Genomic DNA, 230686 nt, shown 5'->3' on the forward strand with positions numbered 1-230686 from the left:
AGATGGTTTTAAATCATCCAATATCTCACCAGTTTCAATATTGACACGTACCCACTCGTGGTCTTCTATCTCTTGCAAATCAAAACCGCTAGGAGAGATATACATCATATTTCCGTCTCTCATACTTAAATTTCCACCTGCTCCTACTACAAGACCCGTTTGGACAATCTTATTTGCATATAATTTCAAATCATTTATTACACTCAGCAATAGTATGCACCTCAGTTTCTCTCTTATTTGCACCGCTAGTTTCGTTTTAGATTTTATTGATATAGGACTTCCTTAATCTTTGGATCATCAATGTTCTTTTTATCGTACCAATAGAAACCAGTGTCAATTGTTTTGGATACTTGTTTCCCATCTAGGTTCTCAACAGCTGCTTTAACAGTTTCATAACCAATTCCAATTGGATTTTGCGTAATCGCACCTGCCATTACTCCGCTCTTAATCGCATCAATTTGTAGTTTTCCAGAGTCAAAGCCAACTACTAATACACTCTTTTTGTTCAATTCTTTAACAGCATTTACTACCCCTATCGCAGAACCTTCATTTGTACCGAAAATACCTTTTACATTTGGGTGCGCTTGCATAATTGCCTTAGCAGCGTCAGTCGATTTTAATTGATCGCCACTACCATATTGAATATCGACAAGTTTAATGTTCGGATACTTTGATTTGAGTGTATTTACAAAGCCATCTCGACGTTCAACACCTGTTTTACTTGTCTGGTCGTGAGCAACTACTGCTACTTCTCCTTTTTCACCAATTAATCCAGCCATTTTCTCAGCTGCAAGAGCTGCCGCCGCTTTATTATCTGTTGCTGCTGTTGCTACAGGTATATCTCCCTCAACACCTGAGTCAAATGCGACAACAGGGATTTTTTTGTTTTTTGCTTGTTCTAATAAAGGAAGAGCTGCCTTAGAGTCTAATGCCGCAAACCCAATCGCATCTGGTTTTTTATCAAGTGTGCTACGGAGCATTTCAACTTGTTTATCCACCTGCGCTTCCGTTTCAGGACCTACAAATGTAATATTCACCTTATACTCATCTGCTGCTTGCTCAGCCCCTTTTTTAACTGCCTGCCAAAACTGATGCTGGAAACCTTTTGAAATAATCGCAACATAGCGCTTGCCGTCATCTTTTGCAGGAGCATCACTATCCTTACTTCCCGTGCTTGCATTATTTGAAGAACACGCTCCCATAAACATTGAGATTGCGAGAATTGATGATAAAACGATGCCCTTTGTTGCTTTTTTCATCCAAAACTCCTCCTATATATTGTTTTATTTTAAAAACAGTATCGCAGTTAATTCTTTGCTTTTTTGTTTCGTAACACATCTGCGTAAACTGCCAATAAGATAACCGCTCCAACAACTACTGTTTGCCACTCTTGCGGTACAGAAAGGATTTGAAGACCATTTGTTAACACACTCATAATTAATGCACCGATAACAGTACCAAGAATTGTTCCTTTACCACCACTTAAAGAAGTTCCTCCGATAACGACTGCTGCGATTGCTTCCAATTCATATCCCGCTCCTAAAGCTGGCTGGGCAGAATTTAGACGAGATGCCATTATGATCCCTGCAACACCAGTAAAAACACCTGCAAGCATGTAGATAATGATTTTCCACTTATCAACATTCACTCCTGAAAGCCTAGTTGCTTCTTCATTGCTTCCTAGTGCAAATGTATACCTTCCGATAATCGTTTTATTTAAAATTAAGCTTGCGAAAATAGCCATTCCAAAAAAGATGAAAACAGCATTCGGAATTGCAAAGCCAGGGATAATAGAACCCATCGCAATTTTGTTAAAGCTTGGTATAGAAGTGAAATAAATTGGAGTGGCTTTCGAAATAACAAGTGCCAATCCTTTCGCGATCATCATCATCGCTAACGTTGCAATAAATGGAGGAATCTTCAATTTTGCAATTGCAGCTCCAGAAATTAAACCTACTACGGCACCTATTAAAATACCTCCGAGTACAGCTACCCAAACTGGTAAACCTAAGTTGACAGCAAACACGCCTGTCATAACCGAAGACAAGGTTAGTACGGTTCCACAGGATAAATCAATTCCACTTGTAACGATAATCATCGTTGCCCCTAAAGCAAGGATGCCTGTAACAGCTGTTGATAAAAAGATGCCTATAATATTATCAAATTGCAAAAAGTTAGCTGAAGCAATTGAAAAAATGACAACAAGTACAATTAAACTTGCAAATGCTAGAAGCTGCTGAAGAGCATTTGTATTCATCCCTTTACTCATCTTCCCTTCAACTGGAAGTTCGACTACCTTTTGTATTTCCATTCTTGTTCACTCCTTTATCATCCGTTAGTATCCATTACATAATACGTTTTGTTGCAAGAGTCATAATCGCTTCTTGCGATGCTTTTTCATCATTTTTCAATTCTCCTGTTATTTTGCCTTCACACATGACAATGACACGGTGACTGATTCTTAAAATTTCAGGAAGTTCCGAAGAAATCAGAATAATAGATTTTCCTTGCTGTGCTAAATCATGTAGTAACTTATAAATTTCGTCTTTTGCCCCAATATCAATCCCGCGAGTAGGCTCATCAAAGATTAAGATATCTGAATCTCTAGTCAACCACTTTCCTATAACAACTTTTTGCTGATTCCCTCCTGAAAGATTTTTCACTAATTGATTACCTGATGGTGTTTTTATTTTTAACCTCTTAATTAATTCCTCAGATTGTTGATCCACTTTCGATACATGCATCCAGCCGAAAGGTTTCACATAATCTTTCATCGATGCCATTGCAATATTTGTTTTTACATCCATCCCAACTAAAAGGCCAAACTGTTTTCGATCCTCAGATAAATATCCAATCCCATGTTGCACTGCATCAGAAGGATTTTTAATATTCTGTCTTTTTCCTTTAATAAAAATCTCCCCTGAATCTAGTGGGTCTGCCCCAAATATAGCACGGGCTACTTCTGTTCTTCCAGCTCCCATCAATCCAGCAAAGCCAACGATTTCCCCTTTATACAGTTCAAAACTTACATCCTTTATCGTTTTCCCTCTCTTTAAATTTTTTACTTCAAACACCTTTTCTCTCGATCTCTCTTTCATTTCTGGTTTTTGATTGTTATCAATTTTCCGTCCAACCATCATCGAGATAATTTGTTCAATCGTTGCATCCTTTGTATGCATCGTTCCTACATATGTACCGTCTCGCATAATCGATACACGGTCCGTAATTTTCTTTAGCTCTTCCATACGGTGAGAAATATAAACAATTCCTACACCGTCCTCCCGTAATTTCCGAATCATCACAAATAATGCATCGATTTCAGTATCCGTTAAAGCTGCTGTTGGCTCATCCATAATCAATACTTTTGAATCAAAAGAAAGAGCTTTAGAGATTTCTACCATTTGTTGTTTCGCAACTGTTAAATTGCCTACCAATTCTCTTGGGTCTAGATGAATGTTTAACCTTTCAAATAGTTTTTTTGCTCTGTTATTTAGTTCTTTTTCATCCAAAAAAAGATTAAATAGCCCTTTAGGTTCTCTTCCAATAAAAATATTTTGGGCAACTGTTAAATGCGGAGCTAAATTAAGTTCCTGATGGATTATACTGATTCCAAGTCTTTGTGCTGCTTTTGTATCGGGAACCTCGATTTCTCTTCCTTCGTATGCAATCGTTCCAGTATCCCTTTGATAAATCCCTGTTAAAATTTTCATTAATGTAGATTTTCCGGCTCCATTCTCTCCCAAAAGTGCGTGAACTTCGCCTTTTTTCAATTCAAACCGCACATTAGAAAGCGCTTGCACTCCAGGGAACGCTTTACTAATTCCATCCATTTTCAGTAGCAATTCACTCATCCTATCACCTACTACCCTATCAATTTTTTATTCAAATACTATATTAGTTTCATAATGCGTTAATCCGTAACCACGCCCTTTTTTAAAATCATATTGGCATAGAGAGCACTTTCACTCGTTGCAACAATTGCATACGCCTTCTTTGCCCTCTCATAAAATGCAAAGCGGTCAATCATCTCAAACCCATCAAAATGAGTATCATATTTTTTAATTGTCGCATCATACGTTTCCCAAATGGAGGGGGATACATGATCCCCCTTTACAACCTTCATTAACGAAACAGAATGATTACTATACGTATCGAGTGGAAAGAATTGCAAAATTGCCTGTAATACTTCAAGAACCCCATGACCTTCACATCGAATGAGCTTCGTCCCGCAAGAGGCAGCGGGGAAATTGCCATCCGCTAAAACAATCTCATCCCCATGCCCCATTTCTAAAAGAACTTTCATTAAATCTGGACTAATTATTTTCGGTATTCCTTTTAGCATTTCTATCTCCCTTCCGATTTTTAACTTAACGAAAATACGTTTCAACTACTTACACTTTGTGCATCTATTAATAACTTTGGTGTAAATATTTCATGAAAGGGACCTTCTTCATTATTTAAACGTTTCAATAATATATCACCTACCCTTTCTCCCATTTCATATGGTTTGTGAGCGACTGATATAATCCCAGGCGCTCGTAATAATTGTGCTGCTTCCACATCACCAAAAGAAGCAATCACAATGTCCTCTGGTACAGAGTAACCCCTCCTCGTTAATTCAAGAAGAACACCAAATGCCATTTCATTGTTCAAAGATAGAATAGCTGACGGTTTCTCAGTGAAATTCAGAAAATAATCAACCGCTTTCATACCACCTTCTCTTGTGAAAGTGCTATTAAACGTATAGTTTTCATCTTCTTGAATCCCAAACTCTTCTAAAGCTTTCTGAAATCCTTCATAGCGCTCTTTACCTGTACTAACGTTTAACAATCCATTTACAAGACCAATCGATCGATGCCCCTGTTGTAAAAGATAGCTCGTTAATTTATAAGCACTTTCAAAATTACTTTCTACAACCGAATCTAATTTTGAATCTCCAATCTCAACAGTCCGATCAACTAAAACGATTGGTACACCAGCTTGATGAATACTTCTTACTCTTTCTTCACAACCTCCAGCAGTAGCCAATACAATCGCATCCACCCGCTGTTCCACTAATAGTTGCAATAATTTATCCTCTTTTTTAGGATTTTCATGACTGCTACAGAAAATAAGGTTATAGCCCTTTTGCTGCACAATATCTTCAATCGCCTTTGAAATTGTCATGTAATAATGATTTGTGATATCCGGAATCACAACACCAATCGTGTATGTTTTATCTTGCTTTAAACTTCTAGCAATCGCATTTGGTTGATAATTCAATTTTTTCACAGCTAAATGAACACGATCTTTAATGTCGTCACTTACAAATCCACTTTCGTTTAACACTCGAGATACTGTAGCTGTAGACACATTCGCTTCCATTGCAACATCTTTAATTGTAGACTTTGCCATTTCATCACTCTTTCTTAGTTTTCAAGAAATCGTTTACTTCAGTTTTGTTTAAACCCTTATTTCATCCATGTAAACGATTACTTAGTAGTTTACATGGATAATAATAATTTAATTTTCAGAATATTTCAAGGCTTTTTATAAACATTTTTTTCACAAAAATACACCTATTCATCAGATAACCTGAAAAACGTGAATGGACTCGTTTTTTCGTGATTAGATAGGCGTTTATTACACATTCCGCTAACGCAATATTGTTCTATTTTGAAGTTTCATAGCACATAAAAAAAGAGCCTACTCGATTGAGTTGGCTCTTTCCTTTATTTACTACTCCCCTATTTCAGAAAATCGTTTTATACGTTCACCAATTTCATCGCGAACACGTTGAAATTCAGACCATTCTTTTCCTGCTGGATCATCAAATCCCCAATGAACACGATTCACATCCGGCGGAGTAGATGGGCATACAGCATCCGCATGACTACAAAGCGTAACGACTAAATCAGCACGATTTAAAATATTTGCATCAATTATATCTGATGTTTGATTTGTTATGTCAATATTTACTTCGTTCATTGCTTTAATTGCGTTTGGATTTACTCCATGTGCTTCGATTCCTGCAGAATATACATTCCACTTATCTCCTAAATATTGTTTGCCCCATGCTTCTGCCATTTGGCTTCGGCATGAATTTCCTGTACATAAAAAGTAGATTGTCTTTTTGTTCTCCATGTTGTTTTTCCACCTTTATTTTTAAATTTAGACTGATTGATCATTAAAATATTTACGTTTAAACCAAAAAGCAACGTTTACAAGTGCAATCATGACAGGTACTTCAACTAAAGGACCGATAACAGCTGCAAATGCTGCGCCCGAATGAATACCAAATACACCAACTGCTACAGCAATCGCTAACTCGAAATTATTGCTACCTGCTGTAAATGCTAACGTTGTTATTACCGGATAGTTTGCACCAATTTTTCTTCCCATAAAGAAAGAAACAAAAAACATGACAATAAAATAGATTAATAACGGAATCGCTATTCTTACTACATCTAGTGGCACGCTAACAATCATCTCTCCTTTTAAAGAGAACATAACGATGATCGTAAATAGTAATGCAATTAATGTAAGTGGACTAATCTTAGGTATAAACACCTTTTCATACCACTGTCTTCCTTTTAACTTAACGAGTACAAAGCGCGTCAACATACCTGCTATAAAAGGAATTCCTAAGTAGATACATACTGATTTTGCTACTTCTATCATTGTAATATCGACAATAGCACCTTCAATTCCTAACCATTCTGGAATTACCGTTACAAACACGTATGCATAAATGGAGAAGAATAACATTTGAAATACCGAATTAAAAGCCACTAAACCTGCCGCATACTCTTTATCCCCATCAGCAAGATCGTTCCAAACAATGACCATTGCAATGCAACGTGCTAATCCAATCATAATGAGACCAACCATGTACTCTGGCTTATCTGGAAGAAAAATAATTGCTAAAACAAACATAAGTACAGGTCCAATAATCCAGTTTTGTACTAAAGATAGAACTAACACTTTTACATCTTTAAATACACGGCCCATTTCCTCATAGCGAACTTTCGCTAATGGTGGATACATCATTACAATTAAACCAACAGCAAGCGGGATAGACGTTGTTCCCACTTGTAATGTATTCAGTCCGTCTACTACACTAGGAAACACAAATCCTAAACCAATCCCAACCGCCATCGCTAGAAAAATCCATAGTGTTAAATATCGGTCTAGAAAAGATAAACGTTTCATTTTATTTTCCATCTCCTATTAACAACAAGAATTTTTTTCTACTACGTTAGAAGTCGTGCAACAAGATGGATCTTCTATTTTGTGAACATCACTATGTGCTTTCGTATAAAAGAACTCCCACTCATTCCCATCAGGGTCTGTTACCCAAAACTTATCTTGAACCGCATAGCAACAAGTCGTATCCATCTCATCACGCGCGAAGAAACCTTCTTTTTCTAATCGTTCTTTATGCAATGTAATTTCTTCAGCTGTATCCACTTGGAAACCAAAATGATTTACCTGATTTCCCTTCACTTCATCTCGCACGTTCAGCGTGAAATTAAGTCCTGGCGTCTCTAATAAAAATTTTGCATAATCTGTTTTCACTTTAACTGGTGATACACCAAATACCTTTTCATAAAATTCAATAGACTTCTCTAAATTCGTAACGTTTATACCAACGTGAACATATCTCATACCTTATTCCTCCTCTTTATAAATCATTAATCAATTTTTTTTGATTAATAGCTCAAAATTTTAACAGCAACTACCTTTCCCTGTTTTTCTAAAGATACAGCACAATTCTTCTGATAATAAATTATTCACTTCCGCATCATTTAAATCATAATAACTCCACGTACCTTTTGTTTCTTTTACAATTAAACCTGCATCTAATAAAATCTTTAAATGATAGGACAACTTAGATTGTGTCATTTCAAAAATCTCTGTTAAATCACATACACACGTCTGGCCTCGCTGACAAAGTTCATACATGATTTCTAGACGTTTCTGATCCGCCAACGCTTTAAACTTTTTCTCATAGAGCTGAAAATCTTGTACCACTGTGGTTCACTTCCCTTCATCAACTTTTTTTGATGTTTATAGTATATACACTGTTTAGTTCTTTATGCAACTAATTAATCAAGTTTTTTTGATTAATCAAAAAAACTTCCTCGCATCATCACTTTGCTACAACTAAAAAAGACCATAGCCTTTTCAAAAATGAAAAACTATGGTTCTTTTTACAACTTAATAGTTACAACATTTCCGAGAAATGGAGTCTCTATAACTATTTTTAATTTTAATTTGATCATTATAGAGTAGTGCCCCGTCACCCTCAATCTAAGAAAAACAAATACCCCAAAATGAGAAAAATCGATATAACTCTTGTTTTTGGTGCATATTCATAAAAAGCACGTTACCCTTTCTCATTAACATAAGAGAATAGTAACGTGCTTTTTATTTCAAAAATAGTCTAAATCCTTAAGTTGATGGTTGTGGGGCGGGACCCTAATAAGAACGGTATCTAAGGTTGTATGAGTGGTGTTAGTTCCATTCCAAAGGCCTCAGCAGACGATTAACTCAAGTACCGGTTTCGGATAACCCCCATGTGATGAAGCTCGTGTCCTGCAATGCTGTACGCGAGGGCGCGCGCCGTAATGCTTAGGTTGTTGGCTGTGCCCTTGCGGATCCACGCCTCCGCTGGTAGCCCGCGCAGCAATGTAATCGTTGATTGCCGTACGGCCCGGTAGTCTTTGGCCAATTGCGCGGTTGTCCAGCTTCCGAAAGGAGGTATGAATAATTCCTGATCGAAACCGGTCAAAGGCGTCTGGTCCCCTCTTGCGAACCGGAGCAGGCGGTAGGTCATGACGCGTTCCGCGTCTGTAATGTGGCCCACAACTTCTTTCAGTGTCCATTTTCCTTCCGCATACCGATATGCGGCCTGGCTTTCGGTCAACGATGCCAGGAGTTCGGTCATTTGCTTTTCCTGAGCGAGCAGAATGTCGATGATGTTACCGTCTGGCACCAAACGGATATATTCGCCGGAGCTCCCAGCGTATTCTTCTTCTGACGGTCTTTGATTCATGCGTAGTCACCTCTTTATGTATATATAGAAAATTATAGCACTCGTCTATGTCTAATTAATTCGCGAAATGATAGAACTTCCCTTCTAATAATTGAGGATAAGCAACTATTTAGTCGGTCGCCACACTATCCTGATTCGTTAGCACAATAAGCAATGCTAATCAATGATGCATAAAAATTATCTGTTATACAATATTTCGAAGTTATTAATATATATTGAGTTATTCCGAAACATACATAAATACATTTTGTCGAAATTATTAAAAAAGGAGAATTTCTCTAACTGAAGAATTAATAATTGTGTTACCAATATGTAAAAATCTCAATTTAAAACTAAAGGAGAACAAAATGGGACAAATAATTGTATCGATGTACCTCTCACTAGATGGTGTCATGGAGGAACCAGCTTGGACTGCTCCATATTTCAATGAAGAAGTAGCAAAGTTTCAATCTAATTTACTGTTTGAAAGTGAAGCTCTTCTACTAGGGCGAGTAACCTATCAAGGTTTTGCAGCTGCCTGGCCTTCTATGACTGATGAAGAAGGTTTTGCTGATAAGATGAACAGCATGCCTAAATTTGTCGCTTCAACAACTTTGGAAAAAACCGAATGGAATGCAAATCTTATCAAGGGTAATATTGTAGAAGAAATATCGAAACTGAAGGAACAGCCCGGTCAGAACCTTTTAATCTATGGCAGCAGTGAGCTTACACAAACATTAATGCAACATGACCTCATTGATGAATATCACTTTATAGTCAATCCCGTTATTGTAGGGAGCGGAAAGCGTCTCTTTAAAGACCAGAACGATACAAAAGCATTAAAACTTATAGAAACAAGAACGACCAGTTCAGGTGTCGTTATTCTTTCCTATCAGCCGGAGAAAAAAGAATAATTATTGATAAATGAAATAAACAAAAAAACTCATCAGAATAAATCCTGTTGAGTTTTTTCATAAGATAATACATATATTAATTTATCCCGCACTCTCATCTGCTAGTATTACTATTTTTTATTACTAATGTTGCCGTTTCACTCGGATGGCTAAGAGGAAAATGATGACCATATGGAACAAAATCAACCTTACCAAGATGCGATGGAGCAGAATAGGCTCTGTCATAATCCCCCCAAATAATGTGAAGATTATACTTTGTTACTTCATTGAAATCACCTTGATCGTTTTTCAGTAGTAAACTGTTAAGCTGAACCGTAGTATTTAAAATTCTAAGAGAAGTAAAACTTTTACTTATTTTTTCAATATAATGTTCAGGGATGCTCTCCGTACTTTCAAACAAACCATTACTTAATAAATAACTCCTTATCAAATTAGTAGTTGCTAATTTTAATGTCCATTTGTTCATAAATTGAGGAACATTTAGCAATTTAGCATTTTTTTTAGCAACAGGTGGCTGAAGTAAAGTGATTGCATACTTCTTATCTATGTACTCTTGTACCAATGCTTCCAGAAGAAGAAACGCACCGAATGAATGTCCAATTAGATGTGCACCATTCGTAGCTTTCTCCAATAACTTTTTCACTACATTCAAATAGATATCTAGAAGATTTTTCTCTCGTTTAAAAGGAGAACGTCCCAAACCTGGAAGATCCAAAATCCATACAGGTTGACCAGTTTTTTCATGAAGCACTTGTGCTAAAGGAAATAAATCCTCTCCATCACTCAATAAACCATGTAATAAAATAAACGGTTTACCCTCTCCTTGTAATTGGTAAAGGGTAGTGTTATCGCATAATGTTCGTTTAAATAAATGATTATGCCGGCCATTTTGATACATCATTCGATAATCCAGATCAGCTACTATGGCAGGGAAAAATTTCATTACACTCGTCTTCTTAAACCAATCTCCTCCCATAATTTTTTTCGCTGAAACATTTGAAAATTTTTGTTTTGTAATAAAATTCAGTCCATCAGAAGGAATTTTTGTTATTTTACTTCCTCCACTATTCATAATTGCTTTCATAAATGGCATTGGAACAGAGATTTTTGGTGCCCTCATATTCATACTTTCCGACATAATACTTAATAATTCAGCAATGTTTTGATCGTGCTGTTTGTCTTCAACAAGTGTATATGTTTGAATAGTCGGTTGCTCCAATCTGAAAACCTGCACAATAAACTTCGCAAGCTCATCGTTTGAAATAAGTGGTAACCTATATCCCTTACCTCCAGGAATCACTGGCATGAGCCCTCTTCGCATACTCATCACAAGCAAACCTAATCCTGCTATCTGCTCTGTACTCCCTGTTTTACTACTACCGACTACAGTTGGCGGATTAATTACAGAAAGCGGATAACCTACTGCTGATGCCTGCTGACGGATATAAAGATCTGCTAAAAATTTTGTTCTCTCATATGGATTTTTTATTTTCAAATAATTGTTTCCTTCTTGAAACACATCAATTGCAATCTTGCTATTTTTATCATCAAAGGGACTCATATAACCTACAACATGAATAAATTGTTGCAAGCCCTTCAATTGATGAATACTTTTAGCTAATTCACTAATATGTTTGGCGCCATTTAAAAATACGGAAGCTGCCTCTTTACTTGTCGCTTGAATATCCATGGGGCCTCCTGCGTGAATAATCACATCCGTTTTCAATACCCTCTCCTTATCTTCAGCACTTAGACCTAAATCTATTTTCGTCAAATCACCTTCAATAAAGTGCATAACTTCCTTTTTTAAGATGCCTCTTTCTTGAAAAATGCGTATTGCTTTACTTTTCGACCTCACTAAAAGAAGAATTTTAACATCCTCTTTGGCTAATTCTTTCACTAATTGCTTTCCAATAAAGCCTGTTCCACCAGTTAAAAATACTGTTCTCATATAAGATCCCCTTTTTAGTACTATTTAGTACTAATTTGATGTAAAAAAAATGCTTCTTTTATCGAAGCAATTTTAAAAAATGATCTGCTGTTTTCGTGATTACAGTTGCATCCTTCAATGTTTCTGAAATAAATAACGCTCCTTCAAGATTTGTAATAAAAAGTGATGCAACCTCATCAATATGAATCGTATTTCTGAATTCCCCATTCTCTACCCCTTGTTTAAGTAATAGAGAAACTTTCTTTTGTAATCCTGTAAAAAAAAGACCTATCTTTTCTTTTATTTGCGTGGCCTGTGTAGGACTTTGAATATAAAGAGTAATAAATGGACAGCTTCCCTTATACTCTCTCGATTGAACTCCTTGTGATAATTGCTTTAAAAACAGTTGGATACGATCTTCAACTAAAAATTGGTTCTGAGAAAGTACGTCATCAATTGCAGATTGATACATTTCAATCCAATAATCAACGACCGCTTCTAATAATACTTCCTTATTAGAAAAGTGATAATACACATTAGACTTTGAAACTTTGCTTACACGTACTAATTCATCCATACTTGTATAAGCAAACCCTTTTTCTAAAAATAATGTTGCAGCTACTTCAATCACACGTTTTTGATTCATTAATTTTACCTTTGTCATAATTAGAACTATATAGTACTAATTTAAATATTGCAAGTATTTATGTTAATTTTTAAAAAAGTTTGATTACAAAAGTTCCACTAACATTGATTTTACTGCAAAAGAATCTTATTTTGAATAAAGTTGAACTGCCCCCCGAAATTGTTCATTCACTATCGTCTAATAGAGGTCACCATACATACCCATAAACTTAAGAAAAAGAAATGCCCCCTTATTCAAGTTACCTAGCAAAAAAATCACGTTTTAATAGACTTCTTTATCATCCCTAACTTTCTATAAATTACCGGATATGAAACGAGGATCGTCTCATATCTAGTAATTTACTTGATTAGCTTGATGGATATGTATTAGTGCCCCTATAAACAAAACCCACCAGAAACATCTAAAATCTGCCCCGTTACCCAGCGGCTATCAGAAGAAGCAAGGAATGCGACTGCATCTGCAATATCTTCAACTTGCCCTATTCGACCAAACACAGATGAATTCGTAGCAAAATTTCGTATTTCTGGATTATCTAGCAATTTCGCATTTATATCTGTCTTCGTATATCCAGGCATAATTGTATTCACTGTTATACCTCTTTCTCCAAGATGTTTAGCTAGAGGAAGTGTCATCGTATTTAATGCACCTTTACTTAAGCCGTATGCAATGGACCCTGTAAAACCAAGTCTTACTTCAGCTGATGAAATGTTAATAATGCGCCCTTCTGCTCGTAGTAACGGTAATGTTTGCTGAATTAAAAAGAATGGCGCCTTAATATTTACGGCCATAATTTCATCAAAAACTTCTTCTGTCGTATTTTCAATCGTCCCTTGTGTACCTATCCCTGCATTGTTTACTAAAATATCAATCTCTAATGTACCAACTCTTATTTGTAATTCATTCTTTAATTGTTCTACTAGCTTTTTGACACCATCAATTGATTTGAGATCTGCTTCAATTAAGAACGCCTTTCCTCCATTAGATTCAATCTCACAAATTGTTTCATCTGCAGCTGACTTATTTCGGCCGTAGTGAATCGCAACTAATGCACCGTCGTTTGCCAATCTCATCGCAATCGCGTGACCAATTCCTCGACTCGCTCCTGTTACTAACGCTACTTTCCCATCAAGATTCTTCATTTTTTCCATCCTTCCTAAATTTACGTTTGATAAAAACCTACACTTATATTTTTATGTAAAAACCAATTATTTTAAATATAGATTTATAGGTAATTTAGTTCGTTCACTTATGATATTATAGTTATAGTTTGTGATTCACTTAAAAAAATAAAATAAGGAGGCTACACAATGCAAAATGCAGTAAAACTAGATGAAATCGACCATAAAATAATGAACTTGTTGTATGAAAATGCGAGAATTTCTGTTTCAGAAATAGGAAGAATTATATCCATGACGCAGCCTGCTGTAAAGGAGCGTATGAATAAACTTGAAGATCAAGGCGTTATAGCGGCTTACCGAACGAAATTTGAGCCTTCTAAAATTAATAAAAACATTCAAGCATTCATCATGTTTAAAACGAGCCAATGCTCTGATTTTATCCAATATTGTAATGCCGCTCCTGAAGTAACAGATTTATATCGAATTAGCGGGGAATTTAATTATATGATGAAGGTCATGAGCGATTCGATGGATTCTCTCGCTGCATTTTTAGACTCTTTAATGCAATTCGGCTTATCGTCTCCTTTAATTGTTTTAAAGAGTGAGTTTGAGGAGAAATTGTCGTTCTAATAAAGTGATAGGCACCAGCTTTCCAAAAAAGAAAAAGGAGTGGATCATCCACTCCTTTCAATCACCTATCCCTGATTTCTCTGCGCCTCTCTAAACTCCTCCTTCACCTTCTCTAACAACCCTTCTTCCGTAATTAATCGATACGCCGTATTTGCTAATGCTTTTGCGGATGTAATTAATGCTTTATCCCCTAATTCTGAACGTGCCGCTTCTCTAAATTCATTCGTATGTGCAATTAAATCATCTGGGCCGATTTTAATGTACGGGTGGATTGTCGGTACAACTTGGCTAACGTTTCCTACATCGGTTGAACCAATACCAAATCTTTCTTTACGATTTACGTCTTCCCCGAGTAATTCTAGTTCTTCCGCTACGATGTCGTTATATGTTTTTGTTACGAGTAGTTCATCGATTTCATTTTGGAATTGATGGATTTTTACTTTTGTACCTGTTGCTAGTGCTGCCCCTTGTGCGATATTTTTTACTTTTTCTGTTACTTCCGCACATCTTTTTCGCGTTGCTGCACGAATGAAGAACCTTGCTGCAGCGTAGTCAGGAATAATGTTAGGTGCTTTTCCTCCTTCTGTAATCACGCCATGAATTCTCACATCTGACGGAAGTTGTTGTCGAAGTGCGTTAATACTGTTGTACAGCTGAATCACCGCATCTAATGCGTTAATTCCTTCTTCAGGTGAAGCTGCAGCATGAGCTGTTTTTCCGTAAAAATGAAAATCAAGTGGATCGACTGCTAGTGAAGGACTCGTTGTTGCTGTCTTTCCACTCGGATGAATCATAAGCGCTGCATCAATATTTTTAAATAAGCCTGCCTTTACATAACTCGATTTTGCGCTACCGTTCGGTCCTCCTTCTTCAGCTGGTGTTCCGAACACGACAACCTCCCCGCCAATTTCTTCAAGCGTTTCTGATAATGCGATCGCTGCCGCAACGCTAATGGTGCCGATTAAATTGTGACCACACGCATGACCAAGTCCTGGTAAAGCGTCGTACTCCGCTAAAAATGCGATTGCTGGTCCTTGTTTTCCAGAGCTTTTTCGCGCAATAAATCCCGTTTCATGTCCAGCTATATTGTGCTGCAACTGAAATCCTGCACTACCTAGTAATAAACTTAACGTTCTAGATGCATAAAACTCTTGGTTACCGATCTCCGGATTCGCATGAATATCATGACTTGTTTCTATGTACTTTTCCTTATTTCTTTCGATACTCTCTTCAATTGTTTTTCTTTGTGACGCTACTCCTGTCGCTCCCATTTTTCTTCCTCCTTTTATTTTCACGTAAAAAAGCCTCTTTCTAAAAGATAGAAAGAGGCTTCTGTATATACAGTCAAAATGAGCTTCTTTCTTATCTTTCAAGTTACCTTGCTGGAATTGGCACAGTATTCATAACGAATCCGCTGCCGAGGTATCATAGGGCCAGTCCCTCCACCTCTCGTGATAAGAATTTTCATAAAATTATATTAAATTACATTCATTCTAAGTTCATTTCAAATAAAAGTCAAGGAATTCCTATCCGAATTTACCGAATATCTAAAAATCCTTTTAATACACCAATTGTCTCAGGTGCTTGCAGTCTTGCACATACGTACGGAAATTCCGTACTCCCTTCAAATATCATTTGAGATGTGAGCGGTGCGCCTGCCCAGAAGATTTCATCATCAATTACGATAAACGGGAAAGCTTTATTTTGTCTTTGTAACTTTACATTTTTCAGTGGAACTGGTCCGTCACTATACACTGTTATCTGTGCATTTGTACGCATTAACGCTTGCCATACTCGCTTATCCACTTGTTTTGTACTTGGAAGCGAAATAATAATTTTTCGTTTTGCTGCTAAAATATCTTTTAATAGCCCTTTCGTTTCCTCAAGATTCATTTCCATAAACCAGCGTAATCGTTTCGATATTTTTCGTTCCCACAATTGTCTTGATGTCGTGCGATCATACACATCTCCGTGACGTTCTATATGAGCTGTTAATTGTGACAACGCTTGTTTTCTCGAAAGATTTTTACGCATATAATGGCAATCTGATAATTGAATGAACTTCCCTCTCGCTCTCGTCACTGCAACGTTGACGAGGCGATGGTTTTTATGGTCAAAGAATAATACGCCAGGTCGTTCTTGCGGATAACTATCTACTGTATCAAAAATCATCATATCTCTTTCAGATCCTTGGAACTTATGAACTGTCGCTGCTAAAACAGGTATGTTTTGATATTTCGTTCTCTGTAACATTTCTCTAATACACGTTGATAAAAAGCGAGACTGCGCTCTGTAAGGCGTCACAACACCAATGGATTGCACACCATCTAACAGTCCGATTAACATCATTTGCATTGCTACTAAACCAGACATAATGTTGAAACGAGATCCTGAAGCAGCGTCTTTTAACGAAAAAGCTCCCATTTGGCTCGTATCAAATAAAACATTTGCTTCATTTGCGAACGGCTGCAATTGCGCAAGTTCTTTACGTTCTGAAACAGACGGATGGTCGTATACTCTATTTTTATAAATAAATGAGTTTGTAAACTTAGATATATCCGCATGCATACGTCTTTGTTCTTGCAACATAAACAGGTTCGGATGTGCTTCTGATTTATTAACAGACTCAACAATCCCAGCATGGTAAAACATATCTTCGCCAAGCCATTTTCGAACGAGTTCATGGTTGGCCATCGCAATTGGAGGTAACTGTAAAAAGTCACCACAAACGACGATACGTTTTCCAAGTGAAGCAGCTAATGCAATTTGGGGAACGAACGCCATACTCACTTCATCTACGACAACTAAATCAAATGTACGCTCATAAATAAGTGAATCAATGGCACATTTCGATAAAGTTGCGCCGATTACTTTCGCATTTTCAATGTATTCTTTTTCTACTTCTTTAATTTTCGCTCTCTGTTTTCGAAGATCACTTTCAATCTCCTGCATACGCTTCTTATCAGCAGATGTTGCTTTATACGATAAAATCTTTTCACGAAGATCTTGTCGTGTCTCTTCTAAATAGAGTCTCTCCTCACCCCAAGACCCGTTCGTCGTTTCAACCAACTTCGACGCAAGTAACGTTTCATGATTTCGTATATGTTCGTGTTGACTATAACCGTAACGAACAATTTCACCAGGCGTCCATTTCTTTTTCTTTTCAATTTGCTTCGTTACTTCACTCATTAATACGTCTACTGCCGCATTACTATGAGCTAACACAAGTACTGATTTCCCTTTTTGATAATGAGCCGAAATAATACGTGATAAATTGTAAGACTTCCCTGTTCCAGGCGGTCCCCATACGTACGTTGTCGGATTATAAAACGAGCGATACGCCAATTCATTTTTCGGATTTTTCATCTTCTCAATATGCTTTGGACTGCTCGTCCCATCAACAAGACGCTTTATACGATTACGTTTTAGCTTATCTTTACGCGCTTCCTTCAACCTCTCTTGCAGTTGCTCTAAAAGCTGCCACGGTTCACTGTATAAAACAGCTTCTCGTATTTCACCTTGTATATAATCATTTAATTTCAGTTCTATTTCTAATCCATGTACAGATAATACTTCCCCTGTCGCTTCCTCACCATCGAACTCAATTCGAATCGGTGAACCTTCAGGCAAGCTTACTTCCGAAATAAGCTGAAATACATATACTGTACTTTCATAATCTGTATATAAAAAACGACCGTTCATGATAGAAATTTTACTACCACCTATCGTTTTCCAATGTTTAATTTCATATGCTAATGCATAATGCCACTCTTTCATCGTTTCCGATAATGAAGGAGTTTGAGTAGGTGTATTCATCGTATAATCTCCTTCCTTCTCCCCAAACATACTTTCTCACTATACCATATAACACGCTAAAATTTGTAAGGTTTTTATCTTGCTTATTTTCTTAATTTTCAATAACATATTGTATATAATTTTCAGAAAGAAGGAATCTACATGCCAGTTAGAAGAATCGAACACGTTGGACTTATGGTTGCAGACTTAGAAACATCTATTACTTTTTATGAAAAAGTAGTTGGCTTACAGCTCATTAAACGTATGGGGCACCCGAATCCAGACTTAAAACTCGCTTTTTTAGGTGTGGAAGAATCAAAAGAGACGATACTCGAATTAATTGAAGGCTACAACTCTTCCCTTCCGGCAGAAGGAAAAGTACATCACATTTGCTTTAAAGTGGATTCATTAGAAGATGAAATTGAAAGACTAAAGAAACATGCAGTAACCTTCTTACTAGGAGAAGAAATCGAAACATTACCGGATGGAACACGTTACATATTCTTCGCGGGTCCTGATGGGGAATGGATTGAGTTTTTTGAGACGGAGAGATAAAGTAAACCTTTATGTTGCGGGATAGAAAAGGAGCCGGAATTCCGGCCCTTGTTTTTAACCAGTAACAATGAAACATACCTCCAACCTGAGAATTCACCAAGTTTAAAAACATAATCATTTTGTTAGGAGGAGAGAATGGTAAATACAGTCTTTATTATTGTTTTTGGGATACCTATACTATTTCCAATTCTTTATGTAATCAAGAAAAAGGATTGGAATATAAAAACAGCTGCCTTATTTGTTGGAAGAATTCTATTAAGTATTGTCTATTTTATAAATGGAATGGTGTTAGGTAGAACCTTCCCTATGAAACAAAATGACTTATTCTCTTGATAAGTCATTTTTAATTATTAGTACGGTTATTAATAATTTTCATTGACCTCTTGGCTTCATTTCTTATAACAAATTGACTATCGTTTTGTTCTATTTCCATAAGAGTTTTAATGACATTGATATCGTTAAAACCTTCAAATGCTCTGACCAATTTCCATAGGATAATGTTATCATTGAAATTGTTCCCTAAACACAGAATAAGTGCATCAATAATTTGAGTATTAGAATGTATTTTGTTATAGAAACAAATGAAACCTATTGCATCAATAGCTTCCCTAATTGCAGGAATGCTATTTGTCTTTATTACATCCATTAAAACTGGTATAATCTCTTCTTTCATATGAGCTAAAAAGGTTGTAGCGATATTTTGACTCATCCATATACATAAAGCGACTAAATCTTTTGTTTGGTATTTACTGGTTCGTTGTACGAAACCAACATCTCTAGCAAGATCCCGTAAGGTATTTGGAGATAAAAAACTTTGAATCTCTTGAGCAAATAGTTGTAATTCATCAGATACAGAAATAGACATACAAAAACGCCATCCTTTCCTATGATTCTACAAATAGAATAGCGTATTTTTTTCATTTTAGAGGAGATTTTGTTGAATTAGCTTGATAGTGATTGGTGGTACCCCTTATAGGATAATAGAAGTTTGCATTTTTAATTTTTTCACACTCTATTAACAAGGCAGTTATAGCATCCTGGTTTAGCGTTAAGAATGTGAATATATTCTACTTCTTTATTATCAAAAATTCCATCTATATTTTCTCTTACATTTACACCTTCTGTAACCCTTGCTTCTACAATCATTGAGTCAGCATTGTAGCCGCGTACAGATAGATACCTATGATGTAACATATGCGGAATTTCATTTACATCTAGCTTAGCAGTAGTTGCTCCCTTTCGTATAAATATAGGACCACTTGCTTTATAAGGCGAATTAACACTATGATATTGGTAATTCAGTAAAATTACCTCTTCTCCTACCTCTGCATCCTTCAAACTTATTCTGCAAGGATATCCAGGATTTTTATTTGCTATTATTTTGACTGCCCCGATACTTTTTAATACTTCTTCATTCATTAGAAATAGGTTATTAAACTCCTTCTCTTGCAACGCAACGATTTGAAAGTTATTTCTCATATTGCTACCCCTCCTTAATTAGTTGTTATAAAGCATTTCACTAATGATGCTACCACTAAAGTTCATAAAACTTGTTCAATAATCTTGCCCGTTTGTTGAGGATTGAATTAAAAAGCTTACAATTCTATAACAGAGAAAAATGGCTTATTATTGTTCAATACAAAATTGTTTACTTTTAATCAATCAGTAATGATTTATCGAAAAATACGATGAGTACAAAGCACTCTTGTTAATTCATGCTATCTTTTGTTAAAGAACGTGAATTCAGTCAAGTTCTTGGTTTACGGTATTTCCACTATGAAAAGCACGGAATTGACTCGGTGAAAATCCTGTATTTCTTTTAAATGCATTATAAAAGCTAGATACACTTTGATAGCCTGTTTGATAACCAATCTCTGTACTATTAAAGACCGTTGTCAAGAGAAGTTCCTTTGCTTTCTTAACTCTGATCCTTTCTAAATATATTCGAGGAGTATACCCTGTTCTTTCTTTGAAAATCCGATTTAAATGAAAACGACTAACTCCTACCCTTGATGCAATTTCATTTAAAGACATGTTTTGAACATAATTATTTTTTATCAATCGCATAGTATCTTCCAAAACGCATTCGAACGGATCGTATATTTTTATATTTAGATCTGATCGGCATCTTTTGCATGGGCGATAGCCTGCCCTTTGAGCTTCTTGCGCATTTGAAAAAAAGGATACATTTTCATAATTAGGAACCTTAGACTTGCAAGAAGGCCGACAGAAAATTCTAGTTGTCTTGACTGCGTAAAAGAATATCCCGTCATACGCTGAATCACATGTTACTGTTGCTTTCCACATGGTATCTCTGGAAAGGTTATTTTGATCCTTCATTAGATTTTAATCCTCCCTTGTAGGCGAAAATCTTATTACTCAAAATCATATAAATCGTATATATAGCCACGACAATTAACGGAACAAATATATACAATTGAAAAAATGGAATCACCAGCAAACATAAAATGAAAGAGATTAACGATGCCCACCATGCCGGTGTGTTCTTCCTAAATAATTTAACGCCTGCTGCCATTGAAAGAACATAAACTAGAATCCCAAGAGAAGTCGGTATAAACAAAATATCATCAAACGTTAGTGACAAAGCTTTTGTCACTAACACACCTGCTACCGAAAAACAGATAACAAACAATACCATCTGTCTTGGAATTTGAGTAGTTGCATGCAGCCTTGAGAAAAATTTTGGGAAAGCACCATCTCTGCTTAATGAATATCCTAATTGCGTTAGGCTGGCTACAAAAGCATTCGCTGTCCCTGTACAAATAATTAAAGCTAAAACAGCTGTAACGACTTTGGCACCTCCGCCTACTGTATCTCCCATTATAACACCAATAGGAGACAGGTTGCTTTCTTGACTGCCATACGTGGCCGTTCCAATAGTGACAAGGCTTAGCGCTAAAAATAATAATCCAATGACAACTGCACTAATAACTGCTCCTTTGACAATATCTTTTTCTGGCCTTTTAAAATGCTCAGCCAGATTACAAATCGCCTCCCAACCGAAAAATGACCAAAAGATAACCGTTATAGCGTTCCCGACAGAAAACCATCCATTTGGAACAAAGGGATTAAAATTTCCCCATTGTATTCTTGGAAACGCCACAAATACAGCTGACGCTAAAAGAATCAGTAATAAAGAACTTAAAATCAATGCAACTTTACCACTAACATTTACGCCGTAATAATTGGAAACACCTGCAATTACCAAAATAAAGACGGCAATTAAAATTGTTTCAAAATGCGAAAATCCAAATGCCTGACTGACGTAAAAAGCACCAGTTAAAGATACAATCGTTTGACCAACTGCTGCTGTTACAAAGTAAAACCACCCAACGATATTGCCAAGATGATATCCAAAAGAATTTCTAACAAAGGTTGCTGCTCCACCGGAATCAGGAAATATCCGTGCCAAACTAGCAAAGGAATAAGCAAGCGGAAAACTAATTATAATAACGATAAACCAGGATACAATAGATGCAGGGCCCGCTATTGAGGCCGTTACCCCTGATAAAAATAGGACACCTGATCCTAAAATAGCTGAAATGTATAACGCAATTCCTTAAAATAATCCAATGGCTTTATTTTTCATGATCTCCCTCCTTTTATAGGATTTAGTGTACTAGTAAAGGGTGGGGAATTCTTCTTGTTTTTTGCGGTTTAATTCGTTTAATAAAACAATCAAAAGCATTTTTATTATATTTCTTCTTCAACAATCTGGCCCGATTGTTGAAGAAAGTAGCCTGTTCCAATAAAGAACTTTATTGTTCAGTAAACAACTTGTCATGAAACCATAAAACGAACCGAAATTTTTCTTAAGGGTAGAAAATTCGGCTCGCTTTATGTTGGGATTTGCTTAGCGTATATTTTCGTTAAAACGTGGGCGGGATCCCATTGCTATTAAACTAAGAATTTAAGTGTAATATCATTTAAGGGAATACTTAAGATACAAATAAAATATCTTTTCCAAGTGATACTGTTTTATTAAAGTCTACCCCGAGTTGTAACTAGTTCAATGCGACTGTAAATTCTGAGTTCGGTGCGCCAGCAAATACAACCGTTCCGTTCTCTGGTAGTTTCACTTTGTTATTATTACTAACAACGCTAAAATTGACGCATACTCCATTCTCATCATACACCGCGAATGAACTTCCTGATGGCAACTCCACATTCATTGTTTTCCCTGCTGCCTCTTGCGGAATCGTAAACCATTTCGCATGCCCATTTTTTTGCAGTGTAACTTTCGATAATTGACCTGCATCAAGGGATTTTACGTTAGATTCACTGACGTATAAAAAGCTGGACATCTCCATATATTCAGTACCATCCTCTGTATAGAAATGGGCTTCCTTTGTATCCCGCCCATTCATCACGGGAATTTGAATTTGATGCGTCGCCGTATTCGGACCTGTAATTTTTTTGCCGTCCCAATAGCCATCTTTGAGCGTAATTTGTGTGTTAAGAGGTATTTGTTGTCCTAGATAATTTATAGAATTAAATTTTTCGTTAACGAGGTAGAACTTGCCGCCCTCGCGCTTCGCCCATGCAGCAGCTGTTTTCTTCGGTAACACATTGTTTTCTAATTTCTGGGCTAAATAGTGAGTCAGCACATTTTGCTCCAATCCCGGCGATAATTCATATGCGCTCTCTCTCAAATAAACTTTTCCATTCTTCTCTGTGACGAAGTTAAGCTTGGAAGTGCCCTTCTCATTTATAAAGCTTCCATCCGCCGTATATACATATTTTTCTTCTGGTTTAGTTGGTAAAAACAGTTCTCCCTTCTTCGTAATTTCTATTTTGAAATGGTTATAGCTATTTCCATAAAATCCTGCTTTTTTTACCACGTCTTGAGGCACTTTAGCCTTGACGGGCTTGCCGAAGGATTTATCTGGTTTTATATCCTTAATTGTCCCTTTCTCTTTAAGCCTAGCTAGCAGTAATTTATTTGCCAACAGTTGATTTGTCATGCTGGAGCCGCCGGAGGACAATACAGCTGCTGCCATCTTCTGTTCTGGAAGTACGACCAATGTAGCATGTTGCAGCATCGTATCCCCACCCTTAGTCAACGCTTTTATCCCATATTCACTGAATGGGTATAGTTTCACACTATCCCAGCCAAGACCATAGTTGAACACATTTCCGCTATCTCCCGGCCACATTCCTTTTTTATATTCTTCTTGTTCCATCGTCTTGACTGCTTTATTAGAGAGGATTTCTTTTCCCTGTCCCATAAATATTTGTGAGAATCGCACCACATCTTCTGCAGTAGAAGAGATTCCTCCCGTACCAATCACATTTACCATTTCACTTGGAAGCTGTCCCTGGTATGTCGGAGAATACTGTCCAGCCCGCTTTTCATCTTCCCATTTATCTTGCGATGTTATCGTATGATTCAGTTTTAATGGCTCAGTAAACTTTTGATGTAGAAATTCAGTAAAACTCATACCGCTGACTCTTTCTACCAAGATCTCAGCCAGCGTAAAACCGTCATTACAGTATACTGAGAACGCGCCAGGGTCTGCCTTCAAGTTTTGGTTGGACAATTGTTGCAACAAGATATCATGGGCATAAACATCATTATCTTTAAATAAAAATGCATTATTAAGCGTCGAACCTTGCAAACCTGAGGAGTGATTCAACAGCATACGCGGTGTAATACGTTTATATCGTTCATCTTTCATTTTGAACTCAGGAATATAGCGGGTAACAGAAGCATCCAAATCAACTTTTCCTTCGTCTACTAATTTCATAACAGCCGCAGCTGTATATACTTTACTGGTTGAACCAATTCCGTATAGAGTATCTTTGGTTAATGCCTCTTTCCCCTCTATGTCATTCTTGCCTGTCTGTCCTGACAAAATAAGTTTACCATTATCAATCAGCGCATACTGTACACTAGTCGTCTCATAGGACTTCGTGAGCAGTGCAGCGTTCTCTGCAGCAATCTTCTCCAAATCTTTGCTAGCAACTTCTTGGCTAGATACAACCGGAGTCTTACTGCTAGAAGACGCTATCGCTCCTGTTGGTAGGCTCATCGTTAGAGCTAAGGTAGCGGCTAACACTCCAGATAATTTATTTTCCATAAGAAAAATTCCTCCTTAGATAAATGATCGGTTTCATCTTTTATTTGCTCAATTACAAACATCACATAAACTACTATTCTGGCTTTATCTCTACTGTCGTAACAAACGGTAAAACCTCTCTTTTTCACATGTATGTTAGTACCATAAATGATTTTTTTATTTAGAATGTGCCTATTACTAGTTTGGTTTTCGTATAAATAAACCCTATTTATCCTCCCTCTTTTGTGCTTCTCTATATTTGTATCCTACATAATAAAAATTTCTTTTTTCTTATGCATTTCTTACAATTTCCTTACGTTCAAATCACTTCTGTAATTAGATAGGTTTTATTTTAAATTCTTCAGGATAATAAATGCTTATATAATCTCACGTTATGCATCATTGATTACTGATAATGCTGCTTTATGTAAATCATACAGACAGATGGAAGTATATAGCTCTTCTTTTATGGTACACTTCAATAAAAGGGGGACGAATTTTGAAAAAGTGGATTAAAATCACATCAAGCTTAGTTATTGCTATAGCAGTTGGTATTTTTACTGGTTACAAAGTCGGTACATATGCAGGTTCAGACGTTAAGGAAAAGCAGACTGAAAGAATTAAAGGGGAAGATGTAATACTTGACCTCAATTCTGATCGTCATATAATCAATGCAATGCACAAAATGACTCATCAAAAAGTCTTATCTCACGAAAAACAAGGATTTATTAAAATGACTCCAGAAAACATCGAAACAGTACGTCGAGTAATTGATGAAAGTAATAGTGGAACCTTACAACATAAAGAACAGTACCTCAAGATTTTGGTTCGTTGGTATGAAGGCGATTTCTCTCAATCGGTTGAGGAGCATAATTTACTATGGGAATGGGACAATAACAGCACTGGTAAAGCATACGAATTAGCGACACCGGAACAAGAAGAAGCATACATTCTAGAACAAGCGAAGTCTGAAAAACAATAACAAAAACGGACCTGTTATCAGGTCTTTTCTTGCATTTTCTCTGTTATACCCCTTTAAAAACTACTTAAGTCATCTACCCTTCGTTACCTCTGGTTACTAATTAACAGTTATGTTCATAAATTTGTAACATGTATAGACAGGTATATATGTTATAATCAAATTACAAATAAATTTGCATTTCCTGTGCCCCTTACCTCCCAGTAAGGGGCGTACCCTTTTATAAATAATTATTTTAATACAACTTTTCCCACGTGACTTTCACAAATGTAAGAACTCTCATATATTAGACTTCATACATCCTTCTCCAAGGAACAATATACCGATACACAAATCCCTATTTATATAGGGATTTTTTGTACGAGTCCCTCACCATCAATGTAAGAAATAAAAAAAGAAGGGGATTATCCCCCTCCTTTTATGCTTGCCTGACTTTCGGATTTATTTCGTATACCCACGATTCAGTTCCGTTAACTTTTCATTGATGTTAAAAATTCTTACTCTAATATCTTTAACACCAGCTGCTTCAAGTCTGTTCTTGTGCATTTCAGCGTATTTTTCAGCATCTTGTTTTTCTTCAAATACATAGATGCCTCCAGCTTCTTTTGTTTCTTGATTCTCAGTCCATATTTTCCAATGGAATCCTTCTTCTTCGTTAATACTTTTTGCTAAATCCCAAAATCCTTTTTCCATTTCTTCACCAAAAGGACCTTCAAACGGAAAATCAACTTGTAATAAATATGCCATCTTCACTCACTCCTATTTTTAATATAAAATTCATCAGGAATTCCTTTTTATAAAAATTCTTCCCATTCTTTTACTAATTATGATTCAAATGATGGTAATGTCTAAATTCATATCGCTATTATTATTCAAGCACTACTTTGAGAATCCCCCTATTTGTAAAATAATCACAAAACGTTAGTAACTTGAACGTATAAAGTTTAATAGTTTTCAGTTATGTTTAAAAAATATGATACAAACTTATCCCTAAACTAAGGACGAACAAAACAAGTGCAGGTATTGCTTTCTTAAAAGGATCTCTCGCTAATACAATAAGGGTTAATGCAGCTGCAAGCATCGTACCGCCTAACAACAATCCTGCCAATAAAGCTGCCATTGGAACCCAAATTCCTATTAACATTCCAATTGCTCCTACAATCTCAAAAGCTCCAGTTAAGAAATTAAAAAACGAAGGTAAACCAAATCGCTTAAATTCATCTGCCATTTTCCCAGATATAATTTTCGTTCCTGTCATTAAAAAGAACAGAAACAACACTACTTTTACAATATTGATGAAAATTAAAATAGTCATCACACCTTTCTTATTATTTGATAAAAATCAGTATTGTTCGGATAGTAGTCACTACCTTTACCCTATTTCCTGAGATTGCCCTTATGGAAATGGCTTCAATTCACATTACCCTTTTCCATATGAAAGGGATAATAATTACATGCTATAGCATATATAATACGAAAAATTTGACTGGTACTAGAAAAAAAGTGATCCGAATTAAATATTATACAAAATAAAGCTATCTCTACCATTCCCCGAAACACAATATATGCTATAGCATATATAAGATATAAAACAGAGGTTGTTCCTTATAAATAGCATGGCATCAATAAGGAACAAGTATTAATAGCGTGTATCATACAATTTGTTTAATAATGATTGTAATACTTTAATTTCTTCCTCACTCAAATTACTCGTAACGAAATGGTGAGCGTCTGTCACTACAGGCAAAATTGTTTTCTTTAACTCGTCGCCTTTTTCAGTTAAAAACAGGTTGTGTGAACGCCGATCTTGCTCATTCAAAGCCTTCTTTACAATCCCTTTTCTCTCCATTGACTGTATCATTCTTACGACAGTAGTTTGATCTTTATCAATCGCTTCTGCTAACTCTTTTTGAGTAGTGGCTCTTTGGCTACAAAGAACACTAATAATCCCCCACTGCTCTGGCGTAACGCCAAAAGGCTTTAATTTCTTCGTAAAATAATTCGTCATTTTCACATCAGTACGATGAACAAGATAGCCTATTAAATCATGTAAGTTCATGTATCACCTCTATAAATTAATATATAAAAGAGTATAGCATACCAGTCAATTATTCACAGTGAATGTATTCATTTTATTAATTATATGCTATGGCATATATATTATAGCAGGTCATTTTAATTGTCAAATGAATTACCTATTATTTTTCTACAGTATCAATCCAGCTTATTAAAAATAAGTAAATCCCGTATTTAATAAACATACGGGATTGTTATAAATGAGTTATTCACTTATTCGAAAGACGTTCATTCGTTACATATTACTTATTTAATTAAGAAACATTCATATACCAGCCCAAACATCTTTTCCATATCGTCCTTCATCTTGCACTCGTTCCAACCAATTCCTTGCTTCTTGTTCACTGACTTCATGAATTTCTTGATATGCTTGACAAAGGGTGTCTTCTACGTCAGGAGCCATTTTACTTCCATCACCACATATATAAAGATGGGCCCCATTATCTAATAACGAAATTAAATGGATTCTATCTTCTTTTATTACATGCTGTACATATGTTTTAGGGTGTCCTTCTAAGCGAGAAAAAGCTGTGTGTAAAGAGATTAATCCCTCTCTTTCATCATTTTCTAGTTCTGTACGATAGAGATAATCCTTTTCAGGATGACGACAACCAAAGTATAGATGCGCTTCTCCTACCTTCATACCTTTTTGCTTTTGAACGCGACGCGCTTGTAAGAATCCACGGAATGGTGCAATTCCAGTACCTGGTCCAACCATGATAATTGGTGTTTCTGGATTTTCAGGTAATTGAAAGTTTGATTGTGGCGTTCGAATGAAACAGATAATCTCATCTTTATTATGACGCTGAGCTAAATAGTTAGAAGCGACTCCTTCATATGTCCCTTCCCCACTCCATGCAGGCGCATTTATAACACCAACCGTAATGCTTAGACGATCCTGGGCAACGAGTGGAGAACTTGAGATAGAATAGTAACGCGGTTTGAGCGCCGGAAGAAGTTCTAAAAAGCGTTCAAATCGGATTTCACAAGCCTCATACTTTTCAAGAAGATCTAACATTGAAATACGTTTCTTTAATATTTGTTCTTGATAAACTCCCTCTTCCAATAATGATTCCAATTCCTTTTTATGAGGAGGGCATACTGTGAATGTCACCATTTCTCGTATTTGTGCTCGAGTGGCTGCTTCTTGCACTTCGACACTGTAACTAAGAAGGTCATATAGACGAACAGGACTGTCTAAAGGTATGTGATTTACACTGCGCCCACTTGCGCTTAATATGACTTGATCCTTCCCGTTTAATCCAAAGCGTTTTAAAATTCGGTTGACATTTTTCTCACTATTAATTGGTAGTACCCCAAGGTGGTCTCCTTCTTTATATGTAGCCCCTTCCGGCAATGATATCTCAATATGTCGCGTGCTTCTTTCACTGCTAGATGATTGAAGTTCACGATTTTCTAATATAGATGCATAAACTGCTTCATATGTTCGCGCAAGAGGAGATCCTCCAAGACGGCTGACAAATTGCAGGCTCAAAGTACTGCGTTCTTTCTCCATGTTTTTGTTAAGTTCCAATCCAAATGCCTTCATCGCATCAGACCACATACTTTGTTTCCATTGCTCGAGCTGTTCCTCGAAATCACCACTTGCATCTGCTTCTCCGCGTTTAGAAAATCTTGTTGCTCCTTTTTGAGCCATTTGCTCATCAATGTATCTTGGAATTCGCTGATAAGTACTAGCCCAATTATGATCTCCACAACCAAAAACTGCGTATTGAACACCTTTTAGCTCATCTGGTTTTAATTCCTCCAACCATTGCACAAACTGTCCTGCATTACTTGGCGGTTTTCCATTATAAGAAGAAGTTACAATAAGAACCGCTCCTTCTTTCGGCAAACTTCCAATTCGATCGTTAAGAGCTGCCACTTCCGTTTGAACACCTTCTAAACTAGCTGTATCTGCTAGTTCTCTTGCAATACCTTCTGCTACCCCTGTATCCGAGCCATACAGAACAAGAAGTGAAAGATTATCGGCTCCAATAATGGAAGGAGTCTTCTGAACTTGCTGCTTGGTTTCATGGTTTTTCAGTTTCTCCTCTGTAGGCGCAAGAACAGTATTATGGCTAATAGTTTCATTTCGAGGTACAATCCTAATTTTAAAATCACCAGGCTTTAGCGTTAATGTTTGTTTTACGTCCAGCTGATAGTCTTCATAATCGATGAATTCAAAATGTTGAAGAAGCATTCCCATTACGAGTGTGGCTTCATGAAGTGCAAACTGCATACCGATACATGCTCTCTGGCCATTTCCAAATGGCTTATAAGCATGATGAGGAACCTTATCCAGCTCTTCAAATCGTTCAGGTTGGAATTCTTCCACATTGTCTCCCCACGCATCTTTATCCCTATGTAGCTGTGGAATAAGAACAGAGATACGATCTTCGCCTTTCTTAATTGGGTATTTCCCACCAATTACTGTATCTTCTTTTGCATAGAGACTGAATGCTGGAGCAGTCGGCCATAGACGTAGTGATTCATTTAAAATCATCCGTATATACTTAAGCTTCATAACTTGTTGGTATGTTGGAGTGGGATCTGTCAAAACACGGTCTACTTCTTCATAGGCTTTTTTCAATTTATCCGGATTCTTTAATAAAAAATAGATTGCAAAAGATAACAATCCACTTGTTGTCTCATGCCCAGCTATTAAGAAGGTAATAATTTGGAAACGAATATTTTCATCATCTAATTTTTCACCCGTTTCCGGATCCTGCACATGTAACATACGGGAAAGCAAATCATTTTCTTCCTGATTCCCGCTACTTTTACGTTCAGCAATAATATTATCTACTAAAGAAAACATAGATTGGATATCATGCTGAAATTGACGTTTCGTTCTCCACATGAGTTTATCTTCTATATCCAGCCGCTGCAATTGGTGCATCGCCTCATCTAGAGCACGGGTCATGCTAGTGATAAAAGGATGAGAGGTCTCACGATAAAAGCTATTAAATCGGTAATTAAAACCACATAGACCAATTGTATCTAATGTAAGGCGAGTCATATCCCCTGGGACATCTACGTTTTCATTCGGATTCAGTCTTGCCCATTTTTGAACGAGTTGCACGGCAATATCGACCATCATAGCATGATAATCTTTCATTGCCCGTTGACTGAATGTAGGCATCAAAATATTATGAGCTTTTTTCCAGTTAGGCTCGTCAGTCTCGCTTGTAAATAGTCCGTCTCCAGCAAAAGCACGAACCTTTGCTAAAGCACCCTCTATACTTTTATCAAATCTTGTTTCATCACAAACTTCCGCTACCAGTTCATGTCCAGAAACGACAATGATCGTATCACTTAAAGTTTGAATTTGAAAAATAGGACCATACTCTTCCGCTATCTTGATAAAGGATAGGGTCGGTTTATCTTTGTCGATTAATGGGAGATTCCCCAGCGGTCCATATGTTTTCGGCTGAGGAATGGCAGATACTTTTTTATCCATTACAAACACCCTTTCAAAAAGCATGAAATAAAGTGAAACTTTAATCAGCCCTCACCAATCGGGCGAGCAGTTGCTCCCCCACCTAACTTCTTTGCTTCCGCTGATTTTTGAGGTGGGGGTCTTACTGCCCAGCAAATAGCGAGATAAAATATCCCAGTCAATAAAAAGAACATAGTAATGAATCGCCTGGGATAAAGATATGTAATTGATTACCTTATTTTATCTTTTCCCTAACTATTCACGATTATGATATTACTTATAAGGTTGGTAATCTAAGTCGGTTGTTGCTATTAGATTTATAACTTGCAAAAAAATACGAAATTAAAATGAAGCGTATTAGTATAATGTTTATCAGAAATTGAAAACTAAAGATTGTAGTATTTGGAAAGCCAATAGTTTCTAATGAAAAAGGATCTGATATGAAGATCAGATCCTTTTTTCACTATGTGTAATTATTTCACTGTTTCTTTCAGTTCTTTTCCTGTTTTAACTATCAGCTTCTTAGTAGCAAAACAACTTGTAGAAATCATCATCTCGATTTTTATTTTGCTCTATCGATTTAACCTCTCGACAGCTTCCGCGCTTGTATCTACACGTTTAACGAAAAAAACTAATAGTAGCGCAACAACATTCATGCCAAGTGCTACATAGAATGAATGCTGAATTCCGGATAACAAAGCCTTCTGCGTTACCATTGCCTTCGTAGCTTCTGTGAAGGTTGTTGGATCTACATGAGCCATTAAACTTTCAGCTTTTGTTTTTGTTACAGAATTCATAATCGTAACAAGAATAGCAGTACCAATCGAACCAGACACTTGTTGAGCTGTATTATTAACAGCTGTACCGTGCGGATTTAAGCGAGTTGGCAATTGATTAAGGCCATTTGTCATAAGTGGCATCATCACCATCGCCATCCCAAACATCCGCAATGTGTAAATAAGAATAATATGTGTGTGACTAGAGTCGAGTTGTAGGTTTGCTAGCATATAAGTTGAAACGGCTGTAATGGAAAGTCCTACTATACCAAGAATACGAGGGCCATATTTATCAAATAGTTTACCTGTAATTGGTGACATAATCCCCATTATTACCGCCCCTGGAAGCATCATCAGCCCAGAGCTCAGCGGTGAAATACCGCGAACGTTTTGTACATAAGCTGGTGTTAAAATCATACCCGAAAACATGGCCACTGCGTTGACAATTGCAATTACAGACGCAAGCGCAAACATTGGGTACTTATAAACACGTAAATCCAATAACGGTTCATTCATTTTTAATTGACGGATAATGAAAGCGATTAGGGCAATAGCGCCTATGGTTAAGGTTGTTACGACAACTTTATTCGTCCAACCATCGGAGCTTGCAGAACTGAACCCATATAATAAACCGCCAAAACCGATAGAAGATAATAGTAATGAAAGATAATCAAGTTTTGCATTTTTGTTTTGTCTCATGACATTCTCAGATTTCCAAATCCCTAACAGTAAACTTATGATTGCTAACGGTAAAATCATTTCAAAAAGCAAACGCCAGTCATAATACTCTACAATATAACCTGATAGTGTCGGTCCAATTGCTGGAGCTGTAATCATAACTAACCCAAAAATCCCCATTGCTGTTCCCCTTTTTTCTCTCGGAAAGCTTACTAGCATAATATTCATTAACAAAGGTCCCATCACTGAAGAACCTGCTGCTTGAACCATCCGACCAGTAAGTAATAAACCGAAGTTCGGTGCTACAGCCGCTAAAGCCGTACCAAGAGTAAAAATCAACATAGATGTAATAAATAAGCTCCTATTGGAGAAGCGTGTTATTAAAAATGCTGATGCCGGAATTAATATACCACTTACAAGCATATACCCTGTAGAAAGCCACTGGATCGTTGAATAATCTTTAATATCTAAATCCTTCATTATTGATGGCAAGGCCACATTCAAAAGCGAGTTATTTAGAAATGAAACAAATGCCCCAATAAAAAGGATTACAAGCATTACATATGGTGGTTTTCTTTTATGTAACGTTTCACTCATAGATTGATTTACCCCTTCATTATCAATTCCATTGATTAATTTAACTCGTTTGCATATTTGCACGAGAATTTATTACCCTTGCAGTATTTTGCCAAACTCTTCGAATAGATATTCTCTTTTTAGCAATTCTACTTACCCAGCTTAAAATTTTGAATGAATATGTAAACACGTTTGTTAACCGAAATTAAATTAGGCTAAAATAAACAAAAAGAGCTAATGAAAATACCCTTCTAAAATAAAGCGAAACTTTAATCCATGTTTTTTTACTGACAGCCCACACACCCATTCCTTTAAATACAGGCTTGGAAATCTAGTTATGTAACCATCCATCAAAAGGAATATTACATAGGCTAAGTCTAACATTACATTTTTAAAGTAAGGGGAATAAGCTTATGCACCAATATCGGTATTTGAATTCAAAAGGAAATGAGGAGCATTATAATTACCAAATTTCAATGTCATCATTATATGTACAGCCCCAAATAACTAAAGCTGATGGAATGAATGATTTGAAAATTCCTGAGAATTGGAGTTGTCGCTTCTATCCAGTTGGTTCGGATTCACCAGCCAATTATACAGCTTTCAATCCTCAGTCCCCTCCCTTCTCTTTGGATCAGCCAATCCATTATGCAGGGATGATGCCCCAAGGTCATCCCGCTAATTGGCCTCCATTCCCAGGCCATGCAGGTAATTTTCAAAAACCTCCCTTACCCTGGGCTCAACCATTCAACCATACAGGGATGTTCGCACAAGGTCATCTTGCCGCCTTACTCTCACCGCCAGCTAAGGCTTTTAAATTTAATAGCAATAACTGGGGTATTTTCGGAAACTCTCCAGGATGGGGTGGACAGATAAGTCCCATGGGATGGGGGAATAACGGAGGTTACGGTCAGCCAGGAATGCTTGGAAACTTACTTACAGTAGGAAAAGGCACTATGAATGGAATTGGAATGCTTAGTAGTCTAATGGGTATGGGGAAGTTCTTCTTTTAGTGGATTAGAACGAGAGGATAGGTCCATAGCCCAGACTTAAAAACCAGTTCCTTTTCTCCATTGATTTCATCTTCTTAAACATGCTTCTAATACTCCCTCCAAGTTCGTTTCCTCGTCTTTCAAATTATAAAAACATCTATTTTGTATCTGATAAATCAATAGAGGTGTAGTAGCACCAACAAAATGCAAAACCCGGTTCCTTTACGAAAGAACCGGGTTTTTTAATTTTAATTTATTTGAAAAGTAGTCAAATCTTTTTTTCATTATTTAACACTTTGAACACGGCCAATTTGTCCATCTTGTAATCGAACTTTAATGCCGTATGTATGTGTTTCACTATGTGTCAAAATGTCTTTCACAACGCCACTTACAGTTTTACTATAGTCATTATCCAATTGAATAACTACATGTGAACCAACTGAAATTTGTGATCTTGTTGGTTTCCCACCTGTTGCTTGTGTCGGTTTTTCTTGTTTTTGTGTTCTCTCCTGTTGTGTAGATTGCTGTTGCTGATCTTTCTTCTCTTCTTGCTTGCGTTTTTCTTCTTCTGCTTTTTGTTGCTCTTCTTGTTTACGTTTTTCTTCTTCTACTCTTTGCTGCTCTTCTTGTTTACGTTTCTCTTCTTCTGCTCTTTGTTGCTCTTCTTGTTTACGTTTTTCTTCTTCTGCTTTTTGTTGCTCTTCTTGTTTACGTTTTTCTTCTTCTGCTTTTTGTTGCTCTTCTTGTTTACGTTTTTCTTCTTCTACTCTTTGCTGCTCTTCTTGTTTACGTTTTTCTTCTTCTGCTTTTTGTTGCTCTTCTTGTTTATTCTTTTCTTCCTCTGCTACTTTTTTGTCTTCATCCACTTTTTGCTCATCTGGTGCGCCCTTTAATTTTTCTTCATTACCTTTACAAGCACTTAAAGCAATTACACATAAACTCATAAGTGCAAATAATAACAATTTCTTTGACATTTAAAAATCCTCCTATTTATACATTACAAATCAATAACTTTCATAGCATAACAAAAATAAAATCCTTTCTTTGTCAAAATTTGTCGTATATATTTATTTTCTACTAAGACACTGATACTACAATAAAAATAGAGATTATTATGTCGATTCTTGCAAAAAATACGTTCGTCTGCTAGTCAAGTAAACCTAATTCATAAAAATCTTCATCTTATGTATGAAAGGACTTAAAGCAAAAATGGAAAGAGGCTTTCTCAAGTATTTAGTGAAATCATTGAAAAAGCATTAATAATCCGAGATATTTTAATTAGCATAATCTATTACTTACGAATAATAGGAAAGGATCTTCCATCGAAAGATCCTTTCCTATTGCTCATCTAACTTAATAAATAGGTTAATTGCATAACGCTCTTCTAACTTTCCTTGCGAAGCTTAGTGGATCATCAACGTCTTCAATATTAACGTAAATCAACATACCTTCGCCGTGGATTAATTATTAACTCCTAAGCTTGCCATGAATACTGTTGGTTTGTAATAAAGTTTGATCAAAAGCATGCTACAAAAATTGATTTTTCGACATAAAAACCAAATATTCCGAAAAAAACTCGGTCAAAATGCTTGTTTTTTTGTTGTTATTGAATAATTTTTCATAAAAAAGTTTAATCATTTTTCTACCTGTGTTTGCTCAACAATCGCGCCCAATTGCGATATTATTAAATTGTTATCCTTTTTCTCTTTTCGGCCAAATAAAATTGCTTATGGCAATCAAAAGATCGATACCCAACACAAGTGTCCATACTTTTAGAAAGCCAGCCAACACTTCTGTTCGAGAAGAATCGTTAATTAAATAGATTAAGACAAATAAAATTCCGGCACCTATTAGAAAAGCAAGCACATGTTGTCCCCAGCTTTTAAAGTAGTGTTTTGCATAATCAATGCCAAATCTTTTAACTGGTTTCGCTCCTTGTTTCATCACATAATATTGAAAGCGTATATCAGCCCACTCAATCATACTCCTACCGAATGCGATTGAGATTCCGATATAAACAGCAGCTATTGCATGCACTTGGGTAGCAGTCGCACCACGATACAAGTCGACACCCGTAACAACTAATAAAATTAAATCAATAACAGGTGTTAAAGCTAGGAAAAACAATCCTAATTTATTTTTCTTAAGGATATATCGTGTGAGCAGACCTAGAGTTATAACAACCCAAAACCCTATTTCACAAGCAACGATTAACCACGCAATTACATTCACCCCAACACCCCCTTGTACAACGCAATTACTCGCTTTTCCTTAACAGTACCACAATATGGCCCTTTAGTGGAGTAACTTTATTGCCGCTCAACAGTTCCTTAAACGGTAATGAATCTATTCTATTACAAAAAAGATTATCAGAACCTAACGAAATCTATTATATAGTAAGACATTTTTAGAAAGCATAAAAAATACACCCTAAGGTGCCATCCTGCGACTTGGGAATCCTATCTATGTATGGGGAGCTCTTATGGTATTAAGAATCTCCGTTATATTACTTTCTAATCAGTCTCGTTAAAGCCATCCCAAGAAATCCAACACCCATTCCTATGAGCCATCCAGTTTGGGCATTCCCTAACATAGATCCCACTCCTCCGCCCAGAAACATGCAGCCAACGAATACTAATCCTCCAATTCCCCAATTCGGCCGTTCCATCATTCATTCACATCCTTTCAGTAAAATATATGCTATTAGCTACCTCAACTTTCTTACATAGGATATGTTAATTATTTCGCTAGAGATAGTATCGTTATTGGGCTTGGATTTAGGAACTTTTAGTAAATTCAAAAAAAGATAATTAACCGATAACATGCAAAAAGCCCCTTCAAAATTTGAAGGAGCTTTTTAATATATAGAAATTAGCTTAAAGCAAAGATAACATCTCTTGAAGGGGGCATTTTTTATTATTCATGTTTATTGAAGAGCCTTCGTTTGAAGCAACTTTAACCCCATCCCAATAAAAATCAGTCCTGTTACTTTATTTAGAATCATTCCTACCTTTTGATTTCCTCTTAATTTTTTGGTGACATAGGAAGAGAAATAAGCAACAAATAAACACCACAATAGTCCAGTTACTGTAAAAGTAATTCCTAAAATGATAAAAGGTATAGGACCTGAAGCCTTTGTATCTATAAACTGCGGCAGAAACGCAATAAAGAATAAAGAGACTTTTGGATTCGTAAGACTTGTTAAGAGTCCTTGTAAATATATCTTTCTTTTGATTTACAACCGATAAAACTGATGGGGTGTACCATTCGTATCACGGAGCCAAAACTCACTATTGAATAAATAAAACCCCAGAAATCCAAAGGTCTCTGGGGCTTCCTTATATATTTAGCTCTTTTTGCTTTTTGTTTTGTTTATGTCTATACAGTAATTTTCGACTTATGAGAGAAATCAGTAATAAGATCAGTATTAGTACGAAAAGTTGCATAAATGATAAATCAAAATATTTAGCACCAGTAACGATTAAAAGTGTAGAAATTGTGCCTTTTACAACGAAAAAAATAATAACCCATAATCCGCCTTTTTTCCAGTTCATTTTATATTGCCCTTTCCTACGTTTAAATTATTGAAAAATTTAGTGATAGTTTTTGAATGTGATACCTTAATAGAAATCTATTATATGAATATAAGAAATAGACTTTTTCATAAAATTCATGTCCAATTACATACGACGATTCCATCATAAATGAAAATGATATTCAGTGTCAATTTTATTGATTATTTGTACACCTAGTTTTCCATCTCAATCTCTTCCCACTTTGTTTCTTATAAACAATGAACTCTTGCCTTCAAATAAAAACACCTCCATTGCATTTGCACACTTTGTATGCGAATGCAAGAGGTGTTTTTTCATGTACCATCAGGTGCTTTATTTATTCGTTTAAGTTCTTAATACGTACCTATTTTCTAGTACACGATAACTGGATCATACGTGTTCAAACTATCATATACAGTTTTTGCAACGTTAGGGAGAAGATTTACACAACCGCCTGATCCTCCTGTTAAATAAGCATTACTTCCCCAGTCTTTTCGCCAGCCGGCATCGTGGAATCCTTGACCGCTATTTGTGAATGGAACCCAGTAATCTACTTTCACTGCATAATCAGCTTTCCCTACTGCGCTACCTCTTAGCGTATATGGTGTTCGTTTGTATAGAACGTACCACACACCTGGTGATGTATCTTCGCCTGTGCTATGTTTACCCGTTACTACATTTGTTGTGAGGACTAATTTACCATCTTTGTAAATCCAAATTTGTTGATCTGCAATTGAAACTTCTGCATATGTGTCTCCGATACCATTATTCGATGTTGTTTTATAACCGATCCCTTCCTTCTCCCAACCATTTCCGTAAATATTAGAAGCAGAAAGTGATTTTTCGCCTTTCTCAAAGGCTTGCCCAACTTGTTTTGTCTCTTTTTCCACATCTAGTGCCCAGCCGTATCCTTGTCCTTTTACTGATATGACCGAACCAGAATGTGTTTTAAAAGCGAAGTCTTTATGTAATGTAGATTTAGCCTTATTAATTTCAGCAACCTTATTCTTAATATCGCTCGCATCGATTGTCACTTTCATATCCTTTGACATAGAGGCATTTTGAATTAAATCTTTTGCTTTTAATGAATACACTTCATTTTGCACTTTATAATCAACAGACTGCGTAAGAAGATTCTGTAATGCTTTCTCTTCTTTTTTAATAATCGGATCGTTTTCTTTAATAGGCTGTATGTATGCAGACTTTAAATGAATTTCGCTTTTATGCTTCTGCTTATCGTAATCTTTTAGTAAACTCGTAACGTCGTACTGTTTTCCATCAACGCTCTTCGAAATAACAATTTTTCCTTGTTCAAGCTTTGCCATAGCGTCTTGAGGCGCCTTTAATTTTTCATTCATAGACACGAGCTTTTCTTCTACAAGTTTTTTCATCGTTTCACTACGATACTGATCCGCTTCTTTCGATAACAATGAATACTCTTTTTCCTTTGAAGAAGGGAAAAATGTCCACTGACTTTTTAATAGTTTCTTAACTTGCGGCAAATCTTTTTCCGTCAGTTCCGTCTTTGTCTCTTTTTCATCTAAAATTTGTTGTTGATCAATATAAACTTTGTTTGCTAGTCCAGATGTTTTTAATTTCTGTATTGCCTCATCAGCGCTCATACCACCGACTTTTGTATCATTAATCGTAACATTTGAATTGAAGTGAGTTGCCTGATAATAGCTCATTCCTCCAAGGAGAAGTGCAAGTACACCTCCACCTGCTGCGATAAGCTTCCAATTTGTAAAACGTTTTTTGGATCTTACCCGTTTTTTCTCAACTTCTTCAACAGATTCATTTACTGTATTGTTGTTCATCAATCTTTCCCCCGTATACATTAACGTCAATTGATTTTAAACCAAAACCATTGAATAGTGTACCTTATTTTTCCTGAAATTTCATTGTTTTTAACTAGGTTTTATCTCATTTAATCGTTAAAAGTTAGATTTTTTATAGAAAGATATATAAATATGGTAGATAAAGTGAAAAAGGAACCACATCAATCGAGCTATTAAAGGCCCCTAGCATGCCCCGAATTTTGAAGAGTGGTACTCTCCATGAACTTTAACTTAGTGAAATAAATGTTAGAAGGTTCAAGTTAGAGAACAGCACCTTAGAATGTCTTCTACTTATGAAAAATACCCATAAAAAAGGGTCTATATGTAGCCTCCTTTTTGTGAACATTTTAATATCGTACTTTTATAAACATAGCATTCCCCTATGCTTTTCGCTTTTCATTAAGGTTCACAACCTCTACTATCAGGCTAACTCATTTCACCTTATGACCTTTTATCATCAATAATTTAAAAATTCTTTAAACTATTATATATGTTTGTACCACGCTTTATTGATACGTTCAACCTTTACAGGTGTTGAAGTTTTTGACTCATTCTTTGTTATAACCCTATCATTAGAACATCCTGCAATAGTAAGGCAGCATGTAACCAATAAAACCAATAATATAAATTTATTCAAATAGCCACTCCTATATAAGCAAAATATTATATTGAGAAAATTAAACATACCATCGAATCTTTGTAAAAACAATATATTTACTAGTTTTATTTTCATTGGCGGATTAATAGACTCCTTAAGGTACTTTTTTTGCATTTAAAAGGGTAAAACTTCACGTTCATCAAGTCAAGTTTCAATTTCTGTTTAATTCGCTCTCAGAGTTTATTCCCATATAAAAGGTGGCTATTTTTTTCTTACAAACTAAGTATCTCCCAAAATAAAAAACTGTAGACTCCATATATATTTAATCAACTAACTTCTCCCCTGTAACAATCCGAAACAAAGTAGCTGCATTTTTTTCTTCTAATTGAGCGTACCGATTACCACCCGAGATGATTTCCACTTTATCCTTATTAGGGCTTATCCAAATTTGATACAACACAGCTTTCGCCTCTATTTTCGGATTTTTAAATTGAAAAACAAAATGATAATCAGCTGGACGAGACATTTGCACTTTTTTATTTTTAAAAGTAGTATCCTTTAATATTTTCTTTACTTGCATCACTTCATTATTATCTGTCACTACCTTAAAATCTTCATATTCATTATCACCAATATTTTTTTGCACTTCGATTCTTTGATCTTCATTTCCTAGTATATTTGAACAGCCAGTTACTATTAATATACAGATAATAATAAAAACTAAAGACACATTTCTATCCTTCATATTCATCTACCTCATTTCATAACAATCCAGATTATTGTAAAATAAAGGTAATTAATTTATGGTTAAAAATATAAATAATATAAGGAAAGGAGTATGATCCATGCAGTTAAAAACATACACTTGGAAAAGTTATACGTTTCTCATTGTAAGCATATTCGTTACGATTAATCTTTTTCTTTTCACACCTATTTTAGACAGAGTTGGGATAGAATAGGTTGTGCCTTTCGCTTACTTCATATTAGCTTCCGCTGTTATAGCAATCCTATTAGCAGTAATATCTTTTTGTAGTCGAAATGAAAGGAAAATTTTAACGATTATCGGTTTATGTTTTACTCTATTTAATACAGCAATTATTTTATTCTTCCTTTGGTTCGGTTACCATTTCACTTAAGTGAAATATAAATAAACTCCATAAGCTACAAATAAAATTAATAAAATAAAAATACCGAGTATCGTGTATATCATCCATTTTAAGTTTGAACTCATATACTCCCCCTTCTGGCCTCCTAACAATTCCAGTATATAACAAAAAGCATTGGATACCCAATGCTTTTTCACACTTACGCGAATAAAGATGTATTCGCATATAAAGCTGGTGAACCACCTGAATGTACGAATAAAATGTTGTCTTCTTTATTAAATGTACCTTTTCTAATTAAGTCGATTAATCCCGCTACTGCTTTACCTGTATACACTGGATCAAGTAAAATACCTTCAGTTTTTGCTAACAGCTGCACTGCTTCCACCATTTCTGGCGTTGGTAACGCGTAACCTGGTCCTACATATTCATCAAAGCATGTAACAGCTTCGCGCGGGATAAAGTTTGGAATACCAACGTGAGCTGAAGTTTCATCTACAAGTTTTGCTACTTTCTCTTCTTGCTCTGCTTTTCCTCTACTTACGTTAATTCCGATTACTGGGATGTGACTTTGTGTTCCAGCAAAACCTGTAATTAAACCAGCGTGCATGCCGCCGCTACCGCTTACGCAAACGACTGAACTGAAATCAATTCCTTGGTCAAATGATTGCGCCATAATTTCTTGCGCACAAGCAACGTATCCCATTGCGCCAGTAGGATTTGATCCACCAACTGGAATGACATATGGTGTATTCCCTTTTTCACTAACTTCTTTCGCTACTTTATGCATCTCTTCCATAAGATCTGCTCCATTTCGTACAACAATTACATTTTCAGCACCTAATAAATGATATAAGAAATAGTTTCCGTTAAAATCTGGCTTCTCTTCTGGCTCAAGCCCTTCTTCTAATACAAGGATACATTTCATTTTTTCTTTTACCGCAGCTGCAAGTGTCAGGCGGCAATGATTGGACTGAATACCACCAGCTGTAATTAACGTATCTGCACCCTTTGCCTGTGCATCCGCAACTAGAAACTCTAACTTTCTCGTCTTATTACCACCAGCTGTTAAACCAAGTAAATCATCTCGTTTAAAATAAATAGTCGGCCCACCAAGTGCTTCAGAAAAATTGTTTAATTTTTCAATTGGTGTATATGACTCTGTATATTTTTTTCTCGGGAATTTAGCTAAATTCATGAATAACGCTCCTTTGTACTTCTTTCACAATGTATGTAACGTTACTATTATTGCATGTAAAAATGATGAAGTCATCTTTCTGGGAGAAAAATGTATTGGACTTCGGTTTTGGTGAATGGAATTGCATTAAAGGTTTTATCTTCAATACGGTACATGAAATTATAATAATGATTTTAACCATATTACGGTACATGAAATTTATATCAACGATTTTTCAAATATATCGTTCATAACTTGAAATATATCAACGATTTTTTCAATATATCGACTTACCGACAAAAGCTGACAATACCAAAGGACCAACTCGATAAAAAGTAGGCCCTTTTCCAATCACTTATTTTCCGAAAAACGAAGAAGCTGCGTTAATCCTGGCTCTAAATTCATTTCGCCTTTATGGCGTACATATACGATTTTGTCCCCGTCAAATTTGGGTGGGTTTCCTGGATTATAAGTATGCCACTCGTCCGTTCCTTCTATAGAGTACTCCATGTATTCTGTTGCACCGACGATTACGTTTTTACTATCATCTGCCGTTACATTTGGTGCCATTTGTGCAATTTTCGAATCACTAATTAATAATTTCTTTATTTCCTTATCACGTTTGTAATCATAAGCTGTCACCATTACATCGCTACCATATGCTTTCACTTGCAACCCTTGTTTGAATGAATAACCATCAGGAGCAGTCTTCTCTCCTCCATTTGGTCCAGCCGACATCCAGCCCGTTTCAATCCCGCCCGTATTTACAACTGTAAATCCTTTTTTATCTCCGCCTGCAATTTTCTTTTTACCAGCCCAGTCTGGTAAGTTTAAATCCCAGTGCGTGTGACTCGTAAAGAAAACAACTTGTGGATAGTCTTTTAATATATCGTACAACTTATCGACGTTTAAATAATCTTGTAAGTATGGTGATTGTCTTGATCCAGACACAGTATCAGGTAAAACGTGATGAGAAAAAATGAAAATCGGTTTGTTTTTATCTTTTTGGCTGTACTCTTCTAAATTTTGTTTTAACCAACCTAATTGCTCATCACTCATATATACTTCATCCCACATCTTTGAATCGTGGTATTTCATATATTTTTCAGTTCCTAAAAATAGAAGCGGATAACCGTCTAATTCTTTTTTATGATATACCTTTTCTTGTCCACTAAATTTCAGATAGCGGTTAAACAAAGTTTCCTCAGTTACACCATTTGGCCATGTACTTTGAGAGAGCTTCCCATCAGCTGTCCATTTTCCAGCGTAAAACTCATGGTTCCCAACAGTTGACCATACATTCTCTGGATGCTTATTTTTGTTTAATACTCGCTTCACATCATCATATTGTGACTGTTGTCCAGTTGGCGTTATATCCCCATTCATAATAAGTGCTCTAGAAAGTGGCGTTACTTTATTCATATCTTTTAATACATGATCAAAATCTCCTAAATCACCTTGAATGTCACTAATAACGTTAAAAGTTGTAGCTGATTTTCGAACTTGCTCTTTCCCTTCCGCATGTGCTGAAAATGTCGGTAATAATGCCGCCATAACTGCTAACGAAGCAACTGTCTTTTTCATACAAATTCTCCCCCTAATAATAGAATGTACAAACTGACATGTTCTGCTTTCTCTTAGGTGCTTGTCCAATTCACATTATAAGGAGGGATTGTAAAGATAGATGGAGTAAAAAATTAAGTGTTTTTTAAAAGATTTTGTTGTTTTTTGCACTCCACAATTAGTGATTCACGCCAATCTAGCTTTCTAGCCTTTAACATTACATACATGTAAATTTTGATGTTAATTTTTTTCGTTTCATACGTTGTTTTTTATTACTTTTAATTTTCGGGAAAAACCCACTAATTAATAGCGTTATAATCCATGCCATTATTAGAATGAAATTTATTGTATTACCGGAATTCAAACTAAAAACTCTCCACAAATAAGCAGCACAAAAAATGAGAACAGCAGTAACAACAAGTAAAAATGTCCTAACTACTAATCCGATGTAAGATTTCTTCTCTTGCTTAAAAATGAAAGTTCTTCTACCTTTGTACAATCTAATCACAAATAGTAGCAAATATATACTAAGTGTGGCGCCAATAACAATTGATGTAATGAAGTTAGTTTTTCTCTGCTCTGCTAGAAAAAAGTAACTTTCAGGTAATTTTCCCGTTTCATATTCAATCCATGCGTGGTAAATATCCTGTCTTAAGTCTATACCACCTTCACCATTTGTAAGGATTACCAATCCATCCTTTGTATTAGGAATAAAACCATAAAAAGAATGCCAGCCTTGATTGTCACCAGAATGATAAAGTAATTTCCATTGATTAGATAGTTTTTTTTCAAATATACCTAAACCGTTCTCCCCTAATACTGGCTTTTGCATTTCCTCAACACGTTCACTTTTGATGACACCATTCCCTTTATTATTTGCATCCATGCTTGCAAGTATCAATGTCATCATATCGGTAACATTTGTCTTAAGACCTGCAGCAGCCCGTTCGGTAAATTGGTAACTAGGGAGCTCCTCTCCAAAATATCCATAAGCTTTTGAAAGGTTATGGTTTTCAGGACGTTGTAAAAATGAACTAGATTTCATTCCTAAAGGTTTCATAATTTGTTCTTCCATATAACGATCAAACGGTATTCCGGTAACTTCTTCAATTACAAGTTGTAAAATTGTATATCCGCCACCAGAGTAAATTGTTTCTGAACCTGGTTTATTGGTAACCTCCACCGGTTCATTAAGCCATCCTTTTCCAGACAGAGACTCCTCAATAGAGTCAAGATGTTTCCCTGGTGCAATCCCGAGGTATCCTTTATGTGCAGATAGCCCTGCAGTATGACTTAACAATCTTCTTATGGTTACTTCATTATTATTAAACTCTGAATTAGGTAATTTCCATTTGGTCAGATATTTTCCAACGGGATCATCTAGTAATAAACGTCCTTCATCTACAAGATGCAAGATTCCCCATGCTGTAAGACTTTTAGATATGGAACCAGCCTGAAACAAAGTATCATCACTCACCGCTTTTTTTGTCTTTTTATCTACATAACCGTAGTTAAGTGTATAAGCAATACGTCCCTCATGCACAATTCCCATTGCAACCCCTGGTACCGCATAATTTTCCTGCCATTTTGGTACCTGTTCATCCAGCTTTTTTTGAAATCCTCTATACTCCTATCAGTCAGCATGCCCGATTCTGCCCTCGCTACTTTCATAAACCACACTTCATTTGTAATTAGCATACAAATAATTAAACATAAAATACCTTTACATATTATCGACGCTTTTTGTCTATTCTTCATTTGTCCTACCCCTTTTTTCAGAATATTCTTTCCGTCACTCAGAATATCCCATTCATTTATCTAGTTCTATCGATTTTTATTACTTAACCTTACAAAATTGTAATAAAAAGCAAAGAACTAAGGTTTTACTGTTTTTTATTGAATTTAATACGAAAAAAAGACACAGAGATTCCTCCCCATGCCTACTAATTCCTTACTTCTTCACCGCATGCACATAATGCACCGTCTCAAAAGCTTCTAAATAATCATTTCGTCCTTCAAAATATAATTTATTTATGTCCTCTGGTGATAAGTGCTCATAAATGAGTAAGCCCGCCTTCGCTAACAGTGCTTCCATTTCGCGATAAGAATAACACGATTTCATCGGTTCTCCGCCTACTGCAGCCATTTTCACCATGTTTTCCACTCGATTAGACAATCCCTTTTCCGTAAATAAGTTTTCATCTGGATAATCAAAAATGATAGAACTCCCTTCTGGAACCATTTCAAATAGACATTCTATTAAACTAGAAAGTTCCTCTTTCGTTAAATAATACGTAACACCTAATAGGCTAAAGAAGGTCTTTTTATTTTCAAATCCTTCATTCTGTAACTGTTCATAGGAAAATCCTTTGGTAAAATCCATTGAAACAAAATGAAGGTGATTTGGAACTTCAAGTTCTGCTTCTTTTATTCTTTCCTTCTTAAACTGCTGCGTAGAAGGATGATCCACTTCAAATACTTCTATTTTATTTTCTAGTTCTCGGTGTCTAAAGCTGAATGTATCCAATCCCGCACCGAGTATCACGTATTGTTTCGCTCCCAGCGTAATCTCGTGTAGTAATACTCTTTCACAATATGCCGCACGCGCTAAAGGTGTTGGTGATAATTGAACTTGTGTAATCCATTTTAATATTTCTTGTGGATTATCTTGAAACTGCTTTGCAATGTCTGTATTGAAAAAATGTATTCCTTGAACCATGTTCATTTCAATGTCGTTACGTTCTTTTTGAGAAATGAACTCTTTAGCTACATAATCATCAAAGATTTTCGGATTATCAAATTTACTATGATATGCCCTTCCGAAAGCTGATACTAACGACGTTATACTTGCTTCACCTTTTTTCACGCACATACACTCCTTCATTTTCACAACAAAAATAGGGTTCCCCTGGCCAGGAGAACCCTATTATACACTTTATTTTTATATTGGTAAATTATAGCATAAATAAGTTTTTTTGTCAAGTTTCCAGCCTACTATCACTCCGACACTTTGTATATTCTCTAGCAGGAAAATTGTCGATTCACACAGAATATTCCAGACTATAACAATACACATGGAGGCCAATATGAAACGATTCGTCATTATTACAGTAGGAAAAACACACAGCGGAAAAACTACATTTGCAAGAGCATTAGAAAAAGAGTTACCCCACTCTTTCGTTATGGATCAAGATAACCAAGCAGAATTTATTAACACTCATTATGAAAAATTACAACCAGCTGAAGGCCCTAATATATTTAAGCACGGCCTTTCGAAATTCATTGTTGATTATGCAAAAGAACATACAAATTTACACCTTATTATTAGTAACTCCAATCGCAGTAAAAACGGAAGGTTATATTTACTAAACGAATTATTTCCACAAAATGAATATGTACGCATACTCGTTCATTTTGACATTCCAGATGATGTACTTTACGAAAGAGTGGCTCGAAGCACACGTAGTACGAATATTTTTAGAGGTGGTTATTCTAGTTTTAAAGAAGTGCTAGATCGACAACAGGCTGAATCACTTCACAATGATGTGATAGATCCTGTAGAAAACGAGGCTGATTATTTGTTTGTTATTCGCAATAGTAAAGATGTAAGCTTTACTATTGAAGAAATTGTTCATCTTGCTAAAGATTTGTCCCCTACCCCAAAATAAAAGAATTTAAAAATTACATAATGATAGATTATTATGCAAATCCTTCCTCTAAGCGCCTAACATAGTATATAATGATAAGATAATCTACTTCTATATGCTCATTTTTACACAAAACAGTTCATGCATATGAAAGAAAAGAGGTACAAAAATATGAAAACAAAACAAACAATCGCTGCGTCTACACTAGCTTTAGCAATGATTGCTGGCGCAAACTCTGCTCATGCGGAAGTAACTGATGCTACTCCTCAGCAAAGTACGGGAGATCGATTAGCTGAAATTAAGCAACATAAACAAGAGTTAGATGCGAAATTGCAGCAACACAAAGAAAACGTAGATCAAACATTGAATGAACTTAACAAAGTTAAGGAAAATGTTGATACGAAGGTGAATGAACTACACGAGCGTAAACAAGTTGCCGATGAAAAAATTAACGAAATTAAGCAACGTAAAGAAGAGTTCGATGCAAAACTTCAGCAAGACAAGCAAATCGCCGCAGATAAAATCGCTGAAATAAAAGAGCATAAAAAACAAGTAGAAGATAAAGTTGCTGAAGTGAAAGAACATAAGCAAAATATCGATAATAAGGTTAATGAGATTAAAGAACATAAACAAACTGTCGATGAAAAAGTGAATGAAATGAAACAACATAAAGAGAACATCGATCAAAAGGTTAATGAACTTAAGGAAGTTAAAAAACAAGTCGATGAAAAGTTAGCTGAGTTAAAGAAAGCGAAACAAACTGCTGAGGACAAACTTGCTGAGCTAAAAGAAAACAAACCGAATACTGGTAACACGTTAGAGGAACTTAAGAAAATTAAAGGCAATTTAGATAGCCTTTCCGCTAACTTAGAACTAGCGAAACAAGATGTAAAAAACAAACTAGCTGCATTACAAGAAGCTAGACAAGATTTAATCAATAAAATTAACGAAATGAAACAATCGAAACAAACTGTTTCAGACGATTTATCAAAGAAAAAACAAGACTTAGATATTAAAATCAACGACTTTAAACATACTGAGAAAAAAATTGATGACAAATTAGCTGAGATACATACAACGAAGCAAAATGTAGATAACAAGATCAATGAAGTATCTCAATCGAAACAAACAGAAACAAAGACTGGTACTACAAATGCAAACAATAATGCTAGAGAACTTCCTAACGCTGGTAGTGAGCAATCAAATAATATGGCTTTAGGTATGTTATCTGTATTAGGCGGGATTTTATTAGTGACACGAAATAAAATTAAAACGTTATTCTCAAAATAAAGCCATTATACTTATTAGAAATAATTATACAAAGGCCAACCGCATGTACGGTTGGCCCTATTTCTTTATATTAATTGTCCATCTCTTAGCGTCAATATCCGATCACATACATCAAGCATTCTTTCATCATGTGTAATCATAATTGCTGCTTTTTGGCTCTCCTTCACTTCACGTTTCATCATTTCAACAACTTCACGTGCGCGTTTTGAGTCTAAGCTTGCCGTTGGCTCATCCGCTAATATTAAATCTGGGTTATTCATGAACGCACGAGCAATTGCTACCCTTTGTTTTTCCCCACCAGATAGTTGATTTGGATAATGATTTTTTCTTTCTCCTAATCCAAATGCTGCTAATAAATGATCCGCACGCTTTTCTGATTCTTGTTTACTTTCTTTTTTCAGCTTAGCAATGTAAAGTAACTGTTCCTTCACATTTAAATATGGAACAAGGTTTGCAAACTGGAAAATGAAGCCGATTTTTTTCAAACGAATGTCTGTCATTTCCTTTTCTGATAACTTCGTAATATTTTGCTCACGAATGTAAATATCCCCTTTTGACGGTGATAATAGTGCACCCGCGATTGATAATAACGTACTTTTCCCTGATCCAGAAGGACCGACGATTCCGATAAATTCTCCAGCTTTTACATCAAGCGATATCGGATGAAGGGCTGTTACTTCCGTATTCCCTTCCCCATACACTTTACTTACTTTGTCTAGTTTTAATAATGAAGTCATTACATCCCGCCTCCAATTGCTTCTAGCGCATCAACTTTTAATACTTGGTATAACGAAATAAGTGTTCCTAAAATACTAATGACGATAAAGATTGCTGCATATTGTGCAATCATCGATGTTGTTAATAAGAACGGCATACCTGCTGGTAAAATTTGTTCTAATCCTTGTACAAGAACGATACTGATTACCATCGCAACGACTGATAAGAATAACGCCTGCACGACTAAGCTATTTGCTAAATACGAGTTCTTCGTACCGATTGCTTTTAATACACCTAATTGCTGTGTTTTTTGCAGTGTAATGACGTAGAAGAATACACCGATTAATAAAGCAGCGATTACAAGTAAGAATGCAATGATCATCGTTAATGTTCCTTGCTCTTCTTTAAATCCTGGAATACTTTGTAGCACTTCTTTTTTGTCAATTACGTGTGCATTTTTAATCTCTTTATCTGTGTTAAGTGCAATTGCACTATAATCTTTTTGGTTTGGTTGCGAAATAGCGCCCCATACGTCTTCATTTACATAAACGACTGGTGTATGGCTAAACATTTGATCTTTCGTAAATCCAACGATTGTAAATTCTTTCTTTGAAACAGGATCAATAATTGTATCCCCAATATCGATTCCTTTTTCTTTAATTGATTCGTCAGCAACCATTTCGTTATTTGCTGTACTTAATTTCTCACCTTTTACAATGTTCGGTTCTAAAAATGTATCGCGTTCACTTGAGAAAATAGCGATATCAACCTTTTTTGAACTATCTTTCTTTTCATACGTTGAAACTTTCACACGAAACGGAACGGCCTCTTTCTCGCCTACTTGATTGACTACGTTATCTACATCGTCTTTCTTAATTTGTGAACGAAGTAATTTATTTTCCGCATCATCTGCTAAAACGAACTTATTTGCCTCCATATTTTGAATCGATGAAGCATTATCATATGATAATCCATTTGCTAATCCTGAAATCACAAGGACTAAAAATGATAATAAAACCATGATAAGTCCGATTAATCCGTATCTTAATTTTGATTGTTTCAATTCACGCAGAGCTAAAAACATTTCGCTCGCTCCTTCCTCTTTCTTTCTATGCACTTATCATAAAAAAGAAATATGAACGGAATATGAACAGAAGATTACAGAGGAAAGATTAAATTTTCAGAAAGTATTGAAAATAAATAGAATCCTTGATACAATTCAGTCAAATAATATTGACCGAGTAATTTTATTAAAGGAGTTGATCATATTGAAGCCCATGTTCACACTAACTACTTATAGCCAACTAAAAGCAATGAGCGATCCACTACGTGTCGAAATGATGATGCGTCTATGCGAACGTCCTTATACAGGACAACTACTATCTGAGAAATTCGGCATTTCAAGGGCGAAAATTCATTATCATTTAAAAGAATTAGAGAAAAATGGTTTTATAGAAATCGTATATACAGAAGAAAAAAATGGCATCGTTCAAAAGTTTTATCAATCTGTCGCTAGAGGCTTTACCCCTGCTGCCGAACTATTACCTCATTTAGAAATAGTAAGTGAATCAGGTCGCCAAATCTTTTTACAAATGATAGAAAGAACGAAAAGTCATATTCTTGCTGCACCCGAAGAAGCTTTTACATTAAGAAAAGAAAGTGAAGACCCGGCTGAGTGGAATTACGTTTCATCTTGCTGGGAGTTTGATGCTACGCCAGAACAATTTCAAGTGTGGGTGAAAAAATTTCATCAATTGATGGCTGAATTAAATGAAATCGCAAAAGACGCGGATAAAGATCCAAATAGTAAATCTTATTACATTTCTACTACTGCACTTCAAATCGCAGAGAGAACAATGCAGCAATTTGTTAAAGAAGAAGAAAAATCGTAATACGATTTTTTTTACATAAACGGTCAAATTTATTTTACCGAATAAATTTATCCGACATTAACGGGCAGTAAAATTCCAACCTCAAAATTCAACTAAAAAAAGAAGTTAGGTGGGAGATTAACTGCCCGTAAACGTCCGATTGGTGGGGGCTAATAATCAGTGGGGATGAACCTCCCACTGATTAAAGTTTCACTTTATTATAAAGGAGTAGATAAAATGGACATATTAAAAAATCGGAATTTCCTCTTATTATTTTTAGGAAGAATTTTCACCAACATAGGAGATAGCTTATATTACGTAGCAGCAATGTGGCTCGTATATAAGCTAAGTGGTAATCCTTTTTATTCTGGATTGGCTGGTTTCCTTACGTTACTACCTTCTGCATTACAATTTCTTACCGGCCCATTCGTTGATAGATGGCCAATTAAAAACACCCTCGTCATCACACAAGTTTTGCAATGCATTCTTATATTAATCATTCCTATTACACACTACTTCGACCTATTAACAGTCCAACTACTACTCATCATCATGCCCATCGTAGCCTTTATCGAACAATTCGCCTATCCTGCACAGTCAAAAGCTTTACCACTTCTACTGCATAAAACACAATTATTAAAAGGAAACTCTCTCTTCTCATTTGCGTATCAAGGCATTGATTTAATTTGTACGACGCTTTCTGGAATATTAGTAGCACTATTTGGCGCGATCACTTTATATGTAATTGACTCTTTCACATTCGCGATTACTGCTCTTTTGTTCTTTTCATTGAAAATACCAAAGCAAACCGAAACAGGTACAACACTTTCAACTAAACAATATTTCTCTGATTTAAAAGAAGGTTTTTCAATCGTCTTCCGTTCCTTAATGGGCGTATTCTTAATCGGTTCCGTTGTCGCTAATTTTTCAATTGGTATGACGATGGCCATACTCCCTTCTTTCGCTGATTCTTTAGGGGGCGTGAAATCATATGGCTTCTTCTTAGCTGCTATATCAGCAGGTAGTCTCATCGGTGCATTATTCAGTTCATGGGTTGGCAAACGTAACGTTGGCCGCGTCTCCATTATTAGTTTTGCGGCCGGCGCTTTCTTTTGGTTCCTCTCTACAATTGTACCGTTTCAATGGCTATCTATTCTCTTATTTGGTCTAGCTTGGATTCCAATTGGTGCGACCAACATATTATTTGCGACAATTAGCCAAATTGTAATTCCAAATCAATATATTGGACGCATCAATTCAGTCATGCGAAGTATGGGCACAATTGCTATGCCGCTTGGTTCTTTAATTGGTGGATATGCTGCAAATGTATTTAGTAGCCAACTTATTTTTGCGCTCGCTAGCATCGGGATTTTATTTATTTCTCTCGTATGGTTACTTCATCCGAAATTACGGGCATTGCCGAAAGCTGATGAGATTACAGCGGATACTTTTGGGGTTCGGTTTAAGGAAGAGCGCGGGAAAGGTGCGGCTTTATAATAGGAGTTAGGGTACGTGAAATTTATATCGGCGATTTTTCAAATATATCAGCGCAACTCGAATTATATCGGCGATTTTCACAATATATCGGCGTAACTCAAATTATATCAGCGATTTTTCGATTATATCGACTTACCGACAAAAAACGACAAAAAGAAGAGGCCGTTCCCAAACAGCCTCTTCCCTCTATTTTGGAAGCTCCACTCGAACAGTCGTCCCTTCCCCTTTCATGCTATAAACCGAAACAGTTCCGTTATGCAGTTCAACAATCTTCTGCACAATCGATAATCCTAAACCGCTACCTTCTACGTTTCTTGCCCTTGCTGTATCCACCTTATAAAAACGATCAAAAATACGATCCATTTCTTCTTTTTCCATGCCGATTCCGTTATCTGATATAGAGATGATAACGCTAGACTCTAACTCTTCGACAAAAAACTCAATGGTCCCACCATCATTTGAAAACTTGATGCTATTCGTGAAAATGTTACTCCATACTTGATGAAGTAAGTTCTCATCACCTTTTATAGTGATATCTGGCACATCAAATTCAACTGCAATATCTTTCTCGCGCCATTTCCACTCGAGCATAAAAATGACGTCTTTAATTTGCTTCTGCAAATTGAATTCTTTTATTTGTAACACTTTCTCTTCTTTATCTAATGAAGCGAGCGTCAGTAACTGTTTACATAAACTAGACATTCGCTTACTTTCCCCCTCAATAATTTGTAAGTAATGGTTTCTTTCTTCCTCACTCATCTTTTCTGTTTGTAACGTCTTTGAAAAACCTTGTATAGAAGAAAGCGGCGACTGGAATTCATGTGAAACGTTCGAAACAAATTCTTGTCTCATTTCATCTAATTCTTTTATACTTTTCGTCATCTTTTGGAAGCTTGTAGATAACGTTCCTATTTCATCTTTTCGTTTTACATCTAATTCGATTTCATATTCACCACTCGCAATTTTTTGCGTCGCGTTCGTAAATTTACGAATGGGACGAACGATATATCCTGCTGCAATCGCTATAAAGATAATACTTAATAGTACAATAAACCCAAGTAATACCGCTAAGAAAATTCGCATCTCGCCAAATTGGTTTTGAATGTCAGGACGAATAAATAACGCGTACTGTTTATCACCGTGCTTTAGCGGTACACCGACACTATTTATTAATTCATTATCGAAAAAACCGGTAATAAATAGGCGAGTCGGATATGTAGAAACACCATTAAATATTTCGCCATTCAATACTTTATGAACGGCATCGTCACTAATAGACGTCTTACGAAACGCATTGCCGATACGCTTCCCATTCTTTTTATCGTCAACAATATAAATTTCATACCCTAACTTCGCAATAGATTGTAAGTACGTCTCTTGATTTTCTTCACTTTGTTTTTCATATAACGATTTAACTTCTTCCGCATATTTTAAAATCTTTTCACTATTGTACGGTTTTAACTTCACTTGATAATATACGTTCGTTAATAAAAAGCCGATAATACTACTAAGTAGCATAATACCGACTGTCATAAATACAAATCTAGAATATAGTGATTTCATTTTATTTCAGCTCCAACTTATACCCGAGTCCGCGTACTGTCGTAATTTGAAAATCATCCGTTCGTTTTGAGAAACGATCTCGGAGCCTTTTCACATGAACATCAACTGTTCGTTCATCCCCTTCAAAATCCATTCCCCATACTAGCTCAATTAATTCTTCTCTTGAAAATGTTCTTCCAGGATAGCTAGCAAGTTGCGATAATAACTCAAATTCCTTTAATGGAAGCAAAATCGTCTGCCCGTTACACTTCACCTCAACACCTTTACGATCAATTGTTGTCCTGTGAAGTGTAATTATGTCAGCACTTAGCATTTGATAACGGCGTAATAAAGCTTTCATACGGAAAATGACTTCAGCTGGTTCAAATGGTTTTACAATATAATCGTCCGTACCAGAAATGAATCCTTTTTCTTTATCAACTAACTGATCTTTCGCCGTTAATAAAATAACAGGAATATCATGATACTTACGAATTTCTTCACATAACGTATAGCCATCAACGAACGGCATCATAATGTCTACAATCGCAAGATGAATATTTTCCTTCTCTAGTACTTCTTGCGCTACCTTTCCATCTTCCGCTTCAAAAACTTTAAACCCCTCTTTTTGTAAATGATAATGTAATAACTCTCTAATATGTTTATCGTCATCAGCTAATAAAATATGTATCATCTTCATTAAACCCTCTCTTGTTCATCCTTCTACATCCTTACATTAAGAAACAATTAGATTTTTTGCAAGAAAAAGAAAAGGATTCCTTAGAAGATACTTTTGTTATCATTGTGAGCAGCTGCTTTATTTTTCTTATAACTTGGTGATGTTGTACTCTGATGTACGAATAAGTGATCTATTACTTTTTTAGTAAGTGGCATAAAGAAATTCAGTAATAGCCCACCTAAACAAACAGTTAATATAGTCCCAACACCAATTGGTCCATGTAAAATCGTTGCCATTATTAAGAATATAAGGTAAATACATGTTCGTGCTATAAAGATATTCGTTCTAGTTAATTCTTGTATGATTAAAGTTAATCGGTCAATTGGAATGGGAGCAAAATTTGTTTGTAAATATATTGCAGTTCCTAATCCTGTAATAACTAATCCGATTCCAAAATAAATCATTTTACTGTACCATATTTCAGGTGTAATTAAATGGCGTAATAAAAATAGCCACACATCAATACCAATACCCGTTATGAATGCTGTTAACAGCCCTAGTACCTCTGGTCTTTTTCTTTTTAATATCGAATTACAACATATTAATAATAAAGCTATTATTATTTCCCAGCTTCCCACAGTAAGCCCCACATTTAAAGAAAGTCCTACTAAAAGTGCATCAAAAGGTGAAGTGCCAAAATCTGATTGTATTGTGAAAGAAATACCAAGGGTTAATATTAAAATTCCTAATACATAAAAAACATACTTCATTTTAATCAACCTCTTCATCGTTTTTTTGTTGCATTTACAATAAAAATATTTTATATTAAATGTAACTTCAAATTGTTGTATTTGCAACAAAAATAAAAGGTAAGGAGTTCATTATGAAAGAAATTCTTCGTGAAATTGGCATGATTGCAAGGGCGTTAGATTCCATTAGTAATATAGAATTTAAAGAATATGAGCTTACAAAAGGTCAGTATTTGTATCTTGTGCGAATATGTGAAAACCCAGGAATCATTCAAGAAAAGCTATCTGAGATGATAAAAGTAGATCGTACAACTGCAGCCCGGGCTATCAAAAAGCTTGAAATCAATGGATTTATCGAAAAGAAAGAAGATGAATCTAACAAAAAAATTAAAAAACTTTTCCCGACAGAAAAAGGAAAAAATGTTTATCCTTTCATTAAGAGAGAAAATGATTATTCCAATACTGTTGCATTAGAGGGATTTTCGGAAACAGAAGCGGAAACTATTTCTAACCTTCTTCAAAGAGTAAGAAAAAATATAGAAAAAGATTGGGAATTTGTAAAAAAGGGAAATAAGAGAGATTATTGATTATATAAAGGAGCGAACTATTAATATGACTACACATATAGAAAAGTGCACCCTTAAAGATATACACAAACTTCAAGAAATTAGTTATGAAACATTTAATGAAACTTTTAAACATCAAAACTCACCCGAAAATATGCATCATTATTTGGAAAAGGCATTTAACTTAAAGCAATTAGAAAAAGAATTATCCAATAACTCTTCTCAATTCTTTTTTGTCTACTTCAACGATAAAATTGCTGGGTATCTGAAGATCAATACTGATGATGCTCAGTCTGAAGAAATGGGCGATGAATCACTTGAAGTCGAGAGAATTTATATAAAGAGCTCCTTTCAAAAACATGGTCTTGGAAAATATCTACTAAATAACGCTATCGAAATTGCAATAGCAAATAATAAAAAGAATATTTGGCTAGGCGTATGGGAGAAAAATGAAAATGCTATTGCTTTTTATAAAAAATTAGGTTTTGTACAAGCTGGCTCTCACTCCTTTTATATGGGCGATGACGAACAAGTTGACCTTATCATGATCAAAACACTCATATAACTTTTTTGAGAGGTGGGCTATTATGTATATTCCAAAGTATTTTAAAGTCACAAATGTTGATGAAATTTGGGATTTTGTTCAAAAAAACTCTTTTGGAACAATCGTCACAACAAAAAAAGAGAAACCAATCGCAACTCATTTGCCCTTTGGATTAACTAAAAAAGGTGATGACTATTTTATTACCGGACATATGGCTTATGGGAACCCCCAGTGGAGAACATTTGAAACCTGTGAGAATGTTCTTGTAATGTTTCAGGGACCGCACTCTTATATCTCTTCTTCTTGGTATGAAAATGAAGAAGTTCCAACATGGAATTATCAAGCCGTCCATATATATGGTAAAGCAAGTATTTTAGATAAAGAGGAATTAATAGATGAATTAACCACAATGCTGAAAAAATATGAAGAGCATCGTGAAAATCCAGTATTATGGGATAAACTTTCCCCCACTCTCTTAGAAAATGAACTGAAAGGCATAGTTGGGTTTAAAATTAAAGTAGGAGACATTCAGGCTGCATATAAATTAAGTCAAAATCGAAATGAGACGGATTATATTAATATTATTGAAAAATTGTACAATGAAGAAAATCCAGATGCAAAACAAATGGCGGAACTCATGGGGAGTAGATTAAACAATCACATATAATCCATTGTAATTCAACTCTCACATTTCAAAATTAAAGAACAGACTGGAGCGCTTTATCGGCCGTTTCCTTTAGAACGCAAAAGATTGAACTGAAAGTGAATGGCATTTAATTAAAAAAGAATCTATTTTGAAAAAAGACTATTCAAAATAGATTCTCACGTTTCAGTATTAAGATTATTTTAATCAAAAACAACTTTTAAGCCTTAGAAATATCAACAAATCCTTCTCCGAATACGTCACGAACATCGTGTATAGCAATGAACGCAGCTGGATCTGTAGTTTGAACAATCCGCTTTAGCTTGACTACTTCTTGCTTATTAATAACAACATATAGAATGTCCTTCGGCGTTTTCGTGTAATAGCCATGACCTGAATACACGGTAACCCCTCTGCCCATTAAGGTTGTTACCTTCCCGGCAATTTCATCCGGATTATCAGAAATAATTGTAATGGCCTTTTTCGGATTTAAACCTTCAATTACAAATTCCATTACTTTCGTCCCTACATATAACATAATAATTGTCAGCATTAGCTTTTCTGCACCAATGATGAAATAAGATGAAAACGCAACGATTAAATCGAAGAACAGTAGACCATAGCTAATGCTCCAGCCTAAGTATTTATGTGTCATCCTCGCTAAGATGGTAGTTCCTGCTGTCGTTCCACCAACGCGAATGATGAGGCCAATCCCGCATCCGATAAATATTCCACCGAAAATGGCATTTACGAGCATTTCATCCGAAGCAATCGTCCATCCTTCTGTTAAATGAAGAAATAGCGAGTTCGTAACGACAGCGATAATCGTATAAATCGTTGTGATTTTATTCAAAAATTTATAGCCGACTATTAACAAAATCGCATTTAAAATTAAATTGACTAAACCTGGTGACCATTCAAATAAATAGTACGTAATAATCGTGATACCTGTTACCCCGCCCTCACCAAACTCGTTCGGGATAACAAACAAATTGACACCTAACGCAAAAAGAAATGCACCGATAATAATAAAAATAATGTCTGTCGTTCTTTTTTTCATACAGTACCTCACTTCTTATGTAAATATTTATTCTGTCATAAACTCTCACCATTATATCGTGGAATATTCAAATCGAACAGTGGTTTATTTTTATTTTAATATAGGATGATAAATCAACTTTATCCTATATCCACATGTAATTTAAAAAAGATAACAACTGTGTTTATTATGTACTACAAGTAAAGTTTTGATTTCGCATGCTATTCACACTAACAAATGAATAGGAACCACCCTCACTCGCACAAATTTCGAATACAAAACAAATAGGCGAAGCTATAGAATAGGCTTCGCATCAAGCGTTTGATTGTAGAGATTTATATTCATACATTCCAAAAATAAATTCACTTATCTTTCTCCATATACTCTTTAATCTTTCGTTCTTCCCACTCTTTTCCAAATATCCCGAATGGAAAAGTTGTCAAACCATGTATAACGATACCGATTCCCCAACCTGCAAGTGGATATAAAAACCATAATTTACTTGAATCAGAACTTATATTTATAAAAAAAAGCATTAAGTTAACTAGTATATATAATGCTAAATGAATATAAAACGCTTTTAAATTCTCCACTCTTTTTTTAGCTCGTAAATAATTCTCATCTCGCTCCATATATAAACACCTCTTTCATTATTGTATTTTTTAAATTCACTCCGATTTAAACATCATATTCTATATCGGAAATCCCTTATTCTCAAAAATTCATAAAATAAAAAAGATCGTCTTCATTGCAGAAAGATTGCAGGTGCCAGTGGATACTTTTTTTGTTCGTAGTACGATACCTTGTAAAAAAATTTAAAAATCAAATTTCATAATAGAAATAAAAACTCTAAATCTGTATAATAAAATTAATAGTGATACTTTAATACAGAAAGGTTTTGGTAACATGCTAGGTATCAATGTGAAAAAAACAAATGAAGAATTAATTATTTTATGGCAAATAGCTAAGGTTCAAATTCCATTAAGTGAAATTATTGAAGTTACAGAAGATGAAACCTATGCTGGTGTAGAAGAAGAAAACGTAATCCGAATTGGAACAGCATACGCTACAACAGACCGGATTTTAATCAGAACAGTAAAACAAAATTATCTATTATTTACGACGAATAAAGTCGCAATTTTAAATAAAATCAATGCATAAGCAGTAAGCTAAAACACTTGTCTGTATGAGGTTGTTCGATTCAACTGTATACCCGCATTTTTAAAATTATTATAGATACAATGATGTACCTTAGCCCAGAATATAAAATAAAGAAAAAGTACCCATCAAATTGTCATACACATGATAATTCGATGGGTACTGCATGATACATTTATTATTTACAGAAATCTAATTAAGACCAAATCCAAACATCATCATTATTTTCAACGTTGCTCTTTACCTCATGAACTTTTTCAATATGGTCAACTGTGTTCCAGTTAATAGAACTTCCACCCCAGCCTACATAATTCATATCAATTTTCACTTTCTCACCCGCATGAAATACTTGTCCCTTTGTTAAGAAAACATCAATAATCACTTTCTTCCCGTTTAGCGATGGATACTCCACTACGACATATTTAGTAGCACCGTCTCCCTCATCTTCCATCGTTTCTACTTTTGATACTTCACCAATTACATAATCAGGTGAGCCATCTTCTTTCATGTGCATGCCTAACTTGTTTGTTGTATTTTCAATTGCAGTTGCAACCATATATTCTGTAAAATTACGCATCATAGATCCAGTAGCTTTTACTTCATCTCCTACTTTCACATTTGAAAATGAATCTATATATACGCTAACAGGTTCTTCGTATTGCTTAGATTTAACAACAATTACACCGTTATCTACTTCTACTACTCGTCCTTCTAACGTCGAGAAATTCGATTCAATAGAAGCTGCACTCGCTTTTGTTACTTCTAGTCCTGGTAAATTTGTTCCTGATAATGCTGCAATTCCTAAAGCACCTGCTAAAATAAATTTTTTCATACCCATTATGAAACATCTCCATTCATGATGATTTTATTTTTGATTGGATACGACCAACCTGTAACTATTATAGTTACAGGTTGTAAAAAATAGCAACCATCTTTCTCATGCAATGATGCATACTGTACTTTTTAAATATAGATCGATTATTTCTATATTCAACAATACTGCCAAATTCTTGCATATGAGCAGGTAAACGAATTGACGATGAAGAAACTAATGTCATGCATCATATTTTTCAGCGCTACGGTTTGTATAATCGTAGTTCATTACATTATGTAGGAGCGGAGTTAACATGTTAATAAAACCAAAGAGGTTACAAGCAGGTGATATCGTGGCAACAGTAAGCCCTTCGTGGGGAGGCGCAGGTGATTCTGACATAAGATGGCGTTATGAACAAGGAGTTAAAAGATTAGAAGAAGTTTTCGGTCTTACCGTTATCCCAATGCCAAATAGTTTAAAAGGTAGCGAATTCATTTATAACAACCCACAGGCTCGTGCGGAAGATTTAATGACAGCATTTAAAGATACGCGCGTGAAAGCAATTATTGCTAATATTGGCGGTGAAGATAGCATTCGCTTACTTCCCTATATAGATTTTAATGTAATACGTGAAAACCCGAAAATTTTTATGGGATACTCTGACGTTACCGTCTCACATTTATTTTGCCATAAAGCAGGTCTTTCCTCTTTTTACGGTCCAGCAATTTTGACCGACTTTGCTGAAAATGTAGAGATGGATCCATATACGGTTGAAATGGTAAATCGAACTCTCTTTTCCAATGAAATGATTGGCGAAATTCAACCAGCTCCTGAATGGACGAGTGAGCGTTTAGAATGGATAGAAGTAAATAAGGATACAAGACGTACGATGCAGCAAAACAATGGATATGAGGTACTTCAAGGCTCTACTACTGTACAAGGGCGTTTAATTGGTGGATGTATAGAAGTACTGGAATTTGCAAAAGGAACGGAACTTTGGCCTGAGAAAAAACATTGGGAGGATAGTATTCTCTTCTTTGAAACTTCTGAAGATCATCCAGAACCAAGTTATATAAAGTATTGGTTACGAAATTATGCCGCGCAAGGCATTCTGCAAAAAGCAAAAGGTATCATTTTCGGTAAACCGAAAGATGAACAATACTATGAAGAATATAAATATGAAATACTGAAAGTTATGAGGGAATATAACTTAGAAGCTTTACCAGTTCTTTATAATTTAAATTTTGGCCATACTGAACCGAAGTTTATTTTACCTTACGGCGCGATGGCAGAAATTGATTGTGAAAATGGATCTTTCTCTATTTTAGAAAGTGGCGTGGAGTGAATAAAATCACTCCTATGAGATATGAATGTGAATGGATACTTTTTAAAAGTATATAATTGGAGGGAGATTACGTGTATGGAAGTAACATTTACAGTAAGTAAATGGGATGAAAAACCAATCGATGATACTAAAAAAGATTTCCCTATTAATATTGCTCATGTTGAATATGATATTGATGGGGAATTAAAAGGAAAGGCTTTTGTTGAATACTTATTATATTATTTAGACTCAAATATAAATGATGGTCACTTGGCTACTGCTAAAATTTCTGGATTTTTACACTTTGAAGGAATTTATAAGGGGCAACAAGGGACATTTACAGCTATAGAGCAAGGAATATTTGATAAAGGAAATTTAGATTCTCCAGGAACAATTATTAAAGCTGCCGGTAACTTAGCAAGTCTGAGAGGTTCCTATCATTATCAGTTTGCAGGTCAAACTAGTAAACTAATTTTAGAGTTTGAATTTTAGCGAAATATCCTATATTTCAGCGAAAAGGACATTTCTTGTAATAATAGGAATGTCCTTAAAGTTCGTTCAAAGGTGATTTTTTCGCCTACTTGTAATTTAATATCATTGGTCCCCCTCCTCAAAGCTCTTTTAAAATAAGAAAAACCGAAACTAAAATCATTTCGGTTTTTCAAACTAATGAAGTCCATATTTATTTTAAAGAATGTACAAACAACCCACTGCGCAGTTTCGGTTCAAACCACGTTGATTTTGGTGGCATAACTTCTCCAGCGTCTGCGATTGCTAATAAAGATTCCATTGATGTCGGATATAGTGAGAACGCCGCTTTATATTCACCGTTATTTACAAGACGTTCTAATTCTTCTAACCCGCGAATTCCTCCAACAAAATCAATGCGTGAATCAGATCGCGGATCGTGTATTTCAAGTACTTGGCTTAATAAATGGTCTTGCAGAATAGATACGTCTAAACCTTTCACAAGATCATTCGCATCAAACGTTTCCTCTTTCACTATGAGCTTATACCACTTCTCGTTTACATACATACCAAATGTTTTTGGCTCATTTGGTTTATACGGAGAAACAGGTGCTTCTTCTACATAAAAGTATTGCGTGATTTGCTTTAAAAACTGTTCTTCTGATAAGCCGTTTAAATCTTTCACAACTCGGTTATAGTCCCAAATGGATAATTCATCGTGAGGGAATAAAACTGATAGGAAGAAATTAAACTCTTCTTCTCCTGTGTAATTCGGATATTTTTCTCTTCGCATGAGCCCTACTTTTGCAGCTGATGCGGAGCGGTGATGTCCATCTGCAATATAAAGATTAGGAATGTCTTCAAATAAGTTTACTAAACTTGCAATTACTTCTTCATCATCTATTTTCCAAGCAACATGCTCTACGCCGTCTTCTGCTGTAAATGTATAGATTGGCGCATGTTCTTCTTTCCAGCTTGCGATGAAACGTTTCACTTCTTCTTTTGTACGATACGTTAAAAAGATAGGACCTGTATTTGCGTCACACACATCTACGTGGCGAATACGATCTAGTTCTTTTTCATGACGCGTTCTTTCATGTTTTTTAATTGTATCATCTTCATACTCATCAATAGATGTACAAACGACAAGACCTGACTGCGTTCTTCCTTGCATCGTCAATTCATAAATGTATAACGCTGGCTCTTCATCTTGAATGAACACTTCTTCTCGTATCAATTGATTTAAATTTTCACCCGCTTTTTCATATACGCGATCATCGTATGGTGAAAGCGCTGGGTCTAAATCAATTTCTGCTTTATCAACGTGTAAGAAAGAAAATGGATTTCCTTTTACAACTTCTCTTGCCTCTTCACTATTTAAAACATCATACGGTAAAGCTGCAACTTGTGCTGCTTTTTCTTCTACTGGACGAATGGCCCGAAACGGTCGGATTTTTGCCAATTCCCTCTCTCCTTTACACAATCATTCGAACGGCTACAACACCTGTAATTTTGCTTATATTTTCCACAATGTTCTCTTTTATTATATCATCAATTCCGTTATCGATATCAATCATTGTGTACGCCCAAGAATGTTTACTTCGATTAATCATATCTGCAATATTAATATGATGCTCTGCTAAACACCCTGTAATTTGTCCTACCATGTTCGGAACATTTTGATGCATGATTGTAATACGTTTCTTTCCGATATACGGCAGCTCAACATTCGGATAGTTGACTGAATTACAAATATTTCCTGTCTCTAAATATTCACGTAATTGACGAGCTGCCATGACTGCACAATTTTCTTCTGATTCAGACGTAGATGCGCCAAGGTGAGGCGTCGCTGTTACATTTTTCATCTTTATCACATTTTCATTCGGGAAATCCGTTACGTAATGTGCAATAACCTCTTCTTCTAACGCATTTTGAAGAACTTTTTCATCTACAAGTTCTCCTCTAGAGAAATTGAATAGACGCATACCTTTTTTCATCTTCTCTACAGCGTGTTCTCCAATAATCCCTTTTGTTTGATTCGTAAGAGGAATATGAAGGGTAATATAATCACACGTTGCAAAAATTTCATCTAAACTAAATGCTCTTTGCACATGTGTAGAAAGGCGCCAAGCTGTTTCAACTGAAATGTAAGGGTCATATCCGACAACGTCCATCCCTAAAGCTAACGCATCGTTCGCAACTAAAGCACCAATTGCGCCAAGTCCGATAACACCTAGACGTTTCCCTGCAATTTCTGATCCAACGAATTGTTTTTTTCCTGATTCAACAAGCTGCGGTACTTCTTCACCTTCTAAATTTTTCGTCCAGCTTACTCCGTTAATAATGTTACGTGAAGACATAATAAGACTGGCGATAATGAGTTCCTTTACTGCATTGGCATTTGCCCCTGGCGTATTAAAGACTACAATCCCTTTTTCTGTACATCGCTCGACAGGAATATTATTTACCCCTGCACCAGCTCTCGCAATCGCCTTTAAACTTTTTGAAAATTCTTCTTGATGTAAAGAATAACTGCGAAGTAAAATACCATCTGGATGATTGATTCTCTCCCCTACTTCATAACGCTCTCCGCTAAGCACTTGCAAACCTTTTTCTGCAATTTGATTTAACGTTTGAACACGAAACATATCCCCATCTCCCTATCTATTCTCAAGCTCAAATTCCTTCATATAATTTACTAATTGCTGTACGCCTTGTACTGGCATCGCATTATAAATACTTGCGCGCATACCACCGACTGATCGATGTCCTTTTAGCGTAACAAGTCCTCGTTCTTTCGCTTTTTGTAGAAACTCACTGTTCAGCTCTTCTGACGGTGTTGTAAACGGAATGTTCATAAGTGATCGATACGTAGGATCAACTGGTGAAGTAAACAATTTTGATTCATCTAAGAAATTATAAAGAAGTGAAGATTTCATTCTATTTTGTTCTTCAATCGCAGATACCCCACCTTGCTCTTTCAGCCACTCTAGTACAAGTTTCGTTACGTAAATACTAAAGGACGGCGGTGTATTATATAAGGAGTTATTTTTACTGTAAGTTTCATAGTTTAACATCGTAGGACAAGAGCGATCTGCTCCCCCAATTAAATCTCTTTTTATAATTGCAATCGTTAAGCCTGCTGGCCCTAAATTCTTTTGCGCTCCCGCATATATAAGACCAAACTTTGAAACATCATATCGTTCTGATAAAATATTTGAGGACATATCCGCAACGAGCGGTACTTTATCTACATGTGGAATGTCCACATATTTCGTACCCTCTATTGTATTGTTCGTTGTTATATGTACATAATCTAGTTTTTCATCGCCTAATAAACCATCCAGTTTAGGAATTGTAGTAAACTTCTCATTTTCAGAAGAAGCAATCACTTGTACTTCTCCAACTTTTTCAGCTTCTTGCAGTGCCTTTTTAGACCATGAACCAGTCAATACGTACCCTGCTTTTTTATACGTATTCATTAAATTTAACGGTATCATAGAGAATTGTAATGAAGCACCACCTTGTAAAAACAATACTTCATACTCATCAGGAATGTTCATTAATTCACGAAGTAAGCTACCCGCTTCATCTATAATACTTTGAAAATAAGAAGATCGGTGACTCATTTCCATAATAGACATGCCTGTCCCGTTATAATTTACAAGCTCCTTTTGCACTTTTTCTAAAACTGGCAAAGGGAGTATTGATGGTCCAGCTGAAAAATTATACACTCTCTCCATCACCCTAATAACCTCCCTATTTCTCATCTTTTATTTTTTAAACTTTCTGAATTATACCCTACAATACAAGACACGGTCAATTTGTTTTCTATTATTACGGCGTAAGACGCAATGGAATCGCTTGCAAGTGCCAATGTTTTTATAAACACACAAAAAAGTGTTAAGTACATAATCGTACTTAACACTCTAGTAATAAAAGAATAATAGCTAATTATCCGTAAAGAACCGATCAAAAATTTGATAAATTGCAGAAAGACCAATGAGCCAATAAATAGTGTCCACAAGCGCCGGCATAGAACCAAACCATTTCTCAACTACATTGTAATCTAACGCTACAAATAACCAATTCAAACCGCCAAGAATCACCAAAATTACTGTAAGGTAAGACAAAAATTTCATTATGATTGCCCCCTAGGTGATAAGATGGTGAAAGGCCTTTCACTAGAAATATATGTGGTAAACTTTAAAACTTACCTATTTTATAAAAATTATTTTCGGTACCAGCCGTTAATAACTGATGCCGTTTCTTGACTATGTATTTGATACGCATGCGTACTATTATTAGATCCAATAAACCAAATTGAAAAGCCTTTAAAATATGGCTTCGGTTCTAATACGTCACGGTAAGCGCGCCATCCGTTTAATTGTACGTCTTTTGAAAACACGTTAGAAACATCTGGATTCCACGGATTTTGCAAGCCTAGTTCACGCGCCGGAACGTTAAATCCGCCAAAGTAAACCGGTTTTCCTGTTGCTTTATGTAATTGTTCTAGTTGCTGAACAACATTTTGTCCACGGTTATATACTGTCGTCGCAAATAAACTTTGCTTCACTTCTTCGTATGATGGATTTCTTTTTTCCGAAACTTCAAACCAACTATCGATACTAACAATGTCTACCTTCTTTAAATACGGACGATTTATTTTCTCAACAAACTTCGCTTCATATGAAGGATCCCAGCTTGCTGTTAACCACCAATTCATTTGATACAAAACATTTCCTTTATACTGCTGGCGAACAAAATCAATCGTATCGCTCCAATATCCTTCTGCATACTCCATATTAACGAAATTAGAAGCAATCTTGAGCCCGTACACATTGTATTTACTTGTAATCGAGTTAAAGATGTCTTGCAAAATAACCGTTTTCCAATTCCAGAAGAAATCATTAATATTACTTGGATTCCATTCCGTTTCTCCAACATTTCCTTGCTGAATATATGGGAACGGTTCTACTATAACTTGAATATTACGCTTTAATAATTCTTGAATTAAAATAATAGCCTGTTGCTTTTGCGCTTGATTAATTACCATGTTCGTAGAAGTCACATTCGGAATATCTACCTGAATTGGTACATTTACTGTATTTAAATTTAAGCGCTCTACATCAGCTAACACTTTCGCTACATTTCCAACTTCCCATACCGTTACATTTCCTGATTTAATTTTTCCAGATTGAACAGTATTTACATCTGCCTGTACATTTCCTTGAAAACAAAAAGAAAACAGCATAATAAACACTCCTAAAAAACTTATTAAACTCTTATTTTTCTTCACAACTTTCCCCCTATAATTTTTGGCTTTCTTGATTATTTTATACAACGTTTCATATATATTCCACAAAAAATCCAATAAATTTTTTATTGATAAAAATGCTATTCATACTAACCTCCTAAAAATAGTAAGATAAATAAAAAAAGGAACGGGTTTCCGCTCCTTTTTTATCTTTTTACGATTATCAATCCATTTCCCTTTTAGGCTCTACCAACATAATGTGAGATTCCTTTTCAGTGAAAGGTTTATGCTCGACGCCTCTTGGGACAATATACATCTCGCCCTTAGAAATTTTCACCTGTCCATCACGAAAATCGATGAACATCTCCCCTTCAAGCACAATAAATAGCTTATCTGTATTAGGATGCTCATGCCATATAAAATCTCCATTAGCTTTAAAAAGCTGAATTTGATCGTCATTCATTTCACTAATCACTTGTGGATACCAATAATCATTAATTTTAGATAACTCGTCATTTAGTTTAATAGGTTGGTAATGGATAATGATCCCTCCTCATTTTCAACTTCCACTATATTACAGTAATCTAAGTAAAAAAGTCGTTATTACGCTTAAAAAGAAAATGCTCAGGCCAGAACTTTTCATTCAAATAGTACAAAGGAGTGATTTCAATGAAAGTACTTTCAATCCAATGTTTCCTTTAACTCTCCATAAGTATAGAACAGTGATTTTCAAATAAGAATGGACCCCTGTTGACATTAGTATGGATTATTGATGAACTTCTCGCGATATTTAGTAGGCGAAATGCCAACTCGCTTCTTGAAAACTCTACTAAAATAAAAAGGGTCTGCGATTCCAACAGCCTGCGCAATTTGTTGTACAGGCACACCACTTGTACATAACATTTTTTGAGCCATCTTTATACGATAGTTCAATAAATATTCTGCTGGCCCCATACCTGCATGCTTTCTAAACACGTAAGAAAGACGATTTCGATTAACATTATTTTGTTCTGTAAGCACATGTATTGTAATATCTTTATAATAGTATTTATGAACGTAACTAGATATTCGTTCGAATAAAGTATACGATTCATAGTTGTTTTCTCTATTGACAACACTTAATAAAGCTTCATTCAACGCTTCGCGAAACAGCATTTCAGTCTGAAACATCGAAATGCCTCCTCGCTGATTATACACATCCCAAAGACGCATAAGTAATTCGACAAGACGAGGAGATTGTCCTGTTAACAATTCAAAATGCTGATGAGTAAAGCCAGAGTCTTCTCGTTCTGAATTGCTTATCCGATATAAAACAAGAATATATTCCCAGTTTATTTCACCAAGCATTTTATGGGCTAATGTCATTTTTGCACCCCCATGTATAACTTTTCCTGGGGAAAGGATATACGGCGTACCATTAAATTGAAATTGCGTCTTCCCTGTAAGTGGAAATACAAATCCTGGGAAAGAATCTGTAGACTCAGCACAAGGCACACCTGGATTTTTAGCATAACGATATACTCCTTCTACTCGGAAAGGAGTATTGGCAAGATACTCTGCTAACTCATTCACGTCCAACTTCACAATGCAAGCCTCATTTCAATTATAGTTTTCTTGTAATTCGTGAGATTAATTGGTGTACATTCTGGGCAACGCTAAACTAAAAATAGTACATACGACTTAACAACATCTAGTTATTAACCTATAAATATATTGTTTTTCATTTATTGACAAAAGTATCCTCCCTATATTATTGATAATGATTTTCATTGTAGTTTGATAAAAAAACATTTGTCAAGTTGGATGGCCTAGAAAAATGATGAAACAAGGGGTACAGAGGAACAGTTCTGTTGCAAATAATATCTGGTCTTTGTTAACTAATTCCCCTTAAAACTGGAATGATCATGTTAATAGTTGTAATGGCTTTATTAGTTACAGCACTTGCAGCATGTAGAAATAATCGTAATCCTGAAGAGGTTGCTACAGCGTATTTCGAATATGGAAACAGCCTACTATCCAATTAAACGATAGTAGGCTGGCTGTTAAAATGATTTAAGAACTGGGTTATGTTCTAAATGATAAGATTTCATTATCAAAAAGATTATTACTAGTCCTCTCCACAAACAAAAACACTCTATCACTTCGGCTCCAAATTTAACACCTTCCCTTCTATCCCCTCCGTATTCAATGTAGTCGTATGATACGTGCCATTTACCCAATCATCTATTTGATCATGATACCAATCACTTCTAAAATGTCCTGATTGTCCTGGTCCTACGATATGATAACCGTTTGACATATCTTTCGTATCAATAACGAATCGCCAAGAAGCTCCGTGATTGACAATACCGTTATCTCCGTAACTCGCCGCTTGAACGGTAACTTGACTTCCGCCAATTGGAACTGGTTTCTCACGATTAAATGCTAGTAACGCTAACATACTAGATGATTTTGAGATTGGATGTGTAAAAGCAAGTTGATGGTAATCGCCCCACTTCCACTCTGTAACATCGGGTCCATATTCCTTCTGTAATTTCTTCATTACATTCTCGTACGATGTATGCACAACTTTTGTGAAGCCCCCGTATTTCTTAAACCAAGCGCTATTTTCTCCTGCTACTTCTTTTCGAATCAATTCATCCACAACTTGTGACTTCCCTTCAAATAACTCCATCACATCTTTCGGTATTTCTTTTGAAAATAACGTATTTGAAATCTCTTTCATTAACAAATGGAATAGTAACGGTGCCGCCTCATCTTTACTATCGTAAAAATTCCACTTCGTTAATTGTTTTACACCTTCTTTCTCTACTTCATTTAAAGATACTTTATTTAACTCTTTTAAAAATATAGGAGTAAACTCTTTCCCGTATAAATTTTTTTGATCCATCTGTAATTTTTCTAAATCTTTCACTGTATATTTTTCCTTCTCTTGTAAAAACTCTTGAATACGCATTTGCCTATATGGCTGCGCCCACGTATTACTAATATGATACGGATAATTATCATCTACAATTTTATTATTCGCAGTTGAAATAAACCCTTGTTTTGGATTGATTACTTTTGGAAGCTGATCATACGGAATATACCCTTCCCATTCATATTCATCTGTCCATCCTGGAACAGGTAAACTACCATCACCTTTTTTACGCACTGGTATATTTCCATTTGCTTTATAAGCAATTGTGCCGTCGTTTGATGCAAATACAAAGTTTTGAGTTGGGGTATGGAAATCTTGAAGAGCCGTTTCAAACTCATTCCAGTCTTTCGCCTTATTCATATTTAATACAGCCTTTAATTCAGCGGAAGGCTCCAAAGCAGTCCATTTCAAAGCGAATACTGTTTTCGTTTTCTTCTTCCCCTTATCCGCAAACTCTGAAATAACTGGACCATGCCTCGTAACGGTAACGTTATACGGTATTGTCTTTCCGCCTTTTACTTTAATAGATTCATCAACCACTGTAGCTTTTTCCCACTTATCGTTATACAGAAATTCATTTTCATTATTAGGATTTCTCTTCTCAATATATAAATCTTGCACATCAGGACCTGTATTCGTAACGCCCCATGCTATTTTGTCATTGTGTCCTAATATAACCCCGGGTACGCCAGCGAAAATAACGCCACTCACATGTAAATCTTTCATCTCAAGTTTCGATTGATACCAAATAGAAGGTGTCGCAAGTGATAAATGAGGATCATCCGCTAAAATTGGCTTACCAGACGCACTCTTCTCACCGCTTATAACCCAGTTATTACTACCATTAAACTCTGGTGGAATGATTGCTTTTGCAAAACTTTGTGCTACGTTTACATTTGTATTTTTCAGTTCAGCTAGCAATCTAGGCGCATCTTTCGGATATGTAGGAAATAACTCATTTACTTGCTCTTTCGGCAAATTTTTCAGCGCCCAATATCGAAATGCCTGTCCGTGCCAATGTCCGCCTAAATCAAACGCCATATACTTTCCAATTGTTAACGTATCAACAATAGACCATTCAGCAGGTTCGTAGCCTAATATAGTAAACTCGACCGGCAATTTCTTTTCCTCTTTTGCCTCACGTATAAAAGCGTTCACCCCATCAGCAAATGACTGCAGAGCAAATTTCGCTTCTCCATCATATTGGCTAACAGACGCTTCGGCTGCTCGCCGTAAACCGAGCGTTCGAAACAACTTATCTCGATCAACAGCTGCTTCCCCCACAACTTCACTTAACATCCCAGAAGCCTGCCTTCTACTTAAATCCATTTGAAATAATCGATCTTGCGCTTGTACATACCCTTGCGAAAAATATAAATCATGTGCATTTTCCGCTTTAATATGTGGTACTCCTTTACTATCTCGCTTTACCGTAACAGCACGTTGTAAATCCTCTAGTTTTATCGTTCCATCTATCTTTGGCACAGATTTCAGCGTATATATGTTTAAAAAAATCGCTGTACAAATAACTAATAAAAGAACGATACTACTAGACCAAATGAAAATTTTCTTACCCCTAGTTCGTTTCTTCTTTATAACAACTTCCATATAACCCCTCCTTTCTCAAACTATTCGCTTCTATTTTGAAAGAACCTTTTTGAAAAGTTGAAAACCCCCTTCATTTTCCTACAAATGAAGGGGGAATTTTTATCGTTTATTACGCCAGCTTTCATTATGACCAAGATTTGAATCGGTCGCTAATTGTACATCATATAATATTTCACTAAAGAAATACTTATCTACTTCTTTTGGCACAATGCGTCTTTCATCATCAATTTCATCGTATTCATATGAACCACGATTCACTGTACCTGCTTTATAAAATTCAATATCATACACACATATATCTTCTTCATCTTCATAGCCAATCGGCGCTCCGCTAAATGACAGTTGTGCCCCTAATCCAGTGCGAGTATCTTCTTTATAAAACGTATAATACACACCGCCATCTTGAACTGATCCGCGAATCCATCCAAGTTTCGTCATCTTACCGAATAACGAGCGACCATTTAATAAAATACCACCAAACCTCTCAACAGTAACCTTATCATTTTCCTCTACTACAAACACTGGACGTTCCATTTGTAAGAACGGCTGGACAATCTTAGAATGTTCCAGTTGCTCTTTCCACAATTCCTTTTCCGTTTCGGATAATTCTAACGGATGAATGAAACCAATCACGGTTCCAGACGAAAATTCATGATTCTCTCCTATCACCGAATAAAACGTACCATCCTCCGCATAACGGAACATTTCCAGTAACTTTCCTTCCGTATATTCACCCCAAATAAGTGAAGTTGCAAATTGCTTCATAATTGGATTCTCCAGAAATAGCGCCTTCCACGAATCGTATGACCAATAGCGCTTTCTTGATAGAGCAGCTTCCAAACGTTGTTTCTGCATGGAAAGAGCACTTCGAAGCTCTTTCTTTAAAGTGGATACCTCTCTCTTAGCTAATTCAGCTTTTTCTATATCATCTTTTGCATTCGGCTTTGGAAGTGACTTCATACGTTTCCCTTCTTCTGTCTCTAATTCAATTTTTGACTCTGCAGTTAATATGGCCGTAAAACACCTATTCCCAAAATCAATCTCCTTCTCACCACGTATATTGAAACCAAGATTTGGTACCAGTTGATCTTCCAGCTCCTCTTCCGTTATACTACGTGTTTTTGCAGCGAGACTTAGTGCTTCTTTTGCCGCATTACGCACTTGTTTATGTTTATATTTAAAGGCCATTGCATGAATAGACATAAGTGCAAGCTTAGATGAGGACAAGCCTAAAGCCCGAACAGCATCAGCTGCAATTTTCCCTCGCATATCGAGCACCCATTCATCGATTTGCTTTTTCAGTATGCCGACCATTTTGTCATCACTATATATTCCATATAACGAAAGAATACCGCGTTTCTTCACATCTGCATCTTGAGAAATCCATGTTTGATATATTTCTTGCACACATTCTTTCAAGTCCTGTTCATTTAAAGTACTCCCAATCGCTTCAACTTCTTCTTTCTTCTCGATAACAGAATCTGAAATGTACTGCCGCAAATAAGCTAATGGAATTGTAGCATCGGCAATTTCATTAGAATGACGAAGACGGATTTGTGGTTCATCCCCAATCAATTGCAGAAGTGAATTTCTTTTTTGTTCCGTTACGATACGGCCACAAAGTTCTTCTATATTTTCTGCGCTTCTCCCCACTTCAAGTAATGGAGCAAATTTCTCGGCCAAAGAGGCATTCTTCTTATCTTGCAAAGCTTCCTGTACAAGTTCTGTATATTTTTCGATCTTATACTCTATAAGCAGTTTCATCACATTTTCACGAACAATTTTCTTTTTATTATGAAGTTCAACCGCTACATATTCTGCCGCTTCTATGTCTTTTGAAAGCAGCTCAACTATAGACTTACGTAATTTTTTAGATGAATCACCTAAGTTTTTAATTAAAACTGGACGTATTTCAACCTTGTTATCTCTTGCTAATTCATTCAAAATATACGCTTTTGCCTCAGCAGAATACGTATCAAATCGTTCTATTATGTATGCCTGTTCTTTTACAATGATTGTAACGAGCGCTTCCTTCGCTTTATTTCTCTCTTCTACATAATGTGAGACTTGTTCAACTGAATAATCGATCAGCTTTTCCTTACTTAGCCCGTAAGAAAGTAGATCTTCTATTATTTGTTCTGGTTCTATTCCTCTAATTGAACACTCATACAGAAGTTCATATAAATTAAAACTATATACATCTCCAAATTGCAAGGTAAGTGCCGCTTCTCTTTTTGCTACATCATCTATATCCCAAAGAAGTACAACTTCTAAAACTGGCATATCCCAATACATATTTCTATATTTCGGGTTTGTAAGTATTTGCTTCATTTCATCAAATGACAATTTCCCGAGTAAATAATCACGATACGTATCCCGCACCGTAGACAACTTAAGTTGCAAAGCAGCGATAAAAAATTCTTCTCGCATTCTCCCTCTATTTAACTCATGTCCTTTTTCAGCTAACGTTCGTGCGATTATGAGGTAATTACTTTTACTTACATACTGCAAAGTACGTTGAACAAATTCAGGATTTTCTTCCGCCACGGAGCATAACATTTCATATTCATACGCTTTACAAAATTCTTCATTATTTAAATCATGTTGCCTCAGGCGGTGCGCAAAGAATCTTTCCTCAGAAATCCAAAACTGTTTACAAAAGCTTTGAATTTCATTATAGGTTTTCTTATTTACACTCCCTGTTCGTTTATAGTTTTGAGGCTGATTGAGAGTTTGACACACGTAACGCGTAGCATGATTTATAAACCCCCACACGTTTTTCTTTGCTAATATTTCCACATATCGCCTCGCAACGTTTGAATACTTATGAACATGAAATAATAGTCGCCAAATATAGTCTGGTAAATTTCCACCTAAAAATAATTCCCTATCACTTTCATCTTTTATATATCTTTCAGTTGCTTCAATCTTTTCCTTTTCCCCATTCAAATTCAAAATAAATTCAGCATGTTCTTTTAATCTCTCTTCCAATAAAGAGCTATACGTATGGAACCTCTCATAATCTACTTCAAACATTACGAGAAGTAGTGATAGTTGCTGTTGATTTGATAATTTTAATAGCTGCTCTTCTATATAATTCGGATTCTCATCTATTAATTCTCGAAGAAAAACATATGCCTCATTTACATAACTCGAAATATTAGCTAAATATTTACAAGAAATTACTACAAGTTTATCCAATGGAAGTGCACTTTTCTCTAAATAAACCTTCATATTAGCAAAATCCACATATTTAAACCTTATTATAAGAACATTTAACAACTGTTCTCCTAATAAATAATAGAATAATCGTAAGAAAGCTGGATCTTGCTTATATACCTTCCTAAAATCATTTATAAACTGATTTGCAAAATCACTTCTTTTTTGATCTCTAATTGTCGTTAGTTGTATATTATTTAAAATCTCTTCTTCTCTCGTTTTTAAATAACGTAATGATAATTGTTCCTGCTCTTCTGTCATATGAATATATTGAAATAAACGAGCTGTATTTATAGTCAAACTTTGTTCCCCCGCATCTGTTGATCCATTATAAAAATACCCTTATTTACTTGTATGTAGTATAGCATAAAACTCGCAATAACGAACATACATTCTACATTAAGTTAATGTAAATTAAAACACACTACTCAAAACACTTCTCCTTCTCTCTAAACTACCCATTACACACTTCTCTCCACCATATTCGATACACCAATTCCTCAAAATCCCCTTCACATAAGCGAGCGTTCTCTTATTATGTTCAAACGCAATTTTAAGCGCCTCTAATACTCTCTCTCCTGAAACTTTTCGTATCCATTCTTTCAATTCCTTCACGATATATGGGGATAGACTACTTATATGTTGCTCGTAAAACTTATAAACTTCACTATGTAGAGTGTCCTCTTCCACTTCCACATCTTTTATTTCTTCAACAACTTCTTGTAAACTACTAGTATCCTCTTCCTTTGGCATACCAAAATACTGCAATAACAATGGGATCTTCCATTTTTCTTCCAGACATGTACGTAAAAACATATGTATGAATTCTTTATTTTTTACAGTCTTTAACTCACGTAACACACATTTTTCTACATTCGTATTTAAAATAGGATTATAGTGTAGCCAATTTATTATATATAACTCTTTCGTTTCCGCATCGTATAAAATTTTTCCGTATTCTACAAACCTATTTAATAACTTCTCAACAGTCTCCATATTGTAACCTGTTTCAAGTTCTGCCACACGCTTCGGTAATACGTAAACTCCACATTGCTTCGTTTTCGTACCAGTTAACAAATATATGTAAAAATAACGCTCCTCTGGCGTTAAATCTAATATGAATTCATCTTGCCAAAAGTTCACTTGCACATTACGGTACACCGCCATATGTTTACCTCCCCCTCGCACTTATAAAAAGGCAGATTTCAATCCTTCAATATACATATAGGAGTGAGGGATTGGTTTTTGCAGTTGAATTCCAAATTTTTTTAACTACTACAACGACGGTTTTATTTTTTCGCGCTTTTTTGTTCTTGTAGTTGTTTTTGTTTTGTTTTGTTTTTTCTTTTCTTAGTGATTTATTACTTGGTAGGTGCTTATAAGGGGCTTGGAAGGGGCTTAATAAGGGCTTATATAAAAAGGAGCTGTTCCAAATTCTCATTTTGGATAGCTCCTTTATGATTCTTTCTATTTTTGACTTGCATCTAACATCTTCACTAAAAAGGAAGCTGCTTCACCACGAGTTGCTGTCCCTTTAGGATTAAACTCATTATTTCCAACACCAGTAACTACTTTTAAGCTATATAATCGTTGAACAGGCTGTTTATATGTGATCAAATGTTTATCCCTAAATGGCAATGCAACTAATTCACCTGTAACACCGTTATACTGTAATGCGTTGTCAATCATGATCGATGCTTCTTCACGTGTGATAGATGCGTTAGGATCAAAAATCCCGCCACCACGACCGTTAATAATTCCCGCACTTGCACTACGTTTAATACCGCTATGAAGTGATGGATGCGCTTTATTAATGTCTACAAATGACTTATTTCCTTCCGGTAGCTTGAGAGCATTTGAGATTAATGTTGCAAACTCAGCTCTCGTAACATTACGATAAGGCGCAAATACACCATTTCCTTCACCGTTCATAATTCCTAGGCTGTTCAGCTTACGAATGTTCCCTTCAAACCATCCACCTGTAATATCATCTTTTGGTTTTTGTACTTCTTTATGTGGCATATTATAGTTTATTTTAATCCAACTTGGGTTATAGAAAATCCACTCATCGTTACCTACTTTATACCAACCATTTTTAACTGCTAACACTTTGTAACGATCTCCGTTTGAAGCTTTACGAACGATATGATGTTCAAGTCCCGAACCACTACGTACGTTTATACCATCACCATTCACTACAAGCTCCATATTAGGTTCAGCTGGATTATATTCATTGGAATCAAATAACTCATTTCTTTCTTGTAAAGGCGAATCAATTTGTGCGTTAACATTTGCATACCATTGAATACCTTGTACGAAGCCAGTCCAATTCCCACGGGAAATTAAAATATCAGGACAGTTTTTCCCGCTCCATTGTTGATGCCTATAAATGTGGTCCGCACTAATACCTTCTTTGTTCATTAAATAACCTGCAAGTCTCTTTGCATTCTCTAACGCTTTATTGTAATCTCCATCTTGGTTAACTGAAATTTCAATCCCGATAGATTCTCTATTTCCTAATCCATCCCCATCTCCTGCATGCCAACCGTTTTCATTTGTTGGTAAGTGCTGATAAATTTGTTTATCGTCTACAGTAAAATGCCATGAAGCTGTTCGGAACGTACCTTCCGTTGCTTGTTTATACAAATACTTCGCATGGTTTTCAGCATTTGCACCGCGGGCAGTGTTTGCAGTTTCGTGAATTGTAATATAACGTGCTTTCATCGGATTAGCTGGGCGAATATCAGGGTTTCCTGCTGGAACAATCCACTCTACAAATGGAGTACCTGCAAGCGTTCCATATTTCTTCGTAGTCATCGATGCGCTATACTGAATAGCTCTCCGTTTTTCAACCGGCTTCATTTCGCGAGTAGAACCATCATTTCGACCATCTACATGTTCAAAAGCTTTTTCAATGTTTGAAATAGCTTCTTCTTCCGCTACTTGGCCTTTTTTCGCTTCTTTCATTTTATGTAATTCTTCTGATTCAGAATATTTATGCTTATATTCTTCTAAAAGAATTTTCTCATTTCCTGATACTTCCGCTTCATTAATTTGCATGTGATCAGGAGTTTCTAGATTGAAATCAGAATAACGTAACCCGCTCGTTCCACGTTCCCCTTGTGCAATACTAAGCTGGTCAGTATGAGATTTGTTTATCTCTTCTGCTGATAGTGATAAAGGTGCACTCCCTAAAATCACTAAACTTGTTGATAGTGCGATTACTCGTTTTTTTATATTCATTGCTGTAATCGATATCTACACTGTTCGTGTAAATATCTCAACCTCCCTTTATTTTCTCAATCGTGAAAGACTATGAATCTACTATGTATGAAAATATGTTTATTCCACCTTTTCATTTTATCCCCAGAAGGCGAATTATATTTTCTAAAAAATCCCTTAACAGACATTATTTTATAACCAATTGCTATTGCCGTCAAAAGAACTTGTCCCCTTTTGCACACTACTACTTCTCAAAAAATAGATTAGGATACCTTTTACTGTTTTGCTTCAACAAGAAGGATGTTTATAATTTTTCATAACTATCAAGTCTCTATTAAATAAATGCTGTTTCCTTTTACTTTTCTCTTTGAAAATATTAACATTTTTACATTCTTACGATAATATAGATGTAACCTTTTACATTGAAAAGAGTTTTATTTTGCAAAAATCCCTCATATTGATACCTGAAATGAAGAAGACCAAAAAATGATAAAAAAACGAGAGTACATACGATATTCAGCAGATGGGATATATTTTGAAGGGCTTGAAAACATAGTTAAACTATTAAAACAAAAAGTACAAGTTTAATAGTAGTTAAAGGGGATGAACTGATTGTTACATACGATTGTTTCCGATAAAGCGAAGTACCATTATGAAGGTGATTTTTCTGAAGACTTACCAATTGATCAAGCTTTTGTACATACTGGTATGTTTTTAGGATGGATACTTGAACATAATTTATTTAGTGAAGAATTTGAAGAAGAGTCCCTAGACGAAATTAAACAGTTTAAACTTAGACAAATGACTGGCACAGAAATTTATATGAACTGGGATGGCGTTTTGGCAGACGACATGTTAAATGACGAAGGCAATCAATTCGCGATGTATTACTTTAATAATGATGAGGAATGGAAGTATATAAGTGATTACTCAGACGTTTTTATAGACGAAGAAACTCTCTACCACGTAAAAGATACTTGGAAAAACTATTTCAAATTAAAAGAAGTTATTGATAATAGCTATAATTTTTGGAAAGACAACTTACAAAAAAGATAATTAATAAAGTCGATTTCTTATCTCCATAAGGAATCGACTTTATTAATATGTAATTTGCTGATTAACAGCTTACCCAAAGATCATTATCATTTTACTAACGATACTATTACTGATACCGAATTATCTATAACAGAACGTTCTGGACGTGATTTCATTAACACTGTTAATCCAATTAAAAAAGTGACTAATGTTTGCGCTACTGCTTTAGCGTTCAAATCACTTTGTAATTCTCCTGATTGAATTCCCTTCGTAATTAATTCTTGAAAAACAACCGTAAGATACATTTGATGTTCTCTAGTCAGTACTTCAAATTTTTCATTATGAGGAGCAAGTTCGACCATTGTGTTAATGCAAAAACAGCCTTTACTGAACTCTTTTTTATATTCCTCTTCCACCATATTTTCAAAAAACGTCCGAATCGCTTCTTTTACAGATTGTTCTTTTTGAAGTTTTGTTCGTATATTAGCCGCATGTAAATTTGTATATCTCCTTAATGCTGCTTCAAATAACCCCTCTTTATCACCAAATGCTGAATATAAACTCGGCTTTTGTATTTCCATTTTAGCAGTTAAATCGCTTAATGAAGTAGCTGCGTATCCCTTCTCCCAAAAGAGTTGCATAGCAGCATCCAAAGCTTTTTCTTCATCAAATTCGCGTAGTCGTGCCATTTAAAACCATCTCCTTTCTACATCTAATTATTAAGGTTACACATCACTATTTATGTACCAATCAGTATATTATATATCGTATTAGATTATAAACGGTGTGTCAAAAAATCTTATCAAATTCAAAAAAACTTGACATATAGGTTTCTCCAATATTATATTTTACTTACAAAATAACATACCGTTCGGTACGTTATTTTTAACAATACAAAAAGGAGCTGATTTTATGAATAGTAAAGAAAAAATGCTGACTATTCTAAAACATACTCATATACATTCATCTGTTCATGCACCCATGTCTCGTTATATGACTCTATTATTCGCAATAGCTTGCGGGATGGCTGTGGCAAACATATACTTCGCTCATCCACTACTTGATTCATTGTCAAATGAATTTAAGATTAGTCATTCAACTATCGGTATCGTAATTACTATTACTCAAGTTTGTTATGCACTCGGTTTACTTTTATTAGTTCCACTCGGTGATTTATTAAATCAAAAGAAAATAATCATTGTCCAAATGCTTTTATCTGTTTTCGCTTTAATTATAATTGGGTGTGCTCCCTCAAGCACCGTACTTTTTACAGGTATGGCCTTAGTAGGAATGCTTGCAACTGTTACGCAAACACTTGTCGCATATGCATCAATTTTAGCTAATCCAGCCGAACGTGGGCGCATAGTAGGTTTCGTTACAAGTGGCGTTGTAATAGGTATTCTCCTTGCTCGTACATTTGCAGGCACATTAACAGATTTAGCTGGATGGCGATCTGTTTATCTCACCTCCGCTATTCTTTTACTCTTCGTAACTGTTTTGTTACACAAAAATTTACCTACTCTTGGACATAAACAAGTGACAACTATGTCTTACCGAAAATTAATACACTCTGTTCTCTTATTGTTTTTAGAAGAACGACTTTTACGCGTTCGCGGAATATTAGCATTGCTTATTTTCACTTCATTCAGTATTTTATGGACTTCTTTAGTATTGCCGCTAAGTGTTACACCACATAATCTTTCGCATACAGCTATTGGTGCATTCGGCCTTGCTGGAGTTGCAGGTGCATTAGCTGCTACTAAAGCTGGACAATTAGCTGATAAAGGATTCGGACAAAGAACAACTGGCATAGCCTTATCATTATTAGTACTTTCATGGCTCCTAATTAAATCTATTAACCATTCTCTATTATTACTAATTTTCGGCATTATCCTTTTAGATTTAGCGGTGCAAGCTGTACATGTCACCAATCAAAGTATGCTTTTCACAGTGCGTCCTGAAGCGAGAAGTCGACTCACTGCCAGTTACATGATTTTTTATTCTATCGGTAGCGCAACAGGCGCCATTCTTTCAACAAATATATATGCAAAATATGGTTGGGATGGAGTATGTATATTAGGTATGTCTGTTAGTGCTTGTGCTCTTTTATTTTGGACAATGACTTTAAGACAATCATCAAAACTAAAAGAAGAATAATTCATTTGTGTATTTATTAATACGTGTTTTGTTACAAGACTATAGAATAGCATTTACTTTTTAACACAAATCAACGGCATTTTCATATGAAAAATGCCGTTGATTCACAATTTCATGATAAGAAATCCTATACTAGCGAAATACATCTATTGCAAATTCCCTTTAACATTTTCGACAATCTCGTTTATCGTATTTCGATCAAACTTATCACTAATTTCGTATGGCTCACGATCTCCTACTAATTGTACACCTACAATATCATTGCGGTCCTTACCATATTGCACTTCAATAATCGATCCACGCTCTATTTGCTTCCAAACAAGACCCGCTTCATCTTTATTATCTAACACAATACAGTCCTCAATATTTTCGTCAATCCCAATTAACTTGTTATCATCCATATATCCCACCTCGTATTGTTGACGTTCTTTCGCTTTTCCGCTTACTACTATACCTTTGCTTCCATATGAGTAATCCGTATAATCCTTTTTCTCCGATTGTATCGCTTTCGGCTCTTTTGCTTCAGTTTTTTCAGTATTTCCACAACCCACAATCATACTAATTGGCATCACTGCAGTTAATACTATTCTCGTAAATTTCTTTATCATTTATAACCAACCTCACATGTTTAACTTTACATTCCATTTATCCCCTTACCAAATAATAACATGATAATACCGAGAAAGAGTCAAAGTTAAAGTGAAATTTTAATCATTAGTTTTTTTATGCTAAAACTCTATGTAAAAAGCTAAATTTTCAAAATCACTAACTGAATTATCAACAAATGATAGAAAGTAGACATCCTACTCACATAAGATTTAAAATTAGGAAGTATGGAAAACATGATAAAAAATATAGGTTAGTTGTTCTCAATTAAAATGGTTTTTACATGAAGAAAGGAAGTGCACAGCTTTGGATTTTAAAACAGTTATGCAAGAGCTTGAAGCTCTAGGCAAGGAACGAACGAAAAAAATATACATATCTAACGGTGCGCAGGAACCAGTTTTCGGCGTAGCTACAGGTGCTATGAAACCAATCGCAAAAAAAATAAAAATAAACCAAGAGTTAGCAGAAGAACTTTATGCCACAGGCAACTACGATGCTATGTATTTTGCAGGCATTATTGCGGACCCGAAAGCTATGAGGGAGTCTGATTTTGATCGATGGATAGACGGAGCGTATTTTTATATGTTGTCTGATTATGTGGTGGCAGTTACTTTATCCGAATCAAATATCGCTCAAGAAGTTGCTGATAAATGGATTGCAAGTGGTGAAGAGCTTAAAATGTCTGCAGGCTGGAGTTGCTACTGCTGGCTTTTAGGAAATCGCAAAGACGATGAATTTTCTGAAAGCCAACTTTCCGATATGCTTGAAATGGTGAAAAAGACAATCCATGATTCGCCAGAACGAACTAAATCCGCTATGAATAATTTTCTAAACACTGTAGCAATTTCCTATGTACCACTACACGAAAAAGCAGTCGAGATTGCAAAAGAAGTTGGTATAGTTGAAATAAAACGTGATAATAAAAAAAGTAGTTTGCTAAATGCTGCAGAGAGTATTCAAAAAGAACTTGATAGAGGAAGACTTGGGTTCAAGCGTAAACATGTAAGGTGTTAGATGATTAAAAGGGTGTCAATCTAAGTAAGATTGACACCCTTTTTTAATGAGAAAAATGAATGAATTCCCCCTGCACACCTTATCCGTTAAACATTTCTACATTCAATTTATAAACTCTATCTCTTTTCTCATCGTCTTTAATAAAAATAAGCTTTCCTTCTTTAACAAATCCTTCTAATAGTAAGCATACTTCTCCATATGCTTTCGGCTTATTCGTTGTGAATCTTTCATCTGATATTTTTCCAGCTCGTATTAATTGTTCACACAGCTCAAGTGCACTTATTTCTTCAGAATCCATTAATTCCAATATATCTCTTTGCAATGGTGATAAAGGTACTGGTATTTCAGCTACCTCCACCTTTTCTTTCGCGTTTTCTTCTTCAAATAAATCTTCAAATGAAATTTGATTCATTACTTCTTTTCCTTTCTAACGATTGATTTGTATAAAGCGTAGTTATTGTTATGTAGTACGTACCTTAATACATACATGTCAAACTCATGTACATCGTTTCATATAGTATATTTCGATTATACCAAATATACGTTCTGTTTTCTATCGTAGAATGGAAAACAAAACATTTTACTGTATGTATCATCATTAAATAACGCTGAATATCAATTATCCACATGTTTGGTTATATTATCAAAATTCCATCCATATTACGGAAATAAATGACAAATAATTATAACTTACATGTTACAATTACGATGCATGCATTTAGTTGTATTAAATGCATGCATCGTAATGAGTATATTTAATAAAGTTAAATGAAACTGGGGAGGCTTGCGCAAATGGGGAAGAAAACAAGCAAAGCTAAAAATTTTTTCGGATTCGTAATCACCGCAGCACTAGTAACTACAACGATGATAGGTACAGCTAATGCACAAACAACTACGAATAGCTATAAGGTAGCTAGCAATACGAACACTGTATTTACAGATGTACCAAAGGACCACTGGTCAAAAGATGCTATTGATTACTTAGCAGCAGCAGGGATTTATAAGGGGTATGGAAATGGGAAATTTGGTTTTGGCGACAATGTTACTAGAGGACAGGTAGCTTCTTTAGTCAATCGACATTTAGGTTTAAAAGTAGACGATAAACAAGGAAATATGTTTAGTGACATTACAAATCATATGTTTGAAAAAGATATTAAAGCCATTGCGCAAGCTGGAATTATGACAGGTGATGGAACAGGTACATTCCGTCCAGATGATGTATTAACTCGATATGAGATGGCAGTAATATTACAAAAAGCATTTCATTTAGAATCAAAAGAACAAGGGAAATTTAAAGACGTACCAAAAGGTCATTGGGCTTATGAAGCTGTAAATACACTGCGTAGTAACCGTATAGCACAAGGTGACGGGTCAGGTAATTTTAACGGAAACACATTTGTGAAGCGTGAGCAGTATGCACAATTTTTCTATAATGCAATAGCAAAAAACAGAAATTATAATTTCAACATCAATTCAAAAGAAGAACTGAAACAAATGTTAACAACCGCTTTACAGAATGGAACGTTTGGTCCATTTACATTAAATTCATTGCGTAAAGATATATCTGAAGTAAAAAAAGAATATGGAGTGCCTGATGTTTTGAAAAAAGCACCATGTACAGAATGTGATGCACCTAATATAGCGGTATACGGCGATTATAATATTGATATGTACCCTTGGGACGCTAGATATATATGGGTGAAAATGGATATTTCTATCGATGAATTAAAAGAGTGGTTTGGTGAGCCCGATTTAATCGGAGAGGATATGACTAGCGAAGGCTTTATATATAATCGAGGAAGCTATTCTCTTTATTTCAGCTTCTCTGATGGTTATATTCAACGCGCTGAAATATCTAAACGTGAAGATCGTTAATAAGTTACAAACAATAAAAAAATCCTTCAAGAACATGCCTTTTCTTGAAGGATTTTTTTGTCTCTATCTATTTAACATAATACAAAGCTATAAAACCCCTACTGATTAAAGTTTCACTTTATTCTTCTTGGTGCTCCGCTTCCCATTCACTTAAATACGTTGCATATTCTAATTCATCTGGATCATCATATAACATAGAAATAAACTCTAATTTATTTCCATCACAATCTAGAAAATATACGCTTGCAGCTGGCATCCATCTTTGAACAATTGGTTCTTCATTCCCTTTCCCCTGACTCCCTACTACCTCTATTCCACGATTCTCTAACCATAATTTAGAAATCTTTAAAAACTCTACATCTACACGAAAAGCGAAGTGTTTCATCTCAAAATCTTCATTACTATGTACTTCCCATAATCCAAGCATTTGTTTTTTACTTTCTCCTATCCAAAAGAAAGCAACCCGCCTTTTTGATAGTTTTTTTGCTAATGTTAAACCTAACTTATTTTGATAGAAATCTATCGCCTTTTCTAAATTTTTCACATGTAAATGCGTTTCATATATGCTTTGTATCATGGTGTATCCCCCCTTCCGTACATTACAGTATATTTTGTTTTTATCATACAAATAAATACATTTGAAATCATGCTACTTTTGTATCATTGTTCTTTCCTACAAAGGTATCCATAGTCCAGCTTTCTCATTCTTATTCCAACGCTAAAATTCTATAAATAAAACATCCTTCCATTTACTTTTACATGTAGTTAATCCCTCTCCATACTACCTTTACAAATGAAGATCATTTAGCCTAGTCTTTCATTGGTCAGTATAAAAAAATCCACCCAACTCAAATGAATTGGGTGGCGCTATACTATAAAGAGAATTTGCTATTTGTATTACTTCAATTTCCCTTCAAAAACAATTTTTCTACCGCACGGTTCTACTACTGTTTTGCCGTCTTTCTTCACCTCATGAAAGATTGGCTCTTCCATGCGGCGAGACGGTGCGTAACCTTCTTGTTCCATACGTGCTAAGCAGTCTGTAATTGTTTCATTTTCGAGTACTTCAAATTTCTTTTTATTAGGTTGTTTTGTCATGCCCTAACCTACTTTCTATTTTTCTTGATGCGAATTGATTCTTCATGTAAATCATATATAACATTGCGAGAATTCCCATTATAATCATAACCGCAATAAAAAAGCTTGTATACTGTATTTTTTCTATAAATACGCCTCCTAATACAGGCCCCAGTATACTTCCTAAACTAAAGGCGATTCCAGATAATATATTACCTGCTGGCAATAAGTGTCTCGGTAATAAATCTGTCATAAATCCAAGTCCTAACGAGAAGCACGATCCAATGACCATACCCGCTAACAACATGCAGGCAAAGACGATCCAATAATATTGATCAAATACGGCTGCAAGCAAGAAAATGCCCGTACTTATGCAGAACGTCCACGTTAAAATACGATCCCTTCCGTATTTGTCACTTAATATACCGAGCGGAATTTGTGTAATAATGCCCCCAACTGCAAATGCTGGTAATAAGAAGGATACTTCTGAAACGGACCATCCTTTTCGAAGCGCGTATACTGGTAAGTTACTGTTTAACATTGCTTCCAGTACGCCATATGCAAGTGGTCCCAGCAGTGCAATCCATCCTAATCCAACAACTTGTTTATAACGAGAAAATGATGATTCACTCTTCACTTCTCTTTCATCTTGCGCCGGGAATGCATTTTTTGTTGGAAGTAATAGGAGCCAACCTATTAGACAAAGTATAGTAGATATAATAAATGGCGTTGCAAGACCGTACTGAACTGTGCTTGCTAAATACGGACCGACGGCAAAACCAATTCCGAAGAATACACCGTATATCGATACTTGTCTACCTATTTTACTCGGATCCGATGTTGTCGTAATCCATGTTTGTGTTCCGACATGTAGCATATGATCTCCCACGCCAACTAGAAATCTAAGGATAAACCATACCCAAAATGAAAATGTTTGTGTAAAAAAGAATAATGAAATAATAACGAGAAACCCACCACTGACAATAATTGGCTTCATTCCAAACTTTTGCATCGGTTTTTCAAGAAACGGTGAGATCACTAATATCCCAATGTATAGTGCTGTCGCATGAATACCGTTAATACTTGAACTAACCCCTTCTTGTTCAAAAATCATTGCAATGGCCGGTAAAAGCATTCCTTGTGACAAACCCGAGATTGCTACAATCCCAACCATAATCCAAAAAGTAAAACGCATTGACATTCCCTTTCCCTCTCCTTCTCACGCTTTCCACTTTTCATTATAAACTGTTTCTGCAAATGCGTGTACGAATATTCGCAATAAAAAAGAAGCTAAAAGAATGAATCTTTTAGCTTTTTATCCTTCCCAAACTTGTGCTTTCACATTGTTATGGAATTGCTTGAAATACGGATGTTTATAAAAAGCAGTTTCATACAAATAATGATGCGAATGAACAATTGGTGTCTGTTGTATTTGTAACGGAACTACAACTGGTGAAACTTGCATATACAGCGGAGCTATCATCATTTTTGTATACACATGATGATTATATGGAGAATGCGCAATTAAGAACGGATGGTGCATAGATAATCTCCCCTTTTACTTACAATGTTATAGTATATGCAATATCTTTCATTTCGGGGATTATTTCTGTTCTAACCAATCCTCTACATGCTTTATAAATACATCTAAACAATCAATAAACGGCGAATGACCGCAATCTTCTAATACCTTCAACTCTGCATTTGGCAAATGTTTTGCTAACTCCTCACCGACTACTTGCGGTACGACATAATCTCTGTCACCTTGTATGACGAGTGTTGGTGCTTTAATATGATGAATTTGCTTACTTCCCTCTACAACCCCATTATGTTCATCTGAAATATTAAATGTAATGAGCGCATAATTCACATCTACGAAATTACGTTGCGTTAACATATCGTCTAAATACTTTTCATAACGGTCTGGTTCAGGTTGATTATGTGTATATATTAATAAATTCCATACTGTACGGTAATATAATTTATTCATATTTTTTATCGCATCTAACACTGGTGCAATCTGTACGGGATCTTGTGCAATTTCTTCTTTCGTCTTTACTAAGCTTGATACGATTGGTTGCCCGTTTATATCCTTTTTAAAAATCGGATACCCTTTCATGCCCACTGATTCTACTAAAATTAACTTTTCTACAAAAGTTGGGTGATTCGCTGTAAATTGCATTGCAACACCACCGCCCATTGACCAGCCCATTAATGAAAATTTCTTTAGTTTTAACCCGTCGATAAATAATTTTACATCTTCTGCAAAGTCTTGTATTGAATCTATCGCTTTATTATACGTTGATTGACCAAATCCCCTTAAATCGAGAGCGTAAATATGGTATTGATCTTGCAGCTTTTCAATAACTAAATCAAAGTGTTGTGACGATGTCATGTTCCCGTGAATAAGTACAAGAATATCTGTATTTTGCCTTCCAACTTCCTGATACGCAATCGTTTCTCCGTTCGATAGTGAAACAAACTTCATTGTTGCAGGCTTAATCATCACAAGTTCCCCCATTCTATTTAAATAGAAAGAAAATTCTTTACTTACTTAAAGAATAGCACGTAGAATATACGTTCGCAACATAAAACCTATAAGAATTTTTTACATAAATCAACATGTCTATTACTAGACAATTATAATAAAAAAGTATATAGTTAGCTAGGTAACTAATTTGAAAGGATCAACATACATGGACGAAAAACAACATTTTTTTCACATTGTCAGCCAGACTTCTCGCAAGTTTACGAAGAAATTTAATGAACGCGTATCTCCCACTGGGTTATTTAGTGCGCAATGGGCTGTAATTTTCCGTATTAATCAAACTGGTTCTTGTACGCAAACAGAATTATGTCAGTATTTAAATGTTGAATCACCAACGATGACTCGTACGTTAACACGTATGGAAACGATGGGATGGATTATTCGTACTGAAGGAAAAGATCGCCGTGAGAAGCTCATTTCGTTATCAGAAACAGCGATAAAAATGATTCCGGTATGGCAAGAAGAAGTTGATACTTTTGAAGAAAAGACGCTAGAAGGTATTAACGAAGATGATTTACATCAAGCATTTCAAGTGTTACAACAAATTATTAAAAACTTAGATTAACTTGGAGGGATGACCATGCAAAGTGAGAAACTTTGGACGAAGGATTTCCTCGGAACTTGTTTTAGTAGTCTATTTCTCTTCTTAACATTTTATATGCTTATGACTACTTTACCCGTCTATGTAATAGACGGCCTAAAAGGAAAACCTGAGGAAATTGGTTTAGTTGCAACTGTTTTTCTTATTTCATCTGTTTTATGTCGACCATTCACAGGAAAATGGCTCGATGATTTAGGAAGAAAGAAAATATTATTTATTTCACTTTCACTATTTTTAGCCGCTACCGTTATGTATTTCGGTGCACAAAGTTTATTTTTATTACTAGCCCTTCGCTTCTTACATGGTATTGGGTTCGGTATGGCAACAACTGCAACTGGTACGATTGTCACAGATGTTGCGCCAGCTCATAGACGAGGCGAAGCACTTGCCTATTTCGGCGTATTTATGAGTCTGCCGATGGTAATTGGTCCTTTTTTAGGTTTAACAATTATTTCTCATTTTTCGTTTACTGTATTATTTATCGTTTGTTCCGTATTTTCATTACTTGCATTTTTATTAGGACTACTTGTCAATATTCCGCATGAAGCACCTGTAAGCAAACAAAAACGAGAAAAAATGAAATGGAAAGACTTACTTGAACCATCTTCTATTCCAATCGCTCTTACAGGATTTGTTTTAGCCTTTTCTTATAGTGGTATTTTATCCTTTATTCCTATTTATGCAAAAGAGCTCGGTTTAGCTGATATTGCAAGTTACTTCTTTATTTTATACGCACTTGTTGTTGTCATTTCTCGTCCATTTACAGGTAAGATTTTTGATCGCTTCGGTGAAAACGTACTTGTTTATCCAGCTATTATTATTTTCACAATTGGGATGTTCATTTTAAGTCAAGCACAAACTTCATTTTGGTTCCTTGGTGCAGGTATGCTAATCGGTTTAGGTTACGGAACATTAATTCCTAGCTTCCAAACGATTGCGATTTCTGCCGCTCCAAACCATCGACGTGGTTCTGCGACAGCTACGTACTTCTCATTCTTTGATAGTGGTATTGGCTTTGGTTCTTTCATTTTAGGTATCGTCGCGGCGAAATCAAGTTACCATAATATGTATTTTATCGCAGCTATTATCGTTGCTTTCACTTTACTTCTATATTATGGATTACACGGCCGCAAACAAAAATTCAAGAAACAACGTACAGATGGACAAATATCCGCTTAACTTTTATAAGGAAAGTAAACTTCCCCGTTTACTTTCCTTATTTTGTATTTCTTTCAATAGAAGCGTATACTTATAATAGAAATAAAAAGGAGGGACCGCTATGAAACTAAAAAAATCTCCCCTACTCTTACTTATAATCACATTCATATTTGTAATTACAGGGCTCGGTTTTACATACTTCAAACATAATAAAACGACTCCATCGAAAAATAACGTGACGAAGAAAAATTGGTTAGACGATCCTTACTTACGTTGGTCATACACACATATGAAAGAATTTACTTTAATTAATGATGTAAAAAACAAACCTGATCAAATTGCTCGCTTCCCATCTGCATTGCAAAACTTAGACGATTTTGCTGTAGAGCGTAGATTGGGAAATACAACTCCTCTAAAAAAACTTTTAGATGATAACAAAACAGATGCGTTTGTCGTTGTACACAATGGACAACTTGTTTATGAACGATATTTTAATGGATATAACGAGAGTGAACCTCATGGCATGGCATCATTAGCAAAGGTATTTACTGGAGCAATAATACAATCTCTCGCTGAAGAAAACCGTATTGATTTAGAAAAAACAGCTGATACATATATAAAAGAATTAAAAAATACACCATTTGGAAAAGCAACACTACAGCAATTAATGGACATGCAAGTTTCTGTGGAATACCCTACTCACGGATACGAACATCCAGCGTTAGAAAATCAAGATGCACAACTATACTTGGCGAGCAATATTTTACCTCGAGGTAAAAATTACGACGGCCCGATGAAAATTTATGATATGTTACGAGAAGCAGAAGAAACTGCACCGCCTGGTTCCGATTTTTCTTACGATAACGGATCAGCAGAAACACTCGCTTGGATTATTCGAACGATCACTGGGAAATCATTAGCTGAAAACGTTAGCGAGCGCATATGGTCTCAAATTGGTATGGAAGAAAACGCGTATTACGTAACAGATGAAACAAAAGTTGAACAAGCAAGCGCTGGTTTAAATGCAACTGCTAGAGATATGGCGAGATTCGGACAATTATTATTAAATAACGGGGAATATAACGGAAAACAAATTCTCCCTTCTTCTATTACTGAAGATATAAAAAATGTGCAAGAAGGTGAACTTGCAGTTGGCCCTGGAGCTTCCATTTCTTATCATAATCAATGGTGGATTCCGCATAATGAACAAGGTGCTTTTGAAGTGTTAGGTAGTTACGGACAAACACTTTACATCGATCCGAAAGCGAATATGGTAATTGTCCACTTCTCTTCTAACGCTACGCCAAGTAATGAAATCCATTCCGTTTACTCCAATATGTATATTGATATTGCACATCATTTAGAGAAGCTTCCACAGTAGTGGAAGCAGGAGTTTAAACCTTACATGTATGACTATTTGATTGAACACACGATCTGTTGTGTGGAAACATCAATATATCTAAAAAAAGGAGCTCTCTTCATAAAGAGAGCTCCTTTTTTTATTTCTTCTTCTTTTCTGTCGGTTGACTTTGTTTAGCGAAATTAGATGAATCATCGAAATTTGGTTGCTTTTTACCAGCATTATTACTTCTACCTTTTCCCATATGTAATACACCTCCCCTCATCCTTACTATTCCCAATAAAAAAATCCTCTTGCATCCAGAAATTTTTTTATTGTCCCTTATTCATAAGGCACCACTGTTCTCGTAGTACTTCCAACACCCCATTACCCTCATCACGTTTATTCATAATGAAACTTTTTATTAGCAATCCAATAATACGTTACGAAGAGTGTCAATAAGATCCAAACTATAGTTAGTACTCCTGTAATTATTGCGTTTGAATGTACGCCCCCCGTAACTAACGTTTCCATTGCATACTTACTCATACTAGCTGGATTAAGCTGATTCATTATTGGATTCAAACCGACCATTACTCTACAGGCTAACAGGAAAACAATTGCAATTAATGCAATCATACCTTGACTGTGAAAAATAGCACTTATCATTGTTGTAAAAGATACGATAAAAAGAATCCAAATTAGATACAATAGTAATCCAGTAATTAGGTGCGCGAATGGAACAGCGCTAAAAAGAAAATTTACATATAGATAAGAAGTAACGTATCCAATTGTTACACTACAAGCTACCATTAAATAGTTGGCCACTATTTTCCCACCTACATATGAAGTAACAGTAACGGGTCTTGTTAAAATAAAAGCCAACATACCATTGGCTTTATCTGTTTGAATAGTACCCATCATAGATATCACTAGAATCATAAGTCCGAGCTGATCAAACTGGGATCCCAAAGTACTTGCTAATACTTCGCCTCCTTTTTGTGTTGCCATATTTGGATCAATGATAATTCCCTGCCCTCCACCTAACGCTTCTAAAATTGATGGTACATAATGAGTTACTATCGGTTGTGTCGCGCCTAAAAATATAAAAACAATTGGTAGCCAAATGATCTTAAAATCACGTAACATTTGAACATATTCTTTTTTTATCAATACAATTGAGTTATTCATTTTTGCACCACCAATTTCAAAAAAATTTCTTCTAAAGTATCGTTGCTCATTTCAAATTTAACGATGTTCACTTTATGTTCGAGTGCATTTTGCAATAACATATTTTTGTTGATTTCGATACTTTCAACCTTCACTTTGATTTTAAGCCCAACCACTTCTACGTCCTTCACATACGGTAATTTTTTTACAACTTCAATCCACTTTTGATCTTTAGTTGTTATTTCAATAATCAATTTATTTTCACTATTACGGTGTAAAAGTTCGGTAATCGTTGTGTCTTCTATTTTTGTTCCATCTTTTATAATGACAAATCGTTCACAGATTTCTTCTGCATCGCTTAAGATATGGGTTGATAATAAAATGGTTGTATCTTTTTTTATTTCTTCAATCAGATTCAATACTTCTCGCCGGCCGATCGGATCTAATGCGGATACCGGTTCATCCATGACAATAAGCGAAGGTTTATGCAATAATGCTTGTGCAATACCAAGTCGTTGTTTCATTCCACCAGAAAATGTACTAACCTTTGCGTTTTCTTCGCCCTTTAGTCCAACTTTCTCCAAAATCTTTGGAATCAACTTTGACAATTCTTCTTTTTTCAATCCCGAAAGTTGGCCCATAAACGTAAGCGTTTCTCTCGCTGTCATCCAATAAAAAAAATTAGGATATTGAGGTAAATAACCAATTTCTCTTTTCATTTTTGATATTTTTATCCCATTCAATAAAACTTCACCAACAGTTGGATGAATAATATCCGAAATTACTTTTATTAATGTAGATTTCCCTGCTCCGTTTGGTCCAATTAATCCAACGCATTCCCCCGCTTGCAGTTCCATCGAGAAATTATTGACAGCAGTTTTTCTTTTAAATGATTTTGTTACATTTTTAATCTCTAGTTTCATAATTTCTCACTTTCCTTTCTCCCTATAACAAAGTAGAAAATAGGTCCCAATATATTAACGAAAAGAATAATGAACGTCCATACAAGTACATTTTTTCTTGTTTTTCTATGTCGGTATAAATCAATGAATGCAATGAAAACTAAAAGTACCCCCACTGCAATAACTGGCAATATAATGGGTAGAAAAGTCATAATATCAATGTCTTTAAGATCATTCAATCCATAATGTAGTTGCATTATTGTCATTCCTCCCTAAATTCATTCTCATTATTGATAATGATAAATCATAAGCGAATGAATTGCAAACATTATTCTCATTATTTATAATGAGAATAAAAATATATAATAAATAAGGTGAGTGAATGAGTAATAAAGTTGAAATTTTAATGCATCCGGTAAGAATGAAAATTTGCCAAGTGTTAATGAGAAATAAGGAAAATGGGCTAACACCATTAGAAATGGTAAAAATCATTAAAAATGTACCACAAGCCACACTATATAGACAGCTACAAACTATGGTTGATTCTGGTATCGTCCATGTAATTAAAGAAAAAAAGGTAAAATCTGTTTCTGAAAAATATTATGCAATCAATGAAGAAGATGCAAAAATTGAAGGAAGTGAGTGGAAAGAATTATCTAATGATGAAAAGTTAAACTACATTTCCTATTATCAGTTATCACTTATGACACAATATCAAAGTTACCTTAAGAAATTAGAGGAACAAAACAGTCAAGAAGATACTGCTACTTTTTCTGTAGTGGAATTAAAGCTAGATGAAGAACACTTTGGAAAATTTCAAAGCGAACTTAACGAATTAATGATTAAATACTACAATAGCCAAAATAAAGATGAAATAGAGGCTCCGGTTCGGACCATCGCTATTACAATTATTCCAGAAACGTGAACTCACTCAACATACATAATACAAGCCGATGATTCCTTACCGTAGGAATCATCGGCTATCTTCATTTTGACTTTTGCTGTATGACTGGCGAAAAAACAGAACTTGAAGCTGAAATGTTTTAAAATCTAGAATTCGAATGTGCTTAAAGTTGCTATCTATATTACATGAATTCTTTTCTCGTGTTAATCTCATACGATCCACACTCTCTCCAAACACTTTTAAAAAAGAAGCATGGGTAAACTAACAAATATAAATTAGGGATCCACCAAGACATATCAAAATCTAAACGAATTGTCCAAAATGCTAGAGCTTGTAATCCTGAGCAAAAAGTTAAAATTAATGATAGAAATGCAAAGTGGCTCCAAATATGTTTTTGTTTAGAATGCAAATACAAACTTAAAAATCCCGTTAACGAGATTAACAAATCTAGAGGCAGGAAAGACCAATTCCATGCTACTAAAATAGGATCTTCATAATCTTTAAACAAATATTCTTGCGGAATCATATGAAAAATTGTTATGAGCCAATATATAACAAACCCAACATCAGTAATAAGGAAAAAATACTTTAATCGATTCAATGTATACGTTCCTCCACCATTTCTTTTTTCTTCGCTTCATGTGCCGTACTATTAAAATTTAATATTACGACTCCAACTAAAATAAAAAGAATTGCTAGTATCTTAATTATATTGATACTTTCTCCAAAATAAATAAAGCCAATTGTTGTAATCGTTACAATTCCCATACCTGACCACACCGCATATGCTACGGACATTTCCATCCCTTTTAATGCAAATGACAGAAATGCAAAACTTACTACATAAAATACAAAAATAAGAATGCTTGGTACAAGTTTCGTTAATCCATCAGATAGTTTCATTGCAGTTGTACCTGCTACCTCAAATAAAATTGCTAAGCATAAATAAATCCACTGCACTACTCTCCCACCTTCTATTTCGAATTAGAAATGCCATATAGTAACATATCCATAATAGATTCCAGCATACTTCCTAATGTATGATCACTTTTTTCGATAAACATCGGATCATATATGCGATTCAGTGCCCCCAAATAGACTTCAATAAAAAACGGAATTTGAATTTTTCTTATGCTTCCTTCTCTCATTCCCTCTTCTATTAAACCAATTACAGTAGACCACCCTTCACGTAAAAACTGATCTAATTTTAACCATTGGTAATAATGATGTTTTTTTAGTTCTACTAATAAACGTGCATCCATGAATGTAAATTGTTGTGGAATGCAAATTAAGATGAGTCTTATTTTTTCAACTGTTTGTAACGTATCATCTTCAGCGATATTTTTTTCCTTTTCTTGAATACTTTCTATTACATTACGAATAACTTCATCTACTATTTCATCTTTTGAAGAGAAGTGCTCATAGATTGTCCTCTTACTGACAGCTAATTGTTTTACTAAATCACTAATTGTAAATGTAAACCCCTTCGTTTGAATTTGATGAATGGTTTCTGTTACTATTCTTTGTTTCATAATCCGCCCCCTAAACCTTTGGTACCAATTTAGTTTTTTTGGTACCATTTCATTTTACAATATTTAACACAATGTATACAACTAACATTTCAAATTTTCTTATTTTTAACTCAAAACAGGTAAACATAAGAGCGTTGAGAATCATACCTGCATATTTAACAATCAAGTGAATGTATAAAATAACACTCATACATGAAAGTTTAACTAAAGTTAAATGCAATTGTATAAGGCTATGTTGGTAAATATTCTTTTTTAGCTTGATGGGGAGAAACGCCGATTTACCTTTCACCTAAGTAAAAAAGCGCCCTATAAACAGGGCGCTTTGCTCCAACCTAATGACTAATACTAGCCGTTGGGTATAATGTTGTTCCTCCAATTGAAACCTTTATTTCATTTGTTAATGGAACATTTTGTTCATTAATAATTGTTCTCCACCATTCCCATGCAAGACCTGTACATTCTCTTGCTACTATTTTTATATTTTTTGAATTTGGTGGAAGAGGGATTACTGTAGAGTAATGGGCTGTTTTGTCTTTGCCACTACCTTCCCATGTTTTATGTGTTAGTACTTCTTTCCCATTTTGATCAAATGTGAATTCATCCCAAGATACATCAAATTGCGCAACGTAAGCACCGTAATGATCAAGTGTCATTTTTGCACTTGAATATTCTGTAGTTGTCGTCTCGATATAATCTGTATTGTTATGAACAGCAGCAGTTGCATTATCTCTTAAGAACGTGCTTGTATATGAAATTGGGTATGCTGGATTTTTAAAACTTAATTCAGCATTATCTTTAATGATATTTCGGATTTCATTGAAATCTTTTGTAACAACCTTGTTATGCTCTTTCGCATCTCCACCTAATACGACAGCAGTAAAGGTACTTTCTTCAAAAATATCTTTGTACTGTCCACTCGTTTCGACGCTGTTATTCTTCAGTAAAGCTTTAAAAGCAGCTTGTACATCTTTACTCTTAGATGTTGTTTCTAATTTTACATAAACCGTTCTACCATAAGCTACATTTGAAACCATAACAGGTGGAGCCGAATTACTTACTCCTTTACGAGTTAGCTCATCAAAAGTAACACTATTATCAAATAGATCAGATGGATTATTAGGTAGTTCAGCACTTACAGTATAAAATATTTGTTTATATGCCGCCACCATCACTTTCTTTTCTCCATTTGCAACTGCATTAAAGTCAATATTTAGACTGTTATCAAGATATTTAGCATTAACATTAAGAGCACTTGCGATTTGTGATTTACTATAAACCATAGATTCTGTATACTGCATTCTTGCAGGTAACGTATGTGTTGTGGAATACTTTTCATTCCAAGTAGATACTAAATCATCTACTGCTCCAGCCACATTACCATATGTCGGATTTTGGACAGTGATTGTATTTTCTTTTCTCATACCAGGTAAGTCTATACTAATATTCAAAGGCTTTCTCTTAGCCACTAATAAACTCGGTTGATTGTCTGCAAAAGCTTTATTGGCAAGTTGTACAGCTCCTGGATACGTACGATTCGCTACAGAATCAATAATCGAAATATCGACTGGTGATGTTGTAAGTGATTTTTTCTCACGTTCCACTACTACAAATTTACCATTTGAATTGATACTTTCTTTCGGAACAAAACTCTCTACTTTATCACCATTTACAGCTAAAACCTCTTGATTATTATATGTAAGATTCCCTATACCAGTATCAATGCTACTAGCATTTTTATTTATATCATTTGCATGACCGATTTGTGTTTCTGCGAAAGAAATAGATGAATAATTAAGAGTGCATAGACTAACTAATACACATGTAAGGAACTTTCTTTTCTTGTAATTTTTCTTAATGTTCAGAAAAATCACCCCGTTCTTTTTTTAGTAAGATATAATAATGATGGATATATGATAGCTAACGAATAAACTTACATAAACGCTTTTAAAAGTTCTTGAACTAAAGGAATTACTCCACCTAAAAATTTTAAAACTGCCATTGCGATTTCCATATTCCTTCCTCCTCTTTGCTGTATTAAGATGTGTTGTATATTTATGCTTTCATTATAATAAGCTTTTACATTTGCATCAATTCATTTTTATATGCAATATTTCATATTAGGGAAAAAGCAACTTTTTCTGTCAGGGTGATGATGCTACGACTCTTCTTGAACATATTTCAATCCCTCTAAAAATATCAGAATTTTCTATTTTTAAGAGGTTATGAACGAAACAACCTCGAATAATTGTAATAAACATACATAAGGAGGTTGATCTATTTTGTTTCGTTCTTTTACTAATGGTTGCGTCGCCTTAGTGCAACGTTTCTTGCCAGAACCGTTTATTTTATCATGTTTATTAACTGTTTTTGTTATTTTCTTCGGCATGTTTGCAACGCATCAAACACCTGTGGAAATGATTAATCACTGGGGGAATGGCATTTGGGGACTTCTCGCCTTTTCTATGCAAATGGCACTTGTACTCGTGACAGGATCTGCTTTAGCAAACGCTCCTCTTATTAAAAAAGGATTAACGAAAGCGGCAAGACTACCAAAAACAAATGGACAAGGTATTATTGCCATTTCAATTGTAAGTTTACTAGGAGCATACATAAACTGGGGATTTGGTATTGTTGTATCTGTTTTATACGCAAAAGAAGTGGCAAGACAATTAGAAGGATTGGATTATAGACTAGCAATCGCTTCTTCTTACTCTGGATTTCTCATTTGGCATGCGGGGCTTTCTGCTTCTATCCCTCTTACGTTAGCAACAGGCGGAGAAACGTTAATGAAAACGACAGCTGGTAGTATTAAAGAAGCGATTCCAATCACTGAAACGTTATTCTCACCATACGCTCTCGTTCCAGTTATTATCTTTTTAGTTACGATGCCTCTCATTAATAAGGCGATGCATCCAGATGCAAAACATACAATAACAGTAGATCCTAGCGTATTCCATGAGGAAGCTGCCGCTCAAGAGATAGGAAAAAATACGTTCGCTGAAAAAATGGAAAATAGTATCATCATTACACTTTGCGTTGGATTGTTAGGTCTCATTTATATTTTCAACTACTTTTATACGAAAGGCTTTAACCTTACGCTAGACATCGTTATTTTTATGTTATTAATTGCTGGACTCGTTTTCCACCGTACTCCGATTCAATATATTCGCGCTTTTTCAGACTCTACGAAAAGCGCTTCTGGCATTCTACTTCAATTTCCGTTTTACGCAGGAATTATGGGGATGATGATTGGAGCAAATAGTGAAGGCCTTTCACTTGGAGGAGCTATTTCGAATTTCTTTATTAGCATTTCAAACGAAACAACTTTCCCGCTCTTTACTTTTTTAAGTGCTGGCATCGTTAATATTTTCGTTCCATCTGGTGGCGGTCAATGGGCTGTGCAAGCACCCATTATGATTCCAGCTGGCGCTGAACTTGGTGTACCTGCTGCAAAAACAGCAATGGCCATTGCGTGGGGCGATGCTTGGACAAATTTAATTCAACCTTTCTGGGCATTACCAGCATTAGCGATAGCTGGTTTAGGTGCTCGTGATATTATGGGATTTTGCGTTGTGAACTTACTATATGCAGGATTTATCATAAGCCTATGTTTCTTATTTATTTAAACGAAAAGCTAGTTTTATACTAGCTTTTTTACACAATAAATCATTTATTTCCCACGCAATTTATCACGGTCTTCCACTCTATCTCCGTAAGATATAATGCCTCAAATGCAAAAAAATCTTCACATACTTTTTCAATTAAATGTGGATTGTTCTTAAGGAAATTCCACTGTAATGCTTTAGGAAGAAAATATGTATCATATTCTTTACTTCCCCTTACTACTTCATCAACTTCTCTTTCACAAATTCCTCTTATTAAGTAATCATTTCTTAATTGTATTTGAATTTGCTGAAATGTTTCACTACATTTCTTCAATTGAATTAAGCAATTAATATATGTACGAAAAAGTTCATTATCATACTGACAACAATTTATAATACGTTCCATTTCATTCATAACGTACGAGCCTTTTCTTCTATTTGTAATAACCACTTTTCCCGCTTCTCTCGTTTACTCGTTTTCACAGATTGAAAAACAGATCGTTTTATATCGCGAATGCCGCAAAAACGTAAAACACCTCTCTTCATTATAATCCAATCGGCTGATCGATATAGTAGTGCGACGTACCATAACGGTGAGTCTAACGTATTAATTACCCATGCCTTCTTACCTTTTAGTAACCCTTTCGGCAGGGCACCTTCATATTTATAAGCAAAACCAGCAACGAAAATGCGATCAATAAATCCTTTTAAAATAGCTGGCATCCCCCACCACCATATTGGATAAATGAAGAGAAGAGTATCCGCTTCTTCTACTAACGCTCTGTACCGAGCTGTTTCTTCTTCATTTACTAAATCACGCCTTTTCTTCTCTTCATTAAATACAAGGACGGGATTAAATTGTTCTTTATATAAATCAAGTACCGTAACCGAATGGTTTGTTTCTTGTAATCCTTTTTGTACATGCTTTAAAATCGCCGCGTTAAAACTGGAAGGACTAGGATGAGCGTATACAATTAGTACATTCAATACATAACAACTCCCTCTATAAGTTAAAGTTTCCCCTTCTTTAACATCTTCTCTACAATTTGTACATTTTTTGAGCTTTGTAATAAACGGTTTAATACGGTAAGCAACTCTTCCTTGTCTAAATCTTTCAGTTTCTCTTTCACCGTACTTTCACCAGCACCTTGAATATCATAAACAACTGCCGCCATATGTTTACAATAGTTTTCATATGGACACTCACAGCTACTTTCTGTAAAATCTTCAAGATCAATAATCACTTCATAGTTTCCTGCATTTCCAGTAACGAAAGCAAATATTTTCTTATCTTGTATTTCAACATCATCTACATGTCCTTCTTCATAATATTCATACCCTTGATCCATAATGTACTTAGGAATCCATTTCGTTATATCATGTAATAAATAAGCGTACATAACAACACCTCTTCCTTTAATTCCCTTTTGACTTCTAGAGCCACTGCATGTTATTCTAATAACTGTCAAATAGCAAGTCTATATGACAAAACAACTGACACCTATTCGGCGAAGGTGTCTCTTTTCATTTGCAGCCGATATGAAGTGCCTCTTTCAGGCACATTCAATCTTTGACACTACACACTCAACACCATTCCCTGTATCAGGCTGCTTAAGCAGTCTTTTACTCTACATACTTCAAAAAAAGAGAGCTTAGCTCCCTTTTCTCGCCTTATAAAATACCCCTTTTTCCGTATAGAGATATTCATCAGCTAATGTAATTTTCCCATCCAGTTTCAGTTCATCTAATAGTCTTGATAAATAAAATTGATGTAACATCTTTTTCGTGAATTTTCCTTCATGATGCGAAACGATATGTTCTTGAATATCTAACAATGATATTGGCTTATCTTGCTCTATCATATATTCATAAACTGTACTACGCAGTTTTACGTATTTTTCGAGTGTCACAGCAATGCGCAACCCCTTTCTTCTTAATGTAAATTTTCGTAATCGGTTTTTTTGCAATAAAAAAACCTCTCCGATAAGAAGAAGTTACGTATATATCTTCGTCTTATCTCCCAGAACAAATTTGTTCTGCTGGAATTAGCACCTGCATCGCGGTTGCTGGGTTTCATCGGGCCAGTCCCTCCACCTCTCTGGATAAGAAAATATTCACTTAATTCTTACTATACGTAATTTCATTTCAATTGTCAAACAAATATAACAAATTATATTTTCTTCTTTACTGTTCATACTATACATATATGAGTATGCAAGGAGGATTATGAAATGCATCAAAATGCCCGCGGATATGTCCAAGACTCTTTTCAATCATTACAAGAAGCAAAACAATGTTTAGAAGCAGCATTACAGACTGTTGAAAAAGATTTTAATCGCGCTCGTATTGAGCAATCTCTTTATGCGATCGAACAAGCTATTCAACGCTGCGATTACACCGTTCACATTTTAGAACAAGATTGAAAAAACTTCCCATCATAAGGTGGGAAGTTTTTTCAAATGGCATACTTCATAATTATTGCCGTTATGATTAAAAAATATACAGAATTCACAATTTCTAAAATCCCTACTTTTATAATAGAAATTTTTTTGCCATACAATATAATGGCTCGAATGACACTTGGTATAAAAATAAGAGAACACAACGGATTAATAGCAAATACAATGATCATTAATAGAATATGATAACCCCAAGATATAAAGCGATACTTCGGATTATTTTTCTCACGTATCATCGTTTTCACATAAAACGTACTTCCTAAAAAATATAAAAATGAAATAAGCGCAATAAATAATGCTGTTTTATCTATAAGTTTCATTGAAAAATAATAACTAACTAAACCACCAATACAGAAAACAACAATCGCACTAATGTCATTTAGTAATGCCCTTTCATTTTTTTGACGAGCATAATGCATATTTACTATAAATAGTGGAATCATGACTATTACGAATAAAAGAATGCGCCATTCATATAATAGAGAAATCATCCCAAATACAAAAGCGATGATAAAATACACAATTGCTGCATGTAAATACTCTTTTTTTCGTTTTTGCTTTATATACATAAGGAATGGATACGTAGCTAAATAGATAAAGAACCAAGCTATAAACAATGGAATATGATATATAGTAGGTTTCCCAAGTATGACACTTAATAGAAATGGTATAACAAGCATCGCCCATGCACCATGTTGCTTCGGAATAACTAACTTCATTAACTATATACCTCCCTTTTGAAAATAATTCTCACCTACTATTATACAAATAATTTTATATAGTAACGGATATATATTGGACTATTTTTTGACAATAAAAAATGCTCCTTACAATATGTAAGAAGCATGAAAGAGGCAAACGAATATGTAAGTCGCGACCCTACCTTATATGAGTATGCTTTTCTATACCATGTTATGCTCATCTAATATGCCATATTTCTTTTTAAATCTTGTAAGAATTGTAATCCAAGAAGTACTAAATAATAGCAAGAACACAACATTTGAAATTGCATGGCTCAAATCGAAATAAAAACTTGCGATATAATACGAAATGACTGTTTCCCACGTTGCCTCTCGTATAAAACCGAGAAGCCCCCAAAAATTCATGATCCAGCCAAATAAAAATCCAACAAACAATCCGTATAGTAGTCTTCCCCATAGCTTTTTCATTAAAAACGTATTACGTAATAATCCAGCTATAAAACCAATCATACCCCATGAAAACATTTGCCACGGCGTCCACGGACCTTGTCCTAAAAAGATGTTAGATACGATAGCCGCTGTTGCCCCGATCATAAAGCCAGTTTCACTTCCGAAGACGATTGCAGAAACGATAATAACAAAAGAAGTTGGTTGTACACTCGGTAAAATAGAAAATGGTACGCGGCTCACTGCTGCAATTGCGGCTAACACAGCGACGAGAACAATTTCACGTGAAACAAACGCCTTTCTTTCAAAGCGGATATAGAAAGGTAACATAATAACGACTAATAAAAACAAACTACTTAACATGTAATACCCATCCATGATAAGTGTAGTAAAGAGTAATGTGCCTATTATTACTGCAAAAATACATATTATGAATGCAACATATCGTTTGGACACGCTCCGTACACATCCTCCCACGTTAATGCATATGGCAATTCTTTTCGAATGAATCGGTTAATAGAGGTTGTATAAAAGAAGTTACCACTAAAAAATTCTTTCGGTGCATCATTCATAATGACTGCTCCGTCGAATAACATCATACATTGATCAACGTATTTCGCTGCAAATTCAATATCATGCGTTGCCATTACAATTGTTGTACCTTCTTTTTGCAACTTCCTAAATAGCTCCCCTACTCTTTCTTTCTTCCATGGATCGAGTCCCTTTGTCGGTTCATCCAGTAATAATAAAGTTGGCTTTGATAATAATGTCGTACATAATGCAAGTAATTGTTGCTCTCCCCCGCTACAATCATGTGGATGGCGTTCTTTAAGCGAGTACAACCAAAACTGTTTTAGCGTATCTTCTGCTCTTTCTTTTCCTTGTTCTCCGTATAATTCACGTGCTCGTTCATACACCTCGTCCCACACTGTATCAAATGTAAAATGATAATACGGATGCTGCGATACATACCCAATACTTTTAAATCGTTCTTTCGAATCAATTTTATGTATCACTTTCCCGTTCCACTTTACTTTCCCTCTTCTCGATTTTTGTAACCCTGCTAAAATCGTTAACAGTGTAGACTTCCCTGTACCATTCTTTCCAACGAGAGCTACCCATTTTCCTTTTTCAATCGATACTGTTAAATCTCGTAAAATGAGCGGACTATTCTTTTCATATTGGAACGAAATATGCTCGGCACTTAAAATGACTTCTTGCTTTTCACTTTGTACTATTGGCTCATTTACATATGATATCGCTGAAAAATCATTCATTTTCATTTGTGCTTCTCGCACTGTAAACGGAATATCTTTCGCATTCCACTCTAAAAACAATCTTGGAATTTGCGGAATAAATGGCCGGAACTTTTCTACTTTCCACATATTTGCTACAACCGTTTTCGGACTACCGTCATACACGATTTGGCCGTTACTCATACAAATAACGCGCGTTGCAAGGGGTATTACTTCATCTAAACGATGTTCACTTAAAACGATTGTAATTCCAAGTTCTTCATTAATACGCTTTAACAATCCTAAAAATTCTTTCGCAGCAATTGGATCTAACTGCGCAGTTGGTTCATCTAATAATAATAATTTCGGTTGCATCACTAATACCGCAGCTAAATTGACAAGTTGCTTCTGTCCGCCAGATAACGTATGAACAGATTGATGCAATAAATCTTGAAATCCTAAGAAACTAATAAGCTCGGCTATTCTTTTTTGAATAATATGTGATGGTAATCCGATATTTTCTAAAGAAAACGCTAATTCTTGAATTACTGTATCCATTACGAGCTGATTTTCTGGATTTTGAAATACCATACCAATTTCTTGAGCAGATAACAAATCCGGTACATTTTCTAATAAAGTACCATCATAATATGTATCCCCAGTACGCTTACCGATTGGAAGTAATTCCTTTTTAAAATGTTTTAATAAAGTCGTCTTTCCAGATCCTGATCCTCCAGCAAGTGCAATAAACTCTCCTTTTTGAACAGAAAGAGAAATATGCTGTAACGCATATTCGTTTTCATCAGCATATACAAATGATAAATTGTTTATTTCTGCATGCGCCACCATAGCCACTCCCTTCCTTCCATTATAATTGGTAAACTAATAAACATCGTAAATACGCCGAACATCATTCCATCATATTGCTGAAATAAAATAGATTCGACTTTCGGATAAATGATTAACTTTCCTCCGCCATATGTACTACATATAATAGCAATGATAAGTAGAATACTTAAATAACTGAGCGTATACCAATCGCGTCTTTCCATTCTATACCGAATATATGTTGTACGCTTCGTTACACCAAATCCACGAGCTTGCATAGAATCTGCTGTTTGCAGCGCATCTTCTAATGAACAAATTAATAATACTTGCAGCAATTGCATACCATTTTTCACTCGTTCCACAATTGAACCTGCATCTACTTGTACACCTTTCGTTTTTTGGACAAGTGTTATTTTCTGTAATCGCCTCATAAACAAAGGAACAAACCTCACTGTAATCATCGTTAACAATGCTACTTTCGGTGAAATTCTAGAAAATAAATATAAAAATTTATGACTTGAAATAATATCATTATACGAAGCAAACGTAAACATAATCGCAACTAGTAATAACCCCATTACTACTCCAAACATAATTGCCTCAAGCTTAATACGGCTATCACCTAACCAAAATAATGTAGTTCGACCTCTATGCGTTAATAACGAATTAAATAAAATGACCATAAAAAAGAAAACGATTGTGCTCGGTAACATCTTTCTTATCTTTTCGCTATTCCCTTGCATCACATTGATTATAACGATTAATAGAATTGCTCCAATTAAAAAAAGAGGATGAAGACACATCATACATAGTATCATCACCCCGATATAATAGAAAAAATTCACAAAAGGATGTAAAGAAGAAAAACTTATTTTCATAGTCCTTTACCGAGTACCTTTCTTATTTTAATACATACACCCACTCGATTGTATCTCCTGGTTTAACTGTTACTACACCTGCACTATGGTTTGGAAACGCACCGTTCACACGATATTTCCATCCACTAGTATCTGTAATATCTTTTTCATATAAATCATTAATACCTTTTACATAAACATCGCCTTTAGACCCACTCGCATCCACATCTAAACCTGTGCGTTGTAATACTTTATATACTGTATCGCCTTCTTGTACATCCATTTTTTTCGCACCTAATAAGTACCCTTTATCACCTTTTACTGAGATCGTAACTTGTTTTGCTTGTGGTTTAGGTGGAACTGGTGTTGGCGGTGGAACTGGGTCTGGTACTGGTTTTGGCGTTGGCGGAACCGGTACATTTTTTGGTTCCTCAGGATTTCCTTTCTGCTCCTGCTTCGGTGTTTCTTTCGGCTGATTCACAACCTTCGCTTCTTCTTTTACTTCTTGTGCTTTCGGTTGTTGTTGCTGTTGTGGTTTCTCTTCTTGTGCTTTTTGCTGTTCTGATTGCTTAGTAACAGGCTGTTCCTGCGGTTTTTCTTCTTTCTTTACTTCCGGTTGTGCCTGTGGCTTTTCTTCTTTCGGCTTCTCTTCTACTTTTTGTTCTTTTTGCTCTTTCTGCTCTTCTTGCTTATTTTGCTCTTGTTCAGCTTGTTTTTCCTCCGGTTTTTCTTCCGGTTTCGCTTCATCTTGTTTCTCTTCTTGTTTTGCTACCTCTTCTTGCTTTGGTTCTACTTTCTTCTCAGGCTTTACAGCTGCCTCTTCACATCCAGCAAGTAGCCCAAGTGAAAGCAGTAAAGAAATAAACCACTTCATCTTACTCATGTTGCCTCTCACCTTTCATATTAAAAATTAGGAGCAAATGATTGCTCCTAATTTTTGTTAAGCTGCTTTACGTCTCCATAATACATATGCAGAAGCAATACATAATACACCCATACCTACTTCTGTCGCTGCACTATGAGAAGATGCTCCTGTTTTCGGTAATGTGCTACCGTTTCCGGATTTTTTATTTTTAACCGGTTCGTTATCCACAACAACTTTTAAAGTGTCATCTTTTGTTTCTTGTTGCACTTGTTTTTGTTCTTCTGGTTGTTCAGTAACTTCTTTTTCCACCACAACATTTTCTGAATCTACATTTGGTTTTGGATTAATTTCAGTAACAGATTCAGTTGACCAGTCATAAATCGATTTTCCAAGATCTTTAAACTGAAGTAAAGCTAATAACGCTTGCTCTGTTGCCATTCCGCTACCGTTTTGATCGCCTGGTAACCATTTAAATTCACCATTTGGAAGTTGATATGACAATAGATTTTGCACTGCCTTATGTAGACGGTTTTGATCTACATCTTTCACAAGTGATAATCCAATAATTGCTTGCGCAACACTATTAGAATTTTCTTGTCCATCAGCAGAGAAACCGCCATTTTCTAGTTGTTCATTATATAAGTATGCGACAGCCTTTTGCACTGCTGGTTTCACATCTGCTCGGTCTTGATAAGGAGCTAATGCTGATAAAACCATACCTGTTACATCAACACTACTAGCACTATCTTTACTGCTTGCGCTATCGTAAGTCCAACCGCCATCTGTATGTTGCGCGTTTAAAAGTGCATCTACTAAAGCAACTCGATTCCATTTTGAATCTACTGGAATTTCATATTTTTTCGTATCAAATGCAAGTAAAGCAAATGTATAACCTGTAACAGAATTCACTTTATCTGATTCGTACAATTTTTGAACTAAATTATGTTCGCCTACCATTTTTGGGTCTGCATTCATTGCATTCATCATAATAATTGTTCTAGCTAAATCTGTCGCTGAAAAACGATTAACGCGCTTTTCTACCTTTTCAGTTACAGCCTTAACATAATTTAATTTCGCCTCGATTGGTATATCCTTTCCAGAACGAGAAAGACCTAGCGCTACCCAATCACTTTCAATTCCATCTTGTAACATCTTTTCAGATGTTTTAGAGATCGCGTCATTTACTTGTGCTGCTGGAACTTGAATGTTCTCTTGCTTTGGTTGTTCTGGTTTTTCTTGTTTTGGATCATCCGTCTTCGGTTCTTCTGGCTTTTCTTGTTTGGGATCATCCGTTTTTGGTTCTTCTGGTTTCTCTTGCTTTGGATCATCCGTCTTTGGTTCTTCTGGTTTCTCTTGCTTTGGATCATCCGTCTTTGGTTCTTCTGGTTTTTCTTGTTTTGGATCATCTGTTTTTGGTTCTTCTACCGTTTTGCAAGTACCAAATTTATCTAATGTTTGTTGTAATGTTTCTTGACTCATATTGTTCCAATCTGAAACAAATCGGAAAACAACAACATCTCCAGATTTTAATTTATAACTATCCGCTCCAACTTCTGCAGATTGATCATTTACATCATATAGCCAGCCGCTTGTAGCCCCGGCCATTAAGCCATCAATGCCTTTTACATACGTTCCAAACGACATCGTTTCAGCTTCTACTTTGTCCCCCATGACTTTTTGTAGCAAGCTTAAAGCTGTTTCCCCATCTTTAATTTGCTCTTCTTTCGGACATAACATAATGCCCTTTTGTGATTCACCAATAATTGCAAGTTTTGCTGTATTTCCTTCAGCAAACGTAATATGTACTGTATTCGCAAAAGAAACAAATACAAGTGTAACTGCCATTAACGACGTAAGCAGCCATTTTTTTAACATTGCCATCCCAAAATTTCCTCCCTTACTACTATTCACACAAAAAAAGGCCCTTCAAGGGCGTGCAATTGACACTCTTTTTTTGTAAGTGTCGAACAAACTGTGCAACACCTCCTACCCGCATCATTCGCGGCTATATTTGTATAGGAAAAATAATTTTGTTCATGAACGTATCATTGTGATAACATTCACTTTTCTAGGCACAACTTACTTCCATTTAAGTTATCGTAAAACGATAAACCTATACATTCTGTTAATTTTAAATTTCTGTATTATTTTACTATTGACAAAGAATTTTGTCCATGCTTTATCGGATTTATTTTCTAAGAATAGTAACTTACTAACCTTTAACGATGCAAACTCTTTTCACTAATAATGACGCCATCTTCATCCACATACACATATTCATCCGGCTTCCATTCTACTCCTCCAAATTGCAATGAAATATTTCGTTCTCCTTTCCCTTCTTTTACACTTCTATTCGGCATTGTCCCTAACGCTAAAATACCTATATTTATATTCTTTAGTTCACTAGAATCACGAACATATCCATTCACAATAATTCCTGCCAGCTTTCTTTCCTCCGCAATAGCTGCCAAATTATCACCGAGTAACGCACAATTCGTAGAGGCTCCACCGTCAACAACTAATACCGTTCCTTCCGGCAATGTTTGTAATCCTTCCTTCACTAGTACATTATCATCCTTCACTTTTACCGTTGCAATTTTCCCGTGGAATTGTTCTTTCTTCCCAAAAGATCGAAAAGACTGGCGACATATTTGTAATTCATTTTCAAACTCATCACATAGATCCGTAGTTTTCCACATCTTTTTCCCTCTTTTCTTTTTACTTTCTATTTAACATATTCTTGGATTATTTTCGTTTCCCTGTCTAATGTTGCAAGAATTTGTATGTGCGGGAAAAGGACAGAAAAACTATTGCCTTACGAAGCCACCTTTATTATAATCTATTTCACAGATAAATTTCAGAATATTTAAAATTAACCAAGTGAAAAAGGAGGGATTTTATGCAACTACAAACTGAAGTAAAAAAACAGCCTAGTAAACGAAAGTTTAAAATGCCTGACGCGTACGTACTACTATTTTTTATTGCTCTGCTTTGTGCAATAGCTACGTATTTCGTTCCTGCAGGAGAATTTAAAAGAGTTACAAACGGGACTGTTACAACGACAATACCAGGAAGTTACCATTCTGTTCTGCAATCACCGGTAGGGTTTGTTTCTTTTTTTACCGCTATTGAAAAAGGAATGACACTTGCTGCTCCGATCATCTTCTTAATTTTATTTACAGGCGGTGCCATTGCGATTCTTGAAAAAACCGGTGCTCTTGACGGTTTAATCTATCATGTTATTAACAAATTTCGTAATCAGCAATTACTTTTCATATGTATTGTCGCCGCACTCTTTTCCATTCTCGGAACGACTGGCATTATCGTTAACTCAGTTATCGGCTTTATCCCCATCGGCATCATCGTTGCACGCACATTAAAATGGGACGCTATCGTCGGCGTAGCAATTATTTATTTAGGGACTTATGCTGGTTTTAATGCTACTATATTATCTCCTTCACCTTTAGGCATTTCACAAAAAATCGCGGAACTCCCAATGTTTTCAGGAATTGGTTTACGCACAGCAATTTATATCTCTTTTTTACTTGCTACCATTCTATATATTAATTGGTACGTAAAACGCTTAAAAAAATCGAATAAAGGAAGCATACTCGGAGATAACTGGTTTCCAAGTAATGCTCTTTCAAGCGGAAAAGAGGCGCAAAAAACAGAAGTTCCTTGGACAATACGTCATAAATTAATTTTACTCGTTTCAGCTTTATCATTAATTGCATTTTTAATCGGCGCTTTTCGTCTACATTGGACAGACGCAGAAATGACTGCTACTTTTATTTTCATAGCAATTACAGCCGGAATAATAGGTGGAATGAAAGCAAACGATATCGCTTCTACTTTTCTAGCAGGCTGCCAAAATCTCATATATGGTGCTCTAATCGTTGGAATGGCTCGTTGTATTTCAGTCATTTTGGAACAAGGGAAATTACTTGATACAATTGTTAACCAACTCGCACAGTCTCTCGAAGGACAAAGCCCAGTATTTGGCGTTATCGGTATGTATGTAAGTAGTGCCGCATTACATTTCCTCATTTCATCCGGGACAGGTGAATCTGTGATTTTCATTCCGATATTAGCTCCATTAGCTGATTTCATGCACATTACACGCCAAGTTACAGTACAAGCTGTTATGCTCGGAGAAGGTGTAGTGAACTGCCTCAATCCAACTTCTGGTGTTTTAATGGGAGTACTCGCGGCGAGCGGCATTTCTTACGGAAAATGGATTCGATTTATGGCTCCACTTGCATTCATCTGGTTTATTATTGGACTTATTTTTCTTATTGTTGGCGTGAATATTGAGTGGGGACCGTATTAAAACTATGCAACTCTCTACCTATTTATCTCACCGTTATCTTATAATAATGACAAAAAGGATTGATTATAGTAATCAATCCTTTTTACTTTCATCTTTCAAAACTAAATCTCTGCATCTAACAAATTGTACTCGTAGTCAAAAGAAGCATGGATTCTATGTCCTCCAAATAAATCTCCATCATTATACTCGCAATATATATCATTTTCTCTCATTACAATATCCATAAGAGTAATAGACTGCTCAAATGTTTCTTGCGTCATATCATATTCTCCTGCATCTACAGCATCCCACTCTAAATGTTCATCATTCTCATCATATTCAGGCCAAAAATCATTTTTATACTCTATTAATTCTTCCGCTATAGCGACCTTAGCTTTTTTATCAAATTCCTCTAAACATACATAAAGCTTTTCTGCCCTTTTCAGCATTTCATGTACTTGTACATGCTCGTTTCTAACATCCAATTCCCAATGTACTTTTCCTTCGTTTTGTACATATGTATGTAAAGTTTCATTAAAGATAAACATTCCAATTAATTCACTTTTTATTGATTTTTCCATGATTTCATTTCCTTTCTATCTCTGAAAAAGAAACTTTAATTAGTTTGATAGACATGGGACTGAACTCCTAATGCTTTATTTTTATGCTGATTTTTTTCATGAAATAAAACTCAGTTATCAGTCTAAACCATTTTTTAGATTTAACAATAACATGTGTGCATTTGTAAAATTCCAATTAAGTTTGTTAAAAATGAAAAATACTGAAGTTAGTCTTTTATTAAATTTTATTTCAACCCAACAGCATTTTTATCCTTCAAATAGTCTCTTTCATTCTAATTTCTGCATTTCTTTCAGCCGTTCTATATCCTTTTCTGAAGCCTTTTCTATTTTATACAATTCATAGCTACCCTTTATCTCATTTATCACTACAAATTCGATTTCATTCCGAACATAGCTTTTCGTTTTTCCTTTTTTATAACCAATAACATTATCTAATATAGTTTCCCCACTATCTTTTTTATATAAATTATAGCTAACAGGTGGACGACCAATTACATACTTATTATCAGAAAATCCGACTATATCATCCCTTCCTAATCCTGTCGAAGCACTCCAGACAAACATAATCTGAAATATAGAATAAACAACAATACCGCATAAGAAAAAAAATAGGATTGATTTAAAAAATAACTTGACAGGCATGCTTCCCAAAAGACATTCCCTCCCATTTCACCTCAGGATAGCAAGAACAATACGTGAATTTTGTATGCTAAGGCACCAAAGTTTTTATAATGTTCCACAGCTAGTTTAAATAGTGCATCCTTACCTCAAAAACTATCGTAGAGAGTAGCTCGGCTTATGACCTTTCTCCAAAAATAAATACATAGCTTTATTTAAAGCTTGCTCTTTATTAAAACTAATCTTTCTATCCATTAACCACACCCCCGTATTATATATTTTAGTATAAATATTTTGGAACGATAAGCCCGCAAAATATTTTAAAATTAATTCTTCCGTTAGAGGGCGCTTTAAAGGTTTATATAAATGTATTAATAATAATCAAAAACACTTGAAGTTGACGTTAGGTCATTTTATATACTGTTAAGTAGCTACTATTTAGCAATTTCATAAAAGAAATTAGAAAAATAGGAGGTTTTCAGATGAAACAGGGCGATATTATTATTTATGGATGTGTCATTATAGGTGCAGGTATTGGACTGCTACTGGATCATGGATTTCCTGGTGCACTAATTGGATTAGGAGCAGGCTACTTACTTAAAAATCTTCTTAGTAAAGAAGGTTAGATGCGAAATAAGAAAATAATCGTTAAAGATAAAATCTTAACGTACAGAAAGGTAGGTTTATCAGTTGATACACATTAATAAAGTTGCAGAACTGACAGGCGTTACAGTAAGAACACTGCGTTATTACGATAAAATCGGATTATTAAAACCAGCATCCAAAACAGAGGGTGGCCATCGTTTATATACAAATGAAGAAATAAAAAAACTTCAGCACGTTCAATTTTTAAAAAAGGTTAGCTTTCCGTTACAAGAGATTAAACATATGCTCGACTTCAATGAGTGGGATTGGTCGGATAGTTTAAAGAGCCAATTATCTTATGTAATAAATGAGCAGAAAAATTTAAAGAAAATAGAATTATCCTTACGAGAAATGATAAATGGAATTGCGTTAGAGGGAGAAGAAAGCTGGATCGCGATTCAAAAAATCATGCAATTATCCAGCAAAGATAAAGAAATACAACAGTATTATCGCGAATCTGTATTTAAAGAAAAAGAAATAAAACTATTGGAAAAGGTTCCTAAAATGGCAAGTGACTGCTCTGATTCACTCGAATGGATTGCTCTCATCGGCCAGTTAAAGCGTTATATGAAGGATGGCCCAAAAGCAACGAAAGTTCAAAATATCATAAGACGAATGGAGGAAAAACGCTTAGAAGAATTTGAAGGTGAGGATGAATTTCTAAATAAGCTTTGGGAGATAAGGATGGCTCCCGAACAATCAGAGAAACTTAGTTTATATCCAATCGATCAAGATGTGCTTCAGTTTATGAACGAGGCATATGCCATTTTTATGACTAAAAAAAATAATCCTGAGCCGGAATAAGGGGGAAAGCACAATGGGTACAGAGCAACTTCTCCTAATAGGCGGATTAGCTATATTAGACACGCTAAGCCCTACTACAATAGGAGTAACAATATATCTACTTTTAACAGATAAAGAGAATCTTACGAAACGTTTATTCGTTTATTTATTGACGATAGCAGGATGTTATTTTGCTGTTGGCGTTTCACTCATGTTAGGATTAGATTTTTTGTTTAAATTTATTTCTGGCTTATTTCAAAATCGAATCGTAAGCTGGTTGTTATTTATTATTGGCGTCATATTATTCATCGCAAGCTTTTATATTCCACCTAAGAAAAATTCAGAGATTCCCTCACCAAAATCAAAAAGCATTTTTTCTATGATTGCGCTAGGATTCACTACTACATTCATTGAAGCGGGTACTGCATTTCCTTATTTTGCAGCAATTGGCATACTTACTACTTCTAATCTATCCTGGATAGAATGGTCTTCTATTTTAGCGGGATACAACTTTATTATGGTATTGCCCTCTCTCGTACTGTTTCTCTTCTATCTCCTATTTGGTCGCTGGATGCAAAAACCTCTCGAGAGACTTCGAATGAAAATCGCTAATAGTACAGGATCAGCTCTGTCATGGATTATGTGTATAGTTGGCTTCCTCCTAATATTAAATAGCCTGGATTATTTATAGGGTATTTATAGAACCTACAATCAGGGGAATATGTTTGAAACTACAGAAGTACTTACACCTACCATTCCCCCACACCAGTCCGTCTTTTACAGGCAGTTACTCTCCCTTCCATCTTCCTCATATTCACCTAATTTTGATGTAAGAGTCCTACTACCTGGGATAAAATATGATGCCATCCAATTCACAATTATTTCTTCCAGCTCTGGATGAAGTGCCTTTCCCGCCCCTTCTTCATAATTCTTTTTAAACTCTAAAGCCTTGAAATCCCCCTCAAAACTTTTCAAACTATGATCCATATCTTTTATTACATGTACTTCAGAATCCCCCTTCACATAATCACCGATTCGCTTCGCTCTTTCAGGATCAGCCTGAATATCTTTATCACCAGCGATAGCTAGTACTGGACATGTTACTTGTTGTAAATCTTTATAGATGTCATGCTGAAAATGCTCTCTAAACCACTTTGCGTTCATCGGTTTAAAACCAACTTTAATCGTATCTTTTTCTGTGTTCATCATTTTCTCTTTTATTTTTTCCATCTGCTTCTCTCCACGTTTCTCCACCTTGAGAAGACGCATTAGTTTTCCTTTTATTCCTTTCTGTTCTTTTAGTTCTTTATATGCAATTTCTCTTTGTCTTTTCGTAGCTTCTTCTAATGATTCCGCAGCTCCTGTAAGAAGGATGAGCCCATTAACTGGTGTTCTTGCATTTACTACTGTTGCTAACATACAACCTTCACTATGACCAGCTAAAATGATATTTTCCGGATCAACAAATGGTTGTTCTTTTAAATACGTAATCGTAGACTCTATATCACTAACTAAATCCCACATTCCAGTCTTCAGAAATTCTCCGTCACTCTTTCCTACTCCGCGCTTATCAAAGCGGAGCGTCACTACCCCAAGTCTCGCCATTACATGCGCTAAATCTTTATATATGTTCGCCTCAAGCTTTAGCGGTACGATTGTTCCATCACGGTCAATTTCTCCAGATCCCGCGATAATGACAACAGCCGCATACTTCCCTTCAGCTTTTGGCCTTGTAATCGTACCTTGCAAAGTTAATTCACTCTTTATCGCTACTTCATATTCGTCAAAGGTCATCATTTTGTCCCCCTATTCTTTTATATCCAATTTAAATTTCAAACTCGTTATTATATTTTTATACTCTCTTACATCTTTCATTGGAGCAAAAACTGGATTCTCTGCAATACTTTGTAGCATGCTTCGCTTTATAATCTCTTCATTTCTAACTGTTTTAGCGCCGAGCGGAAACTCTGCAAACCATCCATCAATCGCATCAAAATATGAATCACCGTGTAAATGCAGACTATTTACTGTGAAGCTTGCCGCACAAACTGCTACATATTTACGTAACATTTCTAATGCTCTTTCAAAATTGCCTTGCATACAATATACTTGCGCAGCAGCATAGTATACTTTTAAAGTCATATTAGGATGTAATGTTTCTATTTCATATATATCTATTAACATAAAAGCTCTATTTAAAATTACCTCTACTTTTTCAACGCTTGAGGCATTTACTACTACATAATTCGGTATTGTCGCAACGAGTTGTATTAAATGTTGATACATACTAATTTGCATTACTTCATTCGCCTTTTCAGTATTTCCAAGCATTTGATACGCCTGTGCGATTAGATCTTCCTCTGGAATGTTAGGACGTATCGTTTCGCCAAGCAATTGCAATACTTCATTCGGTTTATTGAGTATAAGATAGCAAGTTGCTTGAAACGATACCGCCTCTTTCACAAGAGAAACATCGTCACTTTCTTCCTGCAATCTGCTAAAGAGATACATTGCCTCTTCTAAAATTTCAATTCTTTTATCCGTATCCTCTGTTAACATATGGTGATTAATAAAAAGTAGTCCCATTTGAAGTAATAACGGAAAACAAGAATAATATTTTTTGATTATTTCTCTGCACTCCATCATTACTTCATCAAACGGTTCTTCACTAAAAGCTTCCGCTAGTCTATGATATAAATTTTTAATATCTTCCTGTTTCATTTGCGGTGTATAACTAATTAGTTCATCTATACTAATGTTAAAGTATGATGCTAACAGTGGTAAAAATGTTATATCTGGATAACTCTGTCCCGTCTCCCATTTAGAAACAGACGCCTTCGTAATACCGATATACGCTGCTAACTCTTCCTGCGTAATTCCCTTTTCTTTTCTCTTATCCGCAATTTTTTTATGAATGTTTATCTCTTTCACATCATCACCTCATACTTTTATTATATGCTTTTATTTCACACAAAATATGGATTTGAAGTCAACTTTCGTTAACAAAATCAACTGTTAGGAAACATCTCTCTAAAATCAAAGGCAGGGACATATTTGATATGTCCCTGCCTTTTTATTGTGAGGTACCGATACATAGCCATTTAGCTAAGAGTTTGAAGTGCTGCAAAATTAAACATTTCATCTCACCATAGTTTTCTATGGGAATCCATTGAACAGCTTATTTACATAACTTTCGTTAGCGGAAGTCAATTAAAGTGTTACAGATGTATTAAGATGTGTAGTATCTCCTTCTAGTTGTATTGTGTAACCTTCATCTTTAATTTCTAAAATAGTTAAACTAGTACCATGTATGAAGGGGGGATCCCATAAGTTTGTAATAGATTCCTCTTTAACATGCATAAGCAATGTTTTTAAAAAAATTGCATGGGTAACAATTAAAATATTTCCTTCTTGATGAGTTGAGATAATGGTATTAAATACTGAAACAACTCGGTCTACAAATTCTTTAAACGATTCTCCTCCAATTGGTTCATAGTACATTGGATTTTCCCAAAAATTTTTATACTGTGCTGGGTAAGCCTTTTTTATTTCTTCATGTGTTTTCCCTTCCCAAATACCCATATTGATTTCTCTCAAATCTGGATTTAATATCAAACTAGTATCGTTTTGTTTACTAAGTAATTTTGCTGTATTTACAGCTCTATTACTTGTACTTGTATAGATTGTATTAAATTCTATGTTTTTTAGTGAATTTCCTAAAGAAATAGCATTGTTTATTCCTTCGGGAGTTAATGCTGAATCTTTCCAACCTTGCATTCTATTTTCTATATTCCATTCTGTTTGTCCATGTCGGGTTAAGTAAATTCTCATTATTCTGAACCACCTTAATTTTTCCTTTATTGTATCATTTAGAATAACTAATTTACTTTAAAAATTAGATGTATATTCCATTCATGTGAGGTTAACATAACGTCTCATTATCAGTAGCATGGAAAAAGGAGAACCCTGCTCTCAAAAGGGAACCTTCTTTTTTAGTTCTATGAATCTATACATATTCTATACATTCCTATTCTGGTATCGTTTTATGGTTCTTGTTTGTTACTCGATTAGCTAAAAAACTGTATAAAATTTTGCATACTCTTATGCGTGGGGTTTTTTTTAAATACTAGCAACCCCAATATATGCTTTCTTATGGGTATTTCTTGAAACCTCATTAAAACACTCTCCAGACCTTTGGCTATCTTTAAGGGTAACTCTTGTTTATTTAAATTCCTTATAAGGAGGCATTGTCCTCCTCCCAAAGCCAAACAAATGATTCATATTATAGTCTATTTCAAACTGAATATTCGATCTTTATTCATTTTAGTATAGGTATGTAAATAAAAGGGATAATCAGCCCCATAATGGACTAACTATCCTATAAATCTTTATCTAAAGTTAATAAAACTAGAACTTCTTTTCCTATGTATCATTACTTCGTTACCTCACCAAACTGCGCTCTCGTCACTTTCGCTAAGTCATCCACTTTCAGCTCAATTTGTATACCTATTTTCCCGCCGCTTACAATAATCGTTTCAAGTGATTGAGCACTCGCATCAATACATGTAGAAAACAACTTTTTCATTCCGACTGGTGAACAACCACCCCGAATATATCCTGACACTTTCGTAATATCTTTAACAGGAATCATTTCAATTTTCTTTTCACCAACTGATTTTGCCGCAGCTTTTAAATTTAGTTCCTCATCTACCGGAATGATAAACACATGATAATTTTTACTATTCCCTTGAGCGATTAACGTTTTATATACTTCTCTCACTTCTCGTCCAATTTTCTCGGCTACTGATACACCATCAATTTTCCCATCGTCTGGATCATATGACATCATTGAATATTCAATTTTCTCTTTATCTAATATTCGCATCGCATTTGTTTTATCTTTTTTCATAGTGATCTCCTTAAACGGTTATTTCATATTATTAAGTTTTATTATACACCCTTTTCCATTTCTCCTACATAACTTCACGTATATTTCAAAACTAAAAATATTGATAATTCAAAAATCATTTGATATACTTTGGAAAAACTTATGTTAAGGAGAGATTTGTAATGCAAAATTTTAATATTTCTTTCCAACTTCATCATCATACGTAACGCCGTGTATCCGAAGAAAAATTTTTCTTCGTGGGTACAGGGCTTTTCCTGTTGACCCACGGAGCGTTCATAAAGCTATGTGGGTATTTTTATACCCGCATAGCTTTTTTTAATTTAAAAAAGGAGTGAGTAAGATGGAAATGAGAAATGTAAAAGGAACGAAAGACTATTTACCAGAGGAACAAGTGCTGCGAAATAAAATAAAAAGAGCGTGCGAAGACACGTTTGAACGATACGGATGTAAACCGTTAGAAACGCCGACATTAAATATGTATGAGCTTATGTCTTACAAGTACGGCGGTGGTGATGAAATATTAAAAGAAATATATACACTTCAGGATCAAGGAAAACGTGACCTTGCCTTACGCTACGATTTAACCATTCCATTCGCAAAAGTTGTGGCAATGAATCCGAACATCCGCCTTCCTTTTAAACGGTATGAAATTGGGAAAGTATTTCGAGATGGCCCTATTAAACAAGGGAGATTTCGTGAGTTTATACAATGCGACGTTGATATAGTCGGTGTTGAGTCTGTCATGGCAGAAGCTGAACTTATGAGTATGGCGTTTGAGCTGTTCCAAACGTTAAACTTAGAAGTAACGATCCAATTTAATAACCGAAAATTGTTAAACGGTATTCTCGAGTCCATTAACATCCCTACTGAGTTAACGAGTGACGTCATTTTATCATTAGATAAAATCGAAAAGATTGGGATTGATGGTGTACGAAAAGATGTATTAGAACGCGGAATTTCTGAAGAAATGGCTGATACGATATGTAATACCGTATTATCTTGTCTACAGCTTTCAATTGCTGACTTTGAAGAAGCTTTCAATAATCCACTCGTTGCAGATGGGGTAAACGAATTACAACAATTACAGCAATATTTAATCGCTCTTGGAATAAATGAGAATACGATATTTAATCCATTTTTAGCACGAGGACTGACAATGTACACAGGTACTGTATATGAAATCTTTTTAAAAGATGGCTCGATTACATCTAGCATCGGTAGCGGTGGTCGTTACGATAATATTATTGGAGCATTCCGTGGCGATAATATGAACTATCCAACAGTCGGTATTTCATTCGGTTTAGACGTTATTTATACAGCACTATCACAGAAGGAAACAGTATCATCTACAGCGGATGTATTTATCATCCCGCTCGGAACAGAATTACAATGCTTACAAATCGCCCAGCAATTACGTTCTACCACTTCCTTAAAAATCGAACTTGAACTAGCAGGACGCAAATTAAAACGTGCCCTGAATTATGCCAATAAAGAAAATATCCCTTATGTGCTTATTATTGGGGAAGAAGAACTTAGTACAGAAACCGCTATGCTGCGGAATATGAAAGAAGGTAGTGAAGTGAAGGTTCCGCTTTCTTCTTTAAGTAATTATTTGTAATACGAACCACCCTCGTTTGGGTGGTTTTTCTATTTTATAAATAACCCATAATTAGTTAACATAAAAAAATTACATTCTACTAAAATCTACAAATATATAATATCCAATTACCTATTATTTTTGGTAATATATAGATATGAATTATTTTAGGAGGATTCACTTTGAAAACCTACATCCAAGCACTAAAGTGGACTACAGGGATCTATCATCTTTTATTACTTCCTTGTTATTATTTATTTCTAAGTCACGTTAACCTATATGGGATACCTTTACTTCTATTGATTGTGTTGCATATCACTACTATTTTATTAGCTAAAAAAGTAGACATGAATACGTACCCTCATTATATCGGCATTATCGTTACTCTAGTTGCCTTCTTTCCTTATATAGTAATCGTTCTACATATTATAGCAGCCATTTTCCTTTTATTAGATGCGGCTTCTATGAATGCAAAAGAAGTGTATGATTCATAACAGGATAAAATGAAACTTTAATCAGTAGAGTTTTGAAGTCAGTTAGCAAATTGCAAAATTTACATAATAACGTTATTGCTAACACCCAAAAAGGATTTACTTTTTAAGTAAATCCTTTTTCAAATTACCCTCCTTACTCCAGACCAATAAAAGAATATTCTGTTTAATTTTTATACATTTCTAAATATTTATAAAATATTCAAATTAACATACATTTTAGTTATGTAAAAAACTAAGTGTAAAGGAGATGAATTCATGCTAAAAAAATTGATAGTAGGTGCAGTGGTAGCCATTTCATCATTAACTGTAGGGTTAGGATCAGTATCAGCTAGTACCGAAAAGGATTATTCGATTACCTCTTTTGAATATGTAACTGTAGATGAAAAGACAGTAGATTCGTTTAACAAATTGGGTGCTCCATCTAAGGAAGACATAAAAATAACTTTAGTTCTACCGAAACAAAATCAAAATGGAGACTGGTTATCTTATGGTTTTTCGAGCAAAGAAAGTTTAGAGTCTTTTATTGAAAAAGATAAACAAAGATTGAATCATACAATCACTCCCCTTGGTGTTGGTGGAAGCGGACCTAATAGTACAGACTTCTATGAACATGCAAATAAAGGTGGCGAGTATTTTTCTCTTAGTAGCGGTTTTAAAAATTTGCCTCCTAGTTGGCAAAATAGAATTTCTTCTGTAAGTACAGCGTCCCCTACTGCTAGCTATTCAACAACGCTATGGGAACATACTTCAACTGAAGGATATGGAAAAGGTGTTGTTTTTAAACACGCTGATTGGTATGGCAAAACTGTAAACTTGAATGACTTTTTAACTTCAGCAGTTGAAGTTAAAAAGTAAAAATACAGAAATAAAAGGTGTCTTCACGTATGGAAGACACCTTTTATTTCTACAACTCTTAACTATTATTTTTCATATTCCTACTCTCCAAAACTTTCTCCATATTATGAGTCGCCCACTCCATCATTAATAGAATCATTGGACGCAGTGATTCACCAAGCTCCGTTAACGAATATTCTACTTTCGGGGGGACTTCACGGTACACTTCACGATGTATGATACCATCTGCTTCGAGTTCCCTCAGCTGTAATGTTAACATTCTTTGTGTGATATTTGGCTTTAACCTTTTTAACTCATTAAACCGTTTTGTACCATCTAATAGATGATACAAAATTACCCCTTTCCATTTCCCTCCAATGACCTCGACCATCGCTTCCACTGGACAAGAATATTTATTTAAAAATGGGTAATTTATATTATTTTCGTTTGAACAATCCATAATAAATCCCTTCCCTTAACATTAGTATCTTTTTTGATACTATACCACATAAATGTGCGTACTTGTTTCTATGTTGCTTTAAAAATATAATTTACTTACAAAATAAATAAATGAAAAGAGGAATTTTTATGACAAATACAAATCAAATTACAAAAGAAAAAATTATGGAGGCTTATCATTTCAGACATGCATGTAAAGAGTTCGATTCTATGCAAAAAATTTCAGAAGAGGATTTTAAATTTATTTTAGAAACAGGAAGATTATCTCCTTCTTCTTTCGGATATGAACCTTGGAAATTTGTTGTCGTACAAAATAAAGAATTAAGAGAAAAACTACGACCATATTCATGGGGCGCTGGTGGGCAACTTGCAACAGCTAGCCACTTTGTCATTGTTCTTTCAAGAAATATTAAAGATATGCATTATGATGCAGATTATATTAAACATATGATGAATGATATTATTGAATTACCTGAAGACGCGCAAAAAATTAGATATGAATTCTTCAAAAAGTTCCAGGAGTCAGATTTTAACTTATTACAATCCGACCGTGCTGTATTCGATTGGGCATCTAAGCAAACTTATATTGCTTTAGGGAATATGATGACGAGCGCAGCTCAAATCGGGATTGATTCTTGTCCAATAGAAGGATTTGATAAAGAGAAAGTAGATTCTTTACTTCGTCAAGAAGGCATAATCAATGAAGATAACTTTGAAGTATCTGTTATGGTTGCCTTTGGTTACCGTAAAGAAGAGCCAAAACGTGATAAAACAAGACAGACTATGGATGCAATTGTTGAATGGATTGAATAAGATAACATGCGCTCCTTATCGCTGTATACTCATACGAAAAAAGTAGAATTTCATTTCTCTTATGTATGAAATTCATTTTTCATGGAAAACTATATTAGTATGTATGCAGTTTAAATACTCTATTTATTAGAGTTGGACAGGAGGAGAATGAATATGTCTGATATTGAAGTTGGCGAAGTGTTTACTCTTAGTGATGAGAATAACGAAGAGCAAGAAGTAGAAGTGCTCGGAGCGATGGATGTCGAAGGTGCAGAATATATTGCAGTTGCCTTTGTTGAAGACATTCAAACAGAAACCGAGGAAGACATTGATATTTTCTTTTTAAAAGTAGAAGAAGATAATGAATTCTCATATATTGAGAATGACGAGGAATTTGAAAAAGTATCTGCTGCGTTTGAAAAGATTTTGGATGAGCAAGAGCAAGAATAGAATGAAACACACGAGGACGGATACATATCCGCCCTCTTTTTATTTTTCACTCACCCAAAGATTTATGCAGCAATTCCAGTACATCTTTCATCACAAACGGACCATCTTTCTTCACATGCTCAGCAAATTCAGAAACGAGACGTAGTGTACTCACACTTTCAACCGGATGCTCTCCTGAAGCACTTTCAGCAGAAAGCATAACAGCATTCGTTCCGTCCAGTACAGCTTGAAACACATCAGTTACCTCAGCCCTTGTTGGAATCGAATGATCTACCATAGATTGAAGCATTTGTGTCGCTGTAATAACATATGTATTCGTTCGATTACATTCCTGAATCATCATTTTTTGCAAGAGCGGAATAAATTGATACGGCAACTCTACTCCTAAATCGCCCCTTGCAATCATAATTCCGTCTGCTTCTTTACATATATCTTGAAAATTCTCGATTGCTTCCATCGTTTCTATTTTTGCAATTAAATTAGGTGATGTTTCTTTATACTGTTGTATAAAATCTCGTATTTCTTTTATATGACTAGGTTTTCTTACGAAAGAACACGCGATAAAATCAACATCCTCTTCTAAAAGAAACTGAATATCTTTTTTATCTTTCTCTGTAATAGCTGGTAAACTAACGATTGCTCCTGGTAAGTTCACTCCTTTATGTGATGAGATATTACCACCTGTTTTGACCTTTGTTTCTATTTTATCCGTACTTACCTTCTCAACGATTAACTCAACTTCACCATCATTCATTAAAATTCTACTTCCGACTTTCACATCATTCGCGATTCCTTCATAATCAACACTTGCTTCCGTACTACTCCCTGTAACTGGTTGCGTACGTAACATAAAAGAATCTCCCGCCTGAAGTGTAATTTGTTCTCCTTTTATTTCACCTAACCTTATTTTAGGACCTTGTACATCGCCTAAAATTTTAATAGAATCATCTAACGATTTCACTAAACGAATAATATCTTTATGACTTTCATGCGTGCCATGTGATAAATTTAGCCGAACAATTTTCATACCATTGCTTATCAACTTCGCTAACGTTTCTTTATTATTACTTGCTGGCCCAATTGTACAAACTCGATCGATTGTCATATTTCCACCATCCTTTTTCATTAGGATTCCCATAAGCTTTAATTACACTCTCAACATAAAAAAAGCCTACTCACACAAGTAGGCTTTTGAAACTACGAAAGTTTTGTTAATAATTGATTTAAATCTTTTTTCGTTTTCGTCGTTAATGACTTCATTTTAGTAATATCTATCTTTTCTTTCTCCGCTCCTACAATTAATGGATACATACTTTGTCCAATTGTTTTATATTCAGCTGGGTGTGATGTTTCTAACTCTTTCTCGATTACATCCCACTTTGCATTAATTTGTTTTCCAAGTTTATTTACTGTTTCTAATTTCGGATTAGCAGCTAATTGCTTATCTAAGCTATCAACTAATGCAACAACTTCTTTCACACTCGTTTTCACAGCTACACTTTTCTTCGGATCTTTCGTTGTTTTTCCGTCTGAGTTTGTACTTGTACTTTGATCTGTTGTTTTTCCGCTAGTCGTTTGATCATTCGTCTTTCCTGTCGTCTCTTTTTCTTTTGTTTTTATATTCTCGTTTTGAGTTGACGTTTTACCGTTACTTTCTGTTCCTGATGATTCTTTCGTGTTTTTAGCATCTTTATCTGTTTTTTCGTTGGAAGAAGTATTTGTTTCTTTGTCAGTATCTTTCGTTGTTTTTGACGTTTCATCTGTACTTGTCGTTTTTACTTCCCCTTCATTTTGTGCAGTTACTTGTTCCTTCTTTTCTGTCTCTTTATCTGCTGACGGACTACAAGCTGCCATAGTAAGCATTGTACCAATTGTTATCGATGCGATAGCGACCTTTTTCATTTTCATATAAATCCCCCTATGTTTACTTTATTTATCCTCCCCTTTACGATTCGATTTCCCTTTAAAAAATCCTTTTCATACGAATTACCATCTTTCCGACAGTAATCTTCATAATAATACGTACAAAAACTGATAAATCAATTTGAATATTCGAGTTTCTTCTACTTCATTTTTCTTCTCTGTAGGAAAAGAAAAAGAGTATATTGTCACATGAAGAATTACGATCTTCATATGACGATATACTCTTTTATCAAATTTTTATCTTTCTTGACATTTTATTTATACAAAAAAATAAAATTTTCTTTCATTTTTTGGTTTTCTCAATGATTGTTAACATAATATATTTATGAATAACCACCATTCGAATGAATAACTTGCCCAGTAATCCATTTTGCTTCTTCACTTACTAAAAAAGATATTAAGCGCGCAGCATCCACCGGCTCTCCTACTTTACCTTGCGGGAACTTCCATACTAAATGATGCTTCAGCTCCTCTGTAATCCATCCTGTATTCGTCGGTCCTGGATCAACAGCATTCACTGTAATCCCCTTCTCCATCGCAACTGGTGCTACTGATTTTGTAAATGCTTCAATTGCTCCTTTCGTCGCTACGTATGCTAGTTCATCAGGCATTGGCCCGAGTGACTGCCCTGAAGTAAGATTAATAATACTGCCACTCGCCTTGCTTGCATAATGTTTTATAAATAATGAACTTAATAACATAGTAGCCCGAACATTAACCGTATAATGTTTATCTAACTGTTCTACATTTAATTCCTCAATTCTCGTATGAGTAGCATACGCTGCATTATTAATTAAAATAGATGGATCACCTAACCGTTCTGATACCATATAAAACAAACGATTGGGCGAATACGACTGCGATAAGTTGATTTCTGCCATTTCACATCGAACACCGTAACTTTCAATCTCCTCTTTCAACAAAAAGGGCTCTTTGTCATGCATTCCCCACGGCATCGCTTTATCATACTGAGACCAATACGTGAAAAAAATTTCTATTCCTTTTTGAGCAAGCACCTTGCATACAACTGCACCAATTCCATTCAGACGAGTGGCCCCTGTTACAATTGCTATTTTCTTCACCTTTTCTCCTCCACCTATGGATAAATCCTCTGCACGAATACAGAGGATCTATCTTTTTATTCAATATTTGACAATATACGTTCTGCACCTAATTTTAAAACTTTAATAAAGATATAATTTACAATCGTAAACATTACAAATAAAACGATAAACATAACCCACAGTCCGACATGAAGGAAGAAGTATAATAGACTTACTCCCGCTACAATAACTAAAGCTATTAAAATATTAGCTAAAAAATTCCACAAAGTTGTATAGCGGCTCTTAAATAATTTCTGCTCTGTATCCCAATGTATATCTGCAGTTTGTGCATCCCAGCGTGTGCCTATTAAATTAATTAACAATAAACCGTTCGCACTTAATAAGAACCAAAGAACCATAAATACTGGAGAAATTCCCGCTACAACTGCCATCGTAATACCGAACACTGCTAAAATAATTACATTAATTAACCAAGCCGTGATTGCTTTCGCAAAAAAGATATCCGAAGCTTTTACAGGTAAATATCGATTCACAAACCAAGAGCTTCCATCACGTGAGAATGAAGTTGTTGCGATGACGTTACTTCCCATTAAAAATAGAGAGGCACAAAGGCCAACACCAATTGCAAGTCCTGCTGATTTTGGATTATCAATATATCCCGTGATCCATTTTAAATTCCCATCTTGCACGAATAAAATGAAGAACAACATAATCGGCATAACGAAAGTTTGTACGATACAATTTAAGAAAAATTGTGGTGTACGGAATAACGTTTTAAATTCTTTTTTCACATATGCTTTCAAATGTGAACTTTGTACCGTAGATTTCTGTAAGCCTTCTGCTGAAATGACTTCTTTTTTTGCTGTACTCGTTGAAAGTCCAATAACCCCTTTTAAATATGTACGCTCTGCAATGTAATAAAACAACACAAAAAATACAAATGAAATAACTGCAAAGATTATTACGTATAAAGGACCCTTCCAATTTGCATTTTCTACTAATGCTACTGCTCCAAAATATGTAGTCGGAAAATAGTTTGTCATTTGTACTAAAAGAGAAGACTGGTTGTTTGCAAGATAATCCGCAATTGCATCTTCAGAAAACGAACTTTTATTTTTCCACTGCAAAAATACGTTAATTCCTACAATAAATAGTATACTTACGATTCCAATAAATATATTTCCTCGGTCTTTATTTTTCGCTATATTTGTATACCTCATAATAACTGTCATGAGTAACGAAGCTAGTACTAACGGCACAATTGGGAAGAGTAAGTAAATGAAAATCATATATATGTAATATGTAATAAATGCGCCACTTTTTAAACCGTACGTAATAAAGATCGGTAATAAAATAAATGAACTCATTACGTATTGTGTAATTAATACCGTTAAAAATTTGGCTGAAATAATTTGCGCTGGTTTTAATGGTAATGGTAATAACATTTCAATATCATTGCTGTAGTAAAATACAGTTAAAATGTTCGTTATACTCATTAAAAATACCCATATACTCGCAATCGCAAGTCCCATTGCGATAATCATTCCTGGATCTTGCCCTAAATGTATCATTCCCTCATACATTGCATGCGTGATAGAACCAAACAGTAAAAATCCGACAAATAAAATAGCCGCAAATGAAAATACATACGCCCATCGCTTCTTCTTATCTGTTATAAAATCTGCATAATTTAATTTCAATAATACTTTCGTTAACGTCCAAATTTTACTCATTGCCCGTCATCTCCAAGAACATTTTTTCAAGTGATTCATTGGATTTAAAATGATCTCTCATTTCATCTAAATTCCCTTTGAACTGCAAATTCCCCTTATTAATAATCGCGACGCGGTCACATAATTTTTCTGCCACTTCTAATACGTGTGTAGAGAAGAATACAATCTTTCCTTTATCCGCATGTTCTCTCATCATTTCTTTTAAAATATATGCAGATTTCGGATCAAGCCCCGTTAACGGTTCATCTAAAATCCATACATCTGGCTCATGCACGAGCACACCAATAATAACAATCTTTTGTCTCATACCGTGCGAGTAACTTTGAATTTGATCTGATAAAGCATTATAAAGATCAAATTTCTTCGCTAAGGACTCAATTCGTTCTTGGCGTACTTCTTTCGGCACTTCATACATATCTGCCATAAAGTTTAAATATTCAATTCCCTTTAATCGTAAAAACATATCTGGACTATCTGGGACATAACCAAACGTCTTTTTCGCTTCCATCGGATTTTTCATAATATCTATACCGTTAATCGTAATCGTCCCTTTGTCCACCCCATGGATACCAGTAATCATCTTAATTGTCGTTGATTTACCGGCACCATTTGGCCCTAAAAATCCAAAGATTTCTCCGCTAGGCACAGATAAACTTAAATCTTTTACTGCATAGGTAGAACCATTATAACTTTTTGACACATTCGTAATTTCAATCATTCCATCCAATCCTTTCCTTAATTACCAAATAACTATATTAACATTATAGCATACTTCTATTTTTAGATTTTTGTATTTTTCAGTTTTTTAACCTTTGAAATAAATATACAGACCTAATCCAACGATCAAAACGACAGCTAGTATAATATAAATCATCGTAAGCCTTCTAATATTCCCCTTTGTCGCTTTACTATAATTTGCATCACCCTTTCGCCCAATTAACACCGTCGCAACTACAGTAATGACTACAAGTAATACAACGATCATGATCCAATTTAGCATACCTTCCTCCCCCTCCTTACAACCATTTTACAATATTATCCTCTTTATTCCGCAGTATATTTCCTCTTTTTACTATTATTATGAAGTAAACTGGAAAACTATTATTACCATTATTATCCATATGTGATATATTTATAACATAACGTGATTTATTTCTAACATGATAAGGAGGAACTATCATGAAAACAACTTGGATAAAATATTTAGGATTTCTTGGTTTCTTCGGTTTTCTTGGCTTTTTTTATGAAAAAGGATTGTTCACTATGTTTTGTTTCTTCTCCTTTTTCACATCGTATAGAACAGTTCAACACGATGAACTATTTGAACAAATCGTCAATAAATCGTGCCGTAATGCTTTTATCGTTACATTACTAACTACCGCTATCATTCTGTTTATTGAAATGTTATTTCCAAACCCGGCGCTACAAGAGATCGATATCGCTCTTATTTTCAGCACACTCATTCTTACGTTCGGATTCTCTATGTTCTTTTACGATAAACCTGTTGACGAAATGGAAGATGCACCATGGCGTTCGTAACGAAAATAAAAGAATACCGCGCCAAATTGAATATGACACAAGAAGATTTAGCAAAGAGCGTTGGTGTACGTCGTGAAACAATTAGCCACCTTGAAAAAGGAAAATACAACCCTTCCTTGCAGCTTGCTCACGATATTGCGAGGGCACTTCATAGTACGATTGATGAAGTTTTTATTTTTGAGGATGAATAAAAAATACCGGCATTCTTTTCACAAAGAATACCGGTATTTTTCATTTATACAACAATCACCCATACAAAACCGCATGAAATACGCTCAATAGTAAATATTGATCCTCTATATAATCCTTATCATATACATTCATCTCGATGTAATACATATCTTCCTCAAGACGAATATTCCAATCTGCGATTACATAGCCTTTTCGTAATAACTTTCCCATCCCAAAAGTAGTTTTATGAACAACAAATTCTTCTCTCTTATATGTGAAAGTAAATAAGAAATTTGCATCCAATAACTTTCCGTCACATACAAGTATTTCATGCTCTTCATCATGATTATCTTTATATGTTACTAAAATCCTTCTTTGGCGCTGCCTACTTACATCCTTTGCAATGACGCGAATATTGTCCTTACTATCCTTTATTTCATAAATAATATTACTACCGACTTTCGGAATGAAATCTAGCACTCTCATCAACGTATTTTTATAATACCCCCGTACTGCGCCTACTCTGTCGCTTCCAATGTAAACCTCAATAGGAACCGTGTCCGCTTTACTATCACACAGTCTTTTGTAAGAAAGCTGCATCACCCGCTCTCCTCTTAAGTACTGATCAAACGTCACAGGATATTCTATCGCGCGCAGTTCTTTATTTAACTCATATAAATAACGCTGAACACTCTCCACTAATGCTGTAGTAGAAATACATTCCTGAACCTCAAATTGTTGCCAACTGGAAGAAATCTTCCACTGATCGTCTTCTTCATAAAAGAAACTAAGAATGGTCTCATCACGGTCAGGCGTTTCATAATTCATATGTACATTCTGCCCGTGTTGCACTTGCTCCATCCACTGTCCTAAATAAATACCGAGCTCTGCGACCTTCATACGTGACTTTTGAAAAAATACACTGTTACTCGCGTGAATCGTTACATCCCCTTCGATAAAGCCCTTTGAATAAGCATCATACCGCGGCTCATCTTTCTGTGGGATATTCTTGTCTAACTCAAATAAAAATGTTAACATCTTTCACTCACCTCTAGTTATTACACCGATCGTACCTATAAAATGAACGCAACTCAAATTATATCGACGATTTTGCCAATATATCTACCGTAACTTAAAATATATCAACGATTTTTTCGATATATCGACGATTCGACAAAGAATATCGACTTATCAACAAATATCGACACGATTAAAATGAAACTACCTTTTCTTCCGCCACTTCTACAAGTTCTAAAATTTGCAGCAGACTCTTCACTTCATAAGTCGGATTAACACTTGCCTTATTCTCTTTCAAACTCGGATTATACCAACACGTATCAATGCCGTACTCTTCTCCGCCTTTCATATCAGAAGTGAGCGAATCTCCAACCATTAGTACACTTGATTTATCCGTAATTCCAAACTTTTCAAACGCATAATCAAAAATCTCACGTGCTGGTTTTTGATGGCCAACCTCTTCAGAAATAATAATATGATCAAAGAAGTTACGTAAAGGCGAATTTCCAATTCTAGATTGTTGTACCCTCGTATATCCATTCGTAATGATGCCTAGCTTGCAATCTTGTAGATTCTCACATAATTGCACTGCACCTTCTATAAGATGTACTTCTTTACCTAAGTTTTCAAGGTATACATCGCTAAATTGCTGCGCATCTACTTCTATATTATGAAGGGCAAATAATTGTCTAAATCGATCTACCGCTAATTCACTTAACGTAATCATTTTATTTTCTAAATCTCTCCATAACCCATTACTAATCTCTTTATAACTTGCAAGATAATCAGTATACCCTGTAGGCATACCAAACTGTACAAACGCATTATGCAGTGCGTGTTTTTCCGTTTCAGGGAAATCTAATAATGTATCATCTACGTCGAATAATATAACTTTGTATTTCATGATGTTCTCCTTAGTTCCTATTTTAAAAGCTTCGTTCTCATTGCTTATAAGTTTTTATATATTTCTTGATGAAGCGCTTTAACCCGCTCTTTATAGAATACACCTTTATCTTTTATTTTCAAATGTGCTATAAATAAGTTTGCTAGCATGACAGCTGTATCTAGTCTATAAAATAAACTAACGATATGAGGGGTAACATTAAAGATACTATCATTCTTATATCCATCTTTAAATTCATCCCAACTAATTTCATTAGTTTCAGCTATTCTCATTAACTCCAGCAATGGATGACCAATTAAAGCGTTATCCCAATCAACTATTGCTTTAACTTCTCCATTATACCCGATTAAATTGGCTGGTCGAATGTCCATATGTAATAAGCATTTTACATGATCTGCTGTACTAAGAATATGTTCAATTATTTTTGTATCTGGAAGTTTAATTCCACAATTCGTAATTGTATTAAACCCTTCTATCCGTTTCACAATTCTTTCTGCTATATACTTACTAATCGGCTCTTTAATATTTTTCTCGTAATGCAAACCATCAATTGGCATGCTATGAAGCTTGCTCACTAACTCTCCTATTTTGTGCGCAGAAATTGGCATATGATCAGTATACACACAATCCGAAATTAAAAAATCAAGTTCGACAGAAAGATGCAATCCGTGTATCTTTGGCACCGAAATACCTTTTGAATGACAATACTTAGAAAGCTCTGCTTCCTTTTTCAATGAAATCCGACTATTAAATAAATCTTCATTTATATTTTCTACTTCTCTTTCCCACGGCACTCGAAATGCCAAAGACCCCTTTTCTGAATCTCCTCGAAAAACAATATTTTGCACTCCCGTTCCAATCACCTTTAAATCCTGAACAGCTAATTCCTTATAATCTTGACTTAGTATTGTTGCTAGCTTTTCCCTTAATCCCTCTGCTTTTCCACGTGTATGAATCATTTTATCCCCCGATTCGTAAGTTCTTTTCATCCATTCTCTCTTCGTTGCACAACATTCTCATTAGCAAAATTATAACAACAATAAGAAAAGGAGGCTAATCCAATCAGCCTCCCTCTTCTTTATTTATCTTCTAACAATAAAACTTTCATTTGTTCTAACGACTCTTTCGTAAAGCCAAGTGCTTTTTCAGCATACGCTTCAACTGAACCATATTGCTTTTTCACTTCATCAATCGCAGCTTGTAAATACTCAGCACGTGCTTCGAACATCGCACCTAATATCGCTCTACTCTCATCGTTTTGTAGTTTTGCACCTAAAAAGGCCATCATTTTCTCGTTTAACTTTTCACGGAAACCGTTACTTAGTAAATAATCTTCCATTACTGTTTTCTCTGGTACACCTAGTAAAAGTAATAATAATGCTGATCCAAATCCAGTACGGTCTTTCCCAGCTGTACAATGGTTTACTAACGGTAAGTTTTCCGGGTTTTGCGCTAAGTTTAAGAAGCTTACGAACGCCTCGTTACCACTTACGAAATCTTGATTCATTTTCACAAGGTATTCGCCTGGTTTGCCTAACATAGAAAGGTCACCAACTTGGAAAAACTCATTTATGTTCAAGTCTTTTGCTAAGTCTTGCATAACTGGTAAACACACTTGACGAGCTCCTGTAATCTCAGGGTTTGGCTTATGCTTCACTTCAAAGTCTGTACGGTAATCGCAAATTAACTTTAAGCCAGACTTTTGTAAATACGCAATATCCCACTCTGTTAATCCTGCTAATTCTTCAGAACGGTATAATTTACCCCATTTTACTTTACGGCCTTCTGTCGTTTCATATCCTCCCATATCACGGAAGTTAAACGCGCCTTGTAATGGCAGTCTACGCTCAGCTACTGTCACTGCTTGTCCATTACTACCTACTAGTCTAAAATATGGACGCTCATTTTCGCTCGGGTTTTCAATTGTATATGATGATTCTCCATTTACCGTTGCAAGTAATTCTCCATTTTCTTCAATATGATCTGGCGAAGTACTCCAGTAAATGCGAACTTCCTCTATATTATTTTCCCACTTTATTTGTAACGTATTATCTTCATTTCTTTCTACAGTTGCTTGTAACCAATGTCTTTGCTGCCCCATTCTTTCACCAACGCTTTCTCTTATAATCGAATCTTACTCTATTGTATTATACGAATATCTACTTTGTCGTTCTCATTTTTCTTTTTATCTTACAAACAGGCAAAAAGTTCTTTTACTTGTTCATAAGTTGTACACGGATTGCCTCGAAATGAGTTCAAGAAAGTACATCATTCATCCTCCTAAAACTTCCTCACATACCGCTCAGTACAACTAAGCAGCTGACATCCGTTCTTTTCAAAAACATCCTTCATCCATTCATTTTGTACATTTGCCTCACCAATATAATAAGAAGCACCTATTTCCTTTAAGACAAACATTGCACCTGTAAAGAATGCTGCTTCATACCCTTTATTACGCATATTTGGAGCGACTGCGAAATACATAAGTTTTCCTTCTTCTAACGTACCTCTCTCAATATGCGGAATTACAATTCCGATCGGCTCTTCATCAATACTCGCAGTTAAACAATGTTCTTTCCATTGCTCTCCAATTTCTTGTAGCATCATATTTACAAATTGATCATAAGTGACTTGTTCTTCTGTCATCTCACTCCAAAGAGAATAAAAAGCATCTTCTCCTACTTCTTCAATCAACTTAAAATCAATATCACTTTCTACATCTTCTACTTTATATAGATCCTTAAACACAATGATGTTTTCAGTAACATATTCAAACGAATACGTTTCAAAACATTTTTTATACATATTATAATTGGGGCTTTTCGAAGAAATCTCAAAATGTAAGTTTTCTATTCCCTCTTCTTCAGCCTCAGCAACGCAATATTGCATCATTTCCTTTAATTGCTCTTCTGTAAAAACTTCTGCATTATTTTCTTTTATCATGATTGAAGAAGCATTTCTTCTTATTTTAAAATGTTTTTCTAACTGTTCTATCGTCGTCATATTCTTCCCTCATCTATGTCATACTCGAATTTCTACTTGTTCTCCTTGCATGAGCAGGATTGTCCTTGAATATATAGAATACTAGAAAACATCGCATCTTTAAAGTGCGGAGGAGGTTCTCCATTGGATATTACAGCATTGCAACAACAGTTAGAGCTTATACAACAAAATGACTATACGCAACTACAACATATAGATATTAATGAATTAACTTTGAACATGCTTCAGTTTATCGGAACGACTGATAGTTACGTTCGTTATCAACTTATCTATAAATGTTTTGTGCATTTTATTCATCATGAATTTCTTATGGATGATCAGCTGAAATTGCTTTTACATACTTGTTTAAGTGATGAGTATTTATATTGTGATATTTACTCCACACATTCAGATGGAGTTTTCACACGTTCTTACACTGTTTCGTTAATTGCGTTAATACTCCAATTCGCTAATTCGCACTATTTTTTTACTGAGGAGGATATCGAAGAAATAAAAAACAAACTCATTACATACACAAACTTAGAAACAGATTTTCGAGGCTATATTGAAAATAAAGGATGGGCTCATTGTCTTGCTCACGTATCTGATGCCTTTACGGAAATTGTTCATAATACGTATACAACTTTTGAATGGTACGAGGAGTTAATTCATTGCTTATTAAATAAAATCTTTATTCCATCTGACCTTTTTCATAATAACGAAGATGAACGAATTGTTACGCCATTACTAGCGATGTTGTATCATGACTTTCCGCAAGACGAGTTAATTTCTATTATTCATAAAAAAATAAAAAGGCTTCCCCAAATTAGAAAGCGCCTTTCGTTAAATGAGTATTGTATTTTATGTGCCAACATTAAAACCTTTTTACGCACTTTATTTTTCAGAACGAAAGATGATCATAACTTAGCCTTTACAGTACGGAAAACAGAAAGAATGTTAAAAGAACTTCCTAATTATTACTAGATATAAGGAGAACAACTATGGGTTATATTGAAGATATGAGAAATTTAGTAGGAAACCAGCCACTGATTTTAATAGGATCACACGCCATTATAGTAAATGAAAACAATGAAATATTGCTGCAGCTCCGCACCGACTTTAACCGCTGGGGTATTATTGGCGGCGCCTTGGAATATAACGAAACGTTAGAAGACGCTTTAAAGCGAGAAGTATATGAAGAAACTGGACTTATTATCAAAAATCCAGAACTATTCCGTACATACTCAGGACCAGATTTCTTTCAAATCTATCCAAATGGCGATCAAGTACACGGTGTACTCGTTGTTTATATTTGCCGAGAATTCAACGGTGAGCTTGTATGCGACCATACGGAATCGAAAGAACTACGCTTCTTTTCACTGAATGAGTTACCGAGTAATCTTCCTCCTGTTATTGAGAGAATTATTAATGAGTTTCAACAATCCAATTTATACGTGAAATAGAATGGCTTTTCCTTTCATTTTATATAGTAATATAAAAACCTCATTTCTCGTCATTACAACGTGAAATGAGGTTTTTATCGTTCACCGTAACTCCCTATTTCCCCAAAATGATATTAACGTTCTCTTTCTACAACTTTATATCCCTTTATAAAAAGTATAGTTATATAAGAAACGATAAATGAAAGAATCGTATACATGCCAACCCAAAAGAAAAATACTGGATCGTGCACTGTAACATTTAACATAAGAAAAATAAGAAATGTTACCATTGGCATCACGTAAAATGTACCAATTTTATATGTCACAGCTATTGAAAAAATACAAATAAGTAATGGATATATACAGAAAATCAAAATTGACTCACTCAATGTTATGTCCCCCTTTCTGCAGAAATAATAGGTTTCTTGTAAACATTTTGGGGAACAACAAAGTTTTATATTTTCATTCGTTTTTAGTAAACAAAATGTTAGATCGTTATCTCAATCTGATTTCCTTCAGGATCACTTACTACACTTTCATAGTAACCATCCCCTGTAGTACGCGGGCCATTTAACACAGGGTATCCTGCTTCTCTTAATGTATTCGTTAATTCGTTCACCTTTTCTTTACTACCTACAGAAAAAGCAATATGTGCATATCCTATTGTTTCTGTTTGTAATGCATCATCTAACCCTACCTGCTTCATAAGTTCTAGACGCGCACCACCTTCAAAAGTTATAAAATAAGATTTAAATTGCTTTTTCGGATTGTGATATAAGCTATTTTCTTCGCCACCGAAGTACTGTTTATAGAAATCACGCATTCCTTCTAAATCATTCACCCAAATTGCTACATGTTCAATTTTCATAATCGACACCTTTTCTTTTATGTTATTCAACTGACAATTGGATGCTTCATTGCCAGGACATTTAATTTTCTTTATTCGTTCTCGTAATCATAAGATCAAGTCCTAGACTTTTTAATCCATATAAATAATCTTCTTTCCAATTACTCACTGTTATTTTCGGAATATGTTCCGCCGGAATGTACTGCGGACAAGTTTTTACAATTTGATCTATAACAAATTGATTCACTTCATCATCACAGAAGATAAAGGCATGAGGGTTAATAATAGCTATACATGTAGCGATTAAACGAGTAATAACATCTATATTATATTCCTCTGGATTATTCGAATCTTCACTTCTCAAAGCTTGCAAGAAATTTTTGTTATTATACTGCGGGACGAAAGATATCTCTCCTGAGAAAAATGTGCTTCCGCGTACGACATTTCCATTTACCATAATACCTGCACCTGGACCATTTTGACCGGAATACAAATATACAAGAGAGGAATTGTCATAGTTTCCAGTGTTTTTATAATAACCAAGCACAGCAGCATTCATATCGTTTTCTATTACTACTGGTATAGAAAACTGTTCCTCCAAATGACTTTTCAAATTAAAATTTTGGAACTTTTCATATCCAGGAATATAAAAAATACGACCATTATCAACCGAACCAGGCACACCAATTGATATAGAGCTTATTTTCGGGAATGTAGCGATAAGCCTTTCAATATGTTTAGATAATAGATTTACGCCCGTATCAATTAACATACTTGAAGTACTCCCCTGTTCTTTTACTTCCCCTAAACAGTTAAAAATTGTATAGTTCGTCTCATTTTTTTCTAAAAATATCGCTAAACCTAACATATATTCTGGATTATATTCATATCGTTTCGCTCTTCTTCCACCACTTGAATCATCTAAACCAGCTAAAGTGACTTCACCGTCTTGTTTCATTTTTTCTATAAATTTACTTATCGTTGGAAAACTAATTTCTAATGTATTACTAAGCTCAACTTTCGTTGCACTACCTCGCTCTAAAAGAACTTTACGAATGCCGCGAAGGATTGTCTCTTTAATTGATTTTTGAGTAACAAACTGTTCACTCAAATCGCTCACCACCTTAATCAACATACTTATTAAACACTTTTAATAAATTGCGTTGACAATATATCATACATCATTTTCTAAAGCAATAAAGATGATATATTTCCGATGCATGCACTCCCTGTTTCGCTTCATGTATTCATACAATTCCAGATAACAGAGCAAATAATAAAACAGCTAGTAAAGCATTACGTATTCCGAATGATTCCCCTAGTATACCAGATGACTAAAAAGGCTATATAACCGATGAGAGAAACTTACAGCAAACGAGAAAACCAGCAAAACAAATAAGAAAAAGAGCGTTTCAAGAAGTAAGTAATGTCTTCGTACGATTTTCCGCACTATTTTTCTTTATATGAAACACCTTTCACATTTTCTATACGATACAACATCTGTTTATTCATGCACTCATAAAAAACGATTTCTATAAGTCTATCGTTTTAATAACTTTAGCTGGGTTACCACCAACTACTACATTATTGGGTACATCTTTTGTCACAACTGCCCCTGAAGCAATTACAGCGTTATCTCCAATTGAAATACCAGGGTTAATAATAGCTCCCCCGCCTACCCAAACATTGTTACCAATCTTTACAGGCTTTCCATATTCTTTACCAGAATTCCGCTCTACCGGGTGTAAAGGATGAGTAGCAGTATAAATGTGAACACCAGGTGCAAACATACAATTATCCCCAATTCGCACTTCACAAACGTCTAAAATCACACAATTGAAATTGGAGAAAAAATTCTTTCCAATATGGATATTGTAACCATAATCACAACGAAAAGTAGGTTTAATATGTGATGCCCCGTCAGCTGAAGAACCTAAAAGCTGATTTAATAATGTAAAACGCCTCTCATCTCCTGTCTCCATCGCCTCGTTATAAAGACGTGTTAAACGTTTTGCCTTCACCCTATCAGCTACTAATTCTTCTTCATCTGCAATATACATTTCTCCCGCTAACATCTTTTCTTTTTCTGTTTTCATAGAATCATCTCCTTCGTAATCAAATGAACCCTACGTATTAAATATCTTTATTAAGTGACTTTCATTATACTTATTAAACATGTTTAATAAGTAACCCTATAGTAGCATACTTTTTAATATATGCAACTAATAAGTTTCAAAAGAATATGCGAACTCCTTGCTTTACTCATCGATATGACGAATAAGTTATAGAGAAAAAAGAGGGAACGCTCAGTGCTCCCTCTCAAATCCAATCCGTTTCTTAATTTCTGTTAAATTTACCTTCGCAATAGTCCGCGCCCGCTCAGCACCTTTTTCCAACGCTTCATATAATAAATTTGGTTCATTCATATACATAGCATATTTCTCACGAGGCCCAGCCAATTCACGGTCTACAACGCGAAACAACTCTTTTTTCACATCGCCCCATCCAATACCAGTTTCATATTTTTCACGCATTGACTGCATTTCATCTTCCGTTGCAAATTCTTTATATATTGTATATAACGTTTCTAGTTCTTTCGGTTCATTTGGAAGTGAAGAATCTGTTTTGATTTTAAATATTAACTTTCGTAGTTTTTCTTTCTCTGCAAATAATGGGATCACATTCCCGTAACTTTTACTCATCTTTCTTCCATCAAGCCCTGGTAATATTGCGCCTTCTTCTTGTATGACATACTCTGGAAGCGTAAATGTCGTGCCGAAAGTATGATTAAAATACGTCGCAATATCACGCGCGATTTCAATATGCTGAATTTGATCTTTTCCGACAGGCACATGAGTAGCTTGAAATAATAATATGTCAGCCGCCATTAATATTGGATACGTATATAACCCCATATTCACACCAGCATCTACCTCTAACCCTGCCTCTTTATTTTGCTCTACTTTCGCTTTATACGCATGAGCACGGTTCATAAGCCCTTTCGGAGTTAGGCAAGCTAATATCCAAGCTAATTCTAGAATCTCGGGCACTTCCGTTTGCCTATAAAAAATAACATCTTCACTAAGTCCAAGTGATAACCAAGTAGCTGCTACCTCTTTCGTATAACTACTGAACTGACCCGGATCATGCACAGCATTTAACGCATGATAATCAGCTATAAAGTACAATGCTTTTCCTTCATTCTTCTTTGACATTTGCAACGCAGGTTTTATAGCGCCAATATAATTTCCTAAATGCGGATAACCTGTTGGTTTAATCCCAGTTAACATTATTTTCTCACTCATCCTAACTCCTCCTTTCTCAAAATAAAAAGAGCCCCTCATCCTTAAAAAAGGACGAGAGACTCCCGCGGTACCACCTTAATTAGCTATTGTTAGCTCACTTCAACTTCTTAACGTGAAGCAACCGTCTTTACCTACTCATTTCAGTTAGAAGCTCCAGAGCCCATTCCACATTCATCCCTTACTGATTCCCACCACACATCAGCTCTCTGAAAAGTTTCGAATATGTACTCTTCTCTTTCATCGCTTTTCTTTATTTTTTACAGTTTATCACATTTCACTTCTAAACAAACCAAAATTTTCTATTTTATATAGCAGGAATTTCCACTTCAATTGCCTAATATTATATAGGTTTGCAGAAATACTCGAAACAACTTTGGAGGTTTTTTCATGGTAAAATATATATCCATTGAAAAATTAAATTTATTAGAAATCGGTAGTTTACATTTTGAAAAACCAGATTTAGAGAAGTTCCCTTGCCTACAATACGCATTTGAATGTGGCAAAATTGGTGGTACTACTCCTGCTGTATTAAATGCAGCAAATGAAATTGCAAATGCACTATTCTTAAAAAATGAAATTACCTTTTTCGATATTGAAAAAACAATTTACAAAACAGTTGAAGCCCATCATAACGTAAAAGATCCTTCACTAGATGCTATATTAGAAGCGGATCAATGGGCACGTCAATATGCAAATCAATTATTAATTAAAAAGAGCTAAAACAGATTATACTGTTCTAGCTCTTTTTTCACGTATTCAACTTAACAAATCGATAACCATGCGTTACTAACACCTTTAATATCGCATACCCTGGAATTGCTAAAATAATCCCCATAATTCCAAATAAATTTCCTGCAGTTAAAATAATAAAGATGATAGTAATCGGATGAATATCTAACTTTTTCCCCATGACTTGCGGAGAAATAAACTTACCTTCTGCTAATTGTACAACCATCATTACGATAATTACCTTTAAAACCATTGCTGGCGAGTCAATAAATGCGATAATTAACGCTGGTGTAATTGCAATGATTGGTCCTACATACGGAACAATATTTACAATCATCGCTAAAATAGCAAGTAGTACTGCATATTTAATACCGATAATAAGGTAACCAATTAATAGCATAATACCGATAAATAAGCTAACGATAATTTGTCCTCTAATATACGAGCTAATCGCATAATGCATATCGTCTAGTATTCTCATCGCTGCTGGTCGTCTTTGTTCTGAAATAAACTTTAAAAAGTGATTCGGTAATTGCTCACCATCTTTTAAAAGATAGAACAATATAAACGGAACCATTACAAACGTTAAAACGACCTCTGTAAGGGTACTTAAAAATCCAGTTACATTTCCTGTTACTGATGATAACGACTTCGTAAAATCAACTGTATAGTCTTTTACCATACTCGCTACATCAATATTTAAATTCTCCTGAATTTTTCCTAGTAAATTACTTTCCCCAAATCTACGTGCCGCTCGTTCAATTTCATGACCGAAATACGGTAAGTTATCTATTAATGCATCAATTTGATCTTTAATAATTGGAATAACCGTTAAAACTAAAAACACAAATAATCCAATTACGATTAAGTATATCGAGGCTATTGATACGATTCTTGAAACACCTTTCTTTTCTAAAAGCGAAACGAATGGATGCAAAATGTAAAATAGTACGCCCGCTAATAATACCGGGAAGAAAATTGTTTTTAAAAAGACGATAAACGGTGTAAAAACAAATGATATTTTTGTTAGTAGTAAAATATTAATGAACAATAGTGCAAACCCAAGTAACACTGCTAAATAATTGTGTTCTCTAAAAAACTTTTTCAGCTTATCTCTTTTTCTTATACTTATTTTCTCCAACGAAACCACCTCTTCGAATGATGAAAAGCCCTTATTCAGGGCTTTTCATCATAATCTATATATCTATTTCTTTGCAGCTTTCACTACAAATGATACAATAAAAATTAACACGATTGCTCCTAATAATGCTGGCACAACATGAATCCCACCAAGTGATGGCCCAAAGGATCCAAATAACTTACCACCTAACGAAGCACCTAATAAACCTGCAATTATATTACCGAACATACCACCCGGGAAATTTTTACCCGTTATAGAACTAGCAATTGCACCTATAATAGCACCAACTATTAATGTGATAATCCATCCCATCTTTAGTCCTCCATTTCTATTATAGTGTAATTCTTTTTCATACTAAATTATTATGTAACTATTATAATTATTATATCCAAAAAAGAAAAATGTTGTCAAATCTATGAAAAGAAAGTCTAAAAGGAGGTTTTACCCTATGATTCAAAAATTAGTAACAACTTCTCACAGAACCGCTACTTCTATTTTAAACATTCAAATACCTGCTTATGAAATCGAGGCAAAATATATAAATAGTACAGCTATCCCTCGACTTTATGATACTGTAGCCGATATTCAATCATGTGATGAAATTTTCTACGGCTATTTTTATGAAGATACACTTGCTGGTTTTATTTCTTTTAAAATAGATGAAGAGGAAGTAGATATTCATCGTTTAGTAGTATCCCCCGATCATTTTCATAAAGGGATTGCAACAAAACTACTACTTTATGTATTTGACATGTTCTCCTCTCCGAAAACATATATTGTACAAACAGGGAAAGAAAATACACCTGCTTTGTCTTTATATAAAAAACATGGCTTTATTGAAGTACAAAATATCGTATTGCCTGATGGTGTGATTTTAACCTCACTAAAAAAGACAGAAAACAATAAATAGTTTGACTAACCTGATTATTTGTGTTATCTTTTACTCTATAAAACCTTTTGCTGAGTCCAAATTTTGGAGCGGGGGAACCACTTTTGTAGCTATGCTACTTGGGGCGAATCTTTTTTAAGTAGGGAACTCTCACTTCCCGAGTCCGACAGCTAACCTCGTAAGCGTAATGGGAGAGGAAGGTGCTTTTTGCCTATGCTACACATTTTGCCTCCTTAGTTATAAATATGGGATCGATACCAAATAGTCACCTATATTTATAGAAAAGGGGAAATGTATTATGTTACGTTTATCTGATCACGCAATCAAAATGATGGAGCAAAGACTCCGACTCGAGCAACATCGCACATATCAAGCAAATAAAATTGTAGATAACTTACATCACAAATACTTCTTTCAACATATTTTTCAACCGAAGAGATAAGTATTAACCTTTAATAAAATACAGCGTACGCTTTTTTCAGTGTACGCTGTATTTTTCATTTTCTTGCCTTAATAATAAAAGTAGTCGGCACCATCCTAGCTTTATGTAAAGAATAATATTTCGTAGACGGCTCAGCTAATTCTTCATCAAACGAGCTCGATGGTTCAGGCTCTTCAATCCTCTCAATTGTAAAACCAACTCTATTTAACTCATTTATGTATGTACTCATTTTTCGTTTATATAATGTCGCTTGTACATCTTCCCCTTTAAATGTTTCAAACGTAATAGGAGTTTCTTCATGATAAGACGAGCTGAAAGCAATCTCCTCTGTTCCATACATTAAGTTTGAATATACGGGATGCTCCCAGCTAAAAATAAAGCTTCCTTCTGGCTTTACATAAGAATAAATTAATTCCAACGTTTTTCTTAAATCTGAAGTCCAACCTAATGCATAAATGGAGTATACTATGTCAAAATACCCTTTCGGAATATCCCTTTCCTCTTCCATTGCTCCACATATTAACTTTGGATTCCACGACTGTAACGTTTCATGTGCCGTTTCAATTTGTGTGCTCGAAAGATCCAGTCCCCACAATTCTTCTGCACCACGTTCCGCCATATATTGCAACGAATGCCCACTTCCACATCCAATATCAAGAACCTTTTTACCTTTAATTGAATCAAACAAATGAATCTCATCTTCAGACGCTGTATACGGGCCATATTTCGGTAAACAGTCCACTTGAAAGAAATAAGGTGCAACTGTATCCCAACACTTTTTATTTAAAGCTAACATTTGTGTACCTTTCATATGCTACATTCCCCCATCCATTTTCTTCCCTTACTATTAATTACACATTATAACCCGTTCTTCCTTTTCTCTTCGCTCGGTAATTTTTCACTTTTGCAATTGTACCGCATGCTCTGCCTCCTTCTTCACCAGCATACATACCGCACCATCTTTTGCTTCCATTTCGCGAATGATCGTAAAATACCCAGCGACAATCTGGACATGCTTTTAACCTCCCCCACAAATTTTCTTGAACTGCCATTAAAACAATACTTAATACTTTTGTATATATATTTTCCTCGTGCATTGGTTCATACGTAATACCTTTCATATCTTCCATTACATGTACATGAAATGGATATTTCTCTAACCACTTTTGCAACGATCCCTCACCTTCAATTGCCGCCCGAATATCTTCTCGAAAACTTTTTAATTCCTCTATCGTATGAAATGGAAACTGTTCATGAAAAGATTCTTTCATAAATTTCTTTATATCCTCTTCTGTTTGCAGCAAGTCAATTGGCTGTCTCGTATCATTTGGTATTTTCCATGTATTTAAAAATTCCCGAATATATTCTAGTTCATTTGGTGCATTTTGATTCAATTCCATTCACCTTCTTCTTAAATTTTACTTTTTTCTGACTTTATGTATAATTATAATATAAAATAGTTAACCATTAAATCATTTTACTGGTTACAATATTAGGAGGAGTTCTATGAAAAGTTTCTCAACACCGATACGTTTCATGCTTATTTCTTCATTTTTTATGTCTTTTGGATATTTTGCAGTATACGCATTTTTAGCTATTTATCTATTAACCTTTCTCCATTTTTCAGCTTTTCAAGTAGGAACAGTGTTGACGGTTATAATAATTACATCACGAGTTATCCCTTTATTCTCAGGATTAATTGCTGACAAAATAGGCTATATCATTATGATGATAGCCGGTTTATTTTTGAGAGGAATCGGATTTATCGCTTTAGGAATATGCTCTGATTTCTATACAATTTCTATTTCTTCTGCACTTATTGGCTTCGGAACTGCATTTTACGAACCTGCCGCTCGCGCTATATTTGGCTCACAGCCAGCTCATTTGAGAAAAAATTTATTTACATATTTAAACCTTAGCTTTAATTGCGGTGCAATAATCGGACCAATTGCTGGAGGGTTCTTACTCTTACTCGATCCAATCTATGCTTTCTCTCTAACAGGATTTCTTATGCTGTTATTTGCTTTTATCTTTTACTTACTTAAAAATCACTTCCAAGTCACTACTGAAAACACGTCTATTACATTAGGAATACAGGCCATCTTACAAAACAAGTCTTTCCTTCTGTTTTCCTTTATCATGATTTTCTTCTATATTATGTTTACTCAGCTTACTGTCGCACTTCCACTTCATATGAAAAACATTAGTAATAGCAATCAACTTGCTACACTCGTTATTACGATAAATGCAATAACAGGCGTCATATTTATGGTATTATTCCGAAAATTATTCCACAAATACAACACACTTTCGATTATTAAATACGGTGTTTTATTAATGAGTATTTCCTTTTTACTCGTTCCTTTATTTCAACACCCATATTGGCTCTTCATTTGTGTAATTTTATTTACAATCGGTGAAACACTCGTATTACCTAACGCTGATATCGCTATTGCAAATTACAGTAATGAATCATATACAGCCACTTTCTTTGGATTTTATCAACTATCACTCGCATTTGGTTTTATCATCGGTAATTATACCGGTACATCTTTTACATCCAACTTAAGCGGAGTGTATACACCATGGCTTATTTTTGGTGGAATAGGACTTATTGGTTTTATTTCATTACATATTTTAAATACGAAAAAGGATTTCCTAAAGAAGATATATGCCTACTGTAAAAATACTAATTTACAGCAATAAGTAAACTTTCAATCTCCCTTAAATTGGATATACAGCCTGCGTCATTTTACATATTATGGTACAATCAAAAGGAATGCTCACGAAACGTTTACATAAAACACTAGCAGTCTAACAATGCCAAAATCAAAAATCACATAGAATCGGGGGGATGTTATGAAAAAGAAATTAATTGTTCTTCTATTCACCGGAATCATACTATCAGGATGTTCAACTATAGCAGAAAATTCTTTAGAAACCGGAAGCGGCAGTATGGAATTATTAACACCAACGATTACAACAAAAGATAATGAGTTAGAAATTAAGACCGAGGGAATTGATGACAATAAAGTAACTTTTATTTATGTTGCTAATAAAAAAGTGTTAGAACAAAAGCTAAAGAATGGTGAATCCTACAAGCTTAACATTAAAGATATCGAACACGCTCATCGGACAGACTACAAACCAAAAGTTCAACTTTTACAAACGAAAGATGATAATGATGATGGAGAAATAGTAACCTTCAAACAAGTTAGATATACAGTTGAAAAATAATTTTAAAGTTGTTTCATTATAAATGTAACGAACGAAAATATACTTTTAACAGCGGATACATGTAAGGGGTGTTAACATGAAAAAACGATGGATTTCTTGGTGGATCGGTAACCTATTTTGGATTATCGTTTTTGGAATATGGGCCGCTATTATTTGGCTGCGAGATGTGGATGGTGCTGGTGTTATTCAAACACCTGAAATTAAATCCATATCACTTATCGTTATATTAATCGCTTTTATCATACCGGTATTTTTTCAAGTTATATGGCTAATCATTAATTTGAGGATGAGTAAAAAAAATAATTATACGATTTAGTTTTTCAATTAACAATAAAAAAGAGAGGAATCTATTTTAATGTAGATTCCTCTCTTTTACATATGGGAACTTTTAAAGCGGCACTACTCCCTTTTCTTTACGATGCATGATGATCTTTTTTCTTCATTAACGCTCTCTTCTTCATCGCCTTCGTTAAATATCCACCTTTAAATGAGCGGATTTCATAAGAAGACATAAAGGCTTTCGGTGCAATTTCATTAATAATTTCTAACAGTTCTTTTTCTCTAGAACGTTTTGCAACGATATCTAATCGATAACGTATCGAATTAATACCTTCGCCTTCAAATACTGTGACGCCAAATCCAGAGTGACGTAATTCATCTACTAATTCATTACAACGGTCTAGTAAACTAACTTGATACGTAATATAACCAATTGCTAATTTATTCTCTATATAACCGCCTAATAACAGTCCCGCACTAAAGCCAATGACATAGGCAACGATGTTCATCCAATTTGATAAATCTTGAAACACAATACCTAAACTGACAATGTAAATAGCTCCTTCTAACAATCCAACAGCAGCAGCGGATCTTGTTTGATTCTTTACAAGCAAAATCGTACGAATTGTTAAAATGGGAACGTAAATAATTTGAAGCACAAAAATTAGTAGCGCTTGTAACATTGATATCCACCTCTTTCAAAAAGTCTTTTGTCATGATAACATACATAACCTTAAGAAATCGATGGGTTTTTAAATTTTTTTTTATTATTTTTCATACTATTGAAAAACGCAAAAAAGAAGCGTATTATATTTGTCGTTAATTTAGTTACTTGTATCATATCAATAAAATAAAAAGGAACCCCAATTAGGCCCCTCTCATCATAGCTCAATGTTTTTCGAAGCATGTTCCCTTTTCTTCTCTTCTTCTTTCACTACCTGCATATTTGCATAAGCTAAATTCGCAATCATTAAAAAGTGACCACCTAAAATGCCTGTACCGAATGCCCACATTTCCATTTCATGCTCAATTTCATACATGATGATAGCTCCTAAAATGGCAGCTGCAAATCGGTTTAAAACTCCTAATCCAGGAGCCTTTTCTTTCATTACAATGCTTTTCCCTATTTTCTCTACTCTGCGAGCTAATAGCCAAAGACAATATGCACTTACAGCTAAACCAATTCCAAACCCTGTTACTTGTTTTCCAAACGGAGTAATCGTCCACATAAGTAGTAAACCACTAAAGATCACATACAATTGTAATCGATATACGCGTAAGGCTTCTTGAATCAAAATATCCGCTCCTAAGTTCTCATTTTTTTGTACTTTAGAAGAAAAGCAGCAACTTACACAGTTGCTGCTTTCTCTTCTTCTTGTTCCTCTTCCATCTTACGAATTTCAACACGTTTAATTTGGTAAGCGTCTTTTTCTAACACTTTAAATTCATAACCTTCCGCCTCAACGTGTTGTCCTTCTTCGATTTCATGATTTTGCATCATAATCCATCCACCGATTGTATCCACATCATCTTCTTCAATGTGTAATCCAAATAAATCTTTCACTTCTGAGATAAGCACTTTTCCATCAACAATGATATGTTGCTCGTTCACATGTTGAATTGGTGGTGCTTCATCTTCATCATATTCATCACGAATTTCGCCGACGATTTCCTCCAAGATATCTTCAAGCGTTACAATTCCAGCTGTTCCTCCGTACTCATCATATAAAACAGCCATCGGAATTCGCTTCTTCTGCATTTGAAGTAATAAATCGTGAATTGGAGTCGTTTCCATCACTTCAATAATCGGACGCATATACGAGCGAATTGATGATAAATCTTTTTGATCCTCGGTCATATATCGAATAAAGAAATCTTTTACGTTGACCATACCGATAATATCATCTTTATCTTCTCCAAAAATCGGATAACGTGTGTATCGCTCATTTTGGATTACTTTCATGTGTTCTTCTACTGAATCTTCCAAATAGAAACCAATGATTTCTGTTCGCGGTACCATAATCTCTTTTGCAATACGATTATCAAATTCAAAAATGTTATTTACATACTTGTATTCAGCTTGATTAATTTCGCCACTTTCATAGCTATCTGAAAGGATAAGGCGTAATTCTTCCTCTGTATGAGCTACTTCATGTTCTGAAGCTGGTTTTAAACCGAATAAGCCAGTTACAACACGCGCTGAACCATTCAATACCCAAATAAATGGATACATCACTTTATAGAACATCATTAATGGACCCGCCAATAATAACGTTACCCTTTCAGCCTTTTGAATTGCCATCGTTTTTGGAGCTAATTCTCCTACTACAACGTGTAAATACGTCATAATCATAAAAGCAAGACCAAATGTTAATACTGATGAAATAGAAGGATTTAAGTTCCATTTCTCAAATAACGGGTGTAATAACTTTTCAATTGTCGGTTCACCTAACCAACCTAATCCCATAGCTGTAACTGTAATACCTAATTGACAAGCAGATAAATATTCATCTAAATTTGTTGTTACTTTTTTCGCTGCTAAAGCACCGCGTTTTCCTTCTGCAACAAGCTGATCAATACGACTTGAACGTACTTTTACAATCGCAAACTCAGCTGCTACGAAAAATCCAGTAAATGCGATTAAAATCGCAACCATGACTAAATTAAATATTTCCAATGAATCCCCTTAGTAAAAAAACTAAGGTGTCCACCTCCTGTATACTATAATGTTTTCTTATTTCTTTCTTAGAAAACATAGCCCGATACAAAAATTAAAGAGGTCGGATTTCACTTTTTCTATAATAATAGAGCAAGTGTCTGTATTAAAGCTGTCGTTTGACCAGATAAAGATTTCGATATTTTTTCACGTTGTGAATCAGTCAATCCATCTAAAAGCGGCTTTAATTCTGTTAACTCTGCTTCTAATCGATGAATATGGTCTGTCACTTCATTCACTTGTTTCGAAACGTGTTCATTGATACCGAGCAGCTTTTTCTTCTCCTCGATTTTCTCTTTAATCTCACAAAGCGGCATATGCATTTCTTTGCACTTCTCAATAAATTGTAATGTCTCAAATGCTGTTTCGTCGTAATAGCGATAATTAGATTGAGATCGCTCCGCTTTTAAGATACCTAGATTCGTATAATAATCAATCGTTCGTTTCGACACGTGAGCCATGAGAGCCAACTGTCCGATTCGATACACCTTCCCAACGATCTTCCCCCCCTTGTTTATATTACTACCATCATACAATACATAAACTGTACAGTCAAACGTGACGGTTTATTATTCATAATTTATACACAATTCCACTTACCATTTTATCATTTTGTAAATTAACAATATATTACTTAATTCTTATAATCGAATTATATTTCCTATACTACATTACTATGAAAATATCATCATAGAATCGCATATTCCTTTCAACCTTTTTTAATACAAAACATATGATAATAATATTTAATTAAAATTATTATTCATGCTATTGGAGGAGATTGAAATTACTAAAACTATTATCTCTCACTTTTATAACGAGGAGTATTTATTACCATGGTGGCTTATGCATCATACAAAAATATTTGATCACGGTATTTTAATTAATAGAGGTTCTACAGATCGTTCCGTTGAAATTTGTAAATTATTTGCTCCCCACTGGGAAGTACGAGATTCAAGATTCCTTGAATTCGATCCGACTAATACTGATATTGAGGTAATGGAAATTGAAAGAGAAGTTTCAGGTTGGAAGATGGTATTAAATACTACAGAATTTCTTTGTTGTAACAATGTAGAAGAATTTTTCTCATCACTTCATACGTTAGGTCAAAATATGTATGCGATTCGAATGATTGTCATGATTGATAAGCATGATTACAATTATTCAAAACTAAGATATTCCACTCCTTTAGTAGAACAACGATATCACGGACTTTTTCCTTATAACCCAGAAATCGGCTGTGCCTGGAGATTTATACACAACCATCTTGATGGTGCATATTTACCAGGCAGACATTTTACGCGGCATCAACATGTCGTTTATAACTCCCCTTCATTCATTGTTAAATTTTACTTTAGTCCTTGGAACGAACATACAAAGGCAAGAAAGTTACAAATAACACCTACCCTTTCAAAAAAAGGCATTCGAATGGGGCTTCAAACACATTATGGTCAGTCCTCTGATCAACTTGAAACTCGATTTTTAGAGCTTAGTAGCATAACACAAGACTTACGTAACCACCCTGAATATCAACAATTATTCCCTAAATTTAAACCTTAATATTTCTCACACCATCATTTTCCACACATTTTTACGCACTTAGTCAAAAACAAAACCATTTGCATACAATATGAATACTGTATATATTATAAATTTTTATTTTAGGAGGAAAAAATGAAAGCTGTTATTCTTGCTGGTGGATACGGGACAAGGATTGGGGAAGAAACACATTTAAAACCGAAACCTATGATTGAAATTGGAACAAAACCTATTCTATGGCACATTATGAGTTTGTATAGCCATTACGGCATTACAGAGTTTATTATTTGCTTAGGGTATAAAGGATATGCAATTAAAGAGTTCTTTCTAAATTACAACTTACACATGTCAGATTTCACGATACATTTAAGCGATAATACAATTACTAGCCATTCTCAACGTGTAGAACCGTGGAAAGTTACACTAATCGATACTGGTGTAAATACCGAAACGGGAGGACGAGTGAAAAAGATTCAAAATTTTGTTGGCGACGAACCTTTCTGCCTCACTTATGGCGATGGATTAAGTAACGTAAATATAAAAGAACTTATTGCATTTCATAAAAAACATGGAAAAACAGCAACTGTTACCGCCGTACAACCTCCTGGTAGATTCGGTTCTCTCATATTAAATAAACAGTCTGTAACATCTTTTCAAGAGAAGCCACTCGGGGATGGCGGATGGGTTAACGGTGGATTTTTCGTTTTAAACCCTGAAGTTTTCAATTACATTAGTGGAGATAAGTCTGTTTTTGAAACAGACACTTTAGTTCAGTTAGTAAACAAAAACGAACTATCAGCATATCAACATACTGGTTTTTGGCATCCGATGGATACATTGCGCGATAAAAATAAATTAGTCGAGCTATGGGAAAGTAATAACGCTCCGTGGAAGGTTTGGTAATATGGCTTCTTCATCTTTTTGGAATAAGAAAAAAGTATTTATTACGGGACATACTGGATTTAAAGGCTCTTGGCTCACCCTTTTCTTAACTTCTTTAGGTGCAGAAGTAGTTGGCTTTTCTTCTCATCCCCCATCGATTCCTAATCTTTTTGAACAATGTAACGTAGCAAAAGAGTGCATAACAATTAAAGGCGACATTACAGATTACGATTCTTTATTACACGCCCTAAAACATCATAACCCTGACATACTATTTCATTTAGCTGCCCAGCCAATCGTCACCACTTCATACAAAGATCCTATCGAAACATTTAAAACGAATGTTTTAGGCACTGTTCACGTATTGGAAGCTGCAAAACATATAGAAAGTATACGTGGCATCATTAATGTTACAAGTGATAAATGTTATGAAAATGACGGGAGCGGTAACCGGGCATTCGTGGAAATTGACCGGCTAGGAGGTTTCGACCCTTATAGTGCTAGTAAAGCTTGCGCTGAAATAGTGGCAACATCCTATCAAAAATCATTCTTCCACACTAATACTCAGAAACTCGCCTCAGTAAGAGCAGGTAACGTCATCGGTGGTGGGGATTGGGCCGAAGACCGATTATTCCCAGATGTCATTCGTGCATATTTACAAGATGGTACGTTAACGATTAGAAACAAAAAGGCTATTCGCCCGTGGCAACACGTATTAGATCCTTTACACGGCTATATCCTTTTAGCTGAAAAACTTTGGACAGACGCTGCATATGCAGAAGCATGGAATTTCGGCCCGTTGAACGAACCTAACAAAACCGTTCATGATGTCATTCAATCTGTAATAAAATTATGGAATAAACAACTAACAATCACTTCCCCCTCTACAAACACTCCTTATGAATCGCCTGTTTTAACACTCGATAGTACAAAAGCAGTAACTAAACTCGGCTGGACTCCTAAGTTATCAACAGATAAGGCTATCACTTGGACTGTTGATTGGTACAAAAAATATGCATCTGGTGAAAATATCGAATCTTTCACGCGACAACAAATCGATGCATTCAAAAATTTATAAGGGGGCTATAAAATGGAACAGAAAAAATGCCGTTTTTGCCACTCATTACTCAGCAACACTTTTTTAGATTTGGGTGTTTCTCCTCTCGCTAACTCATTTGTTTCTCCAGAAAACTCATATAAAATGGAACCATTTTATCCATTGCACACATTTGTTTGTCACTCTTGTTTACTCGTACAATTAGATGAATTTGAATCTCCGCACAATATTTTTCATGACTATTTATACTTTAGCTCTTACTCATCAAGCTGGCTACTGCATGCTAAACAATATGTAGAAATGGCGATTAAGCGTTTCTATTTAAAGAAAGACTCCAAGGTGGTTGAAATCGCGAGTAACGACGGGTACTTATTACAATACTTTCAAAAAGAAAATATCGAAACATTGGGAATTGAACCTGCAAAAAATGTAGCAGAAATCGCTATCCAAAAAGGAATTCCTACGGAAGTGAATTTTTTCAGCAACGACTTAGCAAAAAAATTACCGCAAGCAGATTTAATCATTGCTAATAACGTATTAGCACACGTTCCGAACTTACATGATTTTGTGGCAGGTTTAAAAACGTTATTAAAACAAGACGGAACAATAACAATTGAATTCCCGCACTTATTAAATCTCATATCCTTTAAACAGTTTGATACGATATACCATGAGCACTTCTCCTATTTCTCACTTATAAGCCTGCAAAAAGTTTTATCTCACCATCATTTACAAATTATCGATGTAGAAGAACTTGCTACGCACGGTGGTTCCTTACGTATTTTTGTAAAACATCATAGTGACGAATCAACTACCCATTCTAGTGTTACAAAATTAATCCAAAAAGAAGTGGATCACGGGCTAAATACATTAGATTGTTATCTCCTTTTTTCTAAACGCATCGAACAATTGAAAATAAATATTTTACAGTTTTTTATCGAAGCGAAAGCTTTAAACAAACAAATTATCGGTTACGGTGCGCCAGCTAAAGGAAACACCCTTTTAAATTATTGCGGGATAGGAAAAGAATTTCTAGCTTATACAGTAGATAAAAACCCTCATAAACAAAATCTCCTTCTACCAGGAACCCGCATTCCAATAAAATCTCCAGAAGAAATAAAACGTACAAAACCTGATTACATTCTTATACTTCCTTGGAATTTAAAAGACGAGATTATGAAAGAATGCTCTTTCATTCGTGAGTGGGGCGGCAAATTTTTAGTAACAATACCAGAAGTTGAGGTAATTGAGCCATGAAAAAAATCCTTGTAACAGGCGGTAGCGGATGGGTTGGTAAATATGTTGTACATTCTCTTATTCAAAAGGGCTATGAAGTGCACGCCACTTACAATACAAATAAGCCTTCCCATCTTTCTTGCCATTGGCATAAAGTTAACTTACTTTGCGATGAAGAAATAAAAAAACTCATTTACGACATAAAACCTAGTCATCTCATTCATTTAGCTTGGGAAGCAGTGCCTCCAGCATGCTACGTATCCATTAATAATTACTATTGGCTTACATCCAGTATCTCATTGATTCAACACTTCACAACATGCGGCGGAAAGCGAGTCGTCGTTGCCGGTACTGGCGCAGAGTATGAATGGTTTAACGGTGTATTGTTTGAAGATTCACCGCTTCTTTCTTATAAAACCCCGTATTCATTATGTAAAAATGCACTACACTCCTGGCTCCAAACGTACGCCAAGCAAACCGGTCTCAGCATGTGTTGGGGCCGCATTTTTCATATGTATGGCCCTCATGAACAAGGGAACCGGCTCGTTTCTAACATTATCACTTCTTTATTAAAAAATGAGGAGGCACTATGTACACATGGAAAACAATCAAGAGATTTCCTCCATGTGAGCGACGTCGCTCATGCTCTCGTAACGATATTAGAACACGACGTTACAGGCACAATCAATATCGCTTCTGGTCAATCTGTACAAATTAAAGAATTAGCATCTATCATTGCGAAAAAGATAGGAAAAGAGCACTTAATTAAACTGGGTGCAATCCCTTTCTCTAAAGATGAACCTTTATTTGTCGGGGTTCATGTAGAACGTTTAAAAACTGAAGTAAACTGGAAACCGACATACGATCTAAATACAGGAATCGAAGAAACAATTTTATGGTGGGAATCATTTATACAAAAGCATAACGGTACGCATCACTAAAACGTAAATCCTTCGTCCCTCTTGCTAATTCCTTATACCATTCTTCTAATCTTTCCGGCGTAATAATATGGTGTGTACCCATCCCCCCATGCTTACTAGCTTCAGAAAGAGTCGGACCAATTTGTAACTTTCTCTTTCTCATCGCATCGTTCCACGGACTAAATCCAAACCATAATATACAAGCAAGAGGGGGATAAATCATAGATTCATGCGCGGATAAATGTCTTCCAACCGTATAACTTCCATGTTCATGATTATGAATAAATCTACCTCTTCTCCACAACGGCCAGTCTTCTGGTAAATAACCGTGAAATCGCTGTTTCATTAAAGGTAGTCCAAAGTTAAGGTCCGGATAATTGTAGTTAGGATCATCTACCATAATAAGCCCTTCTAGCCAATACATTCTTCCTCCCAATTCATTTAGTGATTTCCAAAACTGATTTTTATCTTGCACACAAAGAAACTCGGTCGTATTTAAAATCATTTTCCATCCTTGTATTTCTTGTTCTACCCTCATCACTTCATGATCCGTCGCATATGCATCAAACTCTGGATTTACAGAATCTCGTACCTCCCAGTGTGGTGCGAATTTTTTACAAATCTCAACCGAACGATCTGTTGAGCCTTTATTAATTAAAATGCCATGATCAAACAGTTTCGTATGATGAGCGAGCCACCACGGTAATAAATACTCTTCATTATAAAAATGAGAAATAACGGTTGTAGTTATAATAATCTCCTCTTTCTCTATTAATCTATTTTTCACCCTACAACCAATATACTCATAAATCAAAAATATGTTTCCTATATTAATAACCAAATCGTATTACTAATATTTTTGTAAATTCCCCTTTGGTACCCAGCCATCCTCACCACCTGTTTTTTCACACCAAATCCATCCATTTAATTCTTCTAATCCAATCACTCTTTCTCCAATACTCACATTTAATTCTTTCGCAGTATATTGTTTTATAATAATTCCTGTTCCATTCATATCTTTTCTTATAATTTGCTCCGGAACCCATCCTTTCCGGTCATATTTCTCTTCGTGACAAAACATCCAGTTTTCCCAATTTTCAGGACCAGCGTAACTCTCTATCATTTTCACTACATCCCCCTCTTCTAAACGAATTGGATTATGATAATTGCTAACATGTAATTTTATAACGATATATTTCATAACAACCTCCAATAATCAGAAAATTAAGTTATAATATCATTATAACTTAAGAAGGAGGAATACACATGTACTACAACACTTCATTCGAAAACGATCAACCTGTAGGCCGTCTATAAACTAAGACGGGCAATCATATAACAAGTGCACTATGCCTCGTCTTAGGGAACTCATCATACCCTAAAAATAGACGGAGGTACTTTACATGAAACAAACCATTTTAGGAGCTATATGTTTATCACTAGCAGCTAGTATATGGGGCGGTATGTATGTTGTTAGCAAATATGTACTCGACTTTATCCCACCACTAACACTCGTTTGGCTACGCTTTATCATTGCTTTTGTTGTTTTGTATATGATTTTAAAAATTACTGAGAAAAAGCAAAAGAAAACAGTAACCATCCGTAAAAAAGATTGGCTATTATTCGCTTGGATTGGATTTATCGGATATTTCATTTCGATCACTTGTCAATTTATCGGAACAAAATTATCCGACGCTCATACAGGATCTTTAGTAACATCAGCTACACCTGCATTTATGGTTATATTTGCAGCAATCATTTTAAAAGAAAAACTAACCGCTCGTAGATTACTATCTACCATCATAGCGACAATCGGTGTCATTATCGTAATCGGATGGGATATTGAAATTGGCTCCTATTTTATCGGTACAATCATATTAGTTGGTGCCGCTATTACGTGGGCTTTACTATCTATTTATGTAAAAATTGCTTCAGCCAAATTTTCATCTTTAGTGATTACAACGTATGCTATATTCTTTTCACTCTTTTTTATTACACCTTTTATGGTATGGGAATTTCAATCAAACCCAATTGAACATATGAATATGTACGTACTATTAGGCGTACTTTATTTAGGAATCGTCTCAACAGCAGGTGCCTTTTTCCTTTGGAATAAAGGGCTAGAATTAATGGATGCAAGCATCGGCTCATTATTTTTCTTCTTCCAACCTATCGTTGGGTCATTGCTTGGTTGGTTACTATTAAATGAGACATTAAATAGTAATTTTTTTATTGGTGGTATTCTCATTATATGTAGCGTTTTTATTACTACTTTTGAAAAGAAATGAAAAACAGGCAGAGATTAAATATCTCTGCCTGTCTTTTTACACTCTTTACGCACTCCAATGCGATGGACGGGACAATAATTTCGGTAATTTCGTATGTTTGTCCCCTCTTGCCGCATTAACTTGAACTTGCGTCAGAAAAATACTATTTGTAAAATCCGCCCCACGAATATCTGCATCTCGTAAATCTGCTCCAATGAGATCCGCCCCTCGTAAGTCTGCACCATTTAAGTTTGCCGCAATTAAATATGCTCCTCTTAAATTCGCCCCTTGTAAATTTTTCTTTTTCAAATTTGCTCCCATAAGATCTGCGCCGCGGTGAATGATTCGTTTCTTACGCGCAGTATTCATTTCTTTCCATACTAGTTCGCTCGTTTCTAAAAGTAAAATATTCACTTCTGCACGATGTAATGGGATATTTACTTTCATTAACTCGTCCGCATTTAAATTCGAAAGTCGCTCCGTCTCTTCAATTGCTTTACTTAATTCTTTATGGATCGATTGTGTCGCCTTTAATAAAATAGCCTCATTCAAATACCAAAGCATTTCATGGAGCTGATGCATAACTGGAAAAGCATCATACATTTTTCTCGCATGCTTAGCATCTTTCCGCCAATCTACCCCGTTAAATGTAACTTGAGAAATTTTCTGTCCAGCGCCAAAACATTCAAATACTGTACAACCTTTATAACCTTTTCCTCTAAGATTTTTATGTATACTGCATTTAAAATCTGATTGTAAATTGGAACATGGTTTACCACCATCTTTATTCACTGCAAAATCTACCGATGCTGCGAACGGTAATGCAACGCAACATAGACCGAAGCATTTTTCGCAGTTTGCTTTTAAATATTCGCTATGATTAGTCAAAATGTATACCCCCTGTTGTCTTTTGACTATTTCATAATATTCTAACTGCACAAAATAATCAATTTAAAAATAAACAAGCATCTTTCATTTCAAATCACAACTTTATCATTCGATTTCCTTTCAATTGAAAAGGACTAACTCTACCCAATGAATTATAATTAAATTATAAAAATTCAAACAAAAAGGAGAATTACTATGGCACTACAAATGAAAACAAACTGTCAAATTTGCGATCAATCACTCGAGCAAGATTCTGAAGCATACATTTGCGTATATGAATGTACATTTTGTGCACCATGTACAGAAGAAAGACACAACGTTTGCCCAAACTGCGGCGGCGAGTTAGTACGTAGACCGAAAAAGAAACAATAAAAAGCAAAGCGATATCGCTTTGCTTTTTTTTTAGGCATATGAAATTATATCAACGATTTTTTCAATATATCGACGTTTCGACAAAGGATATCGACTTACCGACAAATAACGACATCTCTGCATGCATTCAACTTCAACACAACTTAAACATTTAAAAACTTAACACAAACAGGCTCTGGCACAGCAACATCAGATTGTAAAAGAGTTAGCTCACCTGTAGATTCACTTCTTGAAAATAGCACAAGATTATGTGATTTTTCATTTGTAGCAACAAGAAACTTTTCAGTAGGATCTAATACAAAGTCTCTTGGCCAATTTCCTTCTGTAGATGTATGTGCAACAAATGTAAGCTTGCCTGTGTTTTGATCAACACTGAAAACAGCAATACTATTATGACCACGATTACCTGCATATACAAAGCGACCATCAGAAGAAATATGAATCGCACTTCCTTGATTATTTTCATCAAATGCTTTAGGAATGGTAGAAATATACTGTAATTCTGTAAATGATCCTTCTGCCGGATTATATGTTAACACAATAACTTCTGAACTAAGCTCCGTCATCACATACGTATACTTTCCATTTGGATGAAAAGTAATATGTCTTGGACCACTCCCTGGATTTACAGATAAACGATTCACTTCTGTTAATGTACTATCTTTTATTTCAAACGTAATTATTTTATCTATCCCTAAATCAACACCCACTACATATTTTTCATCAGGAGTATATCCCGCATAATGTGCATGTGGTTTTTCTTGTCTTTCTTTATTCGGACCTGAACCTTCATGTGCCATAATCGATGTAGCAGGATTTATAGTTCCATCTTCATTTACTTCAAAAGATTCAATCGTTCCTTTATGGTAATTTGCTGTAACTACCGTATGATTTCCACTATCGACACTCACATGACAAGGAGAAGCCCCTTCTACTACTTGTCTGTTTTCTTCTATTAGCTCTCCAGTTTTACTATTAATCGAATAAGCAGCTACACCACCAGATTCGCCTTCCTTAACAACAGAGTAGAGATATTCATTATTTCGATTAATCGTTACATATGTAGGGTTATCCAGCTTAGCTGCAAGTGTTACATTACTAATTTTCTTTGCTTCCGTGTCTAACGTAAACTTATATATTCCTTCACTATTTTCTTTCGTGTATGTTCCAACATATCCAATAAACTCTTTGTTATCCTTCATTTTCATAACCCTCTCTCCCTATATTTTTCGTTCATCATACTTCTTAACATATTTTATGTTGAAAGAGTATCCTAAAAGAATTGGAGTACCTCTTTATACGTTACCATATTTTCTTGCAAAATGGCCTTTAAACCCACTTTTTTTGATACGCTGCTATACTTTCATATTCTTCTTCCAATTGACGGGACAGACGAATATAGATTGGTGTTAAATCTTTATATTTTTCCACACTTTCCATGTTTGGTTCATGGTGGAAATTCGCACCTACCATTTCAGAAACTACATGTAACGTATCTACTTCACCTAAACTATATAAACCAAGGATGGCAGCTCCTAAGCAAGAGCTTTCGAAACTTTCGGGAACATATACGTCTTGATGGAAGATATCTGCCATCATCTGTCTCCAAAGTTCTGATCTTGCAAAACCACCTGTCGCTTGAATTTTTTTCGGTTCGCCAATGAGTTCTTTTAAAGCAAGGAGAACTGTATATAAATTATAAATTACCCCTTCTAAAACAGCACGGATAAGATGTTCTTTCTTATGATGCAATCCAAGTCCAAAGAAAGATCCTCTCGCATTTGCATTCCATAAAGGAGCTCTTTCCCCTGCTAAATACGGGTGAAATAATAAACCGTCGGATCCCGGATTCACTTTTGCTGCTATTTCAGTAAGCACTTCATATGGATCTTTTCCTAAACGCTTCGCAAGCTCAATCTCTGAAGTGCCTAATTGATCACGGGCCCACCTGAAAATCATACCACCGTTATTAACTGGTCCACCAATTACCCAATGGTCTTCAGTTAAAGCGTAACAAAAAATTCGACCTTTCGGATCTGTTACAGGACGAGTTGTTACAGCACGTATCGCTCCGCTTGTACCAATTGTAACAGCCACAACACCAGGATCAATTGCATTTACACCTAAATTCGATAGTACACCATCACTCGCTCCTACTACAAATGGAGTAGAAACAAGTACATTCATCTCATTGGCAAGCTCTTCATCTAATCCTGTTAAACTGTGCGTTGTTGGAACGAGTTTAGAAAGTTTGTCATCTGTAATTCCCGCAACATGTAAAGCCTCTTCATCCCATTTTAAAGATTTCAAATTAAACATCCCTGTTGCTGATGCTATAGAATAATCAATTACATACTCCTTATATAACTTATAAAAAACATACTCTTTAATAGAAATAAATTTATAAGTTTTTGCGAACAATTCTGCCTGCTCATTTTGTAGCCAAACTACTTTCGAAAGTGGTGACATCGGATGAATTGGTGTCCCAGTCCGCAAATAAATTTCATGACCATTCATATCATTCTTTATTTTCTCTGCCCAGCTTGCACTTCTATTATCTGCCCAAGTAATACATCTCGTTAACGGCTTTCCCTTCTCATCTACAGCAATGATACTATGCATTGCCGAACTAAAAGAGACGCAAACAATATCATTCGGCTGTACACTACTTGTCTGTACAGTTTCTTTAATCGTATGTATTACTGCACGAAAAATTTCTTCTGGGTCTTGTTCTGCTGTTTCCGGCGTAGGAGAATATAAAGGATATTCAATTCCATGACTTGCAATAACAGATCCATCAGTAGAAAATAGAACTGATTTTGTACTAGTTGTCCCAATGTCTACACCAATCATATATTTTGAACTCACCATTTCTTCCTCCTAACAAAAAATTACTACAGTATCCCACTATAAAAACATCCTTATTTTAAACAAACATATCAAGTAGTAAAACTCCTCCAAAAGCGATAAATGAAAGTAATGTTTCTAATACCGTCCATGTTTTAAATGTTTCTTTCACTGTTAAACCTAGGTATTCTTTTACCATCCAGAACCCAGCATCGTTTACGTGTGAAAACATTAATGCTCCTGCACCTGTTGCAATGACTAGCAACTCTAAATTCACACCTGTCGTATTTTCAACGATTGGCGAAACGATACCCGCTGCTGTTGTTAAGGCAACTGTCGCTGACCCTGTCGCAATTCGAATTAATCCAGCTACCATAAATGCTAATACAATTGGAGATAAGGCTAAATGCTCAGACATTTGAGCAATAGCATTCCCTACACCACTATCGATAAGAATTTGCTTAAATCCGCCACCAGCACCAATAATCGCAACAATTGAACCGATTGGTAATAAGCTATCTTCTGTTACCTTCTTAATAGCCTTTTTATCGATACCTTGACGAAATCCAAGAAAATAAAACGCTGCAAAACATGCAATCAATAAAGCAATGATAGGACTACCGATTAATGTCACAATCTTCATCAAAGTAGTAGAAAGTGGAACATAAGGAGCTGCTGCAGCTAAAACCATTAACATAACTGGTAACAATATAACTAAAAAAGAAACTCCTATTCCTGGTAATTTCGTTGATTTTGTATTTACACGTATCAATTCTGGCTCATTTTCAGGAATTACACGTTTGTGAATCCATTTAGCGAATATAGGACCTGCAATAATCGCTGCAAAAAATGTAATAATGAGTGAATACAATAATACCTTCCCAAGGTTCGCTTTATAAATGCCAATTGCAACGATTGCCCCTGGATGCGGAGGAACAAGACCGTGTACGACAGATAACCCAGCAATTGCTGGTAACGCTATCAATAAAATATTTTGTTTCGTAGTTTTATGAATGGAAATTACTAACGGCAACAATATTAAAATACCTACTTCGAAAAACACTGGAATTCCAATAATAAAACCTGCAATTAACATCGCCCATGGTAAGTTTTTTATCCCAAAGGATTTAATAAAGAACTCTGCCACTTGCATTCCAGCACCTGACTCTGCCATCATTTTCCCTAAAATTGTACCTAATACTAAAATACCTACTAAATGCCCAAGAACACTTCCGACTCCCGTTTCATAAGCACTCACTATTTTATCCATTGGCATTCCAGACATAATTGCTAAAAACAAACTTGCAACCGTTAAACTAATAAACGCATGCCATCTCCACCACGATACCCCTAAAATAACAATTACAATTGATAATAATGTAATCATTAAAAGGTACATATTCATACGCAATTCCACCCCTTTATGTAAACCCTTTCAAAAATGATATACAATGAAAAGAACCTATATAGTTCTTTCTTGAGTAAAAATTTATATATCGATATACAACTCATCTTCACAACATAATAATTTATATAAAAAGAATCTCCCTTACCAGAGATACATGTTACCTACTCTCTCTGATAAGGGGACTTCTCTTTCATAATTGTAATGTTATTGTGATAAACGCTTCGCGTAAGCATATTTTCCTTCTTCAAAAGTGAATGACACTTTCTTCTCTTGCTATTTTCACATAGTAAGACTCCAAACTCGGGATCCAAGTTAAACGATGAAGTTACCTAGGAATCTTTCCTCTCATGAAAAGCAATTTTCGGAAAGCCTCTTACTTTTATACATTATAATTTAGGTGCTTTCGCCCAATCCGCAGCAAACTTTTCAATACCTTGATCTGTTAATGGATGCATAGCAAGTTGTTCAATTACTTTATAAGGAATTGTTGCGATGTGAGCCCCTGCCATCGCTACACGAGTTACATGATCTGGATGTCTAACAGACGCCGCAATAATTTGTGTATCTAATTGGTGAACATCGAATAATTCAGCAATTTTAGCAACTAATAATACACCATCTTCAGAAATATCATCTAAACGTCCTAAAAATGGAGAAACATACGTTGCACCTGCTCGAGCAGCTAAAAGTGCTTGGTTCACCGTGAAAATAAGTGTAACGTTCGTTTTCACACCTTTTTCAGTAAGATAGCGACAAGCTTCTAATCCTGCTAACGTCATCGGAAGTTTAATTGTAACTTTTTCATCGCCGCCGTTAATCTTAATCAGTTCCTCTGCTTGGGCAATCATCTCTTCAGCTGTAACAGCATCTGGCGTTACTTCTGCCGAAACAGATTCAACTTTCGGCACTGCCTGACAAATTTCTGCGATACGGTCTTCAAATTTAATGCCCTCTTTTGCTACTAAAGAAGGATTCGTTGTAACACCAGCTAAAACTCCAAGTTTATATGCTTTTTTGATGTCCTCAAGATTTGCAGTATCAATAAAAAATTTCATGATCTATTCCCTCCATTTTTTAAACGTCAATGAGTTAAAATTTTAAGATGTTTATTTCTTTTCTACTGCATGTCCGCCAAATTCATTGCGCAGAGCTGCTACTACTTTTCCTGTAAATGTATCATTGTCTAATGAGCGGTAGCGCATTAATAACGACATTGCGATAACAGGAGTTGCTGTTTGAAGGTCTAATGCTGTTTCTACTGTCCATTTTCCTTCACCAGAAGAATGCATAACACCCTTAATTTCATCTAGTTTTGCATCTTTAGAAAATGCATTTTCTGTTAATTCCATTAACCATGAACGGATTACTGAACCGTTGTTCCATACTCTTGATACTTTTTCATAATCGTAGTCAAATTCACTTTTCTCTAGAATCTCAAATCCTTCACCAATAGCAGCCATCATACCGTATTCAATTCCGTTGTGAACCATTTTTAAGAAGTGACCACTACCAGCTTTTCCAGCATATAAGTATCCATTTTCTACAGCAGTATCACGGAAGATAGGTTCAACGATGTCCCAAGCTTCTTGATCTCCTCCGATCATATAACAAGCACCATTACGAGCGCCTTCCATTCCGCCAGAAGTTCCTGCATCCATAAAGTGAATACCATCTTTCTTTAGTTGCTCATATCGGCGAATTGACTCTTTATAATGTGAATTACCCGCTTCAATTAAAATATCTCCTTTTGATAAAAGTGGTGTAACCTCATCAATAACAGAATCTACAACAGCGTGTGGTACCATAACCCAAAGAACTCTTGGTGATTGTAATGACTGAACAAGTTCATTTAAACTAGATACACCTGTTGCCCCGTACTCTTTCATTTCTTCCACTGCGCTTGCATTCAAATCAAATGCTGCTACTTCATGTTTATGATCCATTAAATTTTTCCCTAAGTTTAATCCCATTTTACCTAAACCAATTAATCCTACTTGCATAATATAATTCCTCCTCAAATCATCTTTTATTAAAAATTCATATCACTACAATCTGGAATACCTTGCAGCACTGATATGTACGGAAAGGTATTCACAGTCATAGCTTAAGAATTTAATACATTTTTTGTAATTTGAACAACATTTTCTGTCGTAAATCCAAATAGATTCATGACTTCAGCCCCAGTTCCTGAAGCTCCAAATGTTTCAATCGATAATATGTTTCCTTCTTGTCCTACATAACGCTCCCAGCCGAGAGATACACCCATCTCAAGAGATACTCGTTTCGTTACAGAAGACGGAAGAACGGATTCTTTATATTCTTTCGATTGGCGATCGAATAACTCCCAGCTTGGCATTGCAACGATGCGAACAGAGACATTGTCTTCTTCTAGTTTCGCTTTCGCACTAGCAGCTAAGGATACTTCAGAACCTGTCGCAATTAAAATTACATCCGGATTTTCATTCGTTTGTGTTAATACGTAAGCCCCTTTAGAAAGATTCTCTATGTTTGCTTTCGTTTCATGAAACACCGGTAAATTTTGACGGCTAAGTACTAAAACGACTGGACCATCCGTTTGCTGTAAAGCATACGCCCACGCACTTGCTGTTTCATTTGCATCTGACGGACGGATAACTGTTAAACCAGGGATTGCCCGAAGAGCTGCTAAATGTTCAATAGGTTCATGCGTTGGACCATCTTCTCCTACAGCAATTGAATCATGTGTAAATACGTACGTAACAGGTAACTTTTGCAATGCAGCCAGTCGAATAGATGGACGAAGATAGTCATTAAATACAAAGAATGTACTCACGAACGGTTTTACTCCTCCATGAAGAGCCAGTCCATTCGCTGCTGCGCCCATTGCATGTTCACGTACACCAAAGTATATATTTCGGCCAGCATACGATTCTACCGCATACACTGCTTCACCTTTTATATCTGTCATCGTAGAATGAGAAAGATCCGCACTTCCACCGAAAATAGAAGGAATCGATTTCACATAATGGTTAATAGCTTCCCCACTTGCAACACGAGTTGAAATCGTTTTTTCAGTATCAAAGGATAAAATGTCTTTCGCTTCGATTAAAACTTCACCTGTAATTGCTTTTTCTAATTCATCTGCTAGTGCAGGATTTGACTCTCTGTATAAGTTAAACTGCTCATTCCAGCCATTTTCTTTTTCAATACCTTTTTGTTTCAGTTCATTAAAATGAGCTGTTACTTCTTCAGGTACAAAGAAGTCTTCTTCATAATGCCAACCATACACTTGTTTTGTCGCTGTCGCTTCTTCTAATCCAAGCGGGTTACCGTGTGCTTTGTTCGTTCCAGCAACTTTTGGACTTCCGTAACCTATAATGGTTCTAATTTCTATAAGAGTAGGTTGGTCCGCATTATCTTTCGCTAATTGAATCGCTTTTGTAATCGCATCAACATCGTTTCCATCTTCAACTCTTACATATTGCCAATGTGCAGATTCTACCCTTTTCTGCATATCTTCAGAGAAAGCAATGTTTAATTCACCATCAAGTGAAATTTCATTTGAATCATACAGCACAATTAACTTGCCAAGTTTCATATGTCCTGCCATTGACATCGCTTCATAAGCGACACCTTCCATTAAATCACCGTCTCCAACTAAAGCGTACGTATTGTGATCAATAATAGAGTGACCATCCTTATTAAACTTCGCTGCTAAATGCGCTTCTGCCATTGCCATTCCGACAGCATTGGCAATTCCTTGTCCTAACGGGCCTGTCGTCGCTTCAACTCCAGAAGTATGACCAAACTCAGGATGTCCTGGTGTTTTACTATTTAACTTTCTGAAGTTTTTCAAGTCATCAATTGAAACGTCATATCCAGCTAAATGAAGTAGGCTATATAATAAGCTAGATCCATGTCCCGCCGATAAAACGAAGCGATCACGGTTAAACCATTTTGGATGATTAGGATTATGATTTAAATGATTCGCCCATAATGCATAAGCCATTGGCGCTGCTCCCATCGGAAGACCTGGATGACCTGAATTTGCCGCATTAATAGCATCAATTGATAACGTACGAATTGTATTCACTGCTAATTGATTTATGTTTTGTGTCATAGTAATCGTCCCCCTACATGCTTTCATGAAAGAAAGTACTTATTTTTTCGTTTCTTGATCTAACCACCATTTAAATCCACTTTCTTGCAATAATTCATTAGATGTCTCTGGACCATATGAACCAGACTCATATTCATGAAGTGGTAATAAGTTTTCTTCGAATGCTTCAAGAATTGGTTGTACCCATTCCCATGACAATTCAACTTCTCTCCAATGTGCAAAGAATGTAGCGTCTCCACTCACAGCATCATGAATGAGTCTTTCATACGCTTCAGGTACCCCCACATCCGCTTGCTCACAAGTAAAGTTAATACGGATCGGTTCAATTTCTCCATTTTTCAATGGATTTTTACTATTTAACTGTAATGAAACGTTCTCACCTGGGCTAATTTCAATTATTAACAAGTTAGGTGCTGCATTTGGATTACTATCTTGATATTGCTGTTTTAACGTATTTTTAAATTCGATTACAATACGAGTAGACTTTTCTTTCATTCGTTTGCCTGTTCGTATATAAAAGGGAACGCCAGTCCAAAATGGATTATCGATCCACAAGCGAGCAGCGACAAATGTGTCTATATTAGAAGAAGGATTTACTCCTGGCTCCTCTTTATATGCTACAACTTGCCCGCCATTTATCTCACCTGCACCATATTGTCCGCGAATGATATGGTTTTGAACGTCTTCTTTTTTCACTTTACGAAGCGCCTCCATTACCTTTCGCTTTTCCTCTCGAATTTCACATGCATTAACCTTTTCCGGCAAATTCATAGCAGTCATCATTAATATTTGTAACATATGATTTTGAACCATATCTCGAATGGCTCCTGCCTGATCATAATATCCTGCCCTTTCTTCAACCCCAACTGTTTCACTCGCTGTGATTTGTACATTCGCTATATGTTCTTTATTCCAAATCGATTGTAAAACAGGATTTGCAAACTCTAGTGCTTCAAGGTTTTGAATCATCGGCTTACCTAAATAATGATCAATACGATATATCTCGTCTTCTTCAAACGTGCGACTAAGCTTATCATTCAGCTCACGAGCAGATGTAAGGTCGTGCCCGAACGGTTTCTCAATCATTAGGCGTTTCCATCCATCCGTTTTATCAAGTCCGCTTTCCTTAATATTTAAAGCGATTGTCTCAAAAAATTCAGGAGCAACGGAAAGATAGAACATTCTATTCCCTTTTATATGTAGCTCTTCTTCCCTTTCACGAACGACTTGTAATAATCTCTCATAGTCTTCCGGCTTACTCACATCTAATGGACAATAACGAAAATTATCTAAAAAACCTTCGAGTTCTGGAGTACCTTCTTCTCTATGACGAGAAAACGTCTCTATTGATTCTTTTATTCTTTTTTGGAAATCTACATGAGATACTTCACGTCTCCCAAGCCCGATAACGGATATTTGCTTTGGAAGCTTTTGATCTCTATATAAGTTATATAGTGCGGGGTAAATTTTGCGTTTCGCTAAGTCCCCTGTCGCTCCAAATAAAACAAAGGTCATTGATTCCAATTTCAGTCCCCCTCTTGTTGTATAATCCTGGTCAATATATTAAAAATGAATTGTACAGAAGCTCATGTTTTTATAAAAAACAAAGAGTTATCAAATTCCAATTCTTTTTATACCTTTCGCTTTCTAATTGTCCCCAATATTAATAGTGGCAATTCAAAGCGTTTCTACCACGACTTACTTATTTATAGTACTTTACGAAATAACATATATTTAATTACTTTTAGTAATTAAATAATCTTATGTCTAGTATATTAACCACATATATTATTATCGTCAATAAAAATGTCTTAAATTACATACTATTTATTTCGTATTACTTTTCTAAGTTTATCCTTAGTTACCACTCATTTTCAAAGATAATGATCGATATAAAAAATATCAGTTTCATCAAAATCTTCAATTAATTTTTCGTTAAACTCGTGAGCAGACGTTACATGATGACCAAAAGGCTTCTCTATAATAAGACGGTTCAATCCTTTTGTAGCCCACAATCCAATTTCCTTAATATTTAAAGCAATGACATCAAATGCTTCTGGTATAACAGATAGGTAAAACATGCGGTTTTCAGGAATGTTTAATTCTGTTTCACGTCTCTTTACAAGACTCAACAAATCTTGATAGTCCTCTATATTTGCTGTATTTAATTGACAATAACGAAATGTGCTAATAAATTCTTCTACTCCTAATTCGTCATCAGTAGATCTTCTAGAAAATGTAGCAAGGGATTGTTCTACCTTTGTTTGAAATTCCACATCTGACATTACCCTTCTACCAATACCGATAATCGAAATAGATTGCGGTATATTCCCATTACTAAATAATTTGTATAAAGCAGGGTAAATTTTGCGTTTCGCTAAATCCCCTGTCGCTCCAAATAAAAGAAATGTCATTGAATCCATTTGTTCTCTCCCTTTTAAAACAATTGCTAGAATAGAATATATAAACTCATTCGCTACTTAGCACAATACTGTCTCTAAAACCTCATACTTTACCAATGTTTCTTCAATACTATTTTGCCACGAGCACGCTCTGACTCACTTATGTGGTGTGCTTTTTTTACGCCTTCTACATGTAAAGGCAACACATGCGTGACAACAGGTTTAATCTTCCCGCCCTCAATTAATTCTGTAATAAGAGAAAGTTCATATCCGTTAGGTTCAGTAAATATATGGTCACTCTCAATATTTTTCTCTCTTGATATCTCGGTTTGCGGAATTTCCATACCTTTCGGACCATAAATAGACGCTAACTTTCCATTTGGTGCAAGCACTTTATAACTATCCTTTAGTACATCTCCGCCTAACACATCAAATACAATATTGTAATTATGCAAAAGCGAAGAAAAGTCTTCTGTTTTGTAATCGACGACAGTATCAGCGCCTAGATCCTTTACAAATTGCATGTTTTTCGTACTAGTCGTAGTTGCAACATGTGCACCGAAGCTTTTGGCTAATTGAATAGCAAACGTACCAATTCCTCCGGATCCAGCATGAATTAAAACCTTATTGCCTTTTTGAACATTTGCGAACTTTACTAAGCTTTGCCAACTTGTCAAACCTACTAGAGGGATTGATGCCGCCTCTTCAAAAGATAAATTCCTCGGTTTTTTCGCCACATATTTCACATCTACAGCCACGTACTCTGCATAAGCACCGTTTCGTTCAATATCCGGACGACTATATACTTCATCCCCCACTTTACATGCTGTTACGTTTGGCCCTATAGCAGCAACTACACCTGCAACATCCCATCCTAAAACGAGCGGGAAGTCATAAGAAATTACGTCTTGCAGTAAACCTTCACGTATTTTCCAATCCACGGGATTTATACCAGCTGCATATACTTCAATTAGTACATCGGTGTCTCCTAATAGCGGTGTCTGCATTTCAATCTCTTGTAGTACACTTTTATCTCCATATTGCATAAGTCCTATCGCTTTCATTCTTTTCACTCCTTTACAATGCTGGGAAATGAGGTAGTACTTCTTCTCCTAGCTCATCCAATACTTCGTCAGCTGGACGTTGACCATCAAATAGAGCAAGGAATAAATGATTCACACCAATACTTCGATATATATCAAGCAATTCAATTAGTGCCTTACGCCCTGTACGGTAACCTAAACGTATCGGTGTAGGACGTTCATTTGGATCTTCAGATAAGTCTAAATGCATCGGTTGGATAAATGGTTTGAATACATCTGGATGATAATCCTCTACTAGTTCTCTCCATTGTCCAATTGCTGCTGCCTGATGCACTGGACTACGTGGATAGTACATCCATCCATCACCATGTTCAGCGAACCAGTCCATATTTTGCTGACTAAAACCTGTAATAAAGGTTGGAACACGTTTAGACGGTTTTGGAACTAAATTCGCACCATGAACTTCCCCTAATGTCGACTGGATAGACGGGAAGTTTTTATATAAAATCTCTTCCAAGTAAGCAAATGCTTCTCTAAACTTTTCACCTCGTGTTTCATGACTAACACCTAACGCTTTAAAATCTGCACGTCGGTCACCGGATGAAACGCCGAGCATAATTCTTTCTGGAAACAGTTGATCCAATGTCGCAATTTCTTTTGCCACGCGTAATGGATGGCGAAGTGACAATACGGTTGCCGATGTTCCAAATGCGATTTTCTCTGTTTTACTTGCTAAATACGTCAAATAAATCATCATATCGTAAATTTGACCTGTTGCAGGATCACCAAAATCAGGGTCTTGCAGCAATACATCGCGAAGCCATACACCTGTAAAACCATATTGTTCCGCTTTTTGTACTAACTCTACTTGTTTTTCCATCGTTGGAGCATGAAACTGATAATTTTCAATCGGAATGTGAACTCCTAATGTAAGTTGATCTTTCGCAAACATACGATTATATCCAAAATGGTTCGCAAACTTTTCCATGTATTTCACTCACTTTCCCTCATTCATATAAATCTATACTTTTCATATTTCTTCTCAAAATTCATAAGCAATACTGCAACACCACATTGTTGCCGATTGTCATCGTTATAACTTTCTTTGTGCTACGAGTGTTATTATAAATCGGTCATAACATGAATAACAGTACGTACTTTAAAGTGATGTAGGCACTTAAAAGTACCTATACTAAGTAAGTAGTAATAAACATAATGAATACATCGTGCTGTAAAAATAACATCTATCCTTTCTTCAAAAAACTTTACAATTGCTTTTGCAAGTACGTTACATAATCCCACGTACTTTCCTCTTCTTTATATAAAATGCTCAATATGCAAATTCAAAATATTATACTTATTTTTTGTACTTTGCTATGCTATAACCACGAACAGGAGGTAAGGACCAATGAAAGCACAAATTATCCATTCTTTTGGAGATTCATCTGTATTTCAATTAGAAGAAGTTGCAAAACCGAAACTTTTACCCGGTCATGTTCTAATCCATGTAAAAGCAACAAGTGTAAATCCAATCGATACGAAAATGCGCAGTGGCGCTGTTTCATCAGTTGCTCCTGAATTTCCAGCTATATTACACGGGGATGTAGCAGGTATTGTTATAGAAGTAGGAGAAGGCGTTTCAAAATTCAAAACTGGTGATGAAGTATATGGATGTGCCGGAGGTTTTAAAGAAACTGGTGGTGCACTTGCAGAGTTTATGCTTGCTGATGCGCGATTAATTGCTCATAAACCTAAAAATGTAACAATGGAAGAAGCAGCTGCCCTACCATTAGTTGCAATTACAGCTTGGGAATCTTTATTTGATCGTGCAAATATTAAATCAGGTCAAAATGTGCTCATTCATGGAGCTACTGGTGGCGTAGGACACGTAGCCATTCAATTAGCTAAATGGGCTGGTGCTAAAGTTTTTACAACTGCTTCTCAGCAGAACAAAATGGAAATAGCCCATCGTCTAGGAGCCGACATAGCTATTAACTATAAAGAAGAATCTGTTCAAGAATATGTTCAAAAACATACGAATGGCAACGGATTTGAAGTTATATTTGATACAGTAGGTGGCAAAAATCTCGATAACTCTTTCGAAGCTGCTGCAGTCAACGGAACTGTCATAACAATTGCAGCTCGTTCAACCCATGACCTCTCTCCTTTACACGCAAAAGGACTCTCTCTGCACGTTACTTTTATGGCGTTAAAAATATTACATACAGATAAGCGTAATGATTGCGGAGAAATCTTAACGAAAATAACGCAAATTGTAGAAGAAGGAAAACTCCGCCCATTGCTAGATTCTAAATCTTTTACGTTTGATGAAGTCGCACAAGCACATGAATATTTGGAGTCGAATAAAGCAATAGGAAAAATAGTGTTGAAAAACGTTTGGTAACTTTCACTTCATAATACAACTATTGTTGAAAAATAATAGAGGGATCGCTTTAAGCGGTCATATTTTTTCTTAAGAGATACCACAACGCTAAAAGCTTTCCATCCTTTACAACAAGTAAAAAAATAACAGCCGAATTTTTCTTATAGTAGAAAATTCGGCTGTTTGCATGTTGCAATTTGCTTTTTCTATATTTCCGTTAATAGATAAAATACAACTCATTTACTTTACCTTCAACAGAATATAATGTTGTTTTTAATTTTTTAAAATACACTACGTACTAATCCCCCGTCTATTCGCAACGCGGAACCATTAATTGCTGAAGAAAGTGGGCTACTTAAGAAAGTGACAAGATTGGCAATTTCTTCTGGTCGAATAAGTCTTTGAATGATAGAGGTTGGTCGATTCTCTTTCATAAATCGCTTCTCAGCTTCTTCTATTGTCAATTGCTCATTAGGATAAAGACTATTTAACATAGTCTCCACTCCTTCCGTTAAAGTCGAACCAGGCATTATAGTATTAACAGTCACATTCGTTCCTGTCGTCAGCTCAGCTAAACTGCGAGAAAGTGAGAGTTGCATCGTTTTAGTCGCACTATAATGAGCCATTTCTTGAGAGGGCATAATAGCTGCTTCGCTAGCAATAAAGATGACTCTTCCTTCTTTTTTTTCAATCATTTTTTTCAAGTACGAGCGAGTAAGTCGAACACCACTCATAATATTAACTTCAAACAATTTAAACCAATCTTCATCAGGGATATCAAAATATTCTACAGGTTCAAAAATTCCTAAGTTGTTAATAAGAATGTCTACTTCAGGGTACTTTTCAATCACATTTTGGCACCCTTGTTCTGTTCCTAAATCAGCTACTACAGGTTGAAGAATAGCATCAGGATACTGCGCTCGAATTTCTTTTATCGTTTCATTAACATTTTCTTCACGGCGTCCATTAATAAGTACAGTAGCTCCTTCTGCGACTAATGAAGTGGCAATTGCTTTTCCAATCCCTGCCGTAGATCCAGTAACCAGTGCTGTTTTTCCTTTTAATTGCATATGCATATAGATTCCTCCAAATTCATGTGCTAAATGATTGACTTACGTTGGAATAAATAATTACGTTTATATTGTGGTTCACTTCTCTTATCTTTAACAGAAAATAAGCAGATCCAGCTTTTTTCAAAAGAGTATAAACGAAAATTATGTAGCTATTTCACTCTGTACTAAATTAAAAATCAAAATTATCAGTATTTAAATCTACTCAATAATTCTAATTCAAATCATTCTAATGTAAAAAATTACATCAACAGCAGAGTAAAGCTAAAACCAACTAGTAAATACCATTATGATCTATATTAACTAGAAAGAAAATTACGCACTTTAAAGTTCCATAGGAACAAAAAAGTGCCCTATATACTATAATTATATATTCTTACATATAGTTATAAAATTATTTTTATCCTAATTAACTCAAAACTATATAACACACCTGTAACATAACATTCTAAAAAACCTTGCAGAAAAATTCTACAAGGTTTTTGCCTACATATACAAACCAATCATTATATTAAAATAAGAGAGTTTTCAATTCATCACAATAGTATTAAATATAAGCTGCTTTAAAGGCTTGTTGGACGGCTTGTACTTCTGATGAGTCTTTACCATATAAGTTCGTTGCTACACGAATACAAGCTTCTTTTAATTCTTTAAAATCAGAAGTCATATTTAATTCATCCGTATTTGCATAATAGAAAATATCAAACATTTTATCTTCCCCAATGCCTTGTACATTTACTCCATTATGATTTCCACCACTAGCAATTAAATAAGCTACTTTATTTATAATGCTAGAGTTTGTGTGTACACCACCATAATCGTGATCAACATCAATAGGTAAATTGTTATAATGTCTATAATCTTCTGGATATCTAGAAGAGATAGATGATGGGTTTTTCATATCTCTAAATATACGACCTGATTGTTCCCCCATTGTCCAATTGAACTTTCCGTTATTGGCATACTTTTCAACTGCTACCCCTAAAATATCAGATAGAGCCTCATTAATGGCACCAGCTTCTCCTGCGTACTCAAGTCCAGACTCATTTCTTGTAACCGCGTGTGTAAACTCATGTCCTGCCACATCAAATGCTCTAACAATTGGATCTCCGTATACTAGCATAGCCCCATTACTAAATGCATTAAACCACTGCTTAGGATTTCCTATATTCTTACCATTTGTATTCCAGCCATGAACGACTGAAATTACTTTTTGTCCATTATTATCAAAGCTGTTACGACTATATTTTTCTTGATAAAAATCATATACTTTCGTCGCTAAATAATGTGCACTAACTGCTTTAGGATCTGTAAAATTTGTAGAATTACTTGTTACTAAATCATCCAAATAACCCCATACATTTCTTCTATAATTATTATAATCTTTATAATTCGCAGTATACGTTTCAATTCCCTTACCACGAGAATAATCTGCAAGAGTGTACGTTCCATCACTTCGCTGTGAAATTCCAAACGTACGATTCATACCTAAATCATCTTTTCCTGTGCCAATTAATTTAGAAGGATCTTGTGATTTATTTGCTGTTGCAGATTGAACGATACTGCTATCTACTTGTATACCCAATTTTTGAACGAGTTCTTTTAATAGATCTCCAACAAAAGCATCAATTAATACCGTACCAGATACATATTCAGGTGTAGAGGCACTAAAAGTAATTTCATATGCGTTTGTAGCTTTATTTGTATTTTCATCTACATATACCACTTGTTTAATTTCTGGTTCTTCAACAAATGTGAGATTATCCCCATAGATTTTAAAAAGCTGCTTCTTTGCATCCTCTTCTGATAGAGTAATAGGTTGTTTCAAATCTTCCTGTTGTTGTAGGTCTTGGGCACTATCCCCCGAAATACTCGTAAGTACACCATCATCATTAATGTGTGCTGTTAGTTGATATCCGTATACATCACGTCCTTCATATGTTTGTTGAAGACGCACCAATGTAGTACCATCATAAGATTTACGGCTTTGCGTAACATTATAATTAACTTTTGATTCCGTATTAACTTGTTTTGAGGATAATGCTTGTTCTGTTTTCCCTTTCAGCGCATCCTTTACTACATTTTCTGCCGATTTTTGAGAAGGTGCTGTTAAATTACCTGTTCGGAACGTATCTTCCTTTGTTTCCACTTTTAAATCTTCTGTTGCCGCATGTACTCCTCCATAAGGCATAATCGCCGATAACACCACTCCTGTAGTTAAACCTACCTTTACGAAATTATTCATATTCTTACTCCTTTATAATCGTATTATTAAATTAAATAAATGTATTTTAGAATTTTAAGCATAGATAAAACTTTTAACTATAGTCAATCAATTTTACATACATAGGTTAATAGATTAGTTTGCCACATTTTTAGATTCAATTTATTTCTCAAAAATCACTCATTATATAAGCTATCTTTATATTTATTCATATACGTTATTTTTTGTGGTTCTGATAACATATTTATTGCCATCCACACATTCTTTTTCATTTCTAATTTTTGCATTGGTATCTCTTTTAAAAAGGGATTACTTATAATCGCTTCCATTTCTTCATCAATTCTTTTCATAAGATTTTCTTCTGGATTATTTTTTAAATAAGTATTTTTCAATCCCCATTTTGTCATTATAAATTCATTTGTTTTATTCATAGGATTAATAATAGTAGCTTTACTAGTTAATCGTTTTTTTATTTCATCATGATAGATTTTAATTTTATATCCTTCTTTTAGTGGAATGGTATCTTTTACAATCGTTACATTTGTCCCTTCCATTTCCTTCGTATAAATTTTTTCACCTTTCTCATTAAACAACTCTATTGATGCATATTTTTCACCTACATAATAGCTATGAGGCGTTTTAGTAGTAACCGTAAAAACAGCTCGCTTTTGCTCTAAGTCTGTATTTAATTCGGCAAACTGATCATCTCCTAATCCTAGGAATTGAATCGTTTCATTTACCAAATTGCTCACTTTCATTTCGTTAACATCAATCGTTAGGCTATTATCCTTTTCCTTTACATAGGTATAATACGAACTAAAATGGTACATACTATCCGTTTTCCCACCTGAAATCTCAACTGTATAAACTCCATTTGGTACGTCTTGTAAATTAATATCTGTTGTTTCAATTGTTTTCTCTTGAATAACTGTATTCCCTTCTTTTAATTTAATCTTTCCTCCTTTCAATGTATCTATTTCATTTATATTTAAATGGATATGCAAATTCCCTTTTAACCCAAGTGAAGCAATTTGCTGATTCGTAACTATTTCAAAGTTAGAGTTTATCGGAATATCAGGATCAACTAGAGCCCTCGCCTTAGCTAATTGTGATTCAGGCACTATATACGCTAAAGAAGTAACTGCCGGATAACCTTTCGCTCTATTCATCTCTATTTGTTTATGATTAAGCTTAAAGCCCCATCTTTCAAAAACAGGTGTAAAATCAACTTGTACATTTTCGCTATAATACTGATTCATTAAATCTGGTAAAGAATGGTCACCTTTTTTAAAAGCAGCATTGCTAGCTAGTTTTCGATAACCTTGATACATTTTTGCAAAAGCTTCATTACCAGCTTTTTGTTTCGCCATCGTTAAAAGAATAAGTTTTTGTCGTAAATCTAAGTCATCATAATTTTTATTTTCTTTCATTAAAGCATTGTATAAATTCCGTTCTACCTGTTCCTTCTTCCCAAAATTAAATAACCAACCAACTTGATCTGCTTTTTTGCCGTATTTACTATATTGATATTGAACACCAAATAGATTATTAGAAACTTCTCCTGTAAATATTCCTTGATTATCAAAACCTGCTTGATATCCATGAGCGATTTCATGTAAGGTTCCCCAACTTAGTTTATCTAACCACATCTTTGTACTATCTGTACTATTCGCTGTCCAATTTGCGCCATAATAGGCACCGCCAGCACCGGATATATCTGCTTTTAAGAAATAACGATTTTGACTTTTTTTATTTTCAACCGTTGAGCCATCTAAACCAATAATGGAATCATACATCGCAAAAATATCTTCATAATATGCAATTAACTCATCCAACGATTGAAAATCTTTTAAAGATCTTACTAACTCTTTATCTTTTTTAGGTATAAATAATTGGAAACTCTCCCCTTGAATTAATGCATACTCCCCATCAAATTGATCCCATGTACTAAAAAATTGAGATACACTTCCTTTTGATTTATAAACTGGAAGAGGTTTAGTAGCACTTTTACTCTCTACTTGGTACTCAAGTAGGGCAGGCTCTTCACCATACGGAGTATCTATGAAAGGAACTAAAGGCGTATCACCTTGGATCGTAACCCATTCATTTCCTACTTGTATGGATTTTTCATTTTTTGAGTCATTAGACAATAAACGTACTGTTAATTTGTCTTTAAAATTAGGATTCGTTTGTCTTACCTTTAATGGTGTATTTCTCTGCAAAATAAATCCTAAATCTTGTCGATCATGATATTTCCCCTTACTTATGCCAGCCTGAAATATCCACGTAGGCTCTTCTAAACTAGTAATTTCTTTTACATTTGTTCGTTCGTCAGCATGTAAGTGTATATTTCCTATGAGGAAAAACATTGTATACATGATGCCTATAACAAGTAGCCTCTTCATTTACATATCTCCTTTTCTATTTTTTATATACAAAATACAATAAAACCCTCCTTCTTCACTTATAACTGTCGTCAGTAAGTTACTTATCAGTGTAATTATTATAGTTACATTAACTCGTGATTATCAATCATTATATGTATGTAATTTTGCATATATAAATAATTAGCATTAACTATTTAAATATCATACAATTTCACACTTTTATTTCTTCTCTTTCAGACATGAATTAAAAAACACGAAGACTTAAAAGTCTTCGTGTTTTTTGAAATATACATATTGTTACACCTGTCATTGAATTCATAACTAGAATCTTTTTACTCATAAAAAAGTCAATTTTCTTCTGGATAATATCCATACCTAAACTTTTTAAATTTATTAATTCTATGTCTTGGCTCTATTTGATTTTCTAGTTAAATCCTTACATGTCTTTCTTTATAATATCTCCTAACTCCGTCCAATTTGTAATACGCGGGATATTGAGATGTTGATTGTAAGAAGTAGTTTTTGCATACACATTTATCGGTTTTCCTATTAATGTTTCTAAGACAGCCGGCTTATCATCAAAGAAATAGTTTAAGTTTATTTCTTGTATAAAGTGTATTTTTTCTTCATCCTTCATTCCATAGAAAAAGCGATCTTCCTGTACTGGAAATCCTTTTTCTATTAACCATTTTTTCGTTTGCTCTCCATGCTCTTTAGGTCGCGCTGTTATATAGTATATTTCATGTCCCTGTCTTTCTAATTCTTGCAATGTCTCTACTGCATGCGGAAACGGTGAACAAGAAGTATAATAAATCTCATCCAGCAAACTATTCCACATATGATTGCCTTCCTCCGAAGTCATACCAAATGCTTCATGAATTTCAATTGTTTTTAAAGAATGAAATACATCCAATCCTACTTTTTTGTTTAATTTTTTATTATATAAATGAAAAGCATGCTGCCTTAAATCAATTAACGTATCATCAATATCAAATCCAAACTTCACTCTTGATCGCTCCTTTCTGCAATCCATTTATCAGAAAATATAAGTAGTTTTTATTCTCCTTATTTTTCACCTTTCCGATATTCTGGGTAACCAATAAATCTATAATCTTTTCCAACCTGGGTAAATGATATATCCTTAAATTCAATTGCATCTTGCATTTTAGTAATACCAGCCCCCTCTACAAAGCTAGGCGCCATTCTACCCCCAATCATTTTAGGTGCAATATATAAAATAAGTTTATCTATTAATTTATTTTCAATAAACGAAGCATTTACCTCTCCACCACCTTCAATAAGCAGGGAGGAAACTCCTTTTCCCCCTAAAACATCAAGCATTTCATATAAGTTTATATGCTTTTCTCCGCTAGTAACAAATATTTTGACTCCTGCATTTTCTAATGCTTTCTTTTTTTCCGCTGCATGATTACTTGTTGTAAATATCCAGGTAGGAGCTTCTCCATCTGTAACAACGTTAGCTTCCCTTGGTATGCGTAATGTTGAGTCCAATATTACTCGAATTGGATTTCGCCCATTTGGAATACGCGTTGTCAATGATGGATTATCCTTTTGTACAGTATTTGCTCCTACTAAAATGGCTGCATTTTCATTTCGTATTTGGTGTACTTCCTGTCTCGCTTCTGTAGATGTGATCCACTTACTATCCGATAAAGAAGTAGCAATTTTCCCATCTAATGTAACACCCGATTTAATCGTTATAAATGGGCGCTTTGTCAAAATATATTTATTAAAGACTTCATTCATCTTTTTAGATTCTTCTTCACACACTCCTACAAGCACTTCAATACCAGCATCTTGCAGAATTTTAATTCCACGTCCAGAAACAAGTGGATTTGGATCAAGTGTAGCAACTACTACCTTCTTAATTCCTGCTTGTACAATTGCTTCTGCACAAGGGCCTGTTCTTCCATGATGAGAACAAGGTTCAAGAGTTACATAGATTGTACCACCACGCGCCTGTTCTCCCGCCATACGTATCGCATGTATTTCAGCATGTGGTTCTCCAGCCTTCATATGTGCTCCAATCCCTACAATTCGGTTATCATTTACAATTACAGATCCAACCAGTGGATTTGGAGTCGTTTGTCCCTTCATAGCCTTGGCATTTTCTAGTGCTAACTTCATATACAATTCATGCTCAAGCATGTAAGTGTCCCCCTTCAAAATGTCCAGAACGTTGAATCTTCGTTTGCAAATATTTCTCATTAAACTCTGAGACATCACCCCATAACGGTTCACGACTCGTAACATTTAATCCAGCTTTTTGTAACGCTTCTAATTTTTTCGGATTATTTGTAATAAGTTTTACAGGTTTTGAGCGTAGTGCTTTTAATACTTCAATTGTATCATCATAGTTTCGAACATCATCTTCAAAACCCAAGTTTAGATTAGCTTCTACTGTATCTAACCCATTTTCTTGTAAGAGGTACGTCATCGCTTTACTAAACAAGCCAATTCCTCTTCCTTCATGATTCGCTAAGTAAAATAAAGCACCTGAACCATGTTCTGTAATCATGTGTAAAGACTGCTTTAATTGGAATCCACAGTCACAACGTTTACTACCAAAAATATCACCCGTGTGACAAATACTATGCATACGAATTAGAGCATCTTCAGAATTCTCAAAATCACCATATACAAGCACACTAGATTGCTGCATGTCAGCTAAATTAATAGATGAAAGTTTTTCAATAATCCCTTCTACACTATTTGTACCCTCACTACATTGTAACCAAGAATACCATTGGAAAACTTTAGTCTCCCCATATAAATTAATTGGCAATTTGATAGGACCTACTAAATAAATATCCTTTCCATCTTGATGTATAAATTGAATTTTATCTTCTAACATATGAATTGTATCTGTTGTAACCATTAGGTACCTCCTAGTATAGAGAATCTCTAAAAATCCTCTTCCATCGTTATATTTTTTATTGTTTAACTTACACAACGTAAGTGTTTTTACAGATGATATTCTTTTTTCTCTCAGCTTATATGCAATATGTATCATCACAACTTTGGCTATTTAAAGAAAAGAACTTTAGTTACATAAAACTACTTAGTTACTTTATGTAAGTGAGTATACATTTGTAATTAATTTACGTCAAGTAATTAATTATAAAAACATTTGTTACTAATAGTAATATGTTATATAATTTACTTTAGGAGGTGAAGGAAAATGAAGGATTCTACATTATGCCCTCGCTTTGAAAAAGGAATGAAATTTTTTAGTCAACGATGGACAGCACTCATTATTTACCAACTTTTCTCTGGACCTCAGCGCTTTTGTACGCTTGAATCTTCTCTTCCTGTTAGCGGAAGATTACTTTCAGAAAGATTGAAAGAATTAGAACTAGAAGGAATTGTCGAACGTAAAGTCTTTCCTGAGACACCAGTTCGTATAGAATATTCTTTAACTCAAAAAGGATTTGCCTTAGAAGCTATTATTCGCGGAATAGAAGAATGGTCACAGGAATGGATAGAGCTTGAGGAATAATATAAAAGCTTTTTCGTATATAGTTTTAAGTAATCAAATTACAAATACCTATGATTAAAACGCTAGTTTTTCAAGCATTTATGAAAAATTAGCGTTTTTTAATAAATAAAATGCAAGAAATAAAAAAAGGTGATCAAAACGATCACCTTTTTCCTTTAAAGATTAAAATAGTATTTCTAACGCCTTTTATTTATACATACTCGCTTAATAAAAAGAACGAAGAAACTTTTTGTAACTAAACAGTTTTATTTTCACAATACAGATAGCTTCCCCCGCTATTTGCGGACAGTAAGACCACGACTAATTAAAGTTTCACTTTATTACTTATGAAATTTCACACGCTCTTCAAGTGGTTGGAATTCTTTTTCTCCTGGTGCAGCCGTTGGATTACCAAATGGCATTTGTGCAATGAGCTTCCAATTAGCAGGAACATTCCATTCTGTTTTCACTTCATCATCAATTAATGGATTATAATGTTGTAAAGACGCCCCTAATCCCTCTGCTTCTAGCCCTGTCCACACGACTAATTGGTGCATACCTGATGCTTGGTGTGACCAAATTGGGAAGTTTTCAGCATATGCAGCAAATTTTTCTTGAAGCGATTTAACGATAGACTCATCTTCAAAGAATAGTACGGTTCCATAACCAGCTTTAAAAGAATCCATTTTTTGTTGCGTTCCTGAAAAATCTCCATCTCCAACTACTTTTCTTAATGTTTCAGTTGTAATATCCCATAATTTATTATGAGCTTCACCAAATAATACAACTACTCGCGCAGTTTGTGAATTGAAAGCTGATGGAGTATATTTTACAGCAAACTCCACAATTTCTTTAATTTTTTCATCTGATACTTGTACCTCTTTATTAATCCCATAGTAAGTACGTCTTTCTTTCAGTGCAGTATAGAAATCTTTTGTCATAATTCATTTCCTCCCAAGCTTTAATATTCTTCAAAATGATACATCTCGAAGATAATATTCGTTTAAATGAGTCCATTTTTAAATCATTGAACTCCATAACACCAATTGCCAGTCATTCTGAATCTAAACCACTGCTTATTGCTTCAGTTTACCTAAAAAAATTCTTATAGCATCATTGATACAATCTAGTGATCATTCGGTATTATTTTACCCATTCTCTATTCATGTATTCTGCTTGTTTCATATTTACACAAATATGAAAATAACCTTAAATTGATGATCAAAAAAGCCAGGTAACATGAATAACACATTACCTGGCTTTTTACATTGTAAATTCAACTAACGATGTTTAATGAATAGTAGTCAAAACTATACTTATCGCTTATTTAATAATTAACATCTCATAAGGATGTTGTTCCATAAATCTATTCTCCCATGGAATCTCTAATGACGTCCAATTTGAACCACCATCTACTGATTGATAAACCCCTTTATTACTAAATAAATAGAACGTTCCATCATTTGTTGCCTTTAATACTGGTATGATTGTGCCCTTAGGAGTTGGTAAACCTGCATTCATTTCTGTCCAAGGCTGATCTTTTTCTTTTTTATAAATATATGATTCACAATTTCCATTATTGTAATCGTGTGCTACGTGTGGATTTGACGATGTCGCAATAATAATATTTTCCGGATCATTAGGATTAACTGCCATTTGATATGCGTAATGATGCTTTAGCCCTCTACACATATAGTTCCACGTCTTACCTCCATCATTACTCTCCGCATACTCGTGACCTGGTTCTTTCAAGAATGAATCACCTAAAACCCCGTATAAGCGATTTGAAGCATTGCGATGTGATGTAAGAATGTGAATATCTTGAGGGTAGTTCCCCTCTTTTTCCTCAGTCCACGTCTTACCTCCATCTACACTTTTAATTAATCCCCCGACCTCAATCGTTGTATATATAGTTTCTGAATTATTAGCATCAATTTCAATATGTTTTACGTGGTGCGTATATGTTCTTTGAGGAAAGAACCATGATGAATATGATGGCATTTGTTGATAATCCGTTAGCAATTCAAAACTGTCTCCTCCATTTTTGGATACAAACATGGCGCTCGGTTCAGTTCCTACATATACGATCCCGTTACCGTCATCACCCTTCGCTGGAGATACAGAAACTGCTGTAATAGCTCTCATATGAATAGCATTAGCTGGGAACACTTCACCAAAAGAAGGTAAAGTTCCAATCGCTTCCCAAGAACTTCCTCCATCTTTACTTCTCCATAATCCTCTATCAAAAGTACCACAATACATTCTTTCTGGATCGTATGGATCTAAAGCTAACGCAACTGGATTCGCACCTACAAACTGTGATTGGACACTCCATGTTGAGTCTTTTTTTTCTGCAATTACAAGCTCTCTATCAAACGCTAATATGAATTTTTCCATAACTAAAATCTCCTCGTTTCATAATATATCTACTGTATTATTTAAATTTTCGCCATTACAATTTAAGAGGCGGATTTTATATGCTATAGCATATAAAAGATGAATTTTATAAGCAATATGTGATTAAAAACTTACATTATATATTTTGTTAATTTCACATCAGTACGATGAACAAGATGTCCTGTTCACTCATATAAGTCCATATGCCACCTCCAAATAACTTACAATATACATGCTATAGCATACATATTATAGAATGCATGATTACATGTCAAACTTTAATACTGTCTTAGAGTAAGTTCTCTACATAGCCAAAAGCAATTCAACAGCCCTAATATAAACGCTAATCAAACAAACAGAAACATTTTATTGAATAGAAAATAAAAAAGAGTGCAACTTTGCACTCTTTTTACTCATTCTTTAATCTTAGAAATCAAAGTTATCAGGATCTGGACCAACGCGGTGATTTTGGTTTAACGCATCGATTTTTTCCATATCTTCTTTCGTTAATTCAAAGTTAAATACATCAGCGTTTGCAATAATACGGTGTTCTTTCGTTGATTTTGGAATTGTAATTACTCCATTTTGAAGATCCCAACGTAAAATCACTTGTGCTGTTGTTTTACCGTATTTCTCTGCAATTGCCTGTAATGTTTCATTATCTAATAATTGACCTTGCATAAGTGGTGACCATGCTTCCATTTGAATACCTTGTTCTTTACAGAAAGCTTGTAATTCTTTTTGTGTTAAACGAGGATGGTATTCTACTTGGTTGATCATTGGCTTAATTTCTGCATCTTTTATTACATCTTGCAGGTGATGAATTTGGAAGTTACTTACGCCAATTGCACGTACACGCTTTTCTTTATAAAGCGTTTCTAACGCTCTCCACGTATCTTTATATTTCCCTTCTACAGGCCAGTGAACAAGATATAAATCTAAATAATCTAGTTGTAATTTTTTTAAACTCTCTTCATATGCAGCAATTGTTTCTTCGTATCCTTGATCTGCGTTCCATACTTTTGAAGTGATAAATAATTCTTCTCTTGAAATTCCAGTCGCTTCAATACCAGCGCGAATTCCTTCACCTACAGCTGCTTCATTTCCATAAATCGCAGCTGTATCGATGCTACGGTATCCTGCCTTAATTGCTGATTTAATTGCTTCTACAAGTTCTGGTCCTTCTTCTACTTTAAATACGCCTAAACCGAACCAAGGCATTTCTACTCCGTTATGCAATGTTGTTGTACTTTGTAAGTTTTTCATTATATTTTCTCTCCTTTTATTTTACTTGATCTCGTTTTTCTAATGACATGCTCCATGCTGTTAAAATAACAGCACCTACTACCATAATGCCACCTACCCAAGCCGTATGAATTAACCCTAACGAATTCGTTACCATACCGCCTAAATAAGCACCAAGAGCAATCCCAGCATTAAAAGCCGCAATATTAATTGCCGATGCAACATCGACAGCACTCGGTACAAATCGTTCAGCTAACATTACGACATATACTTGTAACCCTGGAACATTCATAAATGCGAATAATCCCATAAAAATAATTGTAATTAACCCAGCTACTTTAAATGGCGCTGTAAATGTTAAAACAAATAATATAATCGCTTGAATAAAGAACATGTAAAATAGCGCTCGAATTGGATTATGATTCGATAATTTCCCGCCAATCACATTCCCTATTGCAATAGCGATTCCATATACTAATAAAATGATCGTAACCGTATTAGCTTTAAATCCTGTTACTTCTTGTAATAACGGAGATAAATACGTAAATGTTACGAATGTTCCCCCATATCCTAATGCAGTAATGATGAAAACTAGTAACAGTCTTCCGTTTGTAATCAATTTAAACTGATCGCGGAATGATACAGACGCACCTTTTTTCATATTAGATGGAATGAGAATACTATTTGCGATTAAGGCAATAATTCCAATTACTACAATTGCTAAAAATGATGTTCTCCAGCCAAATTGTTGACCAATAAATGTTCCAATTGGTGCACCTGTAATAGTTGCGACTGTAACACCAGTAAACATAATGGCAATCGCGCTAGCACGTTTATTTTCTGGTACGAGTGCCGCAGCAATCGTTGAACCAATTGACATAAACACACCATGCGAAAGTGCAGAAACAATTCGCGCAATAAGTAATACAGTGAAACTTGTTGCTACCGCTGCGATTCCGTTACCAATAATGAAAATAATCATAATCCACATTAATAACGTTTTTCGTGACATATTAGCTGTTAATGACGTTAATACCGGAGCACCAAATGCTACTCCTAACGCATATAAAGAAACTGTTAAACCAGCTGTTGTCACCGAAACATTTAAATCTTCCGAAATAGATGGTAATAAACCGACACTAACAAATTCAGTTGTCCCAATCCCGAACGCACTAATTGCTAGCGCTAATAACGCAAATATACTTCTTCGATTCGTCTGAACTTCTGAAGACGATGCTGTATATGAATTCAATTGATTTCCCCTCTTCCCTATAATTCCTATCATAATAGTGAGATAAAAAGGCCCTTTTATCTTTCAAAACATATATTTAATCTCTACAAACGCTATTATGAATGGTTTCATTCTCTTTTTAAAGAACGCACTTTAAAGTACTATAGATACTTTTTAGTACCATAAAGCTTGTCTCTTTCCTACATGTACTATTATGAAATATATTTAACATAATGAATAGTACGCACTTTAAAGTGCTGTAGGTACTAAAAAGTAACATAGTTAATTACTAGTACCATAAAGCTTGTTTCCCTCTCACATGTGCTATTATGAATGATATTTAACATAATAAAAAGTACGTACTTTAAAGTACTATAGGTACTAAAAAGTAACATTTATATAACCTAGCTTATTTTGCTCAAAAATTGAAATCTACATTCCATGAAAAAGACTTTCAAATGAAGAAATACCCTTTCCCGTAGAGGCAACTTTAGAGGACATTACTTAAACATATTAAGGTCATGCTCATTACCACAGAGAAATAATAAAAAGGCAAAAACGAACAGAAATTTGTTCATTTTTGCCTTTTTTATTTAACAATTAAAATGTACGACTTTTGGAAAGGAAATCTTTATCGGCTCCCGTTACACCACTTTGTCCCCAGTTTCCTGGAATCATTTCACGAATAAGAATTAGCACTTTATCCAAAGGTGCATGCGTATATTTAGAGGTTACTTGTGTAAGTTCGTTTACCCACTTATCCTTTGTATCTTGATCAAATGTATTCCATATATCAATCTTAATAATAGCCATTCCATCCACGTTGCCAGACGGTGTATCGTAAGACTCTTTTGTCTCCCAATTGGACACCCTACTTTTCTCAGCAAAGGTAGCATCACTTGCTACAGCTCCAGCTTTCCCCCAATTTTCTTTCTCAAGTTCCGTAATCAACACTTGAATTTTGTCAGGGACAATTTTTAATCGTTTTATTGTAAGTTCGGTTACTTCATAAATGAATTCTTTTTTTTCTTCTGTTGACATCGTTGGCCAAGTATTTAGTTCAATTAATGGCATAGTATTGCCCCCTAAAGTTAATTAATTATTTATTCACTAGCTACAACTATTGGTTTAAATGATTTTTAACTGCCCTTACTACCAATTCGTGATCTTCTTCTGGTGGTAATCCTGATACTGTTATCATTCCAATAACCCCTACGTTTTTTATTCTGATAGGAAAACATCCACCAAATGCAGCATATTCCGAAGTATCTAAAAGATATTTTTCATTATATGAAATTCCAGTTATTTCACTTTGTATCTGCATATAATACGAGCTACGATCATGCAGGGAAACGACTCGCTTTTTACGCTCAATCCATTTCGTATTTTCCGCATTTGTCCCTGTCATCTTGAAATGAAATAATTGCACACCGTTTTTCGTTATATCAACAGCAATCAATTTCCCTTCTCGCTTTGCTGTTTCAACGATAAATAAACCTAGTTGCAACGCATCTTCATTTGTAAAAGAGGAAAATTGAAGTGTTTCCTCCTCTTTTAAAATTTGTTTACTTATTTCATTCAAATTTGAAGAACTCATATTTTTAACCTCCATAATTGTTTTATGCCACACCGACATTTTTTTGAAATTATTAGGCCATATCGTACAACCTTTTAAACAATCTGAATCTAAATAAACTGTTATAACATCATTGGTAACTAGTACCGAAAAGCTTGTTTTCTTCTTACTGGTGCTATTATGAATGATATTCAAAATTATAAAAAGTACGCACTTTAAAGTGCTATAGGTACTTTAAAGTACTATTTTACTTATCCCTATCTTACAGAGACTACTATGAAATATATTTAACATCTTAAAAATGTATGTACTAAAGAATAATATTTTTCATATCAAACTTTTTTGCTCAATAGCTGTAATTCAAGCCCATCAAATTTTTGTATAAAAACAAACGAAAAATAAAAGAACCTAGTCGATACTAGATTCTTTTCTTATCTAAAAAATACTCTTATATTTCTTTTGAGTTGTTACAAACGAATTAGAATAGAACTTCAACTAAAGGCTCATTTTAATTACAGTAAAAGATTGGTGAAACGATACATTACACCACCTAAAAATAGGAGGTAACAAAAATGAGTGAAAAAACAGCAGGCTTTTCACAAGTAAATCACGTCGGAATTACAGTAAGCAATTTAGAAAAATCTATCATTTTTTATGAAGCATTAACAGGTAAGAAAGTATCAAACATCGATGAAATTGGCGGAACAAGAATGGCGCAAACACAAGGACTTGAAGATACTCGTATTAAATATGCCAATCTACACTTAGACAATTTGAACATCGACATTCTAGAATACGTTGTCCCTAAATCAGATAAAGCATCTTACTCAAATGATCAAATTAGTGCGATGCATCTTTGTTTTGAAGTAGAAGATATCGATGCCGCTGTAGAACGTCTAAAAGCAATTGGGGTAGAACCAGATGGTGAGCCAATTGTCTTCCAAGAAGAAGACGGCTTGAAATCTGGATTTGGTACAGGAGTTGCCTACTTCCGTGATCCAGATGGTACTAATCTAGAACTAATTGCTCCAAAAGGTCCATTTAGACGTGAATAGTAAAAATAAATTAATACCGAAACAGCCACCTTATCTCTGAAAAGGTGGCTGTTTATTGCTAGAAGAAATAAAAAGGACAAACTCTCAAACGTGAGAAGTTTGTCCAAAAATAGATATTTTATATTCCACTACTTTTACACTAAAATCAAAAATCTTAAATTAGAATAATGACTTAATACTTGCTAAAACAGTAAGTACACCTACAATAATAACAAATACGTTACTCATTTTCCCTTTGTACTTAGCTAATACCGGTACTTTTTGAATCGCATACATCGGTAATAGACATAAGATAGCAGCAACTAATGGACCGCTTAGAGAATCAATAAGTCCAAGAATACTTGGATTTGTATAAGCAACAAACCAGCATGATAATACAACAAAAGTAAGGACGATTGTCTTAATTGTTTTTTCTTCAATATCTTTTCCACGTGATTTACCAAACTTAATAATCATGTCACGCATTACTTCAAATGCTCCGATATAATGGCCAAGGAAAGACTTTGTAATAGCCACAAAAGCAATGATTGGAGCTGCAATCGTGATTACAGGTGAATTAAGCTCATTCGCAAGATATGAAAGGATTGATAGGTTTTGTTCTTTTGCCATTTTTATATCATCTGGAGTCAAGCTCAATGCGCTACTCCAAACGAAGAACATAACAACAGCGAATGTCATAATATAACAAACCTTTTGTATTTGCGCACATTTCGCATCAGTGGCTTCGATTCCATACGTAGCTCTCTGTTTCACAACAAATGATGAAATCATAGGTGAATGATTAAATGAGAATACGATGATTGGTAGAATCATCAATATCGTCCCAAAATAGCCTGTTCCTGTTGAAGCAGTTGAAACAGCTGAAAAACTAAGCATTGACGTATTCCACTGTGGAATTAAAGATATTGCGATAAACAGTAGAGAAACGATGAAAGGATACACTAACATACTCATTACCTTTACAGTAATATCTTGACCAAAATTTAGTATAGCGATAAGACCAAGAACTAATACAAGTGATAAAATTGCTCTTGGAGGTTCTGGCATGTGCAATTGATGCACGATAAAACTACTTGCGGTGTTTGTAAGCGCAACCGAATACATTAGTACGATTGTATAAATTGAACCGAAATATACGATGTTAAAAATGATACTCGCTTTATTTCCGAAATACTCTCTAATTGTACCTGTGATCCCCTCATCAGCAGAATTAGAAGCGTATATCATTTTAGCAAGTGCCCTATGTGAGTAGTACATAACTGGATATGCAAGCAATGTAATTAGTAGTAAAGATAATAAACCACCTGAACCTGCATTAATCGGTAAAAAGAGCACCCCTGCTCCAATTGCAGTTCCAAATAGACTGAGTGCCCATGTAGTATCCTGCTTATGCCACTTTTTCGGATCTGCATATTGCTCATTTTTTAGTGCGGTATTTTCAGCTTGAACTTCTATTTTCTTTGCAGTATTCCCGTTCATATAATAGCTCCCCCTTGTATCTATTCCTGCCTCTCTCTTAATAGCTACCGAATATTTTCCTTTTTGGGAAAATGAATTCCTTACAAGTTGCCCCACATTGTATGTCCTTCATCATAATGAAACCAAATTGAAACATTCGCTAGTTAGCGTCCTAATATAATTGTTAGCGTTCACAAAAAAGTTTACTCGTAATATCCGCTCTTTATATAAAGACCCCTTAAAAGAACAATATGGAATAGACTTCATAAATACGTTGCAACATTTCTAATAACAGTGTATTACTTTAATGGTTTCTCTTTTTTACTTTTAACAGTAATTTTAGCTAAACCAGCCTCTCTTCATTTGCGAGGCATTTCTTTCTCAATTCTATACATTACTTTCATAACTTCGGTAGCACTGATGATATTGCTTACACAAGCCACTGAAGTACTTTACATACATTTCGCCTCTAATCACACACCTTTCTTACTAATAATCGCATTTTTTATATTTTCTCCAGAGATAATAAAATTTCTCTCGACGCCCTCATTATAACGTGTATATTTATAAAATTAATATTTTTATATTTTCAGAAATATTAACCGGATATAATTTTACATGGATAACATTTTACAGTTCGCATGCAACCCTTGTTCCTATCGCTTAAAACTGAATGAATTAGCATAAAACACAGTCATATATTATTTATCCAATTTACTCATTATAAAGATACTTATATTCTCCTTTGTCAAAAAAAATCATTTTAATTAAAAAAGATATTCTAATAAATAATTAACGTGGTTAAAAAGAAATATCTTTTTGAATATACCAACCAATTTTCAGGATATATATTATCGACATTGCATTCATATACATTTTTAGGAAGCTACCTTTTTACTTGATGGCAATAAGAGGACCGCTAACATTTTACAAAAACCTACGCTAAACGCAAAAATACAATAAGCTGCCCATATCAGGCAGCTCATTGACATAATTATCGTTATCAGGAGTGGGCAAACAAATCATTTCAAAGTCATCTTAATTCGAGTTTTTTTAACTCTTCTTCAGGAATATCTCTATGTTTGTAATGAATTGTTTTTACATCATTTCCTTTAATACGAAAAGTAATTGTGTCCTCTCCATAAGGGGGATTGTGTGCCCCCTCAAAGGTTTGAATTTGAACAGTTACATAGAAAATAGAATTTACTTCGTCTTTTTTTATTTCAAGTATTTTTTCAGAACCTCGATACCAAAGTTTTGGTTCCTTATAATAGTTTTCAACTTCTTTACTTATCGGCTCTAATAAGAGATTAATGACCACTTCTTTTAAAAATTGTTTTGGTACAGGTATTCTGTTAATTTCCTTCCTTTTTACATCTATAATTCTCCAAAAATCACCACTCTTTTCAACAGTATACAGAACATTCGTACCATCTGCTTTCCAAAGATGAAAATAACCTTTATTTCCCTTAATATATAATCTTGGTTCATCAATCCACTCACCTTCTGTTTGAATTATCCCTAAAAACAGTTGAGTAAGTGGCGTTATCTTATAACCTAATTGATTAAAATCACCAAACGAATAAAGTTCATAACCGGTTAAATTTATGTCAAAGCTTTGATTTCTATTATTTTCTATTTTTACAATTGCTTGAGCGGAAATACAGGGTAATACAAAACTCAGAAAACATATGATGCTAATTATTTTTATTTTCATACCATCAATCACCTCTTTTATTAAAGTGCGACAAAAGAAATGATATTATTGCTTATTGCACGATTCAAACTATTAAAAGCCAATAATGTAATCTTTAAACTCCCTCGTTAACTAGCTCTTTTATCGAGTTTAATTTTGAAGAAAGCTCCATAAACCATTCTTCGTCTCCTGTTAATAATGCAAGGTCTATCAGATAAAGGATTTGCTCCTTATTAATTACCTTTGATTCAGGAAGTTTGTTAACATGTTTACTAAAGAGTAAAATCGCTTCGTTTATTGTGTACTTGTCGTCACGTTTCACAATACTAACTGTAACTACATCTTCCACTTCATCAAGTGATACAATGTAACCAACTATGAATTCACCCTCATTTGATATTCCACGAACCCAATCTCCTACTTTTAAAACTTGATTATTATTTGACATCATACTTTTTCACCTTCTTATAAATATTTTTTGTGGCGATAAAAAAGAAATAAAAACGAAATCAAACTGTAATATTTTCTATTACATTTAAATAGTAAGAACTTACGTCTCTATATAACAAGTAAGTCGCTTAACGTTCTTGATTGATAAGATCAACAACTTCTTTCATTGTATAGTTCTTTAAATATTCACCTAAATGTTCTTCCGCACCTAAGAAAATAGTAAACAGCACTTTTCGCATGTTTGAACCTACAATGCACTGATCATTTGATTCTGGGCACTTAGGCTGCAACGCACCTTCAGAGGTTATTTGATAAATATGCCAAAGATTAACTTCATCTAAATCTCGGGCGAAAATAAAACCGCCACCAGTCCCCTCTTTCGATTGTATAAACTTATGTTTTTTTAATAAACTTAGTACTTTGCGAATACGTACTGGGTGAACACCTGCACTTTCTGAAATCGCATTACTTGTTGACATCCGGTCTGGCTGTAAAGCTAAATAAGTTAAACTGTGTATGGCCAAAGTAAAGTCGCTGCTCATTGTTTTCCTCCTACGATCAAAAATATTGTTTCTCCTATATTAACATACTGTAGCCATAAATATTACAGATAGGTTAGCCAAACGTTAAAATATATAAGAACCACTCTTAGCATAAAGAAATAGATTCCATAACTTCATTGAGCTTTTTAAGTTAAACATACATTTAAAGACTCCATTGTTTCTTCACTTGTTCTTCTGCCAATTGTTTAATTTTTGTCCATATCGTATCTTTGCTTACAATAACATTTGTTTGATAATTTCTATCGTTATAATTGACTGTAACACATACTTCTATCATTTCCTGCTTCCTCCTTTCAAACAAATTTCTTATCTATATTTAAGTCCTGAAAAGTCTTGGGTTTAGTTATAATCTCTAACCTATAACTTCATTTTTTTGATAATCATATTTAAAAATCCCACTGTTTTTTGACTTGTTCTTCTGCCAATTGTTTAATTTTTGTCCACACCGTATCTTTGCTTACAATAACATTTGTTTGATAGTTTCTATCTTTATAATTCACTGTAACGCATACTTCTATCACCTTCAGTTTCCTCCTTTCAAAAAATTTCTCTCTCATACCATTACTTATTAATTAGCCAACTTTTGCAGTTCAATATTTAAAAATGTTCGAACGCTACGTGGTAAAAATTTACGAATTTCTTCGTCATTAAAACCAATCTGTAATCTTTTCTCGTCCAGCATAATTGGGCGACGCAACATTAGCGGATGCTCAATTATTAATTTATAAAATTCATTTAGCGAAAGCTCATCTATATTTATATTTAAGTCTTGAAAAGTTTTGGATCTAGTTGAAATAATTTCAGTAGCACCCTCTTCAGTTAAACGAAGAATGGACTTAAGTTCATCCACTGTCATAGAATTGGATACGATATTTTTTTCAGTATAATCAATTTGATTCTCCTCCAGCCATGCTTTCGCTTTTCGACATGAAGCACAGCTTGCTGTTGTATATAAAACCACCATATTTCACTCACTCCTTTAATGTTCTTTATAAAATGTACACTTTAAATATCGTTTGTTGAAATGTATTAAAAAAAATTACAGTTTAGAATCAAATTCACGTAATGTTAGTTATTCCGCAATGTTTCGTTTATTTTTTACTACTCGGTTCTTTGCATACTTCTTTTATAAAATAGTTGAAACTACATTTTACAGATGATGACAACTCACTTCTTAAATCTATACTGTAATTTTAAACCTTACAGTTCTATTAATCAAATGTTAAGTCTTGGATTAATTAATCATTTTTTGTGAATGTCCCCATAGTGTTATGCCGACCCGTTCCAAATGCACTTCAAAGTACATTTTATTCATTTCTTACTTACATGTGTTAGTATGAACGATATTTCGCATAATAAAAAGTACGTACTTTAAAGTGTTATAGGTACTAAAAGGTAACATATAAACTTTCTAGTGCAGTTCTACATCGGTTATTATGAACGATATTTCGCACAATAAATAGTGCGCACTTTAAAGTGTTATAGGCACTAAAAAGAAATAATTTTATTATTAAAGCGTATCTAGGTCCAAAACTGTAATCTACATTCATCAAAGGGGTTTTTTATGAAGACATACAATATTCCTGTAGAAGCGACTTTAGAAGTTATTGGCGGAAAGTGGAAGGTTGTTATTCTTTGCCATTTAAAGAAAGGCACAAAAAGAACGAGTGAATTAAAACGTTTAATGCCTGGTATTACACAAAAAATGTTAACACAACAATTACGGGAACTAGAAGAAGATGGTGTAATCCAAAGGAAAGTATATGACCAAGTGCCACCGAAAGTAGAGTACTCTTTAACGGATTACGGTTCGTCATTAGGAGCTATACTCGATTCCCTCTGTTCCTGGGGAGAAGTTCATCTTGAAAAAAACGGTAACACATCCATGCTGATTACAGCAGATGAATAATAGCTGTTCCTACTATATTGAAAACAGAAAATAGGTTGAGGCAATACGTGCCCCAACCTATTTTTTATACCTCTTTATAACTTTTTGCAGTAATAACTGTTTCGAATTCAAAGGTTTCCGGCAAGTGATCGGCATAAGAGTATTCAAAAGTGCGTCCATCCGTTAAGTAGGCCACCTGTTCCACTCTCATTAGGAAATCTTGATTTGTTAAGTTCATAAACTGCTTTTCTTTATCATCCGGGCGAATTCCTTTAACCCTAACAACGGATGTTCCCACTTGAAGACCTAGTTTATTTTGAATGTGGGAGTAGATTGATTCCTCTAAAACAGAAACCTCAACACCTGGAATGACCGAAATCGGCATCCATGTATGCTCCATAATCGTTGGAATACTGTGAATGATGCGGAGGCGGATGATTTTATATACAAAATCCCCTACTGAAATACCCAATTTTTCAGCAATGACTTCATCGGCACCGACAATCGTAAACTCAATAATTTTACTTTCTACCTCACTGCCATAAACAGCTTTTGTACCTGTTAAAGTTTGAATCATTCGTGCTTTTTCCTGTTGACGCCAATCTTGAACGACCGTTCCACTTCCGCGCCGGCGAATGATGTAGCCGTCTCTAACTAACAGATCCAGCGCTTTTTTTATAGTAAGGACAGAAACATCAAATTCTTCAGCGAGGACGGGGCTACTTGGAATTTTTTCGTTAATCTTATATTCGCCGTCTAAAATTTGCTGTTTCATTTTTTGATAAATGCCGAGGTATTTTACTTGTGTGGATCCGCTTGCCATTTCCATACCTCCTTTATGCTGTATTCCCTCTTCTATTCATTTAAGTTTAAAGCCTCAAGTTTGTAAACGGAAGGTGATGGCGCAGCAAATCCGTTTTCTAAGATTTCAATATTCGTTATCGCTTCTTCATCTTTCACAAGTTTTGGTGCACCATTCACGATTGTTTCATACGCTGCATCATAAAAACGACCGTAATCACCAAGTGGCGTTTTAATTTGTTTTTCAATCCAATCACCGTTTGCATTGCGATATTTCGCAATTCCATAGTACATTGGTGAATCTTCACCAAATCCTGCACTCTCAGGCATAATACCCGCTTTCAAATCATTTTCCTGCTGATCTTCACCATATTTAATAAACGATCCATTTGTTCCATGAACGATAAAGCGCGGATAATCTTTCGCTACAACATGGTTCGTTTTCAGTTTAATTTTCAACTTATTTCCGTAATGTAGACCAACATCGAAATAATTATCAACCGCACCTTTCACTTCATTATTACGAATATCGTATGTCACTGTATCTGGACGGCCAAATAGTGAAATCATACGGTCCATCGTATGAATACCTAAACTATAAAATGAACCTTCTTCTTTCGGACCTTCGTGAGTGATTGAACCCGGACGGAAATAATCAATATGTGATTCAACCTCAACAATATCACCAAGGAATCCTTGTTCCACAACTTGCTTCACTGCTAAGAAATCACCATCAAAACGGCGGTTTTGATAAGGCATAACTACTACACCTTTTTCTCGTCCTAAAGCTAATAATTCTTTCGCATGTTCCACTGTATCGCAAAATGGTTTTTCAACGATAACTGATTTTCCAGCAAGTATAACTTTTTTCGCTAATTCGTAATGCGTATGTGCTGGCGTACAGATTGTCACTACTTGGATTTCTTTATCATTCAACAATTCGTTCAAATCAGTAGTGAAACTAACACCTTTTTCCTTATATGGAGCCGCTAATTCTTCATTAATTTGGCGAGCAAAAATCGTTTTTACTTTTATATTTTTACGTATATTCACATACGGTAAGTGATAGCGGTTAGCTGATTTTCCAAATCCAATAAAGCCCATTGTTAATGTCATATTATTCAACTTCCTTGCTCATAAATTTTTGATTCTATATTTATTATATATTTTTATCATTAAAAGTATATAGTTTTGTTTTTAAAATTATATATAAAAAAGTCGAGATGGAAATCATTTTCTGATTCCGATCTCGACTTTAAGTTATAGACTTATGTCCTACCATCATTTTATTTACACTCGATGAGTAGTTACAGAGCTGCTTCATTACATGCTCTTATTCATACATATAAGAACGTGTCATCGGAATTGTATCGTTAATACCTTTTGTAAATACAAATTGATGTAAATCAATATTACCTGTAAAGAACGAAGCTGCACATGCATTTAAATATAAGCGCCACATACGAATGAATCGCTCATCTTTCGTTTTGCGAACTTCCTCCAGTACGTTTTCAAAATTTCGAGCCCAATGCTGTAATGTTTTCCCGTAATGTCTACGTAAGCTTTCCACATCAACAATGTAAAATTGTTCGTTTGTCATGTTCGTGATTAATTCGTTCACAGCAGGAACATATCCGCCAGGGAATATATATTTTTCAATCCAACCATTCGTAGCACCACCATTGGCCGGAGAAGTAATACAATGAAGTAGCGAAATCCCACCATCATTTAGTAGTGCATTCACTGTCTCAAAGTATTGTGTAATGTTGTCTTTTCCTACATGTTCAATCATACCTACACTAACAATTTTATCAAATTTACGATTCTTAATATCACGGTAATCAAGTAAAGATACTTCAACTAAATCCGTAAGTCCCTCTTGTTTAATTCGTTCGGAAGTCTTAGCATATTGTTCCTCACTTAACGTTACTCCCATCGCTTTCACACCGTACTGCTTAGCGGCTGCTGTAATGAGCTCACCCCACCCGCAACCAATATCTAATAGCGTATCACCTTTTTGAAGGTTCAACTTTTTCAAAATATGATTCACTTTATTATGCTGAGCTGTCGTTAAAGAATCTTGCTCATTTTGGAAATACGCACAAGAATACGTCATTGTTTCATCTAGCCATAATTTATAGAAATCGTTCCCAATATCATAATGATGAGCAATATCATCTTTATTTTTTTGTTTTGAGAAATTCCATTTACTTTTGAAATATTGCAACTTACTATCACCTAAAAAGCTATCCTGCCTTTTATAAATAGATTGAATTGCTTTTTCAAGGTTACCCTCTATTTCAAGATCTCCATTCATATATGCTTCACCGAATGCGATAGAAGGATCCTTAGCAATCTCTTTTTTTGAAAGCGGCTTATGAAATGTTACATGGAATTGAGGTTCCCCTTCTCCATATTGTATTGTTTCTCCATTCCAAAGTGTAATTTGAACTGGATCTGAAAAAAGATTTTTAAGTATTTTTTTATAAAAAAGTTCTTCAACCATATAAACATCTCCTACTAAAGAAATTGAACAAAAGACTATACTAGTTAATAAGTCTTTTTGAACATAGCTTAAAACCGTTATGACTTCTTGCTACGAGTGTCATTATAAAACGGTTATATTATGAAGCATAGTACGTACTTTAAAGTGATGAAGGCACTTTTAAGTACCTATGAAAACTTTAATCCATTATTCATCACGGCTAAAACAGTTGTTAATATGGTATAGATCCTTACTTTCTAAATTTTTATACTAAAAAACACCACCTCATCAATAGGTGGCGTTTCAATATTACATATATAGATTTCACTTAACTTTACTATTTTTTCTATCTATGCATCGTTCTCCCCATACGGTCAATTGATTTAATACATTTTGCAAAGACCACCCATAATCAGTTAAGGAGTATTCTACTCGGGGTGGAATTTCTTTATAGATTTCACGTGTAATCACACCATCATCTTCTAGCTCACGTAATTGTTGCGTCAACATTCTAACAGAAATTTCAGGAATTAGACGCTGCAACTCGCTCGTTCGCTTCGTTCCTTTCGTTAAGTGACATAAAATGACGACTTTCCACTTTCCCCCGATAATTTCTAAAGTTGCTTCTATCGGTATATTGTATTGTTTCACACAATCTCCCTCCTTTTTTCTAAATTTCTTCTCTATTGTTACGTAAAAACAAATAATTTTCTATACGGCACATTTTAGTTCCTACAGCACAAAAAAGTACCCATATTACCAAAAAGTAATTATGCCGTTTAAAAATATTCCTATATACAAAAAGAAAAACGAACGTATTCTCGTTCGTTTTTTTCTTGTTTATTCTGCTGTAATAAGCATAGACGTGTTGCCATTCTTTTCAAGATGATGTTCTCCCCAGTTACAAAGAGAATCGAGTATAGCATCTAAAGAATGACCGTATTCCGTTAACGAATACTCTACTTTTGGCGGCACTTGGTTATACACTTTTCTCTCGATTACACCATCTTCTTCTAATTCACGTAATTGCTGTGTTAACATCTTTTGTGTAATACCAGACATTAATTGTTTTAATTCGCACGTTCTCTTTTTATCTTTCTTTAAATGACAAAGGATCACTACTTTCCACTTCCCACCGATAACCTGTAAAGTCGCCTCTACAGGAATATTATATGTTTTCATATAAAAATCTCCTTTAATAATGTGATAAGGCAAGTAAGCTAAAGATTTAAATATTACTTTTAAGTATCTATAGCACCTTAAAGTACGTACTTTTTATCCTATTAAACATGTTTCATAATAGCATACGTAAACAGCAGATGAGTAGTACGGTACCAAAAAGTACCTGTATTACTTTTTAGTATCTATATCACTTTAAAGTACGTACTTTTCATTATGTAAAATACATTTCATAATAGCATTTGTAAGAGTTGAGTGAGTCATGCAGTATTAGAAATTACATTTTTGTCCCGGTACTTTAAATTGAGTATTTTTATCATACATTTTGTCCGACGATGAAATGACATATTTTCATTTTCACATCCATTCACAATGATGAATTAATTTTCAAATACATTTTAGGAGGATATTAATAATGAGTAAATTACTAAAAGAAAAAATTGGTTTTGGTACAGCACCACTAGGAAATATGTACCGTAATATTCCAGAAGAAGAAGCAATCGCTACAGTGGATGCTGCTTGGGAGAATGGCGTTCGTTACTTTGATACAGCTCCACTTTATGGATCTGGTTTAGCAGAAATTCGTCTTGGCGAAGCACTATCAAAAAGAAATCGTGATGATTACTTTTTAAGCACAAAAGTCGGTCGAACGATTTCAGATGAACTAGAAGATCCATCTGCACGTGATTTAGGTGAAAAAGGCGGACTTTTCGAATTTGGCCGCAAAAATAAAATGATCAATGACTATAGTGCAGATGCAACACTTCGTTCTATCGAGCAAAGTTTGAAACGTTTAAAAACAGATCGTCTAGACTTTGTTTTCATTCATGATTTAGCACAAGACTTTTATGGTGATGAGTGGATTTCACAATTTGAAACAGCTCGAACAGGAGCATTCCGTGCACTAACACGTTTACGTGAAGAAGGCGTTATTAAAGGCTGGGGACTTGGAGTAAACAAAGTAGAATCAATTGAACTGATGCTTGATTTAGAAGAAGCGCAGCCAAATATATCCTTACTAGCTGGTCGTTATTCATTACTAGACCACGAGCGTGCATTGCAACGAGTAATGCCTGCAGCTGTTAAGCATAATATGGATATTGTTGTTGGTGGCCCATATAGCTCAGGTATTCTTGCTGGAGGTGCTCACTTCGAATATCAAAAAGCATCACCAGAAATCATTGCAAAAGTTGAGAAAATCAAAGCTCTTGCAGATCGTCACGAAATCAGTATCAAAGCTGCTGCATTACAATTTTCACTAGCGAATCCAGCAGTTGCTGCCGTTGTTCCTGGTGCAAGTAAACCGGAACGAATTGTAGAAGACCAAAACGCCTTAAATACAGTAATTCCAGCAGCATTCTGGGAAGAAATGCGTGAACAAAAACTAGTAGCACCTAATGCACCACTACCAATCAACGTAAAATAAATTGAAACCTTAATCAGTGGGGCAATCCCCACTGATTATTTACCCGCAAATACCGGGATGAAAAGGAGCGTAATGAACATGGCACAGACTACTACATCTATGGAAATTTTCGGTTCACCTGAACAAGTATGGCAATTAATCGGAGGTTTCAACTCCCTTCCAGACTGGTTACCTTATATACCTAACAGTAAATTAACGGAAGGCGGTCGTGTACGTCACCTAGCTAATCCAGATGGTGACACGATTATAGAACGATTAGAAGTATTCAATGAGAAAGAACGATACTACACGTATTCAATCATGAATGCACCATTCCCAGTCACTAATTATCTATCTACAATCCAGGTGAAAGAAGGTACTGAAAGTAACACATCGGTAGTAGAGTGGTCTGGTACGTTCACTCCTGTTGAAGTTAGTGATGAAGAGGCAATAAACCTTTTTCATAGTATTTACAGTGATGGACTGAAAGCATTGCAACAAGCATTTCTAGATTGAGCTATTAAAAACAATGAAAAGCAAAGCGATATCGCTTTGCTTTTTTATAAAATCCCTTTTAACTTTTCACCAATTAACTTCGCTACATACTCATAGCCTTCTGATCCAAAGTGTAGCCCATCTCTTTCATCATTTTCTACAAACCTTTTATAATTCCGTTCTTGAATCATTTCAGCATACAAATTTAGAAAATAGCTTCCTGTTTCTTTCGCCACTTCCTCTACCACGTCTGCATACTGACCGAGTACTTCATTTGTTCTATTATGCTGTCTTTCTTCATCAACTGGTGCAGGACTAATCAGTAGTACTTTATCTGATGAAACTTGGTTCACAATCTTCTCTAAATTTTCTTTGTATGCTTGTAATGACCCTTGCGAAAAAGATACTGCATCATTCGTGCCAAGAAAAACTGTTACGAAATCTGGTTTATATGATATTACATCTTCTTCAATCCTATTTAATGCATCGAATGTATTATCCCCTGGAACACCCGCATTCTCTACTTTCCAGTTCGGAAACATCTCTTGCAAACGCGGTGTTAATCTCGGCGTTCCATCAAAAAACATTTCATCAGCTGTAATACTATCCCCAAAGCATACTAACGTTTTCATAAAACTAACTCTCCTTTTACGTATGAAACAACTTTCCTTCTACCGCCTTAATATATCTTTCAGCAGAACGTTCCACTGCCTCATTTGCATTCTCTTTTACTACGCGATGAAAAGCGTTGTATAAACGATTAAACTGTAACGGCTTCACTCGATTCACCATTTCTTCCACTTTTCTCGCTGGTAATGGAATTAAGTTTGGATAGCTGTACATAAAGCTTACCCATCGTTCATCCGCTACAACTTGAATAATATCACCTGTTAACAAAATTCCTTTCCCATCATTACCTTCTTCCCAATGTAAGACAGATCCACCTTTAAAATGACCACCTAAACGATGAATAACCAATCCATCCGCTAATTGTAAAGACTCACCAGACCAATAAATAATACGACTACTCGGGCGCATCACCCACTCTTTATCATCTTCGTGTATATAAATCGGTACATCAAATGTCTCCGCCCATTCTACTTGTGTTGAATAATAATGAGGATGAGACAATGCAATTGCATCTAGTCCACCAAGCTCTTTTATTTTCGCAATTGTCGTTTCATCTAAATAAGTAATACAGTCCCACAGTAAACGATATGACTCTGTTTTCACTACATATGCCGTTTGACCGATCGCAAATCCTGGTTTTGTCGTAATACTAAAAAGCCCATTTTCCTCTTCGATTATTTCATTTTTATATGTATCACTTGTTTGTAAGCTTTCTAGCGTCGTCCAAGACTGCCCTTTCGGATTCACATATTGTCTCTCTTCATCACAAATATGACAACTCACTGGTTCTTCTACACTCGCTGCATACTGCACGCCACACGTTGTACAAACGAAATTTTTCATCATAATTTCCCCTATCCCTCTATTTTTATTAAGCTAATTTTTGTTGATAATGATCTGCTTTTTTATTTTCAATTAATAAACTGATAAAAGTAAGTAAATAAACAGCTGTAACTGACAATGGAATTACAGTGAATCCTTTTTCCGCAAAAAGAATCCCGCAAACTGACGTTACGAATACAGTCCCTACTGACAATAAACCGTAACTTTTGCTTTCGTAAATCCATACGTACGGGATAAAATGAACACCTATTAACATCGCTACTACAAAAGGTAACCATTCTGGAAATTGAAAATAGGCAAGTAATACAAGCGGAATATTCAATACATTTATCCCACCAATTAATCCTGCCAAAACCCCTAACGGATTTCCTTTCGCAAACATATCAATTTTCAATATAGCAGCTATCATTAAGCCAAAAGGAAACACACATCCCATACCGATTAAATATACCCACACCACTTGTTTTTCAGAAAGAACAAAGCCCATTATACTCATAACTATCCAAAATAAAACACCAGCTAATATAATCGGTAATCCTCGCCTCGTTTTGATTGCTAAATCCTTTTTCGCTTCTGAAACATTCATTTCACGATCCCCCAAAAAATATTTGTACTATAAAGTCACCTCAACCTCGCCCATCCAATAACGCCAAGCTACTAAATAATCTTCTAAATCTTTCGGGTGATGTCTTAAACACGTATCTATACGCAAATATAAGCCTATGACTATTTCTTCATATAAATTACGGTCTTTTTTATGAAACACACACTGTTTCATCGCATAATCAATCGTTTCTTTCGTTACATCTTCCGGGGTTGAACAGAACGCATAAATTAAATCGTATATAGGATCTCCTAACACTGGTAGGGGATCAATTACACCATGTAGCATATTTCCTTGAAATATAAAATTATGAACCCCAAGATCACCATGTAATAAAAATGGCTGATTTATTCCAGCATCCCTATTCGCTAACTTAAGAACTTTTCTATACTCTTCCTCACTTATGTACGGTCTTACATTTTTATGAGCTTCCACCACATTTGTCGTTAAAAATTCATTCCAAGATTGAACCGGACTTTCTTTCCATCCCCAGCCATCTGCCTCTGGAACAATTTTATACTTATTAATAACTTCTTTTACAAGGGTACTAAGCGTAATTCGTTTATGTCCTCGTCCGCACGAAGTACTACCTTCAAGGAAGGAATACACAATATATGTATGTAAATGTTCCTTATACAAAAGCTTTGAAAATGAAGTATTCCCCTTATAAAACGAAAGAAAATCCGCTTCTTCACGTATTACGTCCGGTTCATTCAACTTTACTACATATTTTTCATCCAACAAATATACGGTACTTGTCGTTCCCCCGTTCAGCACTTTTACGCTAGTTGGATTCTGTGAAATCACTTTCTCCTTAACTAATTGTGCAGTGATTATTGAAATGTCCATTCTCTCACCCTTTAATCCCGAAGATTCCTTCAATTCAAAAGACAACTTTACTATTATTTGACAAACATAAGGGAATTCCTCCTAAAAATCTTAATATAACAAAAAATAATTTTATTTCATTGCAACTGCTTCCTTCAATATTTCATCAAATAATTCATTCCATTTATGATAATGTGATACAATTTCTTCACTCCAAATGATCTTCATTTAATCTAGTAATTTCTATTAAATTATCTCTTTCTTTTAACTTACGAGCTAAACTTTCTACACCAAAAACTTCTGTAAATGTGTGGCTACCTACTATTAAGTTAATGCCTTTAAATTTCGCATGTTGCACTGTATATAATGTTTTTTCTCCAGTTATATACGTGTCACACCCTTTTTCTAATGCACGTTCAATCAAATTTGTATTGTTCCCTGCACCAGTTAAAATCGCAATTCGTTTTACTGGTTTATCATGGTTTCTCCAGCTCTTCACTTTCTCTTCCATTTTTTCTTCAAGCCTTTCAACCAAGTTTAAAAATGCAATCGGTGCTTTAAATTCTCCTATTCCAGGTAATTCCTCTTCCTCATACGTAGAGTATTCTAAAATTGTATCTATCGCAATTTCATTAAATAATGATGTACACGTACCAAATTCAATAAAATCTAACGGCAAATGAATCCAAAAATGATTCATTTCATATTGTTTTAATTTCTCAATACAAGCCTCTTCCATTCCAAATAAAAAATTCCACGGTGCATGATGTGTAACTATCATGTCGACACCATTTTTATACCCTTCTTCAATCGTCTCTAACGTCAAATTTGTTGTGTAACCAATTTTGTGAAATTCATCTTTACTTATATGAGTAAATCCATATTCATCATCACCGTATTTATAAAGATGCTCTCCAAATAATGATGTTATATATTCATTAAACTGCGTTATATTCATTTTTATTTCTCCTTTCATTTACTTTTATATTTCATAAATAAGGAAATACTAACAACAACGTTACATACATATAGGAGGACAATATGAAACCTGAATTTTTAAAAGCTGTACATGATGCCATCGGAAATGTCGAACACATTCATATAGAGGAAAGTGGTGCTGACAGCTTACTTATCCATCATGATGATGCACAGCAGTTACAACAAGTCGCTAAAACGCTAGAAAATAACAATTTTCGCTCTGCTTTAAGAACAACTGGAGATGCTTCGTATATTGAAGTATTGAACAGATAATGAAAGTCCGGATGTATGCCGGGCTTTCTTTTTTATATTGAAACTTCAAATTCTTTCACATACACCGCTGTTCCAGCAATATCAATTTGTAAATTCGCATTCCCTTCAACTTTCGTTACATACACCGTTACACGACCATCTTTATGTATTTCCTGTCCTTGTTCAACAATTAACTCCATTTCATGGTCAAAATCTTTTTCCAAATACATCGCATAATACGCCCCCATTACACCTGAAGCTGTTCCTGTCACTGGATCTTCTATCGTCCCAGCATAAGCCGATGAGAAATGACGTCCATGCATTTGTGCTAGTTCATCATAAGTTTCTAGGCAAACTGGGTGAATAGAAGCGTTAGGTATTTCTTTTAATACCGATGGAAACATCTCATTGTTAGGCTTCATTCTCTCACACGCATCTAGATTTTTAATCGGTACAATTACAGTCCAGTTCCCCGTACTTCCATATACAATCGGCAAACTTACATCTAAATCATTTACTTCTAAACCGATACTATGAGCTAATTCTTCTTTTGAACCTGTAAATTCTTTAAACTGAGGTGCTGCCTGCCTCATTTTAATAAAGGTTTCTCCATTTTCATTTACACCTATTTGTATCGGTAAAATCCCAGCCTTCGCTTCAATCGTAAGGTTACTTTTCTCTTCTAATAAACCTTTTTCGCGCAAGGCATATAGCGTCCCTACTGCCCCATGACCACATAAATCCATTTCAAAACCAGGTGTAAAGTAGCGCATTCTTATATCTCCTACTTCTGAGGAAAGAACAAAAGTTGTTTCGTTAAATCCAACTTTTTCAGCAATACGCTGCATTTCCTCTTCTGTTAATCCATCTGCATCTAATACAATACCTGCTGGATTACCCATATTCGGTTTATTCGTAAATGCGTCATAATGAAATACGTTTATAGTCTTCATTTTCTTTTCTCCTAACCTTCTTTAAAAATTTTATAATAAAGCTCTATCTCCGTTTTCAACGAACAATTATTTCTCCAAAATATTCTCTGCATCTTTTCATTTGAAGTATGTGTGCTTCCGATGTAATAAGTAGCCCCTATTTCCTTTAACATATGTAAAGATTGAAGATGCAGCCGGGAAGCAATTCCTTTCCCACGATAATAAGGCATTACCCCAAAATAAAATAATCGTCCTTCACTTTCTGTTCCAGTTTCTATATGCGGTATGGACATACCAATCGGCTCATTTTTATCATAAAAAACAATACATGACTTTTCCCAACCCTTACCTAACTCTGTTTGTACAGAATAAAAATGTTCATCGATAGTTAAAATTGAAGTTTGATTCCCTGAACCGGACATACATTGTTCCCAAATATATTTAAAATCTTTTTCCGATAACATTCCTTCTGCTATTGATCCATATGTATATTGTCTTTCAAGCTCTTCTACATTGTTCAATTCTCTACATACTTCTATCTTTGCGGCATACAAAGAAAAACCGGCATCAAGTAACACTTTTGCGCTTGAGTTATGACTACTAAACCTTTTGTTTAATACAATACTCGCTCTTTTTAACTCCCAATTAAAACAAACCTCTTTAAATCTACTTATCTTTTCTTTATATGTTTGTACGTTATACAAAACGTCTTCTTCGATTTCTTCAATCGTTACTGCATGTGGTAAGCCATTTAATACTTTTTTAGAAGGGCCAAACAAATTCTGAATGATTGCAAGATCGTATATCACCACTTTAATTCACCTACACCTGGCTCAATAAACTTGCCTGAAACATCCTCGTTTGAATCTATTACCCAATGATATATATTTTTTGCTCCTTCAGCGGGAGTCATATTCGCATCAAAAGCACCAATGTCAGTCTTTAATTTTCCAGGATGAATGGCAGTTACACTTATTCCTTTATTCTCAAACTCTTGTTGTAAGCAGAGTGTTAGCATATTTTGTGCAGCTTTAGCAATTCGATATGAATATGAGAAATGGCCTTGTGGAAACTCTTTGTTGGCCATTTTATGCAATGAACCTAACCGAGAGGACACATTTATGATTCTCGGATGATCCGATTTAGCTAAAGCCACATATGTACCTTTTACAGCTCGAATTACACCTAAGCAATGAATATTAAATAAGTCCGTTAACTCTTCTGAATTCGTATGTAAAACCTCAGTCTCCTTTCCAGTAATTCCTGCGTTATTTATAACTAGATCAATATACTCTGTATATTCCTCAAGCTGTTTCTTAATTTGTTCTGTACTCTCATCAGCCGATAAGTCTGCTAATATAGGAAAACATCTACAACTAAACATTTGCTTCAATTGCATTACCGCAACCTCAGTTTTAACTAATGGATAAACAATATGTCCATTTTCATGAAACACTTTTACTAACTGTAACCCTAATCCACGATTTCCACCTGTAATTAGAACTCTCATATATTCATCTCCTTATTTTTAAAATAAATAAGAAAATCCATCCACTTACCATTCTCTAATGAAAACGCCTCTCTCTTGCATTCAAAAGAAAAACCTGCTCTTTCCGCAAGACGAACGGATGGCTCATTATCAACACGTATATGTAATTCGATTCTATGAAAATGAAGACAATTAAAAAATAACGGTAACGCAGCTTTTACGCTTTCTGCCCCATATCCATTTTTCCAATATTGATTATGAATAGAGTAGCCCATCATTGCCCACTGATAATCCATACGTAAAATTTTAATCAGCTCTAGCTTACCAATATTAGCTCCGTCTTCTTTACGAAAAATACCTAATACGTACATTTCATCTCGATGTGCTGCTTCATCAAAACCTCTTATCCATTCCGTGAACCATTCTTTCGTTGATGATGCCATAACTTGATAACCATCGTCATATTTATACTGCGATGGTAACCTCTTATGAAATCCATCTAACCAATTTTCATAATCATCATTTTGGAACGGACGGATCATCAGTCTCTCTGTCTCTACCTGTAATAGCGGTAGCTTCATTTACATCTCTTCCCTTAATTAATATTTGAATATTCTTTATTATCTTACACAAAATACAAAATCTAGTAAATTATTATGTTTTGATAGACAAAAACCCAGTCATGCTTTATACATAACTGGGTTCTTCATCGTTTAATAACATTTTTATTTCACAAGAACTACATCCCTTAATTCTCTCTTCAACACTTTCCCTAAAGCATTTTTCGGTAACTCTTCTAAGAATACCACTTCTGGAATTTTGTAACTTGCTAACTTCTCTTTACAATACTGAATAATACTTTCTTCTGTTACTGTTGTTTCGCCATCCTTCACAATGTAAGCTCTTGGAACCTCTCCCCAAAATTCATCTGGAAGTCCAACTACTGCAACTTCTAAAACACCATGTATTTCATGAATAACATCTTCTACTTGGTCTGGATATACATTGTCACCACCGCGTATAATAACGTCTTTATATCTTCCCATAATATGCAAGAATCCGTCGTCATCTATCATGCCAGCATCGCCCATGTTAAACCAATTATCTTTTACTACCTTCTTTGTCGCCTTTTCATTATTCCAATACCCTTTAAACATGTATGGACTTCTTACATGAATCTCTCCAACTTCATTTGCTTTAAGTTCATGTCCTGTTTCTGGATGAACAATTTTCACCTCTACATTTTTCAAGGCTTTTCCTACAGAAGACATCTTTTCTTTTCCCATCATTGGATGCCATGAAGTTACAACCCAACCTTCTGTACTACCATAGCCTTGCACCATATAGATTCCTTTTTCCATATATTTTTGGATGAGTGTTTCTGGCACTTTTGTTCCACCGCTTTGTGCTACTTTAAAAGTAGAGATGTTACGTTCTTTTTTATTTAGTTCATCAAGCATATAGCTATAAACAGCCGGGAATGCAAGCATCGTAGTAATTTTCTCTTCTTCAATCTTATCCCAAATAAGAGTAGGATTCGAATCAGCTAAGAAGATCATCGTAACACCATGATAAATACAATTTAAAATAGAAAGCACGCCACTCATATGAAATAATGGATGCACGGATAAAAAGCGTTCACCTGCTGGAATTTCTCTTTGTCCTGCAATCTCATCAAAATAATGATGTAAGTTTTTATGACCAATTACACATGCTTTTGCCTGTCCAGTCGTTCCTGAAGTAAATAAATAAATGGCATCGTCTTCTTCATGAACTTCTACGTTCGGTTCTGTCATTGGCTGTTTTTGCAACTCTAATTCAAATGAACCAAAGCCTTCTTTTGTCGTTTGAATTACATAAGGAATTTCTTTAACAGCATCAACATTTAATAACACTTCACTAAATTCTTCATCAATAACTAACACTTTTAATTTCGCTTCTTTTACAATCGTTTCTAATTCATATACAGTAAGCTGATGATTTAGCGGAATACATACCGCTCCAATTTTTAAACTTGCCATCATAACGCTTGGAAATGGGTGATTATTTTTGCATAGTATTCCTATACGATCTCCTCTTTGCACACCATTATGTAATAAATAATGTGCAAGCTGATTTACTCGTTCATTATATTGCTGAAACGAATATCTTTTCCCTCCGCCTACAAGCGCTTCCAAATTTGGTGATTGCATTGCTCTTTTTTGTAATAATTTTTGCATCGTTCTCAAGTAAAACTCCCCTTTATATATGTTAGGTTTTTTATTTTACCAGATTAACTATTAATTTACTAAAGATTATACTTAGTGAATATAATAAGAATATAAAATAGCCATTTACTTCACAAGTAAATGGCTATTTCCTCTTATATATTAGAATACTTCTTGTTCATCACATATTGCACATACTCAGGTGCACTTTTATCAATCTCTTCATCACTTAGTTTATATTCTGCACCATATAAATAAAATGAAGGTATAAATTCCATACCTGTATATAAGCATGTAGCTTGGAATGGTTTCGTCAACTCATCCATTGTAATTCCGCTATTTTCATAATCTTTTTCTAATCCACCTATAGAAACTGCTACACCAAACTCTTTTCCCTTCACTTTATCCCCTTTTGATCCGTATGCAAATCCATATGTTAATACATCATCAAACCATTTTTTTAATAATGGCGGTGTGCTGTACCAGTAAAGCGGAAATTGAAATATATATCTGTCATGTTCTACTAATAACTTTTGCTCTTCTTCAATATTAAACTCCCAGTTTGGTGCCACTTTATATAATTCATGCACCGTAATTTCATCTGAATGTTTCTCAAGTTCTTCTATCCATCTTTTATTAATTTTTGATTTTTCAATATGAGGGTGTGCTACAATTACAAGTGTTCTCATCATTTTCCATCCCCTTTATAAATGAATCAATCCTTTACATATTAGTATGAATGCATTACATATAATTGAAAAGTACGTACTTTCAGGTGCTATAGGAACCTTGAGGTACCTTTGGAGGTGTTATATGAATCAAAATGATAACTGTCCAATTGCAACGACGCTCGATGTAATCGGTGGAAAATGGAAAGTTCATATTTTATGTGTTTTGATGGATGGAAAAATGCGAACAAATGAAATCCGACGAGAAATCCCAAACATTACGCAAAAAGTTCTGACTCAACAACTTCGGCAACTTGAAGCTGATGGGATTATCCATCGTACTGTATATCAAGAAGTACCACCAAAGGTTGAGTACACAATAAGCGAATACGGGAAATCTTTAATGCAAATTATGAATGAACTATTTGAATGGGGAAAAGATCATCAGCTCAAAAGATTACATGACTAAAAAGGCACTATATACTTTGTTTAATCCTCAATGTTTATATTTTGTGTTTTTATAAATTTTATTTTTATCGTTTTTGGGCTAACTTGTTTTCTTAGATTGATGGACGTGACCCCACATCCATCAATCTAAAAAGATATAATTAGAAAAATGAGATTTCTATACAATTTCGCATATAAACATTACTTCTACCTCATTAAACACTTGCCCGACTTTTTCTAATCTCAATTGTACGTAAACTATAAAGGAGCACACCTAAACCGAGAATTTTTTCGTTATTAGACGCATTAGAACCTAAGGTAATAGTAGGTACATTTAAACCCATAAACCTTTCACTCCATTCTATAGGCATATATCCCTGCTTACCAATTACTAATGTACGTCCATCTATTGTACGGAGAGTACTTTGAATAAAATCAAACTCAACTTCTACATCTGACAATTTTGTGGCTTTATCTGTCATCAAAGTACCTCGTATCATAGTAAATCCTTGTATCATTTTTTCTTTAAACATACCAATCTGATTATAATTTGAATCATAGACTACCCAATCATATCCGTCCACTTCAGTATGAAAATAAGCTAGAATTTCCCCGCTACTCGTTTCTAATCCGTAAACATCTTTATTATGTAAAAAGGGTATTACTGAAAAAAGAATATTTGATGAAACCATCTTTGTTCCTGCTATATACTTACCATCAGGATGATATAGACCAAATTGCTTGTTTCGTTTTGGTAATTCTAATACAACCAAAGTATCAACATCCCAAAATGTTGCATTACTTTTTATCATATTCTTTTGTATCAACTTTCCTTTTCTTAACTGCCAAAATCCAATCCCAAAAAAGATAGAAGCAGCGATAACAAAAAAGATAAACTGCCCCCAATTAATATGTCCCCAATCTTCATATACAGCGCATAAAGCAAGAATAAAAATACCCGTCCCAATTAACAGTTTCAACTTTCCTTTTCGTTTATAGTAATCAAATAATTCCATTTCTATATCTTCACCCCTTATTTGTGGTTCCTAACTATTAATATATCAAAAACATATAATTCCCTCTATTCAAAAATATAAGTTCTTCCACTGTCCACTGCATTGGAAACAAAGTGATAGTCGGCCTTTTGAGCTCAAACTCCTGAGAAAGAATAAAAGCGAAATCAATATTTTTTTATTTTAGAGATAATACCATATCACCATCAAGCTAATAAAAAGATACTCCTTAAAAATAAAAAACGCTATTCTCTCTATAAAAACATAGGAAAGAATAGCGTTTCTTATTTTGAAATAGACGTCAGCATTTAAACTAAACATGCTAATATTGATTTTGTACGATTGTCAGTTACTTCATAATAAATTTCTAATCCTTTCCGAGTACCTGTAACCATTTTAGCAGCTTTTAATTTAGATAAATGTTGACTAATTGTACTTTGAGGCATTTCCAAATCACCATACATTGTTGTTACATTAGTAGGACCTTTTGCAAGCATTATTTTTACTAATGATAAACGAACAGGATGCGCCAATACCTTTAGTACTTCAGAGATTTCTTCAAACATTTCTTTTTGTTCTTTCATCTTATTGCTCCCCTTTTATATACATATTTATGTTATCCATATATATAATTCGAAGGTATATACGATTTTATGTCCGTCATTTTAAAAAAATATAAAAAAACTTTTTCTCGAAACTAAAGGAGTATCTTCACATAACGTCTCACTATTAGAACTCTTATAGATACAGATGTATGTACTCTACACTCAGCTCACTAAAATCAATAAAAAAGAGAGCAGATAATCTGCTCTCTTATGATGCTTCCTTATGTTCCGTAGAATGTTCTACACTTCCCACTCTCTTTAGCTTATTCCAACCTACCGCTACTCCTCGAATCGATGAGAATATAGATTTAACGACAACATAAGTCATAAATTGACGATAAATAAAGCGTTGTAAAATTAACCATACTAATGGTTTCGGATTCTCTTCCTCTAATTTAAATGCAAATAGAGATGCGAGAAGATCCATTAAAAAGAATACAAAATAAAATCCTAAAACTTTTAGCGGATTACTACTAAATAATCCTATAATCATTAATATATCTGCAAAAGGAGCAATGAATTGCAGAACATATTGGAATAACCACATGTTAGGCAATGCAATAAATCCTAACGTTTTATGCTTTGAATTACATAACGCTTTTCGATGTTTCCAAAGACATTGAAGTGTACCATATGACCAACGATATCGCTGTTTAATGAGACTTTTCACATCTTCAGGTGACTCCGTAAAAGCATACGCTTTTTCTTCATATACAATTCTATGTCCTTGACGTAAAAATGTAATAGTAAGATCTGTATCTTCTGCTAATGTATCTTCGCTTAAATATCCAGATTCAACTACATTCTTCTTACGCCACGCCCCAATAGCCCCTGGAACGACTGTAATACAATTTAACTCATCAAAAGCTCTACGTTCTAAATTAAATCCTGTTATATATTCAACATGTTGCCAAGTAGTTAATAAGTTTTGTCTATTCCCCACTTTGACATTACCTGAAACTGCTGCTACATTTTGATCTTCAAAGTGTCTAACCATGAGAGAAATAGCGTCTTGCGCAATAATAGTATCCGCATCTAAAGTGACAATGATCTCTCCTCGCGATTGTTGAAACCCTAAGTTCATTGCCGATGATTTCCCGCCGTTTTCTTTCTGAATGAAACGAACTTTAGGGTGTTTATAAAATGTTTCTTGCATTACTTTTGACGTACCATCTGTCGATCCGTCATCCACAACAATAACTTCAAATTCTCCATACTTACTATCCAAAATTGAGCGAATTGTCTTAGCTATCACCTTTTCTTCATTATATGCTGCTATGACAACACTAACAAAAGGTTGATAGGACGAATGAATAGAGCGAGATAGCGTTTTTCTTTTCTGCTTCCATGCAAAATAAATTAAGAATAAGAATCGAAAAACCCCTAATCCAATAGCGATATAAAAAATAGTTGTTAATATATGTTTAAAGTATCCCGCCCCTGAAAAGACAGCTTTATTGTAAAGTAAATATTGCTCACCCTCAGAAGAAACTGGGGGCATAATTTCATCTCGTTCTTTATTCATTAAATCTGAAATTGTTACAAAACTATATCCATGCTTTTTAAGCTCTTTAATAATGATCGGCAACGCCTCTACCGTATGGGTACGATTCCCTCCCGCATCGTGGAGAAGAATAATATTTCCCTCTCCCTTATAAACGGGATTAAGAGCACGCTTTACTAATTCATTTGTTGATGGTGTTGCCCAGTCCTCAGGATCCACTTTTTCTGCTACCATTGTATAGTTCATATTTTGTGCCCGTAAAATAGGCAATATTTCATTTGAGGAATCCGGGTTAGCATCCGCTTCGTATGGTGGCCTAAACAAAACTGTAGAATGCCCAGTTATTTCCTGAATCAGACGTTGCGTCGTATTAAGTTCTACTTTTGTTCGTAGTAAAGACGTATCAGCTACGTTAGGATGCTTGAAAGTATGATTGCCAATTTCATGCCCTTCATCGTATATTCTTTTTACAATACTAGGATTTAGTTGCACGTTTTCACCAAGTACAAAAAAAGCAGCTTTTATTTTATTCTCTTTTAATATATCTAAGATTTCCGGCGTATATTTCGGGTCTGGTCCATCATCAAATGTTAGTACTACTTGTTTCCCTTTCGGTTTTCCATATCGTTGCACTTCGTATGCAGATGGTAAGGTTTGATATACTTCATCTGTAAGATAACCATCTTTACCTACTTTAAAATCTCTCAATCCATTTTGCTTTTCATTCTCAATCTGTAAAATTTCACCTTGTCCAGAATAATTCACTTCATCTAAACTAGTGATTTTATGTAATACATCAGGATTTTTTTGTGCCTCAATCGGATTTTTTAAAACTTTCCATATTGTAGGATCTTCTGCTCCTAATCTCCATAACGCAAACCCCTTTGCATTGTTTTCCATTGCGATTTTTACTTGATTATAGAGAGTAACACCGTCTAAGAACCAAGCAGTATGTTCTTTATCTCCTGTTTTATATCTAAAATAAGGATTTCCACTCATCTTATCCCATTGAATATTCATATCTGAATTATGAGCCATTGCCATAACTTCTGAAAAAGTTAAAGATTTCGCCGGTTCCTTACTATTCACTTTCCAATCATATCCATAGTTACCGAAAGCAACTATAAGTTTATTAGACGGAATATTCAGTTCTTTTAACGTATGTTGAAACCATTTATTTGAAGCAATTGGTCCTGGCTCTCCCGCTCCATAGTGCTCATCGTACATCATTACAATCATTCGATCTATTATTTTTGCTAACACACTATAATCAAAAGCCTTATCATTAGCTGGAACATCTTGTGTAACGAGCAAATCATGTTTATGAAAGACCGTAGTAAGTTCTTTCATAAAATTTGTTAAGTTTTCTCTATCACTTTCAGGTACGGCCTCAAAGTCAATATTAATACCCGCAAATCGATTCTTTTCAACTTGCTTTACTAAATCATTTATAAACTTTGTCTTTACATCATTTGAGGAATTCAGCAACTTATGAATTAGCCCACTATCCGGACCAGAAGCTTCCTCAGTATAGTTAGTTAGTAAAGGCATAATTTTTACTTGATTTTTTTCTGCTAACTTTACTATCTCAGGTTTTATCTCACTTCTAATCGTTAAATCTGCTTTTAAATGATACCACTCTGGTACTAGCGTGGTTAATGAATCGATATTCTCTTTTAAAGAAGCGGTACTATTTTCATCCCAGTTTACATAAAAACCATACACTTCTTTACGTTGTTTACTATCCCTCGGCGAATTCACCAAATTTTTATTATCCTTCGTTTCGGTATTTGGTTTAAACTCTTCCTTCTTTAACTGCTGATCACTAAGTTTTTGATTAATTGGTATAAGTTTATTATCTTGTTGTACAGCGGTATTCATATTTGGAATTTCTGGTGTTGAAAAAATACTTTGAAAGAAAAAATAAAATACAACACTTACGCTAACTATTGAGATACATAGAAACGAAATAAAAGCTATGTTTCTTCTTCCTTTCGGATCATAAAAAACAGGTTTTACTTTATCTTTCTCTTGTTGAATGTTTTTCTCCATTATATTTTTCACATACTCCTTCTTAATAGAACTATAAAATAATAAAGTGCAACTTTAAGCAGCCCAACTCCCACCTAACTTCTTTTCCCTAGCCAAATTTTGAGATGGGAGTTTTACTGCCCGCAATAGTGAGATAACTCCTTTTCACTTTAAAATGAATCTCCCACTTCTATATTTCTATTGATTCTTCTTTTCATTCCCTTGCTGGTGGCCTCTATTCTCTTGTTGAGACCCCCTACCATTGTTTCCTTGCTCGTTTCCAACATTTTCTTTTTGGGACCCTCTTCCATTGTCACCTTGCTGATTCCCATTATTTCCTTGTTGAGATCCCCTACCATTGTCACCTTGTTGATTCCCATTATTTCCTTGGGATCCTCTTCCGTTGTTCTCTTGCTGGTACCCGTTATTTCCTTGGGACCCTCTTCCGTTGTTTCCTTGCTGATTCCCATTATTTCCTTGGGACCCTCTTCCGTTATTTCCTTGCTGATTCCCATTATTCCCTTGCGATCCTCTTCCATTGTTCTCTTGCTGGTGCCCATTATTCCCTTGGGATCCTCTTCCGTTGTTTCCTTGCTGATTTCCATTATTCCCTTGTTGGGATTCTCGACCGTTGTTTCCTTGCTGCTTCCCATTATTTCCTTGTTGGGATTCCCTACCGTTATTCTCCTGCTGATTCCCTCTATTTTCTTGCTGAGATCCTCTACCATTGTTTTCTTTTATTTGCTTCGTTGGCTGTTCCTCTATTTTCTTTTGTTCTTTATGCTCTGGCTTCTCATATTTTTTGTCTTTTACAGAAGACAAATCTGGCACTACATCAGGAGATGAATCCAGCTGCGATTGCCTCTCTTCTTCGTTTTCCACCGGATTAGACGGCGTGGCGGGCGGCGTAACCGATTTGTTCTTCTCATTCTCTTGCTTTATATAGACACCTGTGCCCATTCCAGCTTTTCTAGCATTCTCTCGTACTTGCATCGTGCTATTTTGATATTCGACTGTAATATGTTTTAGCTCATATTCTTTCTTTAATTCTTTCATTACCTTTTCCAACTTTGGTTCTAGCAACTTATCCTTTGCAATAGCGGTTAGCATAACTTGCTTATCATTCGTTAAATACTTATCCTCTTGACTCTGCTTTATAATGGTACGTATTACTTCTTGCAATTGTTTATTTTCCCATTGCTTTAATTCTTTTAAAATACGCCTTCCATCATCATTACAAGCTTGTAAATCTATAACGCGAAGATCCTTCGTTACGCTCACTTCTAAACTTGGATTTATATCAACTGAGACGTAAGCGAATACTTTTTCTTCCGGTTGGTTGTAGAAAAATAACAGCGCACATAGAAAACAAGCAACAAGTAATGATGCCGGCTTTAAGAAATAAGGGATTGAAAAACGCGATGCTTTTTGTTCTTGCTCATCAAATGAAATTTCCTCTCCAATCATGCAAGAATCCCCTTTTCTTTTACACGTAATAAACTCTCCATTTGGCGTTAAAACAACTACGCTATGTTTTTTTATATCCATCACAATTCCTTTATTCATCATGCTTCCCTCCCCTTATATAATCGAGAATGTATGTATAGTTGTTTGCGAAGATAATACACATTGCAATGATATATTTTCTATGCCGCTCCAACGTTTTACGACTTACCCTAACACGCGGTTCAATATGTTTAAGTGGTAACTTTTTCTTCCGGAACAGCTCCTCCATCATTTCCTCTTCTTGTATAATCATCTTTACAATTTCTATTAAGTGCTCACGCGTATCACGATGCTTAGGAGATTCTTTAGCAAGCTCTGAAAATGTGATTTTAAACTCAGCTAACACACTTTGAAAATGGAGAATTTCTTCCTTACGGTTACCATTCTCTATTTCTTTCATATACTCCGTAAGCGATACTTGCATTTCTAACATTTCCTCTTGCTCATCTTCTTTTAAAAAGACAAGGTTATGCTTAGACTCCTTGCGTATATAGTCAATTACATCTCTTTTTATAAGAAGATCAGCAAACGCTAGAAAAGATTTCCCTTTTTTATATGAATACTGTTCAATTGCTTCGTTAAACGCAAACAATCCAATACTATATTCATCATCCTGTTCTGTAATATATCGGCGGCAGACAGACGAGATTGATTTTCTAATAAACGGCTGATACTGTACGATAAAAGCTTCTTTATCTTCTTCGTTATTTTGTATGTTACATACGATATCTTCTATTTTCGGTTTTCTTAAGATTTTCATTACTAAACTCAACACGGGTAATCTCTCTCCCTCCTTCTGCTTGAAATAGAAAAATGGTCACTAAACAAGTGACCATTCAACCACAGTTTCTTTAGGCTTGTCTTCTTGTTGTTCATATTTTTCAAAGCCAACTTTTCTATCGTTCTTACAGTTAGGCTTACATTTTACTCTACTTTCTTATTTTCTTCCGCTTGTTTTGCTTGCCCTGTTTCTATTTTATCTGCAATCCTTGCATAACTCTTCTCTATATCATTGGTAATTTCACCCTTTTATTTCGGATGCCCCACTTAATCTAGTAATTTTATTAACACGTCAGTATTCTTTCATAATCAGTTTTCTTCTATTTATTTTCTTCACTATACATATTCGGAGGAATACAAAGTTTTATGGGGGTCAAAAAATATTTTTATAAAAAAATAGATATTTATTTCAAAAATAAAAACCATTGATTTGAAAAAGGACTAATCAAATTGATGGTTTTCTTATCATATCTATTAAATTAAGTTAGGCTCTCATTATGTATAAGAAAATCTGCTGTTCTCACTATTTCCTACCGCTTTTCTCCATCGTTATCTTTCTTGATTATCATAATATGTCTTATCTGCATACTTTTGATCATTTCCTTTTAGATACGCTAATATTACTTTTGGATTTTTAAGTAAGGCCCAGTCTCCATATGTATCAAATCTTCTGCATGAAGTTATCATGCCATTTTTAATGGTACCAAATTTCTTATTATTTCGTTTTCCCCATTCTTTTAAGCGTTTCGCGAAATCTGCATCTTCTGCCATAAGCATGTTTTCATTAAATCCGTTAATTGCCATAAAATCTTTTCTATAACACCAAAAAATCCCTACAGATATAGCTCCGTACTTAAAAAGTAAGGGAATTATAATTAGAATTGCAGAAAAGAATATTCCAAAAGATATTCTTTCGAATTTCCCATTCACCCCACCACCAATATATTTACCTGAAGATAAATATTTATCTACATTAGATAACAAAGACTCTGTCATTATCGTATCAGCATCTATAGTAACGATTATTTCTCCACTAGCTATTTCTGCCCCTGCATTTCGGATTTTAGATAAGTTTTTATCTTCATTTTTTAATGTAATACAATTATAAGATTTTGCTATTTCCTCTGTTTGATCTGTGCAACGATTTAAAACAACTATAACTTCCGTCTGCTCTTTATATGCCTCTGATGCCTTTGCAATTGAATCCAAACATTTTCTAATGTACTTTTCTTCATTATGTGCAGGGATTATAATAGAAAACTTCACATCTTTTTGTAAATCGCTTCCTGAAGATTCGTTTATTTCAGTCATGATATTCCCCCTTATTTTAGATAAATATATGTTATACATAACATATATTAAAATTGATTAAGTTTTATTATAAAAAGAGTACTTAAAACAATATAGACATATTATTTTAATTGTAATAGGGCTACTATTAAGCTAACAAAACAAAAATTGACGTTGTATGAGCTTAACTTGTTTGCGAAGTGTTGGTCCCCTATAAAAAAAACCACAGTTTACACCCAAACTGTAGTTTTTTGAAGTACAAGGAATTACATGAATCATAAGTCACTGTCTAAATTGTACTCCTCATTTATCAATATCTGTATCTAGTCTTCAACTTCGTAACAGAGCTAAGTTTAATTTCTTACAAAATGAAACCAAGGCAATTATTTAATATATGTATCCCCATGACATATGCAAGAGATCTGTTAGAAATAAGATAAGCTGCAGTAAGTATCACTGCACCAGGTAAATAAATAGCAATATCCGAAAGCTGGTTCGTATGCATAAATGTAAAAATTATAATCGAAATGGTAGATGCAATAGCAGTACCAATATAATGTGAAAAACGATTTAATATTATATAACGAAATATAATTTCTTCAAGTATTGGACCGAGAATACCAAATACAAGCAATGTAAATATAAGAGGTATCTTCGCGCCCGTTTCAAGGAGCTGTTCTTGGTTCTCTGGCTGACCAGTTGCTAGAAAACGTATAACAATCTGTTCTACAATTACAGTAAATAAAACCACCATAGGAATACTTACTATTTTCAAAATTGTCTTCTCTTTAAAATAAGTAAAACTTTCAATAATTTCTTTCCTAAAGAAAATTATTCCTACAATAGCAGGTACAGTCAAACCGATGGCACTAAGAACAAATTCTGATTCAACTAAGTTGCTGTTAGTTAAAAGGGATATGCCAAATAATATGAACAAGCCAATTTGAAGTAGTGCAAACAGTATATAAACTATTAGCATAATAAGTTCTTTTGTATTCGTTTTTATAAAGCTCACTTTATTACCCCCATAATGAAATTACTTAGAATCTTTGATTTTTCTTTCTGCATAACGTTCTCTTTCTAAATATACTTATATAAATTCCAGACCGGACGGTTCGGTCTGGAAACTAATGATACTATAAGTTTCTAGTTTTTTAAACCCCCTTTATAAATTATTTACAAAATCAAAACGGTACAAAGCAAATAAATTTATATTTCAGCTTCTGATTTACAATCAAATTCCAGTACTCATTCATTATTAACAATTAATCTTTTATAGTATGAAGTGATACGGCTTTTAACCGCAAGATCTCCTAATTAAACGAAGTGAAAATGAGAGTAGTTCAAACATTTTAGCTAAACATATTAATTAAAATTATATATAATACTCATATGTCGATACGGTAAAATTAGTTGCATGATATGACTGAATTAACCAACTGGTCATATTGTTTTTGACAGAAAATTCATTCGAATAGTATGGATAATACAGTTTGAGGTTTCCATCCGATAGGAATTGATAAGATATTTTTTGTTCCAAACTTATTTCTACTTACAAAAAAATCAAGAAAATAGAGGGTAAACATTACCTAGAATATTAGGATCGTTTTCATTAGGAGGACAAAGCATGACTAAAGTTGATAAGGTAAAAGAAAAAATTATTGAAACATCTTTATATTTATTTAATACTAATGGGATAACTCGCACATCCATTCAGGATATAATGACAGCTACTGAACTACCGAAAGGATCTATTTATCGTAGATTCAAAAATAAAGAAGAAATTGTTCTTGCTGCCTACGACAAAAGTGGTGAGATTATGTGGAGTCATTTTCATAAAGCAATGGAAAATAAAAAAACAGCAATCGATAAAATCCTTGCAATTTTCCTTGTATATCAAGATGCAGCTAATAATCCTCCTATTGCTGGAGGCTGTCCATTACTTAATAGCGCCATTGAAAGTACTGGAGTATTTCCAGAATTACAAAAAGCAGCAGCAAAAGGCTATGATGATACAGTAATGTTAATGGCTTCTCTCATAAAAGAAGGCATAGAGAAACAAGAACTTAAAGAAGAGATAGACATTATATCGCTCGCTTCTTTCCTTGCCTCTTCAATGGAGGGCGCTATTATGGCAAGTCGTGTATCTAACGATAATATACACCATCATTATTTTATTGAACAAATAAAACATCATCTTTTCTCTTATTCTAAATAAGTAAGAACTTGCATTTCCTTTTTATAGACTTAAATTGAATACCCTTCCCATAAAAAGTATTTACTGTTTATGAGAAGGGTATTAGTTTTTTTGACGTTGTATATTATACATACTACCAATCTCTTTTTCACATACCTCTTCTTTTTACTTTAAAAAATATCCACTTTGGTTTCTCCATTTAAAGCATTACCTATCTCCTTTTCCCTATAGATGGACAAAATATTGGGCACTAAATGAACTTTCCCAGAAGTAAAGTTCTAAAAGTAACCTATCCATAAAGCTACTAAAACTACTACTAACAAAGCAAAACAAAATGTGATATTTCGAATCCACTTTTGTATATCATGAAAATACTTTTCTATAAATGCGGTATAAGTAGAAAGCATAAGAAATAGCACAATGAAAGTAAAGGATCCCAATTTATCGTTAAATTTTTCATTAGTAAATGTGCTTACATGGAGGAAAAGAAAAACAAATGTTACTATGGATAGCTCAAATAATCTTTTTTTATTCACTCCGCCACCACCTTACAATAATTACCTTTCATTCCAGTTTATCAGAACATAATGTGTAGTAGTATATGAATATTATACTCACGTCAAAAAGGCCAACAATTCAAGATTGTTAGCCTCCATATTCCATAATCGTGCATTTTAAAATACTACAAACGACTGGATTCTTCAACTTACACTATATTCTCCTTTAATTACAAAAAACGAACCCCGAATTGTTCCAGCTAATTTAGACTTCTGCCTAGCAAACTTAAATTTCTCTGCCAATTCTGTTGGTACCTCCATTCCATCAGAAAGCTTAAATCCAACAGCCCTCTTCTTCGGGTTATCCAATGTATACATGACGTTAATCACAAGACCATCTTCATAAAAGACGTATGCAAACTTAATATTTTCCACTTGAAAATACGATGTTTCTAAAGGTTTCGCCGCAAATTCAATATCACGTTCTTCCTTCAAAATGCGGTTCACATAATCAAGAGTCTTCTGGCTTGCACTAGCTGGTACAACTATAAATTCATGCTTGTATTTATTCATAAAGTAACGGGCTTCATGAGCACGTAAACCAGCTAGCGCTTCTACTATAGGTGAAGACTCTAAACCAACTGTAGTTACATTTTTAAAATCAACGATACAGGACAATTTCATCTCTCCTTTTAACGATTTACTTCCTAACAACCGGAATCCACATTTCACCAAACACTAAACCGTTTCTTTTCCCCATCTCAACCATTGTATTTGGTCCACCAACATAAGCAAAATCTGTTGCTTCTCGTAAAGCCTGACCGAAGGCGATACCAGTAAGCTTATTACTTAGCTCTTCAGCTGTCTTATCTTCCCCTTTTACTACTAAGTATTCTCCCTTAGGAAACTGGATCACTCTAGATTCTTCTTCTATTTGTGCTTCTGTCATAACACCCGCATAATACATCATCTTGTTATTCACAGCTTCGCTCACAGAAAAAATGTAATCATTTGTAGCTAGAGCTTTTAAAGTATCCAGCCTTCCATCTTCTTTAACAGCCGACCAAAAGTCTTCCTTTTCTTTTGTTATTCCAACAAAATCTGTATATTCACTCTTAATTTCAGTTCCAATACCTAACACAATAAAGCTATCTTTTTCTTCAATCGTATAATTTTTCATATTCAAAACCTTCCTTCTTTTAAAATGAATCAAATGATTTATCTTTTCATCTGATGAGTTTATAATAACTTTAAATCATGTCAAAAAATGATACTGTTTAGGAGAACCAAATGAAAAAAGTTGAACGGATTAATACAATTATGCGGTATATCAACAACCGCTCCCACTTTACAATTTCAGAAATCATACGAGAATTTAACATATCACGATCAACAGCTATTAGGGACATTAGAGAAATAGAAGCTATGGGCATGCCACTTGTTGCTGAAGTTGGGAGGACTGGGGGATATTTTGTTATGCATAACTCTATCCTGCCCGTTGTTCGCTTTACTGATAACGAAGTGAAAGCTCTTTTTATTGCCTTTATGGCTACAAGAAATCAACAACTTCCCTATTTAAAAAGTCGTCAATCTTTAGCCGAAAAACTGTTAGGACTCATCTCAGAAACCCAGCAAGATGATATCGTTCTTTTAAATCAACTCTTGCTGTTTGAAGGGACCAACCCTCATAATCCTGATTTACTTGAGCTTTCTGACCTCCCTCACCCTATGTTAGAAAAACTCATCCAAATCCTTCTTTTGGATAGACATTTATTGATTTCCATTAAAGAAGAGAAAGAAATCAAGTCTTATTCCATTTATCTATTACACCTGTATCAAGAAAAAAGTCAATGGATCATTGAAGGGTTTGACTTAAAAGAAGAAAAGAAGAGAATGTTTCCTGTCGATCATCTCATCCATATCGAACCATACACGACGAAAAAAAAGCTAAATAAGAAAAAGATTTTAGAAAAACTAAGTAAGAAGGATGAAGTGATTAACCTTATACTTGAACTTGGTCCAAAAGCAATTGCCCAGTTCAAAAAATACCACCCTTTCAAAATTTCAATATCTTATACAAATCCTTACCAATCCACAGCCATTTTAAAAACATTTATCGATGTTCACAATTCTGATGAAGTGACAGAGATGACAAATTGGCTGCTTTTCTTAGGGGATGATATTACAATTAGGGAAATGCCTGAAGAAATACTAGAGAATTTACAAAAGCAATTGTGCTTTTACACTCCATAAGCAGTGAGCCATTGTCACTGGGTAGATATCCTTTTTTTAATATCATTTTATTTACTACAACGAGAGCACAACAAATAATAAAAGCACGGAAAATCTTCCCGTGCTTTTTCAAAGATATATATTATTTCGGAGGATTTGATTTACTTACCCTAACTGACGTTTAAATGCTTTACTAGCGAAAAAGTAAGAGATGATCATGATCCCTACGCACCAAGCGAGCGCAATCCAAATATCGTTTCCAACAGTTCCTTCATATAAAAGAACACGAATCGCATTCACGATTGAAGTTACAGGCTGGTTTTCAGCAAATGCACGAACAATTTTCGGCATCGTTTCGGTAGGTACGAAGGCCGAACTAATAAATGGAAGAAAAACGAGTGGGTACGAATATGCTGTCGCCCCTTCCATAGACTTCGCTTTCAGCCCTGGAATGATAGCCAACCATGTTAGCGCTAACGTAAACATCCCTAGTATCCCAGCTACTCCAAGCCAATCTAGCATATTCGCACTGGAACGGAAACCCATTAAGAGCGCAACAAGAATAACAACTAAGATAGTAAGTACATTCGCAACAAGAGAGGTTAAAACGTGAGCCCACAATATCGATGAGCGCTTAATAGGCATCGTAATGAAACGTGCCATAAGCCCACTCTTTACATCCGTAAATAATCGTACAGAAGTGTAAGCGACACCAGATGCGATAGCCATTAGCAAAATTCCTGGCAATAAATAATTGACGTAGTTATCTGTTCCTGTTTGTATAGCCCCACCAAATACGTATACAAACAATAGCATCATCATAATCGGTGTAATCGCTACCGTAATAATTGTATCTGGACTACGCATAATATTGCGCATTAAGCGCCCAAGTAATACCCCTGTTTTGCTTTTCATTTACATCTCCTCCTTTTTGCCAATGATCGCAAGGAATATTTCTTCCAATGTAGGCTGCTTCTCGATATACTCCACTTTTGCTGGCGGGAACATCTCTTTCAGTTCAGTAAGAGTACCTGTCGTAATAATTTTTCCACCATGTAAAATAGCGATACGGTCAGCTAATTGTTCTGCTTCCTCTAAATACTGGGTTGTTAGTAAGATAGTTGTTCCTCCACCAGCAAGCTCTTTAACTGTATCCCACACTTCAATGCGCGCTTCAGGATCAAGCCCAGTCGTTGGTTCGTCAAGAAAAATAACTGCTGGCGCCCCGATCAAACTCATCGCGATATCAAGCCGGCGCTTCATCCCGCCTGAATACTGATCTGCCCTTTGGTTGGCCGCATCTGTCAGGCTAAATCTATCAAGCAAATCGTCAGCAACTTGAGCAGGATTGGAAACACCACGTAACTTGGCAATCATGATCAAGTTTTCCCTCCCGGTAAGCATGCCGTCTAAAGCTGCAAACTGTCCTGTCAAACTGATACTTTGACGAACATGATCTGGTTGGCGCTTAATATCAAATCCGCAAATACTTCCTTCACCGCCATCTTGTTTCAGTAGCGTCGAAAGGATGTTAACCGTTGTCGTCTTTCCAGCTCCATTTGAGCCTAGCAGCGCGAAAATTTCTCCACGCTGCACCTCAAAATCCACTCCCTTTAAGACTTCTTTATCTCTAAAAGCTTTTTTTAACCCTTTCACAGAAATCGCTGCATTACTCATACTTTTTCCCCCTTATAAAATTAAATTACCTGCACCCTCTATTTAGTACCACTGATAATCTGTATTACTTAGTAGCGGTTTAAAAATATAACTGAATAGCGATGGCGTTAGTTCACATTTATGACCAGCTAATCAGTCGGTATTACTTGTTGCATTTATTTTTTTCTCAATTTCTTCATAATACTTTCATTCAAATCTTCACGATATTTGGAGACATACGTTTTAGCGTTTGCCACTAGTTCGTCAGCAAAGGATGCCACATCTTCCCCAGTAATGTCTAGCACTTGTCTGCCTTCCGCTGCACCCGCTTCAAACAAATCGATTAATTCATACTGTATGTGTAACATATCCATCCCGTTACCCGCTGAGAAATTCCACATGTAGTTTTGAATTTTCTTAAATACAAATTGGTAGTCCTCTGGCAGAGCCTCAACTCGTGCCATCATCATTTTGTACTCTTTTTTATCACCAATTAACTTTTTGAACATTTCTAACATCTTATTTTCCTCCTTTTTATAAAGCAAAACAAGAAACTCTCCAAATATGAGCCAGAACATTTTATATTATGAAGCTAGTTGGACTTCAAGACGTTAATTTTTGACGATACAAAATCCCATTTTCTCCAAAATAATTCAAGCTCCTGACGACCAGCTTCATTTAATGAATAAAACTTACGAGGCGGCCCCATATCTGATGGTTTCTTTTCAATATTCACAAGCTTTTTCTTCTCTAATCGTACGAGGATGGTATAGACCGTTCCTTCCACCACTTCGGTAAACCCAAGATCATTCAGGTGGCGAGTAATCTCATAACCATACGTTTCACGGCGACTAATGATTTCCAGCACACACCCTTCCAGTGAACCTTTCAACATTTCAGTTAAATTTTCCATGTTCTGATCCTCCTTTACCCCCTATTCTGTCTGACTTATATTCAGTATTACAGAGTACTAAGGCGAATTTTTACTGAATAGCTTTTGAGTAAAACTACACTATTCAGTATTACTTATTACAACTACATTGTATGACTAAGTAGCGGTACATGTCAACTGATTTTCAAATTTCTTCTAAAATCCGCTATTACCTATTATTTAGTGAAAAGTTTTTTAAGAAACAACACTACTCAGTATCACCTATTACAACTACATTGTATGACTGAGTAGTTGTAAATGTCAACTCGATTTTTATATTTTTCTAAAATCAACTACTACCCACCCCGCTAAGAAAAGAAAATACCCCAAAACAATAATTCTATATTTTTGTTTTGGGGCGCTATAAGCTAGCTCTTCTTCTGAATAAGACCAATCATCCTCTTGTTACGATAACATCATATCCATATCTTCTGCTGCAGTTGTAATTAATTTCAAACCGAATGTTTCTTGTAATACATCGAGCACGCCAGCTGAAATAAATTCAGGTGCCTTTGGACCGATGCGAATATCTTGAATTCCAAGACTAAATAGCCCAAGCAAAATAGCAACCGCTTTTTGTTCAAACCAAGATAAGACAATGCTTACTGGCAATTCATTCACTTCGCATTGGAAAGCATCAGCTAAAGCAGCCGCTATTTTCACTGTAGAAATGGAATTATTACATTGTCCTAAGTCGATGTAGCGCGGAATCTCGGTACCAGGTACAACGCCGTAATCCACATCATTGAAGCGGAACTTTCCGCAAGAAGTCGTTAAAATCACTGTTTCAGGCGGAAGTGACGTTGCTAATTCATGATAATATTCCCCGCCTTTTCCTGGTGCATCACAACCTGCGATGACAAAGAAACGCTTAATCTTTCCTTCTTTTACTGCCTCAATAATTTCTGGAGCTAATGATAAGACTGTATTATGATGAAACCCTGTTACTAACTGTTCATCCGACTCCATATGTACTTCTGGAAGTTCTAGCGCTTTTTGAATCAATGGTGCAAAATTATCATTTTCAATTTTTTGTACACCCTCTAAGCCGGCAATATCATATGAAAAGAATCGATCAGAGTATGATCCTTTAATTGGCATAACACAGTTCGTTGTCGCTAATATGGCACCTGTAAATTTTTCAAAAAGGCGTCTTTGATCATACCATGCCTTACCGATGTTTCCTTTTAAATGTTTATATTTTTTCAGCTGCGGATATCCGTGTGCTGGTAACATTTCCGAATGCGTATAAATATTAATTTCTTTTCCTTCTGTTTGTTTTAATAATTCTTCTAACGCAAATAAATTATGGCCTGTAACTACAATAGCTTTACCTTCTACACGGTTTTGTGTAATTTGAACAGGCTCTGGGACACCAAAATGATTCGTATGTGCCTCATCTAGCAACTCCATTACCCGTAAAGCTGATTTCCCAACTTTCATAGCCATATCAACATGTTCTTGTTCATTAAAGTTAGAATTGGTTAATGTCATATACAATGCTTCTTGCGTTGTAGCATCTACAAAAGCATCCGTATACCCTAGCTGAGCAGCATGTGTGCG

The 230686-nt window shown here is 35.0% G+C and carries 236 protein-coding genes, 7 pseudogenes, 3 riboswitches and 1 other annotated feature (2 of these 247 only partly in view); of the genes and pseudogenes, 62 read left to right on the forward strand and 181 right to left on the reverse strand.

Features of this window, described 5'->3' with window-relative positions; translation table 11 throughout:
- From RCJ96_RS17050 to RCJ96_RS17100, 11 genes are all read right to left on the reverse strand, one after another.
- Positions 1–210: the start of a class II aldolase/adducin family protein gene (locus RCJ96_RS17050; protein ID WP_000953728.1), read on the reverse strand. 441 nt of this gene lie to the left of the window's left edge; only the first 210 of its 651 coding nucleotides appear in the window; the start codon lies at positions 208–210; its stop codon lies off the left edge, out of view.
- 53 nt (positions 211–263) lie between these two features.
- Positions 264–1259, reverse strand: coding sequence for a substrate-binding domain-containing protein (locus RCJ96_RS17055; RefSeq protein WP_446699822.1), 996 nt, complete (start codon positions 1257–1259; stop codon positions 264–266).
- Between the two features lie 47 nt (positions 1260–1306).
- Positions 1307–2311: an ABC transporter permease gene (locus tag RCJ96_RS17060; protein WP_080493734.1), complete on the reverse strand. Its 1005-nt coding sequence runs from the start codon at positions 2309–2311 to the stop codon at positions 1307–1309.
- Positions 2312–2345: 34 nt separating this feature from the next.
- The gene (locus RCJ96_RS17065) at positions 2346–3851 is read right to left on the reverse strand and encodes a sugar ABC transporter ATP-binding protein (RefSeq protein ID WP_242303680.1); all 1506 of its coding nucleotides are present in this window, start codon (positions 3849–3851) and stop codon (positions 2346–2348) included.
- A 59-nt stretch (positions 3852–3910) separates the two neighbouring features.
- A complete protein-coding gene (gene fucU, locus RCJ96_RS17070; protein ID WP_000911706.1) occupies positions 3911–4342 on the reverse strand; it encodes an L-fucose mutarotase in 432 nt (143 codons plus the stop codon).
- 41 nt (positions 4343–4383) lie between these two features.
- Positions 4384–5394 carry a LacI family DNA-binding transcriptional regulator gene (locus tag RCJ96_RS17075; protein WP_074608321.1) on the reverse strand — a complete coding sequence of 337 codons (1011 nt, stop codon included), beginning with the start codon at positions 5392–5394 and terminating at the stop codon, positions 4384–4386.
- A gap of 324 nt (positions 5395–5718) precedes the next feature.
- Entirely contained in the window at positions 5719–6123 is a 405-nt protein-coding gene (arsC, locus tag RCJ96_RS17080) for an arsenate reductase (thioredoxin) (RefSeq protein WP_074608319.1), read from the reverse strand.
- Positions 6124–6150: 27 nt separating this feature from the next.
- Positions 6151–7191, reverse strand: a complete 1041-nt coding sequence (gene arsB / locus RCJ96_RS17085) for an ACR3 family arsenite efflux transporter (protein WP_416504073.1) — start codon at positions 7189–7191, stop codon at positions 6151–6153.
- Positions 7192–7209: 18 nt separating this feature from the next.
- Positions 7210–7647, reverse strand: a complete 438-nt coding sequence (locus tag RCJ96_RS17090; protein ID WP_074608315.1) for an ArsI/CadI family heavy metal resistance metalloenzyme — start codon at positions 7645–7647, stop codon at positions 7210–7212.
- Positions 7648–7707: 60 nt separating this feature from the next.
- Positions 7708–8013, reverse strand: a complete 306-nt coding sequence (arsR, locus tag RCJ96_RS17095) for an arsenical resistance operon transcriptional regulator ArsR (protein ID WP_002163599.1) — start codon at positions 8011–8013, stop codon at positions 7708–7710.
- A 514-nt stretch (positions 8014–8527) separates the two neighbouring features.
- Positions 8528–9037 (reverse strand): DinB family protein, encoded by a 510-nt coding sequence (locus RCJ96_RS17100; RefSeq protein WP_416504072.1) that lies wholly within the window; start codon positions 9035–9037, stop codon positions 8528–8530.
- 347 nt (positions 9038–9384) lie between these two features.
- On the opposite strand from RCJ96_RS17100, the gene RCJ96_RS17105 reads away from it, so the two are divergent.
- The gene (locus RCJ96_RS17105; protein ID WP_029438886.1) at positions 9385–9930 is read left to right on the forward strand and encodes a dihydrofolate reductase family protein; all 546 of its coding nucleotides are present in this window, start codon (positions 9385–9387) and stop codon (positions 9928–9930) included.
- 94 nt (positions 9931–10024) lie between these two features.
- Here the strand turns inward: RCJ96_RS17105 and RCJ96_RS17110 are convergent, their stop codons facing one another.
- The 3 genes from RCJ96_RS17110 to RCJ96_RS17120 form a co-directional block, all read right to left on the reverse strand.
- Positions 10025–11881 carry an alpha/beta fold hydrolase gene (locus tag RCJ96_RS17110; RefSeq protein WP_242303678.1) on the reverse strand — a complete coding sequence of 619 codons (1857 nt, stop codon included), beginning with the start codon at positions 11879–11881 and terminating at the stop codon, positions 10025–10027.
- Between the two features lie 58 nt (positions 11882–11939).
- A complete protein-coding gene (locus tag RCJ96_RS17115) occupies positions 11940–12506 on the reverse strand; it encodes a TetR/AcrR family transcriptional regulator (protein ID WP_141524537.1) in 567 nt (188 codons plus the stop codon).
- A gap of 374 nt (positions 12507–12880) precedes the next feature.
- Positions 12881–13645, reverse strand: coding sequence for an SDR family oxidoreductase (locus RCJ96_RS17120; protein WP_242303677.1), 765 nt, complete (start codon positions 13643–13645; stop codon positions 12881–12883).
- A gap of 168 nt (positions 13646–13813) precedes the next feature.
- Between RCJ96_RS17120 and RCJ96_RS17125 the strand changes: the two genes are divergently transcribed.
- Entirely contained in the window at positions 13814–14254 is a 441-nt protein-coding gene (locus tag RCJ96_RS17125) for an Lrp/AsnC family transcriptional regulator (RefSeq protein WP_001178573.1), read from the forward strand.
- A 65-nt stretch (positions 14255–14319) separates the two neighbouring features.
- Here RCJ96_RS17125 and RCJ96_RS17130 read toward each other — a convergent pair whose 3' ends face one another.
- Both RCJ96_RS17130 and RCJ96_RS17135 read right to left on the reverse strand, forming a co-directional pair.
- Positions 14320–15525 carry a M20 family metallopeptidase gene (locus RCJ96_RS17130; RefSeq protein ID WP_416504071.1) on the reverse strand — a complete coding sequence of 402 codons (1206 nt, stop codon included), beginning with the start codon at positions 15523–15525 and terminating at the stop codon, positions 14320–14322.
- Between the two features lie 88 nt (positions 15526–15613).
- Positions 15614–15715: riboswitch (SAM riboswitch) on the reverse strand.
- A gap of 75 nt (positions 15716–15790) precedes the next feature.
- Complete coding sequence (locus RCJ96_RS17135; protein ID WP_416504070.1) at positions 15791–18100, reverse strand: AAA domain-containing protein; 2310 nt, start codon at positions 18098–18100, stop codon at positions 15791–15793.
- Between the two features lie 111 nt (positions 18101–18211).
- Here RCJ96_RS17135 and RCJ96_RS17140 point away from each other — a divergent pair, with 111 nt between their 5' ends.
- The gene (locus tag RCJ96_RS17140; protein WP_074608304.1) at positions 18212–18604 is read left to right on the forward strand and encodes a VOC family protein; all 393 of its coding nucleotides are present in this window, start codon (positions 18212–18214) and stop codon (positions 18602–18604) included.
- A 135-nt stretch (positions 18605–18739) separates the two neighbouring features.
- A complete protein-coding gene (locus tag RCJ96_RS17145; protein ID WP_002003075.1) occupies positions 18740–18937 on the forward strand; it encodes a hypothetical protein in 198 nt (65 codons plus the stop codon).
- A gap of 337 nt (positions 18938–19274) precedes the next feature.
- Here the strand turns inward: RCJ96_RS17145 and RCJ96_RS17150 are convergent.
- The 5 genes and pseudogenes from RCJ96_RS17150 to RCJ96_RS17170 all read right to left on the reverse strand — a co-directional run.
- Positions 19275–19469: pseudogene (locus RCJ96_RS17150) on the reverse strand (IS4 family transposase); the annotation flags it as partial.
- Between the two features lie 140 nt (positions 19470–19609).
- Complete coding sequence (locus RCJ96_RS17155) at positions 19610–20083, reverse strand: DUF1203 domain-containing protein (RefSeq protein WP_001245415.1); 474 nt, start codon at positions 20081–20083, stop codon at positions 19610–19612.
- A 264-nt stretch (positions 20084–20347) separates the two neighbouring features.
- Complete coding sequence (locus RCJ96_RS17160) at positions 20348–20944, reverse strand: bifunctional transcriptional activator/DNA repair enzyme AdaA (protein ID WP_000654824.1); 597 nt, start codon at positions 20942–20944, stop codon at positions 20348–20350.
- On the reverse strand, positions 20928–22181 hold the full coding sequence (locus tag RCJ96_RS17165; RefSeq protein WP_416504124.1) for an APC family permease: 1254 nt from the start codon (positions 22179–22181) through the stop codon (positions 20928–20930). The genes RCJ96_RS17160 and RCJ96_RS17165 overlap by 17 nt, the downstream gene beginning before the upstream one ends.
- A 448-nt stretch (positions 22182–22629) precedes the next feature.
- On the reverse strand, positions 22630–24705 hold the full coding sequence (locus tag RCJ96_RS17170; RefSeq protein ID WP_416504069.1) for a serine hydrolase domain-containing protein: 2076 nt from the start codon (positions 24703–24705) through the stop codon (positions 22630–22632).
- Positions 24706–25183: 478 nt separating this feature from the next.
- Between RCJ96_RS17170 and RCJ96_RS17175 the strand changes: the two genes are divergently transcribed.
- Positions 25184–25666: a PRK06770 family protein gene (locus tag RCJ96_RS17175; RefSeq protein WP_000758844.1), complete on the forward strand. Its 483-nt coding sequence runs from the start codon at positions 25184–25186 to the stop codon at positions 25664–25666.
- A gap of 438 nt (positions 25667–26104) precedes the next feature.
- On the opposite strand, the gene RCJ96_RS17180 is transcribed toward RCJ96_RS17175, so the two are convergent.
- The 5 genes from RCJ96_RS17180 to RCJ96_RS17200 all read right to left on the reverse strand — a co-directional run bounded on the left by RCJ96_RS17180 (position 26105) and on the right by RCJ96_RS17200 (position 33232).
- The gene (locus RCJ96_RS17180) at positions 26105–26410 is read right to left on the reverse strand and encodes a monooxygenase (protein WP_000323761.1); all 306 of its coding nucleotides are present in this window, start codon (positions 26408–26410) and stop codon (positions 26105–26107) included.
- Positions 26411–26627: 217 nt separating this feature from the next.
- Positions 26628–26978, reverse strand: a complete 351-nt coding sequence (locus tag RCJ96_RS17185) for a DoxX family protein (protein WP_000153831.1) — start codon at positions 26976–26978, stop codon at positions 26628–26630.
- A gap of 324 nt (positions 26979–27302) precedes the next feature.
- Positions 27303–27722: a MarR family winged helix-turn-helix transcriptional regulator gene (locus RCJ96_RS17190; protein WP_001048553.1), complete on the reverse strand. Its 420-nt coding sequence runs from the start codon at positions 27720–27722 to the stop codon at positions 27303–27305.
- A 282-nt stretch (positions 27723–28004) separates the two neighbouring features.
- On the reverse strand, positions 28005–31202 hold the full coding sequence (cypD, locus tag RCJ96_RS17195; RefSeq protein WP_416504068.1) for a bifunctional P-450/NADPH--P450 reductase: 3198 nt from the start codon (positions 31200–31202) through the stop codon (positions 28005–28007).
- Between the two features lie 551 nt (positions 31203–31753).
- Positions 31754–33232, reverse strand: a complete 1479-nt coding sequence (locus RCJ96_RS17200; protein ID WP_074610647.1) for a DHA2 family efflux MFS transporter permease subunit — start codon at positions 33230–33232, stop codon at positions 31754–31756.
- A gap of 392 nt (positions 33233–33624) precedes the next feature.
- Here RCJ96_RS17200 and RCJ96_RS17205 point away from each other — a divergent pair, with 392 nt between their 5' ends.
- Positions 33625–34224 (forward strand): hypothetical protein, encoded by a 600-nt coding sequence (locus tag RCJ96_RS17205; RefSeq protein WP_242303672.1) that lies wholly within the window; start codon positions 33625–33627, stop codon positions 34222–34224.
- Positions 34225–34487: 263 nt separating this feature from the next.
- On the opposite strand, the gene RCJ96_RS17210 is transcribed toward RCJ96_RS17205, so the two are convergent.
- From RCJ96_RS17210 to RCJ96_RS17265, 12 genes and pseudogenes are all read right to left on the reverse strand, one after another.
- A complete protein-coding gene (locus RCJ96_RS17210) occupies positions 34488–35177 on the reverse strand; it encodes a YwbE family protein (protein WP_446699823.1) in 690 nt (229 codons plus the stop codon).
- A gap of 391 nt (positions 35178–35568) precedes the next feature.
- Positions 35569–35646 (reverse strand): annotated as a pseudogene (locus RCJ96_RS17215) (DUF1259 domain-containing protein); the annotation flags it as partial.
- Positions 35647–35895: 249 nt separating this feature from the next.
- Positions 35896–36435 (reverse strand): hypothetical protein, encoded by a 540-nt coding sequence (locus RCJ96_RS17220; protein ID WP_033718065.1) that lies wholly within the window; start codon positions 36433–36435, stop codon positions 35896–35898.
- A 274-nt stretch (positions 36436–36709) separates the two neighbouring features.
- Entirely contained in the window at positions 36710–36874 is a 165-nt protein-coding gene (locus RCJ96_RS17225) for a hypothetical protein (RefSeq protein WP_001968687.1), read from the reverse strand.
- A gap of 255 nt (positions 36875–37129) precedes the next feature.
- A pseudogene (locus RCJ96_RS17230) lies at positions 37130–37432 on the reverse strand (LysE family translocator); the annotation flags it as partial.
- A gap of 109 nt (positions 37433–37541) precedes the next feature.
- Positions 37542–37757 (reverse strand): hypothetical protein, encoded by a 216-nt coding sequence (locus RCJ96_RS17235; RefSeq protein ID WP_001104100.1) that lies wholly within the window; start codon positions 37755–37757, stop codon positions 37542–37544.
- Between the two features lie 371 nt (positions 37758–38128).
- Positions 38129–39574, reverse strand: coding sequence for a L,D-transpeptidase family protein (locus RCJ96_RS17240; protein WP_242304102.1), 1446 nt, complete (start codon positions 39572–39574; stop codon positions 38129–38131).
- Between the two features lie 941 nt (positions 39575–40515).
- On the reverse strand, positions 40516–40938 hold the full coding sequence (locus tag RCJ96_RS17245) for a hypothetical protein (RefSeq protein ID WP_416504066.1): 423 nt from the start codon (positions 40936–40938) through the stop codon (positions 40516–40518).
- 560 nt (positions 40939–41498) lie between these two features.
- Entirely contained in the window at positions 41499–42494 is a 996-nt protein-coding gene (locus RCJ96_RS17250) for a D-cysteine desulfhydrase (protein ID WP_242304105.1), read from the reverse strand.
- A 330-nt stretch (positions 42495–42824) separates the two neighbouring features.
- Positions 42825–44057, reverse strand: coding sequence for a DUF4073 domain-containing protein (locus RCJ96_RS17255; RefSeq protein WP_416504065.1), 1233 nt, complete (start codon positions 44055–44057; stop codon positions 42825–42827).
- Between the two features lie 196 nt (positions 44058–44253).
- Positions 44254–45794, reverse strand: a pseudogene (locus tag RCJ96_RS17260) (serine hydrolase domain-containing protein).
- Between the two features lie 193 nt (positions 45795–45987).
- On the reverse strand, positions 45988–46908 hold the full coding sequence (locus RCJ96_RS17265; RefSeq protein WP_074609332.1) for a class I SAM-dependent methyltransferase: 921 nt from the start codon (positions 46906–46908) through the stop codon (positions 45988–45990).
- A gap of 214 nt (positions 46909–47122) precedes the next feature.
- On the opposite strand from RCJ96_RS17265, the gene RCJ96_RS17270 reads away from it, so the two are divergent.
- Positions 47123–47704, forward strand: coding sequence for an ATP-binding protein (locus RCJ96_RS17270; protein ID WP_074609331.1), 582 nt, complete (start codon positions 47123–47125; stop codon positions 47702–47704).
- A gap of 150 nt (positions 47705–47854) precedes the next feature.
- Positions 47855–48973 (forward strand): LPXTG cell wall anchor domain-containing protein, encoded by a 1119-nt coding sequence (locus tag RCJ96_RS17275; protein ID WP_242304108.1) that lies wholly within the window; start codon positions 47855–47857, stop codon positions 48971–48973.
- A 65-nt stretch (positions 48974–49038) separates the two neighbouring features.
- Here the strand turns inward: RCJ96_RS17275 and RCJ96_RS17280 are convergent, their stop codons facing one another.
- Entirely contained in the window at positions 49039–49710 is a 672-nt protein-coding gene (locus RCJ96_RS17280) for an ABC transporter ATP-binding protein (RefSeq protein ID WP_000202587.1), read from the reverse strand.
- Complete coding sequence (locus RCJ96_RS17285; protein ID WP_242304110.1) at positions 49710–50774, reverse strand: ABC transporter permease; 1065 nt, start codon at positions 50772–50774, stop codon at positions 49710–49712. Before RCJ96_RS17285 ends, RCJ96_RS17280 begins: the two co-directional genes overlap by 1 nt.
- A gap of 184 nt (positions 50775–50958) precedes the next feature.
- Here RCJ96_RS17285 and RCJ96_RS17290 point away from each other — a divergent pair, with 184 nt between their 5' ends.
- Both RCJ96_RS17290 and RCJ96_RS17295 read left to right on the forward strand, forming a co-directional pair.
- Positions 50959–51582 (forward strand): ArsR/SmtB family transcription factor, encoded by a 624-nt coding sequence (locus RCJ96_RS17290; RefSeq protein ID WP_242304111.1) that lies wholly within the window; start codon positions 50959–50961, stop codon positions 51580–51582.
- Between the two features lie 216 nt (positions 51583–51798).
- Entirely contained in the window at positions 51799–53058 is a 1260-nt protein-coding gene (locus RCJ96_RS17295) for an MFS transporter (RefSeq protein WP_074609356.1), read from the forward strand.
- A gap of 186 nt (positions 53059–53244) precedes the next feature.
- Here RCJ96_RS17295 and RCJ96_RS17300 read toward each other — a convergent pair whose 3' ends face one another.
- The 3 genes from RCJ96_RS17300 to RCJ96_RS17310 all read right to left on the reverse strand — a co-directional run bounded on the left by RCJ96_RS17300 (position 53245) and on the right by RCJ96_RS17310 (position 56049).
- A complete protein-coding gene (locus RCJ96_RS17300; RefSeq protein WP_242304113.1) occupies positions 53245–54621 on the reverse strand; it encodes a sensor histidine kinase in 1377 nt (458 codons plus the stop codon).
- A 1-nt stretch (position 54622) separates the two neighbouring features.
- Positions 54623–55300: a response regulator transcription factor gene (locus RCJ96_RS17305; protein ID WP_242304114.1), complete on the reverse strand. Its 678-nt coding sequence runs from the start codon at positions 55298–55300 to the stop codon at positions 54623–54625.
- A gap of 80 nt (positions 55301–55380) precedes the next feature.
- Positions 55381–56049, reverse strand: coding sequence for a YczE/YyaS/YitT family protein (locus RCJ96_RS17310; protein WP_242304115.1), 669 nt, complete (start codon positions 56047–56049; stop codon positions 55381–55383).
- Between the two features lie 113 nt (positions 56050–56162).
- Between RCJ96_RS17310 and RCJ96_RS17315 the strand changes: the two genes are divergently transcribed.
- The 3 genes from RCJ96_RS17315 to paiB are packed head-to-tail and all read left to right on the forward strand — an operon-like array spanning position 56163 to position 57805.
- Complete coding sequence (locus tag RCJ96_RS17315; protein ID WP_000658984.1) at positions 56163–56615, forward strand: MarR family winged helix-turn-helix transcriptional regulator; 453 nt, start codon at positions 56163–56165, stop codon at positions 56613–56615.
- 25 nt (positions 56616–56640) lie between these two features.
- Positions 56641–57159: a GNAT family N-acetyltransferase gene (locus tag RCJ96_RS17320; protein ID WP_000207065.1), complete on the forward strand. Its 519-nt coding sequence runs from the start codon at positions 56641–56643 to the stop codon at positions 57157–57159.
- Between the two features lie 22 nt (positions 57160–57181).
- The gene (gene paiB / locus RCJ96_RS17325) at positions 57182–57805 is read left to right on the forward strand and encodes a protease synthase/sporulation negative transcriptional regulator PaiB (RefSeq protein WP_074609321.1); all 624 of its coding nucleotides are present in this window, start codon (positions 57182–57184) and stop codon (positions 57803–57805) included.
- A gap of 196 nt (positions 57806–58001) precedes the next feature.
- Here the strand turns inward: paiB and RCJ96_RS17330 are convergent, their stop codons facing one another.
- A complete protein-coding gene (locus RCJ96_RS17330; protein WP_000747499.1) occupies positions 58002–58841 on the reverse strand; it encodes a YitT family protein in 840 nt (279 codons plus the stop codon).
- Between the two features lie 341 nt (positions 58842–59182).
- Positions 59183–59452: a 2TM domain-containing protein gene (locus RCJ96_RS17335; RefSeq protein WP_000438991.1), complete on the reverse strand. Its 270-nt coding sequence runs from the start codon at positions 59450–59452 to the stop codon at positions 59183–59185.
- 274 nt (positions 59453–59726) lie between these two features.
- Here RCJ96_RS17335 and RCJ96_RS17340 point away from each other — a divergent pair, with 274 nt between their 5' ends.
- Complete coding sequence (locus RCJ96_RS17340) at positions 59727–59981, forward strand: SunI/YnzG family protein (RefSeq protein ID WP_446699824.1); 255 nt, start codon at positions 59727–59729, stop codon at positions 59979–59981.
- Positions 59982–60174: 193 nt separating this feature from the next.
- Here the strand turns inward: RCJ96_RS17340 and RCJ96_RS17345 are convergent, their stop codons facing one another.
- Positions 60175–60816, reverse strand: coding sequence for a hypothetical protein (locus RCJ96_RS17345; RefSeq protein WP_270794391.1), 642 nt, complete (start codon positions 60814–60816; stop codon positions 60175–60177).
- A 289-nt stretch (positions 60817–61105) separates the two neighbouring features.
- Between RCJ96_RS17345 and RCJ96_RS17350 the strand changes: the two genes are divergently transcribed.
- Entirely contained in the window at positions 61106–62137 is a 1032-nt protein-coding gene (locus RCJ96_RS17350) for a S66 family peptidase (protein WP_416504064.1), read from the forward strand.
- Positions 62138–62212: 75 nt separating this feature from the next.
- Positions 62213–62608 carry a DUF3224 domain-containing protein gene (locus tag RCJ96_RS17355; RefSeq protein WP_074609303.1) on the forward strand — a complete coding sequence of 132 codons (396 nt, stop codon included), beginning with the start codon at positions 62213–62215 and terminating at the stop codon, positions 62606–62608.
- Positions 62609–62798: 190 nt separating this feature from the next.
- On the opposite strand, the gene RCJ96_RS17360 is transcribed toward RCJ96_RS17355, so the two are convergent.
- The 12 genes from RCJ96_RS17360 to RCJ96_RS17415 all read right to left on the reverse strand — a co-directional run bounded on the left by RCJ96_RS17360 (position 62799) and on the right by RCJ96_RS17415 (position 78831).
- A complete protein-coding gene (locus RCJ96_RS17360; protein ID WP_416504063.1) occupies positions 62799–64046 on the reverse strand; it encodes a DUF1015 domain-containing protein in 1248 nt (415 codons plus the stop codon).
- Positions 64047–64059: 13 nt separating this feature from the next.
- The gene (locus tag RCJ96_RS17365) at positions 64060–65232 is read right to left on the reverse strand and encodes a 3-phosphoglycerate dehydrogenase family protein (RefSeq protein WP_446699825.1); all 1173 of its coding nucleotides are present in this window, start codon (positions 65230–65232) and stop codon (positions 64060–64062) included.
- A 12-nt stretch (positions 65233–65244) separates the two neighbouring features.
- Positions 65245–66327 carry a 3-phosphoserine/phosphohydroxythreonine transaminase gene (serC, locus tag RCJ96_RS17370; RefSeq protein WP_074609351.1) on the reverse strand — a complete coding sequence of 361 codons (1083 nt, stop codon included), beginning with the start codon at positions 66325–66327 and terminating at the stop codon, positions 65245–65247.
- A 207-nt stretch (positions 66328–66534) separates the two neighbouring features.
- Positions 66535–66726: a DUF378 domain-containing protein gene (locus RCJ96_RS17375; protein WP_000670803.1), complete on the reverse strand. Its 192-nt coding sequence runs from the start codon at positions 66724–66726 to the stop codon at positions 66535–66537.
- A gap of 89 nt (positions 66727–66815) precedes the next feature.
- Positions 66816–67883, reverse strand: a complete 1068-nt coding sequence (locus tag RCJ96_RS17380; protein WP_242304140.1) for a glycoside hydrolase family 113 — start codon at positions 67881–67883, stop codon at positions 66816–66818.
- Positions 67884–68064: 181 nt separating this feature from the next.
- Complete coding sequence (locus RCJ96_RS17385) at positions 68065–68304, reverse strand: cupin domain-containing protein (RefSeq protein ID WP_242304141.1); 240 nt, start codon at positions 68302–68304, stop codon at positions 68065–68067.
- A gap of 293 nt (positions 68305–68597) precedes the next feature.
- The gene (locus RCJ96_RS17390) at positions 68598–69425 is read right to left on the reverse strand and encodes a helix-turn-helix transcriptional regulator (protein ID WP_242304142.1); all 828 of its coding nucleotides are present in this window, start codon (positions 69423–69425) and stop codon (positions 68598–68600) included.
- 553 nt (positions 69426–69978) lie between these two features.
- Entirely contained in the window at positions 69979–72369 is a 2391-nt protein-coding gene (locus RCJ96_RS17395) for a penicillin acylase family protein (RefSeq protein ID WP_074609291.1), read from the reverse strand.
- Between the two features lie 99 nt (positions 72370–72468).
- Positions 72469–75888 carry a DUF4132 domain-containing protein gene (locus tag RCJ96_RS17400; protein WP_416504060.1) on the reverse strand — a complete coding sequence of 1140 codons (3420 nt, stop codon included), beginning with the start codon at positions 75886–75888 and terminating at the stop codon, positions 72469–72471.
- Positions 75889–76002: 114 nt separating this feature from the next.
- Positions 76003–76755, reverse strand: coding sequence for a DnaD domain-containing protein (locus RCJ96_RS17405; RefSeq protein ID WP_416504059.1), 753 nt, complete (start codon positions 76753–76755; stop codon positions 76003–76005).
- Positions 76756–76801: 46 nt separating this feature from the next.
- Positions 76802–77029 (reverse strand): hypothetical protein, encoded by a 228-nt coding sequence (locus RCJ96_RS17410; protein WP_242304144.1) that lies wholly within the window; start codon positions 77027–77029, stop codon positions 76802–76804.
- Positions 77030–77055: 26 nt separating this feature from the next.
- The gene (locus RCJ96_RS17415; protein ID WP_242304145.1) at positions 77056–78831 is read right to left on the reverse strand and encodes an S-layer homology domain-containing protein; all 1776 of its coding nucleotides are present in this window, start codon (positions 78829–78831) and stop codon (positions 77056–77058) included.
- Between the two features lie 591 nt (positions 78832–79422).
- On the opposite strand from RCJ96_RS17415, the gene RCJ96_RS17420 reads away from it, so the two are divergent.
- Positions 79423–79866 carry a DUF7832 domain-containing protein gene (locus RCJ96_RS17420; protein WP_242304146.1) on the forward strand — a complete coding sequence of 148 codons (444 nt, stop codon included), beginning with the start codon at positions 79423–79425 and terminating at the stop codon, positions 79864–79866.
- 86 nt (positions 79867–79952) lie between these two features.
- Here RCJ96_RS17420 and RCJ96_RS17425 read toward each other — a convergent pair whose 3' ends face one another.
- On the reverse strand, positions 79953–80534 hold the full coding sequence (locus RCJ96_RS17425; protein WP_242304147.1) for a TetR/AcrR family transcriptional regulator: 582 nt from the start codon (positions 80532–80534) through the stop codon (positions 79953–79955).
- A 223-nt stretch (positions 80535–80757) separates the two neighbouring features.
- On the opposite strand from RCJ96_RS17425, the gene RCJ96_RS17430 reads away from it, so the two are divergent.
- Positions 80758–82002 carry an MFS transporter gene (locus RCJ96_RS17430; RefSeq protein ID WP_242304149.1) on the forward strand — a complete coding sequence of 415 codons (1245 nt, stop codon included), beginning with the start codon at positions 80758–80760 and terminating at the stop codon, positions 82000–82002.
- A gap of 146 nt (positions 82003–82148) precedes the next feature.
- On the opposite strand, the gene RCJ96_RS17435 is transcribed toward RCJ96_RS17430, so the two are convergent.
- Positions 82149–82610 carry a hypothetical protein gene (locus tag RCJ96_RS17435; RefSeq protein WP_242304150.1) on the reverse strand — a complete coding sequence of 154 codons (462 nt, stop codon included), beginning with the start codon at positions 82608–82610 and terminating at the stop codon, positions 82149–82151.
- 304 nt (positions 82611–82914) lie between these two features.
- Between RCJ96_RS17435 and RCJ96_RS17440 the strand changes: the two genes are divergently transcribed.
- Complete coding sequence (locus RCJ96_RS17440; protein WP_242304151.1) at positions 82915–83622, forward strand: DNA alkylation repair protein; 708 nt, start codon at positions 82915–82917, stop codon at positions 83620–83622.
- Positions 83623–83701: 79 nt separating this feature from the next.
- Here RCJ96_RS17440 and RCJ96_RS17445 read toward each other — a convergent pair whose 3' ends face one another.
- Positions 83702–84034 (reverse strand): DUF3895 domain-containing protein, encoded by a 333-nt coding sequence (locus tag RCJ96_RS17445; protein WP_242304152.1) that lies wholly within the window; start codon positions 84032–84034, stop codon positions 83702–83704.
- 380 nt (positions 84035–84414) lie between these two features.
- Between RCJ96_RS17445 and RCJ96_RS17450 the strand changes: the two genes are divergently transcribed.
- Positions 84415–85497, forward strand: a complete 1083-nt coding sequence (locus RCJ96_RS17450) for an S-layer homology domain-containing protein (RefSeq protein ID WP_242304153.1) — start codon at positions 84415–84417, stop codon at positions 85495–85497.
- A gap of 118 nt (positions 85498–85615) precedes the next feature.
- Here RCJ96_RS17450 and RCJ96_RS17455 read toward each other — a convergent pair whose 3' ends face one another.
- The 5 genes from RCJ96_RS17455 to phaZ form a co-directional block, all read right to left on the reverse strand.
- Complete coding sequence (locus RCJ96_RS17455) at positions 85616–86074, reverse strand: VOC family protein (protein WP_270794372.1); 459 nt, start codon at positions 86072–86074, stop codon at positions 85616–85618.
- Positions 86075–86394: 320 nt separating this feature from the next.
- On the reverse strand, positions 86395–86595 hold the full coding sequence (locus tag RCJ96_RS17460) for an NETI motif-containing protein (RefSeq protein ID WP_000166303.1): 201 nt from the start codon (positions 86593–86595) through the stop codon (positions 86395–86397).
- Positions 86579–87775: an MFS transporter gene (locus tag RCJ96_RS17465; protein ID WP_074609275.1), complete on the reverse strand. Its 1197-nt coding sequence runs from the start codon at positions 87773–87775 to the stop codon at positions 86579–86581. The genes RCJ96_RS17460 and RCJ96_RS17465 overlap by 17 nt, the downstream gene beginning before the upstream one ends.
- A 114-nt stretch (positions 87776–87889) precedes the next feature.
- A complete protein-coding gene (locus RCJ96_RS17470; RefSeq protein ID WP_074609273.1) occupies positions 87890–88117 on the reverse strand; it encodes a hypothetical protein in 228 nt (75 codons plus the stop codon).
- A gap of 60 nt (positions 88118–88177) precedes the next feature.
- On the reverse strand, positions 88178–89095 hold the full coding sequence (gene phaZ, locus RCJ96_RS17475) for an intracellular short-chain-length polyhydroxyalkanoate depolymerase (RefSeq protein WP_001997860.1): 918 nt from the start codon (positions 89093–89095) through the stop codon (positions 88178–88180).
- Positions 89096–89270: 175 nt separating this feature from the next.
- On the opposite strand from phaZ, the gene RCJ96_RS17480 reads away from it, so the two are divergent.
- The 3 genes from RCJ96_RS17480 to RCJ96_RS17490 all read left to right on the forward strand — a co-directional run bounded on the left by RCJ96_RS17480 (position 89271) and on the right by RCJ96_RS17490 (position 92262).
- Entirely contained in the window at positions 89271–89687 is a 417-nt protein-coding gene (locus RCJ96_RS17480) for a MarR family winged helix-turn-helix transcriptional regulator (protein WP_000343680.1), read from the forward strand.
- Positions 89688–89702: 15 nt separating this feature from the next.
- A complete protein-coding gene (locus RCJ96_RS17485) occupies positions 89703–90902 on the forward strand; it encodes an MFS transporter (protein ID WP_001190334.1) in 1200 nt (399 codons plus the stop codon).
- Between the two features lie 100 nt (positions 90903–91002).
- Positions 91003–92262 carry a serine hydrolase domain-containing protein gene (locus tag RCJ96_RS17490; RefSeq protein ID WP_242304154.1) on the forward strand — a complete coding sequence of 420 codons (1260 nt, stop codon included), beginning with the start codon at positions 91003–91005 and terminating at the stop codon, positions 92260–92262.
- Positions 92263–92622: 360 nt separating this feature from the next.
- On the opposite strand, the gene RCJ96_RS17495 is transcribed toward RCJ96_RS17490, so the two are convergent.
- Genes RCJ96_RS17495 through RCJ96_RS17505 form a run of 3 tightly spaced genes read right to left on the reverse strand, consistent with a single transcriptional unit; the run spans position 92623 to position 94549 of the window.
- A complete protein-coding gene (locus RCJ96_RS17495; protein ID WP_242304155.1) occupies positions 92623–93411 on the reverse strand; it encodes an ABC transporter permease in 789 nt (262 codons plus the stop codon).
- Positions 93408–94313 carry an ABC transporter ATP-binding protein gene (locus RCJ96_RS17500; RefSeq protein WP_242304156.1) on the reverse strand — a complete coding sequence of 302 codons (906 nt, stop codon included), beginning with the start codon at positions 94311–94313 and terminating at the stop codon, positions 93408–93410. Before RCJ96_RS17500 ends, RCJ96_RS17495 begins: the two co-directional genes overlap by 4 nt.
- Positions 94310–94549 (reverse strand): PLD nuclease N-terminal domain-containing protein, encoded by a 240-nt coding sequence (locus tag RCJ96_RS17505; protein ID WP_001175972.1) that lies wholly within the window; start codon positions 94547–94549, stop codon positions 94310–94312. The genes RCJ96_RS17500 and RCJ96_RS17505 overlap by 4 nt, the downstream gene beginning before the upstream one ends.
- Before the next feature lie 125 nt (positions 94550–94674).
- Here RCJ96_RS17505 and RCJ96_RS17510 point away from each other — a divergent pair, with 125 nt between their 5' ends.
- A complete protein-coding gene (locus RCJ96_RS17510; protein WP_073542811.1) occupies positions 94675–95217 on the forward strand; it encodes a transcriptional regulator in 543 nt (180 codons plus the stop codon).
- Between the two features lie 160 nt (positions 95218–95377).
- Here the strand turns inward: RCJ96_RS17510 and RCJ96_RS17515 are convergent, their stop codons facing one another.
- The 4 genes from RCJ96_RS17515 to alo all read right to left on the reverse strand — a co-directional run bounded on the left by RCJ96_RS17515 (position 95378) and on the right by alo (position 98599).
- Entirely contained in the window at positions 95378–95797 is a 420-nt protein-coding gene (locus RCJ96_RS17515) for a YvaD family protein (protein ID WP_074609263.1), read from the reverse strand.
- Positions 95794–96156, reverse strand: a complete 363-nt coding sequence (locus tag RCJ96_RS17520) for a DMT family transporter (RefSeq protein ID WP_001198606.1) — start codon at positions 96154–96156, stop codon at positions 95794–95796. The genes RCJ96_RS17515 and RCJ96_RS17520 overlap by 4 nt, the downstream gene beginning before the upstream one ends.
- A 14-nt stretch (positions 96157–96170) precedes the next feature.
- Positions 96171–96728 carry a TetR/AcrR family transcriptional regulator gene (locus RCJ96_RS17525; protein WP_242304157.1) on the reverse strand — a complete coding sequence of 186 codons (558 nt, stop codon included), beginning with the start codon at positions 96726–96728 and terminating at the stop codon, positions 96171–96173.
- 332 nt (positions 96729–97060) lie between these two features.
- Entirely contained in the window at positions 97061–98599 is a 1539-nt protein-coding gene (alo, locus tag RCJ96_RS17530; RefSeq protein WP_242304159.1) for an anthrolysin O/cereolysin O family cholesterol-dependent cytolysin Alo, read from the reverse strand.
- Positions 98600–99007: 408 nt separating this feature from the next.
- On the opposite strand from alo, the gene RCJ96_RS17535 reads away from it, so the two are divergent.
- Positions 99008–100354 (forward strand): short-chain fatty acid transporter, encoded by a 1347-nt coding sequence (locus RCJ96_RS17535; protein WP_074609253.1) that lies wholly within the window; start codon positions 99008–99010, stop codon positions 100352–100354.
- A 40-nt stretch (positions 100355–100394) separates the two neighbouring features.
- On the opposite strand, the gene RCJ96_RS17540 is transcribed toward RCJ96_RS17535, so the two are convergent.
- The 4 genes from RCJ96_RS17540 to RCJ96_RS17555 all read right to left on the reverse strand — a co-directional run bounded on the left by RCJ96_RS17540 (position 100395) and on the right by RCJ96_RS17555 (position 102243).
- Positions 100395–100748 carry a group-specific protein gene (locus RCJ96_RS17540; protein ID WP_139302850.1) on the reverse strand — a complete coding sequence of 118 codons (354 nt, stop codon included), beginning with the start codon at positions 100746–100748 and terminating at the stop codon, positions 100395–100397.
- Positions 100745–101320 carry an NAD(P)H-dependent oxidoreductase gene (locus tag RCJ96_RS17545; RefSeq protein ID WP_001101667.1) on the reverse strand — a complete coding sequence of 192 codons (576 nt, stop codon included), beginning with the start codon at positions 101318–101320 and terminating at the stop codon, positions 100745–100747. The genes RCJ96_RS17540 and RCJ96_RS17545 overlap by 4 nt, the downstream gene beginning before the upstream one ends.
- A 23-nt stretch (positions 101321–101343) precedes the next feature.
- Entirely contained in the window at positions 101344–101733 is a 390-nt protein-coding gene (locus RCJ96_RS17550; RefSeq protein WP_074609249.1) for an SWIM zinc finger family protein, read from the reverse strand.
- Positions 101734–101985: 252 nt separating this feature from the next.
- Entirely contained in the window at positions 101986–102243 is a 258-nt protein-coding gene (locus RCJ96_RS17555; protein WP_000171478.1) for a hypothetical protein, read from the reverse strand.
- A 100-nt stretch (positions 102244–102343) separates the two neighbouring features.
- A riboswitch (SAM riboswitch) is annotated at positions 102344–102442 on the reverse strand.
- Positions 102443–102564: 122 nt separating this feature from the next.
- Between RCJ96_RS17555 and RCJ96_RS17560 the strand changes: the two genes are divergently transcribed.
- Positions 102565–102756 carry a hypothetical protein gene (locus tag RCJ96_RS17560; RefSeq protein WP_000554033.1) on the forward strand — a complete coding sequence of 64 codons (192 nt, stop codon included), beginning with the start codon at positions 102565–102567 and terminating at the stop codon, positions 102754–102756.
- A 32-nt stretch (positions 102757–102788) separates the two neighbouring features.
- Here RCJ96_RS17560 and RCJ96_RS17565 read toward each other — a convergent pair whose 3' ends face one another.
- The 7 genes from RCJ96_RS17565 to rraA all read right to left on the reverse strand — a co-directional run bounded on the left by RCJ96_RS17565 (position 102789) and on the right by rraA (position 110424).
- On the reverse strand, positions 102789–103511 hold the full coding sequence (locus tag RCJ96_RS17565; protein ID WP_074609247.1) for a YwiC-like family protein: 723 nt from the start codon (positions 103509–103511) through the stop codon (positions 102789–102791).
- Positions 103512–103694: 183 nt separating this feature from the next.
- Positions 103695–104396 (reverse strand): ECF transporter S component, encoded by a 702-nt coding sequence (locus RCJ96_RS17570; protein ID WP_000044896.1) that lies wholly within the window; start codon positions 104394–104396, stop codon positions 103695–103697.
- Positions 104369–106024 carry an ABC transporter ATP-binding protein gene (locus RCJ96_RS17575; protein WP_270794428.1) on the reverse strand — a complete coding sequence of 552 codons (1656 nt, stop codon included), beginning with the start codon at positions 106022–106024 and terminating at the stop codon, positions 104369–104371. The genes RCJ96_RS17570 and RCJ96_RS17575 overlap by 28 nt, the downstream gene beginning before the upstream one ends.
- Complete coding sequence (locus tag RCJ96_RS17580; protein ID WP_074609243.1) at positions 106003–106881, reverse strand: energy-coupling factor transporter transmembrane component T; 879 nt, start codon at positions 106879–106881, stop codon at positions 106003–106005. The genes RCJ96_RS17575 and RCJ96_RS17580 overlap by 22 nt, the downstream gene beginning before the upstream one ends.
- A 22-nt stretch (positions 106882–106903) precedes the next feature.
- Positions 106904–107743 (reverse strand): DUF4430 domain-containing protein, encoded by an 840-nt coding sequence (locus RCJ96_RS17585; RefSeq protein ID WP_270794357.1) that lies wholly within the window; start codon positions 107741–107743, stop codon positions 106904–106906.
- A 57-nt stretch (positions 107744–107800) separates the two neighbouring features.
- A complete protein-coding gene (locus RCJ96_RS17590) occupies positions 107801–109606 on the reverse strand; it encodes a DUF4430 domain-containing protein (protein WP_242304165.1) in 1806 nt (601 codons plus the stop codon).
- Positions 109607–109944: 338 nt separating this feature from the next.
- On the reverse strand, positions 109945–110424 hold the full coding sequence (gene rraA, locus RCJ96_RS17595) for a ribonuclease E activity regulator RraA (RefSeq protein WP_416504056.1): 480 nt from the start codon (positions 110422–110424) through the stop codon (positions 109945–109947).
- 200 nt (positions 110425–110624) lie between these two features.
- Between rraA and RCJ96_RS17600 the strand changes: the two genes are divergently transcribed.
- On the forward strand, positions 110625–112055 hold the full coding sequence (locus RCJ96_RS17600; protein ID WP_446699826.1) for a YfcC family protein: 1431 nt from the start codon (positions 110625–110627) through the stop codon (positions 112053–112055).
- Between the two features lie 101 nt (positions 112056–112156).
- Here the strand turns inward: RCJ96_RS17600 and RCJ96_RS17605 are convergent, their stop codons facing one another.
- From RCJ96_RS17605 to RCJ96_RS17615, 3 genes and pseudogenes are all read right to left on the reverse strand, one after another.
- Positions 112157–112615: a DUF2262 domain-containing protein gene (locus RCJ96_RS17605; RefSeq protein ID WP_416504055.1), complete on the reverse strand. Its 459-nt coding sequence runs from the start codon at positions 112613–112615 to the stop codon at positions 112157–112159.
- Positions 112616–112882: 267 nt separating this feature from the next.
- A complete protein-coding gene (locus RCJ96_RS17610; protein ID WP_012644490.1) occupies positions 112883–113257 on the reverse strand; it encodes a hypothetical protein in 375 nt (124 codons plus the stop codon).
- A gap of 128 nt (positions 113258–113385) precedes the next feature.
- Positions 113386–113488, reverse strand: a pseudogene (locus RCJ96_RS17615) (TetR/AcrR family transcriptional regulator); the annotation flags it as partial.
- A gap of 227 nt (positions 113489–113715) precedes the next feature.
- Here RCJ96_RS17615 and RCJ96_RS17620 point away from each other — a divergent pair.
- From RCJ96_RS17620 to RCJ96_RS17630, 3 genes are all read left to right on the forward strand, one after another.
- Positions 113716–113859 carry a hypothetical protein gene (locus RCJ96_RS17620; RefSeq protein ID WP_000808927.1) on the forward strand — a complete coding sequence of 48 codons (144 nt, stop codon included), beginning with the start codon at positions 113716–113718 and terminating at the stop codon, positions 113857–113859.
- Positions 113860–113923: 64 nt separating this feature from the next.
- Entirely contained in the window at positions 113924–114682 is a 759-nt protein-coding gene (locus RCJ96_RS17625; protein WP_074609232.1) for a MerR family transcriptional regulator, read from the forward strand.
- 13 nt (positions 114683–114695) lie between these two features.
- Entirely contained in the window at positions 114696–115352 is a 657-nt protein-coding gene (locus RCJ96_RS17630) for a GAP family protein (RefSeq protein WP_416504054.1), read from the forward strand.
- Positions 115353–115438: 86 nt separating this feature from the next.
- On the opposite strand, the gene RCJ96_RS17635 is transcribed toward RCJ96_RS17630, so the two are convergent.
- The 4 genes from RCJ96_RS17635 to ybaK all read right to left on the reverse strand — a co-directional run bounded on the left by RCJ96_RS17635 (position 115439) and on the right by ybaK (position 119570).
- On the reverse strand, positions 115439–116455 hold the full coding sequence (locus RCJ96_RS17635) for an alpha/beta hydrolase family protein (protein ID WP_416504053.1): 1017 nt from the start codon (positions 116453–116455) through the stop codon (positions 115439–115441).
- 12 nt (positions 116456–116467) lie between these two features.
- Complete coding sequence (locus RCJ96_RS17640; RefSeq protein ID WP_416504052.1) at positions 116468–117592, reverse strand: helix-turn-helix domain-containing protein; 1125 nt, start codon at positions 117590–117592, stop codon at positions 116468–116470.
- 279 nt (positions 117593–117871) lie between these two features.
- Entirely contained in the window at positions 117872–118492 is a 621-nt protein-coding gene (locus RCJ96_RS17645) for a histidine phosphatase family protein (protein ID WP_074609227.1), read from the reverse strand.
- Positions 118493–119093: 601 nt separating this feature from the next.
- Positions 119094–119570, reverse strand: coding sequence for a Cys-tRNA(Pro) deacylase (gene ybaK, locus RCJ96_RS17650; RefSeq protein ID WP_103141418.1), 477 nt, complete (start codon positions 119568–119570; stop codon positions 119094–119096).
- Positions 119571–119910: 340 nt separating this feature from the next.
- On the opposite strand from ybaK, the gene RCJ96_RS17655 reads away from it, so the two are divergent.
- The 3 genes from RCJ96_RS17655 (at position 119911) to RCJ96_RS17665 (ending at position 122516) form a co-directional block, all read left to right on the forward strand.
- Positions 119911–121188: a histidine--tRNA ligase gene (locus RCJ96_RS17655; RefSeq protein WP_416503847.1), complete on the forward strand. Its 1278-nt coding sequence runs from the start codon at positions 119911–119913 to the stop codon at positions 121186–121188.
- Positions 121189–121349: 161 nt separating this feature from the next.
- Complete coding sequence (locus tag RCJ96_RS17660; RefSeq protein WP_000860710.1) at positions 121350–121661, forward strand: hypothetical protein; 312 nt, start codon at positions 121350–121352, stop codon at positions 121659–121661.
- A gap of 255 nt (positions 121662–121916) precedes the next feature.
- Positions 121917–122516, forward strand: coding sequence for a hypothetical protein (locus RCJ96_RS17665; RefSeq protein ID WP_416503848.1), 600 nt, complete (start codon positions 121917–121919; stop codon positions 122514–122516).
- A gap of 58 nt (positions 122517–122574) precedes the next feature.
- Here RCJ96_RS17665 and RCJ96_RS17670 read toward each other — a convergent pair whose 3' ends face one another.
- On the reverse strand, positions 122575–122955 hold the full coding sequence (locus tag RCJ96_RS17670) for a winged helix-turn-helix transcriptional regulator (protein ID WP_000340653.1): 381 nt from the start codon (positions 122953–122955) through the stop codon (positions 122575–122577).
- Positions 122956–123083: 128 nt separating this feature from the next.
- Between RCJ96_RS17670 and RCJ96_RS17675 the strand changes: the two genes are divergently transcribed.
- Positions 123084–123767: an NAD(P)H-dependent oxidoreductase gene (locus tag RCJ96_RS17675; protein ID WP_416503849.1), complete on the forward strand. Its 684-nt coding sequence runs from the start codon at positions 123084–123086 to the stop codon at positions 123765–123767.
- 147 nt (positions 123768–123914) lie between these two features.
- Entirely contained in the window at positions 123915–124196 is a 282-nt protein-coding gene (locus RCJ96_RS17680; RefSeq protein ID WP_208747376.1) for a DUF1292 domain-containing protein, read from the forward strand.
- A gap of 46 nt (positions 124197–124242) precedes the next feature.
- Here RCJ96_RS17680 and RCJ96_RS17685 read toward each other — a convergent pair whose 3' ends face one another.
- The 6 genes from RCJ96_RS17685 to RCJ96_RS17710 all read right to left on the reverse strand — a co-directional run bounded on the left by RCJ96_RS17685 (position 124243) and on the right by RCJ96_RS17710 (position 129916).
- A complete protein-coding gene (locus RCJ96_RS17685; protein WP_242304176.1) occupies positions 124243–125301 on the reverse strand; it encodes a pyruvate kinase in 1059 nt (352 codons plus the stop codon).
- A gap of 92 nt (positions 125302–125393) precedes the next feature.
- On the reverse strand, positions 125394–126104 hold the full coding sequence (locus RCJ96_RS17690) for a hypothetical protein (RefSeq protein WP_270794339.1): 711 nt from the start codon (positions 126102–126104) through the stop codon (positions 125394–125396).
- Positions 126105–126442: 338 nt separating this feature from the next.
- Positions 126443–127201 (reverse strand): SDR family oxidoreductase, encoded by a 759-nt coding sequence (locus RCJ96_RS17695; protein ID WP_416503850.1) that lies wholly within the window; start codon positions 127199–127201, stop codon positions 126443–126445.
- 56 nt (positions 127202–127257) lie between these two features.
- Positions 127258–128916: a putative ABC transporter permease subunit gene (locus RCJ96_RS17700; protein ID WP_416503851.1), complete on the reverse strand. Its 1659-nt coding sequence runs from the start codon at positions 128914–128916 to the stop codon at positions 127258–127260.
- On the reverse strand, positions 128909–129634 hold the full coding sequence (locus tag RCJ96_RS17705) for an ABC transporter ATP-binding protein (RefSeq protein ID WP_000570194.1): 726 nt from the start codon (positions 129632–129634) through the stop codon (positions 128909–128911). The genes RCJ96_RS17700 and RCJ96_RS17705 overlap by 8 nt, the downstream gene beginning before the upstream one ends.
- An 87-nt stretch (positions 129635–129721) precedes the next feature.
- Positions 129722–129916 carry a hypothetical protein gene (locus tag RCJ96_RS17710; RefSeq protein ID WP_000935861.1) on the reverse strand — a complete coding sequence of 65 codons (195 nt, stop codon included), beginning with the start codon at positions 129914–129916 and terminating at the stop codon, positions 129722–129724.
- A gap of 179 nt (positions 129917–130095) precedes the next feature.
- Here RCJ96_RS17710 and RCJ96_RS17715 point away from each other — a divergent pair, with 179 nt between their 5' ends.
- Both RCJ96_RS17715 and RCJ96_RS17720 read left to right on the forward strand, forming a co-directional pair.
- Positions 130096–130455: a DUF3796 domain-containing protein gene (locus RCJ96_RS17715; protein WP_074609211.1), complete on the forward strand. Its 360-nt coding sequence runs from the start codon at positions 130096–130098 to the stop codon at positions 130453–130455.
- A complete protein-coding gene (locus RCJ96_RS17720) occupies positions 130443–130646 on the forward strand; it encodes a helix-turn-helix transcriptional regulator (protein WP_074609209.1) in 204 nt (67 codons plus the stop codon). The genes RCJ96_RS17715 and RCJ96_RS17720 overlap by 13 nt, the downstream gene beginning before the upstream one ends.
- 55 nt (positions 130647–130701) lie before the next feature.
- Here the strand turns inward: RCJ96_RS17720 and RCJ96_RS17725 are convergent, their stop codons facing one another.
- The 5 genes from RCJ96_RS17725 to RCJ96_RS17745 form a co-directional block, all read right to left on the reverse strand.
- The gene (locus tag RCJ96_RS17725) at positions 130702–131664 is read right to left on the reverse strand and encodes a tubby C-terminal domain-like protein (RefSeq protein WP_416503852.1); all 963 of its coding nucleotides are present in this window, start codon (positions 131662–131664) and stop codon (positions 130702–130704) included.
- Positions 131665–131836: 172 nt separating this feature from the next.
- Positions 131837–132547 (reverse strand): YjjG family noncanonical pyrimidine nucleotidase, encoded by a 711-nt coding sequence (locus RCJ96_RS17730; protein ID WP_242304182.1) that lies wholly within the window; start codon positions 132545–132547, stop codon positions 131837–131839.
- A gap of 44 nt (positions 132548–132591) precedes the next feature.
- Complete coding sequence (locus RCJ96_RS17735; RefSeq protein ID WP_270794335.1) at positions 132592–133536, reverse strand: phosphotransferase family protein; 945 nt, start codon at positions 133534–133536, stop codon at positions 132592–132594.
- 89 nt (positions 133537–133625) lie between these two features.
- The gene (locus RCJ96_RS17740) at positions 133626–134648 is read right to left on the reverse strand and encodes a tyrosine-protein phosphatase (protein WP_074609201.1); all 1023 of its coding nucleotides are present in this window, start codon (positions 134646–134648) and stop codon (positions 133626–133628) included.
- Between the two features lie 179 nt (positions 134649–134827).
- Positions 134828–135550 (reverse strand): GNAT family N-acetyltransferase, encoded by a 723-nt coding sequence (locus RCJ96_RS17745; protein WP_416503853.1) that lies wholly within the window; start codon positions 135548–135550, stop codon positions 134828–134830.
- Positions 135551–135673: 123 nt separating this feature from the next.
- Here RCJ96_RS17745 and RCJ96_RS17750 point away from each other — a divergent pair, with 123 nt between their 5' ends.
- Together RCJ96_RS17750 and RCJ96_RS17755 are read left to right on the forward strand one after the other, a co-directional pair.
- Positions 135674–136513 carry a DUF2785 domain-containing protein gene (locus RCJ96_RS17750; protein WP_416503854.1) on the forward strand — a complete coding sequence of 280 codons (840 nt, stop codon included), beginning with the start codon at positions 135674–135676 and terminating at the stop codon, positions 136511–136513.
- Positions 136514–136530: 17 nt separating this feature from the next.
- Positions 136531–136992 (forward strand): NUDIX hydrolase, encoded by a 462-nt coding sequence (locus tag RCJ96_RS17755; RefSeq protein ID WP_242304187.1) that lies wholly within the window; start codon positions 136531–136533, stop codon positions 136990–136992.
- 113 nt (positions 136993–137105) lie between these two features.
- Here the strand turns inward: RCJ96_RS17755 and RCJ96_RS17760 are convergent, their stop codons facing one another.
- The 6 genes and pseudogenes from RCJ96_RS17760 to RCJ96_RS17785 form a co-directional block, all read right to left on the reverse strand.
- Complete coding sequence (locus tag RCJ96_RS17760; RefSeq protein ID WP_074609194.1) at positions 137106–137360, reverse strand: YbeF family protein; 255 nt, start codon at positions 137358–137360, stop codon at positions 137106–137108.
- 98 nt (positions 137361–137458) lie between these two features.
- Positions 137459–137839, reverse strand: a complete 381-nt coding sequence (locus RCJ96_RS17765; protein WP_074609192.1) for a VOC family protein — start codon at positions 137837–137839, stop codon at positions 137459–137461.
- A 61-nt stretch (positions 137840–137900) separates the two neighbouring features.
- Complete coding sequence (locus RCJ96_RS17770; protein ID WP_416503855.1) at positions 137901–138929, reverse strand: ROK family transcriptional regulator; 1029 nt, start codon at positions 138927–138929, stop codon at positions 137901–137903.
- 136 nt (positions 138930–139065) lie between these two features.
- Positions 139066–139183 (reverse strand): annotated as a pseudogene (locus tag RCJ96_RS17775) (MFS transporter); the annotation flags it as partial.
- A 167-nt stretch (positions 139184–139350) separates the two neighbouring features.
- Entirely contained in the window at positions 139351–139914 is a 564-nt protein-coding gene (locus tag RCJ96_RS17780; protein ID WP_242304193.1) for a maltose acetyltransferase domain-containing protein, read from the reverse strand.
- A gap of 210 nt (positions 139915–140124) precedes the next feature.
- The gene (locus tag RCJ96_RS17785; RefSeq protein ID WP_270794327.1) at positions 140125–141123 is read right to left on the reverse strand and encodes a tryptophan--tRNA ligase; all 999 of its coding nucleotides are present in this window, start codon (positions 141121–141123) and stop codon (positions 140125–140127) included.
- Positions 141124–141167: 44 nt separating this feature from the next.
- Positions 141168–141373, reverse strand: a binding site (T-box leader).
- Between the two features lie 152 nt (positions 141374–141525).
- Here RCJ96_RS17785 and RCJ96_RS17790 point away from each other — a divergent pair.
- A pseudogene (locus tag RCJ96_RS17790) lies at positions 141526–141843 on the forward strand (1-deoxy-D-xylulose-5-phosphate reductoisomerase); the annotation flags it as partial.
- A gap of 28 nt (positions 141844–141871) precedes the next feature.
- Here the strand turns inward: RCJ96_RS17790 and RCJ96_RS17795 are convergent.
- Together RCJ96_RS17795 and RCJ96_RS17800 are read right to left on the reverse strand one after the other, a co-directional pair.
- The gene (locus RCJ96_RS17795) at positions 141872–142993 is read right to left on the reverse strand and encodes an AI-2E family transporter (protein WP_242304196.1); all 1122 of its coding nucleotides are present in this window, start codon (positions 142991–142993) and stop codon (positions 141872–141874) included.
- Between the two features lie 63 nt (positions 142994–143056).
- Positions 143057–143305, reverse strand: coding sequence for a GlsB/YeaQ/YmgE family stress response membrane protein (locus RCJ96_RS17800; protein ID WP_242304197.1), 249 nt, complete (start codon positions 143303–143305; stop codon positions 143057–143059).
- Between the two features lie 136 nt (positions 143306–143441).
- Between RCJ96_RS17800 and RCJ96_RS17805 the strand changes: the two genes are divergently transcribed.
- Together RCJ96_RS17805 and RCJ96_RS17810 are read left to right on the forward strand one after the other, a co-directional pair.
- Positions 143442–143903, forward strand: a complete 462-nt coding sequence (locus RCJ96_RS17805) for a GNAT family N-acetyltransferase (RefSeq protein ID WP_416503856.1) — start codon at positions 143442–143444, stop codon at positions 143901–143903.
- Positions 143904–143941: 38 nt separating this feature from the next.
- A riboswitch (cyclic di-AMP (ydaO/yuaA leader) is annotated at positions 143942–144083 on the forward strand.
- Between the two features lie 97 nt (positions 144084–144180).
- Complete coding sequence (locus tag RCJ96_RS17810) at positions 144181–144324, forward strand: hypothetical protein (protein ID WP_000945244.1); 144 nt, start codon at positions 144181–144183, stop codon at positions 144322–144324.
- A 55-nt stretch (positions 144325–144379) separates the two neighbouring features.
- Here RCJ96_RS17810 and RCJ96_RS17815 read toward each other — a convergent pair whose 3' ends face one another.
- On the reverse strand, positions 144380–145135 hold the full coding sequence (locus RCJ96_RS17815; protein WP_075395349.1) for a class I SAM-dependent methyltransferase: 756 nt from the start codon (positions 145133–145135) through the stop codon (positions 144380–144382).
- Between the two features lie 40 nt (positions 145136–145175).
- A complete protein-coding gene (locus RCJ96_RS17820) occupies positions 145176–145718 on the reverse strand; it encodes a CGNR zinc finger domain-containing protein (RefSeq protein WP_242304364.1) in 543 nt (180 codons plus the stop codon).
- A gap of 112 nt (positions 145719–145830) precedes the next feature.
- On the opposite strand from RCJ96_RS17820, the gene RCJ96_RS17825 reads away from it, so the two are divergent.
- The 3 genes from RCJ96_RS17825 to RCJ96_RS17835 all read left to right on the forward strand — a co-directional run bounded on the left by RCJ96_RS17825 (position 145831) and on the right by RCJ96_RS17835 (position 147877).
- Positions 145831–147030 carry an MDR family MFS transporter gene (locus RCJ96_RS17825; protein WP_416503857.1) on the forward strand — a complete coding sequence of 400 codons (1200 nt, stop codon included), beginning with the start codon at positions 145831–145833 and terminating at the stop codon, positions 147028–147030.
- A gap of 153 nt (positions 147031–147183) precedes the next feature.
- A complete protein-coding gene (locus RCJ96_RS17830) occupies positions 147184–147561 on the forward strand; it encodes a hypothetical protein (RefSeq protein ID WP_416503858.1) in 378 nt (125 codons plus the stop codon).
- Positions 147562–147637: 76 nt separating this feature from the next.
- The gene (locus RCJ96_RS17835) at positions 147638–147877 is read left to right on the forward strand and encodes a DUF3923 family protein (RefSeq protein WP_000747691.1); all 240 of its coding nucleotides are present in this window, start codon (positions 147638–147640) and stop codon (positions 147875–147877) included.
- Positions 147878–147974: 97 nt separating this feature from the next.
- Here RCJ96_RS17835 and RCJ96_RS17840 read toward each other — a convergent pair whose 3' ends face one another.
- The 4 genes from RCJ96_RS17840 to RCJ96_RS17855 form a co-directional block, all read right to left on the reverse strand.
- The gene (locus RCJ96_RS17840; protein WP_000938434.1) at positions 147975–148523 is read right to left on the reverse strand and encodes a DUF2179 domain-containing protein; all 549 of its coding nucleotides are present in this window, start codon (positions 148521–148523) and stop codon (positions 147975–147977) included.
- Positions 148524–148721: 198 nt separating this feature from the next.
- On the reverse strand, positions 148722–149135 hold the full coding sequence (locus RCJ96_RS17845; protein WP_000613868.1) for an ATP synthase subunit I: 414 nt from the start codon (positions 149133–149135) through the stop codon (positions 148722–148724).
- A 53-nt stretch (positions 149136–149188) separates the two neighbouring features.
- Positions 149189–150517 carry a hemolysin family protein gene (locus RCJ96_RS17850; protein ID WP_000402269.1) on the reverse strand — a complete coding sequence of 443 codons (1329 nt, stop codon included), beginning with the start codon at positions 150515–150517 and terminating at the stop codon, positions 149189–149191.
- A gap of 119 nt (positions 150518–150636) precedes the next feature.
- The gene (locus RCJ96_RS17855) at positions 150637–151044 is read right to left on the reverse strand and encodes a MerR family transcriptional regulator (RefSeq protein ID WP_000285637.1); all 408 of its coding nucleotides are present in this window, start codon (positions 151042–151044) and stop codon (positions 150637–150639) included.
- A gap of 277 nt (positions 151045–151321) precedes the next feature.
- Here RCJ96_RS17855 and RCJ96_RS17860 point away from each other — a divergent pair, with 277 nt between their 5' ends.
- The 5 genes from RCJ96_RS17860 to RCJ96_RS17880 all read left to right on the forward strand — a co-directional run bounded on the left by RCJ96_RS17860 (position 151322) and on the right by RCJ96_RS17880 (position 156211).
- Entirely contained in the window at positions 151322–152116 is a 795-nt protein-coding gene (locus RCJ96_RS17860) for a glycosyltransferase family 2 protein (RefSeq protein WP_003305232.1), read from the forward strand.
- A gap of 114 nt (positions 152117–152230) precedes the next feature.
- Positions 152231–152998: a glucose-1-phosphate cytidylyltransferase gene (rfbF, locus tag RCJ96_RS17865; protein ID WP_242304203.1), complete on the forward strand. Its 768-nt coding sequence runs from the start codon at positions 152231–152233 to the stop codon at positions 152996–152998.
- A gap of 1 nt (position 152999) precedes the next feature.
- Entirely contained in the window at positions 153000–154055 is a 1056-nt protein-coding gene (gene rfbG / locus RCJ96_RS17870) for a CDP-glucose 4,6-dehydratase (protein ID WP_316150823.1), read from the forward strand.
- A 12-nt stretch (positions 154056–154067) separates the two neighbouring features.
- Complete coding sequence (locus tag RCJ96_RS17875) at positions 154068–155291, forward strand: class I SAM-dependent methyltransferase (protein WP_000435754.1); 1224 nt, start codon at positions 154068–154070, stop codon at positions 155289–155291.
- The gene (locus RCJ96_RS17880; RefSeq protein ID WP_270794319.1) at positions 155288–156211 is read left to right on the forward strand and encodes an NAD-dependent epimerase/dehydratase family protein; all 924 of its coding nucleotides are present in this window, start codon (positions 155288–155290) and stop codon (positions 156209–156211) included. The genes RCJ96_RS17875 and RCJ96_RS17880 overlap by 4 nt, the downstream gene beginning before the upstream one ends.
- Here RCJ96_RS17880 and RCJ96_RS17885 read toward each other — a convergent pair.
- Both RCJ96_RS17885 and RCJ96_RS17890 read right to left on the reverse strand, forming a co-directional pair.
- Positions 156180–156977, reverse strand: coding sequence for a glycosyltransferase family 2 protein (locus RCJ96_RS17885; RefSeq protein ID WP_270794426.1), 798 nt, complete (start codon positions 156975–156977; stop codon positions 156180–156182). The genes RCJ96_RS17880 and RCJ96_RS17885 overlap by 32 nt on opposite strands.
- A gap of 63 nt (positions 156978–157040) precedes the next feature.
- On the reverse strand, positions 157041–157391 hold the full coding sequence (locus RCJ96_RS17890; protein WP_270794317.1) for an SH3 domain-containing protein: 351 nt from the start codon (positions 157389–157391) through the stop codon (positions 157041–157043).
- A gap of 202 nt (positions 157392–157593) precedes the next feature.
- Between RCJ96_RS17890 and RCJ96_RS17895 the strand changes: the two genes are divergently transcribed.
- The gene (locus RCJ96_RS17895; protein WP_270794315.1) at positions 157594–158478 is read left to right on the forward strand and encodes a DMT family transporter; all 885 of its coding nucleotides are present in this window, start codon (positions 157594–157596) and stop codon (positions 158476–158478) included.
- A 45-nt stretch (positions 158479–158523) separates the two neighbouring features.
- On the opposite strand, the gene RCJ96_RS17900 is transcribed toward RCJ96_RS17895, so the two are convergent.
- The gene (locus tag RCJ96_RS17900) at positions 158524–159345 is read right to left on the reverse strand and encodes a pentapeptide repeat-containing protein (RefSeq protein ID WP_270794313.1); all 822 of its coding nucleotides are present in this window, start codon (positions 159343–159345) and stop codon (positions 158524–158526) included.
- 195 nt (positions 159346–159540) lie between these two features.
- Between RCJ96_RS17900 and RCJ96_RS17905 the strand changes: the two genes are divergently transcribed.
- On the forward strand, positions 159541–159717 hold the full coding sequence (locus RCJ96_RS17905) for a DUF1272 domain-containing protein (RefSeq protein WP_001207874.1): 177 nt from the start codon (positions 159541–159543) through the stop codon (positions 159715–159717).
- A gap of 143 nt (positions 159718–159860) precedes the next feature.
- Here the strand turns inward: RCJ96_RS17905 and RCJ96_RS17910 are convergent, their stop codons facing one another.
- The 11 genes from RCJ96_RS17910 to RCJ96_RS17960 all read right to left on the reverse strand — a co-directional run bounded on the left by RCJ96_RS17910 (position 159861) and on the right by RCJ96_RS17960 (position 172818).
- Positions 159861–160925, reverse strand: a complete 1065-nt coding sequence (locus RCJ96_RS17910; protein WP_446699827.1) for a lactonase family protein — start codon at positions 160923–160925, stop codon at positions 159861–159863.
- A gap of 121 nt (positions 160926–161046) precedes the next feature.
- Positions 161047–162588, reverse strand: coding sequence for a gluconokinase (gene gntK, locus RCJ96_RS17915; protein ID WP_316151741.1), 1542 nt, complete (start codon positions 162586–162588; stop codon positions 161047–161049).
- 55 nt (positions 162589–162643) lie between these two features.
- Positions 162644–163969, reverse strand: coding sequence for a gluconate permease GntP (gene gntP / locus RCJ96_RS17920; protein ID WP_074606692.1), 1326 nt, complete (start codon positions 163967–163969; stop codon positions 162644–162646).
- A 389-nt stretch (positions 163970–164358) separates the two neighbouring features.
- Positions 164359–165027 (reverse strand): fructose-6-phosphate aldolase, encoded by a 669-nt coding sequence (gene fsa, locus RCJ96_RS17925; protein ID WP_000667676.1) that lies wholly within the window; start codon positions 165025–165027, stop codon positions 164359–164361.
- A gap of 51 nt (positions 165028–165078) precedes the next feature.
- Positions 165079–165972 carry a phosphogluconate dehydrogenase (NAD(+)-dependent, decarboxylating) gene (gene gnd, locus RCJ96_RS17930; protein ID WP_074606694.1) on the reverse strand — a complete coding sequence of 298 codons (894 nt, stop codon included), beginning with the start codon at positions 165970–165972 and terminating at the stop codon, positions 165079–165081.
- Between the two features lie 104 nt (positions 165973–166076).
- Complete coding sequence (tkt, locus tag RCJ96_RS17935; RefSeq protein WP_316151742.1) at positions 166077–168071, reverse strand: transketolase; 1995 nt, start codon at positions 168069–168071, stop codon at positions 166077–166079.
- Positions 168072–168110: 39 nt separating this feature from the next.
- The gene (zwf, locus tag RCJ96_RS17940) at positions 168111–169595 is read right to left on the reverse strand and encodes a glucose-6-phosphate dehydrogenase (RefSeq protein ID WP_000445344.1); all 1485 of its coding nucleotides are present in this window, start codon (positions 169593–169595) and stop codon (positions 168111–168113) included.
- A gap of 350 nt (positions 169596–169945) precedes the next feature.
- Positions 169946–170494 carry a glucose-6-phosphate dehydrogenase gene (locus RCJ96_RS17945; protein ID WP_074606698.1) on the reverse strand — a complete coding sequence of 183 codons (549 nt, stop codon included), beginning with the start codon at positions 170492–170494 and terminating at the stop codon, positions 169946–169948.
- An 89-nt stretch (positions 170495–170583) separates the two neighbouring features.
- The gene (locus tag RCJ96_RS17950) at positions 170584–171537 is read right to left on the reverse strand and encodes an NADP-dependent oxidoreductase (protein WP_316151743.1); all 954 of its coding nucleotides are present in this window, start codon (positions 171535–171537) and stop codon (positions 170584–170586) included.
- 13 nt (positions 171538–171550) lie between these two features.
- A complete protein-coding gene (locus RCJ96_RS17955) occupies positions 171551–172504 on the reverse strand; it encodes an LLM class oxidoreductase (protein WP_000410328.1) in 954 nt (317 codons plus the stop codon).
- A 134-nt stretch (positions 172505–172638) separates the two neighbouring features.
- Positions 172639–172818, reverse strand: a complete 180-nt coding sequence (locus RCJ96_RS17960; protein ID WP_316151744.1) for a hypothetical protein — start codon at positions 172816–172818, stop codon at positions 172639–172641.
- A gap of 106 nt (positions 172819–172924) precedes the next feature.
- On the opposite strand from RCJ96_RS17960, the gene RCJ96_RS17965 reads away from it, so the two are divergent.
- Entirely contained in the window at positions 172925–173920 is a 996-nt protein-coding gene (locus RCJ96_RS17965) for a zinc-dependent alcohol dehydrogenase family protein (protein WP_000647233.1), read from the forward strand.
- A gap of 260 nt (positions 173921–174180) precedes the next feature.
- On the opposite strand, the gene RCJ96_RS17970 is transcribed toward RCJ96_RS17965, so the two are convergent.
- The 6 genes from RCJ96_RS17970 to RCJ96_RS17995 form a co-directional block, all read right to left on the reverse strand.
- Positions 174181–174975, reverse strand: coding sequence for an SDR family NAD(P)-dependent oxidoreductase (locus tag RCJ96_RS17970; protein WP_416503859.1), 795 nt, complete (start codon positions 174973–174975; stop codon positions 174181–174183).
- A gap of 541 nt (positions 174976–175516) precedes the next feature.
- Positions 175517–177214, reverse strand: coding sequence for a M4 family metallopeptidase (locus RCJ96_RS17975; protein WP_316151747.1), 1698 nt, complete (start codon positions 177212–177214; stop codon positions 175517–175519).
- A gap of 155 nt (positions 177215–177369) precedes the next feature.
- Entirely contained in the window at positions 177370–179598 is a 2229-nt protein-coding gene (locus tag RCJ96_RS17980) for a putative mucin/carbohydrate-binding domain-containing protein (RefSeq protein ID WP_446699828.1), read from the reverse strand.
- Between the two features lie 418 nt (positions 179599–180016).
- On the reverse strand, positions 180017–180586 hold the full coding sequence (locus RCJ96_RS17985; RefSeq protein WP_242304212.1) for a 5' nucleotidase, NT5C type: 570 nt from the start codon (positions 180584–180586) through the stop codon (positions 180017–180019).
- Between the two features lie 59 nt (positions 180587–180645).
- Positions 180646–181749: a bifunctional diaminohydroxyphosphoribosylaminopyrimidine deaminase/5-amino-6-(5-phosphoribosylamino)uracil reductase RibD gene (ribD, locus tag RCJ96_RS17990; protein ID WP_316151749.1), complete on the reverse strand. Its 1104-nt coding sequence runs from the start codon at positions 181747–181749 to the stop codon at positions 180646–180648.
- Complete coding sequence (locus tag RCJ96_RS17995; protein ID WP_076868563.1) at positions 181742–182479, reverse strand: GTP cyclohydrolase II; 738 nt, start codon at positions 182477–182479, stop codon at positions 181742–181744. Before RCJ96_RS17995 ends, ribD begins: the two co-directional genes overlap by 8 nt.
- A gap of 303 nt (positions 182480–182782) precedes the next feature.
- Here RCJ96_RS17995 and RCJ96_RS18000 point away from each other — a divergent pair, with 303 nt between their 5' ends.
- Positions 182783–183100, forward strand: a complete 318-nt coding sequence (locus RCJ96_RS18000) for a winged helix-turn-helix transcriptional regulator (protein ID WP_000655363.1) — start codon at positions 182783–182785, stop codon at positions 183098–183100.
- Positions 183101–183420: 320 nt separating this feature from the next.
- Here RCJ96_RS18000 and RCJ96_RS18005 read toward each other — a convergent pair whose 3' ends face one another.
- The 6 genes from RCJ96_RS18005 to RCJ96_RS18030 form a co-directional block, all read right to left on the reverse strand.
- Positions 183421–184020 (reverse strand): nitroreductase family protein, encoded by a 600-nt coding sequence (locus tag RCJ96_RS18005; RefSeq protein WP_000158951.1) that lies wholly within the window; start codon positions 184018–184020, stop codon positions 183421–183423.
- Positions 184021–184402: 382 nt separating this feature from the next.
- A complete protein-coding gene (locus tag RCJ96_RS18010; RefSeq protein WP_074606711.1) occupies positions 184403–185476 on the reverse strand; it encodes a WD40/YVTN/BNR-like repeat-containing protein in 1074 nt (357 codons plus the stop codon).
- 426 nt (positions 185477–185902) lie between these two features.
- Positions 185903–186742: an aldo/keto reductase gene (locus RCJ96_RS18015; protein WP_000793586.1), complete on the reverse strand. Its 840-nt coding sequence runs from the start codon at positions 186740–186742 to the stop codon at positions 185903–185905.
- Positions 186743–186758: 16 nt separating this feature from the next.
- Positions 186759–187973: an MFS transporter gene (locus tag RCJ96_RS18020; RefSeq protein ID WP_074606713.1), complete on the reverse strand. Its 1215-nt coding sequence runs from the start codon at positions 187971–187973 to the stop codon at positions 186759–186761.
- A gap of 579 nt (positions 187974–188552) precedes the next feature.
- A complete protein-coding gene (locus RCJ96_RS18025) occupies positions 188553–189026 on the reverse strand; it encodes a tautomerase family protein (RefSeq protein ID WP_074606715.1) in 474 nt (157 codons plus the stop codon).
- A gap of 46 nt (positions 189027–189072) precedes the next feature.
- Positions 189073–189588 carry a heme-degrading domain-containing protein gene (locus tag RCJ96_RS18030; protein ID WP_139302722.1) on the reverse strand — a complete coding sequence of 172 codons (516 nt, stop codon included), beginning with the start codon at positions 189586–189588 and terminating at the stop codon, positions 189073–189075.
- A gap of 512 nt (positions 189589–190100) precedes the next feature.
- On the opposite strand from RCJ96_RS18030, the gene RCJ96_RS18035 reads away from it, so the two are divergent.
- Positions 190101–190583 carry a VOC family protein gene (locus tag RCJ96_RS18035; protein ID WP_074606717.1) on the forward strand — a complete coding sequence of 161 codons (483 nt, stop codon included), beginning with the start codon at positions 190101–190103 and terminating at the stop codon, positions 190581–190583.
- Between the two features lie 159 nt (positions 190584–190742).
- Here the strand turns inward: RCJ96_RS18035 and RCJ96_RS18040 are convergent, their stop codons facing one another.
- From RCJ96_RS18040 to spxA, 7 genes are all read right to left on the reverse strand, one after another.
- Positions 190743–192062 (reverse strand): aromatic amino acid transport family protein, encoded by a 1320-nt coding sequence (locus RCJ96_RS18040; RefSeq protein ID WP_074606719.1) that lies wholly within the window; start codon positions 192060–192062, stop codon positions 190743–190745.
- A gap of 1012 nt (positions 192063–193074) precedes the next feature.
- The gene (locus RCJ96_RS18045) at positions 193075–193758 is read right to left on the reverse strand and encodes a DUF3888 domain-containing protein (RefSeq protein WP_139302716.1); all 684 of its coding nucleotides are present in this window, start codon (positions 193756–193758) and stop codon (positions 193075–193077) included.
- A 94-nt stretch (positions 193759–193852) separates the two neighbouring features.
- Positions 193853–194188, reverse strand: a complete 336-nt coding sequence (locus RCJ96_RS18050) for an IDEAL domain-containing protein (RefSeq protein ID WP_000987470.1) — start codon at positions 194186–194188, stop codon at positions 193853–193855.
- 127 nt (positions 194189–194315) lie between these two features.
- Positions 194316–194729, reverse strand: coding sequence for an Rrf2-family transcriptional regulator SaiR (saiR, locus tag RCJ96_RS18055; protein WP_000093217.1), 414 nt, complete (start codon positions 194727–194729; stop codon positions 194316–194318).
- Between the two features lie 163 nt (positions 194730–194892).
- Positions 194893–195027 carry a BA3454 family stress response protein gene (locus RCJ96_RS18060; protein WP_000573531.1) on the reverse strand — a complete coding sequence of 45 codons (135 nt, stop codon included), beginning with the start codon at positions 195025–195027 and terminating at the stop codon, positions 194893–194895.
- 109 nt (positions 195028–195136) lie between these two features.
- Entirely contained in the window at positions 195137–195271 is a 135-nt protein-coding gene (locus RCJ96_RS18065; RefSeq protein ID WP_000573519.1) for a BA3454 family stress response protein, read from the reverse strand.
- A gap of 47 nt (positions 195272–195318) precedes the next feature.
- Positions 195319–195714: a transcriptional regulator SpxA gene (gene spxA / locus RCJ96_RS18070; protein ID WP_074606723.1), complete on the reverse strand. Its 396-nt coding sequence runs from the start codon at positions 195712–195714 to the stop codon at positions 195319–195321.
- A 600-nt stretch (positions 195715–196314) separates the two neighbouring features.
- Between spxA and RCJ96_RS18075 the strand changes: the two genes are divergently transcribed.
- The gene (locus RCJ96_RS18075) at positions 196315–196659 is read left to right on the forward strand and encodes a winged helix-turn-helix transcriptional regulator (protein WP_000860830.1); all 345 of its coding nucleotides are present in this window, start codon (positions 196315–196317) and stop codon (positions 196657–196659) included.
- A 64-nt stretch (positions 196660–196723) separates the two neighbouring features.
- Here RCJ96_RS18075 and RCJ96_RS18080 read toward each other — a convergent pair whose 3' ends face one another.
- The 5 genes from RCJ96_RS18080 to RCJ96_RS18100 all read right to left on the reverse strand — a co-directional run bounded on the left by RCJ96_RS18080 (position 196724) and on the right by RCJ96_RS18100 (position 201106).
- The gene (locus tag RCJ96_RS18080; protein ID WP_000146305.1) at positions 196724–197461 is read right to left on the reverse strand and encodes a GntR family transcriptional regulator; all 738 of its coding nucleotides are present in this window, start codon (positions 197459–197461) and stop codon (positions 196724–196726) included.
- Positions 197462–197493: 32 nt separating this feature from the next.
- Positions 197494–198555, reverse strand: a complete 1062-nt coding sequence (locus RCJ96_RS18085) for an oxidoreductase (protein ID WP_242304221.1) — start codon at positions 198553–198555, stop codon at positions 197494–197496.
- A 217-nt stretch (positions 198556–198772) separates the two neighbouring features.
- Positions 198773–199945, reverse strand: a complete 1173-nt coding sequence (locus tag RCJ96_RS18090; RefSeq protein WP_000229046.1) for a cyclopropane-fatty-acyl-phospholipid synthase — start codon at positions 199943–199945, stop codon at positions 198773–198775.
- Positions 199946–200248: 303 nt separating this feature from the next.
- On the reverse strand, positions 200249–200575 hold the full coding sequence (locus tag RCJ96_RS18095; RefSeq protein ID WP_000816333.1) for a winged helix-turn-helix transcriptional regulator: 327 nt from the start codon (positions 200573–200575) through the stop codon (positions 200249–200251).
- 189 nt (positions 200576–200764) lie between these two features.
- Complete coding sequence (locus RCJ96_RS18100; RefSeq protein ID WP_000860838.1) at positions 200765–201106, reverse strand: winged helix-turn-helix transcriptional regulator; 342 nt, start codon at positions 201104–201106, stop codon at positions 200765–200767.
- A 412-nt stretch (positions 201107–201518) separates the two neighbouring features.
- On the opposite strand from RCJ96_RS18100, the gene RCJ96_RS18105 reads away from it, so the two are divergent.
- Together RCJ96_RS18105 and RCJ96_RS18110 are read left to right on the forward strand one after the other, a co-directional pair.
- Positions 201519–202529 carry an aldo/keto reductase gene (locus RCJ96_RS18105; RefSeq protein WP_000040533.1) on the forward strand — a complete coding sequence of 337 codons (1011 nt, stop codon included), beginning with the start codon at positions 201519–201521 and terminating at the stop codon, positions 202527–202529.
- Positions 202530–202607: 78 nt separating this feature from the next.
- Positions 202608–203024, forward strand: a complete 417-nt coding sequence (locus RCJ96_RS18110; protein WP_000079489.1) for an SRPBCC family protein — start codon at positions 202608–202610, stop codon at positions 203022–203024.
- Positions 203025–203068: 44 nt separating this feature from the next.
- Here RCJ96_RS18110 and RCJ96_RS18115 read toward each other — a convergent pair whose 3' ends face one another.
- The 5 genes from RCJ96_RS18115 to RCJ96_RS18135 form a co-directional block, all read right to left on the reverse strand.
- Positions 203069–203635: an SGNH/GDSL hydrolase family protein gene (locus RCJ96_RS18115; RefSeq protein WP_316151750.1), complete on the reverse strand. Its 567-nt coding sequence runs from the start codon at positions 203633–203635 to the stop codon at positions 203069–203071.
- A gap of 16 nt (positions 203636–203651) precedes the next feature.
- Positions 203652–204479, reverse strand: coding sequence for an MBL fold metallo-hydrolase (locus RCJ96_RS18120; protein WP_088120434.1), 828 nt, complete (start codon positions 204477–204479; stop codon positions 203652–203654).
- A 25-nt stretch (positions 204480–204504) separates the two neighbouring features.
- Positions 204505–205062 carry a DUF7010 family protein gene (locus RCJ96_RS18125; protein WP_316151751.1) on the reverse strand — a complete coding sequence of 186 codons (558 nt, stop codon included), beginning with the start codon at positions 205060–205062 and terminating at the stop codon, positions 204505–204507.
- A 27-nt stretch (positions 205063–205089) separates the two neighbouring features.
- Complete coding sequence (locus tag RCJ96_RS18130) at positions 205090–205929, reverse strand: phosphotransferase (RefSeq protein WP_316151752.1); 840 nt, start codon at positions 205927–205929, stop codon at positions 205090–205092.
- 187 nt (positions 205930–206116) lie between these two features.
- A complete protein-coding gene (locus RCJ96_RS18135; protein WP_316151753.1) occupies positions 206117–206866 on the reverse strand; it encodes a Nif3-like dinuclear metal center hexameric protein in 750 nt (249 codons plus the stop codon).
- Positions 206867–206949: 83 nt separating this feature from the next.
- On the opposite strand from RCJ96_RS18135, the gene RCJ96_RS18140 reads away from it, so the two are divergent.
- Positions 206950–207159: a hypothetical protein gene (locus tag RCJ96_RS18140; RefSeq protein WP_000801653.1), complete on the forward strand. Its 210-nt coding sequence runs from the start codon at positions 206950–206952 to the stop codon at positions 207157–207159.
- Positions 207160–207191: 32 nt separating this feature from the next.
- On the opposite strand, the gene RCJ96_RS18145 is transcribed toward RCJ96_RS18140, so the two are convergent.
- The 6 genes from RCJ96_RS18145 to RCJ96_RS18170 form a co-directional block, all read right to left on the reverse strand.
- Positions 207192–208091: a PhzF family phenazine biosynthesis isomerase gene (locus RCJ96_RS18145; protein ID WP_316151754.1), complete on the reverse strand. Its 900-nt coding sequence runs from the start codon at positions 208089–208091 to the stop codon at positions 207192–207194.
- A gap of 11 nt (positions 208092–208102) precedes the next feature.
- A complete protein-coding gene (locus RCJ96_RS18150) occupies positions 208103–208879 on the reverse strand; it encodes a GNAT family N-acetyltransferase (RefSeq protein WP_316151758.1) in 777 nt (258 codons plus the stop codon).
- Positions 208876–209580 (reverse strand): SDR family NAD(P)-dependent oxidoreductase, encoded by a 705-nt coding sequence (locus RCJ96_RS18155; RefSeq protein WP_316151755.1) that lies wholly within the window; start codon positions 209578–209580, stop codon positions 208876–208878. Before RCJ96_RS18155 ends, RCJ96_RS18150 begins: the two co-directional genes overlap by 4 nt.
- Entirely contained in the window at positions 209577–210140 is a 564-nt protein-coding gene (locus RCJ96_RS18160) for a GNAT family N-acetyltransferase (RefSeq protein ID WP_074606743.1), read from the reverse strand. Before RCJ96_RS18160 ends, RCJ96_RS18155 begins: the two co-directional genes overlap by 4 nt.
- A gap of 144 nt (positions 210141–210284) precedes the next feature.
- Positions 210285–211778: a class I adenylate-forming enzyme family protein gene (locus tag RCJ96_RS18165; protein ID WP_316151759.1), complete on the reverse strand. Its 1494-nt coding sequence runs from the start codon at positions 211776–211778 to the stop codon at positions 210285–210287.
- A 143-nt stretch (positions 211779–211921) separates the two neighbouring features.
- The gene (locus tag RCJ96_RS18170) at positions 211922–212455 is read right to left on the reverse strand and encodes an NAD(P)H-dependent oxidoreductase (protein WP_002156901.1); all 534 of its coding nucleotides are present in this window, start codon (positions 212453–212455) and stop codon (positions 211922–211924) included.
- Between the two features lie 124 nt (positions 212456–212579).
- On the opposite strand from RCJ96_RS18170, the gene RCJ96_RS18175 reads away from it, so the two are divergent.
- On the forward strand, positions 212580–212903 hold the full coding sequence (locus RCJ96_RS18175) for a winged helix-turn-helix transcriptional regulator (protein WP_001072984.1): 324 nt from the start codon (positions 212580–212582) through the stop codon (positions 212901–212903).
- A 193-nt stretch (positions 212904–213096) separates the two neighbouring features.
- On the opposite strand, the gene RCJ96_RS18180 is transcribed toward RCJ96_RS18175, so the two are convergent.
- From RCJ96_RS18180 to RCJ96_RS18210, 7 genes are all read right to left on the reverse strand, one after another.
- Positions 213097–213897: a hypothetical protein gene (locus tag RCJ96_RS18180; protein ID WP_000418468.1), complete on the reverse strand. Its 801-nt coding sequence runs from the start codon at positions 213895–213897 to the stop codon at positions 213097–213099.
- A 305-nt stretch (positions 213898–214202) separates the two neighbouring features.
- On the reverse strand, positions 214203–214478 hold the full coding sequence (locus RCJ96_RS18185) for an ArsR/SmtB family transcription factor (protein ID WP_000662957.1): 276 nt from the start codon (positions 214476–214478) through the stop codon (positions 214203–214205).
- A gap of 229 nt (positions 214479–214707) precedes the next feature.
- On the reverse strand, positions 214708–218055 hold the full coding sequence (locus RCJ96_RS18190; RefSeq protein WP_416503913.1) for a glycosyltransferase: 3348 nt from the start codon (positions 218053–218055) through the stop codon (positions 214708–214710).
- Between the two features lie 177 nt (positions 218056–218232).
- A complete protein-coding gene (gene rsgI / locus RCJ96_RS18195; RefSeq protein ID WP_316152020.1) occupies positions 218233–219603 on the reverse strand; it encodes an anti-sigma-I factor RsgI in 1371 nt (456 codons plus the stop codon).
- Positions 219593–220315 (reverse strand): RNA polymerase sigma factor SigI, encoded by a 723-nt coding sequence (gene sigI, locus RCJ96_RS18200; protein WP_316152018.1) that lies wholly within the window; start codon positions 220313–220315, stop codon positions 219593–219595. Before sigI ends, rsgI begins: the two co-directional genes overlap by 11 nt.
- Positions 220316–220869: 554 nt before the next feature.
- Positions 220870–221631 carry a glycosyltransferase gene (locus tag RCJ96_RS18205; protein ID WP_316152017.1) on the reverse strand — a complete coding sequence of 254 codons (762 nt, stop codon included), beginning with the start codon at positions 221629–221631 and terminating at the stop codon, positions 220870–220872.
- 340 nt (positions 221632–221971) lie between these two features.
- Positions 221972–222625: a CPBP family intramembrane glutamic endopeptidase gene (locus tag RCJ96_RS18210; RefSeq protein ID WP_416503860.1), complete on the reverse strand. Its 654-nt coding sequence runs from the start codon at positions 222623–222625 to the stop codon at positions 221972–221974.
- Between the two features lie 612 nt (positions 222626–223237).
- On the opposite strand from RCJ96_RS18210, the gene RCJ96_RS18215 reads away from it, so the two are divergent.
- Entirely contained in the window at positions 223238–223828 is a 591-nt protein-coding gene (locus RCJ96_RS18215) for a TetR/AcrR family transcriptional regulator (RefSeq protein ID WP_046947115.1), read from the forward strand.
- A gap of 257 nt (positions 223829–224085) precedes the next feature.
- Here the strand turns inward: RCJ96_RS18215 and RCJ96_RS18220 are convergent, their stop codons facing one another.
- From RCJ96_RS18220 to RCJ96_RS18230, 3 genes are all read right to left on the reverse strand, one after another.
- Complete coding sequence (locus tag RCJ96_RS18220; protein WP_001036219.1) at positions 224086–224343, reverse strand: DUF3963 domain-containing protein; 258 nt, start codon at positions 224341–224343, stop codon at positions 224086–224088.
- A gap of 165 nt (positions 224344–224508) precedes the next feature.
- Complete coding sequence (locus RCJ96_RS18225; RefSeq protein ID WP_025991629.1) at positions 224509–224988, reverse strand: hypothetical protein; 480 nt, start codon at positions 224986–224988, stop codon at positions 224509–224511.
- A gap of 16 nt (positions 224989–225004) precedes the next feature.
- A complete protein-coding gene (locus RCJ96_RS18230; protein ID WP_316152009.1) occupies positions 225005–225484 on the reverse strand; it encodes a GyrI-like domain-containing protein in 480 nt (159 codons plus the stop codon).
- Positions 225485–225594: 110 nt separating this feature from the next.
- On the opposite strand from RCJ96_RS18230, the gene RCJ96_RS18235 reads away from it, so the two are divergent.
- Positions 225595–226557, forward strand: a complete 963-nt coding sequence (locus tag RCJ96_RS18235) for a helix-turn-helix transcriptional regulator (RefSeq protein WP_074606754.1) — start codon at positions 225595–225597, stop codon at positions 226555–226557.
- 144 nt (positions 226558–226701) lie between these two features.
- Here RCJ96_RS18235 and RCJ96_RS18240 read toward each other — a convergent pair whose 3' ends face one another.
- From RCJ96_RS18240 to hcp, 5 genes are all read right to left on the reverse strand, one after another.
- The gene (locus RCJ96_RS18240) at positions 226702–227451 is read right to left on the reverse strand and encodes an ABC transporter permease (RefSeq protein WP_098946532.1); all 750 of its coding nucleotides are present in this window, start codon (positions 227449–227451) and stop codon (positions 226702–226704) included.
- Complete coding sequence (locus RCJ96_RS18245) at positions 227452–228213, reverse strand: ABC transporter ATP-binding protein (protein ID WP_257810052.1); 762 nt, start codon at positions 228211–228213, stop codon at positions 227452–227454.
- Positions 228214–228368: 155 nt separating this feature from the next.
- Complete coding sequence (locus RCJ96_RS18250) at positions 228369–228710, reverse strand: DUF1048 domain-containing protein (RefSeq protein ID WP_001969217.1); 342 nt, start codon at positions 228708–228710, stop codon at positions 228369–228371.
- A gap of 74 nt (positions 228711–228784) precedes the next feature.
- Complete coding sequence (locus tag RCJ96_RS18255; protein WP_000429484.1) at positions 228785–229105, reverse strand: PadR family transcriptional regulator; 321 nt, start codon at positions 229103–229105, stop codon at positions 228785–228787.
- A gap of 423 nt (positions 229106–229528) precedes the next feature.
- Positions 229529–230686: the 3' portion of a hydroxylamine reductase gene (gene hcp, locus RCJ96_RS18260; RefSeq protein WP_316151992.1), read on the reverse strand. 129 nt of this gene lie beyond the right edge of the window; the window shows 1158 of its 1287 coding nt (coding positions 130–1287); its start codon lies off the right edge, out of view; it ends in the stop codon at positions 229529–229531.

The organism is Bacillus sp. BSL6 (assembly GCF_052928345.1).

Excerpts from the sequence above, each read along its gene's own strand:
- RCJ96_RS17055 (WP_446699822.1), bottom strand. The coding sequence starts at position 1,259 with ATGAAAAAAGCAACAAAGGGCATCGTTTTATCATCAATTCTCGCAATC.
- RCJ96_RS17060 (WP_080493734.1), bottom strand. The coding sequence starts at position 2,311 with ATGGAAATACAAAAGGTAGTCGAACTTCCAGTTGAAGGGAAGATGAGT.
- RCJ96_RS17065 (WP_242303680.1), bottom strand. The coding sequence starts at position 3,851 with ATGAGTGAATTGCTACTGAAAATGGATGGAATTAGTAAAGCGTTCCCT.
- fucU (WP_000911706.1), bottom strand. The coding sequence starts at position 4,342 with ATGCTAAAAGGAATACCGAAAATAATTAGTCCAGATTTAATGAAAGTT.
- RCJ96_RS17075 (WP_074608321.1), bottom strand. The coding sequence starts at position 5,394 with ATGGCAAAGTCTACAATTAAAGATGTTGCAATGGAAGCGAATGTGTCT.
- arsC (WP_074608319.1), bottom strand. The coding sequence starts at position 6,123 with ATGGAGAACAAAAAGACAATCTACTTTTTATGTACAGGAAATTCATGC.
- arsB (WP_416504073.1), bottom strand. The coding sequence starts at position 7,191 with ATGAAACGTTTATCTTTTCTAGACCGATATTTAACACTATGGATTTTT.
- RCJ96_RS17090 (WP_074608315.1), bottom strand. The coding sequence starts at position 7,647 with ATGAGATATGTTCACGTTGGTATAAACGTTACGAATTTAGAGAAGTCT.
- RCJ96_RS17100 (WP_416504072.1), bottom strand. The coding sequence starts at position 9,037 with ATGAATCAAAGACCGTCAGAAGAAGAATACGCTGGGAGCTCCGGCGAA.
- RCJ96_RS17105 (WP_029438886.1), top strand. The coding sequence starts at position 9,385 with ATGGGACAAATAATTGTATCGATGTACCTCTCACTAGATGGTGTCATG.
- RCJ96_RS17110 (WP_242303678.1), bottom strand. The coding sequence starts at position 11,881 with ATGAGAACAGTATTTTTAACTGGTGGAACAGGCTTTATTGGAAAGCAA.
- RCJ96_RS17115 (WP_141524537.1), bottom strand. The coding sequence starts at position 12,506 with ATGAATCAAAAACGTGTGATTGAAGTAGCTGCAACATTATTTTTAGAA.
- RCJ96_RS17120 (WP_242303677.1), bottom strand. The coding sequence starts at position 13,645 with ATGAAGAATCTTGATGGGAAAGTAGCGTTAGTAACAGGAGCGAGTCGA.
- RCJ96_RS17125 (WP_001178573.1), top strand. The coding sequence starts at position 13,814 with ATGCAAAATGCAGTAAAACTAGATGAAATCGACCATAAAATAATGAAC.
- RCJ96_RS17130 (WP_416504071.1), bottom strand. The coding sequence starts at position 15,525 with ATGGGAGCGACAGGAGTAGCGTCACAAAGAAAAACAATTGAAGAGAGT.
- RCJ96_RS17135 (WP_416504070.1), bottom strand. The coding sequence starts at position 18,100 with ATGTTTGGGGAGAAGGAAGGAGATTATACGATGAATACACCTACTCAA.
- RCJ96_RS17140 (WP_074608304.1), top strand. The coding sequence starts at position 18,212 with ATGCCAGTTAGAAGAATCGAACACGTTGGACTTATGGTTGCAGACTTA.
- RCJ96_RS17145 (WP_002003075.1), top strand. The coding sequence starts at position 18,740 with ATGGTAAATACAGTCTTTATTATTGTTTTTGGGATACCTATACTATTT.
- RCJ96_RS17155 (WP_001245415.1), bottom strand. The coding sequence starts at position 20,083 with ATGAGAAATAACTTTCAAATCGTTGCGTTGCAAGAGAAGGAGTTTAAT.
- RCJ96_RS17160 (WP_000654824.1), bottom strand. The coding sequence starts at position 20,944 with ATGAAGGATCAAAATAACCTTTCCAGAGATACCATGTGGAAAGCAACA.
- RCJ96_RS17170 (WP_416504069.1), bottom strand. The coding sequence starts at position 24,705 with ATGGAAAATAAATTATCTGGAGTGTTAGCCGCTACCTTAGCTCTAACG.
- RCJ96_RS17180 (WP_000323761.1), bottom strand. The coding sequence starts at position 26,410 with ATGGCATATTTATTACAAGTTGATTTTCCGTTTGAAGGTCCTTTTGGT.
- RCJ96_RS17185 (WP_000153831.1), bottom strand. The coding sequence starts at position 26,978 with ATGACTATTTTAATTTTCATCAATATTGTAAAAGTAGTGTTGTTTCTG.
- RCJ96_RS17190 (WP_001048553.1), bottom strand. The coding sequence starts at position 27,722 with ATGAACTTACATGATTTAATAGGCTATCTTGTTCATCGTACTGATGTG.
- cypD (WP_416504068.1), bottom strand. The coding sequence starts at position 31,202 with ATGGATAAAAAAGTATCTGCCATTCCTCAGCCGAAAACATATGGACCG.
- RCJ96_RS17200 (WP_074610647.1), bottom strand. The coding sequence starts at position 33,232 with ATGAGTGAAACGTTACATAAAAGAAAACCACCATATGTAATGCTTGTA.
- RCJ96_RS17205 (WP_242303672.1), top strand. The coding sequence starts at position 33,625 with ATGCACCAATATCGGTATTTGAATTCAAAAGGAAATGAGGAGCATTAT.
- RCJ96_RS17210 (WP_446699823.1), bottom strand. The coding sequence starts at position 35,177 with ATGTCAAAGAAATTGTTATTATTTGCACTTATGAGTTTATGTGTAATT.
- RCJ96_RS17225 (WP_001968687.1), bottom strand. The coding sequence starts at position 36,874 with ATGATGGAACGGCCGAATTGGGGAATTGGAGGATTAGTATTCGTTGGC.
- RCJ96_RS17235 (WP_001104100.1), bottom strand. The coding sequence starts at position 37,757 with ATGAACTGGAAAAAAGGCGGATTATGGGTTATTATTTTTTTCGTTGTA.
- RCJ96_RS17240 (WP_242304102.1), bottom strand. The coding sequence starts at position 39,574 with ATGAACAACAATACAGTAAATGAATCTGTTGAAGAAGTTGAGAAAAAA.
- RCJ96_RS17245 (WP_416504066.1), bottom strand. The coding sequence starts at position 40,938 with ATGAAGGATAGAAATGTGTCTTTAGTTTTTATTATTATCTGTATATTA.
- RCJ96_RS17250 (WP_242304105.1), bottom strand. The coding sequence starts at position 42,494 with ATGAATTTAGCTAAATTCCCGAGAAAAAAATATACAGAGTCATATACA.
- RCJ96_RS17255 (WP_416504065.1), bottom strand. The coding sequence starts at position 44,057 with ATGAAAAAGACAGTTGCTTCGTTAGCAGTTATGGCGGCATTATTACCG.
- RCJ96_RS17265 (WP_074609332.1), bottom strand. The coding sequence starts at position 46,908 with ATGTGCGTGAAAAAAGGTGAAGCAAGTATAACGTCGTTAGTATCAGCT.
- RCJ96_RS17270 (WP_074609331.1), top strand. The coding sequence starts at position 47,123 with ATGAAACGATTCGTCATTATTACAGTAGGAAAAACACACAGCGGAAAA.
- RCJ96_RS17275 (WP_242304108.1), top strand. The coding sequence starts at position 47,855 with ATGAAAACAAAACAAACAATCGCTGCGTCTACACTAGCTTTAGCAATG.
- RCJ96_RS17280 (WP_000202587.1), bottom strand. The coding sequence starts at position 49,710 with ATGACTTCATTATTAAAACTAGACAAAGTAAGTAAAGTGTATGGGGAA.
- RCJ96_RS17285 (WP_242304110.1), bottom strand. The coding sequence starts at position 50,774 with ATGTTTTTAGCTCTGCGTGAATTGAAACAATCAAAATTAAGATACGGA.
- RCJ96_RS17295 (WP_074609356.1), top strand. The coding sequence starts at position 51,799 with ATGGACATATTAAAAAATCGGAATTTCCTCTTATTATTTTTAGGAAGA.
- RCJ96_RS17300 (WP_242304113.1), bottom strand. The coding sequence starts at position 54,621 with ATGAAATCACTATATTCTAGATTTGTATTTATGACAGTCGGTATTATG.
- RCJ96_RS17305 (WP_242304114.1), bottom strand. The coding sequence starts at position 55,300 with ATGAAGATGATACATATTTTATTAGCTGATGACGATAAACATATTAGA.
- RCJ96_RS17310 (WP_242304115.1), bottom strand. The coding sequence starts at position 56,049 with ATGAAGTATGTTTTTTATGTATTAGGAATTTTAATATTAACCCTTGGT.
- RCJ96_RS17315 (WP_000658984.1), top strand. The coding sequence starts at position 56,163 with ATGAAAGAAATTCTTCGTGAAATTGGCATGATTGCAAGGGCGTTAGAT.
- RCJ96_RS17320 (WP_000207065.1), top strand. The coding sequence starts at position 56,641 with ATGACTACACATATAGAAAAGTGCACCCTTAAAGATATACACAAACTT.
- paiB (WP_074609321.1), top strand. The coding sequence starts at position 57,182 with ATGTATATTCCAAAGTATTTTAAAGTCACAAATGTTGATGAAATTTGG.
- RCJ96_RS17330 (WP_000747499.1), bottom strand. The coding sequence starts at position 58,841 with ATGAAAAAAAGAACGACAGACATTATTTTTATTATTATCGGTGCATTT.
- RCJ96_RS17335 (WP_000438991.1), bottom strand. The coding sequence starts at position 59,452 with ATGGAGCGAGATGAGAATTATTTACGAGCTAAAAAAAGAGTGGAGAAT.
- RCJ96_RS17340 (WP_446699824.1), top strand. The coding sequence starts at position 59,727 with ATGCTAGGTATCAATGTGAAAAAAACAAATGAAGAATTAATTATTTTA.
- RCJ96_RS17345 (WP_270794391.1), bottom strand. The coding sequence starts at position 60,816 with ATGGGTATGAAAAAATTTATTTTAGCAGGTGCTTTAGGAATTGCAGCA.
- RCJ96_RS17350 (WP_416504064.1), top strand. The coding sequence starts at position 61,106 with ATGTTAATAAAACCAAAGAGGTTACAAGCAGGTGATATCGTGGCAACA.
- RCJ96_RS17355 (WP_074609303.1), top strand. The coding sequence starts at position 62,213 with ATGGAAGTAACATTTACAGTAAGTAAATGGGATGAAAAACCAATCGAT.
- RCJ96_RS17365 (WP_446699825.1), bottom strand. The coding sequence starts at position 65,232 with ATGTTTCGTGTTCAAACGTTAAATCAAATTGCAGAAAAAGGTTTGCAA.
- serC (WP_074609351.1), bottom strand. The coding sequence starts at position 66,327 with ATGGAGAGAGTGTATAATTTTTCAGCTGGACCATCAATACTCCCTTTG.
- RCJ96_RS17375 (WP_000670803.1), bottom strand. The coding sequence starts at position 66,726 with ATGAAATTTTTGTCTTACCTTACAGTAATTTTGGTGATTCTTGGCGGT.
- RCJ96_RS17385 (WP_242304141.1), bottom strand. The coding sequence starts at position 68,304 with ATGAATGACGATCAAATTCAGCTTTTTAAAGCTAATGGAGATTTTATA.
- RCJ96_RS17395 (WP_074609291.1), bottom strand. The coding sequence starts at position 72,369 with ATGGAAGTTGTTATAAAGAAGAAACGAACTAGGGGTAAGAAAATTTTC.
- RCJ96_RS17405 (WP_416504059.1), bottom strand. The coding sequence starts at position 76,755 with ATGGCGGTGTACCGTAATGTGCAAGTGAACTTTTGGCAAGATGAATTC.
- RCJ96_RS17410 (WP_242304144.1), bottom strand. The coding sequence starts at position 77,029 with ATGAGAATTTGGAACAGCTCCTTTTTATATAAGCCCTTATTAAGCCCC.
- RCJ96_RS17415 (WP_242304145.1), bottom strand. The coding sequence starts at position 78,831 with ATGAATATAAAAAAACGAGTAATCGCACTATCAACAAGTTTAGTGATT.
- RCJ96_RS17425 (WP_242304147.1), bottom strand. The coding sequence starts at position 80,534 with ATGGCACGACTACGCGAATTTGATGAAGAAAAAGCTTTGGATGCTGCT.
- RCJ96_RS17430 (WP_242304149.1), top strand. The coding sequence starts at position 80,758 with ATGAATAGTAAAGAAAAAATGCTGACTATTCTAAAACATACTCATATA.
- RCJ96_RS17435 (WP_242304150.1), bottom strand. The coding sequence starts at position 82,610 with ATGATAAAGAAATTTACGAGAATAGTATTAACTGCAGTGATGCCAATT.
- RCJ96_RS17445 (WP_242304152.1), bottom strand. The coding sequence starts at position 84,034 with ATGAATCAAATTTCATTTGAAGATTTATTTGAAGAAGAAAACGCGAAA.
- RCJ96_RS17450 (WP_242304153.1), top strand. The coding sequence starts at position 84,415 with ATGGGGAAGAAAACAAGCAAAGCTAAAAATTTTTTCGGATTCGTAATC.
- RCJ96_RS17455 (WP_270794372.1), bottom strand. The coding sequence starts at position 86,074 with ATGATACAAAGCATATATGAAACGCATTTACATGTGAAAAATTTAGAA.
- RCJ96_RS17460 (WP_000166303.1), bottom strand. The coding sequence starts at position 86,595 with ATGACAAAACAACCTAATAAAAAGAAATTTGAAGTACTCGAAAATGAA.
- RCJ96_RS17465 (WP_074609275.1), bottom strand. The coding sequence starts at position 87,775 with ATGTCAATGCGTTTTACTTTTTGGATTATGGTTGGGATTGTAGCAATC.
- RCJ96_RS17470 (WP_074609273.1), bottom strand. The coding sequence starts at position 88,117 with ATGCACCATCCGTTCTTAATTGCGCATTCTCCATATAATCATCATGTG.
- phaZ (WP_001997860.1), bottom strand. The coding sequence starts at position 89,095 with ATGGGGGAACTTGTGATGATTAAGCCTGCAACAATGAAGTTTGTTTCA.
- RCJ96_RS17480 (WP_000343680.1), top strand. The coding sequence starts at position 89,271 with ATGGACGAAAAACAACATTTTTTTCACATTGTCAGCCAGACTTCTCGC.
- RCJ96_RS17485 (WP_001190334.1), top strand. The coding sequence starts at position 89,703 with ATGCAAAGTGAGAAACTTTGGACGAAGGATTTCCTCGGAACTTGTTTT.
- RCJ96_RS17490 (WP_242304154.1), top strand. The coding sequence starts at position 91,003 with ATGAAACTAAAAAAATCTCCCCTACTCTTACTTATAATCACATTCATA.
- RCJ96_RS17495 (WP_242304155.1), bottom strand. The coding sequence starts at position 93,411 with ATGAATAACTCAATTGTATTGATAAAAAAAGAATATGTTCAAATGTTA.
- RCJ96_RS17500 (WP_242304156.1), bottom strand. The coding sequence starts at position 94,313 with ATGAAACTAGAGATTAAAAATGTAACAAAATCATTTAAAAGAAAAACT.
- RCJ96_RS17505 (WP_001175972.1), bottom strand. The coding sequence starts at position 94,549 with ATGCAACTACATTATGGATTGAATGATCTTAAAGACATTGATATTATG.
- RCJ96_RS17510 (WP_073542811.1), top strand. The coding sequence starts at position 94,675 with ATGAGTAATAAAGTTGAAATTTTAATGCATCCGGTAAGAATGAAAATT.
- RCJ96_RS17525 (WP_242304157.1), bottom strand. The coding sequence starts at position 96,728 with ATGAAACAAAGAATAGTAACAGAAACCATTCATCAAATTCAAACGAAG.
- RCJ96_RS17540 (WP_139302850.1), bottom strand. The coding sequence starts at position 100,748 with ATGAATGAAATGGAACGTATTATAAATTGTTGTCAGTATGATAATGAA.
- RCJ96_RS17550 (WP_074609249.1), bottom strand. The coding sequence starts at position 101,733 with ATGTACGCTTATTTATTACATGATATAACGAAATGGATTCCTAAGTAC.
- RCJ96_RS17560 (WP_000554033.1), top strand. The coding sequence starts at position 102,565 with ATGCATCAAAATGCCCGCGGATATGTCCAAGACTCTTTTCAATCATTA.
- RCJ96_RS17565 (WP_074609247.1), bottom strand. The coding sequence starts at position 103,511 with ATGAAGTTAGTTATTCCGAAGCAACATGGTGCATGGGCGATGCTTGTT.
- RCJ96_RS17575 (WP_270794428.1), bottom strand. The coding sequence starts at position 106,024 with ATGGTGGCGCATGCAGAAATAAACAATTTATCATTTGTATATGCTGAT.
- RCJ96_RS17580 (WP_074609243.1), bottom strand. The coding sequence starts at position 106,881 with ATGAAAATAAGTTTTTCTTCTTTACATCCTTTTGTGAATTTTTTCTAT.
- RCJ96_RS17585 (WP_270794357.1), bottom strand. The coding sequence starts at position 107,743 with ATGAGTAAGATGAAGTGGTTTATTTCTTTACTGCTTTCACTTGGGCTA.
- RCJ96_RS17590 (WP_242304165.1), bottom strand. The coding sequence starts at position 109,606 with ATGGCAATGTTAAAAAAATGGCTGCTTACGTCGTTAATGGCAGTTACA.
- rraA (WP_416504056.1), bottom strand. The coding sequence starts at position 110,424 with ATGTGGAAAACTACGGATCTATGTGATGAGTTTGAAAATGAATTACAA.
- RCJ96_RS17600 (WP_446699826.1), top strand. The coding sequence starts at position 110,625 with ATGCAACTACAAACTGAAGTAAAAAAACAGCCTAGTAAACGAAAGTTT.
- RCJ96_RS17605 (WP_416504055.1), bottom strand. The coding sequence starts at position 112,615 with ATGGAAAAATCAATAAAAAGTGAATTAATTGGAATGTTTATCTTTAAT.
- RCJ96_RS17610 (WP_012644490.1), bottom strand. The coding sequence starts at position 113,257 with ATGCCTGTCAAGTTATTTTTTAAATCAATCCTATTTTTTTTCTTATGC.
- RCJ96_RS17620 (WP_000808927.1), top strand. The coding sequence starts at position 113,716 with ATGAAACAGGGCGATATTATTATTTATGGATGTGTCATTATAGGTGCA.
- RCJ96_RS17630 (WP_416504054.1), top strand. The coding sequence starts at position 114,696 with ATGGGTACAGAGCAACTTCTCCTAATAGGCGGATTAGCTATATTAGAC.
- RCJ96_RS17635 (WP_416504053.1), bottom strand. The coding sequence starts at position 116,455 with ATGACCTTTGACGAATATGAAGTAGCGATAAAGAGTGAATTAACTTTG.
- RCJ96_RS17645 (WP_074609227.1), bottom strand. The coding sequence starts at position 118,492 with ATGAGAATTTACTTAACCCGACATGGACAAACAGAATGGAATATAGAA.
- ybaK (WP_103141418.1), bottom strand. The coding sequence starts at position 119,570 with ATGAAAAAAGATAAAACAAATGCGATGCGAATATTAGATAAAGAGAAA.
- RCJ96_RS17655 (WP_416503847.1), top strand. The coding sequence starts at position 119,911 with ATGGAAATGAGAAATGTAAAAGGAACGAAAGACTATTTACCAGAGGAA.
- RCJ96_RS17665 (WP_416503848.1), top strand. The coding sequence starts at position 121,917 with ATGCTAAAAAAATTGATAGTAGGTGCAGTGGTAGCCATTTCATCATTA.
- RCJ96_RS17670 (WP_000340653.1), bottom strand. The coding sequence starts at position 122,955 with ATGGATTGTTCAAACGAAAATAATATAAATTACCCATTTTTAAATAAA.
- RCJ96_RS17675 (WP_416503849.1), top strand. The coding sequence starts at position 123,084 with ATGACAAATACAAATCAAATTACAAAAGAAAAAATTATGGAGGCTTAT.
- RCJ96_RS17680 (WP_208747376.1), top strand. The coding sequence starts at position 123,915 with ATGAATATGTCTGATATTGAAGTTGGCGAAGTGTTTACTCTTAGTGAT.
- RCJ96_RS17685 (WP_242304176.1), bottom strand. The coding sequence starts at position 125,301 with ATGACAATCGATCGAGTTTGTACAATTGGGCCAGCAAGTAATAATAAA.
- RCJ96_RS17690 (WP_270794339.1), bottom strand. The coding sequence starts at position 126,104 with ATGAAAATGAAAAAGGTCGCTATCGCATCGATAACAATTGGTACAATG.
- RCJ96_RS17700 (WP_416503851.1), bottom strand. The coding sequence starts at position 128,916 with ATGAGTAAAATTTGGACGTTAACGAAAGTATTATTGAAATTAAATTAT.
- RCJ96_RS17705 (WP_000570194.1), bottom strand. The coding sequence starts at position 129,634 with ATGATTGAAATTACGAATGTGTCAAAAAGTTATAATGGTTCTACCTAT.
- RCJ96_RS17710 (WP_000935861.1), bottom strand. The coding sequence starts at position 129,916 with ATGCTAAATTGGATCATGATCGTTGTATTACTTGTAGTCATTACTGTA.
- RCJ96_RS17715 (WP_074609211.1), top strand. The coding sequence starts at position 130,096 with ATGAAAACAACTTGGATAAAATATTTAGGATTTCTTGGTTTCTTCGGT.
- RCJ96_RS17720 (WP_074609209.1), top strand. The coding sequence starts at position 130,443 with ATGGCGTTCGTAACGAAAATAAAAGAATACCGCGCCAAATTGAATATG.
- RCJ96_RS17725 (WP_416503852.1), bottom strand. The coding sequence starts at position 131,664 with ATGTTAACATTTTTATTTGAGTTAGACAAGAATATCCCACAGAAAGAT.
- RCJ96_RS17730 (WP_242304182.1), bottom strand. The coding sequence starts at position 132,547 with ATGAAATACAAAGTTATATTATTCGACGTAGATGATACATTATTAGAT.
- RCJ96_RS17735 (WP_270794335.1), bottom strand. The coding sequence starts at position 133,536 with ATGAAAAGAACTTACGAATCGGGGGATAAAATGATTCATACACGTGGA.
- RCJ96_RS17740 (WP_074609201.1), bottom strand. The coding sequence starts at position 134,648 with ATGGGGCAGCAAAGACATTGGTTACAAGCAACTGTAGAAAGAAATGAA.
- RCJ96_RS17745 (WP_416503853.1), bottom strand. The coding sequence starts at position 135,550 with ATGACGACGATAGAACAGTTAGAAAAACATTTTAAAATAAGAAGAAAT.
- RCJ96_RS17755 (WP_242304187.1), top strand. The coding sequence starts at position 136,531 with ATGGGTTATATTGAAGATATGAGAAATTTAGTAGGAAACCAGCCACTG.
- RCJ96_RS17765 (WP_074609192.1), bottom strand. The coding sequence starts at position 137,839 with ATGAAAATTGAACATGTAGCAATTTGGGTGAATGATTTAGAAGGAATG.
- RCJ96_RS17780 (WP_242304193.1), bottom strand. The coding sequence starts at position 139,914 with ATGAAAACAGAAAAAGAAAAGATGTTAGCGGGAGAAATGTATATTGCA.
- RCJ96_RS17785 (WP_270794327.1), bottom strand. The coding sequence starts at position 141,123 with ATGAGTGAGAAAATAATGTTAACTGGGATTAAACCAACAGGTTATCCG.
- RCJ96_RS17800 (WP_242304197.1), bottom strand. The coding sequence starts at position 143,305 with ATGGGATGGATTATCACATTAATAGTTGGTGCTATTATAGGTGCAATT.
- RCJ96_RS17805 (WP_416503856.1), top strand. The coding sequence starts at position 143,442 with ATGATTCAAAAATTAGTAACAACTTCTCACAGAACCGCTACTTCTATT.
- RCJ96_RS17810 (WP_000945244.1), top strand. The coding sequence starts at position 144,181 with ATGTTACGTTTATCTGATCACGCAATCAAAATGATGGAGCAAAGACTC.
- RCJ96_RS17815 (WP_075395349.1), bottom strand. The coding sequence starts at position 145,135 with ATGAAAGGTACACAAATGTTAGCTTTAAATAAAAAGTGTTGGGATACA.
- RCJ96_RS17825 (WP_416503857.1), top strand. The coding sequence starts at position 145,831 with ATGAAAAGTTTCTCAACACCGATACGTTTCATGCTTATTTCTTCATTT.
- RCJ96_RS17830 (WP_416503858.1), top strand. The coding sequence starts at position 147,184 with ATGAAAAAGAAATTAATTGTTCTTCTATTCACCGGAATCATACTATCA.
- RCJ96_RS17835 (WP_000747691.1), top strand. The coding sequence starts at position 147,638 with ATGAAAAAACGATGGATTTCTTGGTGGATCGGTAACCTATTTTGGATT.
- RCJ96_RS17840 (WP_000938434.1), bottom strand. The coding sequence starts at position 148,523 with ATGTTACAAGCGCTACTAATTTTTGTGCTTCAAATTATTTACGTTCCC.
- RCJ96_RS17860 (WP_003305232.1), top strand. The coding sequence starts at position 151,322 with ATGCTATTGGAGGAGATTGAAATTACTAAAACTATTATCTCTCACTTT.
- rfbF (WP_242304203.1), top strand. The coding sequence starts at position 152,231 with ATGAAAGCTGTTATTCTTGCTGGTGGATACGGGACAAGGATTGGGGAA.
- rfbG (WP_316150823.1), top strand. The coding sequence starts at position 153,000 with ATGGCTTCTTCATCTTTTTGGAATAAGAAAAAAGTATTTATTACGGGA.
- RCJ96_RS17875 (WP_000435754.1), top strand. The coding sequence starts at position 154,068 with ATGGAACAGAAAAAATGCCGTTTTTGCCACTCATTACTCAGCAACACT.
- RCJ96_RS17880 (WP_270794319.1), top strand. The coding sequence starts at position 155,288 with ATGAAAAAAATCCTTGTAACAGGCGGTAGCGGATGGGTTGGTAAATAT.
- RCJ96_RS17890 (WP_270794317.1), bottom strand. The coding sequence starts at position 157,391 with ATGAAATATATCGTTATAAAATTACATGTTAGCAATTATCATAATCCA.
- RCJ96_RS17895 (WP_270794315.1), top strand. The coding sequence starts at position 157,594 with ATGAAACAAACCATTTTAGGAGCTATATGTTTATCACTAGCAGCTAGT.
- RCJ96_RS17905 (WP_001207874.1), top strand. The coding sequence starts at position 159,541 with ATGGCACTACAAATGAAAACAAACTGTCAAATTTGCGATCAATCACTC.
- RCJ96_RS17910 (WP_446699827.1), bottom strand. The coding sequence starts at position 160,925 with ATGAAAATGAAGGATAACAAAGAGTTTATTGGATATGTTGGAACATAC.
- gntK (WP_316151741.1), bottom strand. The coding sequence starts at position 162,588 with ATGGTGAGTTCAAAATATATGATTGGTGTAGACATTGGGACAACTAGT.
- gntP (WP_074606692.1), bottom strand. The coding sequence starts at position 163,969 with ATGAATATGTACCTTTTAATGATTACATTATTATCAATTGTAATTGTT.
- fsa (WP_000667676.1), bottom strand. The coding sequence starts at position 165,027 with ATGAAATTTTTTATTGATACTGCAAATCTTGAGGACATCAAAAAAGCA.
- gnd (WP_074606694.1), bottom strand. The coding sequence starts at position 165,972 with ATGCAAGTAGGATTAATTGGTTTAGGTAAAATGGGATTAAACTTAGGG.
- tkt (WP_316151742.1), bottom strand. The coding sequence starts at position 168,071 with ATGACACAAAACATAAATCAATTAGCAGTGAATACAATTCGTACGTTA.
- RCJ96_RS17945 (WP_074606698.1), bottom strand. The coding sequence starts at position 170,494 with ATGGATTCAATGACATTTCTTTTATTTGGAGCGACAGGGGATTTAGCG.
- RCJ96_RS17950 (WP_316151743.1), bottom strand. The coding sequence starts at position 171,537 with ATGAAAGCGATAGGACTTATGCAATATGGAGATAAAAGTGTACTACAA.
- RCJ96_RS17955 (WP_000410328.1), bottom strand. The coding sequence starts at position 172,504 with ATGGAAAAGTTTGCGAACCATTTTGGATATAATCGTATGTTTGCGAAA.
- RCJ96_RS17965 (WP_000647233.1), top strand. The coding sequence starts at position 172,925 with ATGAAAGCACAAATTATCCATTCTTTTGGAGATTCATCTGTATTTCAA.
- RCJ96_RS17970 (WP_416503859.1), bottom strand. The coding sequence starts at position 174,975 with ATGCATATGCAATTAAAAGGAAAAACAGCACTGGTTACTGGATCTACG.
- RCJ96_RS17975 (WP_316151747.1), bottom strand. The coding sequence starts at position 177,214 with ATGAATAATTTCGTAAAGGTAGGTTTAACTACAGGAGTGGTGTTATCG.
- RCJ96_RS17980 (WP_446699828.1), bottom strand. The coding sequence starts at position 179,598 with ATGAAGAGGCTACTTGTTATAGGCATCATGTATACAATGTTTTTCCTC.
- ribD (WP_316151749.1), bottom strand. The coding sequence starts at position 181,749 with ATGCTTGAGCATGAATTGTATATGAAGTTAGCACTAGAAAATGCCAAG.
- RCJ96_RS17995 (WP_076868563.1), bottom strand. The coding sequence starts at position 182,479 with ATGGTTACAACAGATACAATTCATATGTTAGAAGATAAAATTCAATTT.
- RCJ96_RS18000 (WP_000655363.1), top strand. The coding sequence starts at position 182,783 with ATGAAGGATTCTACATTATGCCCTCGCTTTGAAAAAGGAATGAAATTT.
- RCJ96_RS18005 (WP_000158951.1), bottom strand. The coding sequence starts at position 184,020 with ATGACAAAAGATTTCTATACTGCACTGAAAGAAAGACGTACTTACTAT.
- RCJ96_RS18010 (WP_074606711.1), bottom strand. The coding sequence starts at position 185,476 with ATGGAAAAATTCATATTAGCGTTTGATAGAGAGCTTGTAATTGCAGAA.
- RCJ96_RS18015 (WP_000793586.1), bottom strand. The coding sequence starts at position 186,742 with ATGAAAAACTTACAAAGTACAACAACATTGCATAACGGAGTAGAAATG.
- RCJ96_RS18025 (WP_074606715.1), bottom strand. The coding sequence starts at position 189,026 with ATGCCATTAATTGAACTAAATACTTGGCCAACGATGTCAACAGAAGAA.
- RCJ96_RS18030 (WP_139302722.1), bottom strand. The coding sequence starts at position 189,588 with ATGTCGGTGTGGCATAAAACAATTATGGAGGTTAAAAATATGAGTTCT.
- RCJ96_RS18035 (WP_074606717.1), top strand. The coding sequence starts at position 190,101 with ATGAGTGAAAAAACAGCAGGCTTTTCACAAGTAAATCACGTCGGAATT.
- RCJ96_RS18040 (WP_074606719.1), bottom strand. The coding sequence starts at position 192,062 with ATGAACGGGAATACTGCAAAGAAAATAGAAGTTCAAGCTGAAAATACC.
- RCJ96_RS18045 (WP_139302716.1), bottom strand. The coding sequence starts at position 193,758 with ATGAAAATAAAAATAATTAGCATCATATGTTTTCTGAGTTTTGTATTA.
- RCJ96_RS18050 (WP_000987470.1), bottom strand. The coding sequence starts at position 194,188 with ATGATGTCAAATAATAATCAAGTTTTAAAAGTAGGAGATTGGGTTCGT.
- saiR (WP_000093217.1), bottom strand. The coding sequence starts at position 194,729 with ATGAGCAGCGACTTTACTTTGGCCATACACAGTTTAACTTATTTAGCT.
- RCJ96_RS18060 (WP_000573531.1), bottom strand. The coding sequence starts at position 195,027 with ATGATAGAAGTATGTGTTACAGTCAATTATAACGATAGAAATTATCAA.
- spxA (WP_074606723.1), bottom strand. The coding sequence starts at position 195,714 with ATGGTGGTTTTATATACAACAGCAAGCTGTGCTTCATGTCGAAAAGCG.
- RCJ96_RS18075 (WP_000860830.1), top strand. The coding sequence starts at position 196,315 with ATGAAGACATACAATATTCCTGTAGAAGCGACTTTAGAAGTTATTGGC.
- RCJ96_RS18080 (WP_000146305.1), bottom strand. The coding sequence starts at position 197,461 with ATGGCAAGCGGATCCACACAAGTAAAATACCTCGGCATTTATCAAAAA.
- RCJ96_RS18085 (WP_242304221.1), bottom strand. The coding sequence starts at position 198,555 with ATGACATTAACAATGGGCTTTATTGGATTTGGAAAATCAGCTAACCGC.
- RCJ96_RS18090 (WP_000229046.1), bottom strand. The coding sequence starts at position 199,945 with ATGGTTGAAGAACTTTTTTATAAAAAAATACTTAAAAATCTTTTTTCA.
- RCJ96_RS18100 (WP_000860838.1), bottom strand. The coding sequence starts at position 201,106 with ATGAAAACATATAATATTCCTGTAGAGGCGACTTTACAGGTTATCGGT.
- RCJ96_RS18105 (WP_000040533.1), top strand. The coding sequence starts at position 201,519 with ATGAGTAAATTACTAAAAGAAAAAATTGGTTTTGGTACAGCACCACTA.
- RCJ96_RS18110 (WP_000079489.1), top strand. The coding sequence starts at position 202,608 with ATGGCACAGACTACTACATCTATGGAAATTTTCGGTTCACCTGAACAA.
- RCJ96_RS18115 (WP_316151750.1), bottom strand. The coding sequence starts at position 203,635 with ATGAAAACGTTAGTATGCTTTGGGGATAGTATTACAGCTGATGAAATG.
- RCJ96_RS18120 (WP_088120434.1), bottom strand. The coding sequence starts at position 204,479 with ATGATGAAAAATTTCGTTTGTACAACGTGTGGCGTGCAGTATGCAGCG.
- RCJ96_RS18125 (WP_316151751.1), bottom strand. The coding sequence starts at position 205,062 with ATGAATGTTTCAGAAGCGAAAAAGGATTTAGCAATCAAAACGAGGCGA.
- RCJ96_RS18130 (WP_316151752.1), bottom strand. The coding sequence starts at position 205,929 with ATGGACATTTCAATAATCACTGCACAATTAGTTAAGGAGAAAGTGATT.
- RCJ96_RS18135 (WP_316151753.1), bottom strand. The coding sequence starts at position 206,866 with ATGAATATAACGCAGTTTAATGAATATATAACATCATTATTTGGAGAG.
- RCJ96_RS18140 (WP_000801653.1), top strand. The coding sequence starts at position 206,950 with ATGAAACCTGAATTTTTAAAAGCTGTACATGATGCCATCGGAAATGTC.
- RCJ96_RS18145 (WP_316151754.1), bottom strand. The coding sequence starts at position 208,091 with ATGAAGACTATAAACGTATTTCATTATGACGCATTTACGAATAAACCG.
- RCJ96_RS18155 (WP_316151755.1), bottom strand. The coding sequence starts at position 209,580 with ATGAGAGTTCTAATTACAGGTGGAAATCGTGGATTAGGGTTACAGTTA.
- RCJ96_RS18160 (WP_074606743.1), bottom strand. The coding sequence starts at position 210,140 with ATGAAGCTACCGCTATTACAGGTAGAGACAGAGAGACTGATGATCCGT.
- RCJ96_RS18165 (WP_316151759.1), bottom strand. The coding sequence starts at position 211,778 with ATGCAAAAATTATTACAAAAAAGAGCAATGCAATCACCAAATTTGGAA.
- RCJ96_RS18170 (WP_002156901.1), bottom strand. The coding sequence starts at position 212,455 with ATGAGAACACTTGTAATTGTAGCACACCCTCATATTGAAAAATCAAAA.
- RCJ96_RS18175 (WP_001072984.1), top strand. The coding sequence starts at position 212,580 with ATGAATCAAAATGATAACTGTCCAATTGCAACGACGCTCGATGTAATC.
- RCJ96_RS18180 (WP_000418468.1), bottom strand. The coding sequence starts at position 213,897 with ATGGAATTATTTGATTACTATAAACGAAAAGGAAAGTTGAAACTGTTA.
- RCJ96_RS18185 (WP_000662957.1), bottom strand. The coding sequence starts at position 214,478 with ATGAAAGAACAAAAAGAAATGTTTGAAGAAATCTCTGAAGTACTAAAG.
- RCJ96_RS18190 (WP_416503913.1), bottom strand. The coding sequence starts at position 218,055 with ATGGAGAAAAACATTCAACAAGAGAAAGATAAAGTAAAACCTGTTTTT.
- rsgI (WP_316152020.1), bottom strand. The coding sequence starts at position 219,603 with ATGATGAATAAAGGAATTGTGATGGATATAAAAAAACATAGCGTAGTT.
- RCJ96_RS18205 (WP_316152017.1), bottom strand. The coding sequence starts at position 221,631 with ATGACTGAAATAAACGAATCTTCAGGAAGCGATTTACAAAAAGATGTG.
- RCJ96_RS18215 (WP_046947115.1), top strand. The coding sequence starts at position 223,238 with ATGACTAAAGTTGATAAGGTAAAAGAAAAAATTATTGAAACATCTTTA.
- RCJ96_RS18225 (WP_025991629.1), bottom strand. The coding sequence starts at position 224,988 with ATGAAATTGTCCTGTATCGTTGATTTTAAAAATGTAACTACAGTTGGT.
- RCJ96_RS18230 (WP_316152009.1), bottom strand. The coding sequence starts at position 225,484 with ATGAAAAATTATACGATTGAAGAAAAAGATAGCTTTATTGTGTTAGGT.
- RCJ96_RS18235 (WP_074606754.1), top strand. The coding sequence starts at position 225,595 with ATGAAAAAAGTTGAACGGATTAATACAATTATGCGGTATATCAACAAC.
- RCJ96_RS18240 (WP_098946532.1), bottom strand. The coding sequence starts at position 227,451 with ATGAAAAGCAAAACAGGGGTATTACTTGGGCGCTTAATGCGCAATATT.
- RCJ96_RS18245 (WP_257810052.1), bottom strand. The coding sequence starts at position 228,213 with ATGAGTAATGCAGCGATTTCTGTGAAAGGGTTAAAAAAAGCTTTTAGA.
- RCJ96_RS18250 (WP_001969217.1), bottom strand. The coding sequence starts at position 228,710 with ATGTTAGAAATGTTCAAAAAGTTAATTGGTGATAAAAAAGAGTACAAA.
- RCJ96_RS18255 (WP_000429484.1), bottom strand. The coding sequence starts at position 229,105 with ATGGAAAATTTAACTGAAATGTTGAAAGGTTCACTGGAAGGGTGTGTG.